Source organism: Pseudonocardia halophobica (genome assembly GCF_050948485.1).
GTDB lineage: Bacteria > Actinomycetota > Actinomycetes > Mycobacteriales > Pseudonocardiaceae > Pseudonocardia > Pseudonocardia halophobica.
This window is the reverse complement of record NZ_CP192046.1, coordinates 3,338,910-3,567,252: the sequence shown is the minus strand read 5'-3', so window position 1 is coordinate 3,567,252 and position 228,343 is coordinate 3,338,910. Positions and strand designations below refer to the sequence as shown.

General features: G+C 74.1%; 212 protein-coding genes, 1 tRNA gene and 2 pseudogenes (2 of these 215 only partly in view). 94 read left to right on the top strand and 121 right to left on the bottom strand.

Annotated elements, in window-relative coordinates:
• The 11 genes from ACQP04_RS17170 to ACQP04_RS17120 form a co-directional block, all read right to left on the bottom strand.
• A protein-coding gene (locus ACQP04_RS17170) for a glycoside hydrolase family 16 protein (protein WP_433508031.1) crosses the window boundary here: on the bottom strand, positions 1–206 show its 5' portion. 748 nt of this gene lie to the left of the window's left edge; only the first 206 of its 954 coding nucleotides appear in the window; its start codon is at positions 204–206; the stop codon falls past the left edge of the window.
• A gap of 1,423 nt (positions 207–1,629) precedes the next feature.
• Positions 1,630–2,559: a pyridoxal 5'-phosphate synthase lyase subunit PdxS gene (gene pdxS, locus ACQP04_RS17165; RefSeq protein WP_433508030.1), complete on the bottom strand. Its 930-nt coding sequence runs from the start codon at positions 2,557–2,559 to the stop codon at positions 1,630–1,632.
• Positions 2,560–2,693: 134 nt separating this feature from the next.
• Positions 2,694–3,302 (bottom strand): NUDIX hydrolase, encoded by a 609-nt coding sequence (locus tag ACQP04_RS17160; protein WP_433508029.1) that lies wholly within the window; start codon positions 3,300–3,302, stop codon positions 2,694–2,696.
• Complete coding sequence (locus ACQP04_RS17155; protein ID WP_433508028.1) at positions 3,299–4,435, bottom strand: glycosyltransferase family 4 protein; 1,137 nt, start codon at positions 4,433–4,435, stop codon at positions 3,299–3,301. Before ACQP04_RS17155 ends, ACQP04_RS17160 begins: the two co-directional genes overlap by 4 nt.
• Complete coding sequence (locus ACQP04_RS17150; RefSeq protein WP_433508027.1) at positions 4,432–5,316, bottom strand: phosphatidylinositol mannoside acyltransferase; 885 nt, start codon at positions 5,314–5,316, stop codon at positions 4,432–4,434. Before ACQP04_RS17150 ends, ACQP04_RS17155 begins: the two co-directional genes overlap by 4 nt.
• A complete protein-coding gene (gene pgsA, locus ACQP04_RS17145; RefSeq protein WP_433508026.1) occupies positions 5,313–5,945 on the bottom strand; it encodes a phosphatidylinositol phosphate synthase in 633 nt (210 codons plus the stop codon). The genes ACQP04_RS17150 and pgsA overlap by 4 nt, the downstream gene beginning before the upstream one ends.
• Positions 5,946–6,012: 67 nt before the next feature.
• Positions 6,013–6,633, bottom strand: coding sequence for an HIT family protein (locus ACQP04_RS17140; RefSeq protein ID WP_081924026.1), 621 nt, complete (start codon positions 6,631–6,633; stop codon positions 6,013–6,015).
• Between the two features lie 48 nt (positions 6,634–6,681).
• A complete protein-coding gene (gene thrS / locus ACQP04_RS17135; protein WP_433508025.1) occupies positions 6,682–8,736 on the bottom strand; it encodes a threonine--tRNA ligase in 2,055 nt (684 codons plus the stop codon).
• 107 nt (positions 8,737–8,843) lie between these two features.
• The gene (locus tag ACQP04_RS17130) at positions 8,844–10,181 is read right to left on the bottom strand and encodes a hypothetical protein (RefSeq protein ID WP_433508024.1); all 1,338 of its coding nucleotides are present in this window, start codon (positions 10,179–10,181) and stop codon (positions 8,844–8,846) included.
• A 35-nt stretch (positions 10,182–10,216) separates the two neighbouring features.
• Positions 10,217–10,660, bottom strand: a complete 444-nt coding sequence (locus tag ACQP04_RS17125; RefSeq protein ID WP_037044262.1) for a hypothetical protein — start codon at positions 10,658–10,660, stop codon at positions 10,217–10,219.
• 178 nt (positions 10,661–10,838) lie between these two features.
• The gene (locus ACQP04_RS17120) at positions 10,839–12,281 is read right to left on the bottom strand and encodes a hypothetical protein (protein ID WP_433508023.1); all 1,443 of its coding nucleotides are present in this window, start codon (positions 12,279–12,281) and stop codon (positions 10,839–10,841) included.
• A 791-nt stretch (positions 12,282–13,072) separates the two neighbouring features.
• On the opposite strand from ACQP04_RS17120, the gene ACQP04_RS17115 reads away from it, so the two are divergent.
• On the top strand, positions 13,073–13,438 hold the full coding sequence (locus ACQP04_RS17115) for a nuclear transport factor 2 family protein (protein ID WP_433508022.1): 366 nt from the start codon (positions 13,073–13,075) through the stop codon (positions 13,436–13,438).
• Between the two features lie 73 nt (positions 13,439–13,511).
• On the opposite strand, the gene ACQP04_RS17110 is transcribed toward ACQP04_RS17115, so the two are convergent.
• A complete protein-coding gene (locus tag ACQP04_RS17110) occupies positions 13,512–14,732 on the bottom strand; it encodes an alpha/beta hydrolase fold domain-containing protein (protein ID WP_433508021.1) in 1,221 nt (406 codons plus the stop codon).
• 483 nt (positions 14,733–15,215) lie between these two features.
• On the opposite strand from ACQP04_RS17110, the gene ACQP04_RS17105 reads away from it, so the two are divergent.
• On the top strand, positions 15,216–17,930 hold the full coding sequence (locus tag ACQP04_RS17105; RefSeq protein ID WP_433508020.1) for a transglycosylase domain-containing protein: 2,715 nt from the start codon (positions 15,216–15,218) through the stop codon (positions 17,928–17,930).
• Between the two features lie 36 nt (positions 17,931–17,966).
• Positions 17,967–18,185 carry a hypothetical protein gene (locus ACQP04_RS17100; RefSeq protein ID WP_037044254.1) on the top strand — a complete coding sequence of 73 codons (219 nt, stop codon included), beginning with the start codon at positions 17,967–17,969 and terminating at the stop codon, positions 18,183–18,185.
• A gap of 45 nt (positions 18,186–18,230) precedes the next feature.
• On the opposite strand, the gene ACQP04_RS17095 is transcribed toward ACQP04_RS17100, so the two are convergent.
• Both ACQP04_RS17095 and ACQP04_RS17090 read right to left on the bottom strand, forming a co-directional pair.
• Entirely contained in the window at positions 18,231–18,854 is a 624-nt protein-coding gene (locus tag ACQP04_RS17095) for a nucleoside/nucleotide kinase family protein (RefSeq protein WP_433508019.1), read from the bottom strand.
• 37 nt (positions 18,855–18,891) lie between these two features.
• A complete protein-coding gene (locus ACQP04_RS17090; protein WP_433508018.1) occupies positions 18,892–21,306 on the bottom strand; it encodes a SpoIIE family protein phosphatase in 2,415 nt (804 codons plus the stop codon).
• Positions 21,307–21,359: 53 nt separating this feature from the next.
• On the opposite strand from ACQP04_RS17090, the gene ACQP04_RS17085 reads away from it, so the two are divergent.
• The 4 genes from ACQP04_RS17085 to ACQP04_RS17070 are packed head-to-tail and all read left to right on the top strand — an operon-like array spanning position 21,360 to position 23,677.
• Positions 21,360–22,196 (top strand): helix-turn-helix domain-containing protein, encoded by an 837-nt coding sequence (locus tag ACQP04_RS17085; protein WP_433508017.1) that lies wholly within the window; start codon positions 21,360–21,362, stop codon positions 22,194–22,196.
• A 10-nt stretch (positions 22,197–22,206) separates the two neighbouring features.
• The gene (locus tag ACQP04_RS17080) at positions 22,207–22,578 is read left to right on the top strand and encodes a VOC family protein (protein WP_433508016.1); all 372 of its coding nucleotides are present in this window, start codon (positions 22,207–22,209) and stop codon (positions 22,576–22,578) included.
• A gap of 5 nt (positions 22,579–22,583) precedes the next feature.
• Positions 22,584–22,937, top strand: coding sequence for an MmcQ/YjbR family DNA-binding protein (locus tag ACQP04_RS17075; RefSeq protein WP_433508382.1), 354 nt, complete (start codon positions 22,584–22,586; stop codon positions 22,935–22,937).
• Positions 22,934–23,677 carry an alpha/beta fold hydrolase gene (locus tag ACQP04_RS17070; RefSeq protein WP_433508015.1) on the top strand — a complete coding sequence of 248 codons (744 nt, stop codon included), beginning with the start codon at positions 22,934–22,936 and terminating at the stop codon, positions 23,675–23,677. The genes ACQP04_RS17075 and ACQP04_RS17070 overlap by 4 nt, the downstream gene beginning before the upstream one ends.
• 9 nt (positions 23,678–23,686) lie before the next feature.
• Here the strand turns inward: ACQP04_RS17070 and ACQP04_RS17065 are convergent, their stop codons facing one another.
• On the bottom strand, positions 23,687–24,730 hold the full coding sequence (locus tag ACQP04_RS17065) for a response regulator transcription factor (RefSeq protein ID WP_433508014.1): 1,044 nt from the start codon (positions 24,728–24,730) through the stop codon (positions 23,687–23,689).
• 86 nt (positions 24,731–24,816) lie between these two features.
• Here ACQP04_RS17065 and ACQP04_RS17060 point away from each other — a divergent pair, with 86 nt between their 5' ends.
• Positions 24,817–25,281: an ester cyclase gene (locus ACQP04_RS17060; protein WP_433508013.1), complete on the top strand. Its 465-nt coding sequence runs from the start codon at positions 24,817–24,819 to the stop codon at positions 25,279–25,281.
• Here ACQP04_RS17060 and ACQP04_RS17055 read toward each other — a convergent pair.
• The 3 genes from ACQP04_RS17055 to ACQP04_RS17045 all read right to left on the bottom strand — a co-directional run bounded on the left by ACQP04_RS17055 (position 25,259) and on the right by ACQP04_RS17045 (position 27,191).
• On the bottom strand, positions 25,259–25,681 hold the full coding sequence (locus ACQP04_RS17055) for a TIGR03668 family PPOX class F420-dependent oxidoreductase (protein ID WP_433508012.1): 423 nt from the start codon (positions 25,679–25,681) through the stop codon (positions 25,259–25,261). The genes ACQP04_RS17060 and ACQP04_RS17055 overlap by 23 nt on opposite strands.
• Positions 25,682–25,690: 9 nt before the next feature.
• A complete protein-coding gene (locus ACQP04_RS17050; RefSeq protein ID WP_433508011.1) occupies positions 25,691–26,578 on the bottom strand; it encodes an SMP-30/gluconolactonase/LRE family protein in 888 nt (295 codons plus the stop codon).
• Between the two features lie 91 nt (positions 26,579–26,669).
• On the bottom strand, positions 26,670–27,191 hold the full coding sequence (locus ACQP04_RS17045; protein ID WP_433508010.1) for an N-acetyltransferase family protein: 522 nt from the start codon (positions 27,189–27,191) through the stop codon (positions 26,670–26,672).
• Positions 27,192–27,280: 89 nt separating this feature from the next.
• On the opposite strand from ACQP04_RS17045, the gene ACQP04_RS17040 reads away from it, so the two are divergent.
• The 10 genes from ACQP04_RS17040 (at position 27,281) to ACQP04_RS16995 (ending at position 38,270) form a co-directional block, all read left to right on the top strand.
• Positions 27,281–28,267, top strand: a complete 987-nt coding sequence (locus tag ACQP04_RS17040; RefSeq protein WP_433508009.1) for a pirin family protein — start codon at positions 27,281–27,283, stop codon at positions 28,265–28,267.
• A complete protein-coding gene (locus ACQP04_RS17035; protein WP_433508008.1) occupies positions 28,264–28,572 on the top strand; it encodes a GNAT family N-acetyltransferase in 309 nt (102 codons plus the stop codon). The genes ACQP04_RS17040 and ACQP04_RS17035 overlap by 4 nt, the downstream gene beginning before the upstream one ends.
• Before the next feature lie 334 nt (positions 28,573–28,906).
• Positions 28,907–31,963 (top strand): SNF2-related protein, encoded by a 3,057-nt coding sequence (locus tag ACQP04_RS17030; protein ID WP_433508007.1) that lies wholly within the window; start codon positions 28,907–28,909, stop codon positions 31,961–31,963.
• 10 nt (positions 31,964–31,973) lie between these two features.
• Entirely contained in the window at positions 31,974–32,798 is an 825-nt protein-coding gene (locus ACQP04_RS17025) for an SWIM zinc finger family protein (protein WP_433508006.1), read from the top strand.
• 300 nt (positions 32,799–33,098) lie between these two features.
• Positions 33,099–34,244 carry a tyrosine-type recombinase/integrase gene (locus ACQP04_RS17020; protein WP_433508005.1) on the top strand — a complete coding sequence of 382 codons (1,146 nt, stop codon included), beginning with the start codon at positions 33,099–33,101 and terminating at the stop codon, positions 34,242–34,244.
• Between the two features lie 366 nt (positions 34,245–34,610).
• Complete coding sequence (locus ACQP04_RS17015) at positions 34,611–34,895, top strand: helix-turn-helix domain-containing protein (RefSeq protein WP_433508004.1); 285 nt, start codon at positions 34,611–34,613, stop codon at positions 34,893–34,895.
• Positions 34,896–35,208: 313 nt separating this feature from the next.
• Positions 35,209–35,559 carry a helix-turn-helix domain-containing protein gene (locus ACQP04_RS17010; protein ID WP_433508003.1) on the top strand — a complete coding sequence of 117 codons (351 nt, stop codon included), beginning with the start codon at positions 35,209–35,211 and terminating at the stop codon, positions 35,557–35,559.
• A 625-nt stretch (positions 35,560–36,184) separates the two neighbouring features.
• Positions 36,185–37,318 (top strand): AAA family ATPase, encoded by a 1,134-nt coding sequence (locus tag ACQP04_RS17005; RefSeq protein WP_433508002.1) that lies wholly within the window; start codon positions 36,185–36,187, stop codon positions 37,316–37,318.
• A gap of 236 nt (positions 37,319–37,554) precedes the next feature.
• Entirely contained in the window at positions 37,555–37,860 is a 306-nt protein-coding gene (locus ACQP04_RS17000; protein ID WP_433508001.1) for a hypothetical protein, read from the top strand.
• Positions 37,861–37,871: 11 nt separating this feature from the next.
• A complete protein-coding gene (locus ACQP04_RS16995) occupies positions 37,872–38,270 on the top strand; it encodes a hypothetical protein (RefSeq protein WP_433508000.1) in 399 nt (132 codons plus the stop codon).
• A gap of 312 nt (positions 38,271–38,582) precedes the next feature.
• On the opposite strand, the gene ACQP04_RS16990 is transcribed toward ACQP04_RS16995, so the two are convergent.
• On the bottom strand, positions 38,583–39,356 hold the full coding sequence (locus tag ACQP04_RS16990; RefSeq protein ID WP_433507999.1) for a hypothetical protein: 774 nt from the start codon (positions 39,354–39,356) through the stop codon (positions 38,583–38,585).
• Between the two features lie 68 nt (positions 39,357–39,424).
• Between ACQP04_RS16990 and ACQP04_RS16985 the strand changes: the two genes are divergently transcribed.
• A complete protein-coding gene (locus ACQP04_RS16985; protein ID WP_433507998.1) occupies positions 39,425–39,718 on the top strand; it encodes a hypothetical protein in 294 nt (97 codons plus the stop codon).
• A gap of 5 nt (positions 39,719–39,723) precedes the next feature.
• Here ACQP04_RS16985 and ACQP04_RS16980 read toward each other — a convergent pair whose 3' ends face one another.
• From ACQP04_RS16980 to ACQP04_RS16970, 3 genes are all read right to left on the bottom strand, one after another.
• Positions 39,724–40,050 carry a hypothetical protein gene (locus tag ACQP04_RS16980; RefSeq protein WP_433507997.1) on the bottom strand — a complete coding sequence of 109 codons (327 nt, stop codon included), beginning with the start codon at positions 40,048–40,050 and terminating at the stop codon, positions 39,724–39,726.
• Complete coding sequence (locus ACQP04_RS16975; RefSeq protein ID WP_433507996.1) at positions 40,041–40,451, bottom strand: Gp19/Gp15/Gp42 family protein; 411 nt, start codon at positions 40,449–40,451, stop codon at positions 40,041–40,043. The genes ACQP04_RS16980 and ACQP04_RS16975 overlap by 10 nt, the downstream gene beginning before the upstream one ends.
• 157 nt (positions 40,452–40,608) lie before the next feature.
• Entirely contained in the window at positions 40,609–41,643 is a 1,035-nt protein-coding gene (locus ACQP04_RS16970; RefSeq protein WP_433507995.1) for a pentapeptide repeat-containing protein, read from the bottom strand.
• 487 nt (positions 41,644–42,130) lie between these two features.
• On the opposite strand from ACQP04_RS16970, the gene ACQP04_RS16965 reads away from it, so the two are divergent.
• The gene (locus ACQP04_RS16965; protein ID WP_433507994.1) at positions 42,131–42,391 is read left to right on the top strand and encodes a hypothetical protein; all 261 of its coding nucleotides are present in this window, start codon (positions 42,131–42,133) and stop codon (positions 42,389–42,391) included.
• 939 nt (positions 42,392–43,330) lie between these two features.
• Here the strand turns inward: ACQP04_RS16965 and ACQP04_RS16960 are convergent.
• The 8 genes and pseudogenes from ACQP04_RS16960 to ACQP04_RS16925 all read right to left on the bottom strand — a co-directional run bounded on the left by ACQP04_RS16960 (position 43,331) and on the right by ACQP04_RS16925 (position 52,082).
• A complete protein-coding gene (locus ACQP04_RS16960) occupies positions 43,331–43,597 on the bottom strand; it encodes a hypothetical protein (RefSeq protein ID WP_433508533.1) in 267 nt (88 codons plus the stop codon).
• Between the two features lie 35 nt (positions 43,598–43,632).
• Positions 43,633–43,992: pseudogene (locus ACQP04_RS16955) on the bottom strand (ABC transporter substrate-binding protein); the annotation flags it as partial.
• A gap of 89 nt (positions 43,993–44,081) precedes the next feature.
• On the bottom strand, positions 44,082–47,012 hold the full coding sequence (uvrA, locus tag ACQP04_RS16950) for an excinuclease ABC subunit UvrA (RefSeq protein ID WP_433507993.1): 2,931 nt from the start codon (positions 47,010–47,012) through the stop codon (positions 44,082–44,084).
• 1,450 nt (positions 47,013–48,462) lie between these two features.
• On the bottom strand, positions 48,463–49,137 hold the full coding sequence (locus ACQP04_RS16945; protein WP_433507992.1) for an MBL fold metallo-hydrolase: 675 nt from the start codon (positions 49,135–49,137) through the stop codon (positions 48,463–48,465).
• A gap of 52 nt (positions 49,138–49,189) precedes the next feature.
• The gene (locus tag ACQP04_RS16940) at positions 49,190–49,555 is read right to left on the bottom strand and encodes a hypothetical protein (protein ID WP_433507991.1); all 366 of its coding nucleotides are present in this window, start codon (positions 49,553–49,555) and stop codon (positions 49,190–49,192) included.
• A 135-nt stretch (positions 49,556–49,690) separates the two neighbouring features.
• Entirely contained in the window at positions 49,691–50,374 is a 684-nt protein-coding gene (locus ACQP04_RS16935; protein ID WP_433507990.1) for a GAP family protein, read from the bottom strand.
• A gap of 51 nt (positions 50,375–50,425) precedes the next feature.
• A complete protein-coding gene (locus ACQP04_RS16930; RefSeq protein WP_433507989.1) occupies positions 50,426–51,715 on the bottom strand; it encodes an AI-2E family transporter in 1,290 nt (429 codons plus the stop codon).
• Positions 51,716–51,797: 82 nt separating this feature from the next.
• Complete coding sequence (locus ACQP04_RS16925) at positions 51,798–52,082, bottom strand: hypothetical protein (RefSeq protein ID WP_037044221.1); 285 nt, start codon at positions 52,080–52,082, stop codon at positions 51,798–51,800.
• 240 nt (positions 52,083–52,322) lie between these two features.
• Between ACQP04_RS16925 and ACQP04_RS16920 the strand changes: the two genes are divergently transcribed.
• Positions 52,323–53,621, top strand: a complete 1,299-nt coding sequence (locus tag ACQP04_RS16920; RefSeq protein ID WP_433507988.1) for an LCP family protein — start codon at positions 52,323–52,325, stop codon at positions 53,619–53,621.
• Between the two features lie 160 nt (positions 53,622–53,781).
• Here ACQP04_RS16920 and ACQP04_RS16915 read toward each other — a convergent pair whose 3' ends face one another.
• The 3 genes from ACQP04_RS16915 to ACQP04_RS16905 all read right to left on the bottom strand — a co-directional run bounded on the left by ACQP04_RS16915 (position 53,782) and on the right by ACQP04_RS16905 (position 56,316).
• Positions 53,782–53,970, bottom strand: a complete 189-nt coding sequence (locus ACQP04_RS16915; protein ID WP_037044218.1) for a hypothetical protein — start codon at positions 53,968–53,970, stop codon at positions 53,782–53,784.
• Positions 53,971–54,067: 97 nt separating this feature from the next.
• Positions 54,068–54,811 carry an enoyl-CoA hydratase/isomerase family protein gene (locus tag ACQP04_RS16910; protein ID WP_433507987.1) on the bottom strand — a complete coding sequence of 248 codons (744 nt, stop codon included), beginning with the start codon at positions 54,809–54,811 and terminating at the stop codon, positions 54,068–54,070.
• Positions 54,811–56,316 carry an AMP-binding protein gene (locus ACQP04_RS16905; protein ID WP_433507986.1) on the bottom strand — a complete coding sequence of 502 codons (1,506 nt, stop codon included), beginning with the start codon at positions 56,314–56,316 and terminating at the stop codon, positions 54,811–54,813. The genes ACQP04_RS16910 and ACQP04_RS16905 overlap by 1 nt, the downstream gene beginning before the upstream one ends.
• An 80-nt stretch (positions 56,317–56,396) precedes the next feature.
• Here ACQP04_RS16905 and ACQP04_RS16900 point away from each other — a divergent pair, with 80 nt between their 5' ends.
• Positions 56,397–58,544: a prolyl oligopeptidase family serine peptidase gene (locus tag ACQP04_RS16900; RefSeq protein WP_433507985.1), complete on the top strand. Its 2,148-nt coding sequence runs from the start codon at positions 56,397–56,399 to the stop codon at positions 58,542–58,544.
• A 14-nt stretch (positions 58,545–58,558) separates the two neighbouring features.
• On the opposite strand, the gene ACQP04_RS16895 is transcribed toward ACQP04_RS16900, so the two are convergent.
• Together ACQP04_RS16895 and ACQP04_RS16890 are read right to left on the bottom strand one after the other, a co-directional pair.
• Positions 58,559–60,094, bottom strand: a complete 1,536-nt coding sequence (locus tag ACQP04_RS16895) for an MFS transporter (RefSeq protein WP_433507984.1) — start codon at positions 60,092–60,094, stop codon at positions 58,559–58,561.
• A 119-nt stretch (positions 60,095–60,213) separates the two neighbouring features.
• A complete protein-coding gene (locus ACQP04_RS16890; RefSeq protein ID WP_433507983.1) occupies positions 60,214–61,125 on the bottom strand; it encodes an MOSC domain-containing protein in 912 nt (303 codons plus the stop codon).
• A gap of 102 nt (positions 61,126–61,227) precedes the next feature.
• Between ACQP04_RS16890 and ACQP04_RS16885 the strand changes: the two genes are divergently transcribed.
• Both ACQP04_RS16885 and ACQP04_RS16880 read left to right on the top strand, forming a co-directional pair.
• Positions 61,228–61,602 carry an FKBP-type peptidyl-prolyl cis-trans isomerase gene (locus ACQP04_RS16885; RefSeq protein ID WP_433507982.1) on the top strand — a complete coding sequence of 125 codons (375 nt, stop codon included), beginning with the start codon at positions 61,228–61,230 and terminating at the stop codon, positions 61,600–61,602.
• 8 nt (positions 61,603–61,610) lie between these two features.
• A complete protein-coding gene (locus ACQP04_RS16880; RefSeq protein WP_433508381.1) occupies positions 61,611–62,123 on the top strand; it encodes a metallophosphoesterase family protein in 513 nt (170 codons plus the stop codon).
• 56 nt (positions 62,124–62,179) lie between these two features.
• Here the strand turns inward: ACQP04_RS16880 and ACQP04_RS16875 are convergent, their stop codons facing one another.
• Together ACQP04_RS16875 and ACQP04_RS16870 are read right to left on the bottom strand one after the other, a co-directional pair.
• Entirely contained in the window at positions 62,180–63,277 is a 1,098-nt protein-coding gene (locus ACQP04_RS16875) for a TerC family protein (RefSeq protein ID WP_433507981.1), read from the bottom strand.
• 234 nt (positions 63,278–63,511) lie between these two features.
• A complete protein-coding gene (locus ACQP04_RS16870; RefSeq protein WP_433507980.1) occupies positions 63,512–65,284 on the bottom strand; it encodes a purple acid phosphatase family protein in 1,773 nt (590 codons plus the stop codon).
• Between the two features lie 290 nt (positions 65,285–65,574).
• On the opposite strand from ACQP04_RS16870, the gene ACQP04_RS16865 reads away from it, so the two are divergent.
• Both ACQP04_RS16865 and ACQP04_RS16860 read left to right on the top strand, forming a co-directional pair.
• Positions 65,575–68,601, top strand: coding sequence for an alpha/beta fold hydrolase (locus ACQP04_RS16865; protein WP_433507979.1), 3,027 nt, complete (start codon positions 65,575–65,577; stop codon positions 68,599–68,601).
• The gene (locus ACQP04_RS16860) at positions 68,598–69,545 is read left to right on the top strand and encodes an ABC transporter permease (protein ID WP_433507978.1); all 948 of its coding nucleotides are present in this window, start codon (positions 68,598–68,600) and stop codon (positions 69,543–69,545) included. Before ACQP04_RS16865 ends, ACQP04_RS16860 begins: the two co-directional genes overlap by 4 nt.
• A gap of 2 nt (positions 69,546–69,547) precedes the next feature.
• Here ACQP04_RS16860 and ACQP04_RS16855 read toward each other — a convergent pair whose 3' ends face one another.
• Entirely contained in the window at positions 69,548–70,864 is a 1,317-nt protein-coding gene (locus ACQP04_RS16855) for a GAF domain-containing protein (protein ID WP_433507977.1), read from the bottom strand.
• A gap of 119 nt (positions 70,865–70,983) precedes the next feature.
• Positions 70,984–71,961, bottom strand: coding sequence for an EamA family transporter (locus tag ACQP04_RS16850; RefSeq protein WP_433507976.1), 978 nt, complete (start codon positions 71,959–71,961; stop codon positions 70,984–70,986).
• A 71-nt stretch (positions 71,962–72,032) separates the two neighbouring features.
• Between ACQP04_RS16850 and ACQP04_RS16845 the strand changes: the two genes are divergently transcribed.
• Positions 72,033–72,947, top strand: a complete 915-nt coding sequence (locus ACQP04_RS16845) for a LysR family transcriptional regulator (RefSeq protein ID WP_433507975.1) — start codon at positions 72,033–72,035, stop codon at positions 72,945–72,947.
• On the opposite strand, the gene ACQP04_RS16840 is transcribed toward ACQP04_RS16845, so the two are convergent.
• The 3 genes from ACQP04_RS16840 to uvrB all read right to left on the bottom strand — a co-directional run bounded on the left by ACQP04_RS16840 (position 72,944) and on the right by uvrB (position 76,816).
• Positions 72,944–73,279 carry an MmcQ/YjbR family DNA-binding protein gene (locus tag ACQP04_RS16840; RefSeq protein ID WP_433507974.1) on the bottom strand — a complete coding sequence of 112 codons (336 nt, stop codon included), beginning with the start codon at positions 73,277–73,279 and terminating at the stop codon, positions 72,944–72,946. The two genes, ACQP04_RS16845 and ACQP04_RS16840, sit on opposite strands and share 4 nt — an antisense overlap.
• Entirely contained in the window at positions 73,276–74,496 is a 1,221-nt protein-coding gene (locus ACQP04_RS16835) for a glycosyltransferase 87 family protein (protein ID WP_433507973.1), read from the bottom strand. The genes ACQP04_RS16840 and ACQP04_RS16835 overlap by 4 nt, the downstream gene beginning before the upstream one ends.
• A gap of 124 nt (positions 74,497–74,620) precedes the next feature.
• Positions 74,621–76,816, bottom strand: a complete 2,196-nt coding sequence (uvrB, locus tag ACQP04_RS16830) for an excinuclease ABC subunit UvrB (RefSeq protein ID WP_433507972.1) — start codon at positions 76,814–76,816, stop codon at positions 74,621–74,623.
• 82 nt (positions 76,817–76,898) lie between these two features.
• Here uvrB and ACQP04_RS16825 point away from each other — a divergent pair, with 82 nt between their 5' ends.
• Positions 76,899–77,429, top strand: coding sequence for a DUF402 domain-containing protein (locus tag ACQP04_RS16825; RefSeq protein WP_433507971.1), 531 nt, complete (start codon positions 76,899–76,901; stop codon positions 77,427–77,429).
• A gap of 106 nt (positions 77,430–77,535) precedes the next feature.
• Here the strand turns inward: ACQP04_RS16825 and ACQP04_RS16820 are convergent, their stop codons facing one another.
• The 5 genes from ACQP04_RS16820 to rpsA all read right to left on the bottom strand — a co-directional run bounded on the left by ACQP04_RS16820 (position 77,536) and on the right by rpsA (position 82,858).
• On the bottom strand, positions 77,536–78,195 hold the full coding sequence (locus ACQP04_RS16820) for a hypothetical protein (RefSeq protein WP_433507970.1): 660 nt from the start codon (positions 78,193–78,195) through the stop codon (positions 77,536–77,538).
• Positions 78,192–79,112, bottom strand: a complete 921-nt coding sequence (locus ACQP04_RS16815; RefSeq protein ID WP_433507969.1) for an RNA polymerase sigma factor — start codon at positions 79,110–79,112, stop codon at positions 78,192–78,194. Before ACQP04_RS16815 ends, ACQP04_RS16820 begins: the two co-directional genes overlap by 4 nt.
• A gap of 161 nt (positions 79,113–79,273) precedes the next feature.
• Positions 79,274–80,473, bottom strand: a complete 1,200-nt coding sequence (gene coaE, locus ACQP04_RS16810) for a dephospho-CoA kinase (protein WP_433507968.1) — start codon at positions 80,471–80,473, stop codon at positions 79,274–79,276.
• Between the two features lie 25 nt (positions 80,474–80,498).
• Positions 80,499–81,209, bottom strand: coding sequence for a hypothetical protein (locus ACQP04_RS16805; protein WP_433507967.1), 711 nt, complete (start codon positions 81,207–81,209; stop codon positions 80,499–80,501).
• A gap of 179 nt (positions 81,210–81,388) precedes the next feature.
• Positions 81,389–82,858 carry a 30S ribosomal protein S1 gene (gene rpsA / locus ACQP04_RS16800; protein ID WP_433507966.1) on the bottom strand — a complete coding sequence of 490 codons (1,470 nt, stop codon included), beginning with the start codon at positions 82,856–82,858 and terminating at the stop codon, positions 81,389–81,391.
• A gap of 322 nt (positions 82,859–83,180) precedes the next feature.
• On the opposite strand from rpsA, the gene ACQP04_RS16795 reads away from it, so the two are divergent.
• The 3 genes from ACQP04_RS16795 to ACQP04_RS16785 all read left to right on the top strand — a co-directional run bounded on the left by ACQP04_RS16795 (position 83,181) and on the right by ACQP04_RS16785 (position 85,581).
• On the top strand, positions 83,181–83,999 hold the full coding sequence (locus ACQP04_RS16795) for a class I SAM-dependent methyltransferase (RefSeq protein ID WP_433507965.1): 819 nt from the start codon (positions 83,181–83,183) through the stop codon (positions 83,997–83,999).
• On the top strand, positions 83,996–85,075 hold the full coding sequence (locus ACQP04_RS16790) for a DNA glycosylase AlkZ-like family protein (protein WP_433507964.1): 1,080 nt from the start codon (positions 83,996–83,998) through the stop codon (positions 85,073–85,075). Before ACQP04_RS16795 ends, ACQP04_RS16790 begins: the two co-directional genes overlap by 4 nt.
• Positions 85,076–85,155: 80 nt before the next feature.
• Positions 85,156–85,581: a hotdog fold thioesterase gene (locus ACQP04_RS16785; RefSeq protein ID WP_433507963.1), complete on the top strand. Its 426-nt coding sequence runs from the start codon at positions 85,156–85,158 to the stop codon at positions 85,579–85,581.
• A gap of 67 nt (positions 85,582–85,648) precedes the next feature.
• Here ACQP04_RS16785 and ACQP04_RS16780 read toward each other — a convergent pair whose 3' ends face one another.
• From ACQP04_RS16780 to ACQP04_RS16755, 6 genes are all read right to left on the bottom strand, one after another.
• The gene (locus tag ACQP04_RS16780; RefSeq protein ID WP_433507962.1) at positions 85,649–86,371 is read right to left on the bottom strand and encodes an ABC transporter ATP-binding protein; all 723 of its coding nucleotides are present in this window, start codon (positions 86,369–86,371) and stop codon (positions 85,649–85,651) included.
• On the bottom strand, positions 86,371–87,357 hold the full coding sequence (locus ACQP04_RS16775) for an ABC transporter ATP-binding protein (protein WP_433507961.1): 987 nt from the start codon (positions 87,355–87,357) through the stop codon (positions 86,371–86,373). The genes ACQP04_RS16780 and ACQP04_RS16775 overlap by 1 nt, the downstream gene beginning before the upstream one ends.
• Positions 87,354–89,135, bottom strand: coding sequence for a branched-chain amino acid ABC transporter permease (locus tag ACQP04_RS16770; RefSeq protein WP_433507960.1), 1,782 nt, complete (start codon positions 89,133–89,135; stop codon positions 87,354–87,356). Before ACQP04_RS16770 ends, ACQP04_RS16775 begins: the two co-directional genes overlap by 4 nt.
• Positions 89,132–90,058 carry a branched-chain amino acid ABC transporter permease gene (locus tag ACQP04_RS16765; RefSeq protein WP_433507959.1) on the bottom strand — a complete coding sequence of 309 codons (927 nt, stop codon included), beginning with the start codon at positions 90,056–90,058 and terminating at the stop codon, positions 89,132–89,134. Before ACQP04_RS16765 ends, ACQP04_RS16770 begins: the two co-directional genes overlap by 4 nt.
• Before the next feature lie 101 nt (positions 90,059–90,159).
• A complete protein-coding gene (locus ACQP04_RS16760) occupies positions 90,160–91,392 on the bottom strand; it encodes a branched-chain amino acid ABC transporter substrate-binding protein (protein ID WP_433507958.1) in 1,233 nt (410 codons plus the stop codon).
• A 440-nt stretch (positions 91,393–91,832) separates the two neighbouring features.
• Positions 91,833–92,462, bottom strand: a complete 630-nt coding sequence (locus ACQP04_RS16755) for an ANTAR domain-containing response regulator (protein ID WP_433507957.1) — start codon at positions 92,460–92,462, stop codon at positions 91,833–91,835.
• 139 nt (positions 92,463–92,601) lie between these two features.
• Between ACQP04_RS16755 and ACQP04_RS16750 the strand changes: the two genes are divergently transcribed.
• Positions 92,602–92,678, top strand: a tRNA-Leu gene (locus ACQP04_RS16750).
• Positions 92,679–93,109: 431 nt separating this feature from the next.
• The gene (locus ACQP04_RS16745) at positions 93,110–95,185 is read left to right on the top strand and encodes a DEAD/DEAH box helicase (RefSeq protein WP_433507956.1); all 2,076 of its coding nucleotides are present in this window, start codon (positions 93,110–93,112) and stop codon (positions 95,183–95,185) included.
• 27 nt (positions 95,186–95,212) lie between these two features.
• On the opposite strand, the gene ACQP04_RS16740 is transcribed toward ACQP04_RS16745, so the two are convergent.
• Complete coding sequence (locus tag ACQP04_RS16740; RefSeq protein WP_433507955.1) at positions 95,213–96,307, bottom strand: class I SAM-dependent methyltransferase; 1,095 nt, start codon at positions 96,305–96,307, stop codon at positions 95,213–95,215.
• 164 nt (positions 96,308–96,471) lie between these two features.
• Here ACQP04_RS16740 and ACQP04_RS16735 point away from each other — a divergent pair, with 164 nt between their 5' ends.
• The 4 genes from ACQP04_RS16735 (at position 96,472) to ACQP04_RS16720 (ending at position 102,378) form a co-directional block, all read left to right on the top strand.
• The gene (locus tag ACQP04_RS16735; protein WP_433507954.1) at positions 96,472–99,402 is read left to right on the top strand and encodes an ATP-binding protein; all 2,931 of its coding nucleotides are present in this window, start codon (positions 96,472–96,474) and stop codon (positions 99,400–99,402) included.
• Between the two features lie 237 nt (positions 99,403–99,639).
• On the top strand, positions 99,640–100,419 hold the full coding sequence (locus ACQP04_RS16730; protein WP_433507953.1) for an isocitrate lyase/PEP mutase family protein: 780 nt from the start codon (positions 99,640–99,642) through the stop codon (positions 100,417–100,419).
• A 120-nt stretch (positions 100,420–100,539) separates the two neighbouring features.
• Positions 100,540–101,688 (top strand): zinc-dependent alcohol dehydrogenase, encoded by a 1,149-nt coding sequence (locus ACQP04_RS16725; protein ID WP_433507952.1) that lies wholly within the window; start codon positions 100,540–100,542, stop codon positions 101,686–101,688.
• A 12-nt stretch (positions 101,689–101,700) separates the two neighbouring features.
• Entirely contained in the window at positions 101,701–102,378 is a 678-nt protein-coding gene (locus ACQP04_RS16720) for a hypothetical protein (RefSeq protein ID WP_433507951.1), read from the top strand.
• Here ACQP04_RS16720 and ACQP04_RS16715 read toward each other — a convergent pair.
• The 6 genes from ACQP04_RS16715 to ACQP04_RS16690 form a co-directional block, all read right to left on the bottom strand.
• Positions 102,324–102,617, bottom strand: a complete 294-nt coding sequence (locus tag ACQP04_RS16715; protein WP_433507950.1) for a hypothetical protein — start codon at positions 102,615–102,617, stop codon at positions 102,324–102,326. The genes ACQP04_RS16720 and ACQP04_RS16715 overlap by 55 nt on opposite strands.
• A gap of 182 nt (positions 102,618–102,799) precedes the next feature.
• The gene (locus ACQP04_RS16710; protein ID WP_433508380.1) at positions 102,800–103,000 is read right to left on the bottom strand and encodes a ubiquinol-cytochrome c reductase iron-sulfur subunit; all 201 of its coding nucleotides are present in this window, start codon (positions 102,998–103,000) and stop codon (positions 102,800–102,802) included.
• A gap of 118 nt (positions 103,001–103,118) precedes the next feature.
• Complete coding sequence (locus ACQP04_RS16705) at positions 103,119–103,316, bottom strand: hypothetical protein (protein ID WP_433507949.1); 198 nt, start codon at positions 103,314–103,316, stop codon at positions 103,119–103,121.
• 69 nt (positions 103,317–103,385) lie between these two features.
• The gene (locus ACQP04_RS16700) at positions 103,386–103,919 is read right to left on the bottom strand and encodes a DUF1360 domain-containing protein (RefSeq protein ID WP_433507948.1); all 534 of its coding nucleotides are present in this window, start codon (positions 103,917–103,919) and stop codon (positions 103,386–103,388) included.
• 431 nt (positions 103,920–104,350) lie between these two features.
• Complete coding sequence (locus ACQP04_RS16695) at positions 104,351–105,667, bottom strand: erythromycin esterase family protein (RefSeq protein WP_433507947.1); 1,317 nt, start codon at positions 105,665–105,667, stop codon at positions 104,351–104,353.
• A 90-nt stretch (positions 105,668–105,757) separates the two neighbouring features.
• Complete coding sequence (locus tag ACQP04_RS16690; protein ID WP_197040567.1) at positions 105,758–105,913, bottom strand: hypothetical protein; 156 nt, start codon at positions 105,911–105,913, stop codon at positions 105,758–105,760.
• Between the two features lie 168 nt (positions 105,914–106,081).
• Between ACQP04_RS16690 and ACQP04_RS16685 the strand changes: the two genes are divergently transcribed.
• Positions 106,082–106,489 carry a hypothetical protein gene (locus tag ACQP04_RS16685; RefSeq protein ID WP_433507946.1) on the top strand — a complete coding sequence of 136 codons (408 nt, stop codon included), beginning with the start codon at positions 106,082–106,084 and terminating at the stop codon, positions 106,487–106,489.
• 140 nt (positions 106,490–106,629) lie between these two features.
• On the opposite strand, the gene ACQP04_RS16680 is transcribed toward ACQP04_RS16685, so the two are convergent.
• On the bottom strand, positions 106,630–108,000 hold the full coding sequence (locus ACQP04_RS16680) for an NAD-dependent succinate-semialdehyde dehydrogenase (protein ID WP_433507945.1): 1,371 nt from the start codon (positions 107,998–108,000) through the stop codon (positions 106,630–106,632).
• 78 nt (positions 108,001–108,078) lie between these two features.
• Between ACQP04_RS16680 and ACQP04_RS16675 the strand changes: the two genes are divergently transcribed.
• From ACQP04_RS16675 to ACQP04_RS16665, 3 genes are read left to right on the top strand one after another with little or no spacing between them, the layout of a single operon-like run.
• Positions 108,079–108,612 (top strand): 2Fe-2S iron-sulfur cluster-binding protein, encoded by a 534-nt coding sequence (locus ACQP04_RS16675; RefSeq protein WP_433507944.1) that lies wholly within the window; start codon positions 108,079–108,081, stop codon positions 108,610–108,612.
• Positions 108,609–109,616, top strand: a complete 1,008-nt coding sequence (locus tag ACQP04_RS16670) for an FAD binding domain-containing protein (protein WP_433507943.1) — start codon at positions 108,609–108,611, stop codon at positions 109,614–109,616. The genes ACQP04_RS16675 and ACQP04_RS16670 overlap by 4 nt, the downstream gene beginning before the upstream one ends.
• Positions 109,613–111,715, top strand: a complete 2,103-nt coding sequence (locus tag ACQP04_RS16665) for a xanthine dehydrogenase family protein molybdopterin-binding subunit (RefSeq protein WP_433507942.1) — start codon at positions 109,613–109,615, stop codon at positions 111,713–111,715. Before ACQP04_RS16670 ends, ACQP04_RS16665 begins: the two co-directional genes overlap by 4 nt.
• Here the strand turns inward: ACQP04_RS16665 and ACQP04_RS16660 are convergent.
• Entirely contained in the window at positions 111,684–112,739 is a 1,056-nt protein-coding gene (locus ACQP04_RS16660; protein ID WP_433507941.1) for an NAD-dependent epimerase/dehydratase family protein, read from the bottom strand. The two genes, ACQP04_RS16665 and ACQP04_RS16660, sit on opposite strands and share 32 nt — an antisense overlap.
• Complete coding sequence (locus ACQP04_RS16655) at positions 112,736–113,566, bottom strand: SigB/SigF/SigG family RNA polymerase sigma factor (RefSeq protein WP_433507940.1); 831 nt, start codon at positions 113,564–113,566, stop codon at positions 112,736–112,738. Before ACQP04_RS16655 ends, ACQP04_RS16660 begins: the two co-directional genes overlap by 4 nt.
• A 322-nt stretch (positions 113,567–113,888) precedes the next feature.
• Between ACQP04_RS16655 and ACQP04_RS16650 the strand changes: the two genes are divergently transcribed.
• Together ACQP04_RS16650 and ACQP04_RS16645 are read left to right on the top strand one after the other, a co-directional pair.
• A complete protein-coding gene (locus ACQP04_RS16650) occupies positions 113,889–114,143 on the top strand; it encodes a hypothetical protein (RefSeq protein ID WP_433507939.1) in 255 nt (84 codons plus the stop codon).
• 168 nt (positions 114,144–114,311) lie between these two features.
• Complete coding sequence (locus ACQP04_RS16645) at positions 114,312–115,805, top strand: ATP-binding protein (RefSeq protein WP_433507938.1); 1,494 nt, start codon at positions 114,312–114,314, stop codon at positions 115,803–115,805.
• Between the two features lie 55 nt (positions 115,806–115,860).
• Here the strand turns inward: ACQP04_RS16645 and ACQP04_RS16640 are convergent, their stop codons facing one another.
• Both ACQP04_RS16640 and ACQP04_RS16635 read right to left on the bottom strand, forming a co-directional pair.
• Entirely contained in the window at positions 115,861–117,108 is a 1,248-nt protein-coding gene (locus ACQP04_RS16640) for a glycosyltransferase (RefSeq protein WP_433507937.1), read from the bottom strand.
• A 172-nt stretch (positions 117,109–117,280) separates the two neighbouring features.
• Entirely contained in the window at positions 117,281–117,790 is a 510-nt protein-coding gene (locus tag ACQP04_RS16635) for a PRC-barrel domain-containing protein (RefSeq protein ID WP_433507936.1), read from the bottom strand.
• A 159-nt stretch (positions 117,791–117,949) separates the two neighbouring features.
• On the opposite strand from ACQP04_RS16635, the gene fdh reads away from it, so the two are divergent.
• The 3 genes from fdh to nrfD are packed head-to-tail and all read left to right on the top strand — an operon-like array spanning position 117,950 to position 123,116.
• Positions 117,950–121,174 carry a formate dehydrogenase gene (fdh, locus tag ACQP04_RS16630; protein WP_433507935.1) on the top strand — a complete coding sequence of 1,075 codons (3,225 nt, stop codon included), beginning with the start codon at positions 117,950–117,952 and terminating at the stop codon, positions 121,172–121,174.
• Entirely contained in the window at positions 121,171–122,109 is a 939-nt protein-coding gene (locus ACQP04_RS16625) for a 4Fe-4S dicluster domain-containing protein (protein ID WP_433507934.1), read from the top strand. Before fdh ends, ACQP04_RS16625 begins: the two co-directional genes overlap by 4 nt.
• Complete coding sequence (gene nrfD / locus ACQP04_RS16620; RefSeq protein ID WP_433507933.1) at positions 122,106–123,116, top strand: NrfD/PsrC family molybdoenzyme membrane anchor subunit; 1,011 nt, start codon at positions 122,106–122,108, stop codon at positions 123,114–123,116. Before ACQP04_RS16625 ends, nrfD begins: the two co-directional genes overlap by 4 nt.
• Before the next feature lie 9 nt (positions 123,117–123,125).
• Here the strand turns inward: nrfD and ACQP04_RS16615 are convergent, their stop codons facing one another.
• Positions 123,126–123,737: a hypothetical protein gene (locus tag ACQP04_RS16615; RefSeq protein ID WP_433507932.1), complete on the bottom strand. Its 612-nt coding sequence runs from the start codon at positions 123,735–123,737 to the stop codon at positions 123,126–123,128.
• A gap of 238 nt (positions 123,738–123,975) precedes the next feature.
• Between ACQP04_RS16615 and ACQP04_RS16610 the strand changes: the two genes are divergently transcribed.
• Positions 123,976–124,308 (top strand): GYD domain-containing protein, encoded by a 333-nt coding sequence (locus ACQP04_RS16610; protein ID WP_051737211.1) that lies wholly within the window; start codon positions 123,976–123,978, stop codon positions 124,306–124,308.
• 77 nt (positions 124,309–124,385) lie between these two features.
• Here ACQP04_RS16610 and ACQP04_RS16605 read toward each other — a convergent pair whose 3' ends face one another.
• The gene (locus tag ACQP04_RS16605; protein ID WP_433507931.1) at positions 124,386–125,585 is read right to left on the bottom strand and encodes a Vms1/Ankzf1 family peptidyl-tRNA hydrolase; all 1,200 of its coding nucleotides are present in this window, start codon (positions 125,583–125,585) and stop codon (positions 124,386–124,388) included.
• Positions 125,586–125,835: 250 nt separating this feature from the next.
• On the opposite strand from ACQP04_RS16605, the gene ACQP04_RS16600 reads away from it, so the two are divergent.
• The 3 genes from ACQP04_RS16600 (at position 125,836) to ACQP04_RS16590 (ending at position 131,223) form a co-directional block, all read left to right on the top strand.
• Positions 125,836–127,119 (top strand): alpha/beta hydrolase, encoded by a 1,284-nt coding sequence (locus tag ACQP04_RS16600; RefSeq protein WP_433507930.1) that lies wholly within the window; start codon positions 125,836–125,838, stop codon positions 127,117–127,119.
• Entirely contained in the window at positions 127,116–129,413 is a 2,298-nt protein-coding gene (locus tag ACQP04_RS16595) for a bifunctional lysylphosphatidylglycerol flippase/synthetase MprF (RefSeq protein ID WP_433507929.1), read from the top strand. The genes ACQP04_RS16600 and ACQP04_RS16595 overlap by 4 nt, the downstream gene beginning before the upstream one ends.
• 268 nt (positions 129,414–129,681) lie before the next feature.
• The gene (locus tag ACQP04_RS16590; RefSeq protein ID WP_433507928.1) at positions 129,682–131,223 is read left to right on the top strand and encodes a bifunctional aspartate transaminase/aspartate 4-decarboxylase; all 1,542 of its coding nucleotides are present in this window, start codon (positions 129,682–129,684) and stop codon (positions 131,221–131,223) included.
• Positions 131,224–131,263: 40 nt separating this feature from the next.
• On the opposite strand, the gene ACQP04_RS16585 is transcribed toward ACQP04_RS16590, so the two are convergent.
• The 5 genes from ACQP04_RS16585 to ACQP04_RS16565 form a co-directional block, all read right to left on the bottom strand.
• Positions 131,264–132,667: an alanine--tRNA ligase-related protein gene (locus ACQP04_RS16585; protein ID WP_433507927.1), complete on the bottom strand. Its 1,404-nt coding sequence runs from the start codon at positions 132,665–132,667 to the stop codon at positions 131,264–131,266.
• Between the two features lie 77 nt (positions 132,668–132,744).
• Entirely contained in the window at positions 132,745–133,959 is a 1,215-nt protein-coding gene (locus tag ACQP04_RS16580) for a hypothetical protein (RefSeq protein WP_433507926.1), read from the bottom strand.
• 194 nt (positions 133,960–134,153) lie between these two features.
• Positions 134,154–136,199, bottom strand: coding sequence for an amylosucrase (locus ACQP04_RS16575; RefSeq protein ID WP_433507925.1), 2,046 nt, complete (start codon positions 136,197–136,199; stop codon positions 134,154–134,156).
• Positions 136,200–136,300: 101 nt separating this feature from the next.
• Positions 136,301–137,548 (bottom strand): MFS transporter, encoded by a 1,248-nt coding sequence (locus ACQP04_RS16570; protein WP_433507924.1) that lies wholly within the window; start codon positions 137,546–137,548, stop codon positions 136,301–136,303.
• Positions 137,545–138,033, bottom strand: coding sequence for a MarR family winged helix-turn-helix transcriptional regulator (locus ACQP04_RS16565; protein ID WP_433507923.1), 489 nt, complete (start codon positions 138,031–138,033; stop codon positions 137,545–137,547). The genes ACQP04_RS16570 and ACQP04_RS16565 overlap by 4 nt, the downstream gene beginning before the upstream one ends.
• A gap of 98 nt (positions 138,034–138,131) precedes the next feature.
• Between ACQP04_RS16565 and ACQP04_RS16560 the strand changes: the two genes are divergently transcribed.
• Together ACQP04_RS16560 and ACQP04_RS16555 are read left to right on the top strand one after the other, a co-directional pair.
• Positions 138,132–138,317, top strand: coding sequence for a hypothetical protein (locus tag ACQP04_RS16560; RefSeq protein ID WP_433507922.1), 186 nt, complete (start codon positions 138,132–138,134; stop codon positions 138,315–138,317).
• Positions 138,318–138,387: 70 nt separating this feature from the next.
• Positions 138,388–139,170, top strand: a complete 783-nt coding sequence (locus ACQP04_RS16555) for a hypothetical protein (protein WP_433507921.1) — start codon at positions 138,388–138,390, stop codon at positions 139,168–139,170.
• 36 nt (positions 139,171–139,206) lie between these two features.
• On the opposite strand, the gene ACQP04_RS16550 is transcribed toward ACQP04_RS16555, so the two are convergent.
• Together ACQP04_RS16550 and ACQP04_RS16545 are read right to left on the bottom strand one after the other, a co-directional pair.
• Positions 139,207–139,611, bottom strand: coding sequence for a VOC family protein (locus ACQP04_RS16550; RefSeq protein ID WP_433507920.1), 405 nt, complete (start codon positions 139,609–139,611; stop codon positions 139,207–139,209).
• An 85-nt stretch (positions 139,612–139,696) separates the two neighbouring features.
• Complete coding sequence (locus tag ACQP04_RS16545; RefSeq protein ID WP_433507919.1) at positions 139,697–140,938, bottom strand: MFS transporter; 1,242 nt, start codon at positions 140,936–140,938, stop codon at positions 139,697–139,699.
• Between the two features lie 112 nt (positions 140,939–141,050).
• Here ACQP04_RS16545 and ACQP04_RS16540 point away from each other — a divergent pair, with 112 nt between their 5' ends.
• On the top strand, positions 141,051–141,641 hold the full coding sequence (locus tag ACQP04_RS16540; RefSeq protein ID WP_433507918.1) for a TetR/AcrR family transcriptional regulator C-terminal ligand-binding domain-containing protein: 591 nt from the start codon (positions 141,051–141,053) through the stop codon (positions 141,639–141,641).
• Between the two features lie 21 nt (positions 141,642–141,662).
• Here ACQP04_RS16540 and ACQP04_RS16535 read toward each other — a convergent pair whose 3' ends face one another.
• Positions 141,663–143,081, bottom strand: coding sequence for a chloride channel protein (locus ACQP04_RS16535; RefSeq protein WP_433507917.1), 1,419 nt, complete (start codon positions 143,079–143,081; stop codon positions 141,663–141,665).
• 156 nt (positions 143,082–143,237) lie between these two features.
• Here ACQP04_RS16535 and ACQP04_RS16530 point away from each other — a divergent pair, with 156 nt between their 5' ends.
• From ACQP04_RS16530 to ACQP04_RS16510, 5 genes are all read left to right on the top strand, one after another.
• On the top strand, positions 143,238–144,644 hold the full coding sequence (locus ACQP04_RS16530; RefSeq protein WP_433507916.1) for an FAD-binding oxidoreductase: 1,407 nt from the start codon (positions 143,238–143,240) through the stop codon (positions 144,642–144,644).
• Between the two features lie 134 nt (positions 144,645–144,778).
• Positions 144,779–145,120, top strand: a complete 342-nt coding sequence (locus tag ACQP04_RS16525; protein WP_433507915.1) for a hypothetical protein — start codon at positions 144,779–144,781, stop codon at positions 145,118–145,120.
• 87 nt (positions 145,121–145,207) lie between these two features.
• On the top strand, positions 145,208–146,434 hold the full coding sequence (locus ACQP04_RS16520) for an MFS transporter (protein ID WP_433507914.1): 1,227 nt from the start codon (positions 145,208–145,210) through the stop codon (positions 146,432–146,434).
• A gap of 150 nt (positions 146,435–146,584) precedes the next feature.
• A complete protein-coding gene (locus tag ACQP04_RS16515) occupies positions 146,585–147,103 on the top strand; it encodes a DUF6069 family protein (RefSeq protein ID WP_433507913.1) in 519 nt (172 codons plus the stop codon).
• Between the two features lie 116 nt (positions 147,104–147,219).
• Positions 147,220–148,491, top strand: a complete 1,272-nt coding sequence (locus ACQP04_RS16510) for a geranylgeranyl reductase family protein (protein ID WP_433507912.1) — start codon at positions 147,220–147,222, stop codon at positions 148,489–148,491.
• A 27-nt stretch (positions 148,492–148,518) separates the two neighbouring features.
• Here the strand turns inward: ACQP04_RS16510 and ACQP04_RS16505 are convergent, their stop codons facing one another.
• From ACQP04_RS16505 to ACQP04_RS16485, 5 genes and pseudogenes are all read right to left on the bottom strand, one after another.
• On the bottom strand, positions 148,519–149,259 hold the full coding sequence (locus ACQP04_RS16505; protein ID WP_433507911.1) for a dienelactone hydrolase family protein: 741 nt from the start codon (positions 149,257–149,259) through the stop codon (positions 148,519–148,521).
• A 91-nt stretch (positions 149,260–149,350) separates the two neighbouring features.
• Entirely contained in the window at positions 149,351–149,860 is a 510-nt protein-coding gene (locus ACQP04_RS16500; protein WP_433507910.1) for a MarR family winged helix-turn-helix transcriptional regulator, read from the bottom strand.
• A gap of 638 nt (positions 149,861–150,498) precedes the next feature.
• A pseudogene (locus ACQP04_RS16495) lies at positions 150,499–151,793 on the bottom strand (ammonium transporter); the annotation flags it as partial.
• Positions 151,794–152,110: 317 nt separating this feature from the next.
• Positions 152,111–152,971 carry an NAD(P)-dependent oxidoreductase gene (locus tag ACQP04_RS16490; RefSeq protein WP_433507909.1) on the bottom strand — a complete coding sequence of 287 codons (861 nt, stop codon included), beginning with the start codon at positions 152,969–152,971 and terminating at the stop codon, positions 152,111–152,113.
• An 18-nt stretch (positions 152,972–152,989) separates the two neighbouring features.
• On the bottom strand, positions 152,990–154,279 hold the full coding sequence (locus ACQP04_RS16485; protein WP_433507908.1) for an alpha-amylase family protein: 1,290 nt from the start codon (positions 154,277–154,279) through the stop codon (positions 152,990–152,992).
• A 68-nt stretch (positions 154,280–154,347) separates the two neighbouring features.
• Here ACQP04_RS16485 and ACQP04_RS16480 point away from each other — a divergent pair, with 68 nt between their 5' ends.
• A complete protein-coding gene (locus tag ACQP04_RS16480) occupies positions 154,348–154,725 on the top strand; it encodes a VOC family protein (protein WP_433507907.1) in 378 nt (125 codons plus the stop codon).
• A gap of 7 nt (positions 154,726–154,732) precedes the next feature.
• Here ACQP04_RS16480 and ACQP04_RS16475 read toward each other — a convergent pair whose 3' ends face one another.
• Genes ACQP04_RS16475 through ACQP04_RS16460 form a run of 4 tightly spaced genes read right to left on the bottom strand, consistent with a single transcriptional unit; the run spans position 154,733 to position 158,368 of the window.
• Positions 154,733–155,500: an enoyl-CoA hydratase gene (locus tag ACQP04_RS16475; protein WP_433507906.1), complete on the bottom strand. Its 768-nt coding sequence runs from the start codon at positions 155,498–155,500 to the stop codon at positions 154,733–154,735.
• Positions 155,497–156,522 (bottom strand): TIGR03617 family F420-dependent LLM class oxidoreductase, encoded by a 1,026-nt coding sequence (locus ACQP04_RS16470; RefSeq protein ID WP_433507905.1) that lies wholly within the window; start codon positions 156,520–156,522, stop codon positions 155,497–155,499. Before ACQP04_RS16470 ends, ACQP04_RS16475 begins: the two co-directional genes overlap by 4 nt.
• Positions 156,523–156,538: 16 nt before the next feature.
• Entirely contained in the window at positions 156,539–158,047 is a 1,509-nt protein-coding gene (locus tag ACQP04_RS16465) for a class I adenylate-forming enzyme family protein (RefSeq protein ID WP_433507904.1), read from the bottom strand.
• A 9-nt stretch (positions 158,048–158,056) separates the two neighbouring features.
• The gene (locus ACQP04_RS16460; protein ID WP_037051076.1) at positions 158,057–158,368 is read right to left on the bottom strand and encodes a hypothetical protein; all 312 of its coding nucleotides are present in this window, start codon (positions 158,366–158,368) and stop codon (positions 158,057–158,059) included.
• Positions 158,369–158,568: 200 nt separating this feature from the next.
• On the opposite strand from ACQP04_RS16460, the gene ACQP04_RS16455 reads away from it, so the two are divergent.
• Both ACQP04_RS16455 and ACQP04_RS16450 read left to right on the top strand, forming a co-directional pair.
• Positions 158,569–159,900, top strand: coding sequence for a cation:proton antiporter domain-containing protein (locus ACQP04_RS16455; RefSeq protein ID WP_433507903.1), 1,332 nt, complete (start codon positions 158,569–158,571; stop codon positions 159,898–159,900).
• 257 nt (positions 159,901–160,157) lie between these two features.
• Positions 160,158–160,646, top strand: coding sequence for a beta-class carbonic anhydrase (locus tag ACQP04_RS16450; RefSeq protein WP_433507902.1), 489 nt, complete (start codon positions 160,158–160,160; stop codon positions 160,644–160,646).
• Positions 160,647–160,674: 28 nt separating this feature from the next.
• On the opposite strand, the gene ACQP04_RS16445 is transcribed toward ACQP04_RS16450, so the two are convergent.
• The 3 genes from ACQP04_RS16445 to ACQP04_RS16435 form a co-directional block, all read right to left on the bottom strand.
• Complete coding sequence (locus ACQP04_RS16445) at positions 160,675–161,004, bottom strand: DUF4235 domain-containing protein (protein ID WP_197040806.1); 330 nt, start codon at positions 161,002–161,004, stop codon at positions 160,675–160,677.
• Between the two features lie 91 nt (positions 161,005–161,095).
• Entirely contained in the window at positions 161,096–161,587 is a 492-nt protein-coding gene (locus ACQP04_RS16440; protein ID WP_433507901.1) for an SRPBCC family protein, read from the bottom strand.
• A gap of 48 nt (positions 161,588–161,635) precedes the next feature.
• Positions 161,636–162,172, bottom strand: a complete 537-nt coding sequence (locus ACQP04_RS16435; protein WP_433507900.1) for a DUF6328 family protein — start codon at positions 162,170–162,172, stop codon at positions 161,636–161,638.
• A gap of 190 nt (positions 162,173–162,362) precedes the next feature.
• Between ACQP04_RS16435 and ACQP04_RS16430 the strand changes: the two genes are divergently transcribed.
• The 5 genes from ACQP04_RS16430 to ACQP04_RS16410 are packed head-to-tail and all read left to right on the top strand — an operon-like array spanning position 162,363 to position 165,347.
• Positions 162,363–162,785, top strand: a complete 423-nt coding sequence (locus ACQP04_RS16430; RefSeq protein WP_433507899.1) for an ATP-binding protein — start codon at positions 162,363–162,365, stop codon at positions 162,783–162,785.
• Positions 162,786–162,827: 42 nt separating this feature from the next.
• Positions 162,828–163,256 (top strand): DUF5313 family protein, encoded by a 429-nt coding sequence (locus ACQP04_RS16425; protein ID WP_433507898.1) that lies wholly within the window; start codon positions 162,828–162,830, stop codon positions 163,254–163,256.
• Positions 163,253–163,465 carry a hypothetical protein gene (locus ACQP04_RS16420; RefSeq protein ID WP_433507897.1) on the top strand — a complete coding sequence of 71 codons (213 nt, stop codon included), beginning with the start codon at positions 163,253–163,255 and terminating at the stop codon, positions 163,463–163,465. The genes ACQP04_RS16425 and ACQP04_RS16420 overlap by 4 nt, the downstream gene beginning before the upstream one ends.
• 43 nt (positions 163,466–163,508) lie before the next feature.
• A complete protein-coding gene (locus ACQP04_RS16415) occupies positions 163,509–164,000 on the top strand; it encodes a universal stress protein (RefSeq protein ID WP_037051083.1) in 492 nt (163 codons plus the stop codon).
• 48 nt (positions 164,001–164,048) lie between these two features.
• Complete coding sequence (locus tag ACQP04_RS16410; RefSeq protein WP_433507896.1) at positions 164,049–165,347, top strand: sodium:proton exchanger; 1,299 nt, start codon at positions 164,049–164,051, stop codon at positions 165,345–165,347.
• 15 nt (positions 165,348–165,362) lie between these two features.
• On the opposite strand, the gene ACQP04_RS16405 is transcribed toward ACQP04_RS16410, so the two are convergent.
• On the bottom strand, positions 165,363–165,722 hold the full coding sequence (locus ACQP04_RS16405) for a hypothetical protein (RefSeq protein WP_433507895.1): 360 nt from the start codon (positions 165,720–165,722) through the stop codon (positions 165,363–165,365).
• Between the two features lie 214 nt (positions 165,723–165,936).
• Between ACQP04_RS16405 and ACQP04_RS16400 the strand changes: the two genes are divergently transcribed.
• Positions 165,937–166,512 carry a type 1 glutamine amidotransferase domain-containing protein gene (locus ACQP04_RS16400; RefSeq protein WP_433507894.1) on the top strand — a complete coding sequence of 192 codons (576 nt, stop codon included), beginning with the start codon at positions 165,937–165,939 and terminating at the stop codon, positions 166,510–166,512.
• 59 nt (positions 166,513–166,571) lie between these two features.
• Positions 166,572–167,528 (top strand): DNA polymerase domain-containing protein, encoded by a 957-nt coding sequence (locus tag ACQP04_RS16395; protein ID WP_433507893.1) that lies wholly within the window; start codon positions 166,572–166,574, stop codon positions 167,526–167,528.
• Between the two features lie 76 nt (positions 167,529–167,604).
• On the opposite strand, the gene ACQP04_RS16390 is transcribed toward ACQP04_RS16395, so the two are convergent.
• Together ACQP04_RS16390 and ACQP04_RS16385 are read right to left on the bottom strand one after the other, a co-directional pair.
• Positions 167,605–168,444, bottom strand: a complete 840-nt coding sequence (locus ACQP04_RS16390; RefSeq protein WP_433507892.1) for a hypothetical protein — start codon at positions 168,442–168,444, stop codon at positions 167,605–167,607.
• 20 nt (positions 168,445–168,464) lie between these two features.
• Positions 168,465–169,334: a L,D-transpeptidase gene (locus ACQP04_RS16385; protein WP_433507891.1), complete on the bottom strand. Its 870-nt coding sequence runs from the start codon at positions 169,332–169,334 to the stop codon at positions 168,465–168,467.
• Positions 169,335–169,606: 272 nt separating this feature from the next.
• Here ACQP04_RS16385 and ACQP04_RS16380 point away from each other — a divergent pair, with 272 nt between their 5' ends.
• A complete protein-coding gene (locus ACQP04_RS16380; protein WP_433507890.1) occupies positions 169,607–170,254 on the top strand; it encodes a class II aldolase/adducin family protein in 648 nt (215 codons plus the stop codon).
• Here the strand turns inward: ACQP04_RS16380 and ACQP04_RS16375 are convergent.
• A complete protein-coding gene (locus tag ACQP04_RS16375) occupies positions 170,242–170,685 on the bottom strand; it encodes a DUF1707 SHOCT-like domain-containing protein (RefSeq protein WP_433507889.1) in 444 nt (147 codons plus the stop codon). The genes ACQP04_RS16380 and ACQP04_RS16375 overlap by 13 nt on opposite strands.
• A 192-nt stretch (positions 170,686–170,877) precedes the next feature.
• On the opposite strand from ACQP04_RS16375, the gene ACQP04_RS16370 reads away from it, so the two are divergent.
• Positions 170,878–172,089 carry a sensor histidine kinase gene (locus ACQP04_RS16370; protein WP_433507888.1) on the top strand — a complete coding sequence of 404 codons (1,212 nt, stop codon included), beginning with the start codon at positions 170,878–170,880 and terminating at the stop codon, positions 172,087–172,089.
• Positions 172,086–172,751, top strand: coding sequence for a response regulator (locus tag ACQP04_RS16365; RefSeq protein ID WP_433507887.1), 666 nt, complete (start codon positions 172,086–172,088; stop codon positions 172,749–172,751). Before ACQP04_RS16370 ends, ACQP04_RS16365 begins: the two co-directional genes overlap by 4 nt.
• A 64-nt stretch (positions 172,752–172,815) precedes the next feature.
• On the opposite strand, the gene ACQP04_RS16360 is transcribed toward ACQP04_RS16365, so the two are convergent.
• From ACQP04_RS16360 to ACQP04_RS16340, 5 genes are all read right to left on the bottom strand, one after another.
• Positions 172,816–173,571 (bottom strand): molybdenum storage protein subunit alpha, encoded by a 756-nt coding sequence (locus tag ACQP04_RS16360; protein ID WP_433507886.1) that lies wholly within the window; start codon positions 173,569–173,571, stop codon positions 172,816–172,818.
• A gap of 2 nt (positions 173,572–173,573) precedes the next feature.
• Entirely contained in the window at positions 173,574–174,386 is an 813-nt protein-coding gene (locus ACQP04_RS16355) for a uridine kinase (protein ID WP_433507885.1), read from the bottom strand.
• A gap of 239 nt (positions 174,387–174,625) precedes the next feature.
• On the bottom strand, positions 174,626–175,843 hold the full coding sequence (locus ACQP04_RS16350; RefSeq protein ID WP_433507884.1) for a cysteine desulfurase-like protein: 1,218 nt from the start codon (positions 175,841–175,843) through the stop codon (positions 174,626–174,628).
• Positions 175,844–175,862: 19 nt separating this feature from the next.
• A complete protein-coding gene (locus ACQP04_RS16345; RefSeq protein WP_433507883.1) occupies positions 175,863–177,143 on the bottom strand; it encodes an MFS transporter in 1,281 nt (426 codons plus the stop codon).
• A gap of 115 nt (positions 177,144–177,258) precedes the next feature.
• On the bottom strand, positions 177,259–177,489 hold the full coding sequence (locus tag ACQP04_RS16340; RefSeq protein WP_433507882.1) for a hypothetical protein: 231 nt from the start codon (positions 177,487–177,489) through the stop codon (positions 177,259–177,261).
• A 132-nt stretch (positions 177,490–177,621) separates the two neighbouring features.
• On the opposite strand from ACQP04_RS16340, the gene ACQP04_RS16335 reads away from it, so the two are divergent.
• Positions 177,622–179,121: a carboxyl transferase domain-containing protein gene (locus tag ACQP04_RS16335; RefSeq protein ID WP_433507881.1), complete on the top strand. Its 1,500-nt coding sequence runs from the start codon at positions 177,622–177,624 to the stop codon at positions 179,119–179,121.
• 123 nt (positions 179,122–179,244) lie between these two features.
• Here ACQP04_RS16335 and ACQP04_RS16330 read toward each other — a convergent pair whose 3' ends face one another.
• Positions 179,245–179,475: a hypothetical protein gene (locus ACQP04_RS16330; protein ID WP_037051121.1), complete on the bottom strand. Its 231-nt coding sequence runs from the start codon at positions 179,473–179,475 to the stop codon at positions 179,245–179,247.
• Positions 179,476–179,971: 496 nt separating this feature from the next.
• Between ACQP04_RS16330 and ACQP04_RS16325 the strand changes: the two genes are divergently transcribed.
• On the top strand, positions 179,972–181,183 hold the full coding sequence (locus ACQP04_RS16325; protein ID WP_433507880.1) for an Ig-like domain-containing protein: 1,212 nt from the start codon (positions 179,972–179,974) through the stop codon (positions 181,181–181,183).
• 57 nt (positions 181,184–181,240) lie between these two features.
• Here ACQP04_RS16325 and ACQP04_RS16320 read toward each other — a convergent pair whose 3' ends face one another.
• From ACQP04_RS16320 to ACQP04_RS16310, 3 genes are all read right to left on the bottom strand, one after another.
• Positions 181,241–182,818: an acyl--CoA ligase family protein gene (locus ACQP04_RS16320; protein ID WP_433507879.1), complete on the bottom strand. Its 1,578-nt coding sequence runs from the start codon at positions 182,816–182,818 to the stop codon at positions 181,241–181,243.
• A 63-nt stretch (positions 182,819–182,881) separates the two neighbouring features.
• Positions 182,882–183,358 carry a MarR family transcriptional regulator gene (locus ACQP04_RS16315; RefSeq protein WP_433507878.1) on the bottom strand — a complete coding sequence of 159 codons (477 nt, stop codon included), beginning with the start codon at positions 183,356–183,358 and terminating at the stop codon, positions 182,882–182,884.
• Positions 183,359–183,367: 9 nt separating this feature from the next.
• On the bottom strand, positions 183,368–184,141 hold the full coding sequence (locus tag ACQP04_RS16310) for an enoyl-CoA hydratase-related protein (RefSeq protein WP_433507877.1): 774 nt from the start codon (positions 184,139–184,141) through the stop codon (positions 183,368–183,370).
• A gap of 23 nt (positions 184,142–184,164) precedes the next feature.
• Here ACQP04_RS16310 and ACQP04_RS16305 point away from each other — a divergent pair, with 23 nt between their 5' ends.
• The 7 genes from ACQP04_RS16305 to ACQP04_RS16275 all read left to right on the top strand — a co-directional run bounded on the left by ACQP04_RS16305 (position 184,165) and on the right by ACQP04_RS16275 (position 192,334).
• Positions 184,165–185,079: an LLM class F420-dependent oxidoreductase gene (locus ACQP04_RS16305; protein ID WP_433507876.1), complete on the top strand. Its 915-nt coding sequence runs from the start codon at positions 184,165–184,167 to the stop codon at positions 185,077–185,079.
• A 191-nt stretch (positions 185,080–185,270) separates the two neighbouring features.
• Entirely contained in the window at positions 185,271–186,401 is a 1,131-nt protein-coding gene (locus tag ACQP04_RS16300; protein WP_433507875.1) for an MBL fold metallo-hydrolase, read from the top strand.
• Positions 186,402–186,690: 289 nt separating this feature from the next.
• Positions 186,691–187,029: a histone-like nucleoid-structuring protein Lsr2 gene (locus tag ACQP04_RS16295; protein ID WP_433507874.1), complete on the top strand. Its 339-nt coding sequence runs from the start codon at positions 186,691–186,693 to the stop codon at positions 187,027–187,029.
• Positions 187,030–187,299: 270 nt separating this feature from the next.
• The gene (locus ACQP04_RS16290; protein ID WP_037051138.1) at positions 187,300–187,491 is read left to right on the top strand and encodes a hypothetical protein; all 192 of its coding nucleotides are present in this window, start codon (positions 187,300–187,302) and stop codon (positions 187,489–187,491) included.
• A gap of 155 nt (positions 187,492–187,646) precedes the next feature.
• Positions 187,647–189,185 (top strand): acyl-CoA synthetase, encoded by a 1,539-nt coding sequence (locus ACQP04_RS16285; RefSeq protein ID WP_433507873.1) that lies wholly within the window; start codon positions 187,647–187,649, stop codon positions 189,183–189,185.
• Between the two features lie 106 nt (positions 189,186–189,291).
• Positions 189,292–190,869: a long-chain-fatty-acid--CoA ligase gene (locus tag ACQP04_RS16280; protein ID WP_433507872.1), complete on the top strand. Its 1,578-nt coding sequence runs from the start codon at positions 189,292–189,294 to the stop codon at positions 190,867–190,869.
• 46 nt (positions 190,870–190,915) lie between these two features.
• Positions 190,916–192,334 (top strand): pyridoxal phosphate-dependent decarboxylase family protein, encoded by a 1,419-nt coding sequence (locus tag ACQP04_RS16275; protein ID WP_433507871.1) that lies wholly within the window; start codon positions 190,916–190,918, stop codon positions 192,332–192,334.
• A 6-nt stretch (positions 192,335–192,340) separates the two neighbouring features.
• Here the strand turns inward: ACQP04_RS16275 and ACQP04_RS16270 are convergent, their stop codons facing one another.
• Together ACQP04_RS16270 and ACQP04_RS16265 are read right to left on the bottom strand one after the other, a co-directional pair.
• Positions 192,341–193,390 (bottom strand): M28 family peptidase, encoded by a 1,050-nt coding sequence (locus ACQP04_RS16270; RefSeq protein ID WP_433507870.1) that lies wholly within the window; start codon positions 193,388–193,390, stop codon positions 192,341–192,343.
• A gap of 133 nt (positions 193,391–193,523) precedes the next feature.
• The gene (locus ACQP04_RS16265; protein ID WP_433507869.1) at positions 193,524–194,126 is read right to left on the bottom strand and encodes a cysteine hydrolase family protein; all 603 of its coding nucleotides are present in this window, start codon (positions 194,124–194,126) and stop codon (positions 193,524–193,526) included.
• A gap of 321 nt (positions 194,127–194,447) precedes the next feature.
• Here ACQP04_RS16265 and ACQP04_RS16260 point away from each other — a divergent pair, with 321 nt between their 5' ends.
• The 3 genes from ACQP04_RS16260 (at position 194,448) to ACQP04_RS16250 (ending at position 199,003) form a co-directional block, all read left to right on the top strand.
• Positions 194,448–196,130 (top strand): ABC transporter transmembrane domain-containing protein, encoded by a 1,683-nt coding sequence (locus tag ACQP04_RS16260; protein WP_433507868.1) that lies wholly within the window; start codon positions 194,448–194,450, stop codon positions 196,128–196,130.
• Positions 196,127–197,878 (top strand): ABC transporter ATP-binding protein, encoded by a 1,752-nt coding sequence (locus ACQP04_RS16255; protein WP_433507867.1) that lies wholly within the window; start codon positions 196,127–196,129, stop codon positions 197,876–197,878. The genes ACQP04_RS16260 and ACQP04_RS16255 overlap by 4 nt, the downstream gene beginning before the upstream one ends.
• A 129-nt stretch (positions 197,879–198,007) precedes the next feature.
• Positions 198,008–199,003, top strand: coding sequence for an iron-siderophore ABC transporter substrate-binding protein (locus tag ACQP04_RS16250; RefSeq protein WP_433507866.1), 996 nt, complete (start codon positions 198,008–198,010; stop codon positions 199,001–199,003).
• Here ACQP04_RS16250 and ACQP04_RS16245 read toward each other — a convergent pair.
• The 10 genes from ACQP04_RS16245 to ACQP04_RS16200 form a co-directional block, all read right to left on the bottom strand.
• Complete coding sequence (locus ACQP04_RS16245; RefSeq protein WP_433507865.1) at positions 199,000–200,370, bottom strand: lysine N(6)-hydroxylase/L-ornithine N(5)-oxygenase family protein; 1,371 nt, start codon at positions 200,368–200,370, stop codon at positions 199,000–199,002. The two genes, ACQP04_RS16250 and ACQP04_RS16245, sit on opposite strands and share 4 nt — an antisense overlap.
• A 285-nt stretch (positions 200,371–200,655) precedes the next feature.
• Positions 200,656–201,264 carry a hypothetical protein gene (locus ACQP04_RS16240; protein ID WP_433507864.1) on the bottom strand — a complete coding sequence of 203 codons (609 nt, stop codon included), beginning with the start codon at positions 201,262–201,264 and terminating at the stop codon, positions 200,656–200,658.
• A gap of 320 nt (positions 201,265–201,584) precedes the next feature.
• Complete coding sequence (locus ACQP04_RS16235; protein ID WP_433507863.1) at positions 201,585–202,208, bottom strand: TetR/AcrR family transcriptional regulator; 624 nt, start codon at positions 202,206–202,208, stop codon at positions 201,585–201,587.
• Positions 202,209–202,224: 16 nt separating this feature from the next.
• A complete protein-coding gene (locus ACQP04_RS16230; protein WP_433507862.1) occupies positions 202,225–203,376 on the bottom strand; it encodes an acyl-CoA dehydrogenase family protein in 1,152 nt (383 codons plus the stop codon).
• Between the two features lie 11 nt (positions 203,377–203,387).
• Positions 203,388–204,149 (bottom strand): 3-hydroxyacyl-CoA dehydrogenase, encoded by a 762-nt coding sequence (locus ACQP04_RS16225; protein ID WP_433507861.1) that lies wholly within the window; start codon positions 204,147–204,149, stop codon positions 203,388–203,390.
• A gap of 81 nt (positions 204,150–204,230) precedes the next feature.
• The gene (locus ACQP04_RS16220) at positions 204,231–205,379 is read right to left on the bottom strand and encodes a thiolase family protein (protein WP_037051162.1); all 1,149 of its coding nucleotides are present in this window, start codon (positions 205,377–205,379) and stop codon (positions 204,231–204,233) included.
• A gap of 707 nt (positions 205,380–206,086) precedes the next feature.
• On the bottom strand, positions 206,087–207,247 hold the full coding sequence (locus ACQP04_RS16215) for an ABC transporter substrate-binding protein (protein WP_433507860.1): 1,161 nt from the start codon (positions 207,245–207,247) through the stop codon (positions 206,087–206,089).
• Positions 207,244–208,077, bottom strand: a complete 834-nt coding sequence (locus ACQP04_RS16210) for an ABC transporter permease (protein ID WP_433507859.1) — start codon at positions 208,075–208,077, stop codon at positions 207,244–207,246. Before ACQP04_RS16210 ends, ACQP04_RS16215 begins: the two co-directional genes overlap by 4 nt.
• A gap of 19 nt (positions 208,078–208,096) precedes the next feature.
• Entirely contained in the window at positions 208,097–208,918 is an 822-nt protein-coding gene (locus tag ACQP04_RS16205) for an ABC transporter ATP-binding protein (protein ID WP_433508379.1), read from the bottom strand.
• Between the two features lie 20 nt (positions 208,919–208,938).
• Positions 208,939–209,814: an ABC transporter permease gene (locus ACQP04_RS16200; protein WP_433507858.1), complete on the bottom strand. Its 876-nt coding sequence runs from the start codon at positions 209,812–209,814 to the stop codon at positions 208,939–208,941.
• Between the two features lie 244 nt (positions 209,815–210,058).
• Between ACQP04_RS16200 and ACQP04_RS16195 the strand changes: the two genes are divergently transcribed.
• The 4 genes from ACQP04_RS16195 to ACQP04_RS16180 are packed head-to-tail and all read left to right on the top strand — an operon-like array spanning position 210,059 to position 214,603.
• Positions 210,059–210,901 carry a nitrilase-related carbon-nitrogen hydrolase gene (locus ACQP04_RS16195; protein WP_433507857.1) on the top strand — a complete coding sequence of 281 codons (843 nt, stop codon included), beginning with the start codon at positions 210,059–210,061 and terminating at the stop codon, positions 210,899–210,901.
• Positions 210,898–212,199, top strand: coding sequence for an aspartate aminotransferase family protein (locus ACQP04_RS16190; RefSeq protein ID WP_433507856.1), 1,302 nt, complete (start codon positions 210,898–210,900; stop codon positions 212,197–212,199). Before ACQP04_RS16195 ends, ACQP04_RS16190 begins: the two co-directional genes overlap by 4 nt.
• Entirely contained in the window at positions 212,196–213,587 is a 1,392-nt protein-coding gene (gene hydA, locus ACQP04_RS16185; RefSeq protein ID WP_433507855.1) for a dihydropyrimidinase, read from the top strand. The genes ACQP04_RS16190 and hydA overlap by 4 nt, the downstream gene beginning before the upstream one ends.
• A 14-nt stretch (positions 213,588–213,601) precedes the next feature.
• Positions 213,602–214,603 (top strand): TIGR03842 family LLM class F420-dependent oxidoreductase, encoded by a 1,002-nt coding sequence (locus tag ACQP04_RS16180; protein ID WP_433508378.1) that lies wholly within the window; start codon positions 213,602–213,604, stop codon positions 214,601–214,603.
• On the opposite strand, the gene ACQP04_RS16175 is transcribed toward ACQP04_RS16180, so the two are convergent.
• The 3 genes from ACQP04_RS16175 to ACQP04_RS16165 all read right to left on the bottom strand — a co-directional run bounded on the left by ACQP04_RS16175 (position 214,573) and on the right by ACQP04_RS16165 (position 216,746).
• A complete protein-coding gene (locus tag ACQP04_RS16175; RefSeq protein WP_433507854.1) occupies positions 214,573–215,181 on the bottom strand; it encodes a TetR/AcrR family transcriptional regulator in 609 nt (202 codons plus the stop codon). The two genes, ACQP04_RS16180 and ACQP04_RS16175, sit on opposite strands and share 31 nt — an antisense overlap.
• 18 nt (positions 215,182–215,199) lie before the next feature.
• The gene (locus ACQP04_RS16170; RefSeq protein WP_433507853.1) at positions 215,200–216,207 is read right to left on the bottom strand and encodes an NAD(P)-dependent alcohol dehydrogenase; all 1,008 of its coding nucleotides are present in this window, start codon (positions 216,205–216,207) and stop codon (positions 215,200–215,202) included.
• Between the two features lie 77 nt (positions 216,208–216,284).
• Positions 216,285–216,746 (bottom strand): DUF1059 domain-containing protein, encoded by a 462-nt coding sequence (locus tag ACQP04_RS16165; RefSeq protein ID WP_433507852.1) that lies wholly within the window; start codon positions 216,744–216,746, stop codon positions 216,285–216,287.
• Between the two features lie 287 nt (positions 216,747–217,033).
• On the opposite strand from ACQP04_RS16165, the gene ACQP04_RS16160 reads away from it, so the two are divergent.
• Together ACQP04_RS16160 and ACQP04_RS16155 are read left to right on the top strand one after the other, a co-directional pair.
• Complete coding sequence (locus ACQP04_RS16160) at positions 217,034–218,173, top strand: anion permease (protein WP_433507851.1); 1,140 nt, start codon at positions 217,034–217,036, stop codon at positions 218,171–218,173.
• A 56-nt stretch (positions 218,174–218,229) separates the two neighbouring features.
• Positions 218,230–218,430 (top strand): hypothetical protein, encoded by a 201-nt coding sequence (locus tag ACQP04_RS16155; protein WP_433507850.1) that lies wholly within the window; start codon positions 218,230–218,232, stop codon positions 218,428–218,430.
• Between the two features lie 75 nt (positions 218,431–218,505).
• Here the strand turns inward: ACQP04_RS16155 and ACQP04_RS16150 are convergent, their stop codons facing one another.
• Positions 218,506–219,681 (bottom strand): acyl-CoA dehydrogenase family protein, encoded by a 1,176-nt coding sequence (locus ACQP04_RS16150; protein WP_433507849.1) that lies wholly within the window; start codon positions 219,679–219,681, stop codon positions 218,506–218,508.
• Positions 219,674–220,867, bottom strand: a complete 1,194-nt coding sequence (locus ACQP04_RS16145; RefSeq protein WP_433507848.1) for an acyl-CoA dehydrogenase family protein — start codon at positions 220,865–220,867, stop codon at positions 219,674–219,676. Before ACQP04_RS16145 ends, ACQP04_RS16150 begins: the two co-directional genes overlap by 8 nt.
• A 138-nt stretch (positions 220,868–221,005) precedes the next feature.
• Between ACQP04_RS16145 and ACQP04_RS16140 the strand changes: the two genes are divergently transcribed.
• From ACQP04_RS16140 to ACQP04_RS16130, 3 genes are all read left to right on the top strand, one after another.
• Positions 221,006–221,368 carry a DUF3040 domain-containing protein gene (locus ACQP04_RS16140; protein WP_433507847.1) on the top strand — a complete coding sequence of 121 codons (363 nt, stop codon included), beginning with the start codon at positions 221,006–221,008 and terminating at the stop codon, positions 221,366–221,368.
• A gap of 145 nt (positions 221,369–221,513) precedes the next feature.
• A complete protein-coding gene (hrpB, locus tag ACQP04_RS16135; RefSeq protein WP_433507846.1) occupies positions 221,514–223,994 on the top strand; it encodes an ATP-dependent helicase HrpB in 2,481 nt (826 codons plus the stop codon).
• 41 nt (positions 223,995–224,035) lie between these two features.
• On the top strand, positions 224,036–224,692 hold the full coding sequence (locus ACQP04_RS16130) for a TetR/AcrR family transcriptional regulator (protein ID WP_433507845.1): 657 nt from the start codon (positions 224,036–224,038) through the stop codon (positions 224,690–224,692).
• Here the strand turns inward: ACQP04_RS16130 and ACQP04_RS16125 are convergent.
• A complete protein-coding gene (locus ACQP04_RS16125) occupies positions 224,689–224,940 on the bottom strand; it encodes a DUF3039 domain-containing protein (protein WP_433507844.1) in 252 nt (83 codons plus the stop codon). The two genes, ACQP04_RS16130 and ACQP04_RS16125, sit on opposite strands and share 4 nt — an antisense overlap.
• A gap of 10 nt (positions 224,941–224,950) precedes the next feature.
• Here ACQP04_RS16125 and ACQP04_RS16120 point away from each other — a divergent pair, with 10 nt between their 5' ends.
• Positions 224,951–225,862 (top strand): pseudouridine-5'-phosphate glycosidase, encoded by a 912-nt coding sequence (locus tag ACQP04_RS16120; protein WP_433508377.1) that lies wholly within the window; start codon positions 224,951–224,953, stop codon positions 225,860–225,862.
• A gap of 13 nt (positions 225,863–225,875) precedes the next feature.
• Here ACQP04_RS16120 and ACQP04_RS16115 read toward each other — a convergent pair whose 3' ends face one another.
• The 3 genes from ACQP04_RS16115 to ACQP04_RS16105 all read right to left on the bottom strand — a co-directional run bounded on the left by ACQP04_RS16115 (position 225,876) and on the right by ACQP04_RS16105 (position 227,480).
• Positions 225,876–226,217 (bottom strand): DUF3099 domain-containing protein, encoded by a 342-nt coding sequence (locus ACQP04_RS16115; RefSeq protein WP_433507843.1) that lies wholly within the window; start codon positions 226,215–226,217, stop codon positions 225,876–225,878.
• A gap of 166 nt (positions 226,218–226,383) precedes the next feature.
• Positions 226,384–226,818, bottom strand: coding sequence for an ArsR/SmtB family transcription factor (locus ACQP04_RS16110; RefSeq protein ID WP_433507842.1), 435 nt, complete (start codon positions 226,816–226,818; stop codon positions 226,384–226,386).
• Between the two features lie 89 nt (positions 226,819–226,907).
• Positions 226,908–227,480 (bottom strand): HhH-GPD-type base excision DNA repair protein, encoded by a 573-nt coding sequence (locus ACQP04_RS16105; protein WP_433507841.1) that lies wholly within the window; start codon positions 227,478–227,480, stop codon positions 226,908–226,910.
• Between the two features lie 54 nt (positions 227,481–227,534).
• On the opposite strand from ACQP04_RS16105, the gene ACQP04_RS16100 reads away from it, so the two are divergent.
• A protein-coding gene (locus ACQP04_RS16100) for a DUF7059 domain-containing protein (protein ID WP_433507840.1) crosses the window boundary here: on the top strand, positions 227,535–228,343 show its 5' portion. The gene runs 700 nt beyond the window's last position; 809 of the gene's 1,509 nt are visible here — the first part of the coding sequence; the start codon lies at positions 227,535–227,537; its stop codon lies beyond the right edge, outside the window.

The window sequence follows — 228,343 nt, the reverse complement described above, 5'->3', positions numbered from 1 at the left end:
TACTGCTGGCCCTTGCCCCAGGCCATCCCGCCGGTGGTGCCGTCCGGGGTGCCGGTCACGGTGAGGACGCCGTCCTTGACCGAGAACGCGTCGGGCGAGCGGCGGCCGGCGCCGTTGTGGCCCGCGCCGTCGTAGGGCTCCCATTCGTCGCTCAGCGAGGTGCCGTCGAACTCGTCGACGCGGTTCGGCTCACCCCACTGGTGCATCACCGCCGCGCTGGTGTCCGCGCCCGCGTCCGCCGGGCACGGGGCGAGCGCCGGGTTCGGGACCAGACCGGCACCCGGGGCACTCGCGCCCGGTGCGGTCGGGGACGGAGTGGCCGGTGCGGTCGCGATACCCGGTGCGGTCGCGTGCCCGGGTGCGATCGCAGTGCCGGGTGCGGTCACAGCCGCCGCGATGCCGGGGGCAGTCGCAGCGCCAGGTGCTGCAGTCGCACTGCCGGGCGTCGGAGTCGGCGTAGTGCCGGGGAGGGTTGCGCCGGGCGCGGTGGGAACCTGCGCACCCTGACCGGGTTCCGCGGGAGGGACGGGCACCACCGGCGCCTGAGCCGGGGACTGAGCTGCGGGGACGCCGCCCTGCGGCGCGATCGTGCCGCTCGACGCCGGACCAGTTTCTGCGTCCGGGTCGGCGGGAGCCGCCGGTGCGCCCTCGTCCGACGCCCCGCCGGAGTCGCCGTGCTTCCCCGAGTCCGACACACCGGAGCCGTCCGATCCGCCGGAGTCATCCGAGCCACCCGAGTCCGAACCGCTGCCGGGACCGCCGTGGTGGCCGGAGTGCGAGTCACCCGAACCGGAGTCGCCGGCACCCGAGTCGGCGGAGTCGCCGTGATCGCCCGAGCCCTGCTCGCCGGTGTCGGCGTGGTCCGAGCCGCCCGATCCGCGGTCGTCGCCCTGGCCCGAACCGTGGTCGTCGGACCCGTGGTCGTCGGATCCCTGACCGGCCGAACCGTGGTCGTCCGAGCCGCCGGATCCGTCCCCAGCACCTGACCCGGAACCGCCTCCCGACCCGTCGTCATCGGAACCGCTGCCGGCGGACCCGCCCGATCCGTCGTCACCGGAACCACTGGCGCCGGAACCACTGCCCCCGGGCTGCTCCCCCGCGCCACCCTGACCCCCGGTCGGGCCCGAGCCTGGTCCCGCACCGGGGTCGGCGGGCCCGGCCGCCGCAGGCGGGGGCGTGCAGTCCGCCGGGGCCGGGGCCGTCGGCGCCGCGAACGCCGCCACCGAGCCCGCAATCATCGCCGTGGCGACGATGCCGCCGATGGTCACGTATCGCCTCATCCGACTCCTCCACCACTCGAATCCCAGCTGTCACAGGGACCCTAGAACGCACACAGTCACCGAGTGCCACTGATTCACCACGTCGTGCGACACGTGAACCGCACCGAGTGACACCGTGCGTAGGCGGAGGTTTGTACGATTCGCGGTTTCCGGTTCACGCAGAGCGACGAGCGGCAGCCATCGCCGTCGGGCGGAGATCTGCCGGCACGATCGGGTGGTCCGGCCAGGTCAGCAGATCGCCGGCGCGCAAGGACCGTGGACGCGACCACCACCCTCCGTACCCGGACGCGGACGACCCCGAGAACGCCGAACGCCCCGCACGAGGCGGGGCGTCCGGAGAGGTGTCAGCTCACCAACCGCGCGCGGCGTACCGCTGCTCGGCCGGCAGGTCCGGGATGTTGATCCCGACCATCGCCTCGCCCAGCCCGCGCGAGACCTTCGCGATCACGTCCGGGTCGTCGAAGAATGTGGTGGCCTTGACGATCGCCGCGGCGCGCTGCGCCGGGTCGCCGGACTTGAAGATGCCCGAGCCCACGAACACGCCCTCGGCGCCGAGCTGCATCATCATCGCCGCGTCGGCCGGGGTGGCGATGCCGCCCGCGGTGAACAGCGTGACCGGCAGCTTGCCGGCCTTCGCGATCTCGGCAACCAGCTGCACCGGCGCCCGCAGCTCCTTGGCCGCGATGAACAGCTCCGCCTCGTCCATGGTGCCGAGCCGGCGGATGTCCGCGCGGATCTGGCGCATGTGCCGGGTCGCCTCGACGACGTTGCCCGTGCCGGCCTCGCCCTTAGAGCGGATCATGGCCGCACCCTCGGAGATGCGGCGTAGCGCCTCGCCCAGGTTGGTCGCGCCACAGACGAACGGCACGGTGAACGCCCACTTGTCGATGTGGTGCGCCTCGTCGGCCGGGGTCAGCACCTCGGACTCGTCGACGTAGTCGACGCCGAGGGACTGCAGCACCTGCGCCTCGACGAAGTGCCCGATGCGCGCCTTGGCCATCACCGGGATCGACACCGACTCGATGATCCCCTGGATCATGTCGGGGTCCGACATGCGCGCCACGCCGCCCTGCGCGCGGATGTCCGCCGGGACGCGCTCGAGCGCCATCACGGCGACGGCGCCGGCGTCCTCGGCGATCTTCGCCTGCTCCGGCGTGACGACGTCCATGATCACGCCGCCCTTGAGCATCTCGGCCATGCCGCGCTTGACGCGGGCCGTGCCGAGCTCGGTGCTGGCGGTGCCGGCGGCGGTGTCGGACTGGGCCTGCTCGGACGACACTTTCGGTGCTCCTTCTCGGTACGGTTCCCGGGACCCCGGGCATGCTGCCGCCGCTGGTCGGCGGCCCGTCCTCCGATGGTACGCGTCGCCCCGGGGCGGTCACGCCCGCAGGTGGCGCTCCCCTCAGCCGCCCGTCAGCCGACCGGGTCGGTGGGCCGCAGCACCGGCCGCACGACCGGCCGCACCGCGCCGGCCGGTCCCGCCACCGACTCGGCGATCTCGAAGTACCCGGGCAGCGGCGCGGTGCCGTGCAGCCGCAACCACCGGACGAGCCGGCGCGACCGCAGATCGAGGGTGTCCCGCACCGCGTCGTTGTGCACCCGCCGGGCCAGGACGACGAGCCGCTCCGCGTCGGCCAGCTCGGACCGCAGCGCCGGGTCGAGCCGCGCCCGGTCGACGGTGCCGAGGGCCCGGGACAGCGCGTTCTCGACGATCTCCCGCGCCTCGATGCCGTCCTCGCTGCGCCTGGGCAGGCCGCGGACGGTGCCGGCGCCGGCGGCGCGGGCGGCCTCGTCGAGCGCCGCCGGGACGCTGCCGGGTCCGGCTCGCGGCGCGTCGAGCACCTCGGCGACCCGGACCGCCACCTCCGCCCGACGGGCCAACGACCGCTCGAGCCCGACGCGTGCCGCGTCGGTGCGCTGGTGCAGCCGGTCGAGCCGGCGGCTCCGCGCCACGCACAGCACCGTGACCGCCACGACGACGGCCACCACGACGACCATGAGCAGCACCAGGGCCCAGCTCACGCCGCACCCCCGGGGTAGGCCTCGCGGCCGGCGACGACCTGCCGCGGGTCCGCGGCGACCGCCGCCTGGTAGACCTGCAGCACCTGCGCCGCCACGACCGGCCAGTCGAAGTCGGCAGCCCGGACGCGGCCCGCCGCGGAGAGCTCCGCCCGACGACCGGGGTCCGCCAGCAGCTCACGCAGTGCCCCGGCGAGCGCCTCGGCGTCCCCGGTGGGCACGAGCACCCCGGCGGGGTCGGGCTCGCCCAGCACCCGTCGGAACGACTCCAGGTCGCTCGCGACGACGGGCGCTCCGGCGGCCATCGCCTCGGTCAGCACCATCCCGAAGCTCTCCCCGCCGAGGTTGGGCGCGCAGAAGACGTCGACCGACCGCAGCGCGGCGGCCTTGGTGTCCTCGTCGACGGCCCCGAGCACGTCGAGCCGGTCGGCGACCGGCCCGGCCTCGCGTCTCAGGTCCGCCGGGTCCCCCCGTCCGACGACGAGCAGCCGTGCGTCGAGCGACCGGAGCGCCTCGAGCAGGACCGGCATGCCCTTGCGCGGCTCGGTGAACCGCCCGACGAACCCCACGGTGGGCGTCCGGGGAAAGCCCGGGAGCATCGGCCCGGCGGCGAACCGGGTGACGTCGACGCCGTTGGGGATCTCGATGGCGTCGCCGCCCAGGTGCTCGACCTGCACCCGCCGGGCCAGCGACGACACGGCGATCCGCGCGGTGACCTTCTCCATGAGCGGCCGCAGCACCCCGCCGAAGGCGTGCAGGGTGCGGGAGCGCTCGGTCGAGGTGTGGAAGGTGGCGACGATCGGGCCCTCGGCGGCGAGCAGGGCCAGCACGGAGATCGAGAACGTGGTGGGTTCGTGCAGGTGGAGGACGTCGAACGCGTTCTTCTCCAGCCAGCGCCGGGCCCGCGCGTAGGTCACCGGGCCGAACGTCACCCGCGCGACCGACCCGTTGTAGGGGACGCCGAGCGCCTTGCCTGCGGAGGTGACGAAGTCCGGGACCGGGGTGTCCTCGTCGGCCGGTGCGAGGACCGAGACCGCGTGCCCCAGGTCGCGCAACGCCCGCGCCAGCTCGACGACGTGCGTCTGCACCCCGCCCGGTACGTCGAGCGAGTACGGGCACACGATGCCGATCCTCACCGGCGGCTCCCCGGTGTCAGCTCCTGGAGCATGTGCCAGTCCTCGAGGTGCGCGGCGATGTGTTCCTCGAAGGCGCGCGCCAGCTCGAGGGTGGCCTTCGGCACCGCGGCGCGGTCCGGGACCGCGATCGCCGGCGACACCGTGGCGCCCCAGCCGCCGGGCCGGAAGAAGGTCACCGCGGCGTGCAGCTGGGCCCCGGTCAGGGCGCAGAGCGAGGCCGGGCCCGACGGGAGCCGGATCGTGTCGCCGAAGAACGGCACGTCGACCCCGGTGCCGGCGAGGTCCCGGTCGGCGATCAGGCAGACCAGGCCACCGGCCCGCAGGCGGCGGGTCAGCGCCAGGTGGGCGCGCCGCCCGTCGTCCTGCGCGACGATCTCGAAGCCGAGCGACTCGCGGTACTCGACGAACCGCCGGTACACCGACTCCGGCCGCAGCCGCTCGACGACGGTGGTCATCTCCGCGGGCAGCCCGTGCCGGCGCAGCTCCTCCATCACGTAGACGCCGGCGACGTCCCAGTTCCCCACGTGCGGCAGCGCGAGGACGACCCCGCGGCCCTCCCGCATGGCGGTGATCGCGACGTCGAGGCCCGTGGCCGTCGTGTGCCGGGCGTAGATCGTGGCCCGGTCGAGTGCGGGGAGCCGGAAGGCCTCCCCCCAGTAGCGGGCGTAGCTGCGCAATGCCGCGCGGACGAGCAGGTCCAGCTCCGCCTCCGACGCCGCGGGCCGCACCCGGCGCAGGTTGCGGCGCAGCCGCTCGACACCCGCGCCCCCGCGGCGCCAGGCCAGGTCGGCGCCCGCGCGGAACCCGGCCTCGGCGAGGGGAGCCGGCACGTGCCGCAGCAGCCGCCAGGCCGCGGTGTACCCGAGCTCCGCGAGGGTCACGAGGGAGGCTCCTGCGACCGCGCCGACAGGGCCTGTGCGCTGCGGTACACCAGCACGATCCGCTGCCCGACGGTCCACACCGACGCCGCGGCGAGGCCCCACAGGAGCACGTGCAAGGCGTAGGGCACGCCGATGCCCTGCAGGAAGATCCCGACCAGCACGACGATCAGTCGCTCGGCCCGCTCGACCAGCCCGCCGTCGGCGTTCAGGCCCGCGCCCTCGGCCCGCGCCTTGACGTACGAGATCAGCTGTGCCGAGACCAGGCAGATCATCGCCGCGATCCCGAGCACCCGCTCCTCGCCGACACCGAGGCACCACCAGGTGACCCCGGCGAACAGCGCGCCGTCGGCGACCCGGTCGCAGGTGGAGTCGAGCACCGCGCCGAACGGGGTGCCCCTCCCCCGGGCCCGGGCCATCGCGCCGTCGACCAGGTCGAGCAGCACGAACAGCGTGATCACGAACGGGGCGACGATCAGCTCGCCGCGCGGCAGGAACCACAGGGCGGCCGCCGACGCACCGACCGTACCGACGACCGTGACGACGTCCGGTGTGATCCCGCGCCCGACCAGCGCGCGGCCGATCGGGTCGATGACCCGGTTGACGTGGACTCGGGCGACGACGTTCAGCATCGGGTGGGGCCGACTCCTGCCGGTCTCGTGCGGCGCGCCGCCGCGATCGGCGGTGCGGATGACCAGCCTAGTCCCGCGGCCGGTCACTCCCCGTATCGGGCTCGCGAGCGCCGTCCGTGCCCACCGTGTCGCCCGTGGGTTCCCAGTCCGGCTCCCAGGCCCCGGCGAGCAGGTCGCGGGTCTCGGACAACAGCTGCGGGATCACCTTCGTCTGCCCGACGACGGCGATGAAGTTCGCGTCGCCGCCCCACCGGGGCACGACGTGCTGGTGGAGGTGCTCGGCCAGCGAGCCGCCCGCGACCGTGCCCAGGTTGAGCCCGGTGTTGAACGCGTGCGGCGCCGCGACCTTCTTCATCGCCCGGATCGCCCGCTGGGTGAACAGGGTGAGCTCGGCGGACTCGGCGGCCGTGAGGTCCTCGAGGTCGGCGACGTGCCGGTACGGCAGCACCATCAGGTGCCCCGGGTTGTACGGGTGCAGGTTGAGCAGCGCGAACACGCTCCGTCCCCGCGCCACGACGAGGCCCTCGGCGTCGGGCAGGGACGGGATCCGACAGAACGGGCACCCGCCCTCGCCGGCCTCCTTGATGTAGGCCAGCCGGTGCGGGGTCCACAGCCTGCGGAACCCGTCCGGCGTGCCGACCCCCTCGATGCCCTCGATCTCCGGGGCTTCCCGCTCGGGCTCGGACACGCCGTCGATCCTAGTCACGCGCCCGCCCCCGACCGGTGGCGACACCGGTCACGGGGTGAAGGTCTCCGCGGTCGGGCTGACGTTGGAGCGGCTCGCGATCCAGCTCGTGATGGCCTCGACCGCCTGCGCCACCGGCACGCCGTTGGTCTGCGAGCCGTCGCGGAAGCGGAAGCTCACCGCACCGGCCTCGACGTCCCGCGCGCCCGCGAGCAGCAGGAACGGCACCTTCTGCAGGGTGTGCGTGCGGATCTTCTTCTGCATCCGGTCGTCGCCCGCGTCGAGCTCGACCCGCACACCCTTCGCCCGCAGCTGCGCCACGACCTCCTCCACGGCCGGGACCTGCTCGTCCGTGACCGGGATCGCCGCGACCTGGGTCGGGGCCAGCCACGCCGGGAAGGCCCCCGCGTAGTGCTCCAGCAGCACGCCGAAGAACCGCTCGATCGAGCCGAACAACGCGCGGTGGATCATGACCGGGCGCTTGCGGGAGCCGTCCGACGCCGTGTACTCGAGGTCGAAGCGGTCCGGCAGCATCAGGTCCACCTGGATGGTGGACATCTGCCAGCTCCGGCCGATGGCGTCCTTCGTCTGGACGCTGATCTTCGGGGCGTAGAACGCGGCGCCGCCCGGGTCGTCGACGAGCGTGAGGCCGGTGTCCTCGGCGACCTTGCGCAGGACGTCGGTGGCGCGCTCCCAGTCCTCGTCGCTGCCGATCGACTTGTCCGGGTTGCGGGTCGAGAGCTCGAGGTAGAAGTCGTCGAGGCCGTAGTCGCGCAGCAGGCCCAGCACGAAGTCGAGCAGGGAGGCGATCTCGCCCTCCATCTGCTCCTCGGTGCAGTAGATGTGCGCGTCGTCCTGGGTGAAGCCGCGGGCACGGGTCAGGCCGTGCACCACGCCGGACTTCTCGTACCGGTACACCGTCCCGAACTCGAACAGCCGCAGCGGCAGCTCGCGGTAGCTGCGCCCCCGCGCGTCGAAGATCAGGTTGTGCATGGGGCAGTTCATCGGCTTCAGGTAGTAGTCCTGGCCGGGCTTGCGGACCGTCCCGTCGGCGTTGAGCTCCTCGTCGAGGATCATGCCGGGGTACATGCCCTCCTCGTACCACTCGAGGTGGCCCGAGGTGCGGAACAGCTGTCCCTTGGTGATGTGCGGGGTGTTGACGAACTCGTACCCCGCCTCCTCGTGCCGGCGCCGGGAGTAGTCCTCCAGCTCCTTGCGGATCACGCCGCCCTTGGGGTGGAAGACCGCGAGGCCCGAGCCGATCTGGTCCGGGAACGAGAACAGGTCCAGCTCGGCGCCCAGCCGGCGGTGGTCGCGGCGCTCGGCCTCGGCGACGCGCTCCAGGTGGGCGTCGAGCGCCTCCTGCGACTCCCACGCGGTGCCGTAGATGCGCTGGAGCTGCGGGTTCTTCTCGCTGCCCCGCCAGTACGCCGCGGCGGACCGGGTGAGGGTGAACGCCGGGATGTACTTCGTGGTGGGCAGGTGCGGGCCGCGGCAGAGGTCGGACCAGACGGTCTCGCCGGTGTGGGCGTGGACGTTGTCGTAGATGGTCAGCTCGCCGGTGGCGTCGACCTCCATGACCTCGTCGTCCGCCTCGGTGCCGGTGCCCTTGAGGTCGATCAGCTCGAGCTTGTACGGCTCGTCGGCCAGCTCCTTGCGGGCCGCGTCGAGCGAGTCGAAGCGGCGGCGGGAGAAGCGCTGGCCGGACTTGACGATCTTCTTCATCGTCGACTCGAGCTTCTTCAGGTCCTCCGGCGTGAAGGGCTTCTCCACGTCGAAGTCGTAGTAGAAGCCGTCCGTGATCGGCGGGCCGATGCCGAGCTTGGCCTCCGGGTACAGCTGCTGGACCGCCTGCGCGAGCACGTGCGCCGCCGAGTGCCGGATCACGCTGCGGCCCTCGTCGGAGTCCGCGGTGACCGGGACGACCTCGGCGTCGGCCTCCGGGGCCCAGGCCAGGTCGCGGAGGGTGCCCTCGGCGTCCTTCACGACGACGACCGCCTGCGGCCCGCTGGTCGGCAGGCCCCCCTCGCGGACGCGGGCCCCGGCCGTCGTCCCGGCCGGCACCAGGATCGGCGCGGACGCGGGCGGGGCGGGTACAGCGGACACGAGGTGCCTCCAGGAGAGCCGTGCGGGTTGGTGACTCGATGCTAGAGGTCGGGTCCGACAGGTTTCCCGCTGGCACCCGGCCCCGCGGGAAGTCGCCGGGCCGCTGTTCAGGAGCGGTGCGGCAGCCCGACGTGCGTGTGCGACTCCTCCGGCCCGGCCACGGTCCGGCGGAGCGGGGGCGGGCTGCCGGGGGTGACCGGGCTGAACCAGTCCACGGCGCTCAGGCCGGGACGGTCGGCGAGGCCGGCGAGCTCGGGCGCGTCGGTTCCGACCGCTTCGGACGTGCTCCGGTCGGCCTCGCTGCCGCCCGACGGGCTCCGGTGCGTTCCACCGGGGGCGGACTCGCCCCGGTCCGTCTCGTTCCGGGCCGCCGACGGGGTTGCGGCGGGCTCGTCGCTCCGGTCGGGGGCGCCGCCGGTGGGATCAGCGGGGACGGGATGGTCCCCGGCGCCGGACGGGCCGCGGGTGACCGGAACACCGGGGCCCTGGGGTGCCGCACCGGGGCTCGCCGGCACGAGCCGGGCCAGATCGACCGCGGTGACGGGAGCCGGGAACCGGCCGTCCGACGGGCGCGGGCGCGACCCGGCGGGCCAGGTGCCCGGCGCGGCGGGCCGCGCGCCGTTCGGGCCGTCGGGCCCTGCGCCGGGGCGACCCCGAGCGGTGAGCAGGGCCCCGGTCGGGCCCGGGGTGCCGGCCGCACCGACGGGAACGGGACCGACGGGAACAGGGCCGACGCGAGCCGGACCGGCGGGCGCGCCCGCCGGGCCCGCCCAGGCGGGTACCGGCGGCACCGTGGCCCGGCCCGCGGCCGGGCTCACCGTGGTGCCGACGAGGGCCGGGCCCGCGACGGGCCGTGCGGGAGCACCGCCGGGTGCCCCGGCGCCCACCGCAGCGGCGCCCGGGTGCGCGGGAGCACCCGGGGCGGCGGCCGCAGGAGCGGGTGGGACCGCGGGCGCGGCCTCCACGGGGGCGTCCTCGGGAGACCACGACGCGGCGTCGGGCGCGGCGGTGACCCCGGGCGCCGCCACGGGCGAGGTCGCCCGCGGCCGGCGCGGCACGAAGGTCGCGGGATCGACCCGGTCCAGCACGCGCCGCACCTTGCGCAGGTTGCGCTCGGGGGTGAGGACCAGCACCGAGAGCACGAGGCCGGGGCCCGCCGGGTCCGGCAGCAGCCGGATCAGGTGCAGGACCGCCGATCCCTGCCGCACGACGACCTCGGCCGGGGCACCGCGCACGACCTGGGCGAGCGCCTGCGCGGCGCGGATCACCTCGGCCTGCGCGGCGGCCACGGCCTCGGTGTCGAGCCGCGCGCGGTCGGCCGTCTCGGCGTCGAGCGTCAGACCGCTCTCGACGTCGACGAGGGCGCACGCCAGCACGGACGGCTGGCGCAGCACCTCCTTCGCCGCGACGCGCAGGACTCCGGGACTGCCGGGGATGCTCAGCACGCCTGAATTTGTATCGGGACGGTCGCGGACCGCGATCAGCGGTGGGCGTTCGCCTGGAAGTACTGGCTGTCGCCGCCCTGCGGCGAGCGGGCGCCGGCGTTGGGGTGGGACATGTAGAACTCCTGCTCGATGACGCGCAGGTCGCGGCGCGCCATGGCGAGGTTCGCCTGCGCCCGGTTGAGCACCAGGTAGAGGAACAGCTTCTCGTCCGGCAGGCCCCGGATCAGCCGGATCAGGTGGTACTGGTTGTCCAGCGTGATCAGGATGTCCTCGATCTGCTCGCGCAGGCCGAGCTTCTGGGTCACCTCGATCTTGCTCTTGACCACGTCGCTGTTGCCGGGCGCGGCGACCTCGAGGTCGAACTCGGCGCTGCCGCCGCGCGAGCCGAGCATCATGCCGCTGTCGTAGTCGACCAGCGCGACGGCGAAGGCGCCCTTGATGTTGGCGGCCATGTCCAGGGAATGCTCGATGGAGCTCATTGTGTGCCTCCGACCGCCGGGTCGGGGGACGATTCTCCGGCGGCCTGCAAAAGGTGGGACGGGGAACCTCCAGGGTATCGCAGAATCGTTGCGCGGGGCACCGGGGGTCCATTTCCCGGAGGACCGCGGAACGGTGGCGCGGGTGACCCGCGGGAAGCGGGCACCCGGCGGCCGCGAATCACCGCAATCGCCTCCGCAGCCCGTCGGTCAGCCGGCGCAACGTGTGCAGGTCCGTGGCCCAGCGGCGCTCCTGGTCGGTGTTTTCGGGCTCGCGCGGGGGCGGGATCACGGTGTCGCCGCGGCGGCGGGGCAGCGCGTCGGGAGGGGCCGGCGCGGCGTCGTCGGACGGATCGGACCGAGTGCCGTCCGCCGCGTGCCCGTGGGGGTCGACGGGCCGGTCCGCGATCGTGGCGTCGGCGCCGGCCGGCGATCGCTCGTCGTCCGCGGGCCCGGCCGTCCGCTCGTCCGCGGAGGACGGGTGCGACGGGGCCGAACTCGCCCGGGCCGCGCGTTCCGGCGCCGCCCCGGGGAACGTGGCACCGGCGGGGTCGTCGGGCGCGGGGCGCGGGCCCGGGACCCGCTGGCGGGGTCCGGCAGTCCCTGGTGCCGCCGATAGCCGTTCGGTCGGAGGCCCCGGCCGCGGGTCGCGTTCGCCCCGCCGTTGCGCTGCCCCGGCGTCGGCACCCCTCGACTCCCGGGGCTGCCCGGTTGGCGGCGCGGGAGGGGGCGCCGGAACGGGCGGCAGCGGCGGACGTGCGCGGTGCGCCGCCGCGAAGAACTCGGCCGCGAGGTACGACGACCGGTTCCTGACCTGCGATTCTTCCGGCTCGTGTGCGGGCGCGCGGGGTTCGGGGGCGAGCGCGGTCGGCGTGCTGTTGACCGCCGCGGGGGACGGATCGGTGGCCACCGCACCCTCGGCGCGGCGCTCCAGCTGCGCACTCGACGGGCCAGGGATCGGCGGCGCCGCCCGCGGGGCCGAGACGAGGGCGGCCGACGGGAGCGCGGCGGGTGTCGAAGGCGGCGGTGCCGGCGGTGCGGTCGGCAGCGGGGTAGCCAGCGGCGGGGTGAGCGGTGGTGGGGTGGCAGCGCCGGGTCGCGCTGCGGACTGACTCGCGGACCCGTCGGTCCGGGCCGCGGCCGGCACCCCGCGCGACGGCGTCGAAGCGCCCGACGCCGGACCGGGTAGCGCCGACGGCACCGCGATGCGGCGTGCGGAGGCCCCGGCCGCGGAGGGCAGTGCGCCGACGCCCGGCTGTCCGGTCGACCGCCGCGAGCGGCCGCCGGTGACGCTCTCCACCTCACGGAGCGCGGAGGCGAGGTTGGCCCGGGCCCGGACGAGGCGGAGGTAGAGCACCCCCGCCGAGTCGTCCGCGAGCGGGACGAGGGCGAGCACCTGAACGACCCGACTGCCGGCCACGACGACGGTCTGCACCGCGCCGCCCCGCGTTCCGCCGACGCCCGCCGCACTGTCGAAAGCGTCGACGATCTCCTCGGCGGGCAGCCCGGAATCGACGTTCCCGGAAGCGCCCAGAATCGTGCTGGAATCGCGTTCCAGAACGCACACGTACGACACTCCTGGCAGTTTTGCCAGGGTGTCGATCACGATGTCCGGAACAGGCACGAGAAAGTGTCTCACAAGCTCAGAGAACCATGTCTCCCCCACCTTTCCGGCTCATTCCGGCAGAGCCGAAGGAACGCTTCCGTCTCGGCCTTTCGGCCCTGCAGCGCCAGAGCCGTCCGCGCGCCCGCGGCCGCCGGGCGAGAGGTGCCGCCGGACGGCGGGCAGTGGCCTGGGGATCACCGCGAACAGTCCCGTGGCTCGGCGCATCCGTCCCTGCATGGAACGTCCAGTCGATGCGCGGGCGTCGGCGACGGGCTGTCGTTGGCAAGACCCGCCGTCGGGCCGGCGGCGAGCGGGTCTCGCCGTCACGTCATGAGACGCCGCCGCATCCCTCCGAGAGGCACCACCCGCCGAGCCCTCCCACACCCGCCGAGCCCTGTCCCACACCCGGCCCGCCCTCCCACACCCGACGACGGCCTGCCTCACACCCGCGAGCTCGCCCGCACACCCGGTCGACGAGCTGTGCCGCGTCCCCGCGGGTGTGCGACGGCGCACGACACCGGAGAACGCGAAGCCTGATGGTCGACGTCCTGGCGGCATATCACGCGAGCTGTGATTCCCACACCCGCCGGCGTCGTGCCACACCCGGTCGACGGCCTGTACGAGGTCACCGCGGGTGTGCGGCTCTGCCTTCCCGGATGTCCCCGAGCGTGAGCCGATGTGCGACGGCGACCGGCCGGGTGTGCCGCGCACAGGTGCCGACGTCCGGGCCGCAGAGGTGAGCGACACCGGGGGCGGCTGCCGGCGATCACCGTCTGGCGTCCCACCGTCCGGAGTGGTCGGATGGGGTCGTGAGCGCAGCAGCCTTCCGAGCGGCCGTCGAGCGCGGCGACCCCGACGCGGCCACCGATCTCTTCACCGCCGACGCCGTGTTCCACTCCCCGATCGTCCACCGCCCGTACGAGGGGCGGGAGGCGCTGCGGGCGATCCTGCGAGCGGTGGTGCAGGTGTTCGAGGACTTCCGCTACACCGACGAGTTCGCCGGCGAGGCCGGGCACGTGCTGGTCTTCCGCGCCCGGGTGGGCGACCGGGAGCTGGAGGGCGTCGACATCCTGCGCGAGGGGCCGGACGGCCTCGCCGAGTTGACCGTGATGGTGCGGCCCTACTCCGCCGCCACCCTGCTGCGCGAGCGGATGGCGGCCCTCCTCACGCCCTGAGGTCACCTTCGGGTGCGTGGCACCGACGCCCGAGCCACCGCACCCCGACCCCGCCACCCCTCCCGACCAGCTCCTACCCCGTCGGCGCCGTCGCGCTCGTGTGGACCGCGGTGAGGAAGCGGTGCACCGCGCGCACCGTGTAGGCGGTGCGGGCGGTGGGGAGCCCGTCGAACCCGTGCTGGGCGTGCGGCAGCTCCGCGTAGCAGACGGGCTCCCGCGACACCGCCCGCAGCCGCGCGACCAGCCGCCGCGACTGCCCCACCCCGGCCACGGTGTCCGTGTCGCCGTGCACGACCAGGAAGGGCGGTGCGTCGGGCCCGGCCCGGTGCACCGGCGACGCCGCGCGGTAGGTCGCCTCGTCGGCCGCGTAACTGGTCCCGATGACCTTGCCCTCGAGCAGGTTCCACAGGCCCTGGTCGTCGACGGTGAGGTCGTGCACCCCGTAGAACGGCACGGCGGCCTGCACGGAGGTGTCCGCCTCCTCGAAGCCCGGCTGGTACGCCGGGTCGTTCGGGGTCAGCGCGGTGAGCGCGGCCAGGTGCCCGCCCGCGGAACCGCCGGTCACGGCGACGAACCCGGGATCGCCGCCGAAGTCGGCGACGTGCTCGCGGATCCAGCCCAGCGCCCGCTTGACGTCGACGATCATGGCCGGCCAGCGGGCGGCGGGCGCGAGCCGGTAGTCGACCGTCACGCACACCCATCCGCGCGCCGCGAGGTACGCCATCAGCGGCTGCGCCTCCTGGGTGCGCGAGCCGAGCGTCCAGGCCCCGCCGTGGACCTGCAGCAGGACGGGGGCCGGTCCGCCGTCGCGGAGCAGGTGCAGGTCGCGGCGGGCCCAGACGTCGAGCCGGTGCTCGGGCTCCGGGCCGTAGGCGACGTCCTGCGCCACGACGTACCGGCCCGCGCCCCGGGCCCGGTCGCGGACCCGCCGGGCAGTGCCGGGAATGGGCCGGTCCAGGCCGGTGACCCCGAGCGGGGCCAGCGCCTCCTGCAGCACGACGGCCGAGCGGCGGGCGTCGGCACGCAGTCCGGCCAGGGCCGCCGCGGCGGCGGCGTTGGTGCCGATCGTCGCCAGGGCGGCGACGCGGCCCGAACGCGGACCCCGCACCAGGGCCGCCACCCCACCGGCCGCGAGCGCGGCGTGGGCCAGTGCGTCCGCGACCGGCATCTCGGACGCCGGTGTGCAGGCCGCCATCTGGGCCACCGACGTCGGCCAGCGCCGCAGCACCGGCCGGCGCGCGCCCGCCGCCGCCAGAACGCCCAGGATCCCCGCCACCGTGCCGGTTCGCCCCATCCGAGTTCCCTCGCTCCCGTGATCGTCGTCGATCCCCTCGATCCTCGCGCGCCGCGGCCCGCGGATCTCCCCCGCCTCCTCGCTCACATCCGTCCGGCCCAGTCCGCCTGCGGATTCGTCACGCAGTGTCGTCGTCGGGCCCGGCGACACGCGCCCGTGATGCCGTCATTCGGGTGAGTTCGATCTCCGCCCGCACCGTGCCCGCGGGGTGCTCCGTTGACCTCCCAGACGGTCGCGCGGGCCCGAACGGTCTCCGGCGGGTGCTCCGCACGGCCGAGGCCGGCCCGGCCGCCCGTCCCGCACGGCCACCGGGCCGGGAGGAACGGCGGACGACGGGGAGGACGAGCGACAGTGCCCGGAGGAGGTCACGGACCGGCGCCGCGCGCGAGCCGACAGGGCCCGCCGCCGCAGCAGCAGCCGCGTCCCCGCACCGCCCCACCGCGCCGTCCCGTGCCGCCGGTTCCGCCGCCCGCCCGTCCGGACGTGCCGGGCCGTCCCGGCCCGCTCGCCGGTCCGCCCGGGTCCGGGCGTCCGCTGCCGCCCCCGCCGCGGCGCGCCGCCGAGAGCCCGTCGTCGCGCTCGACCCCGTCCCGCGGGGACGGGCGGCCCGACCGCTCCACCTCGACGCGCAACGACCCCACCAGCGACCGCTCCACCCCGCCGCGCACCGGATCCACCGCCGACCGCTCCACCCCACCACGCACCAGCGCCACCGGCGCCCGCAGCACCGCACCGCGCACCAGCTCGACCGACGACAGCGGCGACGTGGCGCGCAGCCCACGAACCGGCGCCGCGTCCCGCCCGTCCGACCGCTCCCGCGGCACGGGCACCACGGCGCGCAGCGGGGCCGGCACGACCGGGACCACAGGGACCACGGGATCGACCCGCACCGGCGACCCCACCCGTCGTCCGGCCGTTCCCCGCGCCCGCAGCCGCCGCTCCCGCACGCGCACCGGCGTCGGCTGGTGGCAGACCCCGGACCCGAAGCGGGCGACCGCCACCGCCACCGGGCTGACCCCCGCGACCGAGCCCCCCGCACCGCAGGGCCCGCTCGAGCTGCTGCGCCGGCGCCTCGGCGGATCGGCGCACCGCCGCCCGCTCACCCCGGCGCAACGCACCGCGCGTCGACGCCGGCGCGTCAAGTGGGGTGTCCTCGGCGGGCTGGCCGCACTCCTCGTGCTGCCCCTGCTCGCCCTCGGGATCGGCTGGCTCGCCTTCTCCGTGCCGACCGCGGACGACGCCGTCAACAACCAGGTCGCGACGATCTCCTTCGCCGACGGCACGGACCTGACCCGGCTCGTCCCCGAGCAGGGCAACCGGACCAAGGTGACGGTCGACCAGATCCCGGTGCACGTCCGCGAGGCCGTGCTGTCCGCCGAGGACCGCAGCTTCTACTCCAACCCGGGCTTCGACTTCACCGGCATCCTGCGCGCGGTGTGGAACCAGCTGCAGGGCGGTGTCGGCGGCGGCTCGACGATCACCCAGCAGTACGTGAAGAACGCCCTGGTCGGCGACCAGGTCTCCTTGTGGCGCAAGTACAAGGAGCTGATCGTGTCGCTGAAGGTCAACCAGGAGAAGTCGAAGGACGAGATCCTCACCGACTACCTGAACACGATCTACTTCGGCCGCGGCGCCTACGGCATCCAGTCGGCGAGCCAGGCGTACTTCGGCAAGGACGTCGGCCAGCTGACCGTGGCCGAGGGCGCGCTGCTGGCCGGGGTGATCCAGTCGCCGTCGCGCTGGGACCCGGCGATCGACCCGAACAAGGCCGTGCAGCGCTGGGACTTCGTGATGGACGGCATGGTCGGCCAGGGCTGGCTCGCCCCCGGCGACCGCGCCGCCGCCACCTTCCCCGCCACGCAGCAACGCAAGGCCACGCCCGGCAGCGGCTCCTTCTCCGACAGCCGCGGGCACGTCGTCAACGCGGTGAAGGCGGAGCTGGACTCGCTGGGCATCACCGACCAGGAGATGGCGCAGGACGGCCTGCGGATCACCACCACGATCGACCCGGAGCAGCAGCGGCGGGCGGTCGAGGCCGCGCGGGAGACGCTCGACGGACAGCCGGACAACCTGCGCTCGGCCGTCGTCGCGATCGACCCGAGGACCGGCGGGGTCAGCGCCTACTACGGCGGCGAGAACGGCGTGGGTCTCGACTACGCCCGGGTGAGCAAGCAGCCCGGCTCCACGTTCAAGCCGTTCGTGGTGCTCGCCGCGCTGAGCCACGACCCGCCGATCGGCCTCGGCACGGTGTTCGACGGCAGCGAGCAGTCCGGCCTGCGCAACGCCGACGGCGCGGACTGCCCGCGCTGCGACATCAAGCAGGCCATGACGATCTCCAACAACGTCATCTTCACCAAGCTGGCGGCCAAGGTCGGGCCGGCGAACGTCGCCGCGGCCGCGCGCGCCGCCGGCATCACCTCGCCGCTGGACAACCCCGACGCCCGGCTCGCGCTCGGGAACAAGGAGGTCACGCCGCTGGAGCTGGCGTCGGCCTACGCCACGATCGCCGACGGCGGCGTCTGGCACGCCCCGCACTTCATCTCGAGGGTGGTGACCGCGGACGACCGGGTGCTCTACGAGGCGCCGGAGTCGCAGGGCGAGCGGCGGTTCAGCGAGCAGGTGGCGCGCAACACCGTCGAGGCCATGCTCGGCGTGGTGCCGAACGACGGGCTCGGCATCGGCCGCCCGGTCGCGGGCAAGACGGGCACGGTGCAGTCCCGGTTCGAAGGCGAGAACAACGACGCCTGGTTCTCCGGCTTCACCCCGGACCTGGCCACCGCGGTGTGGATCGGCACGGACATGAACTCGCCGATCCGCACGGCGTCCGGCACCCCGGTCGAGGGCAGGACCCTGCCGGGCGAGATGTGGCAGACGTTCATGAAGCAGGCGATCGAGGAGGAGCCGCAGCAGGACGGCTTCGGCAGCTACCGCCCGATCGGCGAGCCCGCGTCGGACCTCCCGCCCAACGAGACGCCCAGCGCCACGCCGACGCCCAGCGCGCCCCCGAGCGCGACGTCCGAGGTCCCGCCGCCCCCGCCGACGCCGGTCACCCCGACCACGGAGCCGCCGCCCGGCAGCGGCGCGCTGCCCGACCGGGACGACACGCTGTTCCCGGGCGAGGAGGGCCCCGCCACCACCGCCCCCGGGTCCCCGCCCACGGCCCAGCGCCAGGACTGCTCGATCACGCCCTGCGGCTGAGTGCCCCGGGCCCGGCGCGGGTCTACCGTGGATCGGGTGAGCACCCCACGACGGTTCGCGGTCGACGCCTGGCCGTCGGACCGCAGCCTGGTGCTCTACGTCCCGGAGATCGAGGCCGCCACCGCGGTCCGGGACATGCGCGACGCCGAGGCCGCGGCCCGCGACCTGATCGCCGTGCTGACCGGCCTGGACCCGGACGGGATCGAGTGCGACGTCCGGCTGTCGCGCCGGGCCCGCGTCGCCCCCTGGCGCTGAACCCACGAGGTCAGGAGCGCAGGATTCCTCAGGGGCGCAGACTTTTCAGGGGCCCAGGGTCTCCAGCACCGCGCTCGGCACCACCAGGTCCGCGCGGTCCCGGGTCGCGGCGACCCGCTCGGCGTTGGGCCCGTCGACCCGCCGCACCCACTCCTCCGCCGCGCCGGGCGCCTTGCCGAACCGTACGTGCCGGTCCACGAGCCGGCGCAGCCGCAGCTCCTCGCGCAGGTCGCAGAACCAGACCTCGGTGAGCTCGGCCGCCACCGCAGGCCAGGGCTCGTCGGGCAGCAGCAGGTAGTTGCCCTCGGTGACGACCAGCCGGGCGTCCGGTGGCACCGCGATCGCCCCGGCCAGCGGCTGTTCCAGGTCCCGCTCGAACATCGGCGCGTACACGGGCCCGGGCTCGCCCGTGCGCAGCCGGCGCAGCAGCGCGAGGTAGCCCGCCGCGTCGAACGTGTCCGGGGCGCCCTTGCGGTCCCGCCTGCCCAGCCTGTCGAGCGCGACGTCGGCCAGGTGGAAGCCGTCCATCGGCACGTGCACCGCGCCGGGGACCGCGGCGGCCACGTGCGCCGCGAGCGTGGTCTTGCCGGAGCCGGGCGCCCCGGCGATGCCGAGCAGGGCCCGCCCGCCCGCGGCGAGGGCCGCCGCGCGGGCGACCGGGTCGATCATGCCGGGAGCGTACGCGGAGGGCCCGTGCCCGGCCCGGTCACGCCCGGTACCGCACCGCCAGCACGACGATGTCGTCGCCGGTGTCGGCGGGCGACCCGGCCACCAGGTGGTCGCAGAAGGCCTCCAGGTCCAGGTGCGCCCCGGCCTCGGCGAGGGTGAGCAGGTCGCGGGCGCCGCGGTCGTCGACGTCGTCGCGGCGCTCGGCGAGCCCGTCGGTGTAGAGCACGAGGGTGGCGCCGGGGACGAGCTCGATCTCCTGGTCGTGCCGCAGCCGGTCCGGGTCCACCCCGAGCACGACGTCGACGGCGCCGGTCGCGTACCGGGCGGTCCCGGCCGCCTCGACGACCAGCGGGGACGGGTGCCCGGCGTTGGACCAGCGGAAGAGCCGGTGATCGCCGCGGAGCAGCACGCGCCCGTGCAGGAGCGTGGTGAAGCGGGTGACGTCGAGGCGCGAGGCGACCCGGTCGAGCCGGCGCAGCACGTCCGACGGCGCACCGTCCGTGTCGAAGGCCAACGCGCGCAACATGCTGCGGAGCTGCCCCATCGTGGCGGCGGCGGCCAGGTCGTGCCCTGCCACGTCGCCGACCGCGAGCGCGAGGTCCCCGAAGGGCAGCCGGAACACGTCGTACCAGTCGCCGCCGACCTCCAGCTCCGCGGCGGCGGGGCGGTAGCGGACGGCGACCTCGATCCCGCCCATGCCGACCTCGGCCATCGCCGGCGGCTCGGTGAGCATCGACTCCTGCAGCGCCAGCGACACCTGCCGGGTCTGCTGGAACCGCCGCCCGTGCTCGACGGCAGCCGACGCCCGGGCGGCGAGCTCGGTGACCAGCGCCAGGTCGTCGGCGGTGTAGGGCAGCCGGTCGCCGCAGCTCGCGAACAGCAGGCCCGCGATCACCCGGCCCCCGGAGATGACCGGCGCGACCAGCCGGGAGTTCATCCGCACCTCGCGGGCCCACGAGTACATCTCGGGCGTGCCGGCCCAGTGCTCGACCTCGAGCGGGTCGAGCTCCAGCTCGGGCCGGCCGGTCCGCACGCTGCGCGCCAACGGGTGGTCCGACCCGAACACGAACCGTGCCGCGCCGTCCGCGCCGATGTCGCCGGGCACCGGCGGCAGGCCGGGTGCGGCCCGGGTGACCGAACGACGGCCGTGCACGGGGTGCCCCGGCTCGAGCGGGCGGGCCTCGTCGACGAGGTAGACCCGGCAGAGGTCCGCGAACTCGGGCACGACGGCGTCGGCCAGGGCGAGCAGCTCGGTCTCGGGGTCGAGCGCCCGGTTGACGGCGAGGGTGGCCCCGGCCAGGACGTCCAGCCGGTGCCGGGACCGGAACTCGTCGTCGATGTCGGTCTCGGTGCCGACCCACTCGACGAGCCGCCCGTCCTCGCGGACCGGGACGGCCCGGGACCGGAACCACCGGTACCCGCCGGCGGCCGTGCGCAGCCGGTGGGCGTGCTCGAAGCCCGCGTCCTCGCCCGTCCGGGCCCGCGCGACGGCCGCCTCCCACGCCGCCCGCTTGCGCCGGCGATCCTCGGGGTGGATGGCGTCGAGGAAGCCCCAGCCCGCGTACTCGCGCGGGGCCTGCCCGGTGACGGCCCGGTAGCTCGGCGAGTCCTCGCGCGCGCTGCCGTCGGGCTCGCGGATCCACACCGCGGCCGACGTGGCGTCGACGAGGCTGCGGTAGCGGCGCAGCAGCGACTCGCGGGCCGCGGCCAGCTCGGCGAGCTCGCGCCGGGTGTGCTCGGCCTCGGTGATGTCGACGACCACGAGGCCGGCGCCGAGGACGCTGCCGTCGCGGTCGTGGACCGGGTAGCAGTTGACCATCCAGGACTGCTCCGGGCCGCGGCCGTGCCACAGCCGCCCGGTGAAGGGGCTCTGGGTGATCGGCCGGTCCTCGTCGAGGACCCGGCGCAGCAGCCGGCCGATCCGGACCCCCGTCTCACCGTGCACCTCCTCCAGGGAGCGCCCGATGCGGTCGTCGGCCGTGCCGCCGTCGATCGTGGTCACAGCGGAGTTGACCCGCCGGAACCGCAGGTCGTGGTCGAAGTACGCCAACCCGACCGGGGCGTTCTGCCACAACGCCTCGAGCAGCGAGAACGCCTCGACGCCGACGCGCGCGTCGGTGGCGTCCTGCAGCACCCCGACCACGGCGACCTCGCCGGACCCGGGTGCGGCGTGCACGTAGAGGAGGCGACCGGTGGGGACCACGGCGGGCAGCGGGTCGCTGACCCGCCCGGAGCGGGCGCGGGCCAGCATGTCCCGGGCCGCGGCGAGGTCGACCGGCGGCCGGACCGGGTCGAGGCCGCTGCGGCCGACGACCGTGTCGGCCGACCAGCCCGTGAGCCGCGCGGCCTCGGCGCTCCACAGGAGCACGCCGCCCGTGGCGTCGAGCGCGAACAGGCCCACCGGCAGGTCGGCGACGACGTCCGCCGCGAGCTGTGCCTGCGGCCCGTGCATCCGCGCATTATGGGGGCTCGCGCCGATCGGGCGATACGGGCCACACTCGGGCGGTGGAGGCGGACGAGTACGTGACCGTGGCGCCGCATCCGGCACTGCGCCGCTACGTCCGCCGCCTGCAGGGGTACCGGGAGTTCAGCGCCACGCCGCTGCGCCGGTTGCAGGCCCCCGTCGGGTCCTGCGCGTTGATCCTCGGCTTCGGCGGTCCGCTGCGGCTCCACGGGCCCGCCGGACCGGCCGCGCCCCGCGCATTCCTGGCCGGGATGCAGACGGCGGCGGTGCACACCGAGTTCCGCGGCCACCAGCACGGGGTGCAGGTGGATCTCACGCCGCTCGGGGTGTTCGTGCTGCTCGGGCGGCCGACGGCGGAGCTCACCGGCGCGGTTCCCGCCCTCGACGAGCTCGACGACCCCGGGCTCGCGGCCCTGCCCGACCGGCTCGCCGCGGAACCGGACTGGCCGGCGCGGTTCGCGCACGTCGAGGCGTTCCTGGCCGGACGGCTGCTCGCGGACACCGCCCGCGCGCCCGATCCCGAGGTCACCTGGGCGTGGCGGGCCCTGGTACGCCGGGCCGGCCTGGTCGGGATCGCCGAGCTGGCCGCGGAGACGGGCTGGAGCCGCCGGCACCTGCTCGACCGGTTCCGGGCGCAGGTCGGACTGGCCCCGAAGACCGCGGCCCGGGTGCTGCGGTTCGAGCGGGCGGCCGGGCTGGTCGTCGGCGGCGGGCCGTTCGGAGCGCCCGGCCCGCGGCACGACCTCGCCACCGTGGCCGTGGAGTGCGGGTACGCCGACCAGGCCCATCTGACCAGGGAGTTCCGCGCGCTGGCCGGGGTCACGCCGTCGGCCTACCGGTGCGCATTCGTTCAAGCCATGCCGGTCGCCGACTCCTAGGTTCTCCGGCATGGGCATCCACGTGACACTGCGCTACGACGACCCGCGCGCCGCGCTCGACTTCCTCACCGGCACCCTCGGACTGACCCCCGGCCCCGTCGTGACGGCCGACGACGGGTCGATCGGGCACGCCGAGGCGTACTGGGAGGACACCGCGGTCATGATCGGCAGCCGGTCCGGCGGGGACGACCGCTTCGACACCGGCCGCGCCGTCCTCTACCTCACCACCGACACCCCGGACGCCCTGCACGAGGCGATCGGCGCCGGGGCCGAGCTGGTGTACGGGCTGACGGACCAGCCCTACGGGTCCCGCGAGTTCGCCGTCGCCGACCCGGAGGGCAACGTCTGGTGCTTCGGGACCTACCGCCCGGCGGCCCCGTGAGCACGGTGACCCCGCTCGACCGGTTGCGTGCGCTCTGCCTCGCGCTGCCCGAGGTCACCGAGAAGATCAGCCACGGGGAACCGACATGGTTCGTGCGCAGGACCTTCGTGACCTTCGCCGACCACCACCACGACGACCGGCTCGCCTTCTGGTGCGCCGCGCCGCCCGGGGTGCAGGAGGAGCTGGTCGCGACCGATCCGGAACGGTTCTTCCGGCCGCCCTACGTCGGCGCCCGCGGCTGGGTGGGCGTCCGGCTCGACGTCGAGGTCGACTGGGACGAGATCGCCGAGCTCGTCACGGACGCCTACCGCACCGTGGCCCCGCGGAAGCTGATCACGCTCCTAGACTCGCGGGCGTGAACCGGGTCGAGATCGACGGCGCCGCCTACGAGTACGAGGACGTGCCCGGCACCGGTGCCCCGCTGCTCTTCCTGCACGAGGGGCTGGGGTCGGTGGGGCTGTGGCGCGGCTTCCACCGGCGCGTCGCCGAGGCCACCGGACGGCGGGCGGTCGCCTACTCCCGGCTCGGCCACGGCTTCTCGGACCTCCCGCCCGCCAAGCGCACCGTCCGCTTCATGCACGAGGAGGCCGCGACCGTCGTCCCGGCGCTCGTCGAGGCGCTGGACCTCGGCGAGCCGGTCCTCGTGGGGCACAGCGACGGCGGTTCGATCGCGCTGCTGGCCGCGGCGGCCCTGCCGGTGTCCGGGCTGGTCGTGCTGGCCCCGCACGTGCTCGTCGAGGAGATCGGGCTGCGGGCGATCGAGGAGGCCAAGCGCGCCTTCGATTCCGGCGACCTGGCCCGGCGGATGGCCCGTCACCACCGCGACGCCGAGGTGTGCTTCCGCAACTGGAACGACGTCTGGCTCGACCCCGCGTTCCGGGACTGGGACCTGCGCCCGGAGCTCACCGGGATCACCTGCCCGGTGCTGGGGATCCAGGGCGACGCCGACCCGTACGGCACCGCCGTCCACGTCGAGGCGGTCCGCGACGCCGCCCGCGGCGACACCGACCTGCTGTTCCTCCACGGCGGCCACGCCCCGCACCTCGAGCGCCCCGCCCTCGTCGACGCCGTGGTGACGGGCTGGCTCCGCGGGCTGTGACGCCCCGGCTCAGCCGGGCCGTCCGCCGAGGAGGAGCCCGACGAGCTCCCGTCGGCTCCGGACGCCCGTCTTGTCGAAGACCGACTTGAGGTGGTCCTGCACGGTGTGCGCCGAGATGAGCAGTGCCGCCGAGATCTCGCGGGTCGACCGTCCCCGCAGCACCAGCGTGGCGACCTCCGCCTCACGCGGGCTGAGGGCGTGCGCCGCCAGCCGGGCCGCCGTCGTCGAGCCCGGCCCGCTCGGGTCGAGGACCACGGACACCAGGCCGGTGCCGGTCAGCCGCGACGCACTCAGGCGCACCCAGCCCCCGGGCCGGGTGGGCACGGTGCAGCCCAGCGGCATCGGTACCCGTCCCCGTTCGGCCGCCAGCAGCGCCCCCGCCACCGCCTGCACGGCCACGGGCAGCTCGCCCGGGCCGTCGTCGAGCAGCTCCGCCAGAGCCCGGGCCTCCGGCGTGCTCGCCACGAGGGCGAGATCGTCGGACACCAGCAGGACGCCGGGTCGATCCGGTCCGGCTGTGGCCGCCGCACGCGCCGCCGCGTCCCGGATCCCCGCGGCCAGGTGCGGCCCGACCCGGGCGACCAGCTCCAGCTCCCGCCGGGTGAACCCGCGCTCGCCGTCCTCCCGGTGCAGGCACAGGTACCCCCAGCACTCGGAGCTCGCGACGAGGGCCGCCCGCAGCTCGTCGCCCAGCCCGAGGGGCCGCATGATCTCGTCGTAGCGCGGGCTCGCCGCGCGCTCGCCCCTCGTCGCGAGGTCGAGCGAGCTCACGTGCCGGGGGGCGGTCGCGAGCGCGGCGAACCGGTTGACGTCCGACCCGGAGAACTCGTTCTCCAGGAACCGCGCGGTCGAGCCCGCCAGCGGCTCCTCCGCGTGGGCGCCGGTGAAGAGGAGGGTCACCGGGTCCGCGGTGGCGACGAACGCCGCGTCGACCGGCACGATCCTGCGCAGCGACCGCAGGACCCGCTCGCGCAGGTCCGGCAGCGACAGGCCCGCGTGGCACTGCCGGACGAGCTCGCGCTCGACCCGCCCGCGGTCCACCCGCCCGGCCATCGGTGCAGTGTCGCCCTCCGCGCGACCGGAGGCCATCCCAGATCGGTGGGATGGTCGGCGGCCGCGGGTGGGCGGACCCTCCCGCCATGAGCACAGACACCGCCACCGACCGGCCCGCCGGTACGAAGCAGCTCGTGGACGAGTTCATCCAGGCCCTCTTCACGCGGGGCGAGCTCGACGCCGTGGACCGCTACCTCGCCCCCCACTTCGTCGACCACGACCCGCCGGTGCCGGACGTACCGGCCGGCCGGGAGGCCCTGCGCCGCGCGGCGGCGATGTTCCGGGCCGCCTTCCCCGACTGGCACAGCGACCTCGAGCAGCTGGTGGCCGAGGGCGACGTCGTCGTCGAGCGGTTCACCGCGCGCGGCACGCACCGGGGCGAGTTCATGGGCGTCCCGCCGACCGGTGCCACGGTGGTGCTGCGCGGGATCAACGTCTTCCGGATCGAGGGTGACCGCATCGTCGAGCGCTGGGGCCGGCTGGACGAGCTGGGCCTGCTCCGTCAGCTGGGGCTGGTCCCCGCCGCGGTCAGCGTGCCGACCAGCCGGTGATCCTCTCCGGCGTCAGGACGAGCAGCGGGCCGCGCGGCCGCGCGTCGCGGTAGGGCGGGTACTTCGCCTGCAGGGCGTCGAGCGCCCGCTCCCGCAGCGCGCCGGCCTCGTGGACCGCCGCGCTGCCGTCCACGCGGACCCACCACAGCTGCGCCCAGTCGTCCGCGTACTCGTCGACGACGACGGCGGCCCGCGGATCCCGTGCGACGTCCGCGAGCCGGGCCAGCCGCGTGCTCCGCTTCGGCTTCACCTCGTCGACGGCCGAGCAGACCAGGCCGTCGACCAGCGCGAACGTGATCGGGACGAGGCGGGGGGTGCCGTCCGCACGCAGCGTGGCGAGCCGGGCGACGGGATGCGCCGCGAGCCGCTCCCGGCACGCGCGCTCGTCGAGGGACGGCACCCGCCGAGCCTACGACGCCAGGGGCACCTCGACGCGGGTCGACAGCAGCACCGCGTCCCGGGTGTCGCGGCGCTCGTGCTCGAGAAAGCTGGGGGCGGCGGCCAGGAAGAGGGTGCGGCCGTCCTCGCCGCCCAGCGCCACGGCGTAGGTCTGCAGCTCGCCGAGCGTGATCTCGTCGAGGATCTCCCCGCCCTCGCGGACCCGGACGGCGCGGTGGTGGTCGGCGTCGGCCACCCAGATCGCGCCCTCGGCGTCGGGCTCCGCGATGCCGTCGGGCACCACGGACAGGCCGGGCAGCATCTCGCCGATGTTCCGCGAGGCGGGCAGGTCGCCGAACCGCGCCCAGTCCCGCCGGCCGCCGAGGGAGCCGTCCGGCCGGATGTCGAAGGCGGACATGCGGTTGCCGAAGCTCTCGGCGACGACGAGCGTGTCGTCCCGGACCACCGTGCCGTTCGGGAAGTAGACCTCCTCGGCCACGACCTCCGCCGCGCCGTCGGGGTCGACCCGCATGATCAGCCCGGGCTCCAGGTCGGCGCCCCCCATCAGGTCGAAGCCGAAGCACCCGACCCAGCAGCGGCCCTGCCGGTCGACCGCCATGTCGTTGAGCACCCCGCGGGCGAGGCCGCTCAGGTCGGCGTGCGTGACCAGCGTGCCGTCCTGCTCGCGGCGCAGGATCTTCTGGTCGCGCATCGACACGATCAGCACCCGGCCGTCGGGCAGCAGTCCGGTCCCCGAGGGCTGGGCGGGCACGGTCGCCTCGACCCGCAGGTCGCTCCCGTCGGCCTCGGCGCTGAGCACCCGGTGGGTGTAGAAGTCGCTCACCCAGACCCGGCCCGCGAGCCAGCGCGGGCCCTCCAGGAACGACAGCTTCTCCAGCACGACGGTCGGCTCGGCCACGCGGCCCCCTCCGGTCCGGCCCCCGCTCCGGTGCGGGGGCGACCGGGTCAGTCTGGTCCGGGGCGGGCAGCCGGTCGAGACCGTCCGACGATCACGGTGCCCGGTCGTCGTCGAGGGAGCGCTGGAAGAGCGCGGTGTCGAGGACCCGGCCGTGCTTGCGCCCGACCCCGCGCAGCACCCCGACCTCGCGGAACCCGGCCCGCCGGTGCAGCGCGACCGAGGCCGGGTTGCCCTCCGGGTCCGCGATCACGGCGACGACCTGCTCGAAACCGGCCGTGCGGCACTCGTCGAGCAGGCGGGCGAGCAACGCCCTGCCGAGACCGCGCCCGGCTGCGTCCTCGGCGAGGTACACGGTGTTCTCGACGGTCCGCCGGTACGCGGCCTTGGCGCCCCGCCAGGGCGAGGCGTACGCGAAACCGGCGACCCGGCCGTCGAGCTCGGCGACGAGGAAGGGCAGGGCGCCCGCGGTGAGCGCGGCGAGCTTGGCCTGCCACGTGTCCAGGTCGGGGATCTCCTCGTCGAACGTCGTGACCGTCCGCTCGACGTACGGGGCGTAGACCGCCGCGACGGCGGGCAGGTCGTCGAGGGTGGCGGGCCGGACGGGTCGGTGCACGGGACCATGATGGAACACCACGGGGTGGGCTATGGTTGAGCCAGGTAGTTGCGAGCTCAAGCAGATGCTCGCCGACCCGGGAGGTCCCGATGCCCGCCGTCACCGTCGCCGACGTCACCGCGCTGCCGCGCGTCCCCGAGCCCGGACCCACCGACCTCGACCGCGGGGTCCGGTCCGTCACCACCGCGCCGCGCGGGTACGAGGGCGAGGGCTTCCCCGTGCGCCGCGCCTTCCAGGGGGTCGACCTGCGCGATCTCGACCCCTTCCTGCACATGGACCAGATGGGCGAGGTGGAGTACGCGCCCGGCGAGCCGAAGGGCACGTCGTGGCACCCGCACCGCGGGTTCGAGACCGTCACCTACATCATCGACGGCGAGTTCGAGCACCAGGACAGCCACGGCGGCGGCGGGAACATCACCAACGGCGACACGCAGTGGATGACGGCCGGCGGCGGGCTCCTGCACATCGAGCGGCCGCCGGAGGCGCTGGTGGCCAGCGGCGGGCTGTTCCACGGCCTGCAGCTGTGGGTGAACCTGCCGAAGGCGCAGAAGTGGCTGGAGCCGAAGTACCAGGACCTGCGCGCCCGCGAGTCCGCCCTGCTCACCACGCCCGACGGCGGCGCCCTGATCCGGGTGATCGCCGGCGAGCTGGCCGGGCACGAGGGCCCGGGGTCGACCTACACGCCGATGGCGATGATGCACGCGACCGTCTCCCCCGGTGCCCGCATGCGGCTGCCGTGGCGGCGGGACTTCAACGCCCTCGTCTACGTGCTGTCCGGCGCCGGGACCGTCGGGAAGGACGAGCGGCCGATCCGTGAGGGGCAGCTGGCGCTGTTCGGGCCGGGCGACCTGATCACGGTGGCGGGGAACCGCGGGCAGGACTCGCGCACCCCGGCGCTCGACCTCGTGCTGCTCGGCGGGCGGCCGATCCGCGAGCCGGTCGCGTGGGGCGGCCCGTTCGTCATGAACACTCGGGCCGAGGTGCTGGCTGCCTTCGAGGACTACCAGAAGGGGAAGCTCGGCGTGATCCCCGCCTCGTACGTGCCGCACGGGGGCCTGGGAGGATCGACGGCATGACCGAGCCCATGCTCCTCGACGTCGCCGAGTGGTCCAGATTCGAGATCCACGTCGACGGGAGGCTCGCCGGCTTCGCGAACTACCGCGCCGAGCCCGGGAAGATCACCTTCACGCACACCGAGATCGACTCGATGTACGAGGGGCAGGGCCTGGGCGGCAAGCTCGCGCGCTTCGCGCTGGACAACGCCCGGAAGCGCGGGCTGGCCGTCTACCCGGACTGCCCCTTCATCCGGGGGTGGATCGAGAAGCACCCGGACTACGTCGACCTCGTCCCGCTCGAGGCCCGCCCGCAGTACGCCCTGTAACCCCCGCCAGTCGCGCCCTCGCCCCCGCGAGTCGGGAGCTCCGGCACCGCGAGTCGGGACTTCCGGCACCGCGAGTCGGGACTTATGGGCGACCGAGTCGCGCATTCCGGGATGTGTCGTGATCGTCGTCGAGGTGCACTGAGGGCGGGTGCGCCTGCCCCGGCTGCCCGCAGACGACGATCACAGCCGCAAGCGCGAGTCGGCGCACTTCCGCGCGACCGAGTTGCACATCGTCGTCGCCGGGGATGTGTCGTTCGGTGTCCTGAAACCGCCGACTCGCGGGTGATCGTGGCAGGGGTACGGAACTGTCGGGGGTGGCTCGTAGCCTGGTTCCGTGCTGGTCGTCCACGCCCTCTGGTCCCCCGCCCGGGGCGTCGTGCTCTGGGCGGAGGACGGCGAGCGCCCGGCCACCACCTCGCGTCGCTCGCTGCGGAGCGCGCGGCCGCACCCGTTCGCCGTGCCGGCGTCGCAGCTGGCCGGGATCCACCCCGGCAAGCAGACCTCGATCACCCTGCTGCTCCCCTCCCGCGCGAGCGGGCCGGTGGAGTCGCCCGAGCTGGTACGCCGCACGGCGTCCGGCCGGCGGTCGTCCGAGGTGTCGCTGACGCCGTGGACCGTGCCTGCGGTCGTGGTCGAGCCGGGCGAGCTGGCCGACCCGGCCGAGGACGTGCGGTACGGCGCCTCCGTCGCCCACCTGCGGGCCCTCGCGGCCTTCGCCGACGATCTCGCCGCCCGCGGGCGCGTCCTGCCCACCCTGCGGCCGGGGCCCGAGGCGCGGTGGCGGCCCGTGGTCCAGGGGCTCGACGCCGTGGCCCGCCGCTCGCTCGTCGAGGCGCTGCCCCCGGTGGGCCGGGCCGAGCAGCGGCGCACCGGCGACACCGCCGGCCACTCCCCCGACCTGCTGGTCGACGGCGCCCTCGACACCCTGGTCGACGCCGCGGTCCGCGAGCGCCTGGCCCGGGCGGACGCGCCCGTCGCCCTCGTCCCGCCGCGCCGCGGCCGCGCGCCGAAGGCCTTGCCCGCCACGGAGGCCTGGCTCGCGGCCCTCGCCGGGCCGGACCCGCGGTTCGAGGCGACGGAGCGGGAGCTCGCCACGCTGGCGGACGCGCTCGGCCCGTGGGACGCAGTCACGACCGAGGAGACCGGGCCGGCCCGCGCGACCTTCCGCCTCGCGGAGATCAGCACCCTGCACGATCCCGGGGACCCCGGGGACGACCCGCTGGACCAGACCGGCGACGGCACGCGCTGGGTGCTGGAGTTCCAGCTGCAGTCGACCGAGGACCCGAGCCTGGTCCTCCCGGCCGACGACGTCTGGGCGGGGCGCGCCGACCGGCTGATCACCTCGGCGCAGGAGCTGCTGCTGGCCGAGCTGGGCCGGGCCGCGCTGGTCTACCCGCCGCTCACCGGTGCGCTGCGCCAGGCCCGGCCCGAGGAGCTCGATCTCGAGCTCGACGAGGCGCACCGCTTCCTCACCGAGGACGCCGCGCGGCTGCTCGCGGCGGGCTTCGGCGTGCAGCTCCCGGCGGGCTGGACCGGGCGGCGCCCGCTCGGGCTGCGGCTGTCGGTGTCCTCGCCGCCGGCACCGGGCGTCGTCACGCGCGGTGGGCTCGGCCGGGAGGAGCTCGCGAGGTTCCGCTGGACCCTCGCCGCCGGCGACGAGGAGCTCGACGAGGAGGAGATCGCCGCGCTGGTCGCGGCCAAGGCCAAGCTGGTCCGGATCCGCGGCCAGTGGGTGAGCGTCGACGCGGACGCGCTGGCCCGCGGCCTGGAGTTCCTGCGCCGGCAGAACTCCCGCCGCGGCTCCGGCACGGCGGCGGACGCGCTGGCACTGGCCCAGGGCGCCGTCGACACCCCTCTGCCGATCACCTCGGTCGCCGCGGAGGGCTGGATCGGCGACCTGCTCGGCGGCACGGCGGACCGCACGCTCGAGCCGCTCGACCCGCCGCCGGGGTTCCGGGCCGAGCTGCGGCCCTACCAGAAGCGCGGGCTGTCCTGGCTCGCGTTCCTCTCGTCGCTCGGCCTCGGCGCCTGCCTGGCGGACGACATGGGCCTGGGCAAGACGATCCAGCTCCTGGCCCTCGAGGCACGCGAACGGCAAGAGGTCCCGCCCGGTCCCACGCTGATCCTCTGCCCGATGTCGCTGGTCGGCACCTGGCAGCGGGAGGCGGCACGGTTCGCGCCGGACCTGCGCGTCCACGCTCACCACGGTCCCGGCCGGCCGCGCGGCGAGGCGCTGCGCGAGCGGTTGGCGGACACCGACATCGTGGTCACCACCTACGGCACCGCGTCGCGGGACATCGAGGAGCTGGAGTCGCTGCCCTGGCACCGCCTGGTGCTGGACGAGGCGCAGGCGATCAAGAACAGCAACGCGGCCCCGTCGAAGGCGGCACGGCGGATCGTCGCCGGGCACCGGATCGCCCTCACCGGCACGCCGATGGAGAACCGGCTGGCCGAGCTGTGGTCGATCATGGACTTCCTCAACCCCGGCATGCTCGGCACCCCGGAGCGCTTCCGGCAGCGGTTCTCGGTGCCGATCGAGCGGCACGGCAGCCCGGAGGCCGCGGAGACGCTGCGCCGCATCACCCGGCCGTACCTGCTGCGCCGGCTGAAGACCGACCCCACGGTGATCGACGACCTGCCGGAGAAGATCGAGATCACGCAGGAGTACCACCTCACCCGCGAGCAGGCCTCGCTCTACCGCACGATCGTCGACGACATGATGGAGAAGATCGAGGACTCGGTCGGCATCCAGCGCCGCGGCAACGTGCTGGCCGCGATGGCCAAGCTCAAGCAGGTGTGCAACCACCCCGCCCAGCTGCTGCACGACGGCTCGGCGATCGGGAAGCGCTCCGGCAAGGTCGCGCGGCTCGAGGAGCTGCTGGCCGAGATCCTGGCCGAGGGCGACAAGGTGCTGCTGTTCTCGCAGTTCACCGAGTTCGCGTCGATGCTGGTGCCGCACCTGTCCGCCCGGTTCGACCAGGAGGTGCTGCACCTGCACGGCGGCACGCCGAAGAAGCAGCGGGACGCGATGGTCGAGCGCTTCCAGTCCGGCAACGGCCCGTCGATCTTCCTGCTGTCGCTCAAGGCCGGCGGCACGGGGCTCACGCTCACCGCGGCCAACCACGTCGTGCACCTGGACCGCTGGTGGAACCCGGCCGTCGAGGAACAGGCCACGGACCGGGCGTTCCGCATCGGCCAGGGGCGCACGGTCCAGGTCCGGAAGTTCGTGTGCCCCGGCACCGTCGAGGAGCGGATCGACGCGCTGATCGAGTCGAAGAAGGCGTTGTCGGACATGGTGATCAGTGACGGCGAGGGATGGCTCACGGAACTGTCCACGGGCGAGCTGCGGTCGGTCTTCGCCCTGGGCACGGAGGCGGTGGCCGACGAATGAGGACCGAGCCATGAGCGACCAGCCGTTCTGGGCCCAGGAGGACGTGCCGCGCCGGCCGCTGCGCGTCGAGGGCGGCATCCAGATCCACTCCACCCGCGGCACCGTGGCTCGCACCTGGTGGTCGGCGCGGTTCATCGCGGTGCTGGAGTCGCTCGGCGTCGGCGGGCGCATGGCGCGCGGGCGCAACTACGCCCGCTCCGGGCAGATCGTGTCCTGCGAGGTCGATGCCGGCGCCGTCGTCGCGCTGGTGCAGGGCACCCGGCCGACCCCGTACAAGGTCCGCATCGGCATCCCGGCGTGGGGCAAGCAGGACTGGTCGTGGGCCGAGCAGGCCTTGGCCGACGACGCCTGGTACGCCGCCACGCTGCTGGCCGGCGGGATGCCACCGGAGATCGAGGAACTCTTCGCCGGGCTCGGGCTGGCGCTGTTCCCCGCGTCGCAGCGCGACCTGTCCATGGACTGCACGTGTCCGGACGCCACGGTCCCGTGCAAGCACCTCGCGGCGGTGTTCTACCTGCTCGCCGAGCGGTTCGACGCGGACCCGTTCGAGGTCCTCGCCCTGCGCGGACGGGACCGCGAGACCCTGCTGGCGAACCTGCGCCGCCGCCGCGGGAGCACGGCGGCGCCGGAGCCCGTCGCCGAGGAGACGGCGCGTCCCCTCGGCGAGCTGCTCGACGGGTTCTACGCGGCCGGCGAGCTCGACCTCACCCGCTTCGCGCCGGCCGAGCCCGAGCCGGGCGCCCTGCTCGAGCAGGTACCGGAGCTGCCGATCGAGGTGCGCCGGCGCAAGGTCCGCGACCTGCTCCGACCGGCGTACGAGCAGCTCGCCGAGTGATCTGTTCCAGGGCAGTGCGCATCATGGTTCCATCACGCGAGCTCACGCCCGCCCTGATCGCACCATGGTTCCATAACGCCTGCTCAGGCCTCATGTGAGCGTGTTATGGTTCCATAACGGGAATAGGGCTCTGACCAGGCACGACGATGAGCGCGTGGGGGCCGTACCCCCATCGGCCCTCCCTCTCGCGTTATGGCATCGGGGTACCCACGTAACCCGTCGCCGGGCCTGGTTAGCGTCCGCCCGTGCGGAGTCGGCGCCGGACGAGCGTCGTCCGCGCGAAGGGCCGAGACAGTGGCAGTGGAGAGCTACACGACACCGAGCGGTCAGGAGCGGCACCGGGGGCGGCCCCGGGGCATCAACCCCGAGAAGGGGAAGCGGTGGCCGAGCAAGGCGTTCGACGCCTGGCGGAACGCCGACTGGTACGACCGGTACCCGGAGGGCGGCGGGACGACCCCGCCCCCGTGGGAGGCGCACAACGCCCTGTACGGCGCGGTCGCCGCGCCCACCGCGCGCGGTGCCGGGTTGCGCCCGATCGCCCTCGGCGCGTTCTGCGATTCGTGGCTTGAGCGGCACAACGTGGACGGCCAACCGACCTCGCAGCGGTCGCGGGCGGCCCAGGTCCGGAAGATTCAGGAGTCCGCGCTCGCGGACATGGTTGTGTCGGCCATCAACGTCGGGGACGTGAAGGCGTTCCTCGCCTCCGTGGTGGGCGGGGAGTCGACAGTCCAGGCCCGGCTGTCGGTGCTGCGGGCCGTCCTCGACGCGGCCGTTGACGAGGGATACGCGGCTCGGAACCCGGCACGCGGGCAGGGCGTGAAGATCCAGACGGGCAACCGACGTCCGAAGGCCCGAGAGATCACTCGGGACGAGTGGGCGCTGATCGTGAAGGCGCTCCCCGAATGGTTGCGCGCGGCGGCGGTGCTGTCGACTTACTGCGGTCTGCGAGCCGGGGAGGTGTGTGGGCTGAAATGGGAGTCGGTGAATTTCGAAACGAACCGTATTCTTGTCCGTGACGTAATTCTTGAAGGCGGGGTCGAGCGGGACCGCCCGAAGTACGGGGAGGCGAAGGCGATCCCGATGACGCCGGAGGTCGCCGAGATCCTTAAGGCGCACCGTTCGCGGGTGCCGGGGAAGCGGGCGGACTACGTGTTCCGCGACCCGGATTCCGGGCGTCGATTCCTCACTCCGGCTGACGTCCGGTATCGCTGGAAGATGGCCCGGAAGGCCGCTTTTGTTGGCGTCGATGGCATGGAGCCGGTCGCCGCGCGGTGGCACGACCTGCGGCACATGTTCGCGCAGGACCTCGTGACCCGGGGCGTCCCGCTGATGCATGTTATGCGGCTGATGCGGCACGCGAAGGTGGCTACGACGCAGCGGTACACGTGGGACCCCGAGGTGGACGACCTGGCGGTCATGATGAACACGGCCCCGATCGCGGTATAGTCGCTCGCGCAGAACGGCCCCGACTCCATCAATCCGGAGTCGGGGCCGTTCTGTATTCGACCGCCACAGGTTCGGAGCCGAGACGGGCTCGACGCCAGGGGCCCGCGTCGGGCCCGCGTCGGACCCGAGTCCCGATCGATCCGGACACGCCAGGGCGACACGCCGGTCGCAAACGCCTTTTTAGTGAGCGTACGTGCGCACACGTAAGCGTTCGTACGCAAACGCCTCATCGACGATTTGGCTGTCGTCGCCCGAGTGTGCAGAATTGGCAATGCACAGCCGGGAACGCGCCGGATGATTGAGTTCGGTCCGCGCGATTGCCGGGAGCAATTCCGACGTCACGCCGTTTTCGGAAGGAGAATTGCCATGCCCTCACCGACACCGAGCCCGGAATGGATAAATGAGCACGGGCTCATACCGCACGCCGAAGCGGCCCGCATCCTCGGGATCACGCCGCGCTGGCTGAACAAGTGGATCGCGGACGGCACGATCCGTTGCGTGCAGCACGGGGCGCTCCGGCTGATCCAGCGCACCGAGCTGGACGATTACGTGGGGCGGCTCGTGGCCGAGGGCGAGGAGCGTAGGGAACGGGCCGCCAGGGCGCGCCGTAAGGCGTCCACCACCCGCCGCCGGGCGTCGAGCCGGGGGTAGCGGGCGTCGAGCCGGGGGTAGCGGTCGTGGCGTGGCTGAGGCCGAACAGGGCTGCCGACGGCATGGCGGCCTGGGAGCGGACGGCTGCCGAGGACGCGCGGCGGGTCGGCCTCACCCTGGTAAAGGCGCCGACGCGGGACGGGACGACGCGACGTACGAGACGTTCATGCTCACCGACGATCTCGACGACCGGATTGTCGGCCTCGGTTTCGAGGAAGTTGGATTCGGACTATCCCTTTGGGCGACGTCGAACCGTCCTCCTTTTGCCGCCGGAGAACCCGCTCGTCGAGAAGATTGAGGTGCCCGCCGGTGGGTGATCCTCAGCGTTCGTCTATTCACCACCGGCGGGAAAGCCGAAAAGCGACCTCGATTTGCCTGCGACGCGCCGAAGCGAGTTGCAATGTCGAAGAAATGCATAAACAATGGCGCCGTGGATACATTCGGAATGCGAATGCGCAATATGCGAGTCGCACTCGGGCTGCCGCAATCGGTGATCGCGGAGCGGATCGAACGGCCCAGGCAGTCAGTCAGCGTCATTGAGCGGTCGCTCATCCCGCCCCGCCCGTATATTCAGCAACTCATAGCCGACGCCCTCGGCTGCACTGTTGACGACCTCCTCCCCGACCCGCGCAATGCGACCCGGGAGACGGCCGGTGCGCGGTGACCGCCCGGAGTAAGTCGGTCCCGCCGGGAGATCCGCCCCGGCGGGACCGCCATCGCAAGGCCACCACAACCCGCGTGCACGGAATTCCTCTGCAAAGGGATGCCGTTGACGTTGACCCTATCACCGCGACAGGGCGATTCCTGTCTGACGGATTCCACCGTCGTGGTCACGCGGCGGCCCGGTCGGGGATCACGGATTCGTGGCGGACGGCGGGGTCGACGTTCTGCTCCGGGCCGTCGACATTCGGCTTGACCGCGCGGGAGTTGCACATTGAGACCGAGAGGCTGGCGCGGGTGGAGCGCTGGTCCAGGGCGGAAGTAAGGGAACGGCTCGCGCCGCCCGATTACCGGCCCTGAAAGGCCAGGGGCGGCCCAACGGTTGCAGCCCGGGCAACGGAGGCTAGTTACGTCGCCCGGGCCGCGAAATCCCCACCCGACTCGATCAGATTGGAGGTAACCGAGTATGGAAAAGAATAGCACCGGCAACCACAGGAAAAGCGCGACGACGCTACCACCGGTACCTGAATTGGGTCTCCGGACGCAGGCGATCGTTGACGCGCTGCACCGCCGGATCGTTGCGGACCGCGACGCGCTCCGTGTGCCTGACCGAGAGGCCGACGAGGGCGATGGCGCTGCGTAGGGCCGAACCGCCGATCCTCTACGGCCGTGAATATCCCGACACCGACGTCTACGTCGACCGGGATAACCGCGTATATCGCGACGGGGGACCGAACACCCGAACGCGCGAAGATGCCGTTGGCGCCGACCTACTGCGCGTCGGTCTCGTCCCCGGAGGCGAATTCGTATTCGACCAGCCCGAAAAGATCCCGGCAGCGTGGGGAACCGGCGACGACGTTTTGTGGTCCGAGGGCGAGGCGTTCCTATTGGCTGGCCCGACCGGTGTCGGTAAGACCACGCTCGGCGTCCAATTAGTCGCCGGTCGGCTCGGTCTCCTTGACTCTGTACTTGGATTCCCGGTCACGCCGGGCGCTGGGAAGGTGCTCTACTTGGCAATGGACCGGCCCGCGCAAATCGCCCGCGCCATGGCGCGCCTGCTAACGCTGTACCCGCGCAAAGACCTCGACGAACGACTGGTCGTGTACCGGCGGCCCCTTTATTTCGACGTCGCGAAAGATCCGGAAATGCTTCTCAGGATGGCCGAGAGAACGGGCGCCGACACGGTGGTTGTCGACTCTCTTAAGGACGCGACCCCGGGCGACCTAAAAGAGAACCAGATCGGCCAAGGAATTAGCCGTGCAATGAATTTCTGCGTGGCCGAGGGTGTCCAGACGCTTATCATGCATCACGTCCGGAAAGAGGGCCGCGAACAGTCGAAAAACCGGCCGCCCGGTATTGACGACGTATTTGGTTCCGCGTTCATCACTGCGAGCGCCGGGTCGGTGGTGATGTTGGAGGGGCGGCCCGGGGATGGCGCGGTGAAGCTGCACCATCTGAAGCAACCGGCGGCGGATGTGGGCCCTCTCTTTATCCGCCACGATCACGCGCGCGGACGCAGCTTTCTCGACGAGGAAGGGAACGTGACTGTTCTCGATGTGCTGCGGCCCGGGGAGGAAGTGACCGTTGCCGAGGTCGCGATGCGGATGAACACGACCAACGCGACCGTCACACCGGCCGCGCGGCAGAAGGCCCGGCGCGCCCTGGACAAACTTGTCGCCAATGATAAGACGCCGGTGCGGCGAATCGGTGACGGGCAGGGCAACACGAGCCTTTATGTGCTGGACCCGGTGGGCGGCTCGTGAACCTCACGAACAAACTTCACGGGACGTGAAGTCGCTCCCCAACTTCACGCAACTTCACGAACGTCACGCAGAACCTGTTTTCCCAGGCCAAGGCCCTTCACGCGGAACTTCACGCACTTCACGGGCGACAACTTCACGCTTTTCCCCCCTTTTTGGGGGAAAAGCGTGAAGTTTGCGCCCGCACGGCTCTCCGTATAGGCGAACGGCGGGACCGGGAAAGGAAAGGAGAACGACCGATGGGCAGATACAGCGACGAGGTGTACGCGCAGTACGCCCGTGAATGGGCGCAGGAGCGCGAGCACGACCCCCAGGACAACGACCACGGCCCGGAACCGGGGCGGGTGGTATTCCGCAACTCCCGCGCGTTCGGCGACCGGGAGAAGCCAAATGAGAGGCGGCTCCGGGGCGGCGCCGACCCCGAGGACGACGACGTTCTAGCCCTCGACGACGGGCGCGCCCTCGCCCGGCGAATCCTCGACGGTCCGCATAACTACCCGACAAGCGGCGAAACCCGCGTCGACGGAATCAGCTACTACGAATAGGAGGAGAACCAATGGCACTTCAGCGTTCCGAGGACCTGCGGCAGCTCATCAATTGGGCGTGTGCATCCGGGAAGGCGCTCCGCAAGAAGGATTTCGCCAAGTTGCAGTTCGCGGGCGGTATCCCGAAGTACGAGCAGGACGAATTGATCGAGTCCCTGATCGAGGAGACCGCGTTTATGGCGCGTTTGCGGGCCGAGGGCGAGAACGGGCTCTCCCGGCAGCACAGCGATCGCGTCATTCACGACTACAGCCGCTATTTCGAGGACACGCCCACCGATCCCTCCCCGGTCGACGAGGACGAGACCGACCCGCGCGTCCTCGCCTCCGCGATCCTCGACAACCCGTACAAGCCGTCCACGTTCCACGGGTCGGGCCGGTCCGGAGCCGCAATGGACCGGCCCGTCGGGTAGAATTGGCGGCAGCCATTGATTTGGCCTTTCAATGGAACAATTGAATTAGGTCGTTTCCCTCTTCGTGGCGGCAAGCGGGGCAGCTAGCTACATTTCATCCTCTTTGTGGGGCTGAGGGCCCAGGAGGGAACGGCCACCGCGACCCGGGAGGGAATTGCGGGCTCACTCCGTGCGGGGCGCAGCAATTGCGCACTATTCGAGTCCGAATTCCTTTTCCGGGTCGCTGCATTGCTTTGGATGCTATTCTGCGCGCTCGAAAATGTCGGACATTTGCACGCATGGGCGGAGCAGCAGTGACAGACCGGTACGCCGCTACCAGGCTAGGGGAGGCGCCCCAGCCTGTGGATGACCTTTGTGTGCTGCATGGGGGTTCCCCAGCCATCGTAGGGCTTCTAATTGGTCTGCCGAGAGATGCGTAACGGGTTCGTCAGGTAAATCAAGAAGATCCATGAGCTTGTCCACAACGGGGCCGGTAACCGCAATTAAGCGGCCGTTGAAGTCTCTAATCCACGGGTCGGATTTTGTGTCCAGGTAGAATGCCGCTACCAATGGGGACGCCGCGAAGCCCTCAGGCGATTGCTCGGCGAGACTTTTTGGGATGATGAAGTGCTCGCTTTCGACCGGGACAATTTCATCTGTCGGTGGCAGGACGGAGATCACGGTCGACCAGCAGAAGACCGTGGGGTGCGGAACGGGCATACGCTTCTCCAATAGCGCCCAGCCGCTCGGGTCGTCGTGGATGAGGCGCATCTGGTCATTGTGTTTCTGCTCGGTGAACGCGAAGGGCATTACGAACACGGCAACCTGAATTCCGTAGACAGGGAGACCTGACCTATTCACCGAATGCAGGATCAAATTTTCGGTCGAACTCGTCTTGCTAATCTCGCCATTGGGGCTCCATATCGCGACCTGTGACGCCTGCTCCCGGTGCTTGTCTAGCGCCGCGTCGCGTATCTGCTCAGCCTGGAAGCGGTTCGCGCGGAACGCCGCTCGCACCGCGAAGTACGCGAACGTGAGCGCCAAAATCGACCCAATGCCTGCAAGCCAATCCGGCACGGACCCCCAGTCCACCTGCGCGAGCTGCATAGCGCGCTAGCCGATCAGGTGTCGGTGGGGCGCAGCAAGCCGCCGTAAGGGTCCGACATGATCTAGGTGTGGAAGACGACGAGGACGACGCGTACTCCCGCGTGCTGCGGCAGGCCGTGCACGACGCGGTGCGAGCCGTCCTGCTGCACGGGCACAGCCCCCCGGAGGCGGCTTCGGCGGAGCGCGGGGTGTTCGGGTGGCTTCTCGCCGAGCACGGCCTCCAGGCCGTCCTGGATGCCGCCGAGGAGATGGTGTCCGACCTTGGGGAGGCGTTCGCGGCGATCGCATCTGTAGAGCGGTTGGAGCCGCTCCGGGTCGCGGACGGCTGGTATCACGACCAGCCGGAGCCCGACGTCGGGTGATCCTGCTACCGGGTCTCCTCGATGATGACCTCGACGTGCCGCGTGGCCTCGCTGACGTCGTACACCATCGGGCCGGACACGACGTGGAATGAGCGTCCGGCGAATTCGACTCTCGCCCATGGGCCGAGGGGCGCGTCACGGCAGATGAGCCGGTACAGGGCGCGGACCCGTTGCCCTTGGGAGGCGTCGATGGTGGTGGCCATCGGGGTGATCGTCACCCGGCGTACGAGGACACCGACGGCGCTGGGCGCCTGGACGGGATTGCCGCGCGAATCCTCCGTCGCGATCTCGGGAAAGACGAGAATGTCGTGCGGGCCGTGGTCTAGAAGCACGACGCGTTCTCCGTCCGGGTGGTCGGTTGGGTCCAGGCCGGGGAGTGACCGGCCGCCCGGCGGATGATGTTCTCCTCTGCCGAGGTGAGGAGTGCGCCGGTATTGACGGCCGCGCGCTGATATGTGTAGACCCCGGCGGTCTCCGATTTAAGTCCGTCCGGGTTGTGGATGTTGTTGGCGACCCGATTGGCGATGACCGCGCGCACGGCGGCCGGAACGGCGGTTGTGCTGGCCTTGAACGGGTCGATCCATTCGGTCCGGGCGATGGTACGCACCATGGCGGAGACGTCGTCGATGAGGCTTTCGGCGCGTGCCTGTTCGTGGGGGTCGAGTTCCCTCCCGAGTCGGGTTTCGACGTCGCTGACGTCGATGAGTGGGAATTCGTTCGAGGCGTTTGCCATGCCGAGAATTGTATTACTGCGAAGGTTAGTCGAGGCATGGCGCAGCGGGTTCGGGCGTCCGAATCGTGATTCTCGCCGGGGCGAATACTTTCGAATCACGCGGCAATGACCTGGCCAGATCGGCGATCGCGATGCCGTCTGCCCGGCGGCGCTTCGCTTAGTCCCGGTCGAGCGGCTTCTGATATCGCCAATCGCCCGACTCCGGATCATAGGAAAGCACCCAACCCCGGGGGGCAGCCTTCCCCCGCAGGGTATGACCTGCACCCGTTTTGATTCGTGCGCCCGCAAGGTCTAACTCTGCTCGCACATTTGCCGATCTGAACCCGGGGTTGCGTGCGAAGATTGCAGACTTGAAGCTCCCGCCGTCCTCGCTATTGAAATACGTGTTCAAAAAGCTTACCCGCTCATTGAACGATGCCTTGTCGAAAGCTACATATCCGTTGAAGTGCGCTTCGCGGAAGAATGCGCTCCGGTCGAATACAGTTGCCGACATTCGCGTAAAGCCTTCGAAAGTTGTCTCGATGAAGATTGCGGAGTTCAGGCGTCCGCCCATGAGGTCGAAATCTTCCAAGAGCGCCCCGCTGAGATTGACGTCCACTCCAGTCCAACGGCGAGCGCCTTTCAGACTGCTGGTGAGGATCCGTTGTGCGGTCAGGCGTGCTTCGCGCTGCTGCCGCCAATCACGCCTAGCTGCTTCGTCCTCTGGAATTTCTGTACTGAGTGGCATTCGCAGGTAAGCGCAAAGCAGATCGACGATCGTCTGCTGTCTTTCCGTGCTCGAATTGCCGAGATGCTGTAATGCGTACAATCCCGCCGTCCGAACGACGGAATTCTCGCTTCCGAGTTGGTCGGCCGCCTTTGTGTACTGCTCGGCGATCCGTCGCTCCACGGCATCGTGTTCAGTCTTTTCGGCGACATGGCGCTGGTGTGCAAGTGTTCGCTCGGCAGATTGCTGCCGCCGGGCCGCGAGATAGAGGGCAGCGATCCCTCCGGTACCCACGACAACCGTTCCTGCTGTTCGAAACACTTCTAGTTGCTGCCGGTCACGTTCGGACCCTCCGCCGAAGAATCGTACGAGGAGAATGAACGCAAGTACGCCTATAGCGACTAGCCCCAGCCCCCACAGGACGATCGCGCGGGTGGTCATTGGCGTTCCGAGGTTCGGCTGCTTCTCCGGTCTGTCATCGGCCACGGGCGCATCATGGCCCCCGTGACGATCCCCTGAGTTCATCATCAACTTTGAGTACGAAGACCCGTGCGCCGTAACGGGCGTACCGGATCTTCCGATGCGGAAGCGGCAAGTCCGATCTACCCCGTGAGGTCCCCGTGCGCCCCACCGTCAGCATGCTCATCGCCACCGCCGTCACGGCGGTCGCGCTCACCGCGTGCTCCAACACCTCCGCGTCGTCCCCGACGGTGGACGTACCGACTGCGACGGCGGCGGTAGCTCCCGCCTCGCCGAGTGCGGCCCCGGCGCCGGACGCGAACGAGTCCCCGCGCGGAAATCTTGTAAAGGCCGTTGGTGAGACGGCGGGGTGGGGCGTCAGCAACGCCGAAATCTCCGTGAAGTTCGTGGTCGACAAGATCACCGTCGACCCGAAGTGCACAACGCAGTTCGCCCGGCCCGCCGAGAACGGGCACTTGGTCAAGATCGATCTCCGGGTGGAGACGACCCGAGCATGCCGACGAACTTCGGCTACTCGATCAACCCGGGCGCGTGGTCAGCCGTCGGCGAGGACGGGGTGACGCAGACCAGCCTCGCCACCGCCCCGAGCTTCTCGTGCCTGAACCAGAACGAGCAGCTCGCGTCCCAGTTGTCGCCCGCGTCAAAGTACCGGGGAGCGATCGTTCTGGACGTCAGCAGCCCGACCGGCACCCTGATCTTCTCCCACCCGAACCCGACCCTCGGCGGCTGGGAGTGGACCTACGGGAAGGCCTGACAGCCGCGCGTAGAGACGTCGGGCCCGCCCCTATCGGCCTGCGCCGCCTTCAAGGCGCTCGTCGCACGAGCGGTGATCCGACCGTCGGTAGCGATCAGGTTTGCGCCCTAATCGGGCTGGCTATGCGCGCCTCAGGTCCCGGGGGTCGGTCGAGCCAACGCCGGAGTCAAGCCCCCGGGGCCGCCTCTGCGCCCGAATCGCCCGAGACTGCCGGACCGATTCGGCCGCTGCCTCTCTGGCGGCCTTGGCTGTGCTCCGGAGCTCCTCCGCCTTCGTGGCGGCAAGCCGCGCCGTCCGAGCCACCTCCGACCACTCCGGTCGACTCGGATTCATGTTCGATGCTTACCCCGCTGAAGCGGCCATCGCATGGGCGGCGGGACGGTGGCAGCCCGCTACCGTTCTCGCCGTCGTCGGCTTCCCCCCGACGGGTCCGTGACGATCCGCGACGGGACGGGGAAGCGATGAACGATCACGACCGGGAAGCCCTGCTGGCCGATCTCCGTCGACACGGCCTTGGTGATCTTGTGTTCCCGCACAACCACGGGTGCGCCGGGGCGGTGTTGGGGTTCGCGGGCACCCCGTCGGCCTGTCAGGCGGCCGTGACGGCGGCAGCGGAGCGGTGGTACCGGTACCCGCGCCCGGCCAGGGTCCGGGTGTTCCTGTGCGCGCTGCACGCCCGGCTGGAGGCGGCCGAACCGCTCACCGTCGCGGATGAGCGGGAGTTGGCGCGGCGGCGGGCGGAGGCGGCCCGGTGGGAGCGGGTCCTACAACGCGGTCGCGATCTCTCGGGCGATGGGAAATCTCGATAACGCGATGGGGAATCCATGGGGAGAAGGGGTCCCGGAAGCTGCTTCCGGATTCCCGGGACTTCCCCCAGTTGGCCCATCGGTGCTGGTCAGCTACGGTGTCCCTGCTGAACACCAGGTCAGCCGCTCGCCGTCACGTTATGGTTCCATAACGCGAGCGGTGCGTCAGCCAGTGCCGACGCCGGCGTTCGGCCCCAGCGGGTGAGCACGCGGCCTCGAGAATGGTCGCCAGCTCGTAGAGCACGATCGACGCGATCACGGCGAGGGCCACGATCGTCGAGATGCCGCCGTAGTTGCCCGAGCCCTTGTAGCCGGACAGCACGCCGCCCATGCCCGCGAAGCCCACGAGCCACTCGGCCAGCATGGAGCCGACGATCGCGCCCGGGACCGAGATCCGCATCGCCGCGAGGAACTCTGGTTGGTGCCGGCCTGGATGCCGAGGCGCTTGCCGATCAGATCCTGCGGCGTGCGGATCGGGGTGCCCTGCTCCATGGGCAGGATGCAGAACGGGTTCTTCTGAAACGTGCTGCCGATGATCGTGAGCGGCGCGCCCTGCTCGGTGATGAAGCGGGCGGTCGCGTCGGGCGCGGAGAGGCCGACGGCGACGTTCTTGGCCAGGACCAGCGCGTCGGCGCTGTCGAGCGGGCCGGTCACGAGGTCGACCGAGGCGAAACCGGCCGCCTTGTAGTAGCCCTTCGAGTCCGCCATGTACTCGCCGGCGAACTCGATGTTCTTGATCCATGACAGCTGCAGGGCGGTCGGTCGCGCTTGTGCAACACGAGTGGGTGATCCCACACGCGCTCACCGTGCGCTGACTGCTACGAACGCAGCGTGCCCGGGACCACCGCAGCGGTCCCGGGCACGCCCGGACGGAACGACGACGCTCAGCTCGCGGCGACGGCCTTCTTCCGCCGGGTGCGCCGGGCCGGGGCCGCCGGTGTGACCAGGTGCTTGAGGAACAGGCCGGTGTAGCTGCCCTCGGTGCCCGCGACCTCCTCGGGCGTGCCCTGCGCGACGACCGTGCCGCCGCCGGAACCGCCCTCGGGCCCCATGTCGAGGACCCAGTCCGACGTCTTGATCACGTCGAGGTTGTGCTCGATGACGACGACCGAGTTGCCCTTGTCGACCAGCCCGTTGATCACCTGCAGCAGCTTGCGGATGTCCTCGAAGTGAAGGCCCGTGGTCGGCTCGTCGAGGATGTAGATCGTGCGGCCGTTGGACCGCTTCTGCAGCTCGCTGGCCAGCTTCACGCGCTGCGCCTCGCCGCCGGAGAGGGTGGGCGCCGGCTGCCCGAGCCGGACGTAGCCCAGCCCGACGTCGACCAACGTGGTCAGGTACCGGCTGATCGAGGTGATCGGCGCGAAGAACTCCGCGGCCTCCTCGATCGGCATGTCCAGCACGTCCGCCACGGTCTTGCCCTTGTAGTGCACCTCGAGGGTCTCCCGGTTGTACCGGGCGCCCTTGCAGACCTCGCAGGGGACGTACACGTCGGGCAGGAAGTTCATCTCGATCTTGATGGTGCCGTCCCCGGAGCACGCCTCGCAGCGGCCGCCCTTGACGTTGAACGAGAAGCGGCCGGCCTGGTAGCCGCGTACCTTCGCCTCGGTGGTCGACGCGAACAGCGTGCGGATCTTGTCCCACACCCCGGTGTACGTGGCCGGGTTGGACCGCGGCGTGCGGCCGATCGGCGACTGGTCGACGCGGACGAGCTTGTCCAGCTGCTCGATCCCGGTGATCCGGGTGTGCCGGCCCGGCACCTGGCGGGCGCCGTTGAGCTTGTTCGCCAGCACGGTGGCCAGGATGTCGTTGATCAGCGTGGACTTGCCGGAGCCGGACACACCGGTGATCGAGACGAGCCCGCCGAGCGGGATGTCGACGTCGATCCCCTGCAGGTTGTGCTCGCGGGCGCCGACGATCGTGAGCCTCCGCTCCGGGTCGAGGGTGCGCCGCACGTCCGGCACCGGGATGCTGCGCCGCCCGGAGAGGTAAGCCCCGGTGAGCGACGTGTCGTGCGACTCCAGGTCCGCCACCGTGCCGGAGTGCACGACCTGGCCGCCGTGCTCCCCCGCGCCCGGGCCGATGTCGACGGCCCAGTCCGCGGCCCGGATGGTGTCCTCGTCGTGCTCGACGACGATCAGCGTGTTGCCCAGCTCCTTGAGCCGGGTCAGCGTGTCGATCAGCCGGCGGTTGTCGCGCTGGTGCAGGCCGATGGACGGCTCGTCGAGCACGTAGAGCACGCCGACCAGGCCGGACCCGATCTGGGTGGCCAGCCGGATGCGCTGCGCCTCACCGCCGGACAGGGTGCCGGCCGCGCGGTCGAGCGAGAGGTAGTCCAGCCCGACGTCGAGCAGGAACCCGAGGCGGGCCTGGATCTCCTTGAGCACCCGGCCCGCGATCATCGCCTGCCGCTGGTCGAGCACCATCCCGTCGAGGAACTCGGCGCACTCGGCCACCGACATCGCCGACACCTCGGCGATCGACCGGTCGCCCTGCTCGCGGTGCGCCAGCGTGACGGCCAGGACCTCGGGCTTGAGCCGCGCCCCCTTGCACGCCGGGCACGGCACGTCCCGCATGTAGCCCTCGTACCGCTCGCGCTGCGACTCGGACTCGGTCTGGTCCATCCGGCGCTCGAGGAACGGGATCACGCCCTCGAAGTTGGCGTAGTAGGCGCGCTCGCGGCCGTACCGGTTCCGGTAGCGGACGTGCACCTGGTCGTCGCTGCCGTGGAGCACCGCCTTCTGCGCCTCGGCGGGCAGCTTGCGCCACGGGGTGTCCATCCGGAACCCGACGCTCTTGGCCAGCCCGGACAGCAGCCGGCCGAAGTACTCGGCGGTGTGCCCGTTGTTCCACGGCGCCACGGCCCCGTCGGCCAGGCTGAGCTCGGGGTCCGGGATGACGAGCTCCGGGTCGACCTCCTTCTTGATGCCGATGCCCGAGCACTCCGGGCACGCGCCGTACGGCGAGTTGAAGGAGAACGTGCGGGGCTCGAGATCGTCGAGCGTGAGCGGGTGCCCGTTGGGGCAGGCCATCCGCTCGGAGAACCGGCGCTCGCGGTGCGGGTGCTCGTCGTCCAGGTCGACGAACTCCAGCACGACGAGCCCGTCCGCCAGGCGCAGCGCGGTCTCCACCGAGTCGGTGAGCCGCTGCTTGGCGCTCGGCTTGACCGACAGCCGATCGACGACCACCGCGATGTCGTGCTTCTCCTGCTTCTTCAGCTTCGGCGGGTTGCTGAGCTGGTGCACCGTGCCGTCGACCAGGACGCGGGAGTAGCCCTGGCCCTGCAGCGTGGTGAAGAGGTCGACGAACTCGCCCTTGCGGGTGCGGACCACCGGGGCCAGCACCTGGAAACGGCTGCCCTCCTCCATCGCCAGCACCTGGTCGACGATCTGCTGCGGGGTCTGCTTCTCGATCACCTCGCCGCAGACCGGGCAGTGCGGGACGCCGGCCCGGGCGTAGAGCAGCCGCAGGTAGTCGTAGACCTCGGTGATCGTGCCGACCGTGGAGCGCGGGTTGCGGTTCGTGGACTTCTGGTCGATCGACACCGCGGGCGAGAGGCCCTCGATGAAGTCGACGTCGGGCTTGTCCATCTGGCCGAGGAACTGCCGCGCGTACGCCGACAGCGACTCGACGTACCGCCGCTGGCCCTCGGCGAAGATCGTGTCGAACGCGAGGCTCGACTTGCCGGAGCCGGACAGGCCGGTGAAGACGACGAGGCTGTCCCGGGGCAGGTCGAGATCGACCCCGCGCAGGTTGTGCTCGCGCGCGCCGCGCACGACCAGCCGGGGAGCGTCGTGCGGGGTGCGGACCTGTGCCACGAGGGCGCCTCCTTACGGGTCACCGGGGATCGGCGGGCCCGGTCCGCGGCAGACCGGGGACCCGCGATCGATGCTAGGCCGGGGGTCCGACAGAAATCATTCGCACCGTCCGACCCGGGGTTCCCGGTCGGCGGGCGCGCACCGGCGAGCGCCGGGCGAACACGGGCCACCGGCTCGCACCGGCACCGCGGCCGCCGTCGGGATCCCCGTTCGGCCACCCGGCTCAACGCCGCGGACCGCCCGGTGCTTCCCGGCGGCGCCCGCCGGACCAGGTGACCACTGTCGCACACATGTTCGACGGAGGTACCACGGGGCCTCGGCTCCGGACCGCAGCACACCCGCTCCCGCCCGCTGCCACACCCGGCGAGTGCCCGACACACCCGGTCGACGGTCTGTGCGGTGCTCGAGCGGGTGTGCCGACCGTCCGGACGAGCGTCGCTGGCATTCCCGGGGCCGGATCGGCGCGAGAAGGCGTACGCGGGAGCGCGGCCGGGTTCCGCCCACGGGGCCGCCCGGATCGGCGCTGTCAGGCGCCTGCAGGGGCGGCAGGCGCAGTGGCGCGGGCGACGCCACACCATCGAGGGTCGCGGCACACCCGGTCCTGCCCGCCGCCACACCCGGAGGGCGCACGACACACCCCGTCGACGGCCTGTACGGCGCCCGAGCAGGTGTGCCGGCTCCCCGTACGCGACGGGCTCGACACCGGCGGGCTCCCGGGGTACTGCCGGAATCCATCGGCCCGGCCGGCACACCCGGCCGCGCGTGGCACACCCGGTCGACAGGCGGTGCGGCGGTCGCTCCGGATGCCGCCCGTCCCGGGCGGGTGTGCCGCGCTCGAGTCGGGGTGCCGGCGCTACGAGCGAGTGTGTCGGCGCGGCCGGTGTCAGTGCGGCCAGCGGATGCCGCGCTCCCTCGGGCGTCCCGGGAAACACCCGGTGTACCGCGCGGCGAGCGGGATGCCGCGCTTCCGCGGGCGTCTCGCGCTCCGGCCGGTGTGCCGCCGCTCGCTCGGGTGTGCCGCTCCCGCGGTCGGGCCGCCCGACCGGAGCCGATCGCCGGCGCTCCGGCCGACGTGCCCGCTCCGGTCGACGTGCCCGCTCCGGCCGACGTGCTGGCGCTCCGGCCCACGTGCCGGCGCTCCGGCCGGTGTGCCGGCGCTCCGGCCGGTGTGCCATCGCTCGTGGCAGTGGGCGCGCTCGGGCGGGTGCGCCTTGCTCCCGGAGGTGTGCCGCGCGCCCGAGCTGATCGTCAATTCGGGCGGGTGCGCGACGAGACCCCGCAGTCCAGCGGCCCGCCGGCCTGCGGCGGGAGACGCGCCCGACCGGGCGTGCGGCGACAACCCGCAGCCCAGCGGCCCGCCGACCTACGGCGGCGGCGTCGGCGCCTCGGATCGGCCGCGAGCAGACGGCGGGCCGCCACGGAAGCAGAGGCGGCCGGCCGAGCGCTCAGCTCACCAGCCCCGCTCCCGCCACTCCTTCAACGACGGGCGCTCGGCGCCGAGGGTGGTGTCGTCGCCGTGGCCCGGGTAGACCCAGGTGTCGTCCGGCAGCTCGCCGAAGACCCGGGACTCGAGGTCGTCCATCAGCGAGGCGAAGTCCTCGGCCGACCAGGTCTTGCCCGGCCCGCCCGGGAACAGGGAGTCGCCGGTGAACAGGTGCGGGCGGTCCGGGCCGCGGTAGAGCAGCGCGATGGAGCCCGGCGTGTGCCCGCGCAGGTGGATGACCTCGAGGGAGATCTCGCCGAACTCCACCCGGTCGCCGTGCGAGACGAGCTCGTCCATCGGGATCGGCAGTTCGGGGGCGTCGAGCGGGTGCGCGATCTGCCGGGTCTGGAACATCCCCGCCACCGCGCCCAGCGCCTGCCAGTGGTCGTGGTGGCGGTGGGTGGTGACGAGGTGCCGCAGCTCGGGCCTGCCGTCCTCCGCCCCGACCAGGTCGGCGATGCGCTCCGGCTCGTTGGCCGCGTCGATGAGCAGCGCCTCGTTGGTGGCGGTGCAGGTCAGCAGGTAGGCGTTGTTGTCCATCGGGCCGACGGACACCTTGCTGATCGTGAGCGGGGCCAGGCTCCGCCGGATCGCCGCGCCGCCGGGGTCGGTGTGCCCGCTGTACTCGTCCAGGACGTCCACGCGCGCAGCCTAGTGCCGCCGGCGCCCGCCCGTCCCCCTGCCGCCGACCCGGTCAGCCGCCCGGTGTGAAGAGCCGCGGGAACGTCTGGGCCGCGTCCTGCACGAGCAGGTACCCGTACACGACGAGCGCGATGAACAGCAGGCTCGCGAGCGAGGTCAGGACGTACGCGACGGTCCGCAGCACGGTGAGGGCCCGCCCGTCGCCGGTGCCCGGGAGTCGCTGGCCGCGCGGCGGGGTGTGGGCCGGCGACTGTCGCGGCGCGGGCGCCCAGCCGGCGCGCGCCGCCTGCTCCCCGACGGTGGTCGGCGGGCCCTCCGGCGGGGCACCCGTGGCGGCCCGCTGGTACGGGACCGGGGGCTTCTGCCCGACGGCCCGGAAACCGCCGCTCCCGCTCGTCGACGCCCTGTGCGTGCTCACCCGTCGAACCCCCTGCCCGCGACCCGGTGCTGCCCGGCGCCAGTCTGGTGGGTGGAACCACGGTTGGTCACCCCGGCGGTCGCCGTCCACCCGTTCGTGGTACACCGCCTGCGACCGCCCGCGTGCGCTCGGTGCTCAGGCCCGCGTGGTCAGGTCCACGATCCCCGTGACGACCAGGTAGGCGCCCAGCGCCCCGAAGAACAGGACCGTGATGGGCCGCCGGCGGGCGCGGATCCACGCGACGAGCCGTTCGAGCACCTCGCGGGCGACCTGGGGCCGGTGCACCGCGAGCACCAGCGCGACGATGGCGGTGCTGAACCAGATCGCGTTGTAGACCGCCACCTGGACCAGCCCGTCGACCACCGCTCCCGCGGCCGAGGCGACGATCGCGTTGAGCGCGGCCAGGTACGTCAGGCCGGGCAGGTGGGTGAGGACGCCGGCCCCGGCGGCCCCGCGCACAGTCAGCCCCTGCAGCCGGCGCTGCATCCAGGTCGGCTCGCCGGGCGGCCGCTCGGTCCCCCGGCTAAACGGCCAGGGCGACCGCCACCGCGCCAGGGCCGCCACCGCGTAGACGAGCGCGGCCACGCCGAGGACGACGTCGAGGACCGGCCTGCTCGACGTCGTCGCCGTGCGGGCGTTGAGGCCCTGCAGGAGCACGACGACCAGGGTGCCGACGGCGAGGGTGAACACGAGCCCGCCCACGAGGTACGCCGTCAGCAGCCGCCGTGGGTCCCGGGACGCCAGGATCGCGAACAGCGCGGCGAGCGCGGTGGGCCGGAGTACCGCGGACAGTGCGAGCACCAGCGCCTCGGTACTCACGACTCGGTGCTCACGCGCGCGGTCAGCCGCCGGTGCGGGTGCCGCCGCGGCTCACGGCGTGACCCGGGGGTCGCTGCGGGCGGGGGGCTCGGGCGGCCCGGCGGCCCCCGGCCCGCCCGCGGCGTCCCCGTCGGTCCCGCTCGCGACGCCGGCCGGTTGCGGGTGCCGGTGCGCCTTGCGCGCGGCCTTCTTCTCCGCCTTGCGCGCCGCCTTGGCGGCCTCGTCGGCGGCCGCCTCCTCCGCCTCCTTCGGCGTCGACCGCAGCCAGGCGTCCGCCCACCGCGCCTTCGGGTCGATGTCCACGAGCAGGGCCTTGACCAGGAGCGTCAGCGGGATCGCGAGGATCGCGCCGAGGGGGCCGAGCAGCCATGCCCAGAAGAACAGGGCCACGAACGTCACCGTGACCGACAGGCCCACCGCGTCGCCGATGAACCGGGGCTGGATGAGCGACTGGACCACGAAGTTCAGCGCGCAGTAGACGACCACGACCGCGACGGCGAGCTGCGGCCCCCCGACCAACAGGCCGAGCAGGGCCGGCGGGATCACGCCGATGACGAACCCGATGTTGGGGATGTAGTTGGTGATGAAGGCCAGCAGACCCCAGGTCACCGCGAGCGGGATGCCCATCAGGGCGAGGGCGATCGAGTCGAGCACCGCGACGATGAACCCGAAGACCGTCGTGACCAGCAGGTACTGCCGCGTGCCCCAGGCGAAGTGACCGAGGGCGCCGATGACGTCGGGCCGGTCGGCGGCGATCGAGGCGAGCCGGTGCCGCACACCTCCCGACTCGACGGTCAGGAAGAGCAGGAGCGCGAGCAGGAACACGAGGTTCGACGCGAGCCCGGCGACGCTGCCGAGGAGCGAGGCCAGGAGCTCCGCCAGCTTGCCGATGTTGAGCGAGCTCGCCGCCTCCTTGAGCTGGTCCGGTCCCACCCCCGCCTTCGCGAGCGCGGAGGTCAGGGACGAGACCAGCCCGTCGGCCTGCGACGCGTACTTGGGGAGCTCGGTGGCGAGCCGCGCGATCGAGGTGATGATCCCGAGGGCCAGCACGATGAGGACGGCGTAGACCAGCACGACGAGCACCAGCGTCGTCGCCCAGGCGGGCCAGCCCTTGCGCTTCAGCCAGCCCTGCACGGGCGAGACGGCGATCACGATGATCAGCGCCATGAACGCCGGCGCGATCAGCCAGGCGATCGCCTTGATGCCGGCCACCACCACGACGACCGCCGCGGCGCCCAGCAGCACGACGAGCGCGCGCGGCAGGCCCCGGTCGCGGGAGCGGGACCCGTTCGACGGGAGGTCGTCCGGGCTGTGGGCGGGGGGTGGCACCGGAGTCGTCACGCGGCGACGCTAGGTCCGGCCGGAGGACCCGGCCTCACCCGCCGCGGGCGAACGGGCGCCTCCCCCCGCGTGCTCCCGCTGGTCAGGGCACCGGCACCGCGCGCCGGTCCCCGGGCTCCGCGGCGCGCCACGCCCCGGCGCCCGCACCGGCGGCCGCGCGGGCCTGCGCCCACTTGAGCTTGGCCAGGTCCGTCGGTCCCAGGTCCGCCCGGCGCAGCCAGCTGCGGGCCGCCTTGGCCGCGGCCGCTCCCGCCAGCAGCGAGCCTCCCAGACCGGCGAGGGCGCCCACCGCCAGCAGGACCACCGATCCGATCAGCAGCCCGTGGTCGAGGTCCTCCCACTGCGGGTCCGTCCGACGATCGTTCATGCCGGTCTCCTCGTCTCTCGTGCGGTTCGCCGCCCACGGTCGCCCCGCTTCGGGCGCCGCCGCCTCACCCGGCCCGAGTGACCGGACGGGCGTTGGGCCGGTCGGGTGGAGGTGATCACTCGTTCGCCACGGGCCTGTGCACAGGCCGTACGCTCGGCCGACGGCCCTGGTGGCCGTGTCTCTCCTCTGGACGGTCGCAGCGTCGGGACGTGCAGTGGTCCCTGTGCGTGAGAGGAACGGATGGAGAAGCCGTTGCGGTCCCGCACGCTCCGCCGCGTCCTCGCCGGTGCCGGGCGCACCGGCGTCGCGCTGCTCGCCGTCGCGGTCCTCGCCGGCACCGGCTACGTCTGGGTGGTGTCGCGCACCTTCGCCGCCGACCTCACCACCAGCTCGGTCCTGGCCACCCGTGCGGGCGCCACGGCCGCGGGGTCGACCCCGCGCCGCAGCTACACCGCGCTGCTGGTCGGCCTGGACAGCCGCACGGACGCGCAGGGCGAGCCGCTCCCGCCCGACCTGCTCGCCGAGATCCACGCCGGCGACGACGGCGGGGAGCTGCACACCGACACGATCATGCTCGTCCGCGTGCCGGCGGACCCGCGCTCCCCCGTCGTCACGGTCTCGTTCCCGCGCGACTCCTACGTCCCGCTGGCCGACGGCAGCGGCCGCCACAAGATCAACTCGGCGTACGGCCGTGCGTACCGGGCCGAGCAGGCGCGGCTCGAGGCGCAGGGTGTGACCGGCGCCGAGCTGGACCGGCGCAGCCGCGAGGCGGGCCGGGCGAACCTCGTCGCGACCGTCGAGGCCGTCTCCGGGACCACGGTCGACCACTACGCCGAGCTCAACCTCGCCGGGTTCGTCGAGCTCACGAGCACGCTCGGCGGGGTGAACGTCTGCCTCAACCAGCCGGTCGACGACCGGGCCTACTCCGGGGTGGACCTGCCCGCCGGGCCGCAGACCGTCAGTGGGGCCGCCGCGCTGGCGTTCGTCCGCCAGCGGCACGGGCTCGACGGCGGGGACCTCGACCGGATCACCCGCCAGCAGGCCTTCCTCGCCGGGCTCGCCCACCAGGTGCTCGCCGCCGGCACCCTCGCCGACCCCGCCACCGTCTCGGCGCTGCTCGGGGTGGTGACCCGGCACGTCGTCGTCGACGCGGGGTGGGACCTGCGGCAGCTCGTCGGTCAGCTCGGCGGGCACGCGGGCGGCGACGTCGTGTTCCGGACCATCCCCTCGATCCGCCCGGACCTCTGGACCCCCGTCGACGGCGTGGCCGTGGAGATCGACGACGACCAGGTCCGGGACTTCGTGCACACCGTGCTGTTCACCGACGCCCGGGCGGACGGGACCGCGCCCGAGACACCCGACCCGGACGCGTCGCGGGTCAAGGCGACCGGGCCCGCCCCGTCGGCAACGCCCTCCGTCCCCCCGACCGCCGCGACGGCGACGTCGACGGTCGCGCCGACCACCACGATCGCCGTGCCCGAGGACCAGTGGCAGCGCCGCCCGCTGATCGACGCCGCGGCCGTGCCCTGCGTGAACTAGGCCGTGTCTCCCGACCCGCCACCACCGCTCCCGGCGCCCACGCCGTCCCCGCCGGCGTTGCCGGGCCACCCGAATACGCCCGGTATCAGGGCGGCCCGGCTGCCTTGCCGGGAACGACGTGGATCACCGGGCCCGACGGCGCCGGATCGAGAGACACTGCCTAGCCGGTCGCGTCCCGCTCGATGCGCGTCGCCCGGTCCCGGATCCGCTCCGGCGACCACGTCGCGACCTCGCGCAGCTGCTCGACCAGGGCGATCTCGACGGCCGCGTGCACGGCCGCGGGCGAGACACCCGGGTCGACGGACCGGGCCGCGGCCAGCGCCCGGGCCGAGAGGTACACGTTGATCATCCGGTCACCTCCGTTGGTGGGGATGCATCCCCAACGCGTACCGCCGGAAACGGAGACGGGCCGCGGGGCGAGCGGTCCCCCCGGTGGGGCGAGCGGATCACCGTTCGAGGAAGGCGGCCACCCGCTCCCGGTGCTCGGCGGTGCCGAAGAGCAGGGCCGTGGCCTCGACCGCCTCCGCGAAGCCCGGCTCGGTCCCGCGGTTGACGAACGCCTTGCCCACCTCGACCGCGAGCGGCGGCAGCGCCGCCATCTCCGCGGCCAGGTCCAGCGCGGCGTCGAGCAGCGCCGCGTCGGGCAGCACCTCCTGGACCAGCCCCGCCCGGGCGGCGGTGGCGGCGTCGATCACCCGGCCGGACAGCGCGAGCAGCCGGGTCCAGTGCCGGCCCATCACCTCGGGCCCGCGCACCACGCCCCAGCCCGGCGTGAGTCCGACGGTGGGCTCGCGGAAGGCGAAGGTCGCCGACTCGGCCGCGTAGACGACGTCGCAGGCCAGGGTCAGTTCGGTGCCGCCGCCGTGCGCGATGCCGTTGACCGCGCCGATCACCGGCACCGGGCAGCGCTCGACGCTGCTGAACGCGTCGAACACCAGGCGCAGGTGCCGGCGGACACGGGCGGTGTCGCCGGCGATCTCCCGGAAGCTCGCGATGTCCCCGCCCGCCGAGAAGGCCCGCCCCGCGCCCGTCAGCACGGCCGCCCGGACCTCCGGGTCCGCGCCCAGCTCCGCGGTGAGCGCGATCAGCTCCCGGAAGAACAGCGGGTCCATCGCGTTGAGCTTGTCCGGCCGGGCGATCGTCACCAGGGCGACGCCGGGCCGGGGCGAGGTGATCTCGAACCGCTCCATCAGGCCTCCCGGTCCCAGGTGTCGGCGGTGACCCCGTCCGCCCGCAGCTTGTACTTCTCCGTCCGCTGGCTCGGGGTGACCGGCAGCGCGTCGAGGAACCGCACGTACCGCGGCACCGCGAACTCCGTCAGCCGCCCGGTGCAGTGCGCGACCACGCCCGGCCCGTCGAGCTCGGCCCCGGGGACGAGGACCACGGCGACCATGACGTCCTCCTCGGACAGCGGACTGGGCACCCCGTAGGCCGCGACGGCGTCGACCGCCGGGTGGGTCGCGAGGACCCGTTCGATCTCCCAGGAGGAGACGTTCTCGCCGCGGCGGCGGATCGAGTCGGAGAGCCGGTCGAGGAAGTAGAGGTACCCGTCCGCGTCCATCCGGCCGCGGTCGCCGGTGTGGAACCACAGGTCCCGCCACGCCGCGACCGTCTCGTCCGGCATGTCGTGGTAGCCGCTGAACAGGATGCCCGGCACCTTCGGCCGGCAGACGATCTCGCCCGCCTCGCCGCGCGGCACCTCGTGCCCGCGCCCGTCGACGATCCGCACCTCGTAGCCCGCGGCGGCGCGGCCGGGCGAGCCGCTGCGCCGCTCCCCCGGCGGACCCTCGACGACCAGCGACGCCTCGGTGCTGCCGTAGATCTCGGTGAGCGCCACGTCGAACCGCCGCTCGAAGGCCTCCGTGACCTCCGGCGGGCAGGGGGCGCCGAAGCCGACGCGGACGGGGTTGTCGGCGTCGTCGGGCCGCGGTGGGCGGTTGTGCAGCAGGGTGAGCATCGCGCCCTGGAAGTTGAAGGCGGTGACCCCGTGGGCGCGGCAGGTGTCCCAGAACCCGCTCGCCGAGAAGCGCCGGTCCATGACCAGCCCGGCGCCGGTGAGCAGCGCGGGCAGCACGGAGCAGAAGCGGGCGTTGGAGTGGAAGAGCGGGAACACCGAGTAGAGCCGGTCGGCGGCGGTGTAGCCCATCAGCTCGACGGTCCGCCGGGCCAGCCACAGGTTCGACCGGTGCGAGAGCCGGACGCCCTTCGGCGGGCCGGTGGTGCCGGACGTGTAGAGCACGACCGTCGTCGCGTCGGGGTCGACGGCGGGGAACCCCGCAGGCTCCCGCTCCACGTCGGCCAGCGTCGGGGCGTCGCCGGGCCCGTGCACGACGACCCGGACGTTCGCCGGGGCCGCCTCGCGCACGAGCGGCAGGAACTCGGCGTCGCACACCACCGTGCGGGCACGCGAGTGCGCCAGCAGGTGTTCCAGGAGGTGGCCGCGGGTGGCGGTGGTGAGCGGGACCTCCACGAGACCCGCCCGGGCGAGGCCGAACCACACCGCGAGCGCGGCCGGGCTCGCGCGCATCATCAGCGCCACGTGGTCGCCCGGCTCGTGGTCGAGGGCGAGGAAGCCCGCGGCCAGCCGGTTCGCGGCCGCGTCGAGCGCGGCGGGCGAGGTGCGCTCGCCCGCGACGGTCCAGGCGGTGTCGTGCGGATGGGCGGCCAGCAGGTCGCCGAGGGTCCGTGCCGTCACACCCGCCGACGCTACCCACCGGTCGTTTGGCAGGGAAGGCCGTCCGGTCCGGCGCGGCGCGGTCCGGCAGACTGCGCACCGTGAGCCAGCCGATCACGGACACCCGGTCGACCGCCGACTCCTTCCCCCGCCTGCACGCCCGCACCCGCCGGTTCACCCTCGGCGCCCCGCGCGGCGTCACCGTCTCGCCCGACGGCGGCAGGGTCGTCTTCCTGCGCAGCCGCGGCGGAACGGACCCGGTGACGTGCCTGTGGAGCCTCGAGGTGGAGACCGGCGAGGAGCGGCTGATCGCCGACCCGCGCGAGGTCGACGACACGGACGTCGAGGACCTGCCGGCCGAGGAGCGGGCGCGTCGCGAGCGGGCCCGCGAGCAGGCGGGCGGGGTGGTCGGCTACGCGACGGACCGGGCCGTGACCCGCGCCGTGTTCCCGTTGTCCGGCAAGCTCTACCTGGCCGAGTTCGCCGGCGGGCTCACCCCGCGGCTCATCGAGACCGACGGCGCGGTGATCGACCCGCGGCTCGACCCCACCGGCGCGCGGATCGCGTTCGTGTCCGGCGGCGCCCTGCACCTGCACCTGATCGCCGCGCGCACCACCACGACCCTGCTGGTCCCCGAGGGCGACGACGTCACCTACGGGCTGGCCGACTTCGTCGCCGCCGAGGAGATCGACCGGATGCGCGGCTACTGGTGGTCCCCCGACGGCGACGCGCTCGTCGTCGCCCGGGTCGACGAGGCCGCGGTGCCGGTGTGGCACATCGCCGACCCGGCCAACCCCGACCGCACCCCCGCGGCCGTCCGCTATCCCGCGGCCGGCACCACCAACCCGGCCGTGACCCTCGACGTCGTCGGTCTCGACGGCAGCCGCACGCCGATCGGGTGGGACGTCGAGCGGGACGAGTACGTGGTCGACGTCGTGTGGGACGACCGCGGCCTGTTCGTGGTCGTGCAGCCCCGCGACCAGAAGGCGCTGCGGATGCTCGCGGTCGACCCGGCCACGGGCACGACCACGCTCGTCGACGAGGAGACCGACCCGGTGTGGGTCGACGCGACGCCGGGCCTGCGGGTGCACACCGCCTCCGGCGCGCTGGTGAAGCTGGCCCACCGCGACGGGGCGCACCGGGTGCTGGTCGACGGCGAGCCCGTCACCCCGCCGGATCTCCAGGTCCGCAGCCTGCTCGATGTCGACGGCGACACCCTGCTGATCAGCGGCTCGACCACCCCCGCGTCGGTCCGGCTGTGGACCTGGGACGCCGTGGGCGGGCTGGTGCCCGTGTCGCCCGAGGAGGGCGTGCACTCCGGGCGCTTCTCCGGCGGCACGTACGTGCGCACCTCGACCGACCTCGCCTCGCCGGCCGCGACCACGGTCCGGACCGCGGACGGGGCTGATGTCGTCGAGCGGGAGATCGCCTCCTTCGCGGCCGAGCCGAACGTCGAGCTGCGGATCTCGCTGCACCGCGCCGGCGAACGGCGGCTGCAGACCGCGCTGCTGCTGCCCTCCTGGTGGGAGCCGGGCGTGCCGCTGCCCGTGCTGATGGACCCGTACGGCGGGCCGCACGGCCAGCGCGTCTACGCCGCCCGCAACCCCCACCTGACCAGCCAGTGGTTCGCCGAGCAGGGTTTCGCGGTGGTCGTCGTCGACGGCCGCGGGATGCCCGGCCGCGGGCCGGAGTTCGAGCGGGCCGTGCACCTGGACCTCGCCCAGCCCGTGCTCGACGACCAGGTCGACGCCCTGCGCGCCCTCGCCGTCGAGAACCCGGACCTCGACCTCACCCGGGTCGGCATCCGCGGCTGGTCCTTCGGCGGGTTCCTCGCGGCGCTCGCGGTGCTGCGCCGGCCGGACGTCTTCCACGCCGCGGTGGCCGGCGCGCCGGTCACGGACTGGGAGCTCTACGACACCCACTACACCGAGCGCTACCTCGGGCACCCGGCCGTCGAGAAGGCGGCCTACGAGCGGTCGTCGCTGCTCGCCGACGCCGCCACCCCGGCCTCCGAGGACCGCCCGAACCGGCCGCTGATGGTCGTCCACGGGCTCGCGGACGACAACGTCGTGGCCGCCCACACCCTGCGACTGTCCTCGGCGCTCCTCGCGGCGGGCCGCCCGCACCAGGTGCTGCCGCTCTCCGGCGTCACGCACATGACGCCGCAGGAGGTCGTCGCCGAGAACCTGCTGCTCCTGCAGGTGCAGTTCCTCCGCGACGCGCTGGGGGTGCCCGCGCCGCCGGCGTGACCGCCCGCGCGCGCTCAGTCGTGCGCGATGTGGTGGGGCGTCTCGTCGTCGGCCGAGGCCCTGCCGTCGCGGGTGTCCGGGGCGTCGGGGTCCGGCGCGCCGACCCCCGCGGCCCGGCGGCGCTCGTCGCGCAGGTCGTGGATGCCCACACCGAGCGCGACGAGCGTGGTCAGCACGGCCACACCCAGTGCGCCGGTGATGGCCGCCCGGTACGAGTCGCCGGCGGCGCCCAGCACGCCGTAGAACACCCCGGCGACGACGGCGGTGCCGATCGCCGCGCCCACGCGCTGCCCGGTCTGCAGGGCACCGCCGGCCGAGCCGGCCATCCGCACGGGCACGTTGCGTAGGGTCATGGTGATGTTCGGCGAGATCACGAAACCGCCGCCGATGCCGCCGAGCAGCAGGGCCGGCGCAGCGGCGATCCCGGCGATCTCCCCCGGGACCAGCGCGAGGATCGCCGCGGTCGCGGCCACCCCCACGGCGACCAGCGACAGGCCGAACACGGTCAGCCGGCGGCCGAAGCGCTCGACGAGCCGCCCGGCCACCACGGCGGACACCGCGGAGCCGACCGCGAACGCGGTGACCGACAGCCCGGACTGGAGCGGCGTGTAGCCGAGGCCGGACTGGAAGAACTGCGCGAACACGATCCAGACGCCGGAGAACCCGGTGAAGTAGACGAGCCCGAGCAGGGCGCCGGGTGCGTAGCCGGAGGTCTCGGTGACCAGCCGGATGTCGAAGAGCGGCTCGGCGCCGCGGCGCACCTCGCGGCGCTCCCACCACAGGAACAGCACCGCCAGCGCCACGCCGATCGGGAACAGCCACCACAGCCGCGCGATCCCGCCCGACTCGGCCTGCACCAGCGGCAGCAGCAACGCGAGCACCGCACCGCCCAGCAGCGCCGCACCGGCCCAGTCGATGTGCGGCCGCTCCCCGCTCTGCGCCCTCGGCAGCAGCCGTGCGGCCAGCACCACCGCCAGCACCCCGATCGGGACGTTCACGTAGAAGATCCACCGCCAGCCGTCGGGCTCCCCGAAGGCGGCGAGCAGCAGCCCGCCCACGATCGGGCCGGCCGCCGTCGAGATGCCGACCGTGGCGCCGAAGAACCCGAACGCCCGGCCCCGCTCGGCACCGCGGAACAGGCTCTGGATCAGCCCGGAGTTCTGCGGCGCCAGCGACCCCGCCGCGAAGCCCTGCAGCAGCCGGGCGACCACGAGCAGCTCGATCGTGGGCGCCGCACCGCACAGGGCGCTGAACGCGACGAACGCGGTGAGCGCGATCAGGAACATCCGGCGGCGGCCGAACGCGTCGCCGAGCCGGCCGGCCGGGACGAGCGCGAGGCCGAAGGTCAGCGCGTACCCCGAGACCACCCACTGCGCGCCCGCCGGGTCGGTGCCGAGCCCCTGCTGGATCGACGGCAGCGCCACCGAGACGATGCTGACGTCGAGCAGCGTCATGAACCCCGCGGCGAGGGTGACGGACAGGGCCCGCCAGCGGCGCGGGTCGGGGCTGTACTCCTCCTCGGTCCCCTGGCGGGCCGGGGCCGAGGTCATGAGGCGGTGCAGGTGTGGGAGCGGGCGGGCACGACGTCGGACGTTACCGCCGGCCCCGGCGACCCGCCTTCCGAGCGCCGGGCACCGGCGGGAGGGCCCGTGCGCTCGTGCCCGGCCGGTCAGGCGGGCCGGACGCGGTCGCCGACCCGGACCGTCCCCGCCGCGGCGACGTCGGCGTAGGCGCCTGCGCACGCCCAGGTCCCCATCCCCGGGATCGTCCGCCGGTTGATCTTCGCGATGGTGCGCAGCGTGTCCCGGTCCTCCGGGAGGCCCTCCTGCGCCAGGGTCGTCATCACGCAGCGCATGGTCGGCATGGTGACCGTGATCAGGGCGTCGCCGACGGCGAGGGTCTCGCCGACCCACCCGTCCTCGACGAACCCGGGTCCCTGTGCGGTGTCCAGCAGCAGGTTCGGGCGGTAGCGGCGGGCGTCGAACGTCGAGCCGGGGGCGGCCTCGGAGAGCGCGGCCAGCGTGGAGCCGGTCATCAGGTGCAGCACGCCGAGGTCGAGGAAGGAGTCGGTCGGGGTGAGCCCGGCCGTGCCGATCCGGCTGACCGGCTCGCCCTCCTCACTGTGCTCGACAGTGGTGTCGTCGATGAACGCCTGGGGTGCCAGGCCCTCGATCTGCGGCCACTGCTCCTCGAACTCGGCCCCGGCCGCCGGGTCGGCCGACAGCACGACCGCGCGGCCGAGCAGGTCGGAGAGGGCGGTGTCGAGCCCGGGCTCGTCGCTGCGCAGGGTCCGGCCGTCGGGGAAGGTGACGGCGACGGGCGGCGGGGCCGCGTCGGGCTCCGGCTCGCCGAGGAAGGTGGCGCTGCAGCCGAGCAGGGCGCCCCACTTCCGGGGGTACTTGGCGCTGGCCACCGTGCCGTCCTCGGCGTCGACCACGGCATAGGCGCGGTCGCCGAGGGCCCCGCCCGGGAGCAGGGCGAGGGCGTCGACCCGCTCCCCCTGCATCGACTTGACCGGGAAACGGTGGAGGGCGGTGATGGTCGCGTGGGTCGTCGTCGCCTGTGACGCTGGTGCGGGCATGATCCCTTCGTAGCGGGCGCACCGGGCCCCGCGCCACCGCCGGACGGCGGGGGTCTGGCAGGGTGGCGGCCGACCGACGCGAGACCCAGGAGGAACCCGACGATGGCACCGCAGAAGCCCGACGTCGACCCGATCGACGGCCCGGCCCCGACCGACCTCGAGATCACCGACATCGCCGTCGGCGAGGGCGAGGAGGCGAAGGCCGGCCACCGGGTGGCCGTGCACTACGTGGGCGTGGCGCACTCGACCGGCGAGGAGTTCGACGCCTCCTACAACCGCGGCCAGCCGCTGCAGTTCGGCCTCGGCGCGGGCCAGGTCATCCAGGGCTGGGACCGGGGCGTGCAGGGCATGAAGGTCGGCGGGCGCCGCCGGCTGGTCATCCCGCCGCACCTGGGCTACGGCGACCGGGGCGCCGGGGGCGTCATCAAGGGCGGCGAGACCCTGATCTTCGTGGTGGACCTGCTCGCGGTGCAGTGACCCCGCCCGTGCGGTTGCTGATCCTCTCCGACACGCACGTCCCGGTGCGGGCCAAGGACCTGCCCGCGCCGCTGTGGGAGGCGGTGGAGTCGCTCGGCGCGGACGACCTCGTCGTCCACGCCGGCGACTGGATGGACCCCGGGCTGCTCGACGCGCTGGAGGCGCGGGCGCCCCGGGTCGTCGGGGTGTGGGGCAACAACGACGGCCCCGAACTGCGCGAACGCCTCCCGGAGGTGGCGCGGTTCGAGGCCGGGGGGCTGCGGTTCGCCGTCACCCACGAGACGGGTGCGGCCCAGGGGCGGGAGCGGCGGATGGCCGCCCGCTTCCCCGACGTCGACGTGCTGGTCTTCGGGCACAGCCACGTCCCGTGGGATTCGACGGCTCCCACGGGCCTGCGCCTGCTGAACCCCGGCTCCCCCACCGACCGCCGCCGTCAACCCACGCACACGTGGATGACGGCGACGGTGCAGGAGGGCGAGCTGAGCTGGGTGGACCTGGTCCACCTGGAGAACCTGCGCTGACATGACCGTGCGCGGGACGCGGTGCTCCGGCACCACGTCCCGCGCACGGTCACGGGTCAGGAGTGCTCGCGGTCGTAGCGGGCCATCTCCTCGTCGATCTCCCGGTCGTGCCGGTCCATCGCCTCGGCCTCCTCGCGGGTGTGCGCGACGGGCACCGCGACGGAGCCGTGCGCCTCGGCGAGCTCGGGCCGCCGCCGCACCGCGACCAGGCTGGCCACCGTCGTGATCGCCAGGACACCCACGATGACCAGCAGCGACACCGCGATGCTGACCTCCGGCACCGGGATCGGCTGGCCGCCGTTGAGGAAGGGCAGCTCGTTCTCGTGCAGGGCGTGCAGCACGAGCTTGACGCCGATGAAGGCCAGGATCACGGCGAGGCCGTAGGACAGGTAGATCAGCTTCCTGAGGAGCCCGCCGAGCAGGAAGTACAGCTGGCGCAGGCCCATCAGGGCGAAGGCGTTGGCCGTGAAGACCAGGAACGGCTCCTGGGTCAGGCCGAAGATGGCCGGGATGGAGTCGAGCGCGAACAGCAGGTCGGTGAGCCCGATCGCGATCATCACGATCAGCATCGGGGTGACCCAGCGCTTGCCGTCGAGCTTCACGGTGGTCTTGGAGCCGTGGAACTTGTCCGTCACCGGGAGCACGCGGCGCACGAACCCGACGACCTTGGGCTCCTTCCACTCGTCCTCGTCGCCGCCCATGCCCTGCCGGACCATGTTCACCGCGGTGTAGATCAGGAACGCGGCGAAGAGGTAGAACACCCAGCTCAGGGCGTTGATCGCGGCGGCGCCGACGGCGATGAACAGGCCGCGCATCACCAGCGCGATCACGATGCCGACCAGCAGCACGCGGTGCTGGTGGATCGCCGGCACGGCGAAGCTCGACATGATGATCACGAAGACGAACAGGTTGTCGACCGAGAGCGAGTACTCGGTGATGTAGCCGGCGAAGAACTCCCCGGCGTACTGGCCGCCCGCGAAGTACCAGATGCCGAGGCCGAACAGCACGGCGAGCGCGATGTAGAAGAGCACCCAGCGGGTGGCTTCCTTGATCGTCACGGCGTGGGGCTTGTGGTCGACCAGGAACAGGTCGGCCAGGATGATGGCCACCAGGCCGCCGATGGTGGCGAACCACAGCCAGACGGGCACGTTCACGCGGGGAGCCTCCAGGGGTCTCGGGCAGCACGGGACTGCTCCGAGGTCTCTCCCCTCCGCTCAGCTGCGGATCGATGGCGCCGGGTTCGGGACCCGCATGATTGTCGGTCCTGGGCTGCGGGGCCCTTCTCCGTGCTGACGACGCCACCGTGACCGGGATACTCCCCTGCGGTGCCGCTCCAGTCTGCCCGCCCCGTCGCGCCGCCCGCCAGCGGGGGTGACCGACCACACCGGTCAGAGCACCCGAGAAGGGGATGAACCGGTTGAACCGGCAGGAACCGACAACCCGGTCGGGGTACGCGACCAGCCGGCCGGCACCACGGGGACCGCGGGGACCGCGGGCGTGGTCGGGACGGCGGGGGGCGGCGCGGGCGACACGGACGGCACCGCGGGCGGTGGCACCACGGGAACGCCCGGGACGGGCCGGGCGAGGTCGACCCGGTCGATCTCCTCGCCGTCGTCGGTCACGGCGTGGACCCGCATGGTCGCGATCCGCCCCGGCACCTCCGGCTGCACCTCCACCCGCAGGTAGGCGTAGCCGGCGTAGCGCACCCGGGACCAGCCCACCGTCTCCGACCTCTCGCCGTCCTTGCCCGTGACACGGCTGCGGATCTCCCGGTCCTCGCCGGCCCGGCCGCGGTAGCGGTCGCCGCCGTCGTCGAGCCAGCCGTTGCTCCGCCGCCCGCCGGACCCGACGCAGATGTAGGTCGTGCCGTCCGTGGCGGGGCGGACGGTCGCCCTGTCCGGGGCCTCGCGGGTGGCCTCACCGCCCCGGATCGGGTCCGTGCGCTCGTACTGGTGGTTGTGGCCCTGCACGGCGAGGTCGACCGAGAAGCGGTCGAACAACGGCGTCAGGGCGGACCGTACGCCGCCGTCGGAGGCGTGCGAGTCGCTGGTCGAGTAGGCGCAGTGGTGGAAGAACACCACCACGAAGGTGACGTCCGGGTCGGCGCGGAAGGCCGCGAGCGTGTCGGTCAGCCACTCGACCTGGGCGCCGCGGCTGTAGCCGGTGTTGGCGCGGATCTCGGTGGACAGGTCGTTGGCGTCGACGCTGACCACCCCCACGCAGCCGTGCGTGAACGCGTAGACCGACGGGCAGCCCGACGGCCCGGTCCGCGGCAGGTCCAGCCGGGCCGCGTGGCCGCCGTAGCCGTGGCCGGAGTCGCCGTCGTCGTACAGGGCCTCCATGTCGTGGTTGCCCGTGGCGAACATCCACGGCGTGTGGGCGGCGCTCTTCTCGATCGCGGCGAAGTACCGCGTCCACAGACCCGGGTCGAACGAGTCGTCCCGGTCGCCGCGGCCCGCGCGGTCGGCATAGCAGATGTCGCCGGCCAGCAGGTGGAAGGCCGGGGCGTCCTGGGCGATCAGCGCGGTCAGCACGTCCGGGGGCGCCGCGCCGCCGTTCCCGTCACGGGCGTCGCCGGCGACGCCCTGGTCGGCGAACGCCGTGAACGTGAACGGCCGGCCGTCGCCCTTCGCCGGTGCGGTGCGGAAGGTGGCGTCCGGTGTCGTCGAGCCGTCGGGCAGGCGGAAGCGGTAGTGGTAGGTGGTGCCGGCGGTCAGTCCCTCGGCCCGGGCGTGCGCGAAGAGCTGCTCCCCGCCGCGGACGTCCTCGCCCCGCGGCACCTGGCTGACCAGCTCGCGGAGCTCGACGGGCACGGTCGCGCCGTAGCCGGTGTCGAGGCCGAGATCCAGGAGGACCCTGCCCGCCGGCTTCCCGGTCAGCTCGCCCGCGATCGCCATCGAGGTGCGCGGGTCGTCGCCGAACGCGAGGTGCCGGCCGACGAGCCCGGTCCCCGCCGCCCGCGCCACACCGGTCCACGGGCCGTGGGCCAGCGCGAGCCCGGCGATCACCCCGATCCCGCCCCGCAGCGCCGCCCGCCGCGTGACCGGCCGCCGCCGGAGCTCGGCACGGATCCACTCGTGCTGGTCCGCGACCGTCATGTCGCGGGCCAGCCGGCGCGGGATGCCGAGATCGGGCGTCTCACCCTCCGGGTTCACGGGCACGCCCCGACTGTCACGCAGTGATCGCTCCGGAGCGGTCAAGCCGCCCGGCGCGTCGGTGAAGAGCGACGACCGGGCGACCGTCGGTCGGGTGTCGGGAGCCTTTCCGCCCGGCTGAGAGCGGCCTGAGGCGCCGTGCGCGGTGGAGCGCTCCACGCGGATACGGTTCCGGGGTGCCCCGCCTGTTCCGCGCCGCCGGCGCGCGTGCCGCCGTGCGCCGAGCCGCGGCAAGATCCGAGCGCCCCCGGAGACGCCCGGTCCTCGACGTGTCGCGGCCCGGTCGTCGCGCTTCCGTGCTCGGTACCGCGGCGATCGCGACGGTCGCGCTGCTCGTGCTCACGCCCGGCACCGCCGCGGCCGCAGCCGGCACGAACACGACCATCGGCTCCACCCCGACCCCCGCGCCCACCTCCGCCGACATCCGCACGAGCGACCAGCGCATCGACGTGCGCGGCGGGCCGGGCGTCCCCGGCACCGTCTCCCTCGACACCACGCTCTACCTGCCCGAGACCACGCCGGCGCCCGCGGTGCTCGTCGCGCACGGGTTCGGCGGGAACAAGCGGTCCGTCGACACCGACGCCCGCCAGCTCGCGGACCGCGGGTACGTCGTGCTCACCTGGTCGGCGCGCGGGTTCGGGGCCAGCGGCGGGCAGATCGCGCTCGACTCCCCCGACCACGAGGTCGCCGACGCCGAGCAGTTGGTCGACTGGCTCGGCGGGCGCCCCGAGGTGCAGCAGGACGGGCCGGGCGACCCGCGGGTCGGCGTGACCGGCGGGTCCTACGGCGGGGCGTTGTCCCTGCTCCTGGCCGGGTACGACCGGCGCGTCGACGCCCTCGCCCCCGTGATCACCTGGAACGACCTGTCGCAGGCCCTCTTCCCCAACGCCGGCGGGCGCACCGACCTGCCGGCGGACACCCCGGCGCGCGGCACCTTCGGCGGCGACGGCGTGTTCAAGCGCGGCTGGGCCGGGGTGTTCTTCTCCTCGGGCTCGAGCAGCACCGGCGGGGCGGCGGGCTCCCCGGGCGCCACCGACGACAGCACCGGGGCCACGAACGGCGCCGCCCCCACCGGCGGCACCACCGGCAGCGACACCACCGGCGACGACGGCAGTTCGGCGGCCGGGAACGACACCGGCAGCAGCGACACCGGCAGCGACGCGAACGGCAGCAGCAGCGACAGCACCACCACCAGCACGAACGACCTCGCCTCCGCCCTCGGCGCCCGCACCGGCGGCGGCCTGCCCGCCTCGGCCGTCCCGCCCGCCGCCCCACCGGTGACCTGCGGGCGTTTCACCGCCGAGGTCTGCACCGCCTACACCGAGGCCGCCACCACCGGCCGCCTCTCCCCCGCCACCGAGGCGCTGCTGCGCCGCTCCTCCCCGGTGTCGGTGACCGACCGCATCACCGCGCCGACGCTGATCGTGCAGGGCGAGCAGGACACCCTCTTCGGCCTCGACCAGGCCGACGCCAACGCCCGCCAGATCGCCGCGCACGGCACGCCGGTGAAGCTCGCCTGGTACGCGGGCGGGCACGACGGCGGCTCCCCCGACCAGCCCGTCCGCGACCGGATCGGCGAGTGGTTCGACTTCCACCTTCGCGGCACCGGCGAGGACCCCGGCACGTCCTTCTCCTACGAGGTGGAGAGCGGCATCCGCGCGGGCCGGTCCACCACCACGAGCCGGACGGTCGTCGCCGACGCCTACCCCGGCCTGTCCGGCGCCGCACCCGTCACCACGCAGACGCTGCCGCTCACGGGTCAGCCGCAGGTCGTCGCCAATCCGGCCGGCGGGAACCCGGCGGCGATCACCTCGCTGCCCGGCCTCGGCGGCGCGCTCGGCTCGCTGGGCAGCCGGCTCTCTGCCTTCACCGCCGACCTGCCCGGCCAGTCCGCGCTCTTCACCGGGCCGGCGCTCACCGCGCAGACGGACGTCGCGGGCGCGCCGCGCATCGACGTCACCGTCTCCCGGATGCCCGGCCAGCCCGCCGCCGACGAGGCCGTCCTGTTCGCCAAGACCTACGAGGTCGGCCAGGACGGGCTGCGCCAGCTGCTGGGCAACGCCGTCGCGCCGGTCCGCGTGGCCGTCCCCGCCGACGGCAGCCCCGCCCGGGTGTCGATCACGCTGCCCGGCGTGGTGGCGCCGATCGAGGTCGGCAACCGCCTCGTGGTCTCGATCAGCACGACCGACCAGGGCTTCGCCTCCCCCGCCGAACCGGCGGTCTGGCGGATCGGCCTGGCCGAGGGCGCCGCGCTCGCGGTGCCGGTGGTGCCCGGCCGGGCCGTCACGACCAGCACGGTCCCGGTCTGGCCGCTGGTCGGGATCGGCGTCGTCCTGCTGCTGTCCCTGGTGGGCTGGCTGGTCGCGAAGGCGCTGCGCCGCCGTCGCGAGGTCCCGCCCGCCGGGGCCGCGGACGCCCCGCCGCTGGAGATCAGCGGGCTCGCCAAGACCTACAAGGGCGGGTTCAGCGCGGTGAAGGAGGTGTCGTTCACCGTGCAGCCCGGCATGGTGCTCGGGCTGCTCGGCCCCAACGGCGCCGGCAAGACGACCGTGCTGCGCATGCTGATGGGCCTGATCTCGCCGACCTCCGGGTCGATCCGGGCGTTCGGCGAGCCCGTCGGGCCCGGCGCGCCGGTGCTGGCCCGGATCGGCGCGTTCGTCGAGGGCCCCGGCTTCCTACCACACCTCTCCGGCGCCGACAACCTGCGGCTCTACTGGGCCGCCACCGGCCGGCCCACCGAGGAGGCGCACCTCGAGGAGGCCCTCGAGGTCGCGGGGCTCGGCGAGTCCGTGCACCGCCGCGTCGGCACCTACTCGCAGGGCATGCGGCAGCGCCTCGCGATCGCCCAGGCCATGCTCGGGCTGCCGGAGCTGCTCGTGCTCGACGAACCGACCAACGGGCTCGACCCGCCCCAGATCCACGCGATGCGGGAGCTGCTGCGGCGCTACGCCGAGGGCGGCCGGACCGTGCTCGTCTCCAGCCACCTGCTGGCCGAGGTCGAGCAGACGTGCACGCACGTCGTCGTCATGCACCACGGCCGGGTCGTCGCCGACGGCACGGTCGACGACATCATCGCCGGCGGCGGCGCGGCCAGCTTCGGCGTCGACGTGCCGGAGCGCGCGGTCGAGGTCCTCGCGGCGCTCGACGGCGTCCGCGACGTCGCCGCCGAGGGTCGCCTGGTGCACGCGGAGCTCAACGGCACCCCGCGCGCGTCGGCGGTGCAGGCCCTGGTCGCGGCCGGGATCTCGGTGGAGTCCGCCGGCCCGCGCCGCCGCCTGGAGGACGCGTTCCTCCAGCTCGTGGGAGAGGACACGGCACCATGACGCAGCCGAGCGAGCACGAGTCGCGGGGCGACTGGCTGCACCGGGACGCGAAGTACGCCGACCCGTCGACCCGGAAGGGGCACGTCGGCCTGCTGGCGGCGGACGGCTCGCCCGCCTCGTCGTACCGGGCGGGCCGGACGCTCCCGCTGCGCGTCGAGCTGGTCCGCCAGCTCAAGCGGCGCCGCACGCAGGTGACGTTCGCGCTGGTCGCGCTGCTGCCGGTGATCCTCTGGATCGCCTTCTCGCTGACGAGCGACGAGGGCCCGGGCACCTCGGTCAACCTGGTCGACCTGGCCAAGGGCAGTGGCACCAACTTCGCCGTGTTCGCCCTGTTCGCGACGGCCGGGTTCCTGCTGGTCGTGGTGGTGGCGCTGTTCTTCGGCGACACCGTGGCGTCGGAGGCGTCGTGGTCCTCGCTGCGGTACCTGCTCGCCGCCCCCGTGCCCCGCGCGCGGCTGCTGCGGCAGAAGGCGATCGTCGCCGGACTGCTGTCGTTCGCCGCGCTCCTGCTGCTCCCGGTGGTGGCGCTCGTGGTCGGCACGCTCGCGTACGGCACCGGCGACCTCGTCAGCCCCACCGGCGAGTCCCTGGGGTACTGGGCCGCGGCCGGACGCGCGCTGCTCGGCGGGGTCTACGTGGCCGTCAACCTGCTGTGGGTCGCCGGCCTGGCGCTGCTGCTCTCGGTGAGCACCGACGCCCCGCTGGGGGCCGTCGGCGGCGCCGTGATGACGTCGATCGTCTCGCAGATCCTCGACCAGATCACGGCGCTCGAGGACCTGCGGAACTACCTGCCGACGCACTACGCCAACGCGTGGTCCGACCTCCTCGCGACCCGGATCGACTGGGGCGACATGACCCGCGGCGCCTTCGGCGGCATCACCTGGGCCGCGGTGCTGTTCGCGCTGGCGGCCTGGCGGTTCCACCGCAAGGACGTCACGAGCTGACCTCAGACCGCCCGGGCGTCCGCCTCCAGCAGGGCGCGGATGCCCGGCGCGGCGGATCCCGCGAGCACCGTCCCGGACAGGGGCGGGACGTGCACCTCGACCTCGTCGGCGATCCGGTAGGGCCGCGCGAGCAGCAGCCCGCCCAGCCCGCGGCGCAGCCTGCTCATCTCGGCGCGGACCGTCACCAGGTGGTCGCGGTCGCCGTAGAGGGCGGCGGACAGGGCGCCCGCGTCGAGCCCCCTGGCGCCGGCCCGGGCCAGCAGCACCAGCAGCTCGGCGTGCCGGGTGGACAGCGGATGGACCCAGCGGGCCGAGCCGTCGACGACCGCGCGCGGCCGGCCGGCGGCGAGGTCCAGGGTCAGGGTCAGGCCGCCCGACGTCGTCGCGCCGCCGTCGGCCGACCGCAGCAGCCACCCGCCGGGCACCGGCTCGGGGAGGCACAACCCGACCCCGTGCACGGCCAGCGGCCGGTCGGGGCGCGGCGCGGCGACCCGCTCGATGCTCGGCATCCCGGTGACGGCGGCGACCCAGCCGTGGTCGTCGACCACCAGTCCGGCGCCGGGCACCGCGGACAGCAGCGGGGCCGCGACGCCGCGCAGCGCGTCCAGCCGGACCTCGTGCTGGCGCCACAGGCTCGCCTCGGCCAGCTTCACCGCGGTCCCGACCAGCGCGACGGTCGTCGGGTGGATCGTCTCGGCGGGCCCGCTGACGTCGACCACGCCGAGCAGCTCGCCGGTCCGCGGGTCGTGCACCGGGCAGGCGGTGCAGGTCCAGACGTGGTGCGACCGCACGAAGTGCTCGGCCGCGAAGAGCTGGACGGGCGCGCCCTCGGCCAGCGCGGTCCCGATCGCGTTCGTGCCCACGGACGCCTCGGACCAGTCGGCGCCCTCGGTGAAGCCCAACGCGTCCGCCCGGTGCCGGACCCGGTTGGAGCCCTCCCGCCACAGCAGGATCCCGTCCGCGTCCGTCACGACCATGACGTGCCGGGCGTCCTCCGCGACCGAGGTCAGCGCCGCGCGCAGCTCCGGCAGGACGCGCTGCAGCGGGGAGCCGGACCGCCGCCGCTCGACCTGGTCGGCCGCGAGCGGACCCGCCGGCTCGCCGTGCTCGGGATCGACGCCCTGGGCGCGCACGCGCTGCCAGGACCGGGCGACCAGGGACCGGATCTCGGGCGACGGGCTCGCCCCGGCCAGGACGGCGTCGTGCAGGTGGGCGAGGACCTTCGCGTGCCGCCCGACGTCCGTGCCCGGGCGCACCGCACACACACCGCGTCCGCCCGGGGCCCCGTTGCTCCCCGGCTTGATCTCCGCGCCCGCCACGTCACCTCCGCCCCGCCCCGGCACGGCTCCGGTGTGCGGCCGCGGCGCGACGCGTCACGGCGACGGGACGTGTCGCTCACCATAGCCCGACGGGGACGGGGTGCGTGCCGTCCGACAGGTCAGGCAGCCGTGCGCCGATCGCCGACGACCGGCTCCTCCTCGGTGCCGCCGGTGCTGTCGGTGCCGTTCGTGCTGTCGGTGCCGTCGGTGCCGACCACCTCCGCGGGGGTGGTCCGGGCGGGCCGCGGGGTGCCCAGCACCCCGCCGACGATGACGACCGCGGAGACCAGCTCGGTCACGCTCGGCCGCTCCCCCAGCACCGCGGCGGCGAGCGCGATCCCGACGACCGGCACCAGCAGCGAGTACGGCGCGACGACGCCCGCCGGGTACCGCCGCATCAGCCAGGTCCAGATCCCGGAGCCCACGACCGTCGCCATCAGCGACAGGTAGACGACGGCGGCGAGCCCGGGCAGGCCCTCGACCGAGAAGGCCGCACCCAGCGCCGACCAGCCCGCGCCCGGTCCCTCGGTCAGCACCGACGCGGCGAACAGCGGGATCGGCGGGATCACGCACATCCACAACGTCAGGTGCATCGGCTTCGGCGGCGCGGCGAGCCGGCTGCAGAGGTTGCCGAACGCCCAGCCGAGCGCCCCGCACAGCGTCAACAGGACCGGGACCAGGGCCGCCGACTGGGCCCGCGAGACCGCGATCGCCGCCAGCCCCAGCACCGCCAGCCCGATCCCGACCGCCTGCCGCGCGGTGAGCCGCTCGCGCAGGAACAGCGCCCCGAGCAGCACCGTGAACGGTGCAGAGGCCTGCAGCACCAGCGACGCGAGCCCCGTCGGCATCCCGAGGTCCATCGCCACGAAGAGGAAGAGGAACTGGATCGTGCCGAACCCGAGCCCGTAGCCGAGCAGCCACTTCAGCGGCACCTGCGGGCGCGGCACGAACAGCAGCGCCGGCACCGCGATGACCAGCATCCGCAGCCCCGCGAGGAACAGCGGCGGGAAGTGGTCGAGACCGACGCGGATGGCCAGGAAGTTCCCGCCCCACAGGGCGGCGACGAGAACGGCGAGCAGGCGGTGTCGTGCGGTCACGGTTCGAGGGTGCGCCGCCGGAACCTGAAAGACCACCGACATGTTCTGAAGAGACTTTGTAGCGTGGCTTCATGGATGTGCAGCGGCTGCGGATCCTCTGTGAGCTCGCCGACCGGGGCTCGGTCACGGCGGTCGCGCAGGCCCTGCGGTTCACGCCGTCGGCCATCTCGCAGCAGCTCAAGGCCCTGGCCGAGGAGGTCGGCGTCCCGTTGACCGAGCCCGCGGGCCGGGGTCTGCGGCTCACCGCGGCCGGGCTGGCGCTCGTCGCCGAGGCCGAGCACGTCCTCGCCGCGCTCGCCCGCGCCGAGGCGGCGGTGCAGGCGCTGCAGACGACGCCGCACGGCGTGGTCAGGATGGCGATGTTCCCCTCGGGTGCGCGGATGATGCTGGCCGGGCTGCTGCGACGGGTGGCGGACACCGGCGTCGACCTCCAGGTCCGCGACCTGGACATGACCCCGGCCGAGGTCCCCGTCCTCGCCGCGGACCACGATCTCGTCGTCGCGCACCGGGACGAGCACGCCGACCCGCTCGCCAGCGCCCGGCACCGCGTGGTGCCGCTGGTCCGGGAGCCGCTCGACGTCGTGCTGCCGCCCGGGCACCCGCTCGGCCGGCATCGCAGGCTCCGGCTCGACCAGCTCGCCGGCGAGCCGTGGATCAGCGTGAACGTGGGCTGGCCGGTCGACGACGTGCTCCGCTCGCTCACCACCCGCACCGGCACCCGGCCTCGCGTCGTCCAGCGGATCAACGACTTCGCCGTGACCGAGGAGCTCGTCGCGGCGGGGGTGGGGGTCGCCCTGCTCCCCCGCTGGTCGACCGACGACCGGGGCGGCCGGCGGTTCCTGCGCCGCCCGCTCGCCGGCGTGCGCGCGGCGCGGCTGGTGGAGGTGGTGATGCGGGAGAGCGTGGCCGAACGCCCGGCCGTACGGACCGTGGTCGACGCCCTGCACGCCACCATCGCCGCGACCACCGGCGCGCGGAGCTCCTAGGGGCGCTTGCTCTTCGGCAGCTTCGCGACGATCGCGTCGTACGACTCGTCGACCAGCTCGCGGAGCTCGTCGGCCGGCACCGTGCCGTCGAGCGCGACGACGTTCCAGCCGAACCGCCCGATGTACGGCGACGCCGTGACCGCGTCCGGGTAGCGGTCGCGCAGCTCGGCCGCCTCGTCCGCGTCCCGCCCGCACTTCAGCCCGACGCCCTCGCCGCCCAGGAACGCGAAGATCTTTCCGCCGACCTTGGCCACGAGATCGCCCTCCCACGGCTCGTCGGCCACCGCACCGGGCTTGCCGAGCGCGTAGGTCGCGATCTCGTCGTGGTTCACGCGGGGCCGGTCCCCACCGGGTGACGCACGTAGTACCGCCAGGCCACGGCCAGCATCGCGATCGCGACGATCACGTACGTGGCCCCGACGAGCTGCTGGCCGGCGTTCCAGCCCAGCTCGACCTGGTTGTTGCCCGGCAGCCAGCGGAACGGGGCGAGGAAGAAGGTCACCAGGAGCACCAGCTCGACGGCGATCCAGCCCGGCCGCCGGGTCCGCACGGCATGGGCCCCGACGGCGACGACGGCCGGCGCGATCCACACCCAGTGGTGCGACCAGGAGGTCGGCGAGACCAGGAGCATGAACGCGGCCATGGCGGACATCGCGATCGCCGGGTCGGCGCGCCGGACCGTCGGGACGAGCAGGACCAGGAGCACCAGCGCGACGACGACCCAGATGCCGGTCAGCAGCGGGCCCTCGACACCCCAGCGCGCGACGACCGCCTGGACGGTCTCGTTGGTGTAGAACACCGAGCCGCTGACGCCGGCCGCCGGGCCGCCGAACCAGTAGGCGGCCGACGCCTGGGCGTCGACCAGGAAGCCCACCGCGGTCGCGACGGCGGCGGTGACGACGGTGACCACGGCTGCCCGGAAGTCGCGGCGCAGCAGGAAGAACAGCACGAACGCCGCGGGCGTGAGCTTGATCGCCGCGGCCAGCCCGACGAGCAGGCCCCGCGGCCAGCGGGTGCGCGGGGCCAGGCAGTCGACCGCCACCAGGGCCATCAGGATGATGTTGACCTGGCCGAACTCGAAGGTCTGCAGCACCGGCTCGATCCACAGCAGCGCAGGCAGCGCCAGGAACGCGACCGACACGGCCCCGCTGCGGCCGCCCGCGGGCCAGGCCCGCAGCGCGGCGACGTACAGCGTGACCGCGAGCGAGGCCAGCGAGAGCACGAACAGCAGCACCCACGCCGCGGTCCACGGCAGCAGCGCGAGCGGGGTGAGCACCATCGCCGCGAAGACCGGGTAGATGAACGGCAGCGCCAGCCCGGAGATCGTGGGCGGCAGCGGACCGTACATGTCCCCGCCCTGCAGCCACGTGTTCACGCCGAGCCGGTAGACCTCGAGGTCGATGTGGTAGCCGTGCGTGTGCAGCAGCAGGGCCGCGACCGAGATCGCCAGCAGCGGCAGGCTGATCACGAACGAGCGCCGGGACAGCACGCGGAGCCGGACCCGCCGGACCATCTCGGCGGCGCCCGGGCGGGTGCTGGAGAGGGTCACGCGGTCCTCCGGCTCGTGCGTCGAAACGGCGCCCACCGTAGCAACGCGCCGGATCGGCGCGGCAACGCGGCGCAGCGGGGCCGCCGCGGCACCGCGCCGAGCCACGGCCGCACCGCGCCGGGGCTCAGCTGATCCCCGCCGCGTCCATCCCCCGCAGCTCCTTCTTCAGGTCCTGGATCTCGTCCCGCAGCCGGGCGGCCAGCTCGAACTGCAGGTCGCGCGCCGCCGCGAGCATCTGATCGTTCATCTGCTGGATGAGGTCGGCCAGCTCCGCGCGCGGCATCGCCTTGGTGTCGCGGCCCGCCACGATCCCCGAGCTGCCCCCGGACGCGCGGCCCGGCTCGCCCGCGGCCCGCTTGCCCCGGGAGGCGTTGCGCCCGGAGCCGCCGACGGGGACCTCGGAGTCCTCCGCCTCGCGGTAGACCTGGTCGAGGATGTCGGCGATCTTCTTCCGCAGCGGCTGCGGGTCGATCCCCTTCTCCGTGTTGTAGGCGATCTGCTTGGCCCGGCGGCGCTCCGTCTCGTCGATCGCGTGCTGCATCGACTCGGTGACCGTGTCGGCGTACATGTGCACCTGGCCGGACACGTTGCGCGCCGCGCGACCGATCGTCTGGATCAGCGAGGTGCCGGAGCGCAGGAAGCCCTCCTTGTCCGCGTCGAGGATCGCGACGAGCGACACCTCGGGCAGGTCGAGGCCCTCGCGGAGCAGGTTGATGCCGACCAGCACGTCGTACTCCCCGAGCCGCAGCTGCCGGAGCAGCTCGACCCGGCGCAGGGTGTCGACCTCGGAGTGCAGGTACCGCACCCGGATGCCCAGCTCGAGCAGGTAGTCGGTGAGGTCCTCGGCCATCTTCTTGGTCAGCGTGGTGACCAGGACCCGCTCGTCCCGCTCGGCGCGCTCGCGGATCTCGCCCACCAGGTCGTCGATCTGGCCCTTGGTGGGCTTCACGACGATCTCCGGGTCGACCAGGCCCGTCGGGCGGATGACCTGCTCGACGAACTCGCCGCCGGTGCGCGACAGCTCGTACGGGCCCGGGGTGGCCGACAGGTAGACCGTCTGCCCGATCCGGTCGGCGAACTCCTCCCAGGTCAGCGGGCGGTTGTCGACCGCCGACGGCAGCCGGAAGCCGAACTCCACCAGGTTCCGCTTGCGGGACATGTCGCCCTCGTACATGCCGCCGATCTGCGGCACGGTGACGTGTGACTCGTCGATGACCAGCAGGAAGTCGTCCGGGAAGTAGTCGATCAGGGTGGCCGGCGCGGTGCCCGGGCCGCGGCCGTCGATGTGCCGCGAGTAGTTCTCGATGCCGGAGCAGAACCCGACCTGCCGGATCATCTCCAGGTCGTACTGGGTGCGCATGCGCAGCCGCTGGGCCTCGAGCAGCTTGCCCTGGTTCTCCAGCTCGGCGAGCCGCTCCTCCAGCTCCTTCTCGATGTCCCGGACCGCGCGCTCCATCCGCTCCGGCCCCGCGACGTAGTGCGTGGCGGGGAAGATCCGCACGGTGTCGACCTGCTTGACCACGTCCCCGGTCAGCGGGTGCAGGTAGTAGAGCGCCTCGATCTCGTCCCCGAAGAACTCGATCCGGATCGCGAGCTCCTCGTAGGCCGGGATGATCTCCACGGTGTCGCCGCGCACCCGGAAGGTGCCGCGGGCGAAGCTCAGGTCGTTGCGCGTGTACTGCACGTCGACCAGCAGGCGCAGGAGCGCGTCCCGGTCGATCTCGCCGCCGACGTCGAGCTTCACGGAGCGGTCGAGGTACGACTGCGGCGTGCCCAGGCCGTAGATGCAGGACACCGACGCGACGACCACGACGTCCCTGCGCGACAACAGGTTCTGCGTGGCGGAGTGCCGCAGGCGCTCCACGTCGTCGTTGATCGAGGAGTCCTTCTCGATGTACGTGTCCGTCTGCGCGATGTACGCCTCGGGCTGGTAGTAGTCGTAGTACGAGACGAAGTACTCGACCGCGTTGTTCGGGAGCATCTCCCGCAGCTCGTTGGCCAGCTGCGCCGCGAGCGTCTTGTTCGGGGCCATCACCAGGGTCGGCCGCTGCACCCGCTCGATCAGCCACGCGGTGGTGGCCGACTTGCCCGTACCGGTGGCGCCGAGCAGCACCACGTCCTGCTCGCCCCGCTTGAGGCGCTTCTCCAGCTCCTCGATGGCCGCCGGCTGGTCGCCCGCGGGCTCGTACTCGCTGACGACCTCGAAGTGCCCGCCGGTGCGCTCGATCTCGCCCACGGGGCGGTACTCCGAGTGCGCGAGCGGGACCTCCGCCTCGCCGCCCTCGCGTGCGCTGCCGGGAACCTCTGTCGCGAATGCCACGAACCCAGGGTACGAGCGACCCCCGACAGTTTCCTGCCGCCGAACCCCCCGCGCGGACCGTTCGTCGGGCAGGATCGGCCGCGTGCACCCGCCGAAGATCCAGACCTTCGACGTGCCCGCCGGCGTCAACCTCGACACCAAGGGCATCCGGCGCGAGGTGGCGGAGTACCGCCGCACCCCGTTCGGGCTCTACATGAGCCGGCCGGTGGTGGGCCGGACGTCGGCGTGGTGGATCGAGTCGTGGCTGCTGCCCGACCTCGGGCTCGTGGTCACCGACTGGCAGTGGAACCCCGGGCACGAGCGCGAGCAGGACTTCTATCTCGACGTCGCCCGCATCGAGCCGGGCGAGGGCACGTGGCGGACCACCGACCTCTACCTCGACCTGGTGGTCAAGCGGGGCCGCTGGACCGAGGTGCTCGACGTCGACGAGTTCGTCGAGGCCGTGGCCGGCGGGCTGATCGACACCGCGACGGCGGAGTGGGCGCTGCACCGCTGCCACGCGACCGTGGCCGCGCTGGCGGCGCACGGCCACGACCTGGACGCGTGGCTGGCGGAGCACGGCGTCGTCCTCACCTGGCAGGGGCCGGGCGAGCAGGTGCGGCCCGCGGGCTGACCGCTTTCGAGAGCTCAGGCGGTCGGCGCGGGTCGACCTGCCCGGCGCCCCGCGAGCGGGGCCCTCAGGCGATGAGCCCTGCGTGGCGCCCCGGTGGGCGGCGCACTCAGGCGATCAGCGCGGCCAGCAGGCCCTGCTGCTCCGCCGTGGTGGTCGAGGTCGGCGTCGAGGTCCGCGTGGTCGTGGTGGTGCTGGTCGGCGAGGCCGAGGTCCGGGTCGTGGTCGGCGTGGTCGGGTCCGGGTCCCCCTCGTCCGTCGGCGTCGGCTTCGTGGTGGTCGTCGGCTTCGGCGTCGTGGTCGTCGTCGGCTTCGGCGGGGTCGTGACGACCGGGGGCGGCTCCACCGGGACCGGCGCCGGCGCCACCGGCTCCTGCGTGGTGGTGCGGGCGCGCGTGGTCGTCGTCCGCTTCTTCGTGGTCGTCGGGACGGGCTCCGCCGCCGCGACGGGTGCCGGGGCGACCGGCGGCGGCGCCACAATAGTGGTCACCGGCGGCGGTGTCGTGGTGGGCACCTGCGCCACGGGGGCGACGACGACGGGCGCGGGCTCGGCGGCGGCCGTGCCGATCGCGGTGACCCCGCCGAGGGCACCGACGGTCAGCACCGCGGCCGCGGCGGCACCGCTCGCGCGGTTGGCCGCACCGGCACGCCGGATGACGTCCTCGATCGCGGGCAACGAGACGCCCGCGGCCAGCTCGTCGTCCAGCCTGCGGAGCTCGTCCGCGCCGCGGCCCTCCGGACGCGTGCCGTACTGCACCGGGTTGGTCACCGGGCCTCCTCCTGGTCCGTGCCGTCGGTCGTGCCCTGAATCGTCGACTCGGTCGACTTCTCGTCCCCGCCGGGCCGCTCGTCGGAGCCGTCCACGTCCCCACGCGCCGCGGGCGCGTCCGGAACGGCCGCCACGGTCGCCGACTCCGCGTACTCCGCCCGCTCGACGGGCTCCGGCGGCAGGAGCGGGACGCTCCCCAGCGCGGTCAGGCCGGCCACGCCCTCCTCGATCAGGCTCCCGACCCGGTTGAGCCGCGCCTGCACGGTTCCCGGCGAGACCCGCTCGAGCGCCGCGACCTCGCGGACCCCCATGCCGGCCATGTAGACCAGCACCGCCGTGCGCCGCTCGTCGGCCGGGATCCGGGCGAGGGTGCGCAGCACGGCCGCAGTGCGCGGGTCCAGTCCCGCCTGCTCCTGCACGGGCGCACCGCGCAGTCCGAGGCGCGCGGCCAGGCGGCGCCAGGTGCTCGCCGAGGACCGCACCGCGACCCGGCGCACCCATGCCTCCGCGTCGCCCTCGCGGATCTCCGACCAGCGGCGCCAGGCGCGGGAGTACGCGTCCTGCACGAGGTCGTGGGCGGTGCCCGAGTCGAGGGTGATGGCGAAGAGCTGACCGACCAGCCGCGGGTAGTGCGCCTCGAGATGGGCGCCGAAGTCGGCGCGCAGCCCGCTCGGTGCGACCGGGTCCGCAGCAAGGTCCCGTTCGACGACGGAGCCGTCGGCCACGCCGTCCGATGCAGCACCATCCGAAGCGGTGCCGTCTGCGGTGCCGTCCGAAGCGGTGCCGTCCGAAGCGGTGCCGTCCGCAGCGGTGCCGTCCGCAGTGGCGCCGACGGCGGTGCCGTCCGCGACGGCGTCCTCGGGGGCACTCTCCTCCGGATCGGCCGGAGCGGGCTCCTGGTCGACCTGTGCGCTCACCCTCCGCCCCTTCGTCGCCCCGCTGCTCCCGGCCGGGCCCCGCCGGGTCCGGCCACCGTTCCCCGCCGTGGGCGTCACCCGCCGTCACGGTCCTGCCCGGCTATCGCGCGAGCCCGCTCCCCCGTTACAGCGAACCCCCGCCGGGTATACGCCCGATCAGACTAGTACGGCGGCGACCAACCGGTGGACGCGGCCCACTGCTCGGCCCTGGACAACGCGGCGTCGAACCACGGCTCCTTGCGTCCGACGTACCGCTCGGCGTCGGCGTCGCCGGCGAACTCGATCGCCGCGACCCGCTTGACCTGCAGGTACTCCGCCCGCGCTGCCCCGTCCGCCCGCAGCCAGTCCCGGAACAGCAGGGCGTAGCGCCAGCCGGGCGAGCCGTGCACGCGCACGTGGAGGTGCACCCGCTGGGCCGGGTCGGCGCCGGCGAAGTACCGCTTCCGCCAGTGCTCCGGGTCGGGGTCCGTGGGCTTCGGGTTGTCCTGCGTGATCCCCGGGATGCGGATCAGGCCGATCGCGCGCAGCGGCTCGTCGAGGGCGTCGGCGTCGTCGAGCGAGGCGACCGCGAGCTGCAGGTCCGTCACGTCCTTCGCGGGCAGCCCGGGCACCGCGGTCGACCCGATGTGCTCCACCCCCCGGCCGCGTTCCCCCGCCGCCCGGTCGACCCGCGCGGCCAGCCGCGCCCCCCGGTCCTCCCAGCCCGGCTCCGGTTCGACCAGGACCGGGGCTCCCCCGCGGACCGCACGCCCGAGCCGCACGTTCTCCTCGAGGGGCACCAGGCGGTCGTGCCAGAGCCGGTCGACCCGGGCCCGCAGCTCCTCCTCGGACCCGTCGTTGTCCAGCACCGCGTCGGCGACCGCCAGCCGCTCGGAGTCCGACGACTGCTTCGCGATCCGCGCCCGCGCGTCCTCCTCGGACATCCCGCGGCTCTCCACGAGCCTGCGCACGCGCACCTCGGCGTCCGTGTGCACGACCACGACGAGCGGGAACCGGGTCGCGTTGCCCATCTCGACCAGCAGCGCGGCGTCGTGCACCACGATCGCGTCGGGCCTGGCCGCGGCGACCAGCTCGGCCTGCCGCCGGGCGATGAGGGGGTGGGTGATGCCGTTGAGCACGGCGAGCTGGGCGTCGTCCCCGAAGACGACGGAGGCGACCTTCGGCCGGTCCATCTCGCCGTCCGGCCCCACCACCTCGGGTCCGAATGCCTCGGCGATCCGGGCGAGCCCCTCGGATCCCTTCGCGACGACCTCGCGGGCGATGAGGTCGGCGTCGACCAGGACCGCCCCCAGCTCCACCAGCCGCCGCGAGACCGTCGACTTGCCCGCCCCGATACCGCCCGTCAGCCCGATCTGCAGCACGGGGACGACCGTACCTGCGGGTGGATCACCCGGCGGCGGCCACCGGCGGCACCGCCTTCGGGGGCGTGGTGGTCGAGGGCGCGCTCGCGGGCGCGGGCGGCGCGCTCGTCTCCGGCGGGGCCGGCTGGGTCGCACCGTCCTTGGGCAGCACCCGCAGCGCCAGGTCGACGAGCCGGTCGACGGGGGCGCCCGGGGCCCGCGCGGCCGCCGGGAGCACGAAGGTCAGGGTGTCCACGCCGTAGACCACGGCGAGCACCGTCTCGGTCCCCCGCTCGACCGCGACCGCGGGCGCGGCCCCGATCGACAGGTCGCGGGACTGCCCGTCCGACCGCTCCGCGTTGGTGTTGAGCTGCCACTGCCGCTTGGCCGCCGCGGCGTCGCCGTACCGGCCGATGTTGATGTCCAGCAGCGTGTTCCCGCCACCCTGGCCGCTCGCGGAGTAGCGGCAGCCGATCCGCTCGGTGCGGCCGACCGACGGCTCCGGGACGCCGCGGATGGTGCGCAGCGCGGTGGACCCGATGGGGCGGGCGAAAAGGGCGCCGAGATCGTCCGCGCCGAGCAGGGAGGCGCAGTCATCCGGAAGGGCGATCTTCGTGGGGCCGGCGCCGGACCCGGCGGCCGCCGACTCGGTGAAGGTCGGCACGGGCAGCGACTCCTCGCCGGTCGCCGTCGAACAGGCGGTCAGCACGCCCAGCCCGACGGCCAGCATCGCCACCACACGCCCCCCGACACGCATGGATCAACCGTAGATCCCCCTGCATGATCGACACACGTGGCGCGCCAGGGTCGTCACGGAACGCAGCCCGATCGTGATCCGCGCGACACCCGGTGGAGTACCCCCGGACGCCGAACGGCCCCGGTCCGCGAAGGACCGGGGCCGTTCGGTCGACCGAGCGTCAGGCGCTCAGGCCGGGATCACGCACCGCCGGAGAGCTTCTCCCGCAGGGCCGCGAGCTGCTCGTCGCTGGCCAGCGACCCGCCGCTCTCCGCCTCCTGCGAGGCGCCGCCGCCGGACGAGTAGTTGGCGGCGCCGGTGTCGGCACCCGCCTCCTCCTCGGCCTCGGCGGCCTTGCGGATCTGCGTCATGTGCTGCTCGTAGCGCTCGTGCGCCTCGGCGTACTGCTTCTCCCAGGCCGCGCGGGCCTCGTCGTAGCCTTCCTTCCACTCGCCGGTGTCGACGTCGAAGCCCTCGGGGTAGATGTAGTTCCCCTGGTCGTCGTACTCCGCCGCCATGCCGTAGCGGGTGGGGTCGAACTCGGTGTCGATCGTCATGCCCTCGTTGGCCTGCTTCAGCGAGAGCGAGATGCGGCGCCGGTCGAGGTCGATGTCGATAACCTTGACCATCGCGTCGTCGCCCACCTGGACGACCTGCTCCGGGATCTCCACGTGGCGCTCGGCCAGCTCGGAGATGTGGACCAGGCCCTCGATGCCCTCCTCGACGCGCACGAACGCACCGAACGGGACGAGCTTGGTGACCTTGCCCGGGACGATCTGGCCGATCGCGTGGGTCCGGGCGTAGAGGCGCCACGGGTCCTCCTGCGTCGCCTTCAGCGACAGCGAGACCCGCTCGCGGTCCAGGTCGACGTCGAGGACCTCGACCGTGACCTCCTGGCCCACCTCGACGACCTCGGACGGGTGGTCGATGTGCTTCCAGGACAGCTCGGACACGTGCACCAGGCCGTCGACGCCGCCGAGGTCGACGAACGCACCGAAGTTGACCACCGAGGAGACGACGCCCTTGCGCACCTGGCCGCGGGCCAGCTGGTTGAGGAACTCGCTGCGGACCTCGGACTGGGTCTGCTCCAGCCAGGCGCGGCGGGACAGGACCACGTTGTTGCGGTTCTTGTCCAGCTCGATGATCTTGGCCTCGATCTTGCGGCCGACGTACGGCTGCAGGTCGCGCACGCGGCGCATCTCGACCAGCGAGGCCGGCAGGAAGCCGCGGAGCCCGATGTCCAGGATCAGGCCGCCCTTGACGACCTCGATGACGGTGCCCTCGACGGGCTCGTCCGCCTCCTTCAGGGCCTCGATCGTGCCCCAGGCGCGCTCGTACTGGGCGCGCTTCTTGGAGAGGATCAGGCGACCCTCCTTGTCCTCCTTCTGGAGGACGAGGGCCTCGACGAACTCGCCGACCTCGACGACCTCGGCGGGGTCGACGTCGTGCTTGATCGACAGCTCCCGCGAGGGGATGACGCCCTCGGTCTTGTAGCCGATGTCGAGCAGGACCTCGTCACGGTCGACCTTGACGATGGTGCCCTCGACGATGTCGCCATCGTTGAAGTACTTGATCGTCTGGTCGATGGCGGCGAGGAAGTCCTCCTCCGACCCGATGTCGTTGACGGCGACCTGCGGCGTGGTCGGGGCGGCGGTGGTGTCGGTGGACATGTAGTGGGGTGCTCCGGTGGATGTCTTCGGTTGTGGCCGCGTCACGGGCGGCCGGTCGGTGGATGTAGCCGTGACTGGATGGTGCGTGTAACAGTCACCTTCGATCGTCGATTCCCCGCGGGTGACCGAGCGCCGCGAGCCCCTCGTGCACCAGCTCGAGTCGGCCCCGCGCACGTTGACCACGGGTACGGCTCATGCTACGCGGCACCCGATCAGCGGGGCAATGCGGGTCCCCGGTGCGGAACTGGGACGATCCGGGGCGTGAGCTGCACGTGTCGGGTGGATCGATCATGAACGCGCGGACGCCCCGCCGGGACCGGCGATGAGCGCCGAGGAGGTGCTCGGGACGGCCGGGATCGCCCGCCGGACGGTGGGTGCCGCGGAGTCCGAACGGGCCAGCCGCGCCTGGTGGGACGCCGACGCCGCCGACTACCTCGCCGAGCACGGCCCGGACATCGGCGACGCCGAGTTCGTGTGGTGCCCCGAGGGCGTGCACGAGGCCGAGGCCGGGCTGCTCGGGCAGGTCGCCGGGCGTCGCGTGCTGGAGGTCGGGTGCGGCTCGGCCCCGTGTTCGCGCTGGCTGCGGGCGCAGGGGGCCCGGCCCGTCGCGCTGGACCTGTCCCGCGGCATGCTGCAGGCCGCCGCCGACCTCAACGCCCGGACCGGGATCGACGTCCCGCTGGTCCAGGCCGGCGCCGAGCACCTGCCGTTCGCCGACGGGTCCTTCGACCTCGCCTGCTCGGCCTTCGGCGCGGTGCCGTTCGTGGCCGAGCCGGTGCAGGTGATGCGCGAGGTGCACCGCGTGCTGCGCCCTGGCGGCCGCTGGGTGTTCGCGGTCAACCACCCCATGCGCTGGATGTTCTCCGACGACCCGGGCCCGGGCGGGCTGACCGTCACCCAGTCGTACTTCGACCGGACCCCCTACCTGGAGGTCGACGGCGAGGGCCGGGCGACCTACGTCGAGCACCACCGGACGCTGGGCGACCGGGTGCGGGACGTCGTCGCGGCCGGCCTGGTGCTCGACGACCTCGTCGAGCCGGAGTGGCCCGACGGCTTCGACCGGGTGTGGGGCCAGTGGTCGCCGCTGCGGGGCGAGCTGTTCCCGGGCACGGCGATCTTCGTGACCCACCGCCCGGCATGACCCCCCTGCGGGTCACCTGGCGGCAGGTCACGCGGTGGCGGGCGGAGCGCCAGCTGCTGACCCGCGGCGAACCGGACCCGGTCGAGGTCGCGCGCCGGCTGACCGGCATCCATGCGCAGGTCGCGTCGAGCAGCGTGGCGATCGCGGCCGTCCGCGGGAGTCCCGACGGCGTCGGCGCGGCCCTGTGGTCCCGGCGCGCCCTGGTCCGGACCTGGGCGATGCGCGGGACGCTGCACCTGTTGCCGGCCGACGAGCTCGGGCTGTGGGCGGCGGCGCTCACCGACCGCGAGTCGCGGCGCCGCTTCCCGCCCTCGTGGGAGCGGGAGCACGGCGTCTCCGGCGAGACCCTGCACGCGATCACGGCCGCGATCGGGCGGGTGCTCGACGCGGTGCCGGTCACCCGCGCCGGGCTCGTCGAGCGGGTGTGCGCGGACCTCGGCCGGCCGGAGGTGGCCGGGCCGCTGGCGACGAGCTGGGGCGCGCTGCTGAAGCCGGCCGCCGCCCGCGGGCTGCTCTGCTCGGGGCCGGACGGCACCTTCGTCTCCCCCGCCGGCTGGCTCGGCCGCCCGCTCGACGGGTGGGCGGCCGACGAGGCCAACCGGGCCGTCCTGCTGCGCTTCCTGGCCGCCAACGGCCCGGCGACCCCGGCCGACGTCGCGCGGTGGTGGGGCGAACAGCCCGCGCCGGCGAAGCGGTGGATCAACGCCGCGCCGGTGGTGCCGGTCGAGATCGACGACGAGGCGGGGTTCGTGGTCCGGGCCGAGGACGCCGACGCGCTCGCCGCCGTCCCGGCCGCGGGAGACCACCCCGGCGACGGCCCGTTCCTGCTGCCCGGCTTCGACCCGTGGGTGATCGCGCCGCTCAGCCACCGCCGGCGGGCGATCCCGGAGGGGCGGGAGTCCGAGGTCAGCCGCACGGCCGGCTGGATCTCGCCGGTGCTCGTCGTCGACGGGCGGGTGGCCGGGGTGCGGGAGCGCTCCGCCGACACGATCACGGTGCGGGCGTTCACCCGGCTGCCGGCCGCTGTCCGGAAGGCCGTCGCGACGCGGGCCGGCGCCGACGTCGTCTGGGCGTGAAGGCGCAGGTCCATCGGGGTCGTGAGTGCCTACCGCCCCTCTAGGGTCAGTAGGCACTCACGGGTGGCTAGATTCGGACGGTGCCGATCGACGCCTCCCAGCTCCCCTCCCTGCACGGCCCCACGGTGGCCGGCCAGCTGAACGACCGGATGGGGATCGAGATCCTCTCCGCGTCGCTGGAGGAGGTGCGGGGGCGGATGCCGGTCGACGGCAACCGCCAGCCCTACGGCCTGCTGCACGGCGGGGCGAGCGGCGTGCTGGCGGAGACGCTCGGCTCGGTGCTCGCGGCGATGCACGCGCTCCCGGAGCGCTTCCCGGTCGGGCTCGAGCTGGCGTGCACGCACCACCGCGCGGCCACCGAGGGGTTCGTGACGGGCGTGGCCCGGCCCATCCACGTCGGCCGCAGCACCTCGACCCACGAGATCGTGCTGACCGACGAGCAGGGCCGCCGGACCTGCACCGCCAAGCTCACCTGCCTGCACCGGGACACCGAGCCGACGATCTGAGTGCACGAACGGCACTCTCGCTCATACCACGTGAGCGAAAGTGCCGTTGGTGCACCGAGCGGGAGTGTCAGGTGCCGACGTTCTCGCCGAGGTAGGCCTCCTGCACCCGCGGGTCGGCGAGGAGCTCGGCGCCCGTGCCGGACAGCGTGGTGCGGCCGAGGTCGATCACGTAGGCCTTGTCCGACAACGCCAGCGCGGCCAGCGCATTCTGCTCGACCAGGAGCACCGTGGTGCCCTCGTCCCGCAGCTCCCTGACGGTGTCGAAGATCCGCTGGGTCATGATCGGCGAGAGCCCCATGGACGGCTCGTCGAGCATGAGCAGCTTCGGCCGGGACATCAGCGCGCGGCCGATCGCGAGCATCTGCTGCTCACCGCCGGAGAACAGCCCGGCCTTGTTGGCGCGCCGCTCACCCAGCACCGGGAACAGGTCGAACACGCGCTGCATGTCCTGCGCGACGCCGGCCTCGTCCCTGCGGGTGTAGGCCCCGAGCCGCAGGTTCTCCTCGACCGACATGCGGGCGAAGAGCCGGCGGCCCTCCGGGCTGTGCGCCACGCCCCGGGAGAGGATCTCGTGCGCCGGCATCTTCTGGATCGGCGTGCCGTCGAACTCGATCGTCCCGGAGACGGGCCGGAGCAGCCCGGACAGGGTGCGCAGCGTGGTCGTCTTGCCGGCGCCGTTCGAGCCGATCAGGGAGACGATCTGGCCCTGCTCGACGTCGAAGGTCACGCCGCGGACGGCCTGGATGGCGCCGTAGGCGACCACCAGGTCGCGGACGGACAGGAACGCCATTACTCGGACTTCCCCTCTGCCGTGCCGGCCCCGTCCGCCGCACCGCCGGTCTGCAGCTGCGCCGAGACCTCCTCGGGCGGGGCGCCGAGGTAGGCCTCCACGACCCGGGGGTCGCCGCGCACCTCGTCCGGCGAGCCCTCGACCAGCAGCTCGCCCTGGACCAGCACCAGCACCCGGTCGCACAGCGTGAAGATGAACTTGGTGTCGTGCTCGATCACGACCACCGACACGCCCAGGTCCCGGATCGCGAAGATCAGCTGCCGGGTGGCCTCGGTCTCCTGCGCGTTCATGCCCGCGGTGGGCTCGTCGAGCAGCAGCACCGACGGGTCCGTGGCGAGCGCGCGGGCGATCTCGAGCCGCCGCTGGTCGCCGTAGGGCAGGTTGCGGGCGAGCTCGTCGGAGAAGCGGGTCAGCCCGACGAAGGCGAGGAGCTTCTCCGCGCGCTCGGCCGCCTCGGCCTCGCTGCGCCGGAACCGCGGCCCGTGCAGCAGCGACGAGATCGGCCCCTGCTTCATCCGCACGTGCCGCCCGACCAGCACGTTCTCCGTGGCGGTCATCGAGGGGAAGAGCCGGATGTTCTGGAACGTCCGGGCCACGCCCGCCTCCGTGACCCGCGCCGGGTCCTGCGGCATCGCCCTGCCGCGCAGCGTGACCTGGCCCGAGGTCGGCGTGTAGAGCCCGGTGAGGCAGTTGAAGAAGGTCGTCTTCCCCGCCCCGTTGGGCCCGATCAGGCCGATGATCTCGCCCTCGTGCAGCGACAGGTTCACGTCGCTGAGCGCACGCAGGCCGCCGAACTGCATCGTCACACCGGACGACACCAGGATCGGCTCCCGGGTGCCGGTGGCGATGTGCATGTCCTCGGCGAGCTCGGCGGTGACCTCCTCGGGCGGGGCCTCCACCTCCGCCACGGCCTCGGCCGCGGAGGTGCCGTCGGTGGGCGTGCCGGCCGTGGGCGTGCCGGCCGTGGCCCGGGGGTTCTCGCTCACGGCTCCACCCTCGTCGGAAGGGGCCCGGGGCCCTCCTTGGCGACGTCCTCGACGTCGGGGTCGGTCAGCTCCGCCTTGCGGTGCCGGTCCGGCACGATGCCCTGCGGCCGGAACCGCATGATGAGCACCAGGGCGAGCCCGAAGATCAGCAGCCGGTAGTCGGCGAACTCGCGCAGCTTCTCCGGGAGCACGAACAGGATCGACGCGCCGAGCACGGCGCCGGGGATCGTGCCCATGCCGCCGAGGATGACCGCGGCGAGCAGCGTGACCGACTCGAGGAACTTGAAGCTGTCGTAGGCCACGACGCTCGTCTTGTGCGCGAAGAACGCGCCGGCGAGTCCGGCCAGGGTCGCGCCGATCAGGAAGGCCAGGATCTTGATGGGACCGGTCCGGATGCCCATGGCCCGGGCGGCGTCCTCGTCCTCGCGGATCGCGATCCATGCCCGGCCGAGCCGCGAGTTCTTGAGGTGCGCGAACACCAGCATGACGGCCGCGACCAGCAGCACGATCGCGAAGTAGTACATGACGCCGGACGGCAGCCGCACACCCCCGACCATGATCGAGTCGGAGAAGCGGAAGCCCCCCAGCCCGATCGCCGGGATGTTCGGGATGGCGTTCGCACCGCCGGTGAGGCCGCCGATGTTGTTCTGCGCGCTGCGCACGAAGATCTCACCGAAGGCGAGCGTGACGATCGCGAGGTAGTCGCCGCGCACCCGCAGCGTCGGCGAGCCGACGATGGCCCCGAAGAGCCCCGCCACCACGGCCGAGATCACCATGACCAGCAGGAACGGCAGGTGGATGCCGATCTTGGAGGCGGCCGCGCCGGACAGGTTCGCCGCCACGAAGGCGCCGATGCCCAGGAACGCGACGTACCCGAGGTCGAGCAGGCCGGCGAGCCCGACCACGATGTTGAGCCCGATCGCGGTGGCGGCGTAGACGCCGATGTTCGACGCCACGGTCATCCAGTACTCCGTGCCGGCGCTGGTCAGCGGCAGCACCAGCGCCACGATCAGCAGCACGACGACGCTGAACACGCGGTGCCGCTCGGAGACCGCGGAGACCCAGCTGAGGAGGCCGGAGGCGTTGAGCGCGGCGAGCGCGGCGGCCAGGGCCGCCAGCAGCGACAGGAACACGACGCCGGCATAGGGGTTCACGACCCCGCCCTGCCCGCCGCTCGTGAGCACCGCCGCGACCAGCAGCAGCACGATCACGAACAGCACGACGAGCAGGATCCACTCCACCCACCAGGGCAGCGTCCAGGTCCACACCGGCTTGGGCTCGAGCCCGCCCGCGCTCGCGCCGAGCACGGTGACCAGTCCGCCGACCAGCGTGACGATCGAGCCGAAGGCGATCGCCCCCTCCGAGGCGGTGATCGCGCCGAGCCCGCCGCCCTCGACCGTGATCCACAGGCCGTTGATCAGGGCGATGACAGTGGCGCCGATCCCGAGCCCGCGCACGATGCGGTGGCGCGCCGGGATCCGGCGCAGGGCGGCCACCACGATCGCGGCCAGCCCCAGGATCACCAGGTGCAGCCGGAAGCCGGTGACCCCGAACGGGTCGACGAAGAAGTTGAGGCTCGCCTTCTCCGGGTAGGGCCCCTCGTTGAGCACGAACGTGACCCAGGGCAAGTAGGCGCCCACGACCGTGAGCACCCCGCCGACGATCATGAGGACCGTCGACCTCGGGGCCACGGCGTCGAGCAGCCCGGCGAGCCGGCCGGTGTGCCGCGGCCGGGCCGTGGGCGATGCCGGGGTCTCGGGGGTCGCGGTGGTGGTCATGCGCGCACCCGCTCGGACTCGCCGAAGAAGCCCTGGGGCCGGAACACCAGGACGATGATCAGCACGACGAAGATCCAGACGTAGTCGTAGGCCGTGCCGCCGGGCAGGTACTGCCCGCCCAAGGCCTTGACCAGCCCGATCACCAGGCCGCCGACCACCGCGCCGCGGATGTTGCCGATCCCGCCGAGCACGGCCGCGGTGAAGGCGAAGATGCCGTTCTGGAAGCCCATGTCGATGTTGATGTTGTTGAGGTAGCTCCCGTACAGCACGCCCGCCACGCCGGCGAGCGCGCCGCCGATGGCGAACGTCAGCACGATGACGCGGTCGGGGTCGATGCCCATCAGCCGGGCGACGTCCCGGTCCTGCGAGGTCGCCCGCATCGCCCGGCCCAGCCGGGTCTGCTCGACGAAGCGCTCCAACGCGAAGGCGAGCACCAGCGAGACGACGATCAGCAGGATGCCGGTGTACCGGATCACCACGCCGTCGCCGATCGGGATGACGACGGCGCCCTCGATGAACAGGTTCGGGAACGGGAGCGCCGCCGTGGCGCCCGGGTAGAAGACGCGGACCGCCTCCTGCAGGGCCACCGACACGCCGAGTGCGGTGATCAGCGGAGCCAGCCGTGGAGCGTTGCGGAGCGGCCGGTAGGCGAAGCGCTCCATGGCGATCGCCACCAGCATCGCCACCAGCGCTCCCACGACCAGGACGATCGGCAGGGCGAAGTACCACTGCGTGAGGATCACCGTGGGCAGCAGGTAGGTGATCGTGGCCAGGCCGCCGTACGCGCCGATCATGAAGATCTCACCGTGCGCGAAGTTGATCAGCGTGATGATCCCGTAGACCATCGTGTAGCCGAGCGCGATCAGCGCGATCAGCGAACCGAGCACCAGCCCGTTCGCGATCTGGGACAGGAACGTGGACAAACGAGGGGTCTCCTCCACCGCGTGCACGAGCGGGGACGGGTGGTGTCCCGTCCCCGCTCACGTGCGTCCTCGTCGCGTACCCCCGGGTCGGGGGACGCGCGTCAGCTGGCCGGGTAGGTGCCCGTCTCCAGCGGCTTGAACTCGCCACCCTGGACCGAGTAGACGGTCAGCACCTTGTTGGTGGTGTCGCCGTACTGGTCGAAGGAGATGGCGCCCGTCGCACCCTGGAGGTTGGTGGCCTGGACCGCCTGGATCAGACCGTCTCGGGTGGCGTCGGAGAAGGTGCCGTTGCCGACCGCCTTCGCCAGGCCCTGGATCAGGACGTTCGCGGCGTCGTAGGTCAGCGCGCCGTAGGCGCTGTACGGCTCGGAGTAGCCGGCCTGCTGATAGGCGTCGATGAAGGCCTTGGCGCTGGGCAGTTGCTCCGGCGGGGCCCCGACGTTGGTCGCCAGGTCGCCCTCGCGACCCCCGAGCGAGACGTAGGTCTTGTCGACGATGCCGTCGCCGCCCATCAGCGGGATGTTGAGGCCCGCGTCGGCCAGCTGCTTCGACAGCGGGCCGGCCACCGGGTACTCGCCGCCGTAGTAGACCGCGTCGGGGTTGGTCGGGCGGATCTTGGCGATGACGCCGGAGAAGTCCGTGTCCTTCTCGCCGACCTTCTCGCGCGCGACCACCGTGGCGCCGAGCTTCTCGGCCTCGGCGGCGAACTGCGACGCGAGGCCCGCGCCGTAGGTCTTGCCGTCGTCGATCACCGCGATGTTCTTCTTGCCGGCCTTCTGCACCATGTACTGCGCCGCGAACGGGCCCTGGATGGCGTCCGTGGTCGCGGTGCGGAAGTACGTGGCGTTCGGCCGCGACGGGGCGGTCTGGTAGTTGTCGCCCTGGGTCAGCGCCGGGTTGGTGTTGGCCGGCGAGATCTCGACGATCTTCTTGTTGGCCAGGATCGGCGCCGCCGACTGGGCGGTCGAGGAGTTCAGGGTCCCGATGACGCCGACGACGTTCGGGTCCGAGGCCAGCTTGGTGGCGGCCTGACCGGCGATCTGGGCGGTGGCCTGGTCGTCCTCGGCCTGCAGCGCGAGCCGGTACCCGGGCACCGTGCAGTTCTGGTTGGCCTGGTTGACCGCGAGGTCGGTGGAGTTCTTCATGCCGAGGCCCAGCGCCGAGAGGCTGCCGGACAGCGGGGCGATGAACCCGACGACGAGGGTCCCCTTGCTGGTGTCGCAGGAACCTCCGCCCCCGCCCGTCGCCTCTTCCCGGTTGGTGCTGCACGCGGTGAGGGCGAGGGCCCCCGCGAGCAGGGCGGCGGTCGCTGCGACCTTCCGCGTCCGACTCATGTTCTGTCCTTCCGTGCCAACCACGTCGACGGCGGTCCCCCCGAGCGCCCGCCAGGCCCCCGGACAGACGCCGGAAGCGCCGCGGACGTTAGGTCACCGGCGGGTGCGGCGTCATCCCGAGCGGCGGCAGCTTTACCAGACCGCAACCGGATATCGCGCAGCGTCACCGCAGCCTCACCCGGAGTGCCGAGTTATCAGATCGTTATCAAGCGGCAGCGCGCTGACCAGCACAGACGCTGTTAGCACGTGGTGAAGCTCGCACTTCCCGTGGGGCCATTACCGCAGGGTAACGATCAAGCGCACGGGTCGGAGAACGGCGCGAGGCCGCCCCGGCGGTCTGCCGGACGGCCTCGCGACGACGTGCGGTGCGGTGCGGGAGCGGCGCTGATGTCCGCTCCGCGAGCTCCGCTCAGAGCTGATGTTCGCTCCGCGAGCTCCGCTCAGCCCTTCGCGGGGGCGAGCCCCTCGATGACGGCCTCGGCGACCGCCTTCATCGTGGTGCGGCGGTCCATCGCGGTGCGCTGGATCCACCGGAAGGCCTCGGGCTCGGTCATGCTCTGCTTGGCCATCAGCAGGCCCTTGGCGCGGTCGACGACCTTGCGGGTCTCGAACCGGTCGTGCAGGGAGGCGACCTCGTCCTCGAGGGCGCGCTTCTCGGCGAAGCGGGACACGGCGAGCTCGATCGCGGGCACCAGCTCGTGCCGGGCGAACGGCTTGACCAGGTAGGCCATGGCGCCGGCGTCGCGCGCACGCTCGATGAGGTCGCGCTGGCTGAAGGCGGTGAGCATGACGACGGGCGCGATCTTCTCCTCGACGATCGTGGCGGCCGCCTCGATGCCGTCCTTCTTCGGCATCTTGACGTCCATGATCACGAGGTCGGGCTTGAGGTCGCGGGCCATCTCGATGGCCGCCTCACCGTCGGGGGCCTCGCCCGCGATCCGGTATCCCTCTTCCCCGAGCATCTCGGTCAGGTCGAGGCGGATCAGCGCCTCGTCCTCCACCACGAGGACGCGCCAGCCGACGGCGGGTCCGTCGTCGGTCGTCTTGTCCTCGGACACTGGCTGGCTCACGGGTGGGTTCTCCTTAGGCATGCGGGTCGAACGCAAGGACCCAGGGTAGCGGCGATAGGGTTGCGTCCAGGTTGCCCAGACCGTGTGATCCCGCGCGACGCGAGCGAGAACACAGTCGGAGCCGGAGGGCGGCCTGCCGGCCCCCGTAGCCCAATCGGCAGAGGCAGCGGACTCAAAATCCGCCCAGTGTGAGTTCGAGTCTCACCGGGGGCACCACCTGCGACCTGCGGGTCCGCAGGGCGCCGTGATCGCTCTCCGGCGCGTCGCGGCGCCGGGACCGGTCTCCGGGCGGTACTGTGGACTCCGCGGGCACCTCGCTGGGCGCCGCGCATCCGGTCACGGCCGGCCTGCGCGGTGGGTGTCGCGGAATCGTCGACCGGGAATTCCTGTTGTGCCGTGTGCGGGCTGTACGCCCCGGCGGCGGTGATCTCACGCAGACCCGGACCGGCGGCGTCCCGGAGGAGCCGTCTCGGTCTCCCCCCGCCACGCCCGCACCCGACCGCAGCACTGTGCGCGGCGCGGCCGCAGCGGCGGCCCTGCCGGGCATCTCCGAGGAGGAATGAGTGGCTCGACGAGGCAAGCCCCAGACGAGGGCTCGCCGTAGCGCCCCGCAGAACCGACGCGGCCGTGAACGCACCGAGGACGTCATGTCGGTGCTGGCGCGCTCCGTCCGCGAGGTCGAGACCGCCCTGCGGAACGGCCGGGTGACACCCGCGACGCGCACCAAGTTCCAGGCGGTCGCGCTTCTGCTGCGCCAGGAGCGCGCCCGGGTCCGGGCGGATGACAACGCCCGCGACCGGCAGCGCACCGAGAAGCTCAAGCGGCTCGACGGCATCGCGAAGGCCCTCGCCATGAGCGCCGTCCGCGAGCCCACCCTGCTGGCGCTCCTCGAGGAGGACGCCGTCGTCTCCGACGAGGCCCGTTCCCTCACCCGCACGGTCCTGCGGAAGGCGGGCATCGAGACCGCCCCCGAGGAGGAGGTCCCGGCCCCGGTCGTGGAGGCCCCCGCCGCCCCCGCCAGACCCCGTGTCGTTCCGCAGTCGGTGGTCTCGCGGCAGATGGCGAACCCGTTCCTCGCCCCCGACTTCTCCGCCACCCGGCCGGCCGCACCCCGTCCCACCCCGCTCGCGGGCTGGGAGCTGCTCGGGCCGCTGCTGCGGTCGTTCGAGCGGGCCGGCGCCGGCACCGCGGCGTGCATGGCCCTGCCGACGGCCGACTCCGCGCCGTCCACCCGGCGAGCCCCGGGCGGGAGCGACCGCGAGCTGATGCCGCACCAGGCCGGCGTGGTCGCCGCGGCCGCGGCCGGCCACCGCACCTTCCTGCTCGCCGACGAGCCGGGGCTGGGCAAGACGGCCCAGGCCCTGCTCGCCGCCGACGCCGCCGACGCCTATCCCCTGCTGGTCGTCGTGCCCAACGTCGTCAAGACGAACTGGGTGCGCGAGGCCGGCATCTGGACGCCCCGCCGCGCGGCCACCGCGATCCACGGCAACGGCGAGTCCGTCGACGGCTTCGCCGACATCGTCGTCGTCAACTACGAGGTCCTCGACCGGCACGTGGGCTGGATCGGCGACTTCGGCTTCCGCGGGATGGTCGTCGACGAGGCCCACTTCATCAAGAACAAGTCCTCCCAGCGCTCGCAGCACGTCCTGGAGATCTCCGACCGCATCCGGTCCTTCACCGCGCGGCCGCTGCTGATGGCCCTGACCGGCACCCCGCTGATCAACGACATCGAGGACTTCCTCGCCATCTGGCAGTTCCTCGGGTGGATCGACGGGACGAGGCCGCGCGCCGAGCTGATGGACGCCCTCGCCGCGACCGGCCTCACCCCCGCCGACCCGGGCTTCTACCGCGCCGCCCGCCAGGCGGTCGTGGACCGCGGCATCGTCCGCCGCCGCAAGGTCGACGTCGCCGCCGACATCCCCGCGCGGCGCATCGCCGACCTCCCCGTCGAGCTCGACGGGGCCGTCGGCCGCTCGATCCGGGCGGCCGAACGCGACCTCGCCCGGCGCCTGGTGGCGCGCTACGAGGACGCCCTGGCCACCCGCCGGTCCGGCGCGGTCGTCGAGGGCATCGACCACGATCTCGTGCGCCGGGTGGCCCGGTGGGAGCAGAAGGACGCGGCCGAGGCGTCGAGCGGCGACAACGTCTTCGGCATGATGCGCCGCATCGGCCAGGCGAAGGCGGCCCTCGCCGCGGACTACGCCGCCCAGCTCGCCCGCAGCGCGGGCAAGGTGGTGTTCTTCGCCAAGCACGTCGACGTCATGGACGCCGCGGAGGAGACCTTCACCAAGCAGGGTGTCCGGTTCTCCTCGATCCGCGGCGACCAGACGTCGGCCGTCCGGCAGCGCAACATCGACGCCTTCGTCAACGACCCGGAGGTCTCCGTCGCGGTCTGCTCGCTGACCGCGGCCGGCGTCGGCCTCAACCTGCAGGTCGCGTCGAACATCGTCCTCGCGGAGCTCTCGTGGACCGCCGCCGAGCAGACGCAGGCCATCGACCGCAGCCACCGCATCGGCCAGACGGAGCCGGTCACCGCGTGGCGCATCATCGCCGCGCAGACCATCGACGCCAGGATCGCCGAGCTGATCGACGGCAAGGCCGGCCTCGCCGCCCAGGCGCTCGACGGCTCGGACGAGGAGGTCGGGTCCTCGGCCGACGTGCAGCACGCCGCGCTCGTCGCGCTCCTGACGGAGGCCCTGACGGAGGCGCTGCCGGTGGCGTGAGGACTCCGGGAGGTCCGGCCTCCCCGATCAGCGCACCAGGCGGTAGAAGCGGAAGAAGTCGTTCTCGATGTCGAGGATCTCCAGGTCCGCGAACCCCGCCTCGCGGGCGTAGCGGCGCAGGGTGTCCGGCCGCATCACGGTGCCGGTGCCGGCGGAGTCCTCGTGGGCCATCCCGTCGGCGAGGCAGCACAGCAGGCTGTAGCCGTACATGAGCCGCTCGATCTCGTCGCCGGGCGCCGCGAACGTCTCGGCCACCCGCTCGTCCATGACCACGACGGTCCCGCCGAGCCCGCGCATCGCCTCCAGGACCGCGACGGGGTCGGGCAGGTCGTGGATGCACTCGAAGGCGAAGACCACGTCGTAGACGCCGTCGGCCGAACCGGCGTCGGCCAGGTGGAAGCGGACCCGGTCGGCCACCCCCGCCTCCCGCGCGTTGCGGCGGGCGGCCTCGACGGACGGTTCGTCGAGGTCGAAGCCGTCGACGGTCACCTCGGGGTAGGCCAGGGCGATCCCGATCGCCGACCAGCCGTGCCCGCAGCCGACGTCGGCGACCCGGGCCCCGGCCCGCAGCGTCGCGTCGATGTCGGGGACCGAGGGCAGGTACTCGCGGCCGAGGGGCCCGAGGAACAGCGGCCGGTTGGCGGCGGCCTGGCCCTCGCGGGCGTCGGTGCCGTGCTGTGCCCACGAGACGCCGCCGCCGGTGCGGAAGGCCTCGGCGAGCAGATCCGTCTGCTTGGCGCACCCCAGCGCGAGCCGGGCGAGCGGGACGACGTGGTCCAGGGACAGGACGTCGACCAGCGCGGCCCGGTGCTCGACCGGCAGCGCGTAGCGGCGGGCGGCGCCGTCGGGCTCGGCGTCGGCCGTCAGGATCCCGGTGACGGCCTGCTGCTCGCACCACTCCCGGGTGTAGCGCTCGGCGGTGCCGGTGCGTGCGGCGAGCTCGGCCGGAGTCAGGGCGGTGCCGTCCGGGCCGTCGGCGAGCGCGCGGTAGTAGCCGAGCCGGTCGCCGAGGTACACGGCGTGGACGTCCATCGTGGCGAGCACGGCGGCGAAGAGCCGTTCGGTCAGGGACTCGGCGGTCCCGGTCGGCGCTGTGGTGGCGGTCGTGTCGGTGGCGGTCATGGGTCTCCCCCTTCTCTCGCCGACGACGATGGCCGGGCCTGCTGTCGGCCTCCTGTCGGGAGGCTGTCACCGGCGGTCCGCCGGGTCGACCCCGCCGGTGCCGAACGAGGCGAAGGGGACGAAAGACGCTGCCGCACGCGCGCCGGATGCGCCACGATGGCGTGATGGCGGCCCTCCGGGTGCTCGGACCGCTCGCCCTCGCCGACGGGTCGGTCGCGGTGGGGTCGGCGCGGCAGCGGCGCCTGCTCGCCGCCCTGGCGCTGCGCCTGGACGAGCCCGTGCCCGTGGACCTGCTCGCCGAGCTGGTCTGGGGCGCCACCCCGCCGGCCGACCCGGCGGGCGCCGTCCAGACGAACGTGGCGCGGCTGCGCCGGCTGCTGCCGCCGGGCCTCGTGGTCGAGACGACCCCGCGGGGCTACCGGCTGCGTGCCGACCGGACCGCGGTCGACGCGGCTGCCTTCACCGACCTGCTCGAGGGCCTCGCCGCGGACGGGCACGACCCGGCCGCCCGGCTCGCCGTGCTCGACGCCGCCCTCGCGCTATGGCGCGGACGGCCCTTCGCCGACCTCGACCACCCCACCGTCGAGCCCGAGGTGGCGCGGCTCGACGAGCTGCGCCGGCACGCCGTCGAGGAGCGGGCGACCGCCCTGCTGGAGGCGGGCCGGCCCGCCGACGCCGTCGCCGCTCTGGAGCCGCTGGTGCGCGCCGAGCCGCTGCGCGAGCGGGCCGTCGGCGTGCTGATGCGGGCACTCGTCGCCGCCGGGCGACAGGCCGAGGCACTCGACGCCTACGCCGCGCTGCGCACCCGGCTGGCCGAGGAGCTGGGGCTGGACCCCTCACCGGAGCTGCGCGAACTCGAGGGCCGGGTGCTGAGGCAGGAGCTCGCGGCGCCGGCGCCACCGGCCACACCACCTCCGCCCGAGGTCCCCGGACGCACCGCCTCTCCTCCCCCGCCCGCCAACTCGTTCGTCGGGCGGGCCGCGGAGCTCGCCCTGGCCGCCGAGCTGCTCGGCCGGTCCCGGCTAGTCACGCTCACCGGACCCGGGGGCGTCGGCAAGACCCGGCTGGCCCGGCACGTCGCCGCCGAGGCCGGCCCGCGGTATTCCGACGGCGTCCTGCTCGTGGAGCTCGGCGACGGCGGCCCGGACGACGTCGAGTCCGCCCTGGCCGGGCTCCTGCGGATCATCGACGCCGACGCGGGCTCGCTTCGGGAGCGGATCGTCGAGGTGCTCGCGCCGCGGCGGCTGCTCCTGGTGCTGGACAACTGCGAGCACGTCGTCGAGCGGGCGGCGGCGCTGGCGGAGGCCGTGGTGGCGGGCGCGCCGGGCGTCGACGTCCTGGCCACCGGTCGGGAGGCGCTGCGGATCGACGCCGAGCAGTGCCTGCCCGTCGCCCCGCTCGATCCTCCTGACGCGGCACGGCTGCTGGCCGACCGGATCCGGGCGGGCGACCCCGCCGCGGTCGTCGACGGGGCGCTCGTGGACGAGATCTGCGCGCGGCTCGACGGGCTGCCGCTCGCCCTGGAGCTCGCCGCAGCCCGCGCCCTGCCGCTGGGGCTGGCCGGGCTGGTGGAGGCCCTCGACCGGCCCCTCGACGTGCTGCGCGGCGGGCGGCGCACGGCCGCCGCCCGGCACCGCTCGCTCCGCGACGTCGTCGCCTGGTCCTACGGACTGCTCGACGAGGAGCAGCGCACGCTCTTCGACCGGATGGCCGTGTTCGCCGGGCCGGTCGAGCCGGGGGCGGTCGAGGCCGTGTGCGGCGACGCGGCGGCCCTGCCGGACCTGGTCGAGCGCTCGCTCGTCGTCCGGCGCGGGACGCGGTTCACGATGCTGGAGACCCTGCGCGCCTTCGGCCGGAGCCGGATCGCCGAGCGGGCGGAGGGGCCCGGGCTGCGGGCCCGGCACGCCGCGTGGGCCGCGGGCCTCGCGGCTGACGTGAGCCGTGCGCGGCGCGGGCCCGGGGAGGCGGAGGCGGTGCGCCGGTTCGACGCCCACCTGGCCGACCTGCGGCGCGCCCACGCCTGGCTCGTCGAGAACGGGCCCCGTGACGACCTGCTGCGCCTCGCCGGGCTGTTCGCCGAGCTCGGCTACCTGCGCTGCCGGATCGACCTCGTCGACCCGGCCGAGGAGGCCCTGCGGGCGGCCGGGGTGGTGGGCGCCGACGGCCGCGTCGCGACCCGCCGGCTCTCCCCCGCCGCCGCCCGCACGGTGTACTTCGTCGCCTGCGCCTGCTGGCAGCGCGGGGACCTCGACCTGGCCGCGGCGCACGCGGACGCGTTGGTCGCGCTCGGCTTCCCCGCCCACGGCCACGAGCTCTTCGCCAACCTCCACACCTTCGCCGGCCGGCTGCCCGAGGCGCGGACGGCGGCCGAGGCCGCCCGCGCCGCCCTGCGGACGGCCCCGCGGGACGACCCCGACGGACCGGACGACCACGTGGTGGTGTCCGCCCTCGTCGACCGGCTGTTCTGCACGACCTACGCCCCCGCGGACGACACCGGCGCCGACCCGGACACGACGGCGCTGGAGGCCGAGATCGCGGAGGTCGCGGCCCGATCCGGTGCGCCGACCGTGCGGGCCTGGGGCGAGTACGCACAGGGCGAGCACCGGACCGAGCAGGGCGACCCCGGGGCCGCGGCGCACCTGCGGGCCGCGGTGGCGCTGGCCGAGGAGGCCGACTCCGCGTTCGTCGCCGGGATCGCCCGGCACACCCTGCTCACCTCGGCGGTCCGGCACCGCGACGCGCCACTGGCCGAGCTGCGGCCGCTGCTGGAGCACTGGCACCGGTCGGGCTCGTGGACGCACACCTGGGTGGCGGTCCGCGCACTGGTCGAGGCGCTGTCGGGGCTGGGCCGGTACGCCGACGCCGCCACCCTGCTCGGGTCACTGCGGGCCAGCCCGCGTGCCACCCCGGCGTTCGGCCCGGACCTGGACCGCGAGCGCCGGGTGGAGGCGGCGGCCCGCGCGGCGCTCGGCCCCCGGCTCGACGCCGCGCTCACCGAGGGTGCGGGGCTCGACGACGCAGCGGCGTTCGCGCTGGCCCTGCGCCTGACGGGCGCTCCGGGCCCCGGCCCGGGCGCTCGGGACTTAAGTCCCTAGAACCCGTTCCAGGTCTGGGCCAGGCTCGGTGCTCGCGGCGGTGGGAGGGGGACGCCCGGCCGGCGATCGGATCCCGCCCGGACCCGACCCCGGACCGGTGCCGCGTGGGCTCGGCCGGAGGGCACGCCGGCCGAGCTCACTCATGTGGGGTGGCGCGCGGGCGAAGCGCGCCGTGCTGATCCGCGCCGTGCCGAATCGGGCTGTGCCGATCGGCGGTGTGCTGGTTACGGTCCGGCCATGAGCACCATCGTCGACAAGGCCACCGAACTGCGCCGGCTGCACGAGGCGCCCGAGCTCCTGCTCGTCGTCAACGTCTGGGACGCGATCACCGCCCAGGTCGTCGCGCAGGTCCCCGGGACCAAGGCCCTGGCCACCGCCAGCCACGGCATCGCCGCCTCCCGCGGCTACGAGGACGGCGAGAACATCCCGCGCGACGAGATGATCGCCGAGGTCGGGCTGATCGCGCGGGTCGCCGGCGACCTGCCGGTGACCGCCGACCTCGAGGCGGGCTACGGCGACCCGGGCGGCACCATCGCGCGCGCCATCGACGTCGGCATCGTCGGCGCCAACCTCGAGGACCAGATGAAGCCGCTGGCCGACTCGGTCCGGGCGGTGGAGGCCGCGGTCGCCGCCGGGGAGAAGGCGGGCGTGCCGTTCGTGCTCAACGCCCGCACGGACGCGTTCCTCAAGGCCGGCGACCGGGACCCCGAGGAGGTCCTGGCCGACGCGATCGAGCGCGGTCGCGCCTACCTCGAGGCCGGCGCGACCACCTTCTTCGTGCCGGGCAAGCTCGACGAGACCACGGTCGGCCGCCTCGTCGAGGCGCTCGGCGAGCGCAAGGTCAACCTCATCGGCGTGCCGGGGTCCATCCCGCTGGGGACGGCGCAGAAGCTCGGGGTCGCCCGGGTCTCCTACGGCCCGTGGAGCCAGAACGTCGCCCTGACCGCGCTGGCCGCGCTCGCCGAGGACGTCTACGCCGGCGGCGGGCTGCCCGCCGGCACCCGCCGGCTGAGCTGAGTCCGGCGGCCGGGCGGCCGGACGGGGATGACTCCTCCCGTCGCGGGTAGCACCCGACCGGCCGGCCGAGCTCCCGGACCGGGGGCGGGAGGAACGCTGCCGGTCCGCGAGGAGGCGGCGATGCGCGCGATGGTCTACCGGGGCCCCTACAAGATCCGGGTGGAGGAGAAGGAGAGACCGCGGATCGAGCACCCGAACGACGCGATCGTGCGGGTCACCCGCGCCGCGATCTGCGGCTCGGACCTGCACCTGTACCACGGGCTCATGCCGGACACACGGATCGGACACACCTTCGGCCACGAGTTCGTCGGGGTGGTCGACGAGGTCGGACCGACCGTGCAGAACCTGCAGGTCGGCGACCGGGTCATGGTGCCGTTCAACATCTTCTGCGGTTCCTGCTGGTACTGCGCGCGGGGGCTGTACTCCAACTGCCACAACGTGAACCCGAACGCCACGGCGGTCGGCGGGATCTACGGCTACTCCCACACCTGCGGCGGCTACGACGGCGGGCAGGCCGAGTTCGTGCGGGTGCCCCTGGCGGACGTCGGGCCGGCGACGATCCCCGCCTGGATGGACGACGACGACGCCGTCCTGCTCACCGACGCGCTGGCCACCGGCTACTTCGGCGCGCAGCTCGGCGAGATCGCCGAGGGCGACGTGGTGGTCGTGTTCGGGGCCGGCCCGGTCGGGCTCTACGCCGCCCTGTCGTCGTGGCTGATGGGCGCGGGGCGCGTCATCGTCGTCGACCACCTCGACTACCGGCTCGAGAAGGCCCGGACCTTCGCCCACGCCGAGACCCTCAACTTCACCGAGGTCGCCGACGTCGTGCTGCACCTCAAGCGCGACACCGGGTTCCTCGGCGCGGACGTGGCGATCGACGCCGTGGGCGCGGAGGCGGACGGCAACTTCCTGCAGCACGTCACGTCGGCGAAGCTCAAGCTGCAGGGCGGCTCCCCCGTGGCCCTGAACTGGGCCATCGACTCGGTGCGCAAGGGCGGCACCGTCTCGGTCATGGGCGCCTACGGGCCGCTGTTCAGCGCGCTCAAGTTCGGCGACGCCATGAACAAGGGCCTCACGCTGCGGATGAACCAGTGCCCGGTGAAGCGCCAGTGGCCGCGCCTGTTCGAGCACGTGCGGCAGGGGTACATCAAGCCTGCCGAGATCGTCACCCACCGGGTGCCGCTGGAGCACATCGCGGAGGCCTACCACATGTTCTCCGCGAAGCTCGACGACTGCATCAAGACCCTGGTCCTGCCGAGTGCGGCCTGAGGAGGAGACCCGATGACGTACACACCGGACAGGCCGCCCCTGAGGGAGTCCCTCGACGAGCTGCGGGCCCGCATCCCCGGCTGGGGCGTCGACCTGGACCCGAAGGACCGGCCCTCCGAGCCGAAGCTGCAGTTCCGCACGGACCTCACGGGCGCGCACTGGCGCTTCCCCGACCGGCAGCCGGAGGACCCCCGCCGGGAGCGGTCCGTCGAGCACGAGTTCCTCACCCCCGTCTACGGGACCACGTGCCCCCGCCGCGGGCTCTCCGGGGTGGTGCGGGGCCTGGCCTACCGCCGCTACAGCGAGGGCCGGGCGGCGCACTGGCTCCTGCTGATGCTCGGGGACCGGATCGACGCGGGGGAGCACCACCTGCGCTCCTTCACCACCCTGCGCCCGGACAATCCGGTCACCGAGACGGGCGTGCTCGGCGAATTCACGCGCCGCCCGCTCGGGTCCCGGTTCGGGCGCGGCCGTGCCGACCTCGCGCACCAGTGGCTCGACCCCGTCGTCGTGGCGGGGCCGTGGGTGGCGGCGGGTGCACTGCTGGTGAAGGGCGGGCGGGCGCTCGTCCGTCGCCGCGCGGCCCTCGCCGCCGCGGGGAGCGGTGCCGCGCGCGCCACGGGCCGGCTCGCGGGTCAGCGCCGGCGGCGGACCAGCATCTCGAGCGAGATCCGCGCCAGCGGCAGGTAGAGGGCCAGGACCGGCCAGGGCCCGTCGACCGTCAGCCACGTCCGGGTGCCGCTCCCCCGCGGCTCGACGCCGTGGTCGAGCGACAGCCCGATCGCCCCGAGCCGGACGTCCCACGCCCAGGAGCCGGTGCCCGGCCGGGCGGCGGGAGCGCCGCCCGGCCCCGACTCGTCGGGTTCGTGGACCTCGGTGACGGTGAACGGCACGGCGAGCCGCAGCGGCCCGCGCACGCGGCCGGTCATGCCCGGGACGAGGCGGTCCGCGGAGGCGTCGACCCCGAGCAGGTACGGCGCCCACTCCGGCCAGCGTTCCGGGCGGGCGTACCGGTCCCAGGCCTCGGCGGCCGGGGACGGGTCCGGACGCGTCGATCGTCGTGCGCACCCCTCGATCGTGCGGGCCGCGCGCCGATTTCGCGCGACAGGAATCAGTGTTGCTCCCAGAAGCTCGGCCCGACGGGGTCGGGGAAGTCCCCGCGGGCGACGGAGTAGCCGTCGGCGTCGACGGTGATCGGCAGCTGTGGGAGCGGCCGCGCGGCGGGGCCGAAGACCGGCCGGGCCCCCTCGGTGATCCTGAACTCGGACTGGTGGCAGGGGCAGAGGAACACCTGCAGCCGGCTGTCGTACAGCGACGCCGGGCAGCCGAGGTGCGTGCAGATTGTGGAGAAGGCGTAGTAGTCGCCGTGGTGGAGCCGAGCTGGCCCCGTTCGAGCTGATCGAACGGCGGATGGGGATGACGGCCGAGCCCTACTCCTCGGGCACCGGCGGGCGGTACGTCCGGACGTCGAAGGTCCTCGCCGTCGCCGGCCTGGCCGGGGCGCTGCTCGGGCGGCGCAGCCGCCTCGCGTCGGCGCTGTCCGGCGCGGCGCCCGTGGCCGCGTCGGCGGCCACCCGGTTCGGGATCTTCCACGCCGGCGTGCGGTCCGCCGAGGACCCGAAGTCCAACCGTCGTGCCCCAGCGGCAGCGCCTCGAGGAGGGGCGCCCCGCCACCGGCACGTCGACGACGACTCGGCTCACTCCTGGGCCTGCTGCGCCGCCGAGTACGCCAGCTGCAGAAAGTCCGCCCCGGCCAGCGCGGTGAAGGTGCCCAGGACCAACCGCGTCGGCCGGGGCGCGAAGACCAGCCCGATCGCGAAGCCGGTGGCGATCCACAGGTCGAGACAGAAGGGGCAGGTCAGCAGCTCGCCGACGCCGTGCCGCAGCGAGGACTCCGTGCGCGGCTCCTCCATCACCTCGGCTGGCCCCGCCGTGTCCGCGTACTGCGCGAAGGGCGCGCGGAGCGGGCTGGTCACGGCGTCCTTGGTGATCGTGCGGGAGAGCTTGTGGGTGGCCACGGTGAGCAGCACCAGGTCCTTCACCGACAGCGTGGGCACCGTCCTGCGGGTCGCCGCCGTGATCCCCGCGACCGCGCTGACGACCGCGCCGAAGATCGCCATCACCACGACGTAGCCCTCCAGGGGGCGGTCCTCGCCGTGCCGGTACTGCTCGGCCTCCGATTGTGCCCGGTCGTCGGCGACCGCCGCGACCCTTCGTGCCGTGTCCGCCATCCCGGTCCTCCCGATCTCGTCCTGTGGTGCCTGCTGGCGCCTACCCGCTGACGCGCTCCTCATCCCTGCCGGACCGCCGCAGCAGCTCGAGCGCGGCCGACGTCGCCGCCCGGCGCAGGACGCCCGACACCTCCTGGGCGTCCAGAGCGGCCCGCGCGGCGAACCAGGTTCGGGTCCGCGTCCTGCAGGTCCGACGGCCGCCGCACGGCCCGGTGCCGCACCCGTCCGCCGAAGCCAGGGGCGAACCGCTCCAGCACGCCCTCGACGCGGCGGACCGGCTCGTCGGCCGAGTCGGCGTCGTCCACCCCGCGGGGCAGGTGGGCGTAGGCCCAGGCGCTCTCGGTGTGGTGGCCCCGCCCACCATCGCCGCGTCCACCTCGAGGTCGGTCACGGCCCCCGGGTACCGCGGATCGCGCGAGCCTTGCACGCCGTCATTCGCCGGAGGGCGCGGTCTCGGGTTCGGGGTCGTCGGGCGGCTCGGGGCGGACCGGCTCGAGCGCGGAGGTGTCGCCGCACCAGATCAGGGCGTCGTAGCGGTCGCCCAGGGTGGACGGCACGTAGTTGCCCCGGCGCTCGCGCCGCGGGTGGTAGATCACGCCGATCGCCCGGTGGTCCAGTGGGGTGCGCAGCCACCGGGGCTGCTCGGGCGACGGCGGGAAGGACAGCACGGACGGCCCGTCGCCCACGGCCTCGTGCAGCAGGTCCTCGGCGCTGCCCGGGCGGGCCTCCGGGACCTGCATCCGTTCGGCCGCGGCGCCCCAGGCCTCGCCGGCGAGCACCGTGCCGCGGTGCCCCGCCTGCCCCACGAGCAGGACGCCCTCGTCGGCGTGCCGCTCGCGGGCCAGCTCGCCGAGGTTGGTCATGCCGTGCTCCGCCATGTCGGTGGCACGGGCGTCGCCGATGTGCGTGTTGTGCGCCCACACCACGCCCTTCGAGCCCGGGCCCGCGTGGTCGAGGAGCCGGTCGAGCGTGTCGGCCATGTGGTGGTCGCGGACGTTCCACGACTCGGGGCCGCCGCCCACCGCGGTCCGGTAGTAGCGCTCGGCCCCGGCGACGACGGCCGCGTTCTGCTCGGCCACGAACCGCTCGTCGGCGGACCCGGTCTCGCCCCTGCTGTGCCCGGCGCACAGCTCCTGCAGCACCTCGACGACGGGCTCCTCGCAGTCCTCCGGGACCCACCGCGTGCGCCGCGCGTAGTCGAAGGGATCGGGGCCGAACGGGTCGAAGCACGCGTAGGCGGCCCGCGCGGTCTCGGCGAGCACCGGCTCGTGCTCGGCCAGCCAGTCGACGACCGCGCGCATCGAGCGGTGCAGGCTGTAGACGTCCAGGCCGTGGAAGCCGACCCGCTCGGACGGCGGGCGCCCCGCGTTGTGGTCGTGCAGCCACCGCATCGCGTCCCGCACGGCGGTGTTCGCCCACATCCACGTGGGCCAGCGGTCGTAGCCGGCGAGGGCCTCGTCGGCCGTCGCGGGGCCCTCCGGGTCCCCGACCGCGTACCGGTGCAGTCGGCGGCAGTCCGGCCAGTCCCCCTCCACCGCGACGAACCGGAAGCCCTGCTCGGCGACCAACCGCCGGGTCAGCCGGTCCCGCCACGCGTAGAACTCGTGGGTGCCGTGCGACGCCTCGCCGATCAGCACCAGGCGGGCCCGCCCGGCGCGGGCGACCAGCTCGTCGAGGTCGGCGTCGCCGCCGAGGGGCCGCGCGAGGTCGCGGACGGCGGCGACGTCCCGGTCGCTGCGGGCGATCACCCGCCCCGCCTACCCGGCCACGGGCGGCTCAACCGCGAGCGGGTGGGAAGAAGGGCCGTGGTCCCGGTCGCCCGGGACCACGGCCCGCACCTAGAACCAGACCTTGCGGCCGCCGACGGGCCGGCCGGTGCGGCCGAGGACCAGGAAGATCACGCCCAGGATCAGCAGGATCGCGCCGATGTAGTAGAGCAGGGACAACCCGGTCAGGAAGCCGACCACGAGAAGTATGAGTCCGAGGATGATCACGGCGTCTCCTTCGACGGCCGGGCACCCTGTGCGCCCGGTGGTGATCGCTTGTACCCGGACAGGTGATCATCCATGCGCTCGAAGGTCACGATCCGGCGACGGTGCGCGGCGTGTGCGTGTGCGCACACGGGGGTAGCCGCGGAGCATCCGAGCAGCGGAGGTACCCCCGTGAAGGTCGTCGCCGTCCTCTACCCGGACGAGCACCCCGACGAGCACCCCGACGTCCTGGCCAACGCCGCGCGCGGCCTCGACCTGGGCGACGGACTCCGGGAGGCCGGGCACGAGCTCGTCACCACCAGCGAGACCGGCGAGGCGCTCGACGCCGAGCCCGCCGACGCGGAGGTGTTGGTCACGACCCCGTTCTGGCCCGTCTACCTCGACCGCGCGCGGATCGAGAAGGCGCCGGAGCCGAAGCTGGTGATCACCGCCGGTGTCGGTTCGGACCACGTGGAGTCCGACGCCGCGACCTGCAGCACGTTGTGCTCGGGCGGCTGGGCGGCTACGCCGGCGACGTCTGGTACCCGCAGCCCGCGCCCGAGGACCACCCGTGGCGGACCATGCCGCGCAACGCCATGACCGTCCACTACTCGGGGATGACGATCGAGGCGCAGCGGCGGATCGCGGCCGGCGTCCGGGAGATCCTCGACGCCACCTGGCCGGCGACCCGCCGCCGGAGGACTACGTCGTCGCCGCGCCGGGCGACTGACGGACCCCGGTCAGCCGCCCTCGATCCACACCGTCTTGGCGTTGACGAAGGTGCGCGGCCCGAACCCGGCGAGCTCCCGGCCGTAGCCGGAGTTCTTGGCGCCGCCGAACGGCACCTCGGGGGTCGACTCGGTGAACCGGTTGACGTAGATCATCCCGGTCTCGATCTCCCGCACCAGCCGCTCCTGCTCGGCCTCGTCGGTGGTCCACACGCTGCCGCCGAGGCCGAAGGGCGAGTCGTTGGCGATCCGGATGGCGTCGTCGAGGTCCTGCGCGCGCCAGACCGACGCGACCGGGCCGAACAGCTCCTCGCGGTGCGCGGGCGAGCCGTCGGGGATGTCGGCCAGCACCGTCGGCGGGTAGTAGAAGCCCGGCCCGCTCCCCGGCTCCCCGCCCGTGACGAGCGTGGCGCCGGCGGCGACGGTGTCGCGCACCTGCTGGTCGAGGGTCTTCACGGCGTCGCCCGAGGACAACGGCCCGACGTCCGTGTTCTCGTCCATCGGGTCGCCGACGGTCAGCGCCGCCATCGCCTCGCCCAGTCGGCGGGTGAACTCGTCCGCGACCTCGGTGTGCACGATGAACCGCTTCGCGTTGATGCAGGACTGGCCGTTGTTCAGGGTCCGCGAGGTCACGGCGTTGCGGACGGCCGTGTCCAGGTCGGCCGAGGGCAGCACGACGAACGGGTCGCTGCCACCCAGCTCGAGCACGCTGGTCTTGATCTGCTTCCCGGCCGCGGCGGCGACCGCCCGGCCCGCCGCCTCGCTGCCGGTCAGGGTCACCGCCCGGACCCGGTCGTCGGCGATCACCTTCTCGATCTCGGAGGAGCCGATGAGCAACGTCTGGAACACGTTCTCCGGGAACCCGGCGCGCAGGAACACGTCCTCGATCGCCAGGGCGCACTGGGGCACGTTCGACGCGTGCTTGAGCAGGCCGGTGTTCCCCGCCATCAGCGCCGGGGCGGCGAACCGGAACACCTGCCAGTACGGGAAGTTCCAGGGCATCACCGCGAGCACGGGTCCGAGCGGCTCGTACCGGGTGAGCACCCGGGCGCCCTCCACCTCGTGCGGCACGTCGGCGAGCATCGCCTCGGCGTTGTCCGCGTAGTAGCGGCACCCCTTGGCGCACTTGTGCACCTCCGCGACGGCGGAGGCGAACGTCTTGCCGACCTCCCGCGTCGCGATGCGGCCGAGCTCCTCGGCCTCGTCGTCGAGCCGCTGGGCCAGGTCCCGGAACAGCTCCGCCCGGCGGTCCGCCGGGACGTCCCGCCAGTGCCGGAAGGCGGTCGCCGAGGCCATGATCTTCGCGTCGAGCTGCTCGGCCGTGAGCGCGTCGAAGGTCTTCAACTGGTCGCCGGTGCTGGGGTCGATCGTCGCGATGGCCATGCCCCACGGGTACCGCCCGCGGCGCCGGATCATGCCGCGGGCCGGGATGGACCGGGGAGATCCGGGAAGTCCCCGTGCATGGAGACCGAACTGACCCTGCGGGTCGACGGCGCCACCCACCACCTCCGCGTCGACACCCGGACCTCGCTGCTCGACGCGCTGCGGCAGCGGCTCGGGGCCACGAGCCCGAAGAAGGGGTGCGACCACGGCCAGTGCGGCGCGTGCACCGTGCTCGTCGGCGGCCGCCGCATCCTGGGCTGCCTCGCCCTCGCCGTGGCCCACGACGGCGCCGAGGTCACGACGGCGGCCGGGCTCGCGCCGGGCCCGGACGAGGACCACCCCGTGCACCGCGCCTTCGTGGACCACGACGCCTTCCAGTGCGGCTACTGCACCCCCGGGCAGGTGTGCTCGGCCGTCGGCGTGCTCGACGAGCTGGAGCGCGGCTGGCCCAGCGCCGCCACCGCCGACGTGGCGGGCGGGCCGGACCTGGGCGACCCGGCGGCCGTCGACCGGGAGATCGCGGAGCGGATGAGCGGTAACCTCTGCCGCTGCGGCGCCTACATGGGCATCCGCGCGGCGGTGGCCGAGGTTGCGGAAGGGGCGCGCCGATGAGGCCCTTCGCCTACGCCACCCCGCCCGACGCGCGCGAGGCCGTCCTGGCCGTGGCCGAGCGGCCCGACGCCGCGTTCCTCGCGGGCGGCACCAACCTCGTCGACCACCTGCGGCTGGGCGTGGCCACGCCCGGCCTGCTGGTCGACGTCACCGCGCTGACCTCCGCCGAGATCGAGGACCTGCCCGACGGCGGCCTGCGTCTCGGCGCCGCCGTGCGGAACTCCGACCTCGCGGCCGATCCCCGGGTCCGCGGGCGCTACCCGGTGCTGGCCGAGGCGCTCCTCGCCGGCGCCTCCGGGCAGCTGCGCAACATGGCCACGACCGGCGGGAACCCGCTGCAGCGCACCCGCTGCGTGTACTTCCAGGACGTCACGACGCCGTGCAACAAGCGCGAGCCCGGCTCGGGCTGCGCGGCGATCGGCGGGGCCACCCGCAACCACGCGATCCTCGGCACGTCCGGGCAGTGCATCGCCACGCACCCGTCGGACATGGCGGTCGCGCTGGCCGCCCTCGACGCGCAGGTGCAGGTGCTCGGGCCGGACGGGGAGCGCACCGTCCCCTTCACCGACCTGCACACCCTGCCCGGGGACACCCCCGAGCGGGACACCGTGCTCGGGCACGGCGAGCTGATCACCGCGATCGACGTGCCGGCGGCGCCGATCGCCGCGCGTTCCCGGTACCGGAAGGTGCGGGACCGGGCGTCGTACGCCTTCGCCCTGGTGTCCGTGGCCGCCTGCCTCGACGTGGCCGGCGGCGAGATCCGCGACGTGCGGCTCGCGTTCGGCGGGGTCGCGCACAAGCCCTGGCGGGCCCACCGGGCCGAGGAGGCGCTGCACGGCGCCCCCGCCACCGACGAGTCCTACCGCGCCGCCGCCGAGGCCGAGCTGGCCGACGCCCGCCCGCAGGAGGGCTTCGACGGCGGCAACGCGTTCAAGATCCCGCTGCTCACCGGGACGCTGGTGAGCACCCTGCGCGCGCTGGCCGGAGAGGAGGCCCGCGCATGACCGCCACCCTGGAACCGAGGGCCATCGGGCGCGACCTCGCCCGCCGCGACGGCGGGGCGAAGGTCCGCGGCGTGGCGATCTACGCCGACGAGACGCCGGTCCCCGACCCGCTCTTCTGCCGGATCGTGCAGGCCACCGTCGCCCGGGGGCGCGTGACCGGGGTCGACACCACCGAGGCCACGGCGCTCGACGGCGTCGTCGGCGTGGTGACCAGCACCGACGCCGAGCGCCTCGCCTCCACCGACGACGCCGAGCTCGCGGTGCTGCAGGGCACCGAGGTCGGCTTCCGCGGGCAGATCGTGGCCGCGGTGCTGGCCGAGACGGACGAGGTGGCCCGCGAGGCCGCGGACCTGGTCCGCGTGACGTACGCCGAGGAGGAGGCCGACGCGCGGCTCTCGGCCGACCGCGACGACCTCTACACCCCGGAGTCGGTCAACCCCACCTATCCCCCGGACACCCACGAGGGCGACATGGCGGCGGCGATGGCCGAGGCCCCGGTGACGCTCGACCGGACCTACACGACGCCGATGCACCACAACAACCCCATGGAGCCGCACGCCACCACCGCGCTGTGGGAGCCGGGCGAGGGGGACGCCGGGCACCTCACCCTCTGGGACTCCACCCAGGGCGTGCACCCCGTCCGGCAGACGGTCACGCAGATCTTCGGGCTGGAGCCCGAGCAGGTGCGGGTGGTGTGCCCGTACGTCGGCGGCGGGTTCGGGTCGAAGGGCAACCCGCACGCCAACGTGATCATGGCGGCGATGGCGGCCCGCGCGGTGCCCGGGCGGCCGGTCCGGCTCGCCCTCACCCGCCAGCAGATGTTCTCCCTCGCCGGCTACCGCACCCCCACCATCCAGCGGATGCAGCTCGCCGCCGGGCGGGACGGGACGTTGCGCGGCATCGCGATCGACGTCGTCGAGCAGACCTCGCGGATCAAGGAGTTCGCCGAGCAGACGGGCGTGCCGACCCGGAACATGTACGCCGCGCCGAACCGGCGGACCACGCACCGGCTGGCGGCGCTCGACGTCCCGGTCCCGTCGTGGATGCGGGCGCCGGGCGAGTGCCCGGGAATGTTCGGCCCCGAGGTCGCGATGGACGAGCTCGCCGCCGAGCTGGGTCTCGACCCGGTCGAGCTGCGGATCCGCAACGAGCCCGAGGTCGACCCGGAGACCGGGAAGCCGTTCTCCTCGCGCAACCTGGTGGCCTGCCTCCGCGAGGGCGCCGTGCGGTTCGGCTGGGCCGGCCGCGACCACCGCCCCGGCATGCGTCTCGAGGACGGGTGGTGGGTCGGCACCGGAGTGGCGGCGTCGGTCTACCCGACGATGCGGATGCCGAAGTCGACGGCCACGGTCACCTACGACGGCGGCCGGTACATCGCGCGGATCGGCGCCGCCGATCTCGGCACCGGCACCTGGACCGTCCTCCCGCAGATCGCCGCCGACGCGCTCGACGTCCCGGTCGAGGACGTCGACGTGCTGATCGGCGACACCGACCACCCCGAGGCCTCGGTCGCGGGCGGCTCGTCCGGCACCACGACCTGGGGATCGGCGCTGGTCGAGGCGGTGCGGGAGTTCCGGGACAAGTACGGGGAGGACCCGCACGACGGCGACGGGGCGTCCGGGTCGGTCAACCCGAACGCGGCCGAGGAGGACTACGCGATGTCCGCCTTCGGCGCGCAGTTCGCCGAGGTCCGGGTGCACGCCGACACCGGCGAGGTCCGGGTGCCCCGGCTGTACGGGGTGTTCGCGGCGGGGCGGATCGTCAACCCGCGGCTGGCCCGCTCGCAGTTCCTGGGCGGCATGACGATGGGGCTGGGCATGGCCCTGCACGAGCAGAGCCTGCTCGACCCGCGCACCGGGCACGTCGTCAACCACGACCTGGCCGAGTACCACGTGCCGGCCAACGCCGACGTCGACGACCTGCAGGCGCACTGGGTCGACGAGGACGACCCGTACGTCAACGCCATGGGGTCCAAGGGAATCGGCGAGATCGGCATCGTCGGGACGGCCGCGGCGGTGGCCAACGCCGCCTGGCACGCCACCGGTGTGCGGGTGCGGGACCTGCCCGTCACCCTCGACCGGGTGCTGCCGACGCGCTGACCTGCGCGCCGCCCGGGTCCGTGTCGGCGAGCGCGTCGAGCAGGATCCGGGCGGCGCCGGCGGTGTCCACCGCGGGCGACCAGCCCAGCTCGCGGCGGGCCCGCCCCGTGTCCATCGCCGGGGTGTCCACTGCCAGGTCGAACCAGCCCGTGGTCGCGCCGAGCACGTTCATCCGGTTCAGCAGGCCGAGCACACCCCGCACCAGCGCCCGCGGCACCGGCACCGGGCGGGCGCCGGCGACCGCCGCGAGCTCCCGGGGGCCGAGCGCGTCCGCGGCCACGTTGAAGGCCCCGGCCGCGCGCCGGTCGAGGGCGGCGGCCACGGCGCGGCCGAGGTCGTCGGCGTGCACCAGCTGCAGGACGAGCCCGGACGGCAACGGCAGCACCGGGATGCGCCCGGCGCGGAGGGCGCGCAGCAGCGCCGTCGGCACGACCGGGCCGAGGAACAGGCGCCGCATCCGGGCCGCGGCGTCCGACCGGACCACCAGCGCGGCCCGGACCCGGGTCACCGCGACGCCGGGGTGGGCGCGCCCGAAGTCGTCGAGCATCGCCTCCGCGGCGACCTTGTCCCGGCTGTAGAGCGAGCCCGGGTGCGCCCGGACCGGCCAGGACTCGTCGACCGGGCGGGCGGGCCCGTCGGGCGGGTGCGGGCCGTACACCGCCTGCGACGACAGGAAGACGACCTGCCCGACGCCCGCACGGCCGGCGGCGTCGAGCACGGCGGCGGTGCCGTCGAGGTCGACGCTGCGCGGCGTCGACGCGTCGCCGACCGGCTGGATCGCCCACGCCAGGTGCACGACGGCGTCGGCGCCGCGCAGCAGCTCCGTCAGCCGGTCCGCGCCGTCCGCGGCCAGCAGGTCCAGCGGGTGCCAGGTGACCCGGCCGGTCCGGGGCGCGTCCTCCGGCGGGTGCCGGCACACCGCGCGCACGGTCACCTCGGGCCGCTCCGCCAGGGCGTTGAGCAGCCCGGACCCCACGGTGCCGGACGCCCCGACCACCACGACCGTGCGCGCGGGACCCGTCATGTGGAGGTGCCGCCGTCGAGCCCCTCCCGCAGCTGCGCGAGGGTGCGGGCGAGCAGCCGGGAGACGTGCATCTGGGAGATGCCGACGCGCTGGGCGATCTGGGTCTGGGTCATCTCGCCGAAGAACCGCAGCGTGAGGATGAGCCGCTCCCGCTCGGGCAGCGCGGAGATCAGCGGGCGCAGCGACTCGCGGTGGTCGACGTGCTCGAGCGCCTTGTCGACCTCGCCGAGGGTGTCGGCGACCGGCTGGTCGTCCGCGTCGTCGACGGCGGTCAGCGAGCCGGCGTGCTGGTTCGCCTTGGCCGCCAGGGCCTCGACGATCTCCTCGCGGTCCACGCCCAGGTGCCGGGCCAGCTCGCTGGGCTTCGGCGCACGCCCGAGCTCGTGCGCCAGCGGGCCCGAGGCCTTGCCGATCGCGACGCTGAGCTCCTTGAGCCGCCGCGGCACCCGCATCGACCAGGTCCGGTCGCGGAAGTAGCGCAGCATCTCCCCGCGGACGCACGGGATCAGGTAGCCGAGGAAGTCCCCGCCGGCGCGCTCGGGGTCCCAGCGGTCGATCGCCGAGATCAGCCCGATCGTGCCCACCTGCACCAGGTCCTCGATGCCGGCGCGGTAGCCCGCGCCGTGGCGCTGCGCGAGGTGGCGGACCACCGGCAGGAAGGCCAGGACGAGGTCGGACCGCAGACGGTCCCGGTCGGGGTGGCCGGCGGGCAGCGCGGCGAAGCGCTCCAGCACGGGCATCTGGTCGGCGTACTCGCTGGGGGCCTGAGTCCGCTCGGCGGTGCGGGGGCCCTGGACGGGCTCGGGAACCGTGTTCGGCGCGGTCATGGGGCCTCCTCCACGTCGGTGGACGTCAGAGGCAGCTGGCTGTACCTCGGTAGAGCGGCGCGCGACGGGTGGTGGGCGCGCTCGGGGCGTCGATCGTGCATCGGTCGCACCTCGACGGTACAAGCGCCCTCCGGGGGGCGCGCGTCGAGTTCGGCCCGGACGCATGGGTCGGCCGCACCGGGGTATGACGCGCGACACCGTTCCGGAAGGACCCCCCGAAGGAGACCCGATGACCGTCCGGCCCGCCCCCGTCCGACCCGTCCGACCCGTCCGACCCGTTGCGGCCGCCCCCCGACCTCCCGCGACGCCCGACGTGGCGGCCGTGCTCGGTCCCTTCGTCGCGTGGCTGGCGAGCCGTGAGCCGTACGAGGGCCTGCGCCGCAGACAGGTGCGGGTGGTCGAGCGGTTCCTGCGGTGGGCCGCCGCCGACCGCGGCGATCCGCGCACGCGGCGGGAGCGCTTCGAGTCCGAGATCGGCGTCGACGGCACCGCGGAGGCGCAGGCGGTCGGTTCGGCGCTGGACCGGCTCGCGGAACACCGCCGCATCCTGGCCATCGCGCCGTTCCTCGACGACTGACGGAGGACCGACGACGGCGGCCGCGACGAACACGACAGCGACGACGGTGACGACGGTGACGACGACGGCGGGCATGCCACACGCCGCGGGCGCCCGGCCCCTATCCTCGGCGGACCCGGTCCCGCCGGGCAGGTCGCGGCCGTTCGGCGCCGGCCGGAGAGGAGCGACGTGAACGCCGACTCCCGCCCCGAGCGGGATCCCGCTCCGCCCGGCGACGCTCCTCCGGCCCACCTGCCCGCCACGCTGCCGCTGCTGGCAGACCTCCGGCTGGCCGCGCTCTGGGTGCCTGCCGCCCCGCTCGGCCTCACCGCGCTCCCCTCCGCCGACGGTGCCGCCCCCGCGGGCGACTGGCTGGACGTGGTGCCGCTGCCGGACGGGCGGCTCGCCCTCGCCGTCGGTGACCTCGTGGGTCCGGCACCGCGGCCCGGCGCCGTCACCGGGCTGCGCACCGTGCTGCGCCAGGCGCTGTACACCACGCCGACGCTCACCGAGGCCCTCGAGCAGATCGACCGGGCCGCGGGCATCGACGACGCCCTGCACGGCGCCTCGCTCACCGTCGTCGTCGTGGGGCCCGACGGGGAGCTCGAACACGCACGCGGCGCCCATCCCCCGGCGCTGGTGAGCGGGCCGGGCGGGCTCGCCCCGCTGCCCGGCCAGGCCTACGGCCCCCTGGGTGTCGGCGCCGCACCCCCGGTACCGGCGACCGCGCGGCTCGCCCGCGGGGAGACGATCCTGCTGTACTCGGACGACCTCGTGGAGGGCCGCGGGCGGACCTCGACCGGCCGTGGGCCCGGGCAGGAGGTCCTGCTCGACCCCGAGGCCCCGGTGGACGACCCCGCGGCCGTGTGCGCCCGGCTCGCCGCGCGGGCGCCGCGCGGCGGGGTCGCCGTGCTGGCCGCACACCGGCCCCTCGTGCCCGTCGAGCCGTTTCGGCTGGTGCTGCCGGTCGACCCGTTCGCCCTCAGCCCGCTGCGCGAGACGGTCACGCGCTGGCTGGAGGCGGCGGGCGTGGCGCCGCGGACCGTGGTCGCGGCGCCGATGGTGGTCTCCGAGCTCGCCGCGAACGCCATCGAGCACGCCTATCCCGAGGGCTCCGACGGCGAGATCCGGGTCGGTGCCGAGCTGACCGGGGCCGGGTTGTGCATCACCGTCGCCGACGACGGCACCTGGCAGCCCCCGGAGGAGGACGCGGACGACGACGACGACGAGGAGGCCGGTTTCGGGCTCGCCGTGGTCCGGGACCTGTGCGACGCCCTGGTCGTCGAGCCCGGGCCGGCGGGCACGACGGTCACCGCGGTGCTGGCCGTCGGCAGGCCGGTCGCGGTCGGCGACACGCCGCGTCCCGGCCCGACGGCCGTGCCCGAGATGTTCGCCGTCCAGCCCGGCGAGGCCCCGGGCGTGCTGTACGTGCGCGGCGACGTCGACCTGCCGGCCGTCGCCACCCTGCGGGCCGCGCTGCTCGACGCGGCCGCGGACGGGGAGCGGTGCGTCCTCGACCTGTCCGCCACCACCCTGTTCGCCAGCGCCGGGGTGCGGCTGCTGCACCAGCTCGACCCCGGCACGGACCTGTGCGTGGTCGCCCCACCCGGCAGCGTCGCGCGGCCCGTGCTCGAGCTCACCGGGCTGGCACACCTGCTGAGCGACCGGGCCGAGAGCGCCTGACGGCGCCTGACGGCGGGCCGCGGTCGGTCGCGACGCGCCGCGGGGACGGCGTTCGTCAGCCGGTGTGGCCGACGTGCGCGGCGCCGGTCTCCCCCGCGCCCACGTGCTCGCGGGCCTCGACGGCCTCTGCCGCCTCCCGGTACACCTGCTCGACCGCGGCGACCAGCCGGTCGCGGCCGTACCGGGACACCGCCCGGTCCCGGCCCGCGATGCCGAACGCCAGCGGCACGGCGCCCTCCCGGAGCAGGGCGCGCATCGCCTGGGCCAGGACGTCCGGCCGGGCGGGCGGCACCAGCACGCCCGTGACCTGGTCGACCACCGTCTCGGCCAGCGCGCCGACGGCCGACGCGACGACCGCGCGGCCGCACGCCATCGCCTCGAGCGCGATCATGCCGAAGCCCGTCCGGTGCGGCACGTGGACGAGCGCGTCCGCGGAGCGCAGCAGCGCGGGCAAGGTCTCGCGGCGCACGGCCCCGAGGAAGCGGACGCGGCGCTCGACGCGGGCCTCGCGGGCCACCGCGTGCAGCCGGGCCAGCTCGCGGTCCCGCGAGGGGTCGATCTCCGGGTCGTCCGTGCGCGGCCCGCCGGCGACCAGCAGCTCGGTCTCCGGGACGGTGCGCAGCGCGCGGATGACGTCCTGCACGCCCGCCTCCTCGTCGAGGCCGGTGACGGCCAGCAGCCGGGGGTGCGCGCCGCGGCGCAGCGTGGGCCCCTCGGGCTGGAAGGTCCCGGTGTCGACGCCGTAGGGCACCACGCGGATCGCGGAGCGCCTGGCCCCGAGCCGGACGAGGGCGAAGACGTCGTCCTCCCCGCTCGCGACCACGCGGTCGGCGCGGGCGACGAGCACGTGCTCGGCCGAGGCGCGGCCCCGGGTGTCGACGGACGGGTCGACCGGGCGCTCGCCGACCCCGGGCAGGGTCACGACGAACGGCAGGCCGAGCTCGCGGGCGGCGGCCGCCGCGGCCAGGCCGGCGGTCCAGGAGTGGGCGTGGACGACGTCCGGCCGTGCGGCGCGCCACCGGCGCTCCAGCTCCTCGGCCAGCACCGGCACCTGCGTGACCAGCCGGTCCTCGGGCAACGGCGTGGCCGGGCCGGCATCGACGTGCCGGACCTCCAGCCGCTCGGCCGGGCACGCGACGGGCGCCTGGTTCGGCGAGTCCCGGCGGACCAGGACGGTCACCTCGTGGCCCGCCGCGGCCAGACCCGCGCCGAGCCCGGCCAGGTGCTCGCTCAGCCCGCCGTGGCCCGGCCTGCCGGGCTCGGCCAGTGGGCTGCACCGGTCGCAGACGATCTCGACGCGCACGGCGACTCCCCTCGTTCGCGTCGCACGGTCCGAGGACGGGCCGCACCGGGTACTTCTCCCCGGGACCGTACGGACGTGCGGCCCGGCACGCCAACGCTGGTCGGCGAGCGGTGGGGCGCAACGGATCACGAGCCGGCGCCGGCGCGGCGGTCGCGCCGCCGCGGCGCGGCGGTCAGCCCGCTCGGACGCCGGGGACGGCGTCGCCCCCGGACGCCTCGTCGGGCGCGGCGGGGTCGTCGAAGCCGTCCGCCCCGGCGGCCACGTGGTCGCGCTCGGCGCGGTCGTCCTCGACCCGCTCGTGGCGGCCGTCGCCGTGCCGGCCGGAGGGCCGGGGGCGCGGGTCGTCCGTCTGCGCCGTCTCGGTCGGGCCGCCGTGCGGCACGCCGTAGTGGTCGAACAGGGCGGCCTCGGTCTCCTTGCTCAGGTGCCCCTCGGGCACCTCGGGCGCGGTCCGCAGCTGCTCGGCGTCGTAGGGCACGTGGAGCTCGCCCTCCTCGATCATCCCGCCGGCCAGCGGCAGGGCGGCGTGCCGCGAGCCCGACAGCCCGCCGGTGAGCACGACCCACTCGGGCCGCTGCGTCTCGTCGTCGACGTAGACGGAGTCGACGGCGCCGAGCTCGGCGCCGTCCCGGTCCCGCACCGTCAGCCCCTGCACGCGGGCGGGGTCGTCGAGGTCCGCCATGGCTACCTCCTCGGGTCTGGCCGCCGGGGTCCCCCGGGCGGCACGTGGTCAACACGGCGATACACCGCGGGATGCCCGGCCCGCCGCGTCGCACACCCGCCGTCGGTCGCTTCGCAGCGTCCGGTGGTTGGGAGACCCGGTGATCGGGCACACGAGGAGGTGGGAGTGCGCACCTGGATCGAGGGGTGGCCGGTCTACCGGCAGCTGACCGGACCGGACCGCCTCGGCCGCGGCACCGCCTCGCGGTCCGACGGCACCGAGTCGCTGCGCGCGCGCACCCAGGACGCCGACCGCGTCACGCAGTCGATCTGCCCCTTCTGCGCCGTCGGCTGCGGTCAGCGGGTCTTCACCCGCAACGGGCAGGTCACCCAGGTCGAGGGCGACCCCGACTCCCCGATCAGCCGCGGGCGGTTGTGCCCCAAGGGGTCGTCGACGCTGTCGCTGGTCACCTCGCCCGACCGGGTCACCACGGTCCGCTACCGGCGCCCGCACGGCACCGCGTGGGAGGACCTCGACCTCGACACCGCGCTCGACATGATCGCCGACCGCGTCCTCGACACCCGCCGCCGCACCTGGCAGGAGACGGACGACGAGGGCCGGTACCTGCGCCGCACCATGGGCATCGCGAGCCTCGGAGGAGCGACCCTCGACAACGAGGAGAACTACCTCATGAAGAAGCTCTACACCGCCCTGGGCGCGGTGCAGATCGAGAACCAGGCCCGTATTTGACACTCCTCCACGGTTCCCGGTCTGGGGACCTCCTTCGGTCGCGGCGGCGCGACGAACTACCAGCAGGACCTGGTGAACTCCGACTGCATCGTCATCCAGGGCTCGAACATGGCCGAGGCCCACCCGGTGGGCTTCCAGTGGGTCATGGAGGCGAAGAAGCGCGGCGCCACGGTCATCCACGTGGACCCGCGGTTCACCCGCACGTCCGCGGTGGCGGACCTGCACGTCCCGATCCGGGCGGGCACGGACATCGCGTTCCTCGGCGGGCTGATCCGGCACGTCCTGGAGACCGGCGCCTACTTCGAGGACTACGTCCGCTCCTACACCAACGGGCCGATGCTGCTGCGCGAGGACTTCGCCGACACCGAGGACCTCGACGGGCTGTTCTCCGGGTTCGACCCGGAGACCGCCACCTACGACACCGAGACCTGGCAGTACGAGGGGGCGACCGCGCCCTCGGCCGCGGGTGACCGGGACCTCGACGTCCACGAGACCGAGCGCGGCGAGATGCCCGGCTCGGGCGGGGCGCCGATCGCGGCCGATCCGGAACGCGACGACACCATGCAGGACCCGCGCTGCGTGCTGCAGGTGCTGCGCCGGCACTACTCCCGGTACACGCCGGAGAAGGTGCACGAGATCTGCGGCATCCCGGTGGCGACCTTCCAGCGGGTCGCCGAGGCCCTCGTCCGGAACTCGGGCCGGGAGCGGACCAGCGCCTTCGCCTACGCCGTGGGCTGGACCCACCACACCGTCGGCGTGCAGTACATCCGCGCGGCCGCGGTGCTGCAGGCGCTGCTGGGCAACATCGGCCGCCCTGGCGGCGGGATCCTGGCGCTGCGCGGGCACGCGAGCATCCAGGGCTCCACGGACATCCCGACCCTGTTCGACCTGCTGCCGGGCTACATCCCGATGCCGCACGCCCACCGCGACGAGGGCCTGCAGCACTTCATCGAGTCCAACGCGGGCACGAAGGGCTTCTGGGCCGACCTCGACGCCTACGTCGTGAGCCTGCTCAAGGCCTGGTTCGGCGACGCCGCCACGGCGGACAACGACTTCTGCTTCGACCACCTCCCCCGGCTGACCGGCGACCACTCGTCGTTCCGCACGGTGATGGACCAGGCCGACGGGAAGGTCCCCGGCTACTTCGTGGTCGGCGAGAACCCGGCGGTCGGCACGGCCAACGCGCGGATGCAGCGCCACGGCCTCGCGAGCCTGGAATGGCTCGTCGTCCGCGACCTCAACATGATCGAGACGGCCACGTTCTGGAAGGACGGGCCGGAGATCGAGACCGGCGAGATTCGGACCGAGGACATCGGCACCGAGATCTTCTTCCTGCCGGCCGCCGCCCACACGGAGAAGGACGGCACGTTCACCAACACCCAGCGTCTGCTGCAGTGGCACCACAAGGCCGTCGAGCCGCCGGGCGACTGCCGCAGCGACCTGTGGTTCTACTTCGAGCTCGGGAGGCGGATCAAGGCGAAGGTCGCCGGCTCCGACGACCGGCGCGACCGGCCGCTGCAGGAGCTGACCTGGGACTACCCCGTCGACGCGACCGGCGAGCCGAGTGCCGACGCGGTGCTGCGGGAGATCAACGGCGTCGACGCGGACGGCAAGGCCCTGCCGGGCTACACCGCACTCAGGTCCGACGGGTCCACCCGCTCGGGTTGCTGGATCTACTGCGGCGTCTACGCCGACGAGGTCAACCAGTCGGCGCGCCGCCGACCCGGCGCCGAGCAGGACCTCATCGCCGCCGAGTGGGGCTGGGCGTGGCCGATGAACCGGCGCGTCCTCTACAACCGCGCCTCCGCCGACCCCGACGGCAGGCCGTGGAGCGAGCGGAAGCGGCTCACCTACTGGGACGGGGAGAAGTGGGCCGGGCCGGACGTCCCGGACTTCCCCGCCGACACCCCGCCGGACTACGTGCCGCCGCCCGGCGCCCACGCGGCCAGGGCGATCGGCGGCGCCGAGCCCTTCGTCATGCAGTCCGACGGGCGGGCCTGGCTGCACGCCCCCGCCGGGCTGGCCGACGGCCCGATGCCCACGCACTACGAGCCCGAGGAGTCGCCCGTCGGCAACGCCCTGTACGGGCAGCGGGCCAACCCCGCCCGGCAGCGGTTCGAGCGGGCGGACAACCACTACCACCCCGAACCGGGGACGCCGGGCGCCGAGGTCTACCCGTACGTCTTCACCACGTTCCGGGTCACCGAGCACCACACCGCGGGCGGCATGAGCCGGTGGACGCCGCACCTGAACGAGCTGCAGCCGGAGATGTTCCTGGAGGTCTCCCCCGAGCTCGCGGCCGAGCGCGGGCTGACGCACGGCGGCTGGGCGCACGTCGTCACGGCCCGGTCCGCGGTCGAGGGCCGGGTGCTGGTGACCGAGCGGGCCACCCCGCTGCGCATCAAGGGACAGGGCCACGGGTACACGGTGATCCACCAGATCGGCGTGCCCTGGCACTGGGGCCCGAACGGGCTCTCCACCGGCGACGCGGCCAACGAGCTCCTCGGCGTGTCCCTCGACCCGAACGTGCACATCATGGAGACCAAGGCCGCCACCTGCGACATCCGCCCCGGCCGGCGCCCGCGCGGGCCGGAGCTGGTCACGTACCTCGCCGACCGCCGGCGGCAGGCCGGCCTGGAGGAGGAGCCACGGTGAACTCCCTGTCCGGCCCCCTCGCGGACCCGTCGGCCGACGCCGGCTACGCGGACGGGCACCCGCCGCGCGTCGGTTTCTTCACCGACACCAGCGTGTGCATCGGCTGCAAGGCCTGCGAGGTCGCCTGCAAGGAGTGGAACGCCCTGCCGGCCGACGGCGTGGGCGACCACGGCGCCGCCGGCGACGTCCTGGGACTGACCGGGATGAGCTACGACAACAGCGGCGGGCTCGGCGCGAGCACGTACCGGCACGTCGCGTTCGTGGAGCAGCGGGTCCCGGCGCGGGGCTCCGCGCCGGTGGATCTCGGGATGCCGGCCATGGAGCTGCCCGGAGCGGTGCAGCCGGGCGTGGACCGGGACGACGCCACCGAGGTCCGCTGGCTGATGTCCTCGGACGTCTGCAAGCACTGCACCCACGCCGCATGCCTCGACGTCTGCCCCACCGGGTCGCTGATCCGCACCGAGCACGGCACGGTGCTGGTGCAGGAGGACATCTGCAACGGCTGCGGGTACTGCGTCCCCGCCTGCCCCTACGGCGTGCTCGACCAGCGGCAGGGCGACGGGCGGGCGTTCAAGTGCACGATGTGCCAGGACCGGCTCGGCGGCGGCCTGGCCCCGGCGTGCGCCACGGCCTGCCCGACCGAGTCCATCCAGTTCGGCCCGCTCGACGAGTTGCGCGAGCGCGCCGACGCCCGGCTGGCCGAGCTGCACGACCGCGGGGTCGGCGAGGCCCGGCTCTACGGACGCGACCCCGACGACGGGGTCGGCGGCGACGGCGCCTTCTTCCTGCTCCTCGACGAGCCGGAGGTCTACGGGCTGCCGCCGGACCCGGTCGTCACGACCCGGGACCTGCCGTCGATGTGGCGGCACGCCGCGGGTGCCGCGCTGGCCGTGGCGGGCGCCGTCGCGGCCGCGTTCCTGGGCGGCCGGCGGTGAGCGCGCCGGAGCACCGCACCGCGGCCGGGACCCCGCGGACGCGGCGCCGCGGAAAGGGCCGCGGCGAGCGGCTGATGGTGCCCGAGGCCGAGTTCACCTCGTACTACGGGCGCCCGATCATCAAGCCGCCGGTGTGGAAGGTGCCGGACGTCCCCGCCTACCTCTACCTCGGCGGGCTCGCCGGGGTGTCCGCGCCGCTCGCGGCGCTCGCCGACCTGACCGGGCGGCCCGGGCTGCGGCGGGTGGGACGGGTCGCGGCGGCGGGCGGCGCGGCCCTCAGCGTCGGGTTCCTGGTCCACGACCTGGGCCGACCCGAGCGCTTCCTGCACATGCTGCGGGTGCTGAAGGTGACCTCGCCGTTGTCGGTCGGGTCGTGGATCCTCGCGCCGTTCGGGGCGCTGTCCGGGGCGACGGCGGCGGCCGAGGTCCTGGGCGTCACGCCCCGGCTGGCGCGCGCGTCGGGCCTGGCCGCGGGCGCACTCGGCCCGGCGCTGACGACGTACACCGCGGTGCTGGTCGCCGACACCGCCGTGCCGGCGTGGCACGAGGGGTTCCGCGAGCTGCCGTTCGTGTTCGCGGGGAGCGCGATGGCGTCGGGCGGCGGGGCCGGGTTGCTCGCGCGGGGCGACGTCACGCCCGCGCGGCGGGTCGCGGTCGCCGGGGCCGTGCTCGAGCTCGCGGCCACCTCGGTGCTGGAACGCCGGATCGGCTTCGCGGCCGAGGCCTACCGGAGCGGCCGGGCCGGCGCCGTGCTGAAGGGCGCCCGCGCGGGGACGGTCGTGGGTGCCCTCGGGGCGCTCGCCTCGGGATTCGTGCGCGGCCGGCGCGGGCGCGTGCTGGGCGCCGCCGCGGGCCTGCTGCTCAACGCCGCCTCCGCCGCCACCCGCTACGGGATCTTCGAGGCGGGCATGGCCTCGGCCCGCGACCCCGAGTACACCGTCCGCCCGCAGCGCGAGCGTCTCGAGGCGCGGCGGGTGGAGGCCCACCCCGCTGACGGCGACCGGTAGCGCGGGCGGTCACGGTGCCACGTGGGTGCCGGCCGGGATCATCGGCTGCACCGCCGGCCCGACCGGGGCCATCGGGTGAGCCGGGACGACCGGGGCCGCCGGGTGCGCGGGCGAGCCGGCCGGCGTGCCGTGCCCGCTCCCGTGGGCCGTCGTGGCGGTTCCCGTGTGGGGGGCCGCGGCGGGGATCGACGGCGTGGAGTGCCCGCCGAGTCCGATGATCAGTCCGCCCGCGACGGCTGCCGCGGCGAGGACCCCGCCGACCACGACGGCGACGGTCCGGCCGGTGCGGGACCGCGGGGCACCGGCTTCGCGCGGAGCCGGCCCGCTGGAGTTCGCGGCGTGCAGGGCGGTGTGGTAGTCGTAACCCAGGCCGTAGCCGTAGCAGTCCATCCCGGCGAGCACGGAGGCCCAGACGGCGGGCCGCGACGTCGCCGCCGGGCCGTCCTGCACGGGGTGTTCCTGCGGCACCGGAGGGTGCTGCACGAGGCCGTTCCACACGAGGCGCTGCACCGGGCCGTTCGGCACCGGACGGTCCTGCACCGGGCCGGGTCGGGCGGCGTCGCGGCGGGGGTCCTCGGGACCCTCGGGAGCGGACTCGGTGATGGTGATCGTGGTGCTCATGGGGCCTCTCCTCGGGTCCGGCGGGGCGTCCCGGGTGATGCGCCCCGACGCCCTCGACGGTGCTCCCCACCGGGCCCCCGTCCCGTCGGGCCGACGGTGGACGTGCCGGCTGATCCCGCCGTCCCCCGATCGCCCGACACCGGACCGGTCCGGGCAGTTCCGTACGTATCTCTACGCAGCGACAGCGGCCGGCCGTCGGAGGAGGCTGGAGGGTTCCACGGCACAGGGAGGGTCGACGATGGCGAAGTTCGCGTTCTTCTTCAGCTACAGCCCCGAGACGTGGAACCGGATGGTGCTGAAGCCCAGCGACCGCACGGCCGCCGTCCGGACCATGCTCGAGGCCCAGGACGCCCGGCTCGAGGCGCTGTACTACATGTTCGGGGGCCACGACGGCATCGTGATCTTCGATGCGCCCGACTCCCGCGCGGCGGCGGCGATCTCGCTCGCGGTGACCGCGTCGGGTGCCTTCGACCGGCACGAGACCCGTGAGCTGATCACCCCGGACGAGCTGGTCGGCGTGCTGGAGAAGGCGGGTCTACCGCTCCAGGCGTACGTCCGCCCCGGGGACTGACGGCCCCTACGGCACACCGACACAGCACGGAGCCACGACGCACCCCGCGCGGGGGTGCGTCGTGGCTCCGGGGTGCCTCAGATCGGGAAGCGCAGGGTGGCGCCGAGGCCGTCGGCCAGCTCACCGTGCGCGAACAGGCCGGGCTCGGGCGCCTCCTCGCCCGTCGCGTCCGCGGCGGCGCGCGCCTCCTCCTCGGCCTGCCGGGCGTCGTCGAGGCGGTCCTTGCCACGGACGACGGCCGGGTCGTCCAGTCGCACGAGCTGACCGCTCTGGCACGCCAGCGCCCGGATGACCGCCGGCACGCCGGGCACCCGGTGGGGGTCGGTGGCGTTGAGCGCCTCGAGCTCCTCCCGCTGCACGCCGAGATGCGTCGGCTCGGTCCCGGCCCACACCTCGGCGTCCGTCAGCGCGGCGGGGTCGAGGAACAGGGTGTCGACGGCCTCGGCCCGTACGGCCGCCACCACGTCGGCCAGCCCGGTGACGGCCTGCCCGTCGGGCCGGCCGGCCAGCTGCCGGTAGTGGTCCCAGGCGGCGCGGCGCTCGCCGTCGAGGACGTCCTCGACGGCGGCGGCGACGGTGTCCGGCACGTCCTCCGGGGAGATGCCGCCGGAGTGGTCGATCTGCGCGACGATCTGCGCGGACCGCTCGGACAGGGAGTCGACCAGCAGGGACCGGGCCCGCGGCGGCCCGGCCACGACCAGGACGCGCGCGCCGCTGGCGCGCACCCGCGCGTCCACCCGTTCGGCCACGGCGGCCGCGTTCTCGCGCCAGGTCTCCTCGACCCGCTCGTGCATGTTCAGGTGCGACAACCCGCCGCCGCGGACCTTGTGCACCGGCCCGCTGGGCCCGCTGACCTGCTCGGGCTCGGCGTCGCCGGGGGCGAGGATCTCGCCGCCCTTGTCGTCGACCCGCACGACCACGGCCGGCACCTCCTCCCGCACCTCGCCGGTCACCGCGCCGAGCTCGGGCAGCGGCGACCAGGTGGTGACCGCGGTGCGCGGCGGCGCCGGCAGCACGGCGTCGACCAGGACTCCCTTCTCGGCGGCCACGAGCACCCGCCCGCCGGTCCCGTCGGGTGGCGGGGCGTCGGCCAGCGCGCCGTCGACGGCCTCGACGACGGACTCCGGCGCACCCTGGCCCGAGAGCTCCTCGCGGACGGCGCGGCGGCGCAGCTCGTCCTGGCGCGCCGCGTCCTCGGTGTCGTGGGAGACGTCGAGCATCACGGTCGCGAAGGGGCCGGGTGCCGCGCAGGCGTCGCGCAGCCAGTCGAGTCGCACGGGTTCCTCCGTTCCGGGCGCCGCCCGGGGCGGGCCCTGTCGAGGACGGACATCGTCGACGTCGGCCGTACCCGGTGGGCCACCCGCGAAACGGGGGGCGGAGCCGGCGGGGCGGGGCCGCACTACACCCGGCCGGGTGATTTCCGGTCCCGCACCGTGGCCGCTCGGCCATTGTCCGTAACGACACACCAGGACGTGACGAACCGGTCGGTGATCACCGGGTGATCGTCGGGGCGGCGGGAGGAGCGCGGTGGGCGGACTCTCGCTCGTCGACGGATGGCTGCCGATCGCGTTGCTGGCCGTCGGCGGGCTCGCGATGTTCGGGTTGCTCACGCGGTGGGGCCGCGGCGCGGTGGCCACGGTGGTCGCGGCCGTGCTCGTCGCCGCCCTGGTGTTCGCCGGGCTCAACCTGCTCGTGGTCGACGTGCTCGACCTCGTCCCGGAGCCGCTCCCCCGGCAGGTGCTGCTCTGGACCGCGCTCGGGCTCGGCGGCGTCGTGCTCGCGGTGGGGTCGCTCGTCGGCACCCGCCCCGGCCGGAAGGTGGTCGCGCTCGTGTGCGGCCTGCTGGTGGTCGTGTCCGCGGCCGCGCAGATCAACGTCTACTTCGAGCAGTACCCGACGCTCGGCGCCCTCGCCGGCGGCGACGAGCGGTCCTTCGCGGGCGGGCACGGCGCCCCCTCCCGCTCCATGTCCACCCCGGTCGCCTCGCGCTGGACCGGCCCGGCCACCGGCACGTCGAGCATCGAGACCGCGCCCATCCCCGGCACGGTCAGCGGGTTCACCGGCCGGGACGCCCAGCTCTACCTCCCCGCCGCCTACAACTCGCCGAACGCACCGCTGCTGCCCGTGCTGGTGCTCGTCGCCGGCCAGCCCGGCGGTCCCCAGGACTGGGTGGTCGGCGGCACGCTGCAGGCCTTGATGGACGAGGTCGCGCAGCGGCATGGTGGGCTCGCGCCGGTGACCGTCGTCGTCGACCCGAACGGGGCGGACGGGAACAACACCATGTGCATGGACTCGGACATCGCGAAGGCCGACACCTACCTGTCGGTCGACGTCCCGCGCTGGATCGAGGCCACCCTCGGGGTCGACTCCAACCACGCGCACTGGGCCTTCGGCGGCTGGTCCTTCGGCGGCACCTGCGCGCTGCAGATGGCCACCCGGCACCCGGACCTGTACCCGAACTTCGTCGACATGGCGGGCGAGCGCGAGCCCGCGATCAGCGCCGACCGGACGCAGACGATCCAGATCGCGTTCCACGGCGACACTGCGGCGTTCGACGCGCTCACGCCGCTGACCCTGCTCGCGGAGCGGAAGTACCCCGACGTGTGGGGCTACTTCGCCTGCGGCGGGGACGAGGAGGAGGTGGGGGAATGGCAGACCGAGGTCTCGACGGCCGCGCAGCGGGCCGGGATGACGGTGCGGACGCAGGTCGTGCCGGGGCAGGGGCACTCGTGGGGGGTGCCGCACGCGTCGCTCCCGCCGGCGATGGACTTCCTGGGTCCGAGGCTCGGCCTGACGGCGGCGGCGCGGTGAGCGCGCCGGACGGCGCGCAGGCGGGCGGGCCGCCGCTCGCCGAGAAGCCGCCCGCGGTGAAGGCACCCGCGGGGAAGGCCGGCAAGCCGGTGGAGAAGGCGTCCGGCCCGCCGCCCGCCGCGCCGGTCACGGCCGACGCGGCCCCGCCGGCGTCGGCCCCGCTGCCCGCGGCCGCCGGCCGCACGGCGCCCTTCGAGGTCTGGGCCTCGCGGCTGACCGCCGCGCTCCCCCACGCCTGGGGCCGGATGCCGTTCACGATCACCGTGGTCGCGGTGACTCTGCTCGTCGGGCTGGTGGGGCGCACGATCTGGCGCCCGCTCTGGCAGGAGGGCTGGTTCCCGCAGGTCGCCTACGGCGTGCCCGCCCTGCAGGAGGGCCGGGTCTGGACCCTGTTCACCGGCTGGTTCTTCGCGATCACACCCGGCCAGTACGTCACCGGGCTGCTGCTGTTCGCGATCGTCGTCGGCGCGTGCGAGATCCGGATGGGCACGAAGGTCGTGGCGATCACCGCGCTGGCCGGCGAGATCGGCGGCGTGCTGCTGGCGTCCTTGCTGGTCTGGGCGCTGTCGCACACGTCGTGGCCGTGGGCGGTGCACCTCGCGACCGTGCGCGACGCCGGGTTCACCACCGGCGCCCTCACCGTCCTCGCGGTCACCACCGCCGCGCTCCGGTCGCCCTGGCGGCTGCGGATCCGGGCGCTGCTCGGCTTCTACGTCCTGGTGGCGTTCCTGTTCGAGGGCACGCTGTCCGACGTCGCCCACCTCATCGCCGTCGCCGTCGGGTTCGTGGTGGGCCAACGGCTGTTCGGCGTGGAGCCCGGCTTCGGCCCGCGGACCCGCCGGGAGACGCGGCTGCTGGCCTTCGCCGGGCTCGTCGCGATCGCGCTGACCGAGCTCGTCGTGCTGCTGTTCCCCGGCCGCGGACCCTTCGGCGAGACGGCCGGCCAGGCGACCTCGCTGCTCGACGTGCTGATCGACGTCGTGATCGTCGGGATCGTCGCCAACGCGCTGCGGCTCGGCAAGCGGTGGGCCTGGTGGGTCACCGTCGTGCTGGGCGTGCTGAACGCCCTGGTCGCGGTGGCCGCCGTCGTCATCCTGCTGGTGGGCGGGGTGGTTACCGACGAGGCCATCACCCTCGGCACCGGGGTGCTGTGGATCGCGGTCCTGGTCGTCCTGCTGTTCAACCGGCGGGCCTTCCGGGTCCCGATCCGGCGCCGCGTACCGGGCGGGCTCGCCGCGAGCGAGGCCGACGCCCTCGAGCGGGCCCGCACCCTGCTCACCTCGGTCGGCGGCTCGACGATGTCGTGGATGACGCTGTGGCCGGAGATGCGCTTCTACTTCCTGCGCGACGGCCGCGGGTACGTCGGCTACCAGCGGCACGCCGGAATCGCCCTCGCCCTGGCCGACCCGGTGGCGCCGCAGGGCACGATCGCCGCGGCGGTCAGCGAGTTCACCGAGGACGCCGAGCGCGGCGGGCTCACGCCGTGCCTGTTCTCCGTCACCGACACCGCTGCCGAGGCGGCCCGGGCCGCGGGCTGGCGGACCGTCCAGATCGCCGAGGACACCCTCATCGACCTGCCCGGGATCGCCTTCAAGGGCAAGAAGTGGCAGGACATCCGCACCGCGCTGAACAAGGCGAAGCGCGAGGGCATCGAGTTCCGGGTGGTCACGCTCGCCGAGGAGTCCTTCGCCGTCCTCGCCCAGGTGCGGGCGATCTCCGAGGAGTGGGTGGGCGACAAGGGGCTGCCGGAGATGGGCTTCACCCTGGGCGGCGTCGACGAGGCCCTCGACCCGGCGGTGAAGGTCGGGCTGGCGATCGACGCCGGCGGCAGCGTCCACGGCGTGACCTCCTGGCTCCCGGTCTACGCCGAGGGCGGCCGGATCCGCGGCTGGACCCTCGACGTCATGCGGCGCCGGACGGACGGGTTCCGGTCCGCGATGGAGTTCATGATCGCGTCGGCCTGCCTCGCGTTCGCGAAGGAGGGCTACGAGTTCATCTCGCTGTCCGGGGCCCCGCTCGCCCGCGGGGACGACCAGGCGGAGCTCGACCGCACCGACCGGCTGCTGGACAAGCTCGGCGGGGCGCTGGAACCGTTCTACGGTTTCCGTTCCCTGCACGCGTTCAAGGCCAAGTTCTCGCCGCGCTACGAACCGGTGCACCTCGCATTCCGTGACGAGGCGGACCTCCCCCGTATCGGAATCGCGCTCACGCGTGCGTATCTGCCCGACGCCACGCCCCGACAGCTGATCGCGGCCGGTTTCTCCGGGGGCGGCAAGGAGCCGGCGACGCACTGACCGGGCACTTTCCGTCGTCGATTCTGATGATCCGCGGAACCGGCTCTTGTGGAGCGACAATGATGTGCGCTAGTTTTCTTTCCGCACGGGGGATGCGCACTTGGGGCGCCCTGTCAGGTTCAATTCCTGTGTCCTCCACCAACGTCCGGCCGGGGGCCGATCGCCACGCGCGATCGGCCCCCGTCCGCGTTCGCGGGCCGGGTCCCGTTCGCGGGTCGGGTCCGGCCCGCGCCTCCGCCTCTCCCGCCCCCTCGTCCGAGGAGCCCCGATGACCGAGCTCGCCCCGGCGTCCCAGCCCGCGCTGACCGACTCGGCCCGGCACTCCGGCCGCCCGGTGCTCGACGCCGGGCGCGGCCAGCCCAACTGGATCGCCACCACCCCGCGGGCCGCGTTCTTCCGCCTCGGGTCCTTCGCGGTCGAGGAGGCGGCCGCCGCGGGCTCCGCGGCCGCCGGCGACCCGTTCTGGGGCAGTACCCCGGTGTCCGCCGGGATCGGGGACCGGCTCGCGGCCGCGCTGGCGCTCGACCCGTCCGAGGGCGCGCGATTCCTGTCCGGGGCGGTCGACTGGGTGGTGCAGGAGCTGCAGGCGGACCCGGACGCGCTGGTCACCGAGCTGGTCCGCGCCGTGCTGGGCGACGGCTACCCCTCTCCCACGCGGATGCTGCGGCACTGCGAGCTGGTGCTGGAGCGCTACCTGGTGGAGGTCACCGGCGTGGAGCCCGGCCCGCCGGGGCGCTTCCACGTCTTCGGCACCGAGGGCGGCGCCGCCGCGATGGCGTACACCTTCCGCTCCCTGAAGGAGAACGGCCTGGTCTCGCCGGGCGACAAGATCGCGATCGCGGCGCCGGTGTTCACCCCGTACCTGCAGATCCCGGCGCTGGCGGACTTCGGCTTCGAGATCGTGGAGATCCGGGCCGCGGCCAACAAGCCGTACCGGTTCGACGCGAATGTGCTGCAGGCGCTGCGCGACCCGGCGATCAAGGCGTTCGTGGTGATCAACCCGGGGAACCCCGACACCCGCGCGATCCGCCCCGAGCGGCTCCGCGAGGTCCGCGACCTCGTGCACCACCACCGACCGGACCTGGTGATCGTGGCCGACACGGTCTACGCGACCTTCGTCGAGGGCTTCCGCGGGATGCTCTCCGAGGTGCCGCGCAACGTGATCTGCCTGCACTCCTTCTCGAAGAACTTCGGCGCGACCGGCAACCGGCTCGGGTTCGCCGCGGTCGCGGCCGACACCGTGCTCGACGACATCCTCGCCGGCCGCACGGGCCCCGCGCGGGCGGCCGCGGACCGCCGGTACTCGTCGCTGACCCCGGACTCCGCGACCCTGCCCTTCCTCGCCCGCATGGTGGCCGACAGCCGAGAGGTGGCCCTGCACAACATCGCCGGGCTCGCGACGCCGGACCAGGTGCAGATGGCCCTTTTCGCGCTGGCCCACGTGATGCCGGAGGGCGCCGCGCACGCGGCCTCGCTGCGGCTGGAGCTGGACGACCGGCTGGTCGCCCTGCTCGCCCCGCTCGGCGTCGAGGCGCCGGGTGGCCAGGACACGCTCTACTACGCGCTGATCGATCTCACGGCCGTGGCCCGCGTGCGGCACGGCGAGGCCGGGGTGCAGCGGCTCCTGGCGGCCGACCCCGGGCGGGTGCCGGAGATGCTGGCGGACGAGCACGGCGTCGTCGTGCTGCCCGGCGGCGGGTACAGCGCACCGACCTGGGACGTCCGCGTCTGCCTGGCCGCGCTGCGCGCCGAGGAGCTGACGCGGGTGGGCGGGGCGATCACCCTCGTCGTCGACGAGCTGGTGGGCTGACGCCGCCCGGACCGACGGGGTTCGGGCGGGCCCGGCCTGGTCAGACGGCCGCGCGGGACCGGTCGCGCTGGGCGTCCATGAGGTCGTCGAACACCGTCCGCCAGTCCTCGGCGAGCGGGTAGCCCTTGCGCTGCGCCTCCTCGAGGCTGAGCTCGATCGGCATGCCGAAGGTGTCGTGCAGCTCGAACAGGTGCGTGCCCGTGACGACCTCGCCCTGCCGGTTGAGCCGGCGCAGCATCGACAGGCCCTTGCGCAGGGTCCGGGCGAACTGCCGCTCCTCCTTCTGCAGCACGGCGACGATGCGCTCCTCCTGCTCGGCCACCTCCGGGTAGACGTCGGCGAACAGCTTGCCGACGATCGGGACCAGGTCCGCGGCCACGCCCGCGGTGAGCTCGAGGTCCAGGCCGAAGCGCAGCGCCCGGCGGACGAGGCGACGCATGACGTAGCCCTGCTTGGAGTTCCCGGGCTGCACCCCGTCCGCGGCGAGGAAGGCCGCGCCGCGGACGTGGTCGGCCACCACCCGCATGGCGTGGACGACCTCCGGGGCGCCGCCGTCGTAGGACTTCCCGGAGATCTCCTGGAGCTTCTCGACGATCGGCCACAGCAGGCTGACCCGGTAGACGTCCGGGCTGTCGATCGAGGCCGCCGCGATCCGCTCCAGTCCGCCGCCGAAGTCGACGTTGTGCCGCGGCAGCTCGGCGACACCGGTCTCCGTCCTGCGGAACGTCATGAAGACCGAGTTGCCGATCTCCATGTACTGGCCGCCGTCGGAGTTCTGGTGCGGGTACCGGCCGTAGCGGGTGTCGTGCTCCACCTGCGGGAAGTAGTAGAAGACCTCGGAGTCGGGACCACCCGGGTCGCCGACGGGCATCTCGTCCGGCGCGCCGAACCGGCTCCACCAGTTCTTGTCGCCGTAGAACGCGATCCGCGCGCCCTGGTTGCCGTGCTCGTTGCCGTACTCCTCGGTGCCGAGGTCGATGCGCCGGCACTCGATGCCGCGCTCGGCGAAGAGCCGCTCCCAGATCTCGGCGCTCACCTCGTCGCGCGGGATCCCGTGCTCCGGATCGCCGAGGAAACAGGTCACGTAGAGCCGTTCCGGGTCGAGGCCCACGACGTCGACCAGGAAATGGAACACCCGCGGGATCTGCTCGGCCTTCTCGTAGTCGCCGAGGCTCCAGTTCCCGAGCATCTCGAAGAAGGTGGTGTGCCGGTTGTCGCCGACCTCGTCCATGTCCTGCGCGCGCAGGCAGGGCTGGACGTCGGCGAGCTTCGCGCCCTGCGGGTGATCGGCCCCGAGCAGGTACGGCAGCAGCGGTTGCATCCCGGACCCGGTGAACAGGGTCGTGGGATCGTCGCGCAGGACGATCGGCGCGCGCGTCACGATGGCGTGGCCGTCCTGGGCGAGCATGTCGAGGAATGCCCGGCGGATGTCCTGTGCGTCCATTCCGCCGACCCTGCCAGGGAGTTCGGCCGCACCATAAGACCAGAACGGGGTACAGCCCGGAGAATTGTGCGAATCCGTCACGCGTCGTCGTGCAGGAATCGCGTGCGGTAGCGGGTCGTGGCCACCAGGAGGAGGAGTTCCACCACGACCGCAACCACGACGAGCTCGGCGTCGAGATAGCCGAGGGCCACGTTCACGAAGGCCAGCGCGATCACCAGACCGGCCCGGCAGAGCGCGGTGCCGGCCCGGTCCCGGCCCACCAGCAGGGCGAGGGCGGCCAGCAGCAGGACGACGCCGACGACCGCCTCCCCCGCCGACGCGATCACGAGGGCCGGCGGCCGGGTGCCGGGCGCGACGGCCCGGTCGTCGAGCACGATCTGCACGTCCGGCGCGGCGCTGAGCAGCGCGATCAGCACGGCCAGCCCGACCAGGGAGAGCAGGCCGAGCACGGCCGAGCCGACGGCCAGCAGGAGCCGGTGCGCCCAGCGCGGCAGGAGCACGCGCTCGGTGCGGGCGAGGACGCTGCGTGCGCCGCCGAGCCGGTCCCGCGGGGTCTGGACGGGTGCCGCCTCGACCACCGGGTGCACGGCGCCGGCGAGCGTCGCGAGGTCGGGGCGGGCGGGCTGGGTCCGCAGGGCGTCGAGGTCCCGGAGCAGCACGGTGCGGGTGGCGGGCCGCAGCGGACCGTCGGCCAGGTCCTTCAGCCGGACGACCGCGGCGTACGCCAGCTCTCGCGGTCGCCCCTTCGGCACGTGCCGGGCCAGCACCACCACGCCGAGCACCGCCAGGAAGGTGCTGTAGATGATCGGCGCGGCGAGCGGGGTGAAGTAGTCGTTGCGGCGGGTGATGAACTTGCCGACCTCGTCGACGAACAGCCCCGAGCCCACGCCCGCGCACACCGCCGTGGCCGGCTGCACCCAGCGGTTGCTCCACAGCAGCGCCACCACACCCCCGGCCAGCAGCAGCACACCGCCCCACAACGCGTGGGCCAGGTGGTACTCGCCGCCGCCGATCTGCGGGTAGCCGGTCAGCGCCAGGTACAGCCTGGTCACCACCACCGTCACCCCGAACGCCACCGCCAGCAGCCGCACGGTCTGCACCGCGTCCTCCCGCACCACCGGCCCGCGGAGGCGGGTGGGGGTGGGGTCAGCGCTGTCGGGGGCGGCGCTGTCGGGGGCGGCGCGGTCGGGGGCGTTGTCGGAGACGGCGGCGTGGGCTGGTGCGGCATCGGGCGAAAGGGCCGGCTCGATGCGTTCCGGCCCGGGCTCCCTCGGCTCCGCCGTCGCCGTCATCGCACCCTCCCCCCGGCCCCGCGGACGTGTCCGCGCGACGGTAGCGATCGACGGGCGGTCGCGACAGCCCCGTGATCGCAGGTCGGATCGGCAAGGCTTGCCCTGCATGGAGGTACGACACTCCGCGGCCGAGATCGTCGATCGTGGATGCAGAGCGTCGGAAATCGGCCGTCTCCGTCAGGGACGGATGATCATCAGGGTTCGGCGAGCCAGGCGAAGCCCAGGGCGGGGAGGTGGGCGCGGCCCTCGTGGACCCGGACCGGCCCGTCGGAGGAGAGGACGGTGTCGAGGCCCCCGACCAACCCGGCGTCGACCGAGGCGGGGTGCTCGGCGAAGTTCGCGAGGCCGAGGAAGGTGCCGCTGCGGGGGTGGCGGCGGCGCCAGGCGAGGATGCGCGGATCGTCGAGCAGGAGCACCTCGGCGGCGGCGCCGGCGTGCAGGGCGAGCAGGTCCGCGCGGGTGGCGGCGAGGCGGCGCAGCCAGTCGAACACCCGGCCCTCGACGGAGCTGGCGTCGTGCCGGCGGGCGAACGCGGCGGCGTCGAGCCACGGGCGGTGCATCCAGCGGTTGTCCGCGGCGAGGGCGGGGTCGTCGAGGTAGGAGTGGTCGTTACGGAGCGCGAGCTCGTCGCCCATGTACAGCAGGGGCACGCCGCCGTAGGCGTAGGCGACCGCGTACGCCAGCACCAGCCGCCGGATGCCGGCCTCGAGCGCGCCGCCGTCGCCGACGTCGAGGGCCTGCTCGATCCCGCAGAGCGAGGCCGCGCTGCCGGAGATGCGCGCGTCGCCGGTCTCGGGGTTCTCCTGGAACAGCGCACCGCGGGCGAAGGAGCCCGGGTACCGCCCGGAGTAGAAGTCGTTGAGGAAGTGCCGGTGCGCCGCGCCGGTCCAGCCGACGGCGGCCGCGTCGACGTCGCTGATGGCCCAGCCGATGTCGTCGTGGCACCGGACGTAGGTGGCCCAGGAGGCGTCCGACGGGATCGGGTCCATGCGCCGCAGCGCCTGCACCGCGAGCCGCGCGTCCCGGGTCGCCAGGCACGACCACAGCAGCACCATGAGCTGGTTGTGATAGGCCAGCTCGCACTCGGGCCGGTGCCGCGGGTGCCCGCCGAGGTAGGACACGAGGTCCTCCGGCGCGACGATCGCCTCCGCCTTGAACACCGTCGCCGGGGCGGCGAGCTTCACCGCGGCGTGCAGGGCCTGCAGGAGGTCGTGCACCTCGGGCTGGTTCTGGCAGTTCGTGCCCAGCCGCTTGCCCATGAACGGCACGGCGTCCATCCGGAAGATCTCGACGCCCCGGTCCGCCAGCGCGAGCACCCTCTCCAGCAGCGCCGCGAAGACCTCGGGGTTCGCGTGGTCGAGGTCCCACTGGTAGTCCCAGAAGGTCGTCCACACCCAGCCGCCCGCGCCGTCCCGGGCCTCCGGCACCCAGGTGAAGGAGCCGGGCGCCCGGTCGGGGAAGACGTCCGGGATGGTCGCCTCGTAGGCGTCGGGCAGCGTCCGGTCGGGGAAGGCTGTGTAGAAGCCCGCGTACCGCGGGTCGCCGGCGAGCCAGCCCCGCGCCCACGGGTGCTCCCGCGCGGTGTGGTTCAGCACCAGGTCCACGCACAGGCTCATGCCCCGCGCCCGCAGGGCCCCCGCCAGCTCCTCCAGATCGCCGAGCGTGCCGAGCCGGGGGTCGACGGCGCCGTAGTCGGCCACCGCGTAGCCGCCGTCGTTCTCCCCCTCGCGCGGGCGCAGCAGCGGCATGAGGTGCAGGTACGTCACGCCCAGCTCGGCGAGGTGGTCGAGGCGGGCGTGCAGGCCGCGCAGCGTGCCGGCGAACCGGTCGGTGTAGGCGACGTACCCGACCATCCGCGGGTCCTGGTACCAGCGCGGGTGCACCTCGCGGCGGCGGTCGAGCTCGCGCACCGGTGCGGGGCGGGCGGCCGCGGCGGCGAGCGCGGCGCGGACCAGGCGGGTGGCGAGGGCGTCCGTGTCGTGCCGGTCGCCGTAGAGGGCGTCGAGCGGCAGGTGCAGGTCGGGGAACCACAGCTCCAGCCGGGCGAGGAACCCGACGGCCTCGGCCCGGCCCAGGGCCGCCTCCGCCTCGGGCCGCAGCTCGGGGAGCAGGGACCGCAGGCAGGCCGCGGCCGCCCGCCGCCGCTCGGCCTCGGGACGACGGCGGCGGGCGTCGGGATCCGGTGCCGCGCCGGCGTGGGGCCCGGCCGGGGACGGCGCCGGGCCCTGGCGGTCGATCATCCGCCCATCCTGCCGCGCACCGGCCCGGTCCGCCGGATCGCGCGCCGCTCTCGGCCTCCTTCGTCGACCGACCAGCGCGCGGTCCCCGGATCGCGCCGCCCTCAGCTCCGTCCGTCGATGGTCCAGCGGCGCAGTTCGCGTCCCACCGCCCCGATGAGCCCGACGCACAGGACGCACGCGGCGCCACCCGTCGCGGCGGCGAGCTCGGGGCCGACGTAGCCGGCGACGAGCCCGGCCCGCGCGTTGCCGATACCGGGCGCGCCCGCCCCGACGACGTACTCCGCGGCGCTGACCCGCCCGCGGTGCGAGTCCGGCGTCGCGAGCTGGACGACGGTGCCGCGGGAGATCACCGACACGGTGTCCGCCGCGCCCGCCACGGCCAGGCACACGAGGGCGGCCCAGAGTCCGTCGACCAGCCCGAACACGCCCAGCGCCACCCCCCACACCGCGGCGGCACAGATCATGACGAGCCCCGGCCGCCGCGCGCGGGTGGCGGGGCCCGAGGTCAGCGCGGCGACGATGCCGCCCGCTGCGATCGCGGACAGGAACAGCCCGAGGGTGCGCGGGTCGTCGGCGAAGCGCTCGGCGTTGAGCGCGGGGAAGAGCGCGACGGGCATCGCGAGCACCGTCTGCGCGAGGTCGATCCCCAGCGCCGCGCGCAGGACAGGGGTGCGCAGCAGGACCTGCCAGCCCTCCGCCGTGTCGCGCAGCCCGGCCGCAACCCCGCGGCCGGCGCGCTCCCGGTCGGGCCGCATCGCGGGCAGCCGGGCGACGCCATGGAGCGACAGGGCCGTGGCGGCGGCGTCGAGCGCGTAGGCCGCCGTGGTCCCCCACCCCGCGATGACGAGGCCCGCCAGGGCGGGGCCGACGAGCATCGCGCCCTGGAACGAGATGTGGTTCAGCGCGAGCCCAGGGGCGACCTGGTCGCGCGGGAGCAGCCGCGGCACGAAGGTCCGCCGGGCCGAGGAGCCGAGCGCGCTGCACCCCGTCTGCGCCGCGACCAGGGCCAGGACCAGCAGCCACGACCGCAGGCCCGCCGCGGCCTGGACCGCCAGCAGCACGGCGACGACGGCCGCCCCGGCGCTGGTGAACAGGACCAGGCGGCGCCGGTCCAGGGCGTCGGCCAGGGTGCCGCCGAGCGTGCCGAACACGGCGATCGGTACCCCCGTCGCAAGCCCGACGACGCCGACGAGCACCGGGCTCGCCGTCAGCTCCCAGACCTGGGCGAGAACGGCCACCACGGCGACCTGCCCGCTGAAGGCCGACGCCGTCGACCCGACCCAGAGCCGCCGGAACCCGGCGTGGCCGCGGAGGGGCCGGGTGTCGAGGACCCGGTCGAGCGCGGTCACGGGCGTTCCGACTCGGGCAGGTGTGCCCGGATGCGGTCGAGAAAGGGCCGCTCGCGCAGGGCGGCGGCGACGTCGTCGATCACGCGGGTCATCGGGTAGGGCAGGGCGGCGTCGAGCTCACCGAAGGCGGCCTCGGTGGCCCGCCACTCCGCCTCGAGGAAGGGCACGAGCGCGCAGCCCTTCTCGGTGAGCGCGACCTCGCGGGTGCGGGCGTCGGCGCCGGGCGCGGTCTCGACCAGCCCCTCCTTGCGCATCTCGGTGACGGTCTGGCTCATGGCCGAGTGCGTGACGTCGATCTGCGCGGCGAGCTCCTTGATCGGCATCGGACCGAGGTGGTGCAGGCGGATCAGCGCCATGCTGAACCGGGTGCGCACGCCCCGGACCCCGCGCTCGGCGTAGAGCTCGGCGATCGCGGCGTCCATCGTGTCGAGCAGGTCCTTGAGCGGCCGCAACCAGCTCTCGAGGGTGGGGTCCGACAATGTCACAGCGCTAATATAACAGGGCTGTCAGGAATCTGGGCGACCGTTCTGCCGCTCGGGGCGAACTCGGACGTGAGCGCGGCGTCGGGCGCACTGGGCTGGTCATGCTGCGCAAGGCCCACCATCGCCAGATCCACTCCACGGACTGGGTGGTCCGCCTGCGCGACGGCATCCCGGAGTTCCTCCCGCCCGCCTGGATCGACCCGGAGCAGACACCACGAAGCCGGCCACGAGACTGGGACCTCGACGCAGTCCGCGCCGGACCGGCCCGGATCGCCGAGTTCGCGTAGCGCAGCCGGTGAGCGCACGCTCCGCCGCACACCGCCTCGGGCACCATGAATCCGTGACCGAGGGAGCCGCGTGAACCGCACCGCGGCGACCCTGCTGTCGCTCCTGCTCGTCGGCGTGCTCGTGGTGGGCGGCGTGATCTGGTGGTCGAGCACGCGTCCGGAACCGGGATGCGTGGTGACGGCGGCGGGGCGGTCGGTGTCGCTGACCGTCCGGCAGGCGGGGTACGCCGCGACGATCGGCGGGGTCGGGTACGCGGAGGGCCTGCCGGACCACGCCGTGACGGTGGCGATCGCGACCGCGCTGCAGGAGTCCCGGCTGGACAACCTCCCGGGCGGCGACCGCGACTCGGCCGGGCTGTTCCAGCAACGACCGAGCCAGGGCTGGGGCACGTACGCGCAGGTCACCGACCCTGTGTACGCGGCCCAGGCGTTCTACCGGGCGTTGAGGAAGCTGCCGGACTGGCAGGACGTGTCCGTGACCGAGGCCGCCCAGCTCGTCCAGCGCTCGGCGGCGCCCGACGCCTACGCGCAGTGGGAGCCGCAGGCCCGGGCGATCGCCGTCGCGCTGACCGGGCAGGCGCCGGCGGCGCTGCGCTGCCAGGACCTGACGCCGCAGACCCCGCCCGACGACGTCGCCGCGGTCGCCGCGCAGGAGCTCGGCACCGCGCGGCTCAGCGGACCGCAGCCGGCGCAGCGCGGCTGGGCGATCGCGAGCTGGCTCGTGGCGCACGCCGCGCGGTTCGGCCTCTCCGAGGTGACCTACGACGGCCGCACGTGGTCGGCCGAGGAGGGCACATGGACCGCCGCCGGGCCCGCCGACGGCCGGCTGTCGATGGTCCGCGCCCAACCCTGACCGGTCGTGCGACCGGGAGCGAGCGGCGCCGGCCGGTCATCCCGCGGGTGGCGCGAAGAACTCCAGCGCGATGTTGTCCGGGTCGCGGAAGGAGACGCCGGAACCGTAGTGGGCGTCGACGATCCCGCCGTGCGCGACGCCGAGCTCGTCGAGCCGCGCCGCCCAGTGCTCCAGCTCGGCACGGTCGGCACAGGCGAAGGCGACGTGGTCGAGCCCGGTGCGCCGCTCGTCGAACGGCCCGTCCGGGCTGCCACCGGGGTGGGTGTGCAGCCCGAAGAGCTGCCCGTCCCCCACCACGAACACGGTGTGGTGGAAGCCGCCGATGTTCTCGTCCTCGTCGAGGACGGGATCGGAGCCGAAGAGGGCGGAGTACCAGCGGGTACTGCGCTCGAGATCGGTCACGGTGACGGCGGCGTGGGCGAGCGGCGGGAACGGGGCCATGACTGCCTCCCTCGATCGACGGTGATCCTCGCCGAGCATTCCAAGGCCCGCGCCGCTCGGCACCCTCTGATCGGAGGGGTCGTCGTCAGGGGTGGGCCGGGGCCGCGCGCCGGGCCGCGCGGGCGAATGCCAGCCGCAGGACCAGCGCGGTGGCCGTGAGCGCCACGATGACCAGCGCGTACACCTCGGCGGTGATCCGCAGACCGAACGCGGTGCCGGCGAACCCGGCGACCACGGCCGGGACGCTGAAGGCGACGTAGGAGATCACGAAGGCGACCGCGAACAGCGCCCCGCGCTCGTGCGGCGCGGCGATCCGGGCGAAGGTGCCGAACGTCGCCAGCGCCGCCGCCCCGAAACCGATGCCCGCGACGACGGTCCCGAGCGCCGCGACGGCGATCTGCCCGGTCATCACACCGAGCAGGGTGACGAGGGTGCCCAAGCCGAGCAGCGCGGCGGCGGGGGACAGCAGCCGGACGACCGGCCGGCTGCGCAGCAGGAACGCGGTGGCCGCGCCGGTGCCGCACAGCAGGGTGACGACGAACCCGCCCACGAGATGGTTGCGCAGGTCGAACAGCCCCGCCGTGACCGACGGCCCGAGCGAGAGGTAGAGCCCGCTGAGGGCCCAGCTGGCGATCATCACCGGCACCACCGGGACGACCTCGGCGCGCAGCCGGGCCGGAACGCCCACGTTGGGGCGCAGCGAGGCCAGCGCGCCAGGGCGGCGGGCGGACGTCTCGGGCATGAGCGCGACGGTCACCGCGGCCAGCCCCATGCCGGCCAGCAGCAGCGCGTAGACGAACCGGGTCGGCGCGGGCCCGAACTCGACGAGCGCCCCGCAGCCCAGCGCGCCCAGCGCGAGTCCGGTCGTCGGAGCCACGGAGTTGACCACGCCCGCACGGCCCGGGGCGCCCGGCGACTCCAGGTCGACCAGGGCGGCGCCCAGCGTCGTCATCGCGACACCGGTGGCCACGCCCTGCAGGAACCGCGCCACCGACAGCACGACCACGTCCCCGGCCAGCACGAACAGCACCAGCGCGACGATCTCCAGCAGGATCGCGCCGAAGAGGACCGGGCGGCGGCCGACGTGGTCGGACAGTGCGCCCACCACCAGCAACGAGGCCAGCAGGCCGACCACGTAGACGGCGAACACCACCGTGAGCACGGTCGGTGTGAAGCCCCACAGCTGCTGGTAGACGACGTAGAGCGGGGACGGCGCGCTCGACGCCGCCAGGAACAGCATGATCATCGCGGCCACCCCCGCGAAGTACGGCCCCCGCAACCGGATGCGCTCGGCCGTCGCCCCGGTCGGCTCTGTCGTGACCGTCATGCTCGCCTCGCAAGTTCGTGCAGCGATCTGTGCGTTAACACCGACGACGGTAGCACGAACGCACAGATCGATGCGTTAGCTTGTCGCAGCGATCAGTGCAATAATCGGCCGCATGGCTGCATCCACGCCGGTCACGCGCCCTCACACCCCGGGCGCGGCCACGGGCTCCCGCCCCGGCGGCCGCTCGGCCCGGGTGCGCGCGGCCGTGCACCGGGCCGTCGAGGAGCTGCTCGCCGAGGAGGTGGGCGACGGGCTGACGATCCCGGCCGTCGCCGCCCGCGCGGGCGTGCACGCGACCACCCTGTACCGCCGCTGGGGGTCGGTCGGCGAGCTGCTCGCCGACGTCGCGACCAGCCGGTTCTCCGGCGACGTCGTCGTGCCCGACACCGGGTCCCTGCCCGGGGACCTGCGGCGCTGGGCGGCGGACGTCGCGACCGACCTGGCCGACCCGGACGTCCTCGCCCTGATGCGCGCCACGCTGGGCGCCGGGGGCGAGCAGGGCGCCTGCGCCTGCCGGGGCGACCGCGAGGACCAGCTCGCGGCGATGATCGAGCGCGAGAAGGCGCGCGGCGGCACCGCGCCCACGGTGGAGCGCACGGCCGACGCACTGCTCGGCCCGCTGTACTACCGGGCGATCTTCACCGGCGAGCCCGGCTCACCGGACTGGGCCCGGGGGCTCGTCGACCTGCTCCTGCCGGGCTGAGCGGCGGCGCCGGGCCGGCGGTCACCGCGCAGGCCCCCGCCCGACGGGCGCGACGCGCTCGGCCAGCCGGGCCGAGTAGATCGAGTAGCCGTCGACCCACCGCGACACCGCCGTGGCGATCAGCGTGGCGACCATCATCGGCACCATCAGCCCGAAGCCGGTGTGGGTCAGCTCCAGCACGAGCGCGAGCCCGGCCAGCGGCGCCTGCATCCCGGCCCCGATCATGGCGGCCGCGCCGATCATCGCGAAGGCGCCGACGGGCGTGCCGGGCCACACCAGCGACCACGCCCCGCCCAGGCAGGCCCCCAGCGCGGCGCCGGTGGCGAGGATCGGCGTGAACAGCCCGCCGGACGCGCCGCTGCCCAGGCACAGCACCGTGACCAGCGGCTTCAGCACGAACAGCGCGGCGAACAGCCACAGCGGGCCGACCCCGGCGAAGGCGTCGGCGGCGATGTCCTGCCCGTTGCCGTAGAGCTGCGGGAAGACGAGCCCGAGCGCGGCGAGCACCGCGAACGCCGCCAGGGGCGCCACCAGCATGGCCCGGCCCCGCGGCACCCGGTGCGACGCCCACGCGATGAGCCGCACGAAGGCCACCGCGACCAGGCCCGTCACCACCCCGCCGGGCACCGACCACACCAGCGCCGACGCGGAGAACGCGAAGTCCGGCAGGTCGGCGTAGACCGGGTGGGAGGGCAGGCCGATCCACGCGGTCAGCGTCGCGACCGCGGAGCAGGCCAGCGCGGGCAGCATGACGGGCAGCCGCACCGCCCCGATCAGCACCTCCGCGGTGAACAGCGCCCCGCCGAGCGGGACGTTGTACACGCAGGCCAGCCCCGCGCCCGCCCCGCAGGCCACGAGCAGGCGGCGCTGCGGCGTCGTCAGGCCGGCCCAGCCCGCGAGCACGCTCCCGCACACCCCGCCCATCAGCTTCGGCGCGGCCTCCCGGCCCAGCGACGCCCCGAGCCCGACCACGGTCACGGAGAGCACGGAGGTCCCGCCGCTGCGCCGGAAGCCGAGCCGGCCGTCGCCGGTCCAGATGGCGTCGTCGACGTCCGAGCGGCCGGGGACGTACCGGCGCAGCAGGAACCAGCCGATCCCGCCGATCACCCCGGCGACGAGCAACGGGAGCACCCGCCCGAGCCAGGAGGCCCGCTCCACCGCACCCTGGAAGTCCACGTCGGCCCCGGGCCCGAACGCCAGCCGGGCGACCACCCCGAGGAGCAGCATCAGCACGATCCCGAACAGGCCCGCCCCGACGCCGGTCAGCACGACCATCAGCCAGAACCGGGTGGTGAGCGGGACGTCGCCGTCGCCGGTGACGTTGGGCTGGTCCATCGCCCCGCGGCCGGACGCGATCCGCCTGCGCAACAACGGCTGCGGCTGCCGGAGCCGCTCGCTGGGCCGCTCCTCGTCGCGACGGCCGGACCTGCGGGAACCCACGGCGGCATCCTGCCCGGACGGGCAGCCGCACCGCGAGACGGGGTGCTGGCCACACCCCGCGGAGGCCCGGTGGCGCGGTCGTGGCCGGCCCCCGCCGGACGGGAGTCTTCGATCACCGACGCCGCTCCCCGCGGCCCGACAGACCGGGAGACCCCGATGACCCTCTCGACCCCGCCGACCTCCTCGCTCGACGAGCTCCGCCCCGGCGACCTCCTCGCGCTCACCGCCGCCGTCGCCGGCCCCGTCCTGCAGCCCGGCGACCCCGGGTTCGCCGAGGAGGCCGCGGGCTTCAACGTCGCCTACCCGCCGGCCGCCGCCGTGGTCGTGGGCGCGACGAGCACGGACGACGTCGCCGTGGCCGTCCGGTATGCCGCCGCCACCGGCCGGAAGGTCGCGGTGCAGGCCACCGGGCACGGGCTCACCGGCGAGCTGTACGGCACGGTCCTGGTCACCACGAGGCGGATGGACGCGGTGCGGATCGACACCCTGCACCGCCGCGCCGTCGTCGCGGCCGGGGCGCGCTGGCGGGCGGTGATCGACGCCGCCGCGCCGCACGGCCTCGCCCCGCTGAGCGGTTCGTCGTCGCAGGTCGGGGTGGTCGGCTACACGACCGGTGGCGGTCTCGGACCGCTGGCCCGCCGCTACGGCTTCGCGGCCGACCACGTCCGGCGGTTCACCATCGTCACCGCCGACGGGGCGGTGCGCGAGGTCTCGGAGCACAGCCAGGGTCCCGACGCCGACCTCTTCTGGGCCGTCCGGGGAGGCAAAGGCAACTTCGGGATCGTCACCGAGATGGAGTTCGACCTCGTCCCGGTGGCCCGGTTCTTCGGTGGCGCGGTGTTCTTCGGCGCGGACGACGCGGCCGCCGTCCTGCACGCCTGGCGCGAGTGGGCGCCCGCCCTGCCCGAGGACGCCGGCACGTCCGTCGCGATGCTGCGCCTCCCGCCGGACCCGGCGCTGCCGGAGCCGCTGCGCGGCCGGTTCGCCGTCGCCGTCCGGTTCACGCACCTCGGATCGGCCGAGGAGGGCGCCGCGCTGCTCGCCCCGATGCGGGCCGTCGCCGCGCCGGTGCTCGACACGATCGCGGACCTGCCGTACGCCGCGATCGACGCGGTGCACATGGACCCGGTCGACCCGATGCCGATGTGGGACCGCGGCACCGCGGTCGCCGAGCTGCCTGCAGAGGCCGTCGACGCGCTCCTCGCCGTCGCCGGCCCGCAGGTCGAGGCACCGCTGGCGATGGTGGAGCTGCGGCTGCTGGGCGGAGCGGTCGCCCGCCGGGCCGAGGTGCCGAACGCGGTCGCCGGCCGCGACGCCGCGTTCTCCGTCTTCACCGTGGGCGTGCTCGCCGGGCCGCCCGTCGAGGTGGTCGTGGCGGCGACCGCGGCCGTGGTCGACAGCGTCGGGCCCTGGGCCTGCGGCGCGCTCGTCAACCTCCTCGGCCAGGCCGGTCCCGCCCGGGTCGGCGCGCTGTGGAGCAACGCCGACCGTGCCCGGCTGCTCGGTACCGCCCGCCGGTTCGACCCCGCCGGGACCTTCGCCACGAACGTCGTGATCGGCTGATCCACACCGTCGTCCGCCGGGGCCGGGGCCCGTGCCCCGGCGCCGCGGGCGCTGTGTGCACACGAACGCCGTGGACGGCGGACGAGCTGCGGCGAGACGTGAATCGATCGCGGGGGAAGTGGGTACAGTGGCGCATGGCCACTCCGAGCGACGAACGCGCCGCCGGTCACCGGACCCACGGCGGCGACCCCGATTCCGCCTCCCCGCCCGACCCGCGCCCCGCCTCCATCAAGGGCCGCCCGGTCCTCGGTTTCGGCGGCCCGAACTCCGGCTCCGGCTCCCACGACGGGCAGAGCGCGCTCAAGCTGCACCGCGGCATCTCGGTGCTCGCGTTCCTGCTCTGCGTTCTGGTCACGGTGGTGTTCCTGATGGACGGCGCGCTGGTCCCGGCGATCGTCTTCGCCGTGGTGGCCCTGGCCTGCGTCGGGATCTTCGCCTGGACCACCACCCAGCTCCGCGGCGCCCGGCACCGCTGAGCCCGCGGCCGGCACCCTGAACCGTCACCCAGGGTCGCGTGATCGGTACTCTCCGTCGACGGATCGTCGACGCCCCGGGGAGGACCGATGCGGGTCGCCCGCCACCGCGTTCCCGCGTGGACCGGCCCGCGCGCCGCGATCGCGCTGGTCCAGGTCCTGGGGCTCGCGGTGTGGTTCTCGGCCTCGGCGGTGGTGCCGCGGTTGCGGTCCGAGTGGGGCATCGGCGACGCCACGGTCGTCTGGCTCACGGTCTCGGTCCAACTCGGGTTCGTCGCGGGCGCGGTCACCTCGGCGGTGCTCACGCTGCCGGACCGGGTGCGCCCGCACCGGCTGCTGGCCTGGTCCGCGCTCGGCGCCGCCGTGTGCACGCTCGTGCTGGCCACGGTCGTCGACTCCCCCGCCCCGGCCCTCGCCCTCCGCGCGCTGACCGGCGTCTTCCTCGCCGGGGTCTACCCGGTCGGCATGAAGCTCACGACGTCCTGGTCCGGGCCGGGGAGCCGCTACCGCGACCTCGGTGTGCTGGTCGGGGCCCTGACGCTCGGCTCGGCCCTCCCCCACCTGCTCGGCGGCCTCGCCGGACCGGCCCTGCCCTGGCGCGCCGTCCTGCTCGGCGCCGCGGCGGCGGGCCTGCTGGCCGCGCTGCTCGCCGTCATGCTCGTCCGGTCCGGCCCGGGGCACGCGCCCGCGCCGCCGCCCGACAGCCGGTACGCCGTGCGGATGCTCCGCGAACGCGGGCCGCGGCTCGTGGTGTGCGGCTACCTCGGGCACATGTGGGAGCTCTACGCCTTCTGGACCTGGCTGCCGGCCTACCTCGCCGCCGCCACGGCCGCGACCGCCGAGCCGGGCGGGCTGCCGATCGAGCTCGTCGTGTTCGCGACCTCCGGCCTCGCGGGCGCCGTGGGCTGCGCGGTGGCGGGCCGGGTGGCGGACCGGGTGGGCCCGGCGCCGGTCGCGATCACCGCGCTGGCCGTCAGCGGCACGTGCTGCCTGCTCTCGCCGGTGATGATCGGGGCCGGCACGCCGGGGCTGGTCGTGTTCTGCGCAGTCTGGGGCGCGTCGGTGGTCGCGGACTCCGGCGTGTTCACCGGCGCGCTGAGCGAGGTCGCCGACCGCCGGTACGTCGGCACCGCGCTCACCACGCAGACCGCGCTGGGCTTCCTGCTCACCGCGGTGAGCATCCAGGTGGTCCCGCTCGTCGCCGCCGCCGGCGGGTGGCCGGCCGCGCTGCTCGTCCTGCTCCCGGGCCCGGTGCTCGGGGTGCTGGCCATGCGGTCCCTGCTCCCCTCCGCCCCGGCGGTGCCGGCCCGGGCCTGACCGGCCGGCCGGCCCCGTCGTCCCCCGATCGCCCGACACCGGGATCGACCCGCGGGCCGTCCGGTCGCCCGACGGTGCCGCCCGCGCCGCGGCGCGACCCTTCTCCCGTGCCGCGGGAACCACCCGCGCAAGGCCGGAAGAAGGCTCGCCATGACCGCCCCCTACGGATTCGCCGTCACCCCGGAGACCGTCGACCCCACCCGCCGCATCCCGTCCCCGCGCCCGACCCGCCCCGCGGCCGACGCGGGCCGGCTGTGGTCGGGCGGGCTCGCCACGGCGGTCGTCGCGGCGCTGGCCGGGCTGGTCGGCGCGCTGGTCGTGCGGGTCGTCGCGGGCTTCGTCCCGGGGGCGCACGCCCTCGTCACCGGCACCTTCGGCACCGCCGGGATCGTCCTGCTCTGCACCCTCGCCGCGACGGCCGCCCTGGCCGCCACCGGCATCGCCCACCTGCTGCTGCTCTCGACCCCGCGGCCGCTGGAGTACCTGGGCTGGATCGTCGGGCTGGGCACCGCGGTCGCCGTCGTCCTGCCCTTCGTCGCCACGGCGTCCCTCGGCGCGGCACTCGCCCTCGCCGCGGTGCACCTGGTGATCGGACTCGCCGTCGCCACCCTCACCGGCAGTGCGGCTGCCGCCTCGATGCGGGTCGCCGCCCGGGCCCGGGAGGTCTGAGCGCGCGAGTCGGGGCGACGCCCGGGCCGAAGGGGTGCCCGGGCGTCGCCGCCTGCGTGCTGTGACCCCGCCCGCCCTGCTCCTCGGTACCGATCTCCGCTTGTCACACTGGTGGCATGGCGCCTGATCCCAGCCCCGTCCCCGGGTCCACCGACCTGCTCGTCGTCGGGGCCGGGCCGGCGGGGTCCGCGGCCGCCGCGTGGGCCGCCCGGCAGGGTCTGGACGTCGTCCTGGCCGACGCCGCGGTCTTCCCCCGGGACAAGACCTGCGGCGACGGGCTCACCCCGCGCGCGATCGCGGAGCTGGACCGGCTGGGGCTGGGCGAGTGGGTGCGCGGGCACGGCGCGAACCGGGGCCTGCGGGCGGCGGGCTTCGGGCAGGAGCTGCTGCTGGAGTGGCCGTGCGGGTCGCTGCCGTCCGAGGGCAGCGCGGTGGCCCGGACCGAGCTCGACGCGCGCATCCGCGAGGTCGCCCTCGAGGCCGGGGCCGTGCCGGTGCAGGGCGCGAAGGCCGTCGGCGTGGAACGCGACGGCGAGCGGGTCTCCGGCGTCACGTTCGCGCTGGCCGAGGGCGGGAGCGCCACGATCCGCTGCGAGCGGCTGGTCGTGGCCGACGGCGCCCGCTCGACGCTCGGCCGGGTGCTCGGCCGGGAGTGGCACAAGGACACCGCCTACGGCGTCGCGGCCCGCGGCTACATCCGCTCCGGCCGGCACGACGACCCCTGGATCTCCTCGCACCTGGAGCTGCGCGGCACCGAGAACGAGGTGCTCGCCGGGTACGGCTGGGTGTTCCCGCTGCACACCGGTGAGGTCAACATCGGCGTCGGCACGCTCGCCACCGACAAGCGCCCGGCGGGCGTCCAGCTCAAGTCGCTGATCGAGCACTACGCGAGCCTGCGCCGCGAGGACTGGCAGCTCGACGGGCCGGTCCGGCTCGTCCGCTCCGCGCTGCTGCCGATGGGCGGGGCGGTCTCCGGGGTCGCCGGGCCGAACTGGGCGCTGGTCGGCGACGCCGCGGGCTGCGTCAACCCGCTCAACGGCGAGGGCATCGACTACGGCCTGGAGACCGGCCGGCTGGTCGCGCAGCTGACGGCCACCGAGAAGGACCTCGACCGGGCCTGGCCCGCCGCCCTGCGCGGGCACTACGGCCAGGCCTTCTCCATCGCCCGCCGGCTCGCCGGCCTGCTCACGATCCCGCGGCTGCTCCCGCTCGCCGGCCCCGTCGGCATGCGCTCGACCCCGCTGATGCGGGTCGCGCTGCGGGTCATGGGCAACCTGGTGACCGAGGAGGACACGGACCTGGTGGCCCGCGCCTGGCGGGCCGCCGGCCGGCTGTCCCTGCGGTTCGACGAGCGCCGGCCCTTCCCGGCGGCCGACCTGCCGAGCTGACCGGGAGCGGCGGTCAGCGCAGCGGCGTCAGGGCAGCGCGGCCGCGTAGAGGTCGGCGAGGGCGGCCCAGTGCCGCTTCTCGGCGTCGGCGTCGTGCGTGGGGTTGTCCGGGACCGCGAAGCCGTGCCCGGCCGGGTAGGTCTCGAGGGTGTGCCGCACGTCGGCGGCGGTGAGGGCCTCGTCGAGCAGCGCGAACTGGTCCGGCCCGAACGACGCGTCGTCCTGCGCCCTGGCGACGTAGACCGTGGCCCGGACGTCGGCGGCACGGTGGTGCGGGCTGTCCGGGTCGTCGGGCACCGCCAGCCGGCCGCCGTGGAACGACGCCGCGGCCGCGACCCTGCCGCCCAGCGCACCTGCCGCGATCAGCGAGGCCCGGCCGCCCATGCAGTAGCCCGTGGTGCCGACGGCGTCGCCGCGGACCTCGGGCCGGGCGAGCAGGGCGTCGACGTACGCGGCGGCGTCGGCGCCGATCGCCTGCGCAGTCAGCGGCCGGGCCAGCTCCCTCATCCGCGCCAGCTCGGCCGGGTCGCTGAACAGCGTCGCGACGTCGAAGGGCTCGAACCCGCCCGCGCGGTAGTAGACGTCCGGCAGCAGCACCGCGTAGCCGAGATCGGCGAGGTGGTCGGCCATCCCCAGGAAGATCTCCCGCACCCCGCCCGCGTCCGGGTACATCAGCACGCCGCGCCAGGGCCCCTCCCCCTCCGGGGTGTGCAGCGTGGCGGCGCACTCGCCGTCGGGGGCCGGGAGGGTCAGCGCGGTCCGGGGCATGTGGCCTCCGTCGATCGGCGGTCGGGAGCGGGTGGGGCCGAGCGTAGGACGCGGACCGGGGTGGGGCGATCAGCTACGGGTGAACGGCCGGTCAGGACTCCCCCCGGGCCTCCGGGGAGAGCAGGTAGGCCGTGAGGGCGGTCGCGAGCTCGCCGAGGACCCGGTCGACGACGGCGAGCTCGTCCGCGCTCAGCGCATCGACCACACCGGACGCCCGGTGGCCGAGGGTGTCGAGCAGCTCGGCGGCGACGGCGCGGCCGGCCTCGCGGCAGCCCAGCCGGATCCGGCGGCGGTCGGCGCGGTCCGGGTCGCGGCGGACGTGTCCGGACCGGACGAGCCGGTCGACGATCCCGGTGATCGCACCGGTGGTCAGCCGCAGCGTCTGGGCGAGCTCCCCGGGCGTCGCGGGGACGCCGCCGGACTCGGCGGCCGCGATCATCACGAGCGCGTGGACCTCGGTGGATCGCATCCGCTGCCGGCGCGCGATCACCTCGACCACGCGCTCGACCCCCGCGCCCAGCAGGTGCACCCGGGTCCCGAGCGCCGCGACCCCGTCCGCGCGCACCGGCAGCACGGTCGCGTGGTCGTGAGCGTGCACCATCCGGGCGGCGCGGTCCTCGTGATCGGTACCCGCATGGGCGCGGTCGGCACAGGACGTGTCACTCAACGTCGCCCGCCGTCCACCCGCGACTCGGCGCCGTGTCGCATTCCCCGTCCTCCTCGCTCCACCCCTCGGACCTGTTAGGGCATCCTCACACACCTTTCGGGTAGGGGCGCGTCGGTCGTGCGCGGCAATCCGCCACGCAACCGTTTCGCGACGATACGGAGTGCCGTGATCACCACTGGTGAGGCAGGTCGTGCGCTCAACGCAGCCGTTCGCGCACGGTCCGCTCAGCCGCTGCGGGAAGCACAGCGTCGACCCGCCCGACGTTTTCCACTGTGTACCTGGACGAGTACCACCCAGCCGCGCACGAATGCGCCCGGCAATTCCGCGCTCCTACCGAATAGCACCGACCGAACTCCTTCGACCGACGTGACAGTGGTCACGCTACGCGCCCGAGGCCGCAGGATCCGTCCTCAGCCCTGTTCGCGGCGGGGCGCGGGGACGCCCCGGGAAGCGGGGCCGAGGTCGCGGGAGTGGCGGGGATCGGCGCCCCGGTTCCGGTGCGGGTCGAGGAGGATCGGCGGGGCCTGGACCGGGATGCGGCCCGGGTCGGTGGCGTGCCGCGGCACGGCCAGCGGCCCGGGCGGGACGCGACCGTCCGCGCCGCCCTCGGGGCCGATGCCGCTGCGCGTGGAGGTCACCTCGTAGCCCGTCTCGGCGTGCTCGTGCAGGTCCAGCCCGCCCGCCTCGGCCTCCGCCGACGCCCGGAACCCGATGGTGAAGCGGATCAGGTAGCCGAGCAGGAGGGTGCCGACGAACGAGTAGCCCGCGACCACCCCGGCTGCGACCGCCTGCCGTCCGAGCTGGGTGAACCCGCCGCCGTGGACCAGGCCGTCGGCTGGCAGGGCGGCGTTGACGGCAGTGGTGCCGAACACGCCGACGAGCAGGGTGCCGACGAGCCCGCCGACCAGGTGGATCGCGACGACGTCGAGCGAGTCGTCGAGCCGCAGCCGCCACTTGAGCGCGCAGGCCAGCGGGCAGATCACGCCGGCCACCATGCCGATCGCGATCGCGCCCCGGAGATCCACGAACCCGCAGGCGGGCGTGATCGCGACGAGCCCGGCGACGGCCCCGGACGCCGCGCCGAGCGTGGTCGGGCGCCCGGTCCGCAGCTGCTCGACGAGCAGCCAGGCCAGCACGGCCGCGCAGGTCGCGAGGGTGGTGTTGGCGAAGGCCATGGCCGCGAGGCCGTCGGCGGACAGCGCCGATCCCGCGTTGAACCCGTACCAGCCGAACCACAGCAGCGCCGCACCCAGCACCGTGAAGGGCAGGTTGTGCGGCCGGGCGACGACGTGCGGCCAGCCCTTGCGCCGGCCCAGCACGACGGCCAGCGCGAGCGCCGCGGCCCCGGCGTTCATGTGCACGACGGTGCCGCCCGCGAAGTCGACGGCCTGCAGCCGGTTCGCGATCCACCCGCCGACCGCGTCGGGGGCGAGGAAGCCGTCGAAGGCGAAGACCCAGTGCCCGACCGGGGCGTAGACGAGCACGCTCCACAGCGCCACGAACACGACCCACGGCCAGAACCGGGTCCGCTCCGCGACCGCGCCGGAGATCAGCGCGGGCGTGATCACCGCGAACATCAGCTGGAACATCGCGAACGCCAGCACCGGCACCGCGTGCTCGCCCGGCCAGGGCACGCCGTCACCGGCGAACCCGGCGAGCTGCGTGACCGACCAGTGGTCACCGGCCGTGCCGATCGAGCCGATCAGACCGGAGCCCCCGTCGTCGCCGAAGGTCAGGTCGAAGCCGACGACGGCCCACACCAGGCCGACCACCACGAGGCAGACGACGTTGCCATCAGCATGTTCAGGACGCTCTTCGCCCGCACCATTCCGGCGTAGAAGAATGCGAGCCCCGGGGTCATCAGCATGACCAGGGCGGCGCTCGCCAGCACCCAGGCGGTGTCGCCGGTGTTCGCGCTCACGCGGGAGCGCAGGCTCGGGGAACCGGCCCCGGTGCACCGGCGATCATGCTGCCCACCACCGCCTTCTCCGTGCCGTGCCGTCCACACCGGTGCTCCGACGCGCGGCCAGCCTAGGCCGGGCGCCCTCCGGTGCCGGACGGCCGCAGGGATGTTAACGAACCGGTAACCCCTTTCGCGAATGGTCCGCAGCACGATTCCGGACACATTTCCACCGTCCGTGCACGCGTGATCACGACGGGCGATTCCCGACGGTTCCCCGCGGCTCACTCCTCCCGGAAGCCGTGCAGCACCGCCGCCATGTCCTCGTCGGCGTGCCCGCGGGCCGCAGCGGCGGCGAAGCGGTCGTGCATGGCGTTCATGAGCCCGTCGGAGACACCGTGGGAGGCGAGCGCCTCGGCGATCAGGCCGGAGTCCTTGACCGCACCGTCGAGCGCGAAGGCGGGCGGGAACTCGCCCGCGATCATCGCCTTGCCCTTGAGCTGCGCGTACCCGCAGTCGAGCGGCCCGCCGGCGATCGAGTCGAGCCACTGCTGCGGGTCGATCCCCAGCGCCTGCGCCAGCGCGACGGCCTGCCCGGTCGCGGTCACGATCGACAGCACCCACGAGTTCGCGACGAGCTTGAGCCGGTGCCCGTCCCCCGGACGGTCGCCGACCCAGACCGTGCGCGAGCCGATGGCGTCGAACACCGGGGCGACGGCGTCGCGCACCTCCGCCGGCCCGCCCGCGAGGACCACCAGCTGCCCGGCCTCGGCGGGCTGGCGGGTGCCGAGCACGGGCGCGTCGACGAACGCGACGCCGTGCTCGCCGGCCAGCGCGGCCAGCCGGTCGGTGCCCTCGAGCCCGACCGTCGCGGTCTGGACCCAGGTCACGCCCGGCTCGGCCGCGGGGAGCGCCCGCTCCATGACCTCGGCGACCGAGTCGGCGTCGAACAGCATCGTGACGATCACGTCCGCGCCGGACACCGCCCCGGCGGGGTCCTCCGCGACCCGGGCCCCCACGTCGGCGAGCGGGCGCGCCTTGTCCCGCGTGCGGTTCCACACGGTGGTGTCCAGGCCGGCCTTCGCCAGGTTGGTGGCCATCCCGGCGCCCATGATCCCGGTCCCGAGCACGGTCACTGCGGTCATCGTTCCTCCCGGAGAGCTCTAGGGGGCGAGCACGCGCCACGAGTGCGGCGGGAGCAGGAGTGCCTCGTCGGGCGTGCCGCCCTGCGCGTCCTCCAGCGTCTGCCCTCCGAGCTCGTCGGGGAAACGCCGGGGCTCGTCGTCGACGGACAGCAGGGTGACGAGCTCACCGCCGGAACCGCTGCAGCGGAAGGCCATCGTCGTGTTGGTGAGGTGCTCGACGGTCGTGCGGGCGCGGACCAGCCACGGGTGCCGGCGGCGCATCCCGATCAGCCGCTGGTGCAGCTCCTGCACGGGGGCGCCGAACGGGGCGAGTTCGGCAGGGGTGTCCGGGAAGGGCGGGCGCACGGCGTCGTCGCCGAACTCGCGCTCCTCCTTGACGCCGGTGAAGGCCTGCTCGTCGCCCGCGTAGACGCTCGGCACGCCCCCGACGGTCATCAGGACCGCCACCGCGTGCCCGATGTGGTCGGTGCGGTCCAGCCGGCTCGCCAGCCGCGTGACGTCGTGGTTCCCGACGAAGGTCAGCGGCGCGAACGACTCCACCATCGCCGAGTGCCGCTCCAGGGCGTGGGCGAGCTCCCAGAGGTTGCGGTCGTTGAGCGCACTCCAGATCGCCTTCCACAGCTCGTACTGGGTGACCGAGTCCATCCCGGACTCGGCGACGACCGCGGCGTAGTCGCCGTGGATCACCTCGCCGGCGAACCAGGCGTCGGGGAACTCCGCGCGCACGCCGGGCAGCACGGCCCGCCAGAACGACGTCGGCACCTGGTAGGCGGCGTCGAGCCGCCAGCCGTCGGCGCCGCGACCCAGCCAGTGCCGCATGACGGCGGCGACGTGCTCCTGCACGGCGGGCTCGTGGTGGTCCAGAGCCACCAGCCGGCCGTGCCCCTCGAACGTGGCGGGCCCGTCGCCGTCCCAGCGGAACCAGCGCCGCGCGTCGGCGTCGCCCTCCTCGGCGGCCCGGAACTGCGCGAACGAGCGGCCGACGTGGTTGAACACGCCGTCGAGCAGCAGCCGCACGCCGCGGGAGCGCGCCGCCTCGACGAGGGCGTCGAAGTCGGCGTCGTCGCCGAGGCGGGCATCGATCCGGAAGTGGTCGACGGTGTCGTACCCGTGGGTCTCCGACGCGAGGACGGGCCCGAGGGCCAGCCCGGAGCACCCCAGCTCGAGGAGGTGGTCGAGCCAGGGCTCGAACCGGCCGAGCCGGTGCGCGACGGGGCTGCCGGGCGGGAGCGCGTCGCGCTCGGCGCCGACGAAGCCGAGGGGGTAGGCGTGCCACCAGATCGCGTGGTCGATCCACCGGTCGTGCATGCCGCCACCCTCCCCCACGGCGGCGGAACTCGCTGGGCCGGACGCCGGCGCCGATCTACGGTCGGCGCATGACCGGCATCGCGACCTTCTCCGTGGCCGCCCTCGACACCCGGGACCCGCTGGGCCTCGCCCGCTTCTACTCCGCGCTCACCGGCTGGCCGATCCGCCCCGGCGACGAGGCACCCGGCACCGAGTGGGTGGAGCTCGTCGCCGGCGGCGGGGCCACGCTCGCCTTCCAGCTCGCGCCCGGGCACACACCCCCGGACTGGCCGGGCGACTCCCACCCGCAGCAGGCCCACCTCGACTTCGACGTCCCGGACCTCGACGAGGGCGAGACCCGGGTCCTCGCGATCGGCGCGCGCAAGCACGAGGTGCAGCCCGGGACGGACTTCCGGGTCTACCTCGACCCGGCCGGACACCCGTTCTGCCTGGTCCTGGAGCACTGACGGGGGTTCACCGCGCGAGCTGCGCGCGGTTGCGGGCCGTCACCGCCCGCCGTCGCTCCTCCAGCGCGGCCAGGTCGGTCGAACCGGCCTCGGCAATGGCCCGCTCGGTCTCCAGGGCCGCCTGCACCGGCGCCCCCGAGCCCTCGACGTACATCTGCTTGACCGCCTGCAGCACGTCCGCGGGCGGTTCGGTGGCGGCGGTCGCGAGCTCGACGGCCCGGTCGAGCAGCCGCTCGTGCGGTACGACCTCGGTGACCAGCCCGATCCGCAGCGCCAGCGCGGCGTCGACGACCTCGCCGCAGAAGGACATCCGCCGCGCCCACGCCATCCCGACGACGCTCGGGAGCCGGGCCGTCATCCCGCCCCCGGGCCGGACGCCGACCCGGGCGTGGGTGTCGGCGAAGACGGCCCGCTCGGAGGCGACGAGGAAGTCGCAGCCCAGCGCCAGCTCGAGGCCGCCGGTGAAGCAGGCGCCGTTGACGGCGCCGATGATCGGCTTCCGCATCCGGCCGGTCTGCGCGATCACCGGCTCGTCCCGGTGCCGGCGGAAGTAGGCCTCGCCCTCGGCCGCGGCCTGCTTGAGGTCGACGCCGGCACAGAAGGCCGGGTCGGCCCCGGTCAGGACCACGGCGAGCACGCCGTCGTCGGAGTCCGCCTCGACCAGCGCGCGGTACAGCTGCGAGATCACCTCGCCGCCGAAGGCGTTGCGGGCCTCCGGCCGGTCGATCGTGACGATGCGGACCGCGCCGCGGTCCTCGGTCCGGACGACGCTCATGCCTGTCCCTCCTCGGCCGCACCCTTGCGCACGTCGGCGGCGATCCCCGTGACGAGCGCGGCGTCGGCGTCCCAGGGCGTGTAGAGCGAGCAGCGGGAGAAGAGGTCGCCGTAGCGGCGGAGCAGCTCGGGGGCGATCTCCTCCGGCTCGCCCACCACCGCGACCGCGTTCAGCACGTCGTCGTCGATCAAGGTTCCCATCCGTTCCCACTCCCCCTGCTTCGACAACCCGTGCAGTTCCTCGCCGAGCGCACCCCAACCGTGCAGGTCCAGGACCCCGCGGTAGGCGGGCGTGGAGCCGTAGAAGGCGATCTGCGCGCGCACGCCCGCCACCGCCCGCGCCAGCTCCTCCTCGGTCCGCCCGGTCGCGATCATCGGCAGCCCGACGAGCTGGAAGTCGCCGAGCTCGCCCCCGCGACCCTGCCGCAGCGCGGGCACGGTGACCTCGCGCAGGTAGCGCTCGGTGGTGAACCCGTGGCAGAGGAAACCGTCGCCCACCTCGGCCGCGGTCCGCGTCATCGCCTCCCCGACGCCGGCGAGCAGCACCTTCGGCGCGCCGAACCCGTGCGGCTCCGGCACGAACATCGGCGTCATCAGGGTGTGCGAGTAGAACTCGCCCCGGAAGTCCAGCCGGGTGCCGTCCGCCCAGCACTCCCAGATCGCCCGCAGGGCCAGCACGAACTCGCGCATCCGCGCGGCCGGCTGCGACCAGGGCATCGAGAACCGCCGGGTGATGTGCGCCCTGACCTGCGTGCCCAGCCCGAGCAGCAGCCGCCCGCCGCTGAGGACCTGCAGGTCGTTGGCGGTGGCGGCGAGGCTCATCGGGTTGCGGGCGAACGCGAGCGCGATGGACGTGCCGAGCTCGGTCCGCTCGGTGACGGTCGCGGCGAGCGTCAGCGCGACGAACGGGTCGTGCTTCACCTCGGCCGCCCACAGGCCGTCGTACCCCGCCTCCTCGGCGTGGCGGGCGGCCTCGCGCGGGTCGGCAGGCCCGGCGAGGGGCAGGCTGGTGTCGATCTTCACCGCGACCTCCCGGCGCTCAACGGATCTGCTCCGCCGGCGCGAGGCCGGCGACGACGTCCCTGCGGAGCAGTTTGCCGGTCGGGGTGCGGGGGATCTCGGGCCAGGCGGTGATGCGGTCGGGGGTCTTCGAGCTGCGCAGGGTGGCCCGGACGGTCTCGCGCAGCCCGTCGAGGGCGGTGTCGTCGAGGTCGGTGCCCGGGCGGGCGACGACCACGGCCTCGATCCGCTGCCCCCACTCCTCGTCCGGCACCCCCACGACCACGGCGTCGGCGACGTCGGGGTGGGCCAGCAGCACGTCCTCGATCTCGGCCGGGGCGATGTTCTCCGCCCCGCGGATGATCGTGTCGTCGACCCGGCCCTCCACGAACAGGTACCCCTCGGCGTCGAGCCGGCCCTGGTCACGGGTGTCGAACCAGCCCGCGCCGTCGAGCGAGGAACCGCGCCCGGCGTACTCGGTGGACACCTGCTCCCCGCGCACCCAGATCCGCCCCGCCGTGCCGGCCGGCACCGGCGTGCCGTCGCCGTCGCGGACCTCGATCTCGATCCCGGGCACCGCCCGGCCGGCCGAGGACAACCGGGCCCGCACCGCCTCGTCCGACGACGACAGCGCGGCCCGGTGCTCGTCCGGGCCGAGCACGGTGATCGTCGAGGAGGTCTCGGTGAGCCCGTAGGCGTTGACGAACCCCACGTGCGGCCACTCGGCCAGGGCCTGCTCGACGATCCGGCGCGGCATCGCCGCCCCGCCGTAGGCCAGCGACCGCAGCGACGGCACCGCCCGGTCCAGGCCCGGCTCGTCCATGATCCGGGCGAGCATCGTGGGCACGACCATGGCGTTGGTGACCTCCTCGGACCGCACGAGGTCGACCCAGCCGGCCGGGGTGAACGCCTCCAGCACCAGCACCCGACGGCCGGCGTAGAGGTTCGTGAGCGCGTTCGACACCGCCGCGATGTGGTACGGCGGCACGCTCATCACCGCCGCCTCGGTCTCCTCGGCGGCCGCGAACTCCACGGTGCCGAGCACGTAGGACACCAGGTTGGCGTGCCGCAGCACCACGCCCTTCGGCGCCGAGGTGGTGCCCGAGGTGTAGATGACCACCGCGGCCGAGTCCGGGTCGACGAACCCCTCCTCCGCCGGAGCCGCCGCTGCGGCGTCCCGCAGGAACTCGGCCGGGGTGCGGAACCCCAGCCCGGCCCGCTCGACCGCGGCGGCCTGCGCGGCGTCGGCGACCACCAGCGCCTTGGGGTGCTGCGCGACCAGGTGGTCGAGCTGCGCGGCGCCCAGGCGGTAGTTCACCGGCACCAGCGGCACCCCGACCCGGGCCGCGGTGAACAGCGCGACCGGGAACGCCGGGCCGTTGACCGCCAGGTAGAGGACAGCGTCCGCGCCGGCCCCGGCCACGAGGGTCGCGCCGCCCGCGGCGAGCTCCCGGACCCGGGCGGCCGTCAGCCCCTCCGCCCGGGTGCCGACCACGACGCGGTCGCCGAAGCCCTCGGCGGCCATGTCCAGCAGCACCGACAGGTTCACCGCGCCGCCTCAGTCCGACGCCGGCAGCGGCTTGGCGTCCTTGAGCGGCAGCGGCGCACCACCCGCCGCGAGCGTGCCCGCGCCGGCCTTGGTGCAGAGCAGCTCGATGCCGAGGTCGGGGTCGGCGTAGCGCTTGCCCATCTGGGTGCCCGCCTGCTGGTCAGGGTCGGCCGGGTGCGTCGTGCCCGCCTCGGGGCCCTTCGCGTCCACCATCGGCGCGCCCCCGCAGGTCACCTCCACGTCCGTGTCCCCCCACCGCACCACGACCACGGTCGTGGCGTCGGTCGTGCTGGCCAGGGTCGTGCCGATGCGCGGCTTCATCGCGGCGCCCTCCGTGTCGACGAGCGGGCCGCCCCGGCGGGCGGCCCCGAATGAGAGTGTGACGTCAGCGTCACAATGCCACCCGGACGGGCCGCACGGAAGACCGGCCGGAGATCACCCGTCACGCCGGGCCGTGGAGCCACGAACAGCCGGGTGCCACACTCCCGGCGAACGCCGGTGGGCCGACGCCTGGGGGACCGATGCTCGCGCTCGTCGTCATCATGCTGATCCTGCTCGCCTGGGCGCTCGTCGCCGGCAGGCTCGCGCGGTTCAGCGTCACGATGCCGTTCGCGATGCTCGCGGCGGGCGTCGCGCTCACGGCGGGGCCGAACCCCGTGTTCATCTTCGACATCGAGATCGAGTCGGCGGAGCACGTCGTCGAGGGCATCCTGGCGATCCTGCTGTTCACCGACGCCACCGAGATCCCCGGCGGCATCCTGGGCCGACAGCCGCGACTCACCCTGCGGCTCCTCCTGATCGCCCTGCCCCTCTCGCTCGTGGTGGCGTGGTTCGGGGGCGCGGTCCTCTTCGCAGGCGCCGGCGGGTGGCTCCTCCTCGTGCTCGCCACCGTCGTGATGCCGGTCGACCTCGCGCCCGCCATCGCCGTCGTCCGGGACCGGCGGATCCCGAAGCGGCTGCGGCAGGTGATCAACGCCGAGAGCGGCCTCAACGACGGCCTCATCGCGCCGGTCTTCCTGTTCGCCCTCGCCGGGGCCACCGCCGTCGGCGGCGAGGGGCTGGCCGACGCCGCGGTGCACGCCCTCCCGTCACTGGCCATGGCCATCCTCGCGGGTGCGGTCGTCGGTGCCGCGGCCGCGCGGGTGCTGCACCGGGCGCTCGACGCCGGCTGGACCCAGTCGTCGGCGCTGCGGATCGGGGTGCTCGCCCTGCCGCTGCTCGCCTACGGCGCCGCAGCCCTCGTCGAGGGGAACGGCTTCGTCGCGGCCTTCGTCGCCGGCGTGTTCTTCGAGCCGGCGGCCCGCCGGCTGCCGGCCGGCACCCTGCACCTCGTCGAGGACGTCGGCACGCTCCTCTCGCTGGCGCTGTGGTTCATCTTCGGCGCGATCGTCAACCAGACCCTCGCCGGCGGGGCCATCACCTGGCAGGTCGTGCTGTACGCGCTGCTGGCGCTGACCGTGGCCCGGATGCTGCCCGTCGTCCTGGCCCTGATCCGCACGGACGTCTCCGCGAAGGACCGGCTCGTCCTCGGCTGGGCGGGACCACGAGGCATCGCGACCCTGGTCTTCGGCATGCTCGCGTTCATCGACCTGGCCGGGCCGCAGAAGGACTTCGTGCTCGCCGTCACCGTGGTCACCGTCGTCGCCAGCATCGTGATCCACGGGTTGTCGACGGGGCTGGTGGCCCGGCACTACGGCCGGACCGCGGTCGCCGAGACCGGCGCCGACAGCACCGACAGCGGCGCCGACGTCCCCGAGTCCACGTCACCCGGCGGGCCCGGCCCGGCCGTCGCCCCGGCCGACCGGAGGGGCGCCCGGGTCCGGTGGTGGCGGCGGCGCGACACGGCCCCCTGACCGGCCCGAACGGGTGGGATGCAGCGGGTTGCCGGGGCTCCCCCGGTGCGGTTGACTCATCGCGTGATGCGCATGCGGCTCGAGTTCTTCTGGCCGAGCCGCCGCGTGTGCCAGTTCGACGAGTTCTGTCCCCGGGCCGCGTAGGCGCCCCTGCCCGGTCCGGGCAGTGCGGGCCGCCGCGCGGCCGTCTCGTGTCCCGGTCGCGGATACGAGCTCCGCGACCCCGCCGACAGCACCGCCGAACCCTGGAGACCCCCATGTCCGTGACGGACGACCTGCTCGCCAACAACGCCCGCTACGCCGAGACCTTCTCGGGCCCGCTCCCCCTGCCGCCCGCCAAGAAGGTCGCCGTCGTGGCCTGCATGGACGCCCGCCTGGACGTCTACCGCATCCTCGGCCTCAACGAGGGCGAGGCGCACGTCATCCGCAACGCCGGCGGCGTCGTGACGGACGACGAGATCCGCTCCCTGGCCATCAGTCAGCGCCTGCTCGGCACCGAGGAGATCATCCTCATCCACCACACCGACTGCGGGATGCTGACCTTCACCGACGACGACTTCACGAAGGCGCTCCAGGACGACACCGGCATCACGCCGCAGTGGTCCGCCGAGGCCTTCCCCGACCTGGACGACGACGTGCGCCGGTCCGTCGCGCGGATCCGGGCCAACCCGTTCGTCCCGCGCAAGGACTCGGTGCGCGGGTTCGTCTTCGACGTCTCCACGGGCAAGCTCAACGAGGTCGTCTGACCCCGGCCCCGGCGTCGTGCCGGTCGGGTCAGCGCGTCGCCGGTCGCGGCTTGTCGACGAACCGGTGGTAGGCCTTCATGCCGTACCGGTCTACCGCCGTCTTGATCAAGCCGAAGATCGCGCCCTGCAGCGTCGCGGCGATCAGGACCTCCTTGGTCCCGTAGTCGCGCGACAGCGGCTGCGGGGTCTCCGGCTCGTTCGAGACCCGCTTCCACACCAGGGCGAACACCTGCCCGGCGATCAGCCCGCCGATCATGCCGGACACCAGACCGACCGGCTTGTACGCGAGCTTCAGGGCGCCCGGCAGGTCGTCGCCGAGCTCGGCGGGCTTGCGGTCGGACTTCTTCGTGCCGCTCATGCCGGGCACGTACCCCGCGTCGCCGCCGGTCACACGCCGAGAACGCGGACGGCCCGTCCACACGGGACGGGCCGTCGAACTCGTGCGTGCGTCAGGCCGGCGGAGGCGGGGTCTCCCCCTGCTGCGGCGTGCGGTTCACGTCGCCGCGCCAGGCACCCTCCTCGGCACCGCGCGACTCGATGAACTCCTTGAAGCGGCTCAGGTCGCCCTTCGCCTGCTTGCCGACGATGCCGAGCGCGTCACCGGCCTTCTCGACCACACCCTCGGGCTCGAAGTCGAGCTGCAGGGTGACGCGCGTGTGGGTCTCGTCGATGCGATGGAAGGTCACGGCGCCGGCCTGCTGCGGGCCGGTCACCGACTTCCACGCCACGCGCTCGTCGGGGTGCTGCTCGGTGACCTCCGCGTCGAACTCGCGCTGGACCCCGGCGATCTTCGTGACCCAGTGCGTCCGCGTGTCGTCGAGCTGCTCGATGCGCTCCACACCGCCCATGAAGCGGGGGAACGACTCGAACTGCGTCCACTGGTTGTACGCGGTGCTGACCGGGACCTCGACGTCGATGCTCTCCAGAACGTTGGTGGACATGCGGGGCGGATACCTCCGGCCGGGCCGCGGAAACCCGCGAATCGCGGATCAGGCCTCCGGATCTGCCAGAGCAGGGGCGGCGCGAGCGTCCCGGCGCAGGTACAGCGGGACGAGCACCCACAGCACCACCGTGGCGCCCAACAGGGCGGCCGTGCCGACGATCCCCGCGAGTCGCCCCACCGCGATGTCCAGGACCAGCATCAGCCCGGCGGCCAGCGTCAGTGCCAGGGTGCCCAGCCCGGCCATGGCCAGCCGGTGCCCGGCCCGGACGAGCTCGCGCTTGCGGTTGCGCTGGAAGAGGATCCGGTGCGCGGCGACGGGCGCCACGATCAGCGTCGACGACGCCGCCGCGCCGGCGAGGGTGGCGACGAACAGGGCGTGCTGCATGGCGTCGAGCTCCTTGAACCGCTCGCTCAGCGACATCGTGAGCAGGAAGCCGAACAGGATCTGCACGCCGGTGAACACCACGCGGAGCTCCTGCAGCAGCTCCGCGAAGTTGCGGTCCGCACGGTTCAGCGGACCCTCGGCGCGGTGCCGGGTGTTCCAGTCCTCGGTCTCGTCGGTGACCGTCGCCGCCACGGACATCCGTCGCTCCTCCCGCCTCGGCCGGTGCCGCTCTCCTGTACCCGCTTTCTCCCGTTTCACACGATCGGGTGAGCGCGATGGGCCGGTGGCAGGCGGTGTCAAGTCGATCGCGGCGGGTGCGTATGTCGCGGGGGCCGAGGGGGTACGCCCCCGACCGACTGGTGGTGACGACGGGGAAAGGGGGTGCGGGATGACCTCGATCGGGACGGCGACCACGGAGGGCGACGCCGCCGACGGCCACGTGTGCTGGAGCTACGGCCCCGCTCCCGACGCGCCGGCTGGCGTGCGCCGGAGGCTCGGACCGGTGCTCGAGGCATGGCGTGTGGAGGGCGAGACCGCCGAGGACGTGCTGCTCGTCGTGACGGAGCTGGTCGCGAACGTGGTCGACCACGCCGGCACGCCCTTCGAGATCACGCTGCACCGCGAGCCCGGGGTGCTGCACGTGTCCGTGCGTGACGGGTGCACCACGCCGCCGGAGCCGCGCGGCCGGAACCCGCACGCCTCCCGGGGCCGCGGGCTGCTCGTGGTGCAGGCGGTGTGCCGGGACTGGGGCTACGAGCTGCACGACGCCGACGCCCCCGGGAAGACCGTCCATGCCGAGCTCGCCGCCTGAGCCCGCGCCGGTTCGCGGCGCCTGCACCGGGTACCCCGTGCGATGACCGAGATCGTGCGCCCCGGCCCCCTGCGCTGGCTGGCCTACGCGTTCGGCGCCGGGCTGCCGGCCCGGTACCGGACCTGGGTGCTGCACGACGTCACCGCCCCCACCTGGGTGCTGCGGCACCTGGTCCGGTCCGTCGTGCAGATCGCGCCCTTCGGCGTGGCCCTGTACCTGCTGGTCCCGGGTTCCCCGGCGATCCGCGCCACCGCCGTCGTGATGGGCGCGGTGATCGGCCTGCTCTACTCCCTGGCGTTCGTCGAGGCCGCCGCGGAGCATCGGGCGATCAAGGCCGGATATCCCGAGGGCACCGCCGCCGCGACCCGCCGCGAACGCCGCAGGCGGGGCCGCCGCGGGCCCGGCACCTACCCCGGCGGGCCGACCGGTCCGCCGCGCTTCCCCACTCCGACGAACGGAGGCACGCGATGACCGAGCGGCCCGAGAACTCCGCCGACGCCCCCGACCCCGCCGATCCCACCCGCACCGAGGAGACGGTCGACCGGCTCGAGGAGGAGGTGGTCGGGCACCGCGTCGACCAGCGCCGGGACGAGGAGGAGGACCCCCGCCCGGCCCACCGCCAGGACGTCGAGCCGGGCGGCGACGCCCCGGACGGGCCCGGTGCCGAGCCGTCCGACTGACCCGCCGCACCGAACGCCCATCGAACGCCCGCAGGAGAGCGCGATGATCCCGACCCTGTCGGACCCGGGCAACGTCCCGGGGCGCCGCGAGGAGCACGACCCGCAGACCGGGTTCCATCCCCGCGACCGGCACGACGCCCTGCGCCCCGACGCGCCGCCGGAGACCCTGGCGACGCCCGCACCGGAGACGCCGTTCGGGGCCCTGGTCGTCGGGCTCGACGGGTCGCCGCAGTCCCGCGCCGCCCTGCGGTGGGCGGTGGCCGAGGCCCGGACGCGGGACGTGGTCGTCGACGTCGTCCCCCTCGCCGAGGACCACGAGGGCTGGCTGGACGAGGCCCTCGGGGCCACCGGCGACGAGGTGGAGGTACGGACCGTGGCGGAGCGCGGCGACCCCGCGACCGTGCTGCTCGCGCACGCGACGGCGGCCCAGCTGCTGGTACTGGGGCACATCGGCGGCCGGCTCGACGACGTCGCGCGGCGGTGCACCGAGCACGCCCGCTGCCCCGTCGTGCTCGTCCCGGTGGCCGGGCGCTGACCCGTGGCGCGTTCGAACTCCCCCGGGCGCCGTCCGCCCCTGGCCCTCATGGCCGCGGTGGTCCTCGCCCTCCCCGGCCTCTACCTGGGCGCGGCGAGCCTCCTCGGGCTCCCGCACCCCGAGCTCCCCGCCCCCGCCGCCGTCGCCGTCTACGGGCTGGCGATCGTCGGTGCCGCGTTCGTGCTGTCCTGGGCCGGCGAGGCCGCACAGGTCGACATGAGCGCCGGTCTGGCGCTGGCGATCCTGGCCCTCCTCGCGGTGCTTCCCGAGTACGCCGTCGACTTCGTCTTCACCATGCGGGCGGGCGAGATCTTCGCCGCCGAGGGCCACTGCGCGCCCGATCCCGGCGGCAGCAACCCCTGCTCGCTGGCGCTGGCCAACATGACCGGCGCGAACCGGGTGCTGGTCGGCATCGGCTGGCCGCTGGTCGTGCTGGTCGCGATCCTCGCCGCGCGCAAGCGGGGCCGCCGGAACGACGACGGCGGCGGGCGCGAGGGCGACCGCGCCGGGGTGCGGCTCCCGCGCACCCTGTCCGCCGAGGTCGTGTTCCTCGGCGTCGCCACCCTCTACTCGCTGTCGCTCCCCCTGCGAAGCACCCTCACGCTGGTCGACACGCTCGTGCTCGTCGCCGTGTTCGTCGCCTACGCGATCCGTCTCGCCCGGTTCCCCGCGGAGGAACCCGACCTGCACGGCAGCGCGAAGTGGGTCGCCGAACGCCCCGCCGTGTCCCGACGCTGGATCTACGGGGCGCTCTTCGGCCTCGCCGCGTTGATCATCCTGGCCACGGCCGAGCACTTCGCCGACGGCCTGGTGCAGACCGGGTCCGAGCTGGGTGTCGACCGGTTCGTGCTGGTCCAGTGGGTGGCGCCGCTGGCGAGCGAGGCCCCCGAGCTGATCGTCGCCTGCCTCTACGCGAAGCGGCTCAAGGCGGGCGACTCGCTCGGTACGCTGCTCTCCAGCAAGGTCAACCAGTGGACGCTGCTGGTGGGGACGCTCCCACTGGTGTTCGCGATCGCGTCGGGCTCGCTGCACGGCCTGCCCCTCGACGACCAGCAGCGCGTCGAGCTGCTGCTCACCGGCACGCAGTCCTTCTTCGCGGTCAGCCTCCTGGTGACGCTCGGGCTGACCTGGCGCGGCGCGCTGGCGCTCGTCGTCCTGTTCGCGATCCAGTTCGCGACGTCGATCTCGTTGCCGACCGAGACCGTGCACACCGTGTCGCTCGTGCTCTCCGGGGTGTACGCGCTGCTCGGCGTGGCGCAGCTGGTCCGGCACCGGCGGGCGCTGCCCCGGCTGGTGCGCGACGGGCTGCGGACCGACCCGCACCGGCTCGCCGAGCAACCGGCCTGAGGGCCGGCCGCGCCGTCAGGCGGTGATCTTGTGCGGGGTGCCGCGGAAGGCACACCAGAAGGTCGCGACCTCCGGATCCGCGGCGGGTCGCGCCTTCGCGCTGGTGGACTTGCCGAACATCCGCTTCAGCGCCCGCTTCGCCGAGCGCTCCGCGGCCGCGGCCAGCTCCTCGGCGCCCTTGTGCCGCGACCCGCGCAGCACGGCGACGAACACGAACCGCCGCTTCGCGGCGCGCGGGGCGGGCCGCCAGGCCGGGACCCACTCCAGCTCGGCGGTGAGCGGGCGGTCGGCGTCCGTGCAGAGGGCACGGGTGAGGGCGGCCTCCAGGACGTGCGGGTCCACGTCGGCCGGCGCCTTCACGCGCAACAGGGCCATCACCGGTTCGGTACACGGTTCGGCGGAGGTGCGCACGTCGACCCCTTCGTCGGTGGTCCCGCGGCTCGCGCGGGCGGCTGCGACGCTGCCTGCTCAACGTGCGTGGTCCCCACCATGGCACACCGGGGCGCCCTGTGCGGGGTGTAGCGGACGTCCGTACGGGTATCGCCGCCACGAGGCCGCGGGCGCATCGCGGCCGGAAAGGAGAGCCACGATGGGTGCACTGGACGGCAAGCGCGTCGCGATCCTCGCGACCGACGGCGTCGAGGAGGTCGAGCTGACCAAGCCGCGCAAGGCGGTCGAGGACGCCGGGGCCACCACCGAGATCGTGTCGATCTCCGAGGACGCCATCCAGTCGATGAACTCCGACATCTCGCCCAGCGGGGTGTACCCGGTCGACAAGCTGGCGTCGCAGGTGTCGGCGTCGGACTACGACGCGCTGATCATGCCTGGCGGAACGGTCAACGCGGACCGCCTGCGCATGGACCAGGACGTGCTGACGTTTGTCAAGGACGTGTTCGCCGCCGGCAAGCCGGTGGGCGTGATCTGCCACGGGCCGTGGACGCTGGTCGAGGCGGACCTGGTGAAGGGCCGCACGCTGACGTCGTTCCCGAGCCTGCGGACGGACATCCGCAACGCGGGCGGCAACCCGGTCGACGAGGAGGTCGTCACCGACCAGGGGCTCGTCAGCAGCCGCAACCCCGGCGACCTCGAGGCCTTCTGCGCGAAGATCGTCGAGGAGTTCGCGGAGGGCGGGCACTCCGTCCACCCGGAGGGCGCCACCGCGTGACCCCGGCCGCGCGCCGGGCCATGATGCCTGCATGACGAGGTGCTCATGAGGGGGCCGGCGTGACGGCGGGCGAGGAACGGGCGGGCGTCGCGCTCTCGAGCCTGGACTCCCCGCTCGTCGACGGGGACGACGCGACCAAGCGGGACCTCGTCGACTACCTCGACGCCGTCGCGGACCGGCTGGTCCCGGTCCTGGCCGACCGGCCGCTCTCGGTGATCCGGGTGCGGCCGGGCCAGGAGCCGTTCATGCAGAAGAACCTCCCCCGCTACACCCCGGACTGGGTGCGCAGCACGGTCATCCGCTCGCAGACCGGCCGCGAGGTCCGGTACGCGCTCTGCGACGACCGGCGGACCCTGCTCTGGCTGGCCAACCAGCGGGCCGTGGAGTACCACCCGGCCCTGTTCACGGTCGGGGCGGCGCAGGCGTCGGAGCTCGTGCTCGACCTCGACCCGCCGGAGGGCGCCGGCTTCCCCGCCGTCGTCGCGGTGGCCCACCTGGTGCGCGAGGCGCTCGCCGGCGCCGGGCTCACCGGGGCCCTCAAGACGAGCGGCTCCAAGGGCGTCCACATCGTCGTCCCGCTCGCGCCGACCCCGTTCGACGACGCCGCGGCCGCCACTCGCGCCCTGGCCGCGCGGACCGAGAAGCTCGACCCGGGCATCGCCACCACCGCCTTCCTCCGCGAGGAGCGCGAGGGCAAGGTCTTCGTCGACTCCACCCGCGCGGGCGGCGCGACCGTGGTCGCGGCCTACAGCCCGCGCATCCGCCCCGGCCTGCCGGTGTCCTTCCCGCTGGCCTGGGACGAGCTCGACGCGGTCTCCCCCACGGACTTCACCCTCCGCACCGCGCCGGACCTGCTGGCGGGCCGGCCCACCTGGACCGAGGCGCTGGCCGAGCCGCAGGAGCTCCCGGCCGACCTGCTCGAGGAGGGACACGCGATCCCCGTCGCGCGGGTGCAGGCGATGCACGAGGGCAAGCGGCGCAAGCGCGCGGCATCCGACGCCGCCCGCGACACCTGAGCTGCCCACGGGCAGGGCCGGGGCCGGGCGTTCCCCACGCGCGGGCCCCGGCCCCCGACCTCCCGTCCGGCCCCCGTCAGCCGGTCACGGGCAGGTTCTTCTGCACGACCTCGGGCCGCGGCGCCTCGCCGGGCTCCGGCTCGTGCTTCTTGACGGCCGGCTCGTCGTGCTCCTCGTCCGCCTCCAGCGCGCAGGTCGTGGACCCGACGGTGATCTTCAGCAGGTCACCCTTCGGCGAGAGCGCCCGGAGCAGGTCGTCGACGGTCTTCAGCGGGGTCTTCTGCAGGTCCGGCAGCTGCCCGGTGACCAGGCCGATCAGGTCCGGCGCGACCTCCTGCTCCTTGTCGGTGAGGTCGCGCGCGCGGTCCTGCCCCGGTACCAGCGTGAGCGTGAAGCCGGTGACGGTGATCGAGTCGTCGTCGCGGTCCTGCTGGTTGAGCGTGATCCGCAGGAGCGGGGACACGTCGAACCGCTCCTCCTCGAGGGGCGCCTGCACCGGCGTCCCGAGGATCGACGCGTCGACGAGGTCGACGCCGGCCGAGCCGCCGTCCGCCCCGTCGCACCAGGTCCGGAACGTCTCCGCCTCGAGGACGTCGAGCAGGTTCACCTTCGCCACGGTGGCCTCGGCCCGGTGCCCCTCGGCCTCGGCGACCAGCGCGGACAGGCCGATGCCGGGCTTGCCGTGCAGCGGGAGCGCGGTCACGTCGGCCACGCTCTGCCGGTCGTGCTCGCCGCCCCGCGACTCGGCGTACGGGCTCGGGCTGATCGACAGCAGGCCGTCCGTCCGGAAGACGTAGGCGGACGAGTCCACGGACGGCTCGGCCGCGGCGGCGGCGGAGCCCAGCAGCAGCACCGCCGCGGCCGTGGCCGCACCCACCGCGGCCGCACCGGCACCGGCGAACTTGGAGGTCTTCACGCGTCGCGTCCCTTTCTGGATCATGCTTCGTCGATCGTCACGAGCGTGCCCAGGGGCACCTCGGTGAGCTGGCGCAGCGCGTCCGCGGGGACGCGGATGCAGCCGTCGCTGGTGGCGGTGCCGAGCACGTCGTCGGTCGGCCAGGTGTGGATGGCGACGGTCCCCGGGCCGCCGCCGAAGGTGTCGTGCGTGGGGCTGTGCGTGCCCAGCGGCAGGATCACCGGGGAGTACATCTGCTGGTCGTCGCTGAACGCGCCGAGCAGGAAGGTGCGGCCGGTGGGGGTGGGCGCCGAGGGCTTGCCGATGCCGACCGTCCACTCCGCGAGCTTCGCGCCGTCCTCGTAGAGGGCGAGCCTCGTGGAGCCCAGGTGCACGGCGATGCGGTACGGCGTGGTCTTCACGTCGAGGTCGGCAAGCGGCAGCCATCCCGTCGACGAGCTGGGCCGCGAGGGCAGCAGGACCTGCGCCCACTCCCCCTGCTGTGCGATCACCGGGAGCCACGTGTCGCCGATCTGCGTCACGGGCATGCGGGCGATCGGGGTGCCGCCGGGCGCGTCGTGGACCACCGTCTCGCGGACCGGGTGCGCGACCCGGCCGTCCGTGGTCTCCTGCGGCGCCGGGTCGGGCACGGTGCCCTGCAGCGTCGTGTAGGTGGTGCTCTCCTGCAGCGAGGCCGGCTCGACGGCCGCCGCGACCGGGTCGGCGCCGGCGGCGGTGCCGCCCTGCTGCGCGACCGGCGACGGGGCACCGCCGAGCAGCAGCCCGACGACCAGGACGATCGCCAGCAGGGCCACGACGCCGAAGCCGGCCCAGAGGGCGAGGCCGGACCGCGAACGCCCGGAGCGCCAGGCGGACCGGCGGGTCCGCGGGGGCAGGGTGTGGTTCGCCATCACGCAGCCCACGACCGGTTGGCGGGGGCGGCGGCGTGGACCGGGGAGGATTCCGACGCGCTGTGCACGATCGGATGAACGAGGGCTCCACGATCAGGTGACGGGCCGTCCCGCCATGATCGCTCTGCGTTCCGACGGACGGAGTCGATCACGCGACGGACGGTCGTATCCCGCCGCTCGCCCGGCACCCGGCGCGCCGAGCGGCGTACCCACCGCACCACGGACGGTTACCATCGCTGCGGACCGGATGACGGAGCGTGACAGGAGACGGCGTGCTGCTGGCGGACGAGCGGGTGCGGATCGTGGAGTGCTGCCGGCGGATGGCCGCCGCGGGGCTCACGGTCGGCACCTCGGGCAACGTGAGCGAGCGGCGTGGGGAGCTCGTCGCGATCACGCCGACCGGTGTCGACTACGGCGCGCTGACCCCGGCGGGGGTGTGCGTGGTCGATCTCGACGGGCGCCCGGTCGAGGACGGGCCGCTGCCCTCGTCCGAGCTGCCGATGCACCTGGCCGTCTACGCGGGCACGGAGGAGCGGGCCGTCGTCCACACGCACCCGCTCTACGCGACGGCGCTGTCCACGGTGGTCGACGAGCTGCCCGGCATCCACTACCTGGTCATGCAGCTGGGCGGGCCGGTGCGGGTCGCACCGTACGAGCGGTACGGGTCGGCCGAGCTGGCCGAGGCGAGCGTGCGGGCGATGGCGGGGCGCAGTGCGGTGCTGCTGCGCAACCACGGTGCCACGACGTGCGGCGACACGTTGGCCCGGGCCTACGACCGGGCCGTCACGCTGGAGTGGCTGTGCCGGCTCTACCACCAGGCCCGGCTGCTCGGGGAGCCCTCGCTCCTCGCCGACGACGAGCTGGCCGCCGTCGGCGAGCAGCTGCGGACCTACGGACAGCCCGGCGGTCAGGCCCGCTGAGCGCTGCGCCGGCGGGTCGCGAACCAGTAGTGCGCCGCGATGCTGACCGCGATCCAGAAGATCGGCCCGCCCGGCCAGAAGAACGACACCGGGCCGACGATCCAGCGCACCAGGACCAGCAGGACCACGGCGAGGCCGATCCCGGCGTGGATCATCAGGCGGCGCCGGGCGTCGGGCGGCAGGGTCCGCAGGCCCGGCGGCGGGGGCGGCGGGGCCGGGAGGTCGGCGGTCAGCGGGATCAGGTCCGCCTCGATCTTCGCGGCGTAGGCGGCCTGCTGGCGCTCGTCGGCCTCCTCGAGGGTCAGCCGCCCCTCGGCGGCGGCCGCCCGGATCCGGTCGGCGACGGCCTCGCGGTCGGCGTCGGAGAGCCGCAGCGCGGCGTCGGTGCGGAGGCGGGCGGTGTGGCCGGTGTATTCGGTGCTCTCGCTCATGCTGTCCCCCAGGTGTTCTCGTGGTGTGCCTCCACGGTGCCGGGGAGCGGCGACGCGCACGTCGGCCCGCGGGCGGGACCTGCGCTGCCGCCGGAGGGGGGCCGCGGGCCTGCGGCGTACGCCCCGGGGAGTACGCCGCCGGTCCCCCGCCGACCGACGCGTCCGGGGCGCGCGTCGCCCTAGGGTGCGGGTGTGTCCTGGTGGGTCGGGTTGCTGCGGCGCTCGTGGCAGAGCGTGCCGCACACCGTCCTGACCCCGGCCGCCTGGCTGGTCGTGGGGCTGGTCGCCGCGCTCAACGCGTCCCGCTTCGTGCCGACGGCCCGCCCGGTCGACGCGCTCGGGATCGCCCTGATCGTGCTGGGCCCGCTGCTGCTCGTCGTCCGCCGGGCGCACCCGCCCGCGGTGCTGGTCGGCTGCACCGCGGTCCTGCTCGGCTACCTCGCCCTCGGCTACCCGTTCGGGCCGGTCGTGGTGCCCTCGCTGGTCGCGCTGGCCGAGGCGATCCTGCGCGGGCACCGGCGGGTGGCCTACGTGACCACGGCCGTCGCCGTGCTCGCCGGGCTGGCGATCCAGATCGTGGCCCGCGGCGGCGCGGCCGGGCTCGAGGGCCGGCTGGGCTGGCTGGCGTGGCTGGCCGCGTACATCGCGGGGTGCGAGCTGTGGCGGGCCCGCAGCGAGCGCCGCGCCCAGGCGGCGGCCACGCGCGAGGAGACCGCGCGGCGGCAGGCCGGCGAGGAACGGCTGCGGATCGCCCGGGAGCTGCACGACGTGCTCGGCCACCACGTCTCGCTGATCAACGTGCAGGCCGGCGTCGCCCTCTACCTGATCGACGACGACCCCGAGCAGGCCCGGCGGGCGCTGGCCACGATCAAGGACGCCAGCCGGGACCTGCTCCGCGAGATGCGCTCCACCCTCGGCGTTCTGCGCGGGGTCGACGAGGAGCCGCCGCGTGCGCCCACCGCCGGCCTCGGGATGCTCGACCGGCTGGTGGCCGACAACGAGGCCGCGGGCCTGGCCGTCACCACCTCGGTCGACGCCGACGTCACGGGGCTGCCGCCGAGCGTCGACCTCGCCGCCTACCGGATCGTGCAGGAGGCGCTGACCAACGTCCGCAAGCACGCCGGCGCCGGGCGCGCGCTCGTGAAGGTGACCGGGGCGGACGGCGCGCTCCGGGTCGTCGTCGACGACGACGGCGCGGGCCCGCCCGAACGGCCCGGCGAGGGCGGCACGGGGCTGGTCGGGATGCGCGAGCGCGCCACCGCGCTGGGCGGCACGCTGACCCACGGGCGGGCGCCCGGCGGCGGGTTCCGGGTGGAGGCGGTGCTGCCGCTCGCCGGCTCCGGCGGCGCGGCGGTCGGGGCGGCCGGGGCGGCCGGGGCGCGGACCGAGGAGGAGACAGGGTGATCAGGGTCGTGCTGGCGGACGACCAGGCGCTGGTCCGGGCCGGGTTCCGGGCGTTGCTCGGCTCCGCGCCGGACCTCGAGGTGGTCGGCGAGGCCGAGGACGGCGAGGCGGTGCTGCGGGTCTGCCGCGACACCGCACCCGACGTCGTGCTCATGGACATCCGGATGCCCGGGCGGGACGGGCTGGCCGCGACCCGGGACATCGTGGCCGATCCGCGGCTGGCCGGGGTCCGGGTCGTCGTGCTGACCACCTTCGCCGAGGACGCCTACATCTTCGAGGCGCTGCGCTCCGGCGCCAGCGGGTTCCTGGTCAAGGACACCGAGCCGGCCGAGCTGCTGCACGCGGTGCGGGTGGTGCACGCCGGGGAGGCGCTGCTCTCCCCCGGCGTGACCCGCCGGCTCGTCGAGGAGTTCGCCGCGCGGTCCCGCCCACCCGCACCCGACCGCCGGCTCGACGCGCTGACCGGCCGCGAGCGCGAGGTGCTCGCGCTGGTCGCCGCCGGCCTGTCCAACGACGAGATCGCCGAGAAGCTCGTGGTCAGCCCGGCCACGGCGAAGACGCACGTCAGCCGCTCGATGGTGAAGCTGGGCGTGCGGGATCGCGCGCAGCTCGTGGTGCTGGCGTACGAGACCGGCCTGGTGCGGCCGGGCTGGCTGGCCTGAGAACGAGCGAACGGCCCTCTCGCTCATACCTAGAGTGAGCGAGAGGGCGGTTCGCCGGTGGGGTTCAGGCGTGGACGACGGTGCCGGTGTCCTTGTCGGCCAGCGCGTCGGTGAGCGCGCCGCGGGTCAGGCCGTTGACCACCCGGAACTCCCGGACGTGCTTGGCGGTGGGCAGCAGCTCGCAGGCCAGCCGGTCCACGGGCAGCTCCGGGGTCGTGGCCGGGACGCGGCCACCGGGGCCGTCGACGTCCTTGACGAAGATCAGCCGCTGGGCGCCGAAGGCGTCGGCGAGCAGGACCGCGCCCGCGTCGGTGCGGTGCATCGGCAGCTTGCCGACCACGGCCGGGAACTCGTGGGATCCGTAGGGCGGGTACCCGTTGGAGACGACGGCCGGCGCCGCCGCCAGGTGCCCGGCGAGCTGCCGGGCGACGGTCCCGTGTGGCACGTAGGACACGCCGTCCGCCGCGAGCAGGGCGGCCAGCAGGTGACCGTTCTGCTCGGCCTCGGTGGCCGCGAGCTCCGACAGCGCGCCGGTGGGCAGGCCCAGGTCGAGGCCCACGCCGATCGCGTGCCGGGCCCGGATGCCGGCGCCGGTGAGGATCAGCATCCGGTGGTCGCCGAAGGCGCCGCGCAGCTCGTCGACGAGGGGCAGGATCGCGTCCCGCCCCCGGTCGATGATCGCGCCGCCGCCGATCACCACGATGTCGAGCCAGGGCAGCAGCCGGGTCACCGGGCGCGAGGTGACCGGCCGGACGAGGTCGCGGTCGAGCAGCGTCTGCCGCGCCAGCAGCGACGGGACGTCCTTGCCGTACTCGGTCATGATCAGCCCTCCGCCGTGATGATCGTGCCGACGTGCTCGCCCGCGAGCGCGCGGGTGACCAGGCCGGGCTTCAGGCCGTTGACGATCTGGATCTTCTTCACGAACCGGGCGTTCCGCATGAGGTCGAACACCGGGCGCTCGACGGCGAGGTCGGGCAGGTCCCGCGCGATCAGCTCGTCGACCGTGATCTCCGGGATCAGGATGGCCGACGGGTCCGTCTTCGGGTTGGCCGTGTAGAGGCCGTCCTCGTCCTTGACGAAGATCATCGACGCGCAGCCGTAGGTCTCGGCGACGAGGTAGCAGCCGGCGTCGGTGCGGTAGGGCGGGATCACGCCCTCGGCCGGCACGCGCTGCCACATGTCGTAGGGCGGCATGCCGGCGAAGATCGCGGCGCCGACCTCGGCGACCCGCAGCGGCAGCGCGGCCATCGCCCCGCCGCCGACCACCGGGACGCCGTGCTTGGCGAACAGGTGGCCGAGCATCGTCGCGTTCTGCCCCGCCACGGCCGAGCCGATGTCGCTGAGCACGCCGGTCGGCAGGCCGAGCTCGGCGGCCAGGGCGTAGGCGTGCCGGGCGCGGGTGCCGCCGCCGGTGCCGATCAGCAGCCGGTACCGCGGGAGCGCGGCGACGATCTCCTCGACCACCGGGAGGACCGCCGAGCGGCCCCGGTCGAGCAGGCTCTGCCCGCCGATCTTGAGCACGTGCACGTCGGGCAGGACCCGCTCGTCGGGCACGGCGTCGGTGGCGGCCTGCAGCTCGGGGTCGTCGAGGCTGCGGCTCATGAGCAGCTCGCCCAGCGCGGCTGCGGTCGTCATAGGAGAACCCCCTGGTCCCGGGCGGCCGGACGGCCGCGCCGCGGGCGACCGTAGCCGCACCCGACCGGGGGCTGCCATCCGGCCGTCCGGCGGCCCGCGCGCGTCCTCCGTGGACGCGGCGGGCCGCGGCGATCTCCGGCCGCGCCCGCGTGCGCGGGACCGGCGATGTGATCCCCGGCTCATCCGCCGCAGGTCACGGGGGTCGTGCGTGCGGACTGCCCTCTAGGGTCGGTTCCCGCTCACGGGAGGGCCACGAACGAGGCCAGACCGTCGAGCAGCCGGTCGACGTCCGAGTCGTCCGTGTACGGGGACAGGCCGATCCGCAGCGACCCGTTGTCGCCCAGCCCGAGCCGGCGGCTGGCCTCCAACGCGTAGAAGGAGCTGGCGGGGGCGTTGATCCGGCGTTCGGCGAGGTAGCGGTAGGCGTCGGTCGGGTGCTTGTCGGCGAACTCGACGAGCAGGGTCGGGGTGCGGTGCGCCGCCCGGGACCGCACGCGGACGCCGGGCAGCTCGGCCAGCGCCTGCTCGATCCGGATGCGCAGCGGCTCCTCGTGCGCCCGGATCGCGCCCATCGCCTCGAGCAGCGCGGTGCGCCGGTCCGCCTGCGAGCCCGTGAGCCCGGCGAGGAAGTCGACCGCGGCCGTGGTGCCGGCGAGCAGCTCGTAGGGCAGGGTGCCCAGCTCGAACCGCTCCGGGACGGCGTCGCTGCTGGGCGCGAGCTTCGCCGGGCGCAGCTCCTCCAGCAGCTCCGGCCGGGCGGCGAGCACCCCGCAGTGCGGGCCGAGGAACTTGTACGGCGAGCAGGCGAAGAAGTCCGCGCAGAGCTCCGAGACGTCGATCCCGGCGTGCGCGGTGAGGTGCACGCCGTCGACCATCGTCAGGGCCCCGGCGTCGTGCGCGAGGGCGCTGATCTCGGCAATCGGCGGGATCGTGCCGACGAGGTTCGACGCACCCGTCACCGCGACCAGCCGGGTGCGTCGCGACAGCACGGCGGCGACGTCCGCGGCGGTGAGCTCGGCGGTCTCCGGGTCGAAGTCCGCCCAGCGCACGGTCGCGCCGGCGGCCTCCGCGGCCAGGACCCAGGGCCGGATGTTGGCGTCGTGGTCCAGCCTGGTGACGACGACCTCGTCCCCCGGCCGCCACGTCTCGGCCAGCGTGCGCGCGAGGTCGAAGGTCAGCTGGGTCATGCTGCGCCCGAACACGATCCCGCGCGGGTCGGCGTCGAGCAGGTCCGCCATCGCCGCCCGGGCCCGCAGCACGATCCCGTCGGCGTGCCGCTCGGCCTTGGTGACGGTGCCGCGGTTCGCGATGGGTGAGGTCAGCGCCTCGTACACCGCGCGGGCCACCGGCTCGGGGGTCTGCGAGCCACCGGGCCCGTCGAAGTGCGCGGACCCGGCCTTGAGCGCGGGGAACTGCGTGCGGAGGGCGGCGACGTCGTAGCTCGCGGGCTGGCTCACGTCCCCACCCTCGCACGGCTCATCGCAGGACGGTCCCCTTCGTCTCCGGCAGCGTGAGCACGGTCAGGAACGCGATCACCGCGCCGATGGCGACGTACCAGAAGAACGCCCCGCCCAGCCACTGGATCATCAGCGGCGCGGTGCCGCCGAACAGCGCGACCGTGAGGTTGTACCAGGCGCCGATGCCCAGCCCGCGCAGCTCGGTCGGGAACAGCTCGCTCATGATCGCCGGGGCGATCGAGGTCATCATCGTGTAGAGCCCGAGCCCCACGCAGAACACCACGAGCAGCCCGACGAGCCCGGGGCGGACCAGGGCGGACAGCGGCACGATGAGGATCGCGGTCGCCGCGGACCAGAAGAGCAGCTGCGGCTTGCGCCCGAACCGGTCCGACAGCGCGCCCATCGGATACTGCAGCAGGACGAACAGCCCCGTCGCGATCGACAGGGCGAGGAAGACGTCGAACGGGTCGACCCCGCGGGACTTCGTGGCGTACGGGGTCAGCGCGGAGAAGAACGTGTAGTAGCAGAGCGTCGAGAGCAGGGTGAAGCCGACGAGCTGGCCGACGGCCTTCGGGTGCTCGCGCAGCGTGAGCATCAGCGGGTTGCGGATCGTCTGGGCCTTGGCCTTGTTGGTCTCGTACTGCTCGGTCTCCGGCATCGCCCGGCGCAGCCAGAGCCCGAGGAGCCCGAGCAGGCCGCCGACGACGAACGGGATCCGCCAACCCCAGGAGGAGACCTGGTCCTCCGACAGCGAGCCGGAGAGGATCACGCCGAGCACGCTCGCGATCAGCACGGCCCCGCCGGTGGAGATGTAGAAGAAGGACGAGTAGCGGCCGCGGTGCAGCGGAGGGGCGACCTCGCCCAGGTAGGCCGACGCGTTGGACACCTCGCCGCCCAGCGACATGCCCTGCGCGATGCGGGCGAGCAGCAGCAGGACCGGGGCGAGCCAGCCGACCATCGAGAACGTCGGCAGGATCGCGATCACCAGCGAGCCGCCGGCCATCAGCAGGATGGTCAGCATCATCGCCGTGCGGCGGCCTCGGACGTCGGCGAAGCGGCCGAGCAGGAACCCGCCGAGCGGCCGGAAGAAGAAGGCCAGCGCGTAGGTGGCGAGCGTGCTGATCAGGGCAAGCGCCTCGTTGCCGGGCGGGAAGATCTGCGTCGCGAAGTAGATCGAGAACGTCGCGTAGATCGTCCAGTCGTACCACTCGATCGCGTTGCCGATGGAGGCGGCGACGAGTGTTCTGACGGGCAGCCGATGGCGTGTGCCGGTGGTGGTCTGCTGGCCGGTCTCGGTCATCCGCACTCCAGGGTGATCCGCCGTGATCAGTACAGCCGGGCACGATGTGCGCGAAAGGGTACGTCGAGCGGGTGACCCCTGCAGGGTCTGAGCGCGGGGGCGACGGAACCCCTGGTCACCCGGAGTCGTGAGTGGCGACCGCCCCTCTTGGGGCAGTGTGGGTGCGGGCGTTGGCCAGCAGGTTCGTCACCACCTGGGTGAGCCGCAGGGTGTCGCCGAGCACCACCACCGGCGCAGGCGGCAGGTCCAGCCGCCACCGGTGGTCGGGACCGGCCGCGCCGGCGTCGGACACGGGGTCGAGCACCAGGCGGGTCAATGCGCGCCGGTGCGTCGCCGTGGCGGTCATGCGCCCACGGTGCGGGCCGGTCGTGTGGGGTCGGTGAGGACTTTCTGTGAGCCGCCTGTCAGCGCCCGATGGTGGGCCCCCGATGGTGGTGACGGTCCTGCTGAGTGCCCTCGCGGGTGGCAGGCTCACCCCGTGACGCCGCGCTCGCGCCAGCTGCTGGACACCGTGCTCGACGACGGGACCTTCCGGTCCTGGGACACCATGCCGGCCCCGGTGCCGCTCGTCGCCGACACCGCGGAGTACCGGGCCGAGCTCGCGGCGGCGCACGAGCGCAGCGGCGTGGACGAGGCCGTGATCACCGGCGAGGGCCGGATCGCGGGCCGGCGGGTCGCGGTGGTGTGCAGCGAGTTCGCGTTCCTCGCCGGGTCGATCGGCGTGGCCACCGCCGAGCGGCTGATCCGGGCGATCGAGCGGGCGACGGACGAGCGCCTGCCGCTGCTGGCCGCGACGGCGTCGGGCGGGACCCGGATGCAGGAGGGCGCGATCGCGTTCCTGCGCATGGCGGCGATCTCGGCGGCGGTCACCGCGCACAAGGCGGCGGGCCTGCCGTACCTCGTCTACCTGCGGCATCCGACCACGGGCGGGGTGTTCGCCTCGTGGGGCTCGCTGGGCAACGTCACCGTGGCCGAGCCCGGCGCGCTCGTCGGGTTCCTGGGGCCGAAGGTGTACTCCGCGCTGTACGACGAGCAGTTCCCGGAGGGCGTGCAGAAGGCGGAGAACCTGCACCGGCACGGGATCGTCGACGCGGTGCTCCCCGCGGAGCGGCTCGCCGGCGTCGCGGCGCGGGTGCTGGCGATGCTCGACCCCGTCGACCCGATGCGGCCGCCCCCGTCGGCACCGGCCCGCGGCGAGCCCACCGGTCCGGACGAGGACGCCTGGGGCTCCATCGAGCGGTCCCGGCGGCCGGAGCGCCCGGGGGTGCGGGACGTGCTGCGGCTGGCGGCCACGGATGTCGTCCCGCTGGCCGGGACCGGGGAGGGCGAGGCCGGGCGCGGCCTGCTGCTCGCGCTGGTGCGGTTCGGCAGCGTCGCGTGCGTGCTGCTCGGGCAGGACCGCAGGGCGCAGGCCGCGGAACCGCTCGGGCCGGGCGCGCTCCGGACCGCGCGGCGCGGCATGCGGCTGGCGGCCGAGCTGGGCCTGCCGGTGGTCTCGGTGATCGACACGACCGGGGCGGCGCTGTCGGTGGCGGCCGAGGAGGGCGGACTGGCCGGCGAGATCGCGCGCTGCCTCGGCGAGCTGACCGAGCTCCCCGTCCCGACCGTCTCGGTGCTGCTCGGGCAGGGCACCGGCGGCGCCGCGCTCGCCCTGCTGCCGACGGACCGGGTGATCGCCGCCCGGCACGGCTGGCTCACCCCGCTGCCGCCCGAGGGCGCCAGCACGATCGTGCACGGCACGCCGGAGAAGGCGGCCGAGGTGGCGGCACAGCAGCACGTCCGGGCCGTCGACCTGCTGCGGGCGGGCGCGGTCGACACGATCGTCGACGAACTCCCGGACGCCGCCGACGAGCCCGAGGCCTTCGCCCGCCGGGTCGCCGACGCGGTGGAGTCCGAGCTGCGCGCCCTGCTCCCGCTCTCCCCCGTCGACCGATTGGTCCGCCGGCGTCGCCGCTACCGCACCCTCGGCCTCCGCTGACCCGTCCGCGCCCGTGTTCCGGGACTCCGCTGATCCCGGCCACGGACACGGCCGCCAGGACCCCGCTCGTCGGGTGTCCCCCTGGAGCGGAGCCGGGCGACCGTGTCCTCGTGTCCGGTCCCGTCAGCCGGCCAGCCGCCGGCCGAGCATCTGCTTTGCCTGTTCGGCGCCCTTGCGGCTCTCCCCCTGCGCCCGCCGGAAGAACTCGGCCAGGTCGCCGTCGCCGTCGCGTTCGGCGTCCTGGACGTAGGTTTCCAGCCGCAGCGCGTTGTTCAAGCACTGCTCTGTGAACCAGATGAGGTTGTAGTCCTTGTCCTTGGTTCCGGTGACCTCGCCACCCTCGCCCGACGTCATGCTCCCGTCCACCTCCGGTCGTCCCGGGCGCACCGGTGGTTCCGCCGGCGCCCCCGCTCCCGCGGTGCGACACCCGCGCCGCCCTGCGCCCCGGCGGCGCACCGACGTGGCGACCGACGTGACGCAGTGGGCGCCGGGTACCACCCGGGGCGCCGGACCAACCACGGTGTGCCGCCGGTTCGGTGGTCGGGCCGGGGCCGGCGGCGCGCCGCCGGACAGGGCGACGGTCGTGGTCGCGACACACGCCCCCGTCACTGCCCGCGATGCCCCGCCGCCGGCCCACCCCTTCCGAGCTGCGGCGCTGCTCGCGGGCCACGCCAAGGGGTGATTCGGGATCCGGACGATCCGCCCGGAATGGCTCACTCCCATTTCCTGGGCCGTTCGGGTGATTCCCGTAACGCTATCGAATCGCAATCACGCTCCGCTCCGGATCCTCACCGACCGTTGGCATGATGATCGTGGGGTTCGTGTGACACGAGGGGGAGCCGTGAAATCGGTGCAGTGGCGTGCCGTGCGCCGCATCCTGGCGGGGGCGGTCGCGCTCGGGGTGTCCGCCGGGCTCGTCGCGGCCTGCGCGAGCGCCAACGCCGACGCTCCGCACAGCGGTCGGGCGGCCGCCGCGCCGCAGGCCCCGGCGGCCGTCGTCCCCCGGCTCGAGCTGCAGCCCGCGGCCGGCACCGCCGACGTCCACCCCCTCGGCGCCGCCCGGGCGTCCGCGAGCGCGGGCACCTTGCGGGACGTCGCGCTCACCGACTCGGACGGCGAGGCGCTGCCCGGCAGCTACTCCGGCGACCAGGCCCGGTGGACCGCCACCGCGCCGCTCGCCTACCACGAGACCTACACCTGGAGCGGCTCGATGGTCGCGCCCGACGGCGCGGTCACCCCGCTGGCCGGGTCCTTCACCACCGTCGCCCCGGCGCGCCTGGTCAAGGCGTCGACCAACATCGGCGAGGGCGCGACGGTCGGGATCGCCGCGCCCGTCGCCGTCCGCTTCGACCGCGACCTGTCCGACGAGGCGAAGGCGGAGATCGAGCGCGGGCTGCGGATCACGACGTCGACCCCGGTCGAGGGCGCCTGGGCCTGGCTGCCGGACGACTGGGGCGGCTCCCGGGTGCACTGGCGGCCCAAGGAGTACTGGCCGGTCGGCACGCAGGTCTCGGTGGTCGTGCCGCTGTACGGCAAGGACCTCGGCACCGCCGGCTACGGCTCCGCCGACCTGACCACCCACTTCACCATCGGCCGCAGCCAGATCGTGAAGGCCGACGAGAACAGCCACCGGATCGTCGTGATCCGGGACGGCCAGCAGGTCATGGACCTGCCCGCCAGCTACGGCCTGGAGAGCGACCCGCGCCGGGTCACCCGCAGCGGCATCCACATCGTCATGGCGAAGTCCGAGAAGGTCCTGATGTCCAACCCGGACTACGGCTACGTGAACATGCCGGAGTACTGGGCGGTGCGGATCTCCAACAACGGCGAGTTCATCCACGCCAACCCGGCCTCGCAGTCCGCGCAGGGCCGCCGCAACATCTCGCACGGCTGCATCAACCTGTCGATCGCCAACGCCAAGGCCTACTTCGACACGGCGATGTACGGCGACCCCGTCGAGGTGACCGGCAGCAGCGTCCCGCTGTCCGCCCAGGACGGCGACATCTACGACTGGGCGGTGCCGTGGGACGAGTGGAAGACGATGAGCAAGCTCAGCACCTGACCGTGCCCGCACGAGCGGCGCTCTCGCACAGTAGGAACGAGCGAGAGCGCCGTTCGCTCACTGGATCCGGCGCTCCACCCCGGCCCACGCCTTGTCGCGGAGCACGAACTTCTGGATCTTGCCGGTGGAGGTCTTGGGCAGCTCGCCGAAGGTCACGGATTTGGGCGCCTTGAACCGCGCCAGCCGGCCGCGGACGTGCTCGACGATCTCCTCCTCGGTCGCCGACGCCCCCTCCTGCAGCGTCACGTACGCCGCCGGGACCTCGCCCCACCGCTCGTCGGGCACCGCGATCACCGCCACCTCCAGCACCGCCGGGTGGTCCATGATGGCCTGCTCGACCTCGACCGACGCGATGTTCTCGCCGCCGGAGATGATCACGTCCTTCGACCGGTCGCGGAGCTCCACGTAGCCGTCGGGGTGCACGACGCCGATGTCGCCGGTGCGGAACCAGCCGTCCGGCGCCGCCGCCGCGGTCGCCTCCGGGTCGTCGAGGTAGCCCAGCATCAGGTTGTTGCCGCGCAACGCGATCTGGCCGGTCGCGGTGCCGTCGGCGGGCACATCGGCGCCGTCCTCGCCGATCACCCGGACCGCGCACGAGATCATGTTCCCGACGCCCTGCCGCGCCTTGAGCCGCGCCTGCGCCTCCGCGTCGAGGGAGTTCCACTCCGGGCGCCAGTCGCACAGCATCGCCGGCCCGTAGGTCTCGGTCAGCCCGTACAGGTGCGTGACCTCGAAGCCCAACTCCCCCATCCGCCGCAGGATCGCCGGCGACGGCGGCGCCCCGCCCGTCGCGATCCGGACCGTGTGTCCCTCCGGCAACGGCGACGCGTCCTTGGCGTACGCGATCATCGACAGCACCGTGGGCGCCCCGTTCAGGTGCGTCACGCCCTCCTCGCGGATCAGCCGCCACACCTCCGCCGGGTCCACCTTGGGCAGGCAGACGTGCGTCGCCGCGGCCGCGGTGACGGCCCACGGGAAGCACCAGCCGTTGCAGTGGAACATCGGCAAGGTCCACAGGTGGACGCTCGACGGCGTCAGCCCGGTGTGCCCCACCATCGACACGGCCTGCAGGTAGGCACCGCGGTGGTGGTACATCACGCCCTTGGGCCGGCCCGTCGTCCCCGACGTGTAGTTGATCGACAGCAGCGACCGCTCGTCCGACGGCGTGCGGTGCAGCGGCTCCGCGCCGTCCAGCAGCGCCTCGTACTCCGCACCTGAGCGGATCCGGTGCGGCGGGGCGTCGAGCTGCGTGAACACGTCGTCGACCAGCGCGTCGAAGGACGGGTCGTGGATCAGCACGGCGGACTTCGAGTGCTGCAGGATGTAGGCCACCTCGCCGGCCGACAGCCGGGTGTTCACCGCCACCAGCGGCACCCCCGCCCACGGCACCCCGAAGTTCGCCTCCAGCAATACGTGGGTGTTCGGCGCCAGCACCGCCACGGGCCGGCCGTCCGCGATGGGAGCCAGCCCCCCGGCCAGTCGCGTACACCGCTCGTGCAGCTCTGCGTAGGTCCACCGCCGGTCCCCGTCGACGACCCCGATCCGGTCGCCGTGCGCCGCGGCGGCGCGATCCAGGTACGCGGTCGGGGTCAGCGGTTCGAAGGAGAGGGCATCGAGGAGGGCGGCGTCGCTCACGATCGTGAGCCTCACCCGCCGCGGTGCCCGTGCGCAACGGGAAGGCGCACATACCGCGACCCTTCACGGGGAGGCGAGCGGACGCACCTCCCGGCGCCGCCGCGCCACCAGCTCCGTGACCCCGGACAGGAACCGGGCGACGGCGGCGAGCTCGGCCTCGTCGTAGCCCTCCAGCATCGCGTCCATCCCCGCCCCGAGCGGCCCGAAGAACGCCTGGCCGATCCCGGCCGCGGCCGAGCCGTACCGCAGCACCACCCGGCGGCGGTCCCGCTCGTCCCGGTCCCGGCGCACGTAGTCGTGCCGCTCGAGCCGGTCCACCAGCGCCGTCGTCGCCCCCGAGGACAGGCCGAGGTGGGCACCGAGCCGGCCCGCGGTGAGCGGCTCGCCGACCCGGTCGGCGTTGAGCACGGCGATGAGCGCGTGCAGGTCGGTCGTGTGCAGGCCGTGCTGCTCGGAGAAGGCCTGAGCGAGCCGCGTGGACTCGGTGGCGTAGGCCTGGAGCAGCCGGACCAGCTCGTCCCGCCGCGCCCCGTCCGTCATGATCGCAGGTTACCGACCGCTCCAGCGCGGCTCGCGCTTCTCCAGGAACGCGGCCACACCCTCCTGCCGGTCGGCCGAGGCGAGCACGGCCTCGGTCGCCTCCCGGGTGGCGGCCCAGCCCCGCTCGTCGGGCTCCCCGGCCACGGTCTCGACCGCCCGCAGCGTGGCCCGCACCGCCACCGGGGCGTTGGCGCACACCTGCTCCGCGAGGGCGAGCGCGGCGGCCTCCGCGCCCCCGTCGTCGACCACGTCGGCGACCAGGCCCAGCGCGTACGACCGGTCCGCGCCGAGGGGCTGCCCGGTGAGCAGCATCTGCTTGGCGACGTTGAGCGGCAGCGGGCGCGGCGCCCGGAACAGCGCCCCGCAGTTCGCGACGAGCCCACGCGCCACCTCCGGCAGCCCGAACCGCGCCGACCGGCCAGCCACCACCAGGTCGCAGGCCAGCACGATCTCGAACCCGCCGCCGTACGCCACGCCCTCGACGGCCGCGATCAGCGGCGTCGAGCGCTCCCGCCGGACGACGCCGTAGTTGCCGCCCCGCGGAGTCGGCTCGCCCGCGCCGCCCGCGAGGTCCGTGCCCGCGCAGAAGACCGTCGGCCCGCCGGTGAGGACGCCGCACCACAGCTCGGGATCGTCCTCGAGCTCGTTGAGCGCGGCGTCGAGCGCGGCGGTCATGGCCGCGTCGACGGCGTTGCGCTTGGCCGCCCGCTCCATCCGGATCAGGAGGACCCGGCCGCGCCGCTCGGTCGAGACCCGGTGCTCCGTCGCAGTAGAGGTGCTCACGACCCGACCCTAGAGTCCGGAGGGTGACGGACACGAGATCACGTTTCGCCCTTCCCGCCGTCGGCCTGTGGACCGGCGCCCTCGACGTCGTCCCGGCCGCCCGGGCCCGGGAGCTCGCGGCCGAGCTGGAGTCCCTCGGCTACGGCGCCGTGTGGATCCCCGAGGTCGCCGGCCGGGACCCCTTCGTCCACCTGTCGATGCTGCTGTCGGCGACCGAGCGGCTGGTCGGCGCGACGGGCATCGCCAACATCTGGGCGCGGGACGCGGTCGCCACCTCCTGCGCCACCAAGGCGCTGACCGAGGCCCACCCCGAGCGGGTGCTGATCGGGCTCGGGGTGAGCCACCAGAACCTGGTCAGCGGCCTGCGCGGGCACCAGTACGACAAGCCGCTCACCGCGATGCGCGAGTACCTCGACGGCATCGACGCGGCGCCGTACACCGCCCAGCGGCCGACCACCCCGGTCCGGTACGTCCTCGCCGCCCTGCGCCCGAAGATGCTCGAGCTGTCCGGCGAGCGGACGGACGGGGCGCACCCGTACTTCGTCACGCCCGAGCACACCGCCCGGGCGCGCGAGATCCTCGGCGCGGAGCCGCTCCTCTGCCCGGAGCAGGCCGTCGTGCTCGAGACGGACCCGGCGAAGGCCCGCGAGATCGGCCGCCGCTACACCGCGACCTACCTGGCCCAGCCCAACTACGTGAACAACATCAAGACCCTCGGGTTCGACGAGTCCGACCTGGCCGACGGCGGGTCCGACGCCTTCGTCGACGCCCTGGTGGCCTGGGGCGACGTCGACACCGTGGTGGCCCGGGTGCAGGCGCACCTCGACGCCGGCGCCGACCACGTCGCCGTCCAGGCGCTGCCGGCGGAGAAGCGGGGCGTGCCGGAGGACCAGTGGCGGGAGCTGGCGGCCCCGCTCACCGCGCTGCGGACGGGCTGACCGAGGCCATACAGCGGCAGTGTCGGACGCCGGGGTCGACCCGTGCTCGTCGGACGGGGACCGGGACGGTCGAAGACCGACCGTCCCGTCCACGATCGGGGATCACGGACGGCTGGTGCCGAGGGTCGGGCTGGGAGCGGGCTGAGACCGCCCGGCGATCTCCCGCCCGACGCGCTCGTACCCTGTGAGGCGTGGCCCGCCCGACGCCGCTCCCCTTCCGCACCGGGGTGCTGACCGCTCTCGCCCTCGCCGCCACCGGCGGACTCGCCGCGGCCGGCGCGGCCGCGTGGGGCATCCCGCGCGCGATGGGCGCGACGCCCGTGGAGCTGCGCCGCGCCGCCGACGGGTCGGCGCACGCCCACGAGGGCCGCTTCTGCAACACCGAGCCCGGCACCGGGCTGCCGTCCGGCACGGTGCCGGCCGCCCTCCGCGCGGTCGTCGGCCGCCGGGCCGGCCGCCCGACCCGCCCGGTCCCGCTGGCCCGCCCCGACAGCGGGCCCGCCGGAGACCTCGCGGTGACCTGGTTCGGGCACTCCAGCGTGCTGCTCGAGATCGACGGGCGACGGGTGCTCGCCGACCCCGTCTGGGGCGAGCGCGTGTCGCCGTCGCGCCTGGTGGGACCGCGCCGGCTGCACCCGGCCCCCGTCCCGCTGGCCGACCTGCCGCCGGTCGACGCCGTGCTGATCTCGCACGACCACTACGACCACCTCGACCTGCCCACCGTCCGCGCCCTGGTCGCCGACCCGCGGCACGGCGGGGCGCCGTTCGTGGTGCCGCTCGGGATCGGGGCGCACCTGCGGGCCTGGGGCGTGCCGGAGAACCGGATCGTCGAGCTGGACTGGGACGGCCGGACCGAGGTGGCCGGGCTGACCCTCACGTGCGCCGAGGCGCGGCACTTCTCGGGCCGGGGGCTGCGGCGGGACACCACCCTGTGGTCCTCGTGGGCCGTCGCGGGGCCGCGGCACCGGGCCTACTTCGGCGGCGACACCGGCTACACCGCCGCCTTCGCCCGGGCGGGCGAGCGTTGGGGACCGTTCGACGTCACGCTGCTGCCGATCGGCGCCTACGCGGATCTGTGGCCGGACATCCACATGAATCCGGAGGAGAGCGTGGCCGCCCACCGCGACCTCCGCGGCGGGGTGCTGCTGCCCGTGCACTGGGCGACCTTCAATCTCGGCTTTCATCCCTGGTCGGAGCCCGTGACCCGGCTGCGGGCCGCCGCGGAAACGGCCGGAATCCCGCTCGCGCTGCCCGTTCCGGGCCAGCGAATCGACCTGACGGGCCCGCCGCCGACCGCGGACTGGTGGACGCCGGTCGCCTGAAGACGGCGCCATTACCGCGGATCCGCCGGTCCCCCGGGATCGGGCTCCGCAAAACCCCGCCGGATGCCTCCGAAGGGGTGATCCGCGCGACGCGCGCCCGCGGAACAGGGGACCCGAATCGACTTTCCGCGGCGCCTTCCTTTATTGTCGACGGCGACGCATTCTCCTGTTCCGCACACCGATCCACTCCGCTCCCGGAAAGCACCCGGACACCGCGCCGGGCGATGCTTCCTACCCGCGTGGAGCCCGGTGGGGCAGGAGCCCCGGTGAGCAGAAGGGTGGAGGGAACGTGGCGAAGCAGACCACGGTCACGCTGATCGACGACCTGGACGGCGGCGAGGCGGACGAGCAGGTCGAGTTCTCCGTCGACGGCAAGTCGTACGAGATCGACCTGTCGGCGAAGAATTCCGAGAAGCTGCGCGAGGCGCTGGCGCCGTACATTGCCGCGGCTCGCCGCACCTCCGGCCGGCGGGCGTCGGGCAGTGCGCCCGCGCCGGCCTCGCGGCCCGTTTCCGACCGCCAGCAGAACCAGGCGATTCGGGAATGGGCGGTGGCGCAGGGGATGAAGATCTCGGAGCGCGGCCGGATCCCGTCCAATGTTCTCGACGCGTACCACGCGGCCCACTGAGCACACGTCGGAACATCCGTCACGGTTCGGTGACAAGGGCGAGTCTTTCGTCACCCGAACCGTGCCGGCCCGCCATTTCCCGGTCGTCGCACACCGTTCCCGCGCGGGCACGGAACGGCGCCCGATCCGCTGCGGAAGCCGAGCTGATCGTCCGGTGAGGATCTTCCCACCCGTCGCGGTGATGCCGTCGCGTTCCGTTCGCCCGGTAGACTCCTCCGACCCGCACCGGTACCCCGACCCGGTGACGGGAGAGGAAGAGAGGCACGAGACGTGAGCGAGAAGGTCACGAACGGTTACGGCACCTGTCCCGTCTGCGCACGACTGAAGCACGTCACCCCCGAGTCGACCCTGCGCCTGCACAACCGGTTCTCCGCGCGCGGCACGGTCGTCACCGCACAGCGCTGCGCCGGGTCCGGCGCGCCGTCCCTGGAGAGCACGGAGCCGCCCGCGGCGTCCGCCTGAGCCGCCCGGGCCCGCGCGGCAGCCTCCCGGCACCTCCCCGCCGCCCGCGCCCCGCTCCCCGAGCGAGATGAGCCTCACCTCCGTCCGCCGCCGGCGATCGTCTGCCAGGATCGGGTCTTCCGACAGCAGGACGTCGATCGAGGAAGAGGACGGACATGTACCCGGGCACGCACGCCGCCACGACCCCCGACAAGCCCGCGGTGGTGATGGCGGGCAGCGGGGAGACGCTGACCTTCCGGCAACTGGAGGAGGGTTCCGCCCGCCTGGCCCGGTACCTGCACGAGGCCGGCCTGCGCCGCGGCGACGTGATCGCCGTCGTCACCGAGAACACGCCCCGGGTCTTCGAGATCTACTGGGCGGCCCGCCGCTCCGGCCTCTACGTCACGATGGTCAACCACCATCTGTCCGCGCCCGAGGCGGCCTACATCGTCACGGACTGCGGCGCCAAGGCGCTGCTGGTGTCCGCCGGCGTGGCCGGGCTCGCCGCCGCCATCGGCGACCAGGTCTCCGTCGGCGTCCGGCTGGCCTTCGGCGGCCCGATCCCCGGCTCGGAGGCCTACGCGGACTACGACGAGACCCTGGAGGGCGTGTCGGCCGAGCCGCTGCCCGAGCAGCCCCGCGGCGCGGACATGCTCTACTCCTCCGGCACCACCGGCCGCCCGAAGGGCATCAAGCCGACGCTGCCGGACTCCTCGGTCGACGAGCCGGGCGACACCTACATCGACCTGTTCGGCCCGATGTACGGCTTCGACACCGAAACCGTCTACCTCTCCCCCGCGCCGCTGTACCACGCCGCGCCGCTGCGCTTCTGCGCCACGGTCCAGGCGATCGGCGGCACCGCCGTCGTGATGGAGCGGTTCGACCCGGAGGCCGCGCTGGCCGCGATCGAGCGCTTCTCGGTCACGCACAGCCAGTGGGTGCCGACGATGTTCGTCCGCATGCTCAAGCTGCCCGAGGAGACCCGCCGCAAGTACGACCACGCGTCGCTGCGGGTCGCGATCCACGCCGCGGCGCCGTGCCCGCCCGAGGTCAAGCAGGCGATGATCGACTGGTGGGGCCCGGTGCTCCACGAGTACTACGCCGCCACCGAGGCCAACGGGATCACGTTCGTGAGCTCGCCGGAGTGGCTGGAGCGGCCGGGCACCGTCGGCCGTGCCGGCCTCGGCACGGTGCGGATCTGCGACGACGAGGGCAAGCTCCTCGCGCCGTACGAGGTCGGCACCATCTACTTCGAGCGGGACGAGCGGCCGTTCGAGTACCACAACGACCCGGAGAAGACGGCCGGCGCGACCCACCCGGACCACCCGACCTGGACGACCACGGGCGACCTGGGCTACCTCGACGAGGACGGCTACCTCTTCCTCACCGACCGCAAGGCGTTCATGATCATCTCGGGTGGCGTGAACATCTACCCGCGCGAGGTCGAGGACGTGCTGGTCACGCACCCCGCGGTGCTCGACGTCGCGGTGATCGGCGTGCCGGACCCGGAGATGGGCGAGTCGGTCAAGGCGATCGTGCAGCCCGCGCCGGGGGTCGACGCCGGGCCGGAGCTGGAGCGCGAGCTGATCGCCTTCGTCCGCGAGCGGATCGCGCACTACAAGGCGCCGCGCAGCGTCGACTTCACCGACTTCCTGCCCCGCACCCCCACCGGCAAGCTGGTCAAGCAGGAACTGCGGGACCGCTACCCGCGCTGATCCACACCCCCGCCGGGGTGGGCGGCCACGCCGCTGACCCCGGCGGACACGGGCGGGCCCGAACGGACCTTGCCGAACGTTCGCTCAATTGGGCAGGCTGTGCGGCATGACGACGCAGTCAGGCGCCATCGTCGGCCGTGGCATGAGCTTCAGCGACATCGTCGCGCGCTGGGCGCGCGTGACCCCCGAGACCGTGCTGTTCGTGGACGCCGGAGCCGGTGTCCGGCGGACCTACGCCCGGTCGGACGACCGGATCACCCGGCTCGCGAACGCCCTCGCCGCCGGCGGGGTGACTCCCGGCGACCGGGTCGCCGTGCTGGGCCTGAACAGCGCCGACCTGCTCGAGGCCTACATCGCGCCGCTGCGCGCGGGCGCGATCTGCGTGCCGATCAACTTCCGCCTCGTCGCGGACGAGGTGGCGTATGCGCTCACGGACTCCGGGGCCGTCTCGGTGATCGTCGACGCGGGCCTGGCACCCACGCTGGACAAGGCGCTGGAGAAGGCACCCGACGTCCGCCAGGTGATCACGATCGGCGGGGACCTGGAGGACGTGCTCGCCGCGGCGTCGCCGGACTACGTCGAGCTGCCGAACTCGGACGACGACACCGCGTTCATCATGTACACGTCCGGCACCACCGGGCGACCCAAGGGCGCGATGCTCAGCCACCGCAACCTGTACCTGCACTCGTTCTCCAACATCGCCCACCTCGGCGGCACCGGCCGGCACGGGGTGTCGATGTCCGCCGCGCCCCTGTTCCACATCGCCGGGGTCGCGGGCTCGCACATCGCGATCACCGCGGGCGGCACGGTCGTGATCCCGAAGTCGGGCAACTTCGACCCGGTCGAGACGCTGGACATCCTGGAGCGGGAGCAGGTCACCTCCTGCTTCTGCGTGCCGGCCCAGTGGGCGGCGATCTGCGCGGTGCCGGGCATCGCCGACCGCGACCTCTCGGCGCTGACCCGGATCTCCTGGGGCGCGGCGCCCGCGTCCACCACCCTGCTCCAGACGATGATCGACACCTTCCCCCAGGCCGAGGTGACCACGTCCTTCGGGCAGACCGAGTGCAGCCCGGTCACCACGCTGCTGCGCGGCGCCGACTCCATCCGCAAGATCGGCTCGGTCGGGACGCCGATGGCGAACGTCGAGGTCCGGGTCGTGGACGACGAGATGAACGACGTCGCGCCCGGCGAGATCGGCGAGATCGTCTACCGCGGCCCCCTGGTGATGAGCGGCTACTGGAACAAGCCCCAGGAGACCGCCGAGGCCTTCCGCGGCGGCTGGTTCCACTCCGGGGACCTCGTGCGCCAGGACGAGGACGGCTACTACTACGTGGTCGACCGCAAGAAGGACATGATCATCTCCGGCGGCGAGAACATCTACTGCGCCGAGGTGGAGAACGTGCTGGCCGGCCACCCGGGCATCGGGGACGTCGCGCTGATCGGGGTGCCGGACCCGAAGTGGGGCGAGACGCCGCTGGCCGTCGTCGTGCCCGCGGACCCGACCGACCCGCCGACCGTGGAGTCCATCGAGGCCTACTGCAAGGAGCACCTCGCCGGGTACAAGCGGCCGCGCCGGGTCGCGATCGTCGAGGCCCTGCCCCGCAACCCCTCGGGCAAGGTCCTCAAGACCGCGCTGCGCGAGCAGAACCAGGCGGGCTCGCTGGTCTCCCAGCCGGCGGTGTGAGGCGCGTGAGTGGCGACGCCCGCCGCTCACGACCTAGGTTGCCGGGGTGCCCGATCTCGATCCGGAGGAGTTCCGCAGGCTCGGCCACGCGCTGGTCGACTGGGTGGCCGCGCACCGCGCCGGGCTGGCGGAGCTGCCGGTCCGGCCGGCGGTGCGGCCCGGGGAGATCCGCGCGGCGCTGCCCGTGGACCTGCCCGACAAGCCCGCCGACGACCTCGGCGTCGCGCTGACCGACCTGCTCGACGACGTCGTGGTCCCCGGGTCGCTGCACTGGCAGCACCCCGGGTTCTACGGCTACTTCCCCGCGCAGGCCTCGCTGCTGTCGCTGCTCGGCGACCTCGCCTCCGGCGGGCTCGGCGCGCAGGGGATGCTCTGGTCCACCTCGCCCGCCGGGACCGAGGTGGAGCAGGTTCTCGTCGACGGGTTCGCCCGCGCGCTCGGCCTCGGCGATGCGTTCACCTTCGCCGGGGGCGGGGGCGGGTCGCTGCAGGACTCGGCGTCGTCGGCCGCGCTGGTGGCGCTGCTCGCCGCACTGCACCGGGCCTCGCCGGACTGGCGGGAGACGGGCGTCGACGGCACCGAGCGTGTCTACGTCACCGCGGAGACGCACTCGTCGCTGGCCAAGGCGGTGCGGGTGGCCGGGCTGGGGTCCCGCGCGTTGCGCACCGTGCCCTTCTCCCCCGGCACGCTCGCGATGTCCGCCGAGGCGCTGGCCGCGATACTCGTCGAGGACCGGGCGGCGGGGCTGCGGCCGGTGCTGGTGTGCCCGACCGTCGGCACCACCGGCACCGGGGCGATCGATCCCGTCCGCGAGGTCGGCGAGGTCGCGGGCGGCGCGTGGGTGCACGTCGACGCGGCCTGGGCGGGCGTGGCCGCGCTCTGCCCGGAGTTCCGGCACGTGCTCGACGGCGCGGAGCTGGCCGACTCGGTCTGCACGGACGCGCACAAGTGGCTGGCCACGGCGTTCGACGCGTCGTTCCTGTGGGTCCGCGACGGCACCGCCCTGCCGGCGGCGCTGTCGATCACGCCGGAGTACCTGCGCAACGCCGCGACCGACTCCGGCGAGGTCGTCGACTACCGGGACTGGCAGGTGCCGCTCGGCCGCCGCTTCCGCGCGCTCAAGCTCTGGGCGGTGGTGCAGGGCACCGGGCTCGAGGGGCTGCGGGAGGGGATCCGCGGGCACGTGGCGCTGGCGCAGGACCTGGCCGCGCGGGTCGAGGCGGACCCGCGGTTCTCGCTGGCCGCGCCGCCCTCGCTCGCCCTGGTCTGCCTGCACGTCCTCGGGCCCGACAGCGAGCCCGACGACGCCGCCGGACGCGCCCTGCTCGAGCGCGTCAACGCCGGCGGGCGCGCCTTCCTCACCCACACCACGATCGACGGGCGCTACGCGATCCGCGTGGCGATCGGCGCGCTGGGCACGGGCCCGGAGCACCTCGACGTGCTATGGGCCGAGCTGACCCGCTGACCCGGGTCAGGAGATCGTCTCCGGCGACGTCGCGAAGTGGGCGACGGTGCCGGCGAGCGCGTGCAGGTAGCGGTCCAGCACCGTCCGGTTCACGTTCTCCAGCCGGTCGCAGGCCTGGTGGTAGCAGGGGTCGTAGACCTCGTCGGCCTGCCCGCCGTCGGTCCGGGCCTGCTCCTCGCTCTTCCTCCTGCTGTCGCCGTTCTCCGCTCCCGCCGAGGGGATGCCGGCGGCGACGAAGGGGGTCTCGTCGTCGCCGACGAACGTGATGCGTTCGACCTCCACCCCCGTGCTGCCCAGCTGGGCGGCGAGCACGTCGGCCACGACCGCCGAGCCCGGGGGGCCGGCCTTCGAGACGTCGTCCCCCGTCCCGCCCTGCACGAAGTAGCCACCGTTCGGCGAGGCGATCATGTCCACGTTGAGGTACAGCATGATCTTCCCGCGCTCCTCGTCGGACAGGTTCGTCACGTAGCCCGTCGACCCCTGCGCGCCGGTCTCCTCCGAGCCCCAGAACCCGAACCGGACGACGTTGCGCACCTCGGGCGACGCGCCGAGCCGGGTCGCGATCTCCAGCAGCGCCGCCACCCCGGACCCGTCGTCGACGATGCCCGGCCCCTCCTTCACCGAGTCGAGGTGCGCGCCGATCATCACGACGTGGGCGGGATCGCCCGTGCGCGTCTGCGCGACGACGTTCTGCGCCGTGGTCCGGCCGTCCTCGCCGCCGCGCCGCCGCGACAACGGGTAGTCCGGCGTCGCGACGTCGTACCCGGCGTCGCGCAGGACGCCGGTGACGTAGTCGACGCTCGCCACGTACCCGGGGCCGGGCGAGGCACGGTTGCCCCCGTTCCGGTCGGCGATCTCCTGGAGCTCCTGCAGGTGCACGACGGTTCCCGCGTCGGTCACCGCACCCTTGAGCTGCTGGGCCAGCTGCCCGTCGACGACCGGCACGGCCGGACCCGGCGCCGGACCCGTGGCCGTGCACCCGGCCAGCACGGCGAGGACGACGACCGGCAGCGCCCACCGCAGGCGCGTCCGGGTGCGGGATCGGGCCTGCGTCATGCGACCTCCTCGGCGAGGGCGTGCGGCAGGCGCGGCCCGGGACCGGAGCGGCCTGCGTACACGCATTCGGCACCGGCCCCGGGATCGTTTCCCGCGATCCTGGGAGACCGCTGAGGACCGCGAACCTGATGTCCTAGTCCGGGATCTCCCGCTGGTCGGCCACGACCACCCCGAACAGGTCGGCGACCGCGGCGAGGCTCGCCGCCTGCAGCGCTGCGGCCGACACCTCCGGGCCCCCGCCGGTCCCCGGGAGCGCGCGGGTGGCGGTGGCGCCGCCGACCACCGTGGGCGCGTAGCCCAGGCTGAAGGCGCCGCGGGCAGTGGAGTTCACGCACATGTGCGTCATGAACCCCGCGAGCAGCAGCGGGCGGGCCGGGTGCTGCTTGAGCAGCGTGTCCAGCTCTGTACCGGTGAAGGAGTTCGGGTAGTGCTTCACCACCGTCGCCTCGCCGGAGCGCGGCGCGACCCGGTCGACGATCGCGCCGATCTCCTCCCGCACGTTGTACGGCGTGCCGGGGCCGGCGTCGTGCTGGACGTGGACGATCGGGATGCCGGCGGCGCGGGCCCGGTCGAGCAGCTCCTCGGCCTGGTCGAGGGCCGCCTGCACGCCCTCGAGCTCCATCAGGCCGCGCGTGTAGGTGTTCTGGCAGTCGATCAGGACGAGCGTGGACGCGGACAGCGCGGGCGGGTCGGCGGGGAGGCCGCTCACCGCGCGCAGGGTCGTGAGGTCGGACATGGTCTCCTCGCACGTCGACGGGCAGGAGCACCGACGCTACCCACGGCGGACGGGGCCGCAGAAGACCCGAACGGACAGTGCTCGACGACAATGATCATCATCAAGGTCAGGTCCGACGCCCACGGTCCCTTCACCGTGCTGTCCGGCTTCCTCGGGGCGGCACGACCACCCTGCGGAGTACGGCATCGGCTCGGCGGTCTACCGCGCCCGCCGGCCCTTCCACCCGGACCGGCTGCCGCGCCCTGCCCGATCCGCTGGCCGCGTGGGCCGATCTCCACCGGCACCCCGAGAGTGTCCGTGGGTGAGGTTAGCCTTCCCCACATGACGGGGGAGATCACCGGGCGGTCCGTCCGATGGGGAGCGATCCGGGCCGAACGATGGCACGTGCTCGCCGCGGTGCTGCTGCTCTGCGGGCACCAGGCCGGCGAGGCGCTGGTCCCGGTCCTGGTCGGCGTCGTGATCGACCGGGGCGTCGCCGCCGGGGACCTGCGGGCGATGCTGCTGTGGCTGCTCGTGCTGGGCCTCGACTTCCTCCTCCTGTCGAACTGCTACCGCTTCGGCGCCCGCCGCGCGCGGCACGCCGAGCGGCACACCGACCGCCGGTTGCGGCTGCGGATCGCCGGCCGGGTGCTGGACCCGCGCGGCGGCGCCGAATCCGGGCGGCTCCCGGGCGCGCTGGCGAGCGTGGCCACCTCGGACACCCAGCGGGTCGCCGGGCTCGGGTTCGGGCTGCCGCTGCTCCTGGCGCAGGGCACCGCGCTCGTGATCGCCGCCGTCGCGCTGCTGCGGATCTCGCTCCCGCTCGGGCTGCTGATCCTGCTCGGCACACCGCCGCTGCTCCTGCTGCTGCACCTGCTGGGCCGCCCGCTGGAGAAGCGGAGCGGGCCCGAGCAGGAGCGGGCCGCCCAGGCGTCGGGCGTCGCCGCGGACCTCGTGGCGGGCATTCGCGTGCTCAAGGGCATCGGCGCCGGGCCGGCCGCGGTGCACCGCTACACCGGCACCAGCCGGGCGGCCCTGCGCGCGACCCTGCGGGCCACCGGCTCGCAGGCCTGGTTCCAGGGCGCGGTCCTGCTGCTCAACGGCCTGTTCCTCGCCCTGGTCGCGCTCGTCGGGGGACGTCTCGCACTGGCCGGCGAGCTCAGCGTCGGCGGGCTGGTCGCCGCCGTCGGGCTCGCGCAGTTCCTCGTCGGCCCGCTGGAGACGATCGGGTTCATCAACGCCCGGCTCGCGCAGGCGCGCGCCTCCTCGGACCGGATCGCCGACGTGCTGTCGGCGCCGCCGGCCGTCGCGCCGGGCGACCGCCCAGTCCCCGAGGACTCCCCCGGCGCACTGACCGTGCGCGGCCTGCACGCGGGGCCGCTGACCGGGCTGGACCTCGACGTCCCGGCCGGCGAGCTGGTCGGGATCGTCGCCGATCCGGCGGCCGCCACCGCCCTGCTGGCCGCCCTGGCCCGCGAGGCCGATCCCGAGGAGGGCAGCGTGGAGCTCGACCGGGTCCCGCTCGGCGCGTACCCGCCGGAGCAGGCCCGCGCGGCGGTGCTGGTCGCGGCGCACGAGGCGGCGCTGTTCGCCGGGACCGTCGCCGACAACGTCCGGGCCGGCGGGCCCGGCGACCCGGCGGCCGCACTGGCCGCCGCGGGTGCCGACCAGGTCGTCGAGAGCCTGCCCGAGGGCGCGGACACCGCGGTCACCGAGCAGGGCAGGTCGTTGTCCGGCGGGCAGCGCCAACGGGTCGCACTGGCCCGGGCGCTGGTTGCCGACGCCCCGGTGCTGGTCCTGCACGACCCGACCACGGCGGTCGACACGGTCACCGAGGCGCGGATCGCCGAGGGGCTGCGGCTGCTGCGGGCCGGCCGCACCACCCTGCTGCTCACCACGAGTCCGACGCTGCTCGCCGTGGCCGACCGCGTCGTCGTCGTCGACGAGGGGCGGGTACGGGCCGAGGGCACGCACGCCGACCTGCTGGCCGGCGACCCCGCCTACCGCGGCCTGGTGCTCGCGTGAGTAGCCGCCGGCTGCTCCCCGTCGCCGACGGCGGCGCGGTCCGTGCCGCGATCGGCGAGCTGGCCCGGCCGCACCGCGGACGGGCGGTCGCCGCCGTGCTCGCGCTGGTCGCCGGGGCGGCGGCGAGCCTGGTGACCGCTCCCCTGCTGGGCCGGATCGTCGACCTCGTGGTCGGCGGCGGCGACCCGGCCGCGCTCACCGCGCCGGTGCTGCTGCTGGTCGTGGTCGCGATCGTCCAGGGCGTGCTGGCCGTGCTGGGCCTGCGGCTGCTCGCCCGGGTCGGCGAGACCATGCTGGCCACGCTGCGCGAGCGGTTCGTGGCCCGCGCGCTGGAGCTGCCGCTCGGCCGGCTCGAGGAGGCCGGCTCCGGCGACCTCACCGCGCGGGTCACCACGGACGTCACGACGGTCGGCGAGGCGGTCCGCGAGGCCGTGCCCGAGTTCGCGCGGGCGGCGCTGATCATCCTTCTCACCCTCGTGGGCCTGGCCGCGCTGGACTGGCGTTTCCTCGTCGGCGCGCTGCTCGCCGTGCCGATCCAGATGTGGACCGCGCGCTGGTACCTCGGCCGCTCGCAGAAGGTCTACGCGGCCGAGCGGATCGCCGGGGGCGCCCAGCAGCAGGAGCTGCTCGACACCGTCGGCGGGATCGGGACCGTGCGCGCCTTCCGGCTGCACGACCGCCGGGCCGCGCGGATCCGCGAGCGCGCCGGCGAGGTCGTCGAGCTCAACCGCCGGGTGGTCGTGCTGCAGACCCGGTTCTTCGGCCGGCTCAACGCCGCCGAGTTCGTCGGGGTCGCGGGCGTGCTCGGGGCCGGCTTCCTGCTGGTGAGCTCGGGCGGGGCCACGGTCGGTGCGGCGAGCGCGGCGGCGCTGTACTTCATCAACCTGTTCGGACCGGTCAACCAGGTGCTCTTCCTGCTCGACGTCGCCCAGTCCGCGGCGGCGAGCCTGGCCCGGATCGTCGGCGTCGCCTCGCTGGACCCGGAGACCGAGCCCGAGCAGCCGGGCGTCCCGGTCGACGGGGGCGTGCGCGCCAAGGAGCTCGAGCACGCCTACGTCGAGGGGCACCCGGTGCTGCACGGCGTGGACCTCGACGTCCCGGCCGGGACCCGGGTCGCGCTGGTCGGGGCGTCGGGCGCGGGCAAGACCACGCTGGCGTCGATCCTCGCGGGGGTGCACGAGCCGACCCGCGGGGCGGTCGACCTCGGCGGCGTGCCGCTCGCCGAGCTCGGCCCGGCCGGCGTCCGGGGCACGATCGCGCTGATCACGCAGGAGGTGCACGTGTTCGCCGGGCCGCTGGCCGAGGACCTGCGGCTCGCGCGGCCCGGCGCGTCCGACGCCGAGCTGCGCGCCGCGCTCGCCACGGTCGACGCCCTGACCTGGGCGCAAGCCCTTCCCGACGGTCTCGACACCGTGGTCGGGGCGGGGGCGCACACGCTCACCGCCGTGCAGGCCCAGCAGCTCGCGCTGGCCCGGCTCGTGCTGGCCGACCCGCCTGTCGCCGTCCTCGACGAGGCCACCGCCGAGGCGGGCAGCGCCGGCTCCCGGGTCCTTGAGGCGGCGGCCGAGCGGGCGCTGGCCGGGCGCACGGCGATCACCGTGGCCCACCGGCTCACCCAGGCGGCCGGGGCGGACCACGTCGTGGTGCTCGACGGCGGCCGGATCGTCGAGCAGGGCACCCACGAGGCGCTCGTCGCCGCGGACGGCGTGTACGCGCGGCTGTGGGCGGCGTGGGCGGAGCGGCACTGATCGACAGGACCGACCCCGGGCGGCACGGGCGGCACCGCGCGACACGAATCGGACAGGCAGTCCGAATTGACACGATCAGTTGGTTAGGCAAACCTCACCGGGATCGTGATCGTCGTCGGAAGGACCCTGATGTCGCACGTCCCCCGCCCCGGCCGCCGCGCCGGGCGCACCGCCCTGCGGGCGCTCGCCGCGGCCGCCCTGACCGCCCTCGTGGCCGCCGCCTGTTCCAGCCCCGCGCAGGCTCCCTCGTCGGGCGCGCCCGGGACGTCGGCCGCGGCGCAGAACGCCTTCCCGGTGACCTTGAAGCACGCCTACGGCGAGACGACGATCCCGGCCGAGCCGACGCGCGTCGTCACCATCGGCTTCAACGAGGGCGACTTCGCGCTGGCCCTGGGCGTGGTGCCGCTGGCCGAGCGGGAGTTCTTCGGCGGCTTCGACTGGCAGAACCGGCCCTGGGCCACCGCGGCGAAGAACGGTGCCCGGCCGGTGCCGCTGGCGTCGAGCGAACTGCCGCTCGAGACGATCGCGAGCCTCCGGCCGGACCTGATCCTCGGGGTGTACTCGTTCATCGACCAGCCGACCTACGAGCGGCTGTCGGCGATCGCCCCGACCGTCGCCCAGCCGACGGCCGACGGTGAGGGTGCCGCCGCCACCTGGCAGGAGCAGACCCGGATCACCGGGCAGGCGCTCGGCCGCACCGGCCGGGCCGAGCAGGTGATCGCCGAGACCGAGCAGAAGCTGAAGGACGCCGCCGCGCCGTCGTTCGCCGGCAGGACGCTGGCCATGGACTTCATGGTCGACGGCACCCCGTACAAGCTGGGGACGGACGACCTGCGCGCCCAGCTGTTCACGGGGCTGGGCTTCACCGTCCCGGCCACCACGGAGACGCTCAGCCCGGAGACGCTCGGCCCCCTCGACCAGGACGTGATCGTGTCGATGGGCCGCACGCAGGAGCAGTACGACTCCCCGGTGTTCCAGAACCTGAACGCCGTGCAGCAGGGCCGGGTCGTGAACATGGGCGGCTACACCACCCCGTTCGCCGGCGCCCTGGGCTACTCCAGCCCGCTGAGCCTGCCGTACGCGGCGGACGAGGTCTCCCCGCAGCTGGCCGAGGTCCTCGGCTAGACCGGCAGCCGGGCTGGGGCGGGGGTGGTCGCGCCGGCCAGTGCCGCCGCGATCTCCCCCGCCCGCACCGCGACCGTGGAGAGCAGGGTCGAGGTGATGCCGTGGGTGTGCTCGGTCGCGCCCTGCACGAACAGCCCGACGGCGACGGGCCGGCCCTGCGGGGTCGCGCCCGTGGTCAGCCGGTAGTCGCGGCGGACCTCGGGGCGGCCGGCGTCGTCCCGGGTGCAGGCGGCGGCGAGGGCGGGGTCGAGAAGCCACAGCGGGTCCGTGGGGCGGTACCCCGTGGCGTAGACGACGACGTCCGCGGTCAGTACGTCCCGTGCCCCGTCGATCAGCGACTCCACGGCCAGCTCGACCCGCTCGCCGGTGTCGACCACGTCGGCCACCCGGGACACGTTGTGGAAGCGCAGCCGCTCCCGCCCGGCGACCCGCTCGTGGTAGTGCCGCCGGTACAGCTCGGTGATCAGGTCCGGGTCGACCACGGAGTAGTTCGTGTTCGCGTGGTAGCCCATGATCATCTTCTTGACGGGGTCGGGCGCGGCGTAGAAGTCGTCGACCGCCGCCGGGTCGAAGATCCGGTTGGCGAAGGAGCTGTCGTCCGCCGGGCTGTAGCCGTAGCGGGCGAACACCGCGTGCACCTCGGCGTCCGGGTGGGCCCGGTGCAGGTAGTCCACGGTCTCGGCGGCGCTCTGCCCGGCCCCCACCACCGCACAGCGCGCGGCGGTGCGCAGCTGCGGCGCCCGGTGCAGCAGGTCGCGGTTGTGCCAGACCCGCGGGCCGAGCGTGACCCCGCGCGGGACGTTCGGCGTGAGCCCGGTGGCCAGCACGACGTTGCGCGCCCGGATCCGCACGGGCCCGCTGTCGGAGCGGAAGCCGACCACCTCGGCGAGCTCGACGGTCCCGTCGCCGTCCACCGGCACGACCTCCGTGACCTCGGCGCCGTACTCGACCACGCCGGCGAACCGCGCGGCGGCCCACTCCAGGTAGTCGTGGAACTCCAGCCGGGTCGGGAACGCGCTGCCGTAGTTGATGAAGTCGACGAGCCGGCCCCGGTCGTGCAGATAGGTGAGGAAGGTGAACGGGCTGGTCGGGTTCCGCAGCGTGACCAGGTCCTTGAGGTACGAGATCTGCATCGTCGCGTCCTCGAGGAGCATCCCGCGGTGCCAGCCGAACCGCTCCTGCCGCTCGACGAACCGGTAGCTCAGGCGCTCGTCCGGCGGCGCCGCGGCGTTGTGCTCGGCCAGCGCGACCGCCAGCGCCAGGTTGGACGGCCCGAACCCGATCCCGAGGACGTCGACCACCTCCACGCCGTCGGCCGCCCGCTCGGCGCGCGGGTGGTCGGGGGTGTTCGTGGGCGCGACGGTCATCGTGTCCTCTCGGTGCCCGGCGTCAGGCACAGTCGGCAAGCCTCTCTTTACTCAGGGCAGGCTAACTTTCCGACCTCCGGGACTCACGGCTCCGGGTGGGTGACCCGGATCCCGTGTCGCCACGCTCCGTCCCCGTCGACCCGGAAACCGCTCGTCCGGCCGTGGACAACGGAATTCGGGGACCGGCCCGTCCGAGCGCCCACCGCCGAGCACTCGGGCAGACCGACTGGAGCCCCGCCCGGGACCGTCGCGCCGGACCCGGGCGGAGCGATCACGGGCGGGCCCTCAGCCCTGCACGATCCCGGAGTTCGACGCGTCCGCCTGGGCGATCGACTGCTGCGTCGACCCCGAGAGGATGCCGCCGATGTTGATCGCCGGGCTCACGTCCAGGTCCAGCCCGAGCAGGCCGCCCTGCTGCACGGCGAACCCGCCGGCACGCGAGCCGTCCTGCAGGATCCCGGAGTTGGACCGGTCGACCTGGCTGATCGACTGGCTGACCGGGCCGCCGCCGATGCCGCCGATGTTCACGCCCGGGCTCACGTCGAGCGCCGCGTCGACGAGATCCTTGCTCTGGAACGCCGCACCGGGCTCCGTGCAGCCACCGCCTGACTGCACGATCCCGGAGTTGGACTGGTCCGCCTGCACGATCTGCTGGGTGCTCGGCCCGTTGCCGAGCACGCCCCCGACGTTCAGGCCCGGGCTCACGTCGCCGTCGAGCCCGAGCAGCCCGCCGTCCTGGGTCGCGACCGGGCCGGCGCCGTCGCAGTCGTGCCCGTGCCCGTGTCCGTGCCCGCCCGACTCGCCCGCGAACGCCATCCCGGACGCCGCCAGGGCGAACGGGAGGGCCAGTGCCCCGACCGTCGCCGTCCGACGAACGGTGGTGCGCATCTGCATGGAGGTCTCCCCTCTCAGGTTTCTCATGACCACCCGCCCGGTACGGCAGGGCGATTGCTCTGCGTGACCGACCGGGATGCCGAGAAGCTAGCGAGGTCCCTTCCGGACGGTCACCGGAGGGTGGCTGAGAGGTCACTGAGGCGAGTCATAACGGCGTCATGGACGCGTTCAACCGTCAACCAGCTCGACCCAGCGTGATGAGGTGAGCGCACGCTGACCACGCTCCGTGAGATGCCGGGACGTTACGGCTCCGCCGCGAGAAGTCGGGTTCCCCACGAAGAAGCAACCCGGGCGGGCGACGGTGCGTCCGAGATGTGGCGTCAGGTGACCAGCAACGTCCTGACCAGGTCCTTCCACTGCGCCACCAGAGGATCGGTGGTGTGGTCGCGCGGATCGAAGGCGTAGGTCAGGGCTGCTCCGCGCATGCTCGTGAGCAGGATGTCGCGGAGCTGCCGGAAGCGCGGGTGCCCGGCGAGCTCCTCGCCGAACATGCGCGCCATCGACTCGCGGATCGCGGACCCCAGCCCGCGCTCGGTCGGGCGCAGCGCCCCGGCGATGTCCGGGTTGGACCGCGCGGCCGTCCACAGCTCGATCGCGGCCCAGAAGTGGGGCTCGGAGAAGCTCTCCCACAGCAGCTCCACGACCCGGTCGGCACGCCGGCGGACGTCCCGGGCGCCCTCCTCGTCGAGCAGGCGCGTCAGGCGGTCCTCGGTGTCCTGCACGCGCTTGGCGGCGAGGTGCCCGGCGGCGGCGACCAGCAGCAGGTCTCGGGAGGGGAAGTGGTGCAGCAGGCGGCCGCGGGAGACGCCCGCGCCGGCCTGGATGGTGAGGGTGGTGGCGCCGGAGTAGCCGCCCTCGACGAGGGCGGCCACCGCGGCGTCCAGGATCCGGGCGCGGCTGTCGCTCGTGCGCTGCGCCCGGGTCCTGGGTGCGGTGCCCGTCATGAGGTCACAGGCGAGGTCACAGGCCGAGGGAACGGCCGATGACCTCCTTCATGATCTCGGTGGTGCCGCCGTAGATGCGGGTGATCCGGGCGTCCGCGTACGCCTTCGCGATCGGGTACTCGTTCATGTACCCGTAGCCGCCGTGCAGCTGCAGGCAGCGGTCGACGACCCGGCCCTGCAGCTCGGTGCACCAGTACTTGGCCTTGCTGGCGTCGACCGCGGTGAGGTCGTCCGCGTTGAGCGCGCGGATGCAGTCGTCGACGTAGTGCCAGGCCAGGTCGATCTCCGTGGCGATCTCGGCGAGCACGAACTTGGAGTTCTGGAACGAGCCGATCGGCTGGCCGAAGGCCTTGCGCTCCTTGACGTACTCCAGCGTCCAGTTCAGCGCGGCCTCCGCGGCCGCGACGCCCGCGACGGCGATCGACAGCCGCTCCTGCGGCAGCTTGGTGACCAGCTGCGTGAAGCCCTGCCCCTCGGCCTCGCCCAGCAGGTTCGCGACCGGGACCCGGACGTCGGTGAACGACAGCTCCGCGGTGTCCTGGGCGTGCTGGCCGAGCTTGTCGAGGTTGCGGCCGCGCTCGAAGCCCTCCATCCCCCGCTCGAGCACGAGCAGGGACATGCCCTTGTGCTTCTGCGACGGGTCCGTCTTCACCGCGGTGATCACCACGTCGGCGTTGATCCCGTTGGTGATGAAGGTCTTCGCCCCGTTGACGACGTAGTGGTCGCCCTCGCGGCGCGCCGTCGTCGACATCGACGCGAGGTCGGAGCCGATGCCGGGCTCGGTCATCGCGATCGCGGTGATCAGGTCACCGGAGACGATGCCGGGGAGCCAGCGCTTCTTCTGCTCCTCGTTCGCGTAGGTGAGGAAGTACGGCATGCAGATGTCGTTGTGCAGCGTCAGGCCGAGGCCCGAGCCGCCGCACCCGGCGCGCATGAGCTCCTCGATGACCACGGCGTTGAAGCGGAAGTCCTTGACCCCGCCGCCGCCGTACTCCTCGGGCACGTCCATGCCGAGGAAGCCGTTCTTCCCCGCCTTCGCGAACACCTCGCGCGGGACGATGCTGTCCCGGTTCCACTGCTCGTCGTGCGGGGCGATCTCGACCTCGACGAACTTCCGGAACGACTCCCGGAAGGCCTCGTGGTCGCTGTCGTAGAGGGTGCGCTTCATGTCGGGACTCCCTACCGCGGGGCCATGCGGATGGCGCCGTCGAGGCGGATGACCTCGCCGTTGAGCATCGGGTTCGCCACGATGTGCGCGGCGAGCAGACCGTACTCGCTCGGCTTACCCAGCCGGGCCGGGTGCGGCACCTGCCTGCCCAGCGACTCCTTGGCCTCCTCGGGCAGGCCGCCCAGCAGCGGGGTCTCGAACAGCCCCGGTGCGATGGTGTTGACCCGGATCTGCGCGCTCGCGAGGTCGCGGGCGATCGGCAGGGTCATGCCGACGACACCGCCCTTCGACGCCGAGTAGGCCGCCTGACCGATCTGGCCCTCGAAGGCCGCGACCGACGCCGTGTTGATGATGACGCCGCGCTCGCCGTCGACCGGGTCGGTCTGCGCGATGCGCTCGGCGGCCAGCCGGATCACGTTGAACGTGCCGATCAGGTTGACCGTGACGACCTTGGTGAAGGCGTCGAGCGGGAACGCGCCCTGCTTGCCGACGGTCTTGATCGCGTTGCCGATGCCGGCGCAGTTGACCGCGACGCGGAGCGTGCCCAGCTCGGCGGCGACGTCGAGCGCCGCGGTGACCTGGGCCTCGTCGGTCACGTCGGCCGCGACGAAGCGGGCCTTGTCGCCCAGCTTCTCGGCGATCTCGGCGCCCTGCGACGACGGCAGGTCGACGATCACGACCGACGCGCCGGCGTCGAGCAGGGTCTCGGCGGTGGCGAGGCCGAGACCGGAGGCCCCGCCGGTGACGAGCGCGACCTGTCCGGTGATGTCCATGGGGTGAGGAACCTCCAGCTCGGTGGGGAAAGTGGCGAGGGCGCGGCGCCGGTCGGGCGCCGCGCCCTCAACGGGTGGGAATCAGAGCAGCTCGAGGATGGTGGCGTTGGCCTGGCCGCCGCCCTCGCACATCGTCTGCAGGCCGTAGCGGATCCCGTTGTCGCGCATGTGGTGGACCAGCGTGGTCATGATCCGCGCGCCGGAGCCGCCCAGCGGGTGGCCGAGGGCGATCGCGCCGCCGTTGGGGTTGAGCGCCTTGACGTCCGCGCCCTCGATGTCCGCCAGCCACGCCATCGGCACCGGGGCGAACGCCTCGTTGACCTCGAAGGCCCCGATCTCGTCGATCTTGAGGCCGGACTTCGCGAGCGCCTTCTGGGTGGCCGGGATCGGCGCGGTCAGCATGATGACCGGGTCGGCGCCGGCGAGGACCGCGGTGTGCACCCGGGCGATCGGGGTGAGGCCGAGCTCCGCGGCCTTCTCCGACGTGGTCATCAGCAGCGCGGCCGAGCCGTCCGAGATCTGGGAGGCGTTGCCGGCGTGGATCACGCCGTCCTCCTTGAAGACCGTCTTCAGCTTGGCCAGGCCCTCGACCGAGCCGCCGGGGCGGATGCCCTCGTCCTGGCTGATCACGGTGCCGTCGGGCAGCGTGACCGGGGCGATCTGGCTCTCGAACCGACCCGAGGACTGGGCGGCGGCGGCCTTCTCGTGGCTGCCGATCGCGAACTCGTCGAGCTGGGTGCGGGAGAAGCCCCACTGCTCGGCGATCATCTCGGCGCCGATGCCCTGGTTCGGGAAGACGCCGTCGTAGCGGGCGAGGAACTTCTCGCCGAACGGGTTCTGGCCGTTGGACGAGGAGCCCATCGGCACCCGGGACATCGACTCGACGCCACCGGCGACGACGACGTCGTACTGGCCCGCGATCAGGCCGGCGGCCGCGAAGTGCACGGACTGCTGGGAGGACCCGCACTGGCGGTCCACGGTCACGCCGGTGACGGTCTCCGGGAACCCGGCCGCGAGCGCGGCGGTGCGGCCGATGTCCATGGTCTGCTCACCGACCTGGGACACACAGCCCCAGATGACGTCCTCGATCACGGCGGGGTCGACGCCCGACCGCTCGGCCAGCGAAGTCAGGACGTGCGCCGACAGGTCGGCGGGGTGGATGCCGGACAGGCCGCCGTTGCGCTTGCCGACGGGGGTGCGCACGGCTTCGACGATGACTGCATCACGCACGGTCGAGCTCCTTCTCTCGCGGGTGAGGTCGCAGCGGACTGCTGCCGACGGTGCCCACGCGGGAGCGCCGTCGCCTTCCCCGCACCGTAGCAGCGAAACAGTCAGTTCTGACCGCCCCGGAGGTGTGGCGTACAGAACACTCGTTCAGATCGCCTGGTCAGTGCCGTTGGCCGAGCCGGTCGCCGCCAGCGATCGGGATGCATGAGGCGGTGTGGCAGCCATAGCGAAGCGGCGGGCAGCGGCAGGTCGACCAGCCCAGCTCGGGCTGCGGCTCCGCCACGCACGTCTCGTTGCCATGATCGCCGGAGGTGTGCGCGCAGGGCTCCTTGGACCGCCCCCACCGCACGGAAGCCCTGATCACGGCGTCGGCCGCTCTGTATGACCGCGCCGACAGCACTTGCTGATCGCCACTTGCGTGCACGTGCGGCTGGTCGAACTGCCGCCGCTGCACGCAGTCGCCGATCATGGGGGTGGGCGTTGGTCGACTCGCGGTGCCGGAGCTCGCGACTCGCGGTGCCGGAACTCCCGACTCGCGGTGCCGGAACTCCCGACTCGCGGTGCCGGAGCTCGCGACTCGCGGTGCCGGAACTCCCGGCTCGCGGTGCCAGAACTCGCGACTCGCGGGACAGCAGCTCCGAAGGGCCGCGAGGCGCCCGGGCCTCTCGCCCGGGCGCCTCGTCCCAGCGGATCGTCGGTGCAGCCGGCGGTCAGTTGCCGCCGGGGTTGAGGGTGACGGTCTCCGGCTGGTAGCTCGTGCCCACGACGTCGACCCCCTCGCCCTTGAGCATGTCGATCGCCTTGGTCACGTAGTCGTTGGTGTAGGCCTCGGGGTCGGGGTCCTTGGTCAGCACGGTCTGGCCGTCGGCGTTGACCGCGGTGCGGGCCACGTTCACCGTCTGCGCCCAGGCCGCCGGGTCGATCGTGCCGGCGCCCGCGGCGGGCGAGGGCCAGATCAGCTTGTTGACCTCGTTGACCTGCCACAGCTGGTGACTGGCGCCGAGCTTCGACCCGGCCTTGACCACGATGTCGCGGCAGGCGGCGACGTTGTCCCGGCAGTACGCCCAGCCCTTGATCGACGCCGCGACGAAGCGCACCGTCTGGTCCTGGTACGCGGGGTCGGAGAGCTTGTCGGTGCTCGCCCAGATCGCGTCCTGCAGCATCGCGGTGCCGTCGGTGTTCCAGTCGACGAGCGTGAAGTCCGACGGCTGGTACAGCTGCCCCGTCGCCGGGTTCTGCGCCTCGAGGACCTGCGCGTACTCGTTGTACGACATGGCCTGCGCCGCGTCGATCTCGCCGGAGAGCAGCGCCTGCATGTCGAACTGCTGCTGCACGAGCGTCACGTCGGAGGGCTTGAGGCCGGCCTTGGTCATGCCCGCGAACAGCTCGAACTCGTTGCCGAAGCCCCAGTTGCCGATCTTCTTCCCGGCGAACTGCCCGGGCTGGGTGATGCCCTTGTCCGCGAACGCCACCTGCCGGGTGCCGGAGCGCTGGAAGATCTGCGCGACGTCCGTGATCGCGGCGCCCTGCTCCCGCGAGGCGAGGGCCTTCGGAACCCAGGCGATGGCGTAGTCGGCCTGGCCCTGTGCCAGCACCGTCTGCGGGACGATGTCGACGCCGCCCTCCTTGATCCGGACGTCGAGCCCCTTCTCCCGGTAGTAGCCCTGGTCGATCGCGGCCAGGTAGCCCGCGAACTGGCCCTGGGTGAACCACTGCAGCTGCAGGGTCACCGGCTGCAGACCGCCGGCCGCGGTGGTGGCGCCACCGGAGGCCTGCTGGCCGGCGGGCGTGGTGGAACAGGCGGCGAGCACGACCGCCGCTGCGGCGCCGATCGCCGCCAGGGCCGTGCGGCCGAAACGGGGTCTCTTCACGAGGCACCTCCGGGGCGGTTGCGGGTCACGAGCCGCTCGGCGAGCAGCCCGGCGAGGAAGAAGAGCAGCCCCAGGACGATCGAGGCGGCGACGAAGGCCCACGCGCGGGCGTAGGCGGTGTTGGCGGCGGCCGAGGAGATCCGGCTGCCCAGCCCGTTCTGCAGGCCGCCGAAGTACTCGGCGACGATCGCGGCGATCACGGCGGCGGGTGCGGCGAGTCGCAGGCCGGTCATCACGTACGGGATCGCCCCGGGCAGCCGCACGAACCGGGTGTACTGACGGCGGGTGGCCGCCAGGGCGACCATCAGCTCGTCGTGCACCGGGCGGACCTGGCGGAGCCCGCGCGCGGTCGACACGTACACCGGCACCACGACGACGACCATCACGACGAGCCGCCGCGGAATCTCGGTGGTGGAGCCGAACATGGTGGTGAACACCGGCGCCAGGGCGACGATCGGGATCGCGCTCGCCGCCAGCACCACCGGCGTGATCAGGTCCGACACCACCCGCACGCCGGCGGCGAGGATTGCCAACAGCACCCCGAGGACGAACCCGAGCACCAGCCCGACCAGCGCGTTCCCGCCGGTGACGGCCGCGGTCTCGAGGAGCACCGGGAACTGCGCGCCGATCTGCTCGGCGATCGCGGTCGGCGCGGGCAGCAGGAAGGCCGGCAGCCCGCCGACCGTCACGACCAGCTGCCAGACCACCAGGACCGCGACACCGAAGACCACCGGCGCGGCGATCACGGAGACGCCGCGGAACCGGCGGCCCGGCCCGGCGACCGCACCGACGCCACCCGCGGCGGTCGCACCCCCGACCGGCGCGCTCACACCGCGCTCGATTCCGCGCTCATTCCGCGTGCCCCTCGGTCGCGGCACCCTTGCGCAGCGCCTCCCGCACCGCGGTGACCGCCTCGAAGAACGCGGCGGTCTCGCGGACGTCCTCCACGGTGTCGGGCACGAAGTCGTCCCCGGCCACCGGCGGACGGCGCCCCGCGACGATCTCGGTGATCCGCCCCGGGCGCGGCGACATCACCACGACCCGGTCCGAGAGCACGACGGCCTCGGGGATCGAGTGCGTCACGAACAGCACCGCGGCGCCGGTCTCCCCCGCGATCCGCAGCAGTTCGGCCTGCATCCGCTCGCGGGTCATCTCGTCGAGGGCGCCGAACGGCTCGTCCATCAGCAGCAGCCCCGGGCTCGGCGCGAGCGCCCGCGCGATCGCGACCCGCTGCTGCATGCCGCCGGACAGCTCGGCCGGCCGGGACCCGGCGAACTCCGCGAGGCCGACGAGCTCGAGCAGCTCCACCGCCCGGCGTCGCCGCTCCGCCCTGCCGACCCCGTGGACCTGCAGCGGCAGCTCGACGTTCTCGGCGACCGTCCGCCAGTCGAGCAGGCCGGCCTGTTGGAACGCGATGCCGTAGCGCTGGTCGAGCCGGGCCTGCCGGGCGCTCGTGCCGGCGACGGCCACGGTCCCGGCGGTCGGCTCCACCAGGTCCGCGACGACCCGCAGCAACGTGGACTTGCCGCAGCCGGACGGGCCGATCAGCGAGACGAACTCCCCCGCGGCGATCGTCAGGTCGACACCCGCGAGCGCCCGCACGGCGCCGAAGGCCTTGTCCACGCTCTGCAGCTCGACGGCGCTGATCCCCGCCTTCCTCTCCCCGTTCATCTCCCCGTTCGTCTCCGTGCTCACGCGACGCTCCCCCGGTAGCGGCGCAGCGCCAGCTCCAGCAGCCCGACCGCGCCCGCGGCCACCAGGCCCAGGACGGCCGCACCGAGGATGGCGGCGTACATCTGCGAGGGGTCGCCCGTGGCGGACTGCGCGTACTCGATGATCAACCGTCCGATCCCGCCGCGGGTGCCGGTGGAGATCTCCGCGACGATCGCGCCGACGACCGCGGCGGCCGCCGCCAGGCGCACGGCCGGGACCAGGTGCGGCACCGACGCGGGCAGCCGGAGCCGCACCAACGTCGTCCACCAGCCCGCAGCCAGGCTGCGGAACATCTCGACGTCAGCCTTCCGCGGCGAGGTGAGCCCCCGCAGCATGCCGACCGAGACCGGGAAGAAGGCGAGGTAGGAGGAGATCACCATGACGCTGGCCCACGGCTCCCACGCCCAGCCTCCGATGGCGATCTTGCCGCCCCACCCCGCGACCAGCGGTGCGATCGCGATCAGCGGGACGGTCTGCGAGGCGACCACGTAGGGCAGCACCGCCTTCTCGGCGACGGCGAACCGCTGCATGAGCACCGCGAGCAGCACCCCGGCGATCCCGCCGAGGACCAGCCCGCCCAGCGCCAGCCCGAGGGTGAACAGCGCCCCCGAGGCGATCGCCGCCCCGACCGCGCGCGGCTCCGCGGCGCCCGCGACCTCCGGGGCGCCCAGCCGGGCCAGCACCGTCCACACGTGCGGCATCGCGGCGTCGTCGGTCCGGGGCAGGATCCGGGTGCCGCCGACCGTCACGCCGGCGGCGGGCAGGACGAGCTTGGCCAGCTCCCACAGCACGACCAGCAGGACGAACGCGGCGGCGGCCCACGCCGCGCTGCGCAGCCTCTGCCTGCTCCCCATGGTGCCCCCCTCGCTCGCCCGGTGATCCGGACGAAGGCGAATCCTGAGAGGTTGGCATGACGGCGGCGTTACCGACAGGTTCCCACTGCCTCCAACCGGTCTCCCGCGGTCACGACTCGGCAACGGGGTGACAGCACGCGCACCGGACGTGACGATCACGCGTCGCGGCACCGATGCCCCTTGCGCGGGCGGGCGTCGCGGCAGCAAGGTGACCGCCTCACGTTCCGCGCGAAGGGGGGCTTCGATGTCGCGAACCGTCCGGGCGGCGATCCTGCAGGCCAAGTGGACCGGCGACACCGCGTCCATGATCGACGTGCACGAGTCGTACGCCCGTGCCGCCGCCGAGCAGGGCGCCCAGGTCATGGGCTTCCAGGAGGTCTTCAACGCCCCGTACTTCTGCCAGGTGCAGGAGTCGGAGCACTACCGCTGGGCCGAGCCGGTGCCGGACGGGCCGACCGTGCAGCGCATGCAGGCGCTCGCCCGGGAGACCGGCATGGTGCTCGTGGTGCCGGTCTTCGAGATCGAGAGCGCCGGGAACTACTACAACACCGCCGCGGTGATCGACGCCGACGGCACCGTGCTCGGCAAGTACCGCAAGCACCACATCCCGCAGGTCAAGGGCTTCTGGGAGAAGTACTACTTCAAGCCCGGCAACCTCGGCTGGCCGGTGTTCGACACCGCGGTCGGCAAGGTCGGCGTGTACATCTGCTACGACCGGCACTTCCCCGAGGGCTGGCGCGCGCTCGGCCTGGCGGGCGCCGAGATCGTGTTCAACCCCAGCGCCACCAGCCGCGGGCTCTCGGCCTACCTCTGGCAGCTCGAGCAGCCGGCCGCCGCCGTGGCCAACGAGTACTTCGTCGCCGCGATCAACCGGGTGGGAGTGGAGGAGTACGGGGACAACGACTTCTACGGCACCAGCTACTTCGTCGACCCCCGCGGGCAGTTCGTCGGCGACGTCGCGTCCGGGACGGAGGAGGAGCTGCTCGTCCGGGACCTGGACCTGGACATGATCGAGGAGGTCCGGCAGCTGTGGGCCTTCTACCGCGACCGCCGGCCCGACGCGTACGGCCCGCTGGTGGAGTCATGAGAGAGCTCTACGACCGCACCCGCGCGGTCCTGCCGAGCTGGCTCGCGCTCTACTACGCCGAGCCGATCGAGCTCGACCACGGCTCCGGCCGGCACGTCTGGGACGCGGACGGGAACCGCTACCTGGACTTCTTCGGCGGCATCCTCACCACGATGACCGAGCACGCGCTGCCCGCGGTCACCGAGGCCGTCGCCGCGCAGGCCGCGAAGATCGTCCACTCGTCCACGCTGTACCTGAACCGGCCCATGGTGGAGCTGTGCGAGGAGATCGCCGAGGTCAGCGGCATCCCCGACGCGAAGGTCTTCCTCACCACCAGCGGCACGGAGGCCAACGACGCCGCGCTTCTCCTGGCCAGCGCCCGCAACGGGGCGAACCAGATCCTGGCCCTGCGCAACAGCTACCACGGCCGGTCCTTCTCGACGATCGGGATCACCGGCAACAGCGCCTGGTCGCCGACCTCGCTCTCGCCCTTCCAGACCTACTACGTCCACGGTGGACAGCGGTACCGGTCGCCCTTCGCGCACCTGTCCGACGAGGACTTCGTCAAGGCCTGCGTCGCCGACCTGGAGGACGTGCTCGACCAGACGGACGGGCGGGTGGCGGCGCTGATCGCCGAGCCGATCCAGGGCGTCGGCGGCTTCACCTCCGGGCCCGACGGTGTGCTGGGCGCGTTCGCGGAGGTGCTGCGGGCCAGGAACATCCTCTGGATCTCCGACGAGGTGCAGACCGGCTGGGGCCGCACCGGCGAGCACTTCTGGGGCTGGCAGGCGCATGAGGCCACCCCGGACATCGTCACCTTCGCCAAGGGCGTCGGGAACGGGCTGTCGATGGGCGGCGTGATCGCCCCGGCGTCGATCATGGACAACCTGCCGGCGAACTCGATCTCCACCTTCGGCGGCAGCCCGATCACCTCGGCGGGCGCGCTGGCGAACCTGCGCCACCTGCGCGAGCACGACCTGCAGGCCAACGCGGCGAAGGTCGGCCCGATCCTGCTCGACGGGCTGAAGGCGGCCCGGGTCCCGGTCGTCGGCGACGTCCGCGGCAAGGGCCTGATGATCGGCGTCGAGCTGGTCGAGCCGGGCTCCGGCACGCCCGGCCGCCCCGCGCCGGCGCTCGCCACGGCGGTGCTGGAGGGCTGCCGGGAGCGCGGGCTGCTGGTCGGCAAGGGCGGCCTGCACGGCAACGTCCTGCGCATCGCTCCCCCGCTGTCGCTCACCGCCGACGAGGCCGAGGAGGGGCTGGCGATCCTGGTCGACGCGCTCGAGGCGGCGGTTCCGGCGGAGGGAGGCCCGTCGTGAGCACCCTGGCGATCCGCGGCGGCACGGTGATCACCGCGGCCGACGAGGTGGTGGCCGACGTCCTCGTCGACGGCGAGAAGGTCGTCGCGCTGGCCGCGCCCGGCGCGCTGGACTTCCGCGCCGACACCGAGCTCGACGCGGCGGGCCGGTACGTGATCCCGGGCGGGGTCGACGCGCACACGCACATGGAGATGCCCTTCGGCGGGACCTTCGCCGCGGACACCTTCGAGACCGGCACGCGCGCCGCGGCGTGGGGCGGCACGACCACGATCATCGACTTCCCGATCCAGTCGGTCGGCCGGTCGCTGCGCGAGGGCCTCGACGCCTGGCACGAGAAGGCCGCCGGGAAGTGCGCGATCGACTACGGCTTCCACATGATCCTGGCCGACGTCACCGAGTCCTCGCTCAAGGAGATGGAGGTGCTCGTCGGCGAGGGCGTGAGCAGCTTCAAGCTGTTCATGGCCTATCCCGGCGTCTTCTACTCCGACGACGGCAAGATCCTCCGCGCCATGCAGAAGGCCGGCGAGACCGGCGGCCTGATCATGATGCATGCCGAGAACGGGATCGCCATCGACGTGCTGGCCGAGCAGGCGCTCGCCCGCGGGCAGACCGACCCGCGGTACCACGGCGACGTCCGGCACGCGCTGCTCGAGGCCGAGGCGACCTACCGCGCGATCCAGCTCGCCCGCGTCGCCGGGGCCCCGCTCTACGTGGTGCACCTGTCGGCGCAGCAGGCGCTCGCGGAGATCGCTCATGCCCGGGAGAGCGGCGTCAACGCGTTCGCCGAGACCTGCCCGCAGTACCTGTTCCTGTCCACGGACGACCTGGCGCGGCCGGACTTCGAGGGCGCCAAGTACGTCTGCTCGACGCCGCTGCGCCCGGCCGAGCACCAGGCCGCGCTGTGGCGGGGGCTGCGCAACGACGACCTCTCGGTGGTCTCCACCGACCACTGCCCCTTCTGCTTCAAGGGGCAGAAGGAGCTGGGGCGCGGGAACTTCACGAAGATCCCGAACGGGCTCCCGGGCGTCGAGACCCGGATGGACCTGCTGCACCAGGGCGTCGTCGACGGGCACATCTCGCGGCGGCGGTGGATCGAGCTCGCGTGCGCGACGCCCGCGCGGATGTTCGGCCTCTACCCGCGCAAGGGCACCATCGCGCCCGGGTCGGACGCCGACATCGTGATCTACGACCCCACCGCGGAGCACACGCACTCGGCGGCCACGCACCACATGGCCGTCGACTACTCCTGCTACGAGGGCCGGACCACCACGGGCAAGGTCGAGACGGTGCTCTCCCGCGGCAAGGTGATCATCGCCGGCGGCGAGTACCTCGGATCGGCCGGGCACGGCACGTTCCTGCCCCGCGACACGTGTCAGTACCTGCGCTGATCGGAGTGAGTGCGGTGGACATCGGACTGGTGCTGCAGACGGACCCGCCCGCGGCGACGGTCGTCGACCTCATGGCGCGGGCGGAGGGGCTCGGGTTCAGCCACGGCTGGACCTTCGACTCGCACGTGCTCTGGCAGGAGCCGTTCGTGATCTACAGCCGGATCCTCGAGCGGACCTCGCGGCTGGTCGTCGGGCCGATGGTCACCAACCCGGGCACCCGGGACTGGACGGTGCTGGCCTCGCTGTTCGCCACGCTCGACGACATGTTCGGCCCGCGCACGGTCTGCGGGATCGGGCGGGGCGACTCGGCGGTGCGCGTGCAGGGCCGGCCGCCGACCACGCTGGCCCGGCTCGAGGCGTCGATCGAGGTCATCCGCGGGCTCACCGCCGGGCTGCCCGTCGACCTCGGAGGCACCGAGGTGCGGATCCCGTGGGTCCGCGAGGGCGCTCCCGCCGTGCCGGTCTGGGTCGCCGGGTACGGGCCGAAGGCGCTCGCGCTGGCCGGGCGCTGCGCCGACGGGTTCGTGCTCCAGCTCGCCGACCCGTACCTGGTGGAGTGGACGATCAAGACCGTGCGGGCGGCCGCCGCGGACGCGGGCCGCGATCCCGACGCGATCACCATGTGCGTGGCCGCGCCCGCCTACGTGACCGACGATCTCGCGCACGCCCGGGACCAGACGCGCTGGTTCGGCGGCATGGTCGGCAACCACGTCGCCGACCTGGTGACCCGTTACGGCGAGACCTCCGCGGCGGTGCCGGCCGAGCTCACCGGCTACATCAAGGGCCGCGCCGGCTACGACTACAGCCACCACGGCCGGGCCGGGAACCGGTCCACCGACTTCGTGCCCGACGAGGTGGTCGACCGGTTCTGCCTGCTCGGGCCGCCCGCGGCGCAGCGCGAGCGGCTCGCCGAGCTGGCCTCGCTCGGCGTCGACCAGTTCGCGATCTACGCCATGCACGACGACCGCGAGGCGACGATCGAGGCCTACGGGGCGGAGGTCATCGGCCGGGTCTGACCCGCGCGGGCGGCGACGGGGTCGTCGGCCGGCCGGATCCCGAGCGCCGGGACCAGCCGGCGGTGGAGGTAGCCGCGCAGCGCCTCCTCGTCGGCAGCGTCGCCGTCGAACCACACCAGGGACAGCAGGAACCGGATGACGGTCTCGGCGATCTCGTCGAGCTCGGCCTCCAGCTCGGGCTGGAACCGCAGCACCGGGGTGAGGAACCGCTTGGTCATGGCCAGCGCCTCGGCCGAGAGACTGGCCCTGGCCAGGACGAACGTCGAGCGGTCCGGGAAGGCGACCGGGGCCAGCGCCGGCTGGGTCCGGAACTCGTAGCGGGCGCGCAGGGTGGTCTCGACGACCAGCTCGGCCGCCGAGCCCGCCCCCTGCGCGCTCTCCCAGATCCGCTCCACGATCTGCTCCGAGAGCCGCAGCAGGGCCGCCTCCACCAGCTGCTCGCGGGAGCCGAAGTGCCGGTACACCGTGGGCCGCGACACGCCGGCCCGGCCGGCCACGGCGCTGAGCGACGTGCCGTCGAACCCGGTGGCGGCGAGGCACTCGACCGCGGCGTCGAGGATCTGCGTGCGCACGTCCACGCCCGGCATTCTCGCAGCTCAGTCGCCCGGACGGATCACCGACTTGATCGCGGTACGGTCACGGCCCGGAGCCGTGAGGGCCGCCTCCGTGTCCGCCAGCCCGTAGTGACCCGTCACGAGGGCGTCGAGATCGACGCGTCCGGAGGCGGCCAGCGCGATCGCGGTCGGCCAGGTGTTGGCGTAGCGGAAGGTCGCGGTCAGCTCGATCTCCCTGCGCTGCAACGAACCCAGCGGGAGCGCGAGGTCCGCCGAGCCGCTGCCGACCAGCACCGCCCGGCCGGCCGGGGCCAGCACCTCGAGCGCGGCGCGGGTGGCGGCGGGATGGCCGGAGCACTCCAGCAGCACCTCGGGCTCGAGCCCGTCGAGCTTCGACTGCGAGACGTCGACGGTGGCCGTCGCGCCCAGCCGGGCGGCCACCTCGAGACGGTGCGCGTTCACGTCGGCGACCACGACCTTCGCCGCGCCGGCGGCCACCGCGACCTGGACCGCGACCAGCCCGATCGGGCCGGCGCCGTTGACCAGCACCCGGCTCCCCGGCCCGATCCCGCCCTTGCGCGCCGCCCAGACGCCGACCGAGAGGGGCTCGAGGAGCGCGGCCCGGTCGTCGTCGAGCGAGTCCGGGACGGGATGGGCGAAGGCCTCGTGGACCACGACGTACTCGGCGAGGGCGCCGTCGACCGGCGGCGTCGCGAAGAACTCCATCCGCGGGCACAGGTTGTAGCGGCCCGCGAGGCACTGCGCGCAGGTGAAGTCCGGGCGGCCCGGCTCGATCGACACCCGAGTGCCCCGCCCGACCCGGGTCACCCCCTCCCCCAGCGCGACGACCTCGCCGGACGGCTCGTGCCCGAGCACCAGCGGCGCCTCGACCACGAAGTCGCCGATCCGGCCGTGCTCGTAGTAGTGGACGTCGGAGCCGCACACGCCGACCGCCGCCACCCGGACCAGCACCTCGCCCGGGCCGGGCTCCGGCACCGGCCGCTCCTCCAGCACGATCTCCCCGACCCGCCGCAGCACAGCGGTACGCATGGAGGCAACCATGCCCCCAAGGGTGCTCCTCCGGTGGGGATCCGTCGCCCCGGAACGGCCCCGGCCGGGCGTCGGGGTCAGAAGTTCTTGACCCGCTTCGCGTCGAGGTTGCGGAAGGTGGGCTCGTTCGACGCCATCGCGGTCATCTTCTCGGCGATCTGCTGGGTGGCCGGGTGCTTGGAGTTCCGCATCGCGGCCTCGTAGTCGGGGAAGCCGACCAGCAGGTAGTAGCGGCCCGGCTCGTCGCGGTCGGTGGCCATCACCGACCAGGTGGCCGTGCGGCCGTCGCCGATCCCCTCGAGCCACTCGGCCTCGAGCTCCTCGAAGCGCTCGACGTCGTCGCTGGTGAAGTCGACGACCTGGACGAAGCTGTCGGCGCCGACGTCCGCGGGGGCCGGGACCATGCCGGCGCTGATCCCGTCGCGGAGCTCCTCGTCGTCGGTGTGACCGTGCACGTCGACCGCGTGCATGACGGCCGCGCGCAGCACCTCCTCGGGCTCCCCCGCGATCGTCAGGCTGCAGCCCGACTCGCTCGGCATCGTGCGACAGTCGATCATCATCCTGGCCATCGGGTCCTCCGCACGTCGGTCGGCCCACCCGTGGTGGGTGATCCACTGCACCCCTGCGCCTCCGCCGCGTCTGTACGTACTTCCCGACACGGCCGAACGGAGCAGTCCCGGAAACCGCACGGTCGGACGTCGTGTGGTCGTCGCGCGTGACACGGCGCGCACGCTCCGCATCTCACCTTCGCCCTGTGTTCACCGTCCGTTCATCCGGTGAACCTAGCGTTTCGCCCGGCAATACTTCATCTGAAGCGGGCGGCGACATGGATCTGTCCCTCATCGTCATCGTGGTCGTGGTCACCGCGTTGATCTTCGACTTCACCAACGGTTTCCACGACACGGCGAACGCGATGGCGACGTCCATCGCCACCGGGGCCCTGAAGCCCAAGGTCGCCGTCGCCGTGGCGGGTGTGCTCAACCTGGTCGGCGCGTTCCTGTCCGTCGAGGTCGCCAAGACGATCTCCAGCGGGATGGTCGACGAGTCCAGGATCACTCCGGTGGTCATCTTCGCCGGCCTCGTCGGCGCGATCGTGTGGAACCTGGTGACCTGGCTGGTGGGGATGCCGTCGAGCTCCTCGCACGCCCTGTTCGGCGGGCTGATCGGCGCGTCGCTGGTCGCGGCCGGCGTCGGCGCCGTCAACTTCGGCACGGTCGTCACGAAGGTCGTCATCCCGGCGCTGATCTCCCCGGTGCTGGCCGGGCTGGTCGCCCTGATCGGGACCTACATCAGCTACCGCGTCACCGCCCGCGCGGAGCGTGGCACGGTCTCGAAGGGCTTCCGCACCGGGCAGATCGTGTCCTCGTCCATGGTCGCCCTGGCGCACGGGACCAACGACGCGCAGAAGACCATGGGCGTGATCACCCTGACGCTGATCACCGCGGGCCTGCTGGCCCCGAACTCCGGCCCGCCGTTCTGGGTGGTCGCCTCGGCCGGCCTCGCGATCGCGCTCGGCACCTACCTCGGCGGCTGGCGGATCATCCGCACCCTCGGCAAGCGGGTCAGCGACATCGAGTCGCCGCAGGGCTTCGCGGCCGAGACCTCCTCGGCGGCCGTCATCCTCGCCTCGTCGCACCTGGGCTTCGCGCTGTCCACGACGCAGGTCTGCAGCGGCGCGATCTTCGGCGCCGGCGCCGGCCGCCGGCTCGCCGGCGTCCGCTGGGGCGTCGCCGGCCAGATGGCGATCGCCTGGGTCCTCACCCTGCCCGCGGCCGGGATCGTCGGTGCGGCGGCGGCGTGGGTCGCGTCGAGCGGCACCGTCGGCACGATCGTGGTCGCGGTCGTCGGCATCGCCGTGGCGGCCGGGATCTACGCGGTGTCCCGGCGCAAGCCGGTCACCGCCGAGAACGTCAACGACGTCCCCGCCCCGCAGCCGGCCGCGGCGCCGGTCCGGCTGGCGGCCTGACCCGGCTCGAACCCACGGGAGGAACCGTGCACATCGCCTGGGGAGCACTCGGGACCGTGGCCCTCGTGTCGCTGGTCGTCGGCGTCGCCCTGATCGCCCTGGTCGCGTTCGCCCTGGTCGGGCTGTCCGCCCGCAACCAGCCCGCCACCGTCGGACGGCGCGGGCTGAGCCCGGCCGCCGGCACCGCGGTCGCCGGCCTGTGTCTGGCCGCGAGCGCACTGATCGTCGGCTACGGGCTCTACGTCATCGTGTCCTGACGCCCGGGCCGGAACGCACGAACGGCGCTCCCGCTCAGATCTCCTGAGCGGGAGCGCCGTTCGTTCGTGCGTGGGTCAGCCGGTCGCGATCGACGGGGCCCCGTCGCCCGACGCGGTGTCGAGCACCAGCCGCGCGATCCGCGCCCGGTGCTGCTCGGCGCTGCCCAGCAGGGCGGCGTCGGTGATCGCCCGCTTGTAGTACAGCTGCGCCTGGTACTCCCAGGTGAAGCCGATGCCGCCGTGCAGCTGGATGGTGTCGGCGGCGATCCGCGAGAAGGCCTCGGAGCAGGTGGCCTGCGCGATGCTCGCGGCCAGCGCCGGGTCGTCCGAGCCGTCGCCGAGCGCCCAGACCGCGTGGTAGGCCGCCGAGCGGGCGTGCTCGAGGTCGACCAGCATGTCCGCGAGCCGGTGCTTCACCGCCTGGAACGAGCCGATCGGCCGGCCGAACTGCAGCCGCCCCTTCGCGTACTCGACCGTGAGGTCGAGCAGGTGCTGCGAGGCGCCGACCTGCTCGACGGCGAGCAGCACCGAGCCCACGACGAGGGCGTGGCCGATCACCCGCTCCGCCTCGTCCGGGCCGGCGAGCAGCCGCGCCGGGGCGTCGGTGAAGCGCAGCGTGGCCTGGCGGCGGGTCAGGTCCAGCGTGGTCAGCGGGGTCCGCTCGACCCCGCCGGCGGTCGCGTCGACGGCGAACAGCGCCACGCCGTCCGGGCCGGTGGCGGCGACCAGCAGGTCGTCGGCCGCGGCCGCGTCGACCACCCGCTCGACGGTCCCGGAGAGCGCCCAGTCGTCGCCGGCCCGCGCGGCCTGCACCGTCACCGCGGCGGGGTCGAACGCCCCCGCGCGGTCGGCCACGGCCACCGCCGCGGTCCGGGTGCCCTCCACGAGCGGTCCGAGCAGCTCCGAGCGCACCGGGCCGTCCGACGCCGCGACCAGCGCGGGGATGGCCAGCGCGACGGTGCCGAACACCGGCCCCGGGTACAGGGTCGCGCCCAGCTCCTCGACGGCGACGGCCTGGTCGACGAGCGTGCCGCCGACCCCGCCCTGCTCCTCCGGCACCGACAGCCCCAGCACGCCGAGCTCGGAGCCCAGCCGCGTCCAGGCCTTGGCATCGAACCCGGGGTCGGACTCCATCAGCCGCCGGACCGTCTGCTCGTCGGCGTTGTCCGCGGCGAACTTCCGCACCGCGGTGCGCAGCTCCCGCTGCTCGTCGGAGAAGACGAACGGCCGGGTCTCCTGCTGGTCAGCCACGGGGGATCTCCTTCCAGGGCTTGCCGGCGTCGGCGCGCAGGTCACCGGGCAGGCCCAGCACCCGCTCGCCGAGGATGTTGCGCAGCACCTCGGAGGTGCCGCCCTCGATGGTGTTGGCGCGCGAGCGCAGGAAGCGCTGCTGCAGCGGGCCGCGCCAGTCGTCCGTGCGCTCCATGTCCCGCATCGTGTAGTCGTCGTACAGGATCCCCTCGGGGCCGAGGAGGTCCATGCAGAACTCGTAGACCTGCTGGTTCAGCTCCGCGCCCACGAGCTTGCCCACCGAGCCCTCCGGGCCCGGGCCGCCGACCGTCGCCGTGGCGCGGGAGCGCTCGGAGGTCAGCCGCTGGGCCTCGGCCCGCAGCCAGAGCTTCGTCAGCCGGTCCTCGAGGACCGGGGTGTGCAGGTCCGGCCGCGAGGCCCACAGGGCCACCGCGTCGGCGATCGTCCCGGTGCCCCGTCGGCTGCCGCTCGCGCCGATCGAGCTGCGCTCGTTCATCAGCGTGGTCATGGCGACCCGCCAGCCGTCGCCGACCGCGCCGAGCCGGTGGGCGTCGGGGATGCGGGCGTCGTTCAGGTAGACCTCGTTGAACTCGGCCTGCCCGGTCATCTGCCGCAGCGGCCTGGTCTCCACGCCCGGCCCCTGCATGTCGACGACGAAGTAGGTCAGGCCCTTGTGCTTGGGCGCGTCCGGGTCGGTGCGGGCCAGCAGCAGCGCCCAGCGGGCCCGGTGCGCCAGCGAGGTCCACACCTTCTGCCCGTTGACCACCCACTCGTCGCCGTCCCGGACGGCGGAGGTGGCCAGCCCGGCCAGGTCGGAGCCGGCGCCGGGCTCGGAGAACAGCTGGCACCAGATGTTCTCGGTGGTCGCGAGCGGGCGCAGCCACTCGCGCTTGAGCTCGTCCGTCTGCGCGTGCTCGCGCAGGGTCGGCGCGGCCATGCCGTAGCCGATGGGGTTCAGGGCGAACGGGACGGGCCCGCCCGCGTCCTGCAGGATCCCGTCGGCCACGGACTGCAGACCACGGGAGACGCCGAGCCCGCCGAGGCCCTCGGGGAAGTGGACCCAGGACAGGCCGGCGTCGAAACAGGCGGCGAGGAACTCCCGCGTCGGGACGCTCGTCGGGTCGTGCTCCTGCACGACCTTCCGCGCGGCGTCCGCGACCCGGGACGAGTCGGCAGCGGTGCTCATGCCGCGACGATATGTGATGAACGCTCGTTAAGATAGAGCCGGGCCGCTCGCCCCGCGCGGACGGCTGTTCACCGAACGGGTGACGGACCGGACGCCCCTGGAGTGTCGGGATCCGCACGTCAGGGGTATGCAGGAAGGGTGAGCGTCCCGGAGTCCCGCCCCCCGCGCCTGACCGATGCCGAACGCCAGCAGCTCGAGGAGCTCGAGCGTCGCCTGGTCGGCCAGTTCCCCGATCTCGACCACCGCTTCCAGAACACCGCCGGCGCCGGCCACGCCGCGCCCGCCGAGGTCCGTCTCGCCCGCGCCGTCTTCGCGGTGGTCGCCCTGATCATGGTGGTCGTCGCGGCCGCGGTCGGCGGCGCCGGAGGTGCGCTGGCCGTGCTGCTGAGCATCGGCGGCACCGTCGGCATCCTCGCCCTGGTCGGCCGCAACCTGGCCCGCGCCCGCGCCGCGGTCGAGGCCACCACGCAGCGCCGCGCAGACAGCGGCACCGAGGTCTGACCGGACCCACCCGGACCGGCGGGTCCCTCCGGCCCCGCCGCGTGTGCGGGCGCCCGCGCGCCCGGCCCTCGCGCAGCCCTGCGCGCCCCGCTCGTCCGCATGCCCGCCGCCCGCGCTCACCGGTCCGGCGGGCACACTGCGGACCGTGCCCGCCCTGGTCGCCGATCCCGGCGCGCTCCCCGACCTGCCCGTCCGGGCGGCGCTCGCCGCGGTCACCGGCACGCTCACCGCACACGGCGCCGCCGTGCTCGTCGCGCCGCCGGGCACCGGCAAGACCACGCTCGTCCCGCTCGCCCTCGCCGACGCGGTCGACGGGCGGGTGGTCGTCGCCGAACCCCGGCGCGTGGCCACCCGGGCCGCCGCGCGGCGGATGGCCGCCCTGCTCGGCGAGGAGGTCGGCGGCCTGGTCGGCTACTCGGTCCGCGGCGACTCGCGCACCTCGGCGGACACCCGCGTCGAGGTGGTGACCTCCGGGCTGCTCCTGCGCCGGCTGGCCCGCGACCCCGAGCTCCCGGGCGTCGGGGCCGTGGTGCTCGACGAGTGCCACGAGCGGCACCTCGACGCCGACCTGCTGCTCACCCTCCTGCTCGACGCGCGCGAGGGGCTCCGCCCGGACCTGCCGCTGCTGGCGGCGTCGGCCACGGTCGCGGCCGGCCGGCTGGCGGCCCTGCTCGGGTCCGACGAGCCGGCCCCCGTGGTGGAGGTCGAGGCCCGCACCCACCCGGTCGCCGTCCGGCACCTGCCGCCGCAGCGGGGCGAACGGATCGAGGCGTGCGTCGCGCGCGGCGTCCGGGCGGCCCTGGACCGGACGGACGGCGCGGTGCTCGCGTTCCTCCCGGGCGTACCGGAGATCCGCCGGACCGAGGCCGCGCTGACCGGGCTGCTGGCCGGGCTCGGGGTGCCGGTGCTGCCGCTGCAAGGCCGGCTACGGCCCGCGGAGCAGGACGCGGCGCTGCGCGGCGACGGGCGGCGGGTGGTCCTGGCGACCTCGATCGCCGAGTCGAGCCTGACCGTGCCGGGCGTGCGCGCGGTCGTCGACTCGGGGCTCGCGCGGATCCCGCGGGTCGACCACCGGCGGGGCCTGGCCGGGCTGGTGACGATCCCGGAGTCGGCGGCCGTCGCCGAGCAGCGGGCGGGACGGGCGGGCCGGGAGGCGCCGGGCGAGGCCTACCGCTGCTGGCCCGAGGGGCAGGTGCTCGCTGCCTTCCCGGAGCCGGAGATCCGCACCGCCGACCTCACCCGGCTCGCGCTCGACCTCGCCGTCTGGGGCACCCCGGACGGGTCCGGTCTGCGCTGGTGGGACACCCCGCCGGAGGGCCCGCTCGCGGCCGGGCGCGAGGTGCTGCGGGCGCTCGGTGCGGTCGACGCGGGCGGCGCCGCCACGCCCCGCGGCGAGCGGATGGCCGGGCTCGGGCTGCACCCCCGGCTGGCCCGCGCCCTGCTCGACGGCGCCGCCGCCGTCGGGTCGCGGGCCGCGGCGGAGATCGTCGCCCTGCTCGACGACGACACCCTCGCCTCCGGCACCGACCTCGCCGCCGAGCTGGGCCGGCTCCGCGGCGGCGGGCACCCCGCGGCCGGGCGGTGGCGGGCCGAGGCGGCGCGGCTCGCCCGGCTCGTCCCCGGGTCGCGGGCGGCCCGCGGCGCCGGACCCACGGAGGCCGCACTGGTGGCGGGCCTGGCCCACCCGGAGCGGATCGCACGGCGGCGGTCCGGGGCGGCGCCGGTGTTCCTCATGGCGGGCGGCACGGCCGTCGAGGTCGCCGACGCCGGGCTGGGCGCGCAGGAGTGGCTCGCCGTCGCGGTCGCGGACCGCACGCCCGGCGCGGTGCACGGGCGGGTGCGGCTGGCCGCCGCCGCCGACCGGGCGCTCGCCGAGGAGGTGGCCGCGACACTGCTCACCGAGGCCGAGGAGGTCGCCTGGGCCGACGGCGACGTCCGCGCCCGGCGGGTGCGCCGGCTCGGCGCGATCGTGCTGGAGGAGCGCGGGCTGCGCGATCCCGACCCGGCCCTCGTCCGCGAGGCGCTGGTCGCGGGGCTCCGCGCCGAGGGCACGGGCCTGCTGCGCTGGTCGGCCGCGGACCGGGCGTTGCGCGCACGGCTCGCCTTCCTGCACCGCACGCTCGGCGGCGACTGGCCGGGCGTCGCCGAGGAGGACCTGCTGGCCGGGGCCGCCGACCCGGCGGGCTGGCTCGCGGCGCCGTTGGCGTCCGCGCGGCGCCGCGCCGATCTCGCCGCCGTCGACGCCGGGGCGGCCCTGCGCGGCCTGGTCGGCTGGCCGCTCGCGGGCCGGATCGACGAGCTCGCCCCCGAGCGGATCACCGTGCCGAGCGGGTCGCGGATCGCCGTGGACTACTCCGGCGACCGCCCGGTCCTGCCCGTCCGGGTGCAGGAGGCCTTCGGGTGGACGGCCACGCCGCGGATCGCCGGGGTCCCCGTCCTGCTGCACCTGCTCTCCCCCGCCGGACGGCCCGCCGCCGTGACCGACGACCTGGGGTCCTTCTGGGACACCGGGTACCCGCAGGTCCGCGCCGAGCTGCGCGGCCGCTACCCGAAGCACCACTGGCCGGAGGACCCGCGCGCGGCCACGCCCACGCGGCGGACGGGGCGGAACAGACCGGCGGAGTAGGACGCCCCGCAGTGCGTACGCTGTTCGCGAAGGAGGTGCGCATGCCGTCGCCGGACCTGATCTGGATGCGCCCGGAGGGCTCGGGCGTCGGGCGGCCGGCGGGCCGCAGCCGGGCCGAGATCACCGAGGCGGCCGTGCGGGTGGCGGACCGCGACGGGCTCGTCGGCGTGTCGATGCGCCACGTCGCGGCCGAGCTGGGCACCGGCGCGGGCTCGCTCTACCGGTACGTCGAGACCCGCGAGGACCTGCTGGACCTCATGGCCGACCACGTCGCGGGCGAGTACCGGCTCGGCGCCCCGACCGGTGCGTGGCTCGACGACCTGGTCGACGTCGGCCTGCAGGCGCGGGAGATCCACCGCCGGCACCCCTGGCTGCCCGGGCTGGTGCTCACCCGGCCCGTGGCCGGCCCGCGCGGGCTCGACGTCACCGAGCACGTCCTCGCCGTGCTCGCCGACCACCCCGCGCCCGACGGCGACAAGCTGGTCGCCCTGGCCATGCTCCAGGCCGTGGTGGCCGCGGCCGCGCAGGCCGAGGCCTCCCCCGTGGACGCGATGCGCAGCGCCCGGTTCGCGGCCCACGTCGTGGCGCAGGGGAACCATCCCCACCTGGCCGCGCTCGACCCGGGGCCGGCCGACGGCGACCCGCTGCCGACCGCGCTCCGCAGGATCCTCGCCGGCCTCCTGCCCGTGGGTCCCTAGTCGCCCCCGTCGCCCTTGGGCAGGCCCTCGTAGATCTTCTTGCAGTCCGGGCACACCGGCGAGCCCGGCTTGGGCGAACGCGTGACCGGGAACCGCTCCCCGCACAGCGCCTCCACCATGTTGCCCAGGACCGCGCTCTCGGCGATCTTGGACTTCTTCACGTAGTGGAACATCTTCGGCTCGTCCGAGCCGGTCGAGTCGGTCCCCTGCGGCCGGGTCTCGACGTCGGGCAGCGTCTGGGTGGGCATGTGCTCCATGATGCCCCACGTGCCCGACCTCGTGCTCTCACCCGCTGTCCGCGCCGCACTGGGATCGGGGGGTGCCGTCGTCGCGTTGGAGAGCACGCTCCTGGCGCACGGGCTGCCCGCACCTCGCAACCGCGAGGTGGCCGACGAGCTGGAGGCCGAGGTGCGGGCCGCGGGGGCCGTGCCGGCGACGATCGCGGTGCTCGACGGGCGCCCGCACGTCGGTCTGGAGGCTCCCGAGCTGGACCGGGTGTGCGCCGGCGGGCTGGAGAAGCTGTCGGTGCGGGACCTGGGCGTCGCCGCCGGACTGGGCGGCTCCGGTGCGACGACCGTCGCGGCGACCGCCCGGCTCGCCGCCCTGGCCGGGGTCCGGGTCTTCGCCACCGGCGGGCTCGGCGGGGTGCACCGCGACGCCCGCGAGACCTGGGACGTGTCCGCGGACCTGCCCGCCCTCGCCGTGACGCCCGTGCTGGTGGTGTCCGCGGGGGTGAAGTCGATCCTCGACGTCGGGGCCACCCTGGAGGTGCTGGAGACCTCGTCCGTGCCGGTGCTGGGCTACCGCACCGACCGCTTCCCCGGCTTCTACCGGCGCGACGCCGGCTTCCCCGTCCCCTGGCGGGTCGAGTCCGCCGGCGAGGCCGCGGCGGCGTGGCGGGCGCACACGGTGCTCGGCCCGGGCTCCGGGATGCTGCTCGCGCAGCCCGTGCCCGAGGCCGACGAGCTCGACGCCGCCCTGCACGACCGCCTGCTCGCCGAGGGCCTGCGACTGGTCGCGGAGCGCGGGATCACCGGCAAGGACGTGACGCCCGCGCTCCTGGAGCACTTCCACGCGGCCAGCGACGGCGCCAGCCTGGCCACCAACGTCGCGCTGGTCCGCGCGAACGCCCGCCTCGCCGCTCAGGTCGCCGTGCAGCTCGCCGGCTGAGCCGGCGGGCCGCTCAGGTGTTGTTGCCGCTCTCGATGACCGGGTGTTCCTTCGACTCCAGCTCGAGCCGCTCGCCCCGGTACCGGTTGACCTTCTCCGTCTTCAGCGGCAGCCGGTCGTTCGCGATGAGCACCGCGATCCACGGCAGCGGGATCGAGATGACCAGCAGCGTGACCGCGAGCCACGGGATGTGGTAGAAGACGGCGGCGAGGATCATGAACGGGATGCGCATCCCCATCATGATCTTGTAGCGTCGCTTCCGGGTGGCGAGCTCCTCCTCGTAGGAGCGCTGCGCATCCGTGATGAGCACGGGATCGGAGTCCCGTCCCGTCGAGCGACTGGGTTCGGTCGTCACCGGACCACCTCCTTCCCCATCGTGTCACTCGCCCCGACGGTACGCGCGTCGACCCGGCAGCGGATTGCGTTGCGCAACACTCCCCGGACGGACCACCCCGTCGGCCCACAGGCGACGGTCGACCTACCCCGATCGGCGTTGCTCGAGCGGTGACCGGTCGACCGGGTCAGCCCGCCCGCCCGGGCTCGGGACCGGCGCCGTCGGACTCGTCGTGGGCGCCGTGGGCGTGCAGCCGCACCGGCCCCACGGCCTCCTCGGACACGACCTCGAGCAGCCGCTTCGCCAGCCCGCCCGAGATGCGGTAGCGCACCAGCCTGCCCTCCCGGTGCGCGGTGACCATGCCGTGCGCCCGCAGCAGCCGCAGTGCGTGCGAGACGGCGCTGTCGCTCATCCCGACGGCGACCGCGAGGTCGGACACGCAGAGGTCGCCGGCGTGCTGCAACGCCAGCAGGATCGAGAGCCGGTTCACCTCGCCGAGCGCGTCGAGGACGGTGGCCGCGTGCTGGACCTGCTCGGTGTCGGCGAGCACGGCCGTCGCGTCGCACACCTGATCCGGGTCGATGACCCGCATCTCGCGGCGGTCGGTCGGGACCTTGTGCACGGGGTCGATGCTACTGCGGAGCGATCACGGTGCGGGGCGTGTCCCGCGCCGCACCCCGCGGTCCGCCACTCCGCCGCCTGCTCCCCCGCTTACTTCCCGGCCTTCTTCGCCGCCTTGGCCGCCTGCTTGAACTCGCGGACCTTCTCCAGCGACCCGGGGTCGCGGACGTCGGCCACGGACCGGAACGAGCCCTCCTCGCCGTAGCTGCCGGCGGCCTCGCGCCACCCCTCCGGTGTGACCCCGCGCTGCTTGCCGAGCAGCGCCACGAAGATCTGCGCCTTCTGGGTGCCGAACCCGGGCAGCGCCGACAGCCGGCGAACCAGCTCCCTGCCGTCGGTCGCGTCGGACCAGATGCCGGTGACGTCGCCGTCGTAGCGCTCGACGATCGCCTGGTGCAGTGCCTGCACGCGGCCCGCCATCGATCGCGGGTACCGGTGCAGGGCGGGCTTCTCGGCGAAGACCTCGACCAGCTTCTCCGGGTCGTACCCGGCGATCTGCCGCGCGTCGAGGGTCTCCGTGCCGAGCCGGCGGGCCAGCTCCGCGGGCGCGGCGAACGCCCGCTCCATGGGGATCTGCTGGTCGAGCAGCATGCCGGTGAGCAGGGCCAGCGGGTCGCGATCGAGGAGCGCGTCGGCGGCGGCGTCCTGGGAGATGCTCAGCACCAGGCCACGGTACCGGGTGACCTGCGCGAACCGGCATCGGTGAGGATGGTCCCGATGAACGCCGCCGCTCCCTCCCCGGCACTGCCCGACGATCTCTGCGCCCGGCTGCGGGACACCCTGCTGGAGCAGGGCTTCACCACCACCGGCGTGCGCGACCTGCTCGGTGCGGGGCCCCACGCGGCCCTCACCCGCGGGGAGCCGGAGGCGGCCGCCCGCGCCACCCGCGAGGCGGGCGGCCTCGGCTCGCTGGTCCGGCTGTTCCTCCTGGGCGGCACCGAGCCCGCGCCGCCGCTGCCCGAGCTCGACGCGCTCGTCGCGGGCGGGCTGCTCGCCCGGACGCCCGACGGCGTGCGCGCGGCGATGGACCTGCGCCCCTACGGCGAGGAGGACGCCGGCGGCGAGGCTCTCTGGTACGTCCTGTCCGACCTGGACACGCCGGCGGCGCGGCAGGACCGCGACCACGTGACGGGGGTCGGCGGGGCGTCGCTGACGCTGGCGTCGTCGCTGGTCCGGACGGCGGTGCGGGACACCCTGGACCTCGGGACGGGATGCGGGGTGCAGGCCCTGCACGCGAGCCGGTTCTCCGGGCGGGTCACGGCGACCGACGTCGCGCCGCGGGCCCTGGCGACGGCGCGGGCCACGCTCGCGCTGTCCGGCGTGCGCAACGTGGACCTCGTCGAGGGCCCCTGGCTGGCGCCAGTGTCCGACCGGCGGTTCGACGCGATCGTCTCCAACCCGCCGTTCGTGCCCGGCCCGGCACGGGTCGAGTACGTCTACCGGGACTCCGGCCAGGCCGGCGACGCCGCCCTGGCCGGGCTGCTGCGCGACCTCCCCGCCCGGTTGCGGCCCGGCGGGCGCGCCCA

Coding starts and splice junctions, on each gene's coding strand:
- pgsA (WP_433508026.1), bottom strand. CDS start 5,945: ATGCTGAACGTCGTCGCCCGAGTCCACGTCAACCGGGTCATCGACCCG.
- ACQP04_RS17125 (WP_037044262.1), bottom strand. CDS start 10,660: ATGAGCTCCATCGAGCATTCCCTGGACATGGCCGCCAACATCAAGGGC.
- ACQP04_RS17110 (WP_433508021.1), bottom strand. CDS start 14,732: ATGGGGCGAACCGGCACGGTGGCGGGGATCCTGGGCGTTCTGGCGGCG.
- ACQP04_RS17095 (WP_433508019.1), bottom strand. CDS start 18,854: ATGATCGACCCGGTCGCCCGCGCGGCGGCCCTCGCCGCGGGCGGGCGG.
- ACQP04_RS17090 (WP_433508018.1), bottom strand. CDS start 21,306: ATGCACGGGCCGCAGGCACAGCTCGCGGCGGACGTCGTCGCCGACCTG.
- ACQP04_RS17080 (WP_433508016.1), top strand. CDS start 22,207: ATGGGCATCCACGTGACACTGCGCTACGACGACCCGCGCGCCGCGCTC.
- ACQP04_RS17065 (WP_433508014.1), bottom strand. CDS start 24,730: ATGGCCGGGCGGGTGGACCGCGGGCGGGTCGAGCGCGAGCTCGTCCGG.
- ACQP04_RS17060 (WP_433508013.1), top strand. CDS start 24,817: ATGAGCACAGACACCGCCACCGACCGGCCCGCCGGTACGAAGCAGCTC.
- ACQP04_RS17040 (WP_433508009.1), top strand. CDS start 27,281: ATGCCCGCCGTCACCGTCGCCGACGTCACCGCGCTGCCGCGCGTCCCC.
- ACQP04_RS17035 (WP_433508008.1), top strand. CDS start 28,264: ATGACCGAGCCCATGCTCCTCGACGTCGCCGAGTGGTCCAGATTCGAG.
- ACQP04_RS17025 (WP_433508006.1), top strand. CDS start 31,974: ATGAGCGACCAGCCGTTCTGGGCCCAGGAGGACGTGCCGCGCCGGCCG.
- ACQP04_RS17015 (WP_433508004.1), top strand. CDS start 34,611: ATGCCCTCACCGACACCGAGCCCGGAATGGATAAATGAGCACGGGCTC.
- ACQP04_RS17005 (WP_433508002.1), top strand. CDS start 36,185: ATGGCGCTGCGTAGGGCCGAACCGCCGATCCTCTACGGCCGTGAATAT.
- ACQP04_RS17000 (WP_433508001.1), top strand. CDS start 37,555: ATGGGCAGATACAGCGACGAGGTGTACGCGCAGTACGCCCGTGAATGG.
- ACQP04_RS16995 (WP_433508000.1), top strand. CDS start 37,872: ATGGCACTTCAGCGTTCCGAGGACCTGCGGCAGCTCATCAATTGGGCG.
- ACQP04_RS16990 (WP_433507999.1), bottom strand. CDS start 39,356: ATGCAGCTCGCGCAGGTGGACTGGGGGTCCGTGCCGGATTGGCTTGCA.
- ACQP04_RS16975 (WP_433507996.1), bottom strand. CDS start 40,451: ATGGCAAACGCCTCGAACGAATTCCCACTCATCGACGTCAGCGACGTC.
- ACQP04_RS16965 (WP_433507994.1), top strand. CDS start 42,131: ATGCCGACGAACTTCGGCTACTCGATCAACCCGGGCGCGTGGTCAGCC.
- ACQP04_RS16960 (WP_433508533.1), bottom strand. CDS start 43,597: ATGCGGATCTCGGTCCCGGGCGCGATCGTCGGCTCCATGCTGGCCGAG.
- ACQP04_RS16925 (WP_037044221.1), bottom strand. CDS start 52,082: ATGAACGATCGTCGGACGGACCCGCAGTGGGAGGACCTCGACCACGGG.
- ACQP04_RS16920 (WP_433507988.1), top strand. CDS start 52,323: ATGGAGAAGCCGTTGCGGTCCCGCACGCTCCGCCGCGTCCTCGCCGGT.
- ACQP04_RS16915 (WP_037044218.1), bottom strand. CDS start 53,970: ATGATCAACGTGTACCTCTCGGCCCGGGCGCTGGCCGCGGCCCGGTCC.
- ACQP04_RS16910 (WP_433507987.1), bottom strand. CDS start 54,811: ATGGAGCGGTTCGAGATCACCTCGCCCCGGCCCGGCGTCGCCCTGGTG.
- ACQP04_RS16895 (WP_433507984.1), bottom strand. CDS start 60,094: ATGACCTCGGCCCCGGCCCGCCAGGGGACCGAGGAGGAGTACAGCCCC.
- ACQP04_RS16890 (WP_433507983.1), bottom strand. CDS start 61,125: ATGCCCGCACCAGCGTCACAGGCGACGACGACCCACGCGACCATCACC.
- ACQP04_RS16885 (WP_433507982.1), top strand. CDS start 61,228: ATGGCACCGCAGAAGCCCGACGTCGACCCGATCGACGGCCCGGCCCCG.
- ACQP04_RS16860 (WP_433507978.1), top strand. CDS start 68,598: ATGACGCAGCCGAGCGAGCACGAGTCGCGGGGCGACTGGCTGCACCGG.
- ACQP04_RS16845 (WP_433507975.1), top strand. CDS start 72,033: ATGGATGTGCAGCGGCTGCGGATCCTCTGTGAGCTCGCCGACCGGGGC.
- ACQP04_RS16805 (WP_433507967.1), bottom strand. CDS start 81,209: ATGCGTGTCGGGGGGCGTGTGGTGGCGATGCTGGCCGTCGGGCTGGGC.
- rpsA (WP_433507966.1), bottom strand. CDS start 82,858: ATGTCCACCGACACCACCGCCGCCCCGACCACGCCGCAGGTCGCCGTC.
- ACQP04_RS16795 (WP_433507965.1), top strand. CDS start 83,181: ATGAGCGCCGAGGAGGTGCTCGGGACGGCCGGGATCGCCCGCCGGACG.
- ACQP04_RS16790 (WP_433507964.1), top strand. CDS start 83,996: ATGACCCCCCTGCGGGTCACCTGGCGGCAGGTCACGCGGTGGCGGGCG.
- ACQP04_RS16780 (WP_433507962.1), bottom strand. CDS start 86,371: ATGGCGTTCCTGTCCGTCCGCGACCTGGTGGTCGCCTACGGCGCCATC.
- ACQP04_RS16770 (WP_433507960.1), bottom strand. CDS start 89,135: ATGACCACCACCGCGACCCCCGAGACCCCGGCATCGCCCACGGCCCGG.
- ACQP04_RS16760 (WP_433507958.1), bottom strand. CDS start 91,392: ATGAGTCGGACGCGGAAGGTCGCAGCGACCGCCGCCCTGCTCGCGGGG.
- ACQP04_RS16745 (WP_433507956.1), top strand. CDS start 93,110: ATGTCGGTGCTGGCGCGCTCCGTCCGCGAGGTCGAGACCGCCCTGCGG.
- ACQP04_RS16740 (WP_433507955.1), bottom strand. CDS start 96,307: ATGACCGCCACCGACACGACCGCCACCACAGCGCCGACCGGGACCGCC.
- ACQP04_RS16735 (WP_433507954.1), top strand. CDS start 96,472: ATGGCGGCCCTCCGGGTGCTCGGACCGCTCGCCCTCGCCGACGGGTCG.
- ACQP04_RS16730 (WP_433507953.1), top strand. CDS start 99,640: ATGAGCACCATCGTCGACAAGGCCACCGAACTGCGCCGGCTGCACGAG.
- ACQP04_RS16725 (WP_433507952.1), top strand. CDS start 100,540: ATGCGCGCGATGGTCTACCGGGGCCCCTACAAGATCCGGGTGGAGGAG.
- ACQP04_RS16720 (WP_433507951.1), top strand. CDS start 101,701: ATGACGTACACACCGGACAGGCCGCCCCTGAGGGAGTCCCTCGACGAG.
- ACQP04_RS16715 (WP_433507950.1), bottom strand. CDS start 102,617: ATGACCGGCCGCGTGCGCGGGCCGCTGCGGCTCGCCGTGCCGTTCACC.
- ACQP04_RS16700 (WP_433507948.1), bottom strand. CDS start 103,919: ATGGCGGACACGGCACGAAGGGTCGCGGCGGTCGCCGACGACCGGGCA.
- ACQP04_RS16680 (WP_433507945.1), bottom strand. CDS start 108,000: ATGGCCATCGCGACGATCGACCCCAGCACCGGCGACCAGTTGAAGACC.
- ACQP04_RS16675 (WP_433507944.1), top strand. CDS start 108,079: ATGGAGACCGAACTGACCCTGCGGGTCGACGGCGCCACCCACCACCTC.
- ACQP04_RS16670 (WP_433507943.1), top strand. CDS start 108,609: ATGAGGCCCTTCGCCTACGCCACCCCGCCCGACGCGCGCGAGGCCGTC.
- ACQP04_RS16665 (WP_433507942.1), top strand. CDS start 109,613: ATGACCGCCACCCTGGAACCGAGGGCCATCGGGCGCGACCTCGCCCGC.
- ACQP04_RS16660 (WP_433507941.1), bottom strand. CDS start 112,739: ATGACGGGTCCCGCGCGCACGGTCGTGGTGGTCGGGGCGTCCGGCACC.
- ACQP04_RS16655 (WP_433507940.1), bottom strand. CDS start 113,566: ATGACCGCGCCGAACACGGTTCCCGAGCCCGTCCAGGGCCCCCGCACC.
- ACQP04_RS16635 (WP_433507936.1), bottom strand. CDS start 117,790: ATGGCGGACCTCGACGACCCCGCCCGCGTGCAGGGGCTGACGGTGCGG.
- ACQP04_RS16615 (WP_433507932.1), bottom strand. CDS start 123,737: ATGAGCACCACGATCACCATCACCGAGTCCGCTCCCGAGGGTCCCGAG.
- ACQP04_RS16610 (WP_051737211.1), top strand. CDS start 123,976: ATGGCGAAGTTCGCGTTCTTCTTCAGCTACAGCCCCGAGACGTGGAAC.
- ACQP04_RS16590 (WP_433507928.1), top strand. CDS start 129,682: ATGACCGAGCTCGCCCCGGCGTCCCAGCCCGCGCTGACCGACTCGGCC.
- ACQP04_RS16585 (WP_433507927.1), bottom strand. CDS start 132,667: ATGGACGCACAGGACATCCGCCGGGCATTCCTCGACATGCTCGCCCAG.
- ACQP04_RS16580 (WP_433507926.1), bottom strand. CDS start 133,959: ATGACGGCGACGGCGGAGCCGAGGGAGCCCGGGCCGGAACGCATCGAG.
- ACQP04_RS16575 (WP_433507925.1), bottom strand. CDS start 136,199: ATGATCGACCGCCAGGGCCCGGCGCCGTCCCCGGCCGGGCCCCACGCC.
- ACQP04_RS16560 (WP_433507922.1), top strand. CDS start 138,132: ATGCTGCGCAAGGCCCACCATCGCCAGATCCACTCCACGGACTGGGTG.
- ACQP04_RS16550 (WP_433507920.1), bottom strand. CDS start 139,611: ATGGCCCCGTTCCCGCCGCTCGCCCACGCCGCCGTCACCGTGACCGAT.
- ACQP04_RS16545 (WP_433507919.1), bottom strand. CDS start 140,938: ATGACGGTCACGACAGAGCCGACCGGGGCGACGGCCGAGCGCATCCGG.
- ACQP04_RS16540 (WP_433507918.1), top strand. CDS start 141,051: ATGGCTGCATCCACGCCGGTCACGCGCCCTCACACCCCGGGCGCGGCC.
- ACQP04_RS16530 (WP_433507916.1), top strand. CDS start 143,238: ATGACCCTCTCGACCCCGCCGACCTCCTCGCTCGACGAGCTCCGCCCC.
- ACQP04_RS16525 (WP_433507915.1), top strand. CDS start 144,779: ATGGCCACTCCGAGCGACGAACGCGCCGCCGGTCACCGGACCCACGGC.
- ACQP04_RS16520 (WP_433507914.1), top strand. CDS start 145,208: ATGCGGGTCGCCCGCCACCGCGTTCCCGCGTGGACCGGCCCGCGCGCC.
- ACQP04_RS16515 (WP_433507913.1), top strand. CDS start 146,585: ATGACCGCCCCCTACGGATTCGCCGTCACCCCGGAGACCGTCGACCCC.
- ACQP04_RS16510 (WP_433507912.1), top strand. CDS start 147,220: ATGGCGCCTGATCCCAGCCCCGTCCCCGGGTCCACCGACCTGCTCGTC.
- ACQP04_RS16505 (WP_433507911.1), bottom strand. CDS start 149,259: ATGCCCCGGACCGCGCTGACCCTCCCGGCCCCCGACGGCGAGTGCGCC.
- ACQP04_RS16500 (WP_433507910.1), bottom strand. CDS start 149,860: ATGGTGCACGCTCACGACCACGCGACCGTGCTGCCGGTGCGCGCGGAC.
- ACQP04_RS16490 (WP_433507909.1), bottom strand. CDS start 152,971: ATGACCGCAGTGACCGTGCTCGGGACCGGGATCATGGGCGCCGGGATG.
- ACQP04_RS16485 (WP_433507908.1), bottom strand. CDS start 154,279: ATGCACGACCGGTGGATCGACCACGCGATCTGGTGGCACGCCTACCCC.
- ACQP04_RS16480 (WP_433507907.1), top strand. CDS start 154,348: ATGACCGGCATCGCGACCTTCTCCGTGGCCGCCCTCGACACCCGGGAC.
- ACQP04_RS16475 (WP_433507906.1), bottom strand. CDS start 155,500: ATGAGCGTCGTCCGGACCGAGGACCGCGGCGCGGTCCGCATCGTCACG.
- ACQP04_RS16460 (WP_037051076.1), bottom strand. CDS start 158,368: ATGAAGCCGCGCATCGGCACGACCCTGGCCAGCACGACCGACGCCACG.
- ACQP04_RS16455 (WP_433507903.1), top strand. CDS start 158,569: ATGCTCGCGCTCGTCGTCATCATGCTGATCCTGCTCGCCTGGGCGCTC.
- ACQP04_RS16450 (WP_433507902.1), top strand. CDS start 160,158: ATGTCCGTGACGGACGACCTGCTCGCCAACAACGCCCGCTACGCCGAG.
- ACQP04_RS16445 (WP_197040806.1), bottom strand. CDS start 161,004: ATGAGCGGCACGAAGAAGTCCGACCGCAAGCCCGCCGAGCTCGGCGAC.
- ACQP04_RS16440 (WP_433507901.1), bottom strand. CDS start 161,587: ATGTCCACCAACGTTCTGGAGAGCATCGACGTCGAGGTCCCGGTCAGC.
- ACQP04_RS16435 (WP_433507900.1), bottom strand. CDS start 162,172: ATGTCCGTGGCGGCGACGGTCACCGACGAGACCGAGGACTGGAACACC.
- ACQP04_RS16430 (WP_433507899.1), top strand. CDS start 162,363: ATGACCTCGATCGGGACGGCGACCACGGAGGGCGACGCCGCCGACGGC.
- ACQP04_RS16425 (WP_433507898.1), top strand. CDS start 162,828: ATGACCGAGATCGTGCGCCCCGGCCCCCTGCGCTGGCTGGCCTACGCG.
- ACQP04_RS16420 (WP_433507897.1), top strand. CDS start 163,253: ATGACCGAGCGGCCCGAGAACTCCGCCGACGCCCCCGACCCCGCCGAT.
- ACQP04_RS16415 (WP_037051083.1), top strand. CDS start 163,509: ATGATCCCGACCCTGTCGGACCCGGGCAACGTCCCGGGGCGCCGCGAG.
- ACQP04_RS16410 (WP_433507896.1), top strand. CDS start 164,049: ATGGCCGCGGTGGTCCTCGCCCTCCCCGGCCTCTACCTGGGCGCGGCG.
- ACQP04_RS16405 (WP_433507895.1), bottom strand. CDS start 165,722: ATGGCCCTGTTGCGCGTGAAGGCGCCGGCCGACGTGGACCCGCACGTC.
- ACQP04_RS16400 (WP_433507894.1), top strand. CDS start 165,937: ATGGGTGCACTGGACGGCAAGCGCGTCGCGATCCTCGCGACCGACGGC.
- ACQP04_RS16385 (WP_433507891.1), bottom strand. CDS start 169,334: ATGGCGAACCACACCCTGCCCCCGCGGACCCGCCGGTCCGCCTGGCGC.
- ACQP04_RS16375 (WP_433507889.1), bottom strand. CDS start 170,685: ATGAGCGAGAGCACCGAATACACCGGCCACACCGCCCGCCTCCGCACC.
- ACQP04_RS16360 (WP_433507886.1), bottom strand. CDS start 173,571: ATGACCGAGTACGGCAAGGACGTCCCGTCGCTGCTGGCGCGGCAGACG.
- ACQP04_RS16355 (WP_433507885.1), bottom strand. CDS start 174,386: ATGACGACCGCAGCCGCGCTGGGCGAGCTGCTCATGAGCCGCAGCCTC.
- ACQP04_RS16345 (WP_433507883.1), bottom strand. CDS start 177,143: ATGACCGAGACCGGCCAGCAGACCACCACCGGCACACGCCATCGGCTG.
- ACQP04_RS16340 (WP_433507882.1), bottom strand. CDS start 177,489: ATGACCGCCACGGCGACGCACCGGCGCGCATTGACCCGCCTGGTGCTC.
- ACQP04_RS16330 (WP_037051121.1), bottom strand. CDS start 179,475: ATGACGTCGGGCGAGGGTGGCGAGGTCACCGGAACCAAGGACAAGGAC.
- ACQP04_RS16315 (WP_433507878.1), bottom strand. CDS start 183,358: ATGACGGACGGGGCGCGGCGGGACGAGCTGGTCCGGCTGCTCCAGGCC.
- ACQP04_RS16285 (WP_433507873.1), top strand. CDS start 187,647: ATGTACCCGGGCACGCACGCCGCCACGACCCCCGACAAGCCCGCGGTG.
- ACQP04_RS16280 (WP_433507872.1), top strand. CDS start 189,292: ATGACGACGCAGTCAGGCGCCATCGTCGGCCGTGGCATGAGCTTCAGC.
- ACQP04_RS16270 (WP_433507870.1), bottom strand. CDS start 193,390: ATGACGCAGGCCCGATCCCGCACCCGGACGCGCCTGCGGTGGGCGCTG.
- ACQP04_RS16265 (WP_433507869.1), bottom strand. CDS start 194,126: ATGTCCGACCTCACGACCCTGCGCGCGGTGAGCGGCCTCCCCGCCGAC.
- ACQP04_RS16260 (WP_433507868.1), top strand. CDS start 194,448: ATGACGGGGGAGATCACCGGGCGGTCCGTCCGATGGGGAGCGATCCGG.
- ACQP04_RS16250 (WP_433507866.1), top strand. CDS start 198,008: ATGTCGCACGTCCCCCGCCCCGGCCGCCGCGCCGGGCGCACCGCCCTG.
- ACQP04_RS16245 (WP_433507865.1), bottom strand. CDS start 200,370: ATGACCGTCGCGCCCACGAACACCCCCGACCACCCGCGCGCCGAGCGG.
- ACQP04_RS16240 (WP_433507864.1), bottom strand. CDS start 201,264: ATGCAGATGCGCACCACCGTTCGTCGGACGGCGACGGTCGGGGCACTG.
- ACQP04_RS16235 (WP_433507863.1), bottom strand. CDS start 202,208: ATGACGGGCACCGCACCCAGGACCCGGGCGCAGCGCACGAGCGACAGC.
- ACQP04_RS16230 (WP_433507862.1), bottom strand. CDS start 203,376: ATGAAGCGCACCCTCTACGACAGCGACCACGAGGCCTTCCGGGAGTCG.
- ACQP04_RS16225 (WP_433507861.1), bottom strand. CDS start 204,149: ATGGACATCACCGGACAGGTCGCGCTCGTCACCGGCGGGGCCTCCGGT.
- ACQP04_RS16205 (WP_433508379.1), bottom strand. CDS start 208,918: ATGAACGGGGAGAGGAAGGCGGGGATCAGCGCCGTCGAGCTGCAGAGC.
- ACQP04_RS16200 (WP_433507858.1), bottom strand. CDS start 209,814: ATGGGGAGCAGGCAGAGGCTGCGCAGCGCGGCGTGGGCCGCCGCCGCG.
- ACQP04_RS16195 (WP_433507857.1), top strand. CDS start 210,059: ATGTCGCGAACCGTCCGGGCGGCGATCCTGCAGGCCAAGTGGACCGGC.
- ACQP04_RS16190 (WP_433507856.1), top strand. CDS start 210,898: ATGAGAGAGCTCTACGACCGCACCCGCGCGGTCCTGCCGAGCTGGCTC.
- ACQP04_RS16170 (WP_433507853.1), bottom strand. CDS start 216,207: ATGCGTACCGCTGTGCTGCGGCGGGTCGGGGAGATCGTGCTGGAGGAG.
- ACQP04_RS16165 (WP_433507852.1), bottom strand. CDS start 216,746: ATGCCGAGCGAGTCGGGCTGCAGCCTGACGATCGCGGGGGAGCCCGAG.
- ACQP04_RS16160 (WP_433507851.1), top strand. CDS start 217,034: ATGGATCTGTCCCTCATCGTCATCGTGGTCGTGGTCACCGCGTTGATC.
- ACQP04_RS16145 (WP_433507848.1), bottom strand. CDS start 220,867: ATGAGCACCGCTGCCGACTCGTCCCGGGTCGCGGACGCCGCGCGGAAG.
- ACQP04_RS16130 (WP_433507845.1), top strand. CDS start 224,036: ATGCCGTCGCCGGACCTGATCTGGATGCGCCCGGAGGGCTCGGGCGTC.
- ACQP04_RS16125 (WP_433507844.1), bottom strand. CDS start 224,940: ATGCCCACCCAGACGCTGCCCGACGTCGAGACCCGGCCGCAGGGGACC.
- ACQP04_RS16120 (WP_433508377.1), top strand. CDS start 224,951: ATGCCCCACGTGCCCGACCTCGTGCTCTCACCCGCTGTCCGCGCCGCA.